The organism is Streptomyces sp. NPDC096132, assembly GCF_044763345.1.
In the GTDB taxonomy this organism is placed as follows: Bacteria; Actinomycetota; Actinomycetes; order Streptomycetales; family Streptomycetaceae; genus Streptomyces.
Window position 1 is genome coordinate 1 of sequence record NZ_JBIWGA010000003.1, and the last position, 226,894, is coordinate 226,894.

Sequence of the window (226,894 nt, forward strand, 5' to 3'; positions counted from 1 at the left end):
ACCATGGAGCTGTCGGCCGACCGCAGCCAGGTCAGCCTCGAGGAACTCACCAACCACATGGCGGGCGGCGCCGAACTCGCGGCCCTCAAACACGAACTGTCCCAGGTCCGCGGCGTGGACGTCGAGGAGCTCCCGGAAGAGGAAGACCTCACCGCCCCCGTGGCGGGCGGCGGCGAAGGGAAGGCCTGAGATGGCCGCCCCGCTGGACCGCATCCGCGTCGGGTCCGCCCCGGACTCCTGGGGCGTCTGGTTCCCCGACGACCCCCAGCAGGTCCCGTGGGAACGGTTCCTGGACGAGGTCGCCGAGGCGGGCTACTCCTGGATCGAGCTCGGCCCGTACGGCTATCTGCCGACCGACCCGGCCCGCCTCACCGACGAGGTGGACAAGCGGAACCTGAAGGTCTCGGCGGGCACGGTCTTCACCGGACTCCACCGCGGCCCGTCCGTCTGGGAGTCCACCTGGGAGCACGTCAGCCAGGTGGCCGCGCTCACCCAGGCGATGGGCGCCCGGCATCTCGTCGTCATCCCGTCCTTCTGGCGCGACGACAAGACCGCGGAGAACCTGGAGCCACCGGAGCTGACGGCCGAGCAGTGGGCGTACCTCACCAAGGGGATGGAACGGCTCGGCCACGAGGTCAAGGAGACGTACGGCCTCGACATCGTCGTCCATCCGCACGCCGACACCCACATCGACACCGAGGCGCACGTCGAGCGCTTCCTGGACTCCACCGACACCGAACTGGTCAACCTCTGCCTGGACACCGGTCACTACGCCTATTGCGGCGGCGACAGCGTCAAGCTGATCGAGACCTACGGCGAACGCATCGGCTATCTGCACCTCAAGCAGGTGGACCCCGCGATCCTCGCCGACGTGGTGCGCGACGAGGTGCCGTTCGGCCCGGCGGTCCAGCGCGGCGTGATGTGCGAACCGCCCTCCGGCGTACCGGAGTTGGAGCCGGTGCTGGTCGCCGCCCAGAAGCTCGGCGTCGAACTGTTCGCGATCGTCGAGCAGGACATGTACCCGTGCGCCCCGGACAAGCCCCTGCCCATCGCGGTGCGCACCCGCACGTTCCTGCGGTCCTGCGGGGCGTGACCGAACCTCCTTCACCGGGTGCGTGCGCGCCGTCGCCGACAGGCGGCGGCGCGTGCCCGCTCGTATGGTGGTGGTGATGGGCCGCATGCGGCCCGTGCCATTGGTGCGGCTGTGGCCTGCGGCGGACACCTCCTCGTGTGGGAGCGAGCCCATGACACACCCGTACATCCGACTGCGCCGGGGGATCGTCGTCGCCGCCGCGGTGGGGACGCTGGTGGCGCCGGTCGTCGGCGGGCCCGCGGTGGCCCTGCCGCACGCGGCCGCCTCCGTCGCCACCGGCACCGAAACGCCCACGCCGTCCCCGTCCGGGGACGGCGTCGTCGCGCTCACCCCCGAGGTGCAGCAGCAGGTCGACGACGCCGTGCAGCGGGTCATGAAGCAGGCGAAGGTGCCCGGTGTCAGCGTCGGCATCTGGACGCCCGACAAGGGCCGGTACGTCAAGTCCTTCGGCGTCGCCGACAAGAGCACCGGGCGGGCGATGAACCCCGGCCTCTCCATGCGGATCGGCAGCGAGACCAAGACGTTCACCGTCACCGCGCTCCTGCAACTGGTCGACGACGGCGAGATCGGGCTGGACGACACCATCGACCGGTACATCGACGACGTGCCGAACGGGGACAGGATCACGTTGCGGCAGCTGGCCGGGATGCGCAGCGGCCTGTTCAACTACTCGGAGGACGAGGACTTCTTCAAGGCGCTGACGTCCGACCCCGATCGGCGGTTCACCCCGCAGCAGCTGCTCGACTACTCCTTCAAGCACCCGGTGCTGTTCCAGCCCGGCGCCGAGTTCAACTACTGCAACACCAACCTGATCCTGCTGGGCCTGGTCGTCGAGCAGATCAGCGGGCAGCGCCTCAACGACTACATCCAGGAGCACATCCTGGACCCGGCCGGTCTGACCCACACCCTGTTCCCGGTCGGCACGGAGTTCCCGACGCCGCACGCGCAGGGCTACACCGACCAGACCGCGACCGGCGCGGTCGAGGACTCGGCGAACTGGGACCCGTCCTGGGCCTGGGCGGCCGGTGCGATGATCTCCCGGCTCCAGGACCTGCGGATCTGGGCACGCACGGTGGCCACCGGAGTGCTGCCCGACGGCAGCAGGATGATCAGCCCCGCCACGCAGAGGCAGCGGCTCACCACACCGCCGACCCCCATCCCGGGCGCCGGTTACGGCCTCGGCATCTTCAACGTCCAGGGCTGGATCGGCCACAACGGCTCACTGCCCGGCTACGAGTCGCTGACCATCTATCTGCCGCAGGCCCAGGCGACCCTGGTCGTGGTGCTCAACACCGACATCAACTACAAGAACCAGGAACCCAGCACTCTCTTCGGCGACGCGATCACCAAGATCATCTCTCCGGACCATGTCTTCGACCTGCCGGCGGAACCGGCGGCGCGGTGAGGACGTTGAAGCAGATGCAAGGTGTGTGGAGTCGTGAGCGGGGAGGGTGAGATGCAGGAGGAAGAGCGGACCGGCAGCGCGGAGGCCCTGCGCAAGGCCAGGTTCGGGGCACTGCCCGAGCGGGTCCGACCGGAGGACACCGTGGAGGAGCGGCCCGCCGCGCCGCGGGACCCGGCGCGGGACGCGTACGACCCGGACGAGTGGATGGTCCGCTACGCCCTGTGAGGGGCCGCGGAAACCGATGAGGGCGGTCCCGCCGGGACCGCCCTCATGGCAGACGAGCCGGGTCAGGAGGCCCGCACCTCCGCGATCGTCACGGGCCGGTGCTCGTGCAGCGAGAGCGTGCACGCCTCCGCGATCCAGCCCGCCTCCAGGGCGTCCTCGATCGTGCAGGGCGAGGGCCGGGTGCCGGCCACGACCTCGGTGAACGCGGTGAGTTCGGCGCGGTAGGCGGCCGTGAAGCGGTCCATGAAGAAGTCGTGCGGGGTGCCGGCCGGGAAGGTGACACCGGGCTCCACCGAGCGCAGCGGCAGCTTGTCCTCCAGGCCCACGGCGATGGAGTCCTGGAAACCGTGGATCTCCATGCGCACGTCGTAACCCCGCGCGTTGTGGCGGGAGTTGGAGATGACCGCGATGGTGCCGTCGTCGAGGGTGAGGAGCGCGCCGGTGGTGTCGGCGTCGCCCGCCTCCTTGATGTAGTCGGCGCCCCGGTTGCCGCCGACCGCGTACACCTCGGTCACCTCACGGCCCGTCACCCAGCGGATGATGTCGAAGTCGTGGACCGAACAGTCGCGGAAGATGCCCCCGGACGCGGCGACGTACGCGGCCGGCGGCGGCGCCGGGTCCAGGGTGGTCGAGCGGACCGTGTGCAGCTTGCCCAGCTCGCCCGACCGCACGGCGGCCCGCGCGGCGACGAAACCGGCGTCGAAGCGGCGGTTGTAGCCGATCTGGATCGGGACGTCCTTGCCCTGGACGGCCTTGAGGACCTCGACGCCCTCGCTCATCGTCTTGGCGACGGGCTTCTCGCAGAAGACGGGGATGCCGGCCTCGACACCGGCCAGGATCAGGGCGGGGTGGGCGTCGGTCGCGGCCGCGACGACGATGCCGTCCACCCCGGCCGCCAGCAGGGCCTGAGGCGAGTCCACGACCTCGGCCCCGAACCGCTCGGCGGCGGCCTTGGCCGCCTCCGCGAAGGGGTCCGTCACGACGAGCGACTCGACGGCGTCGAGTCCGGAGAGGGTCTCGGCGTGAAAGGCGCCGATACGGCCGAGGCCGAGGATTCCGATGCGCATGGGGGTTGCAGCTCCTTGAGGGTCTTACGGGGAGGGGGACGGGGGAGAGGAGGTCTAGTCGAGGCCGCCGAGCACGTTCTGGTCCCAGTCGATCACCGAACCGGTGACCACGCCGGACCGCTCGGACAGCAGGAACACCACGAAGTCGGCGATCTCGTCCGGCTGGCCGAGCTTGCCCATCGGCAGCCGGGCGGCGGCCTGCTCGCGCCAGTCGTCCCCGGCGTCGTGGAACGTCTTCTGTGTGGCGTCCTCGCCCTCGGTCGCCGTCCAGCCGATGTTCAGGCCGTTGATCCGGATCCGGTCGAAGCGGTGGGCGTGCGCCGCGTTGCGGGTCAGACCGACCAGGCCGGCCTTCGACGCGACGTACGGGGCGAGGAAGGGCTGACCGCCGTGCGCCGAGGTCGTGATGATGTTGACGACCGTGCCGGGCGCCTCGCGGGCCAGCATGTCCGCGACCGCCGCCTGCATGGCGAAGAACGGCGCCTTCAGGTTGATCGCGATGTGCTGGTCGAACAACTCGGGCGTGGTGTCGAGGAGCGTGCCCCGGGAGGTCAGCCCGGCCGAGTTGACCAGGCAGTCGACCCGGCCGTACGCGGCGACCGTCTCGGCCACCGACGCCTTCGCCTGCTCGGCGTCCGCCAGGTCGGCCCGTACGAAGATCGCCTTGCCGCCCGCCGCGGTCAGCTCGGCGGCCAGGGCCTCACCCGGTTCCGGCCGTCGCCCGGTGACGGCGACGAGGGCGCCCTCGCGGACCGCGGCCCGCGCGACGGCCGCGCCGACCCCCTGGCTGCCGCCGTTGACGAGGACGACCTTGTCGTCGAGAAGTGCCATGTACGAGGGTCCTTTCAGCTGGTGCGCCGCTCAGCGCCGGCCCGCAGTTCGTCCCGGAGTGTCCGCGGGGTCCACCCCTCGTGCAGGGCCCGTCGTACGACGTCCGCCTGGGAGGGCGGGGCCAGGCCGTCGACGGGTGGGTCGCTGTCGAGGTTGGTGGGGAAGGGGTAGCCCTCGGCGCTCGCCGCGATCACGTGCTCCAGCCACTCCTCGGCCGCGCCCTGCGCCCGGCGCCGGCGCAGCACGGGGAAGACGGCGTTCGCGACCGCCTCCCGGTCCACGGTCTCCATCGCGCGCCCGAACGCCGAGGACACCTGGAGCAGGTTCGCCGTCCGGCGCACGTCGGTGGTGCGGTTGGTGCCGGCGGCGTGGAAGACGGCCGGGTTGAAGAAGGCCGCGTCGCCCTTGGCCAGCGGCAGCTGGACGTGGTGCGCCTCGAAGTACGCCCGGAACTCCGGCAGCCGCCAGGCCAGATAGCCGGGCTCGTACGTCTGGGAGTACGGCAGGTACAGCGTGGGCCCGGACTCCACGGGCATGTCGCAGTGTGCGACGGCGCCCTGGAGGGTGAGCACGGGGGAGAGGCGGTGGACGTGCGCCGGGTAGGCGGCGGCCGCCTCGTTGGAGAGGAACCCGAGGTGGTAGTCGCGGTGCGGGCTCTGCGCGGCGCCGCCCGGATTGACCACGTTGACCTGGGACGTCACCTGGTAGCCGGGGCCCAGCCAGGCCCGGGAGACCAGCGCGAGGACGTCGTTGGCGTAGTACTCGGAGAACGCCTCCGCGTCGTACAGGGCCGCCTTCTCCAGGGCGTTCCAGACGCGGTCGTTGGCACCGGGCTTCGCGAAGTGGTCACCGGCGGCCGTGCCCGAGGCGTGCTGCTCGGCGATGAGCGCGTCGAACACGGCGGTCATCCGGTCCACGACCACCGGGTCGGGGAAGGCGCCCCGGAAGACGGCCACCCCGGGGCCGTCGGTGAGGGCACGCACCAGCTCGGCGCTCAGCTCGGGGTCCGCCGTGGAGGCACGCAGCCGCTCGCCGTCGTAGACGAGGACGTTCCCCCGCACCTCGCAGGCGTGCGGGTAGTCGGAGAGGTCGGTCGTGCGCTCGACGAGCGGACGGAACGCTTCCAGGTCGCAGTCCCGCTCGCTCAGCCGGGTACGGCCCTGCACGGAGAGGAAGGACATCGTCGTCCCTTCGATGACAACGGCGGCTCAGCGCTGCCATTCTTGTCATGACAATCCCGTCGAACAACCAGCAGGCGGCCTTCAAAAACCCCTCAAGCGGACCGTTCGAGCACACACCGAGGAGCCTTCCGTGGGCCACCCCTTCCCCCTCCGCGAGATCGCACGTCAGGCGGGCCTCAGCGAGGCCACCGTCGACCGGGTGCTCAACGGCAGGGGAGGGGTGCGCGAGTCCACCGCGCAGGAGGTGCAGAGGGCCATCGCCGATCTGCACCGGCAGCGCACCCAGGTCAGGCTCGTCGGCCGCACCTTCATGGTCGACATCGTGATGCAGGCGCCGGAGCGGTTCACCACCGCCGTACGGGCCGCCCTGGAGGCCGAGCTGCCCTCGCTGCACCCGGCCGTGCTGCGCTCCCGCTTCCACTTCCGGGAGACCGGACCGGTCCGGGAGCAGGTCGCCACCCTCGACCGGATAGCCCGGCGCGGCTCGCAGGGTGTGATCCTCAAGGCGCCGGACGTCCCCGAGATCACGGACGCCGTGGGCCGGCTGGTCGCCGCCGGCATCCCGGTCGTCACCCTCGTCACCGACCTGCCCGCCAGTGCCCGTCTCGCCTATGTCGGCATCGACAACCGGGCCGCCGGCGCCACGGCCGCGTATCTGATGGGCCAGTGGCTGGGCGACCGCCCCGGCAACGTCCTGACCAGCCTGTCCAGCGGCTTCTTCCGCAACGAGGAGGAGCGCGAGATGGGCTTCCGCGGAGTGATGCGCGCCCGGCATCCCGAGCGCGCCCTGGTGGAGATCACCGAGGGACAGGGACTGGACGCCACCCAGTACGACCTCGTCCGCGCGGCCCTGGCCCGCGACCCGGGGATCCGGGCCGTGTACTCGATCGGCGGCGGCAACTTCGCGACCCTGAAGGCCTTCGCCGACGCCCGCCGCGAGTGCGCCGTGTTCGTCGCCCACGACCTCGACCACGACAACACCCGGCTGCTGCGCGACCACCGCCTCTCCGCCGTCCTCCACCACGATCTGCGCCAGGACGTGCGGGAGGCCTGCCACATCGTGATGCGCGCGCACGGCGCGCTGCCGCCCGCGGGGCCGACGCTGCCGTCGGCCATCCAGGTGGTCACGCCGTACAACATGCCCACGACACCCGCACGCTGACCGGCCGGGCCGAGGCCGCGACGGCCGTCGCGTTCATGGCGGGTTCATGGCGCCCGGATACGGCGGACAAAATTGTTGACAATCTTGTTTGGCTAGATTTAGGTTCGACAGGCACTCACTCAGGGAGGGCACGATGCCGAAAGAAGCCCGTCCGAGCACTGGGGAGCAGGCCAAGCAGCATGCGCTCGCGCAGCTGCGGCAGGCGATCCTGCACGGCGAGATGGCACCGGCGCAGCGGCTGGTGGAGAACGAGCTCGCCGAGCAGTTCGGTGTGACGCGGGCCAGCATCCGCGCGGCACTCATCGATCTGGAGTCCCAGGGACTCGTCGAGCGGATCCGCAACCGCGGCTCGCGGGTGCGGGTGGTGACCGTGGACGAGGCGGTCGCCATCACCGAGTGCCGCATGGTCCTGGAAGGACTGTGCGCGGCGAAGGCGGCCGTCGCGGCCAGCGACGAGCAGCTGGTCGAGCTGACCGAGCTCGGCACGGCGATGACCAAGGCCGTCGCCGACGGCGAGCCGGTCACCTACTCCGACCTCAACCAGGAGCTCCACGCCAGGGTCCGGGACTTCTCCGGGCAGCAGACGGCCGTGGACCTGCTGGAGCGGCTCAACGCCCAACTGGTGCGCCACCGCTTCCAGCTGGCGCTGAGGCCCGGGCGTCCGCAGCAATCCCTGAACGAGCACCTGACCATGATCGAAGCGATCCGGGCCAGGGACCCGCAGGCGGCCGAGGCGGCCGTCCGCGCCCACCTCAGCAGTGTGATCGAGGCGCTCCGCGACTGATCGCGGCTGCGCGGGGCGGGCGCCCACCTGTCACCAAGGAGAATCCAGCATGCCCCAGGCCAACGCGCCCGCCCGCCCACCCCGATCGACCCTCGTCGTGACCGCGCACGCCGGGGACTTCGTGTGGCGCGCGGGCGGCGCCATCGCCCTGGCCGCCTCGCGCGGCGAGAAGGTCACCATCGCCTGTCTGACCTTCGGGGAGCGCGGCGAGTCCGCCAAGGCGTGGCGCGAGGGCAGGAAGCTCGAGGAGATCAAGGCGATACGCCGGGACGAGGCCGAGCGCGCCGCCGCCACCCTGGGTGCCGAGGTCCGCTTCTTCGACGCCGGCGACTACCCGCTCGTCCCCACCGCCGAGCTGACCGACCGGCTCGTCGCCGTCTACCGCGAGACCCAGCCGGACGTCGTGCTCACCCACCCCGCCGAGGACCCGTACAACGGCGACCACCCGGCCGCGCACCGCATGGCCCTGGAGGCCCGGGTCCTCGCGCAGGCCATCGGCTACCCGGGCGAGGGCGAGATCATCGGCGCCCCGCCGGTCTTCTACTTCGAGCCGCACCAGCCCGAGATGAGCGGCTTCAGGCCCGAGGTCCTGCTCGACATCACCGAGGTCTGGGAGACCAAGCGCAAGGCCATGGAGTGCCTGGGCGCCCAGCAGCACCTGTGGGACTACTACACCGACCTCGCCGTCCGCCGCGGCGTCCAGCTCAAGCGCAACGCCGGCCCCAACCTCGGTCTGGCGCACAAGACGATGGCCGAGGCGTTCATGCGTCCTTACCCGCAGATCGCGAAGGAGCTGGCATGAGCGGCGTGATCGTCACCAACCCGCCGAAGGCGGAGCAGAAGGACGTCGACGCGCTGGCTGCCTTCGGGGTGGCCACCGTGAGCGAGGCGATGGGCCGGACCGGGCTGCTCGGGCCGGGGATCCGCCCGATCCAGCAGGGCGTACGGATGGTCGGCACCGCCGTCACCGTGCTCAGCTGGCCCGGCGACAACCTCATGATCCACGCGGCCGTCGAGCAGTGCGGCGAGGGCGACGTCCTGGTCGTCACCACCACCTCGCCGTCCACCGACGGCATGTTCGGCGAGCTGTTCGCGACCGCGCTCCAGCGGCGCGGCGTGCGCGGGCTGATCATCAACGCGGGCATCCGGGACACCCAGGAGCTGCGGGAGATGGACTTCCCGGCCTGGTCGCGGGCGGTCTGCGCACAGGGCACGGTGAAGGCCACCGGCGGTTCGGTCAATGTGCCGGTCGCGATCGACGGCCAGGTGATCCGCCCTGGCGATGTGATCCTCGCCGACGACGACGGTGTCGTGGTCGTCCCGCGCGAGCGCGCCCGCGTCGCCGCCGAGGCGTCCGAGGCCCGCGAGGCCAAGGAGGCCCGCTCCCGCGCCGCCTTCCTCGATGGCGAACTGGGCCTGGACCGCTACGGGTTGAGGGAGACCCTCCAGCGGCTCGGCGTCGAGTACCGGACCTACGAGGAGTACACGGGGGAGTCGCGGTGACCTCCCTGCCCGAGGAGGTGCCCTGTCTGCTGATGCGGGGCGGCACCTCCAAGGGCGCCTACTTCCTCGCCGACGACCTTCCCCGTGGACCCGCCCTGCGCGACGAGTTGTTGCTGCGCGTGATGGGCAGCCCCGACGACCGCCAGATCGACGGTCTGGGTGGCGCCCACCCGCTCACCAGCAAGGTCGCGGTGGTCTCCCGGTCCGCCGACCCGCGGGCCGACGTCGACTATCTCTTCCTTCAAGTGGCCGTGGACCGGCCCGAGGTGAGCGACCGTCAGAACTGCGGGAACATCCTCGCCGGCGTCGGCCCGTTCGCCGTCGAGCGCGGGCTCGTCCCGGCGGGGGAGCCGCAGACCTCGGTCCGCATCCGCATGGTCAACACCGGGGACTACGCCACCGCCACCTTCCCGACCCCCGGCGGCCGGGTCCGCTACACCGGCGACGCCGAGATCTCGGGAGTGCCGGGGACGGCCGCGCCCGTGGTGATCGAGTTCCCGCCGGGCGCCGGTCCGCTGCTGCCCACCGGGAACGTCCGGGACGTGATCGACGGCGTCCCGGTGACCTGTGTGGACAACGGCATGCCGACGGTTCTGATCGCCGCCTCCGCTCTTCAGGTCACGGGCCACGAGTCGCCCCGGGACCTGGAGGAGGACGTGGCCCTCGCCGACCGGCTGCGCACGATCCGGCTGGCGGCGGGCCGGCTGATGGGCCTCGGCGACGTCTCCGACGCCACCGTGCCCAAGCTCACCCTGCTCGCCCCGCCCCGGGTCGACGGCGCGGTCACCACGCGCACCTTCATTCCCGTGCGCTGCCACCCCTCCATCGGGGTCCTCGGCGCGGCCAGTGTCGCCGCCGGCCTGCGGATCGACGGCGGCGTGGGCGCGGAGATCGCGAAACTCGCGCCCGGAAGTGATCGAATTCGCATAGAACATCCCGCCGGATTCCTGGACATCGAAAGTAGCCTCGGCAGCACCCCCGACGGTCTGCCCTCCGCCCGTCGCACCGCCGTGGTCCGCACGGCCCGCAAGCTCTTCGACGGCACGGTCTTCCCCCGGTCCGCCGAGACGGCGCCGATCCCCCCGCACCCCCTTGGAGGTCAACGATGACTCCGCCGCTCGGCGACATCGCCCACATCGGCCACACCCAGCTCTTCACCCCGGACCTGGACGCCAGCGTCGCCTTCTTCGCCGACTATCTGGGCCTCACGGTCAACGGCGAGGACGGTGACACGGTCTACCTGCGGACCTACGACGACTACGAGCACCACAGCCTGGTGCTCACCGCCCGCGAGCGGCCCGGCCTCGGCCGGCTCGCCCTGCGCACCTCCAGCGAGGAGGCCCTCCAGCGCCGTATCGAAGCGGTCGAGGCCGCGGGAGGCACCGGCAGGTGGGTCGAGGACGAGCCCGGCCTCGGCAAGCTGTACGTCACCACCGACCCCGACGGCCATGAGCACGCCCTGTACTGGGAGAGCGAGCACTACCGGGCCCCCGAGGAGCTCAGGCCCGCGCTGAAGAACCAGCCGCAGGCCAAGCCCAACCGGGGCGTGGGCGTACGGCGCCTGGACCACATCAACTTCCTCGCCGCCGACGTGCTCGCCAACGCCGAGTTCCAGGAACGGGTGCTGGGTGCCCGGCCCACCGAGCAGATCAGGCTCGACAGCGGCACGATCGCGGCGCGCTGGCTGACGTACACGAACAAGTCGTACGACGTCGTCTACACCTCGGACTGGACCGGCAGCGCCGGACGGCTGCACCACATCGCCTTCGCGACCGACACCCGTGAGGACATCCTGCGGGCCGCCGACCTGGCGATCGACACGGGGGTGTTCATCGAGACGGGGCCGCACAAGCACGCCATCCAGCAGACGTTCTTCCTGTACGTCTACGAGCCGGGTGGCAACCGCATCGAGCTGTGCAACCCGCTCACGCGGCTGGTGCTGGCCCCCGACTGGCCGCTCGTCACCTGGACGGAGGAGGAGCGGAAGAAGGGGCAGGCCTGGGGTCTGAAGACCATCGAGTCCTTCCACACGCACGGGACGCCGCCCGTGGCCTGACCGGCCGCTGATTGTCGATGAGATTGTTGACAAAAGCGTTGACACTTTTTGGGGTGGATCCTTAGCGTCTGAGGACCCACCCCGCTCGAGAGGGAAACAACGATGTCCTCCTCCCCCAACCCGGCCGCGCGCGGCAGCAGACTGGCCCTCCTGGTCGTCGGCCTGTGCTGGCTGGCCGTCCTGTTCGACGGCCTCGACATGTTCATCTACGGCTCCGTGCTGCCGCACCTGCTGGAGACGAAGACCTTCGGCCTCACCCCGGACACGGCCGGCGACCTCGGCAGCTACGCCACCTTCGGCATGCTGATCGGCGCCCTGACGGCGGGCACGATCGCCGACCGGATCGGCCGCAAGAAGCTGATGGTCGGCTGCGTCGTCCTCTTCTCGCTGGCGTCCGGGGTGTGCGCGATCGCCGACAGCGTCACGGTCTTCGGCCTCGGCCGGACCCTGGCGGGCGTCGGCCTCGGCGGCCTGCTGCCCACCGCGATCAGCATGGTCTCCGACTACGCCCCGCGCGGCCGCGCCGCCATCGTCATCGGCATGCTGATGACGGCCCACCACGCCGGCGGCATCCTCTCCGCCTATGTCGCCAAGTGGCTGATCGACCCGGTCGGCTGGCGGGCGGCCTTCTGGGTCTGCGTCCTCCCGCTCCTGTTCGCCCCGGTGCTCGCGAAGTTCCTGCCCGAGTCGCTGAGCTTCCTCGTCGCCAAGGGCCGCACCGAGGAGGCGGGCGCGCTCGCCGCCCGCTACGACGTCGAACTGCCCGCCGCGAAGTCCGGCAGGAAGACCGCGGCCGACCGCTGGGACGCCCTCGCCAACCTCTTCCGCGGCGGCGAGTGGATCCAGACCCTGCTGTACTGGCTGGCCTCCTTCGGTGGTCTGCTCCTCGTCTACGGCGTCGCCACCTGGCTGCCGACCCTGATGCGCGCCGAGGGCTACGCGCTCGCCAACGCCCTGACCTTCGTCGTCGTCTTCAACCTCGGCGGCATCGTGGGCATGCTCGTCGCGGGCCGGGCCGCCGACCGCTTCGGCGCCCCGCGCATCTCGGCGGTCTGGTTCGCGCTCACCGCCGCCGGTGTGTACCTGCTCAGCGTCCACATGTCGACCGGCGTCACGATGATCGTCGTCTTCCTCACGGGTGTCTTCCTCAACAGCGCCCAGACGATGATCTACGCGACGGTGTCGATCCGCTCCGACGCCGGCAACCGCGCCACCGCCGTCGGCTGGACCTCCGGCATGGGCCGCTTCGGCGCCGTCTTCGGCCCCTGGCTCGGCGGCCAGCTGCTTGCCGCGGGCCACGGCGACTGGGGCTTCACCGCCTTCGCGCTCGCCGGCCTCTCGTCCATGGTCTTCATCGGGATCGCGGCCCTGCGCAGCGCGAAGCAGACCCCGCGGACCGCCGACCAGGAACTGGTGGCCGCGCACTGACCTGATCGGGCCGATACCGGGGGCAAGGAAGGACGCCGGTCCCGCACACGTCGCGCGGGACCGGCGTCCGGCGTGTTGCCGGGGCGTCCCTCGTGCCCGTCCGGGGGGTGGGGTGTCCGGCGTGGTCACGGGCTCCTGTGGTGCCGTCCGGGGTGCGGTGGGCGGCGTACGGGGTCACTCTCGTTGTATGCATGAGCGTTGGGAGGTCCGCCGGGCGGGGCCGGCGGACGCCCCGCACCGGGTGCTGATGATTCCGGGCGGGCTGTGCACGACCGAGTTCTACGCGGACGTCATGGCCGAGCCGGCGGTGGCGGGGCTGGGGATGATCGCCGTCACCCAGCCGGGCTTCGGCGGCACCGAGGCGCCCGAGGACGTGTCCATGGAGAACTACGCCCGGCTGCTGGCGGAGTTCGCCGCAGAGTCCGGCTGCGATGTGGTCGTGGGGCACAGCCTGGGCGCCAACGTGGCGATCGAGATGGCGGCCCTGGGACTGTTCCGGGGCCCGCTCGTCCTGCTGTCCCCGAGCTTCTCGCGCGGGGACGAGATGAAGTCCCTGGCGGTGCTGAACGCCGTGGGCAGAGTGCCCGGCCTCGGCACCATGGTCTGGGCCGGCATGCTCGGCCTGCTGCCCCGGGCGATGAAACGCGAACTGCCGCCGCAGCGCGCGGAGGCGCTGGCGGCGGCGATGAGCGGCAACGATCCGGCGACCTGCCGCCGGATCCTCCACGACTACTACACCTACCTCGGCCGGTATCCGTCCCTGGTGCCGCGGCTGTGCGAGGCCGGCGTCCCGGCCTGGGTGGTGCGCGGCGACCACGACGAGATCGGGCTGACCGATGAGGAACGGGCCGGCCTCGAGGCATGCGCGCACGTCCGGTCGGTGACGGTTCCCGACGCGGGACACGCGGTCCTCGTGGAGCAGCCGACAGCGGTCGCCGAGGTCGTCGCGGAGGCGGTCACGGCGGGGGTGCGCTGAGCCGTGCCGTCCCGGATCTCTCAGTCGTCGGACCCCATCTGGTCCTCCGCCGACAGGTGCTCCACCGTCCTGCCGGTCTCGGTGAACGTCCGTGTCACATGGCCCGAGGAGTACACCCACAGGATGCGCAGCGGGACGTCCCCGATGTTGCGGAACAGGTGGGGGACGGGGGAGGGGACGTAGGTGGTGTCGAACCGCTCCAGCTTCGTCACCTCGCCGTCGACCCACACCTCGGCCTCGCCCTCCAGGACGGTGACGTGCTCGTCGCAGTTGTGGGAGTGCAGCGGGGCCCCCGAACCGACCGGGTAGACGCTCATCCCGCTGGTGATCCGGTTCTCCCCGTTCGCCGACACGGTGGTGATGAGAGGGGTCGTCACGACCGCGCCGCCACGGTCGAGGAGGGGGACGGACGCGGCCTTGATGATGGTGGTCATGTCGCACGACGTTAGGTCGCCTCCCGGCGAATGGGGGGCCTCCAACGTGCAGGTTTACCTTGCATTCCGAGGAGGGTGAGCTTCTCGGACACGGCTGTACCTTCACCTGGCACCGCACGGCTGCACGACCCGTGCCCGTAATGCGCCGGAAAGAAAAGGCAGGTAACGGCCAGATGAGGCTCCCCGTTCTCAGCGAAGAGGAAATGGATGCGCGGCAGCAGGAACTGGCCGCACGGATCGCCGGCCGCCGTGGTGCCGTACGCGGTCCCTTCCGGGTCTGGCTGCACAGCCCCGAGATGTGCGAGCGGGCCGAGTCCCTCGGCGCCTTCGCCCGCTTCGACTGCAGCCTTCCCAAGCACCTGCGCGAACTGACCCTGCTGATGGCCGCCCGCAACTGGGACGCCCAGTACTCCTGGAACGCCCATGTGCACCAGGCGATCGAGGCCGGCATCCCCGAGGCCGCCGTGAAGGCGATCGCCGAGAAGCGCGAGGCGGTCTTCGACGACGAGGCCGACCAGGCGTTCTACCGGTTCTGCCGGGAAGTCCTCGACGAACACTTCGTCAGCGACGACACCTTCGCCGCCGCGCTGGCGCACTTCGGCTCCAAGGGCCTGGTCGACACCATCGGCGCGCTCGGCAACTTCACGATGCTCGGCATGTGCCTGAACACCTTCCAGGTGGACCTCCAGGCCGACAAGGAGCCCCCCTTCCCGGACATCCGCGGCTACGGACGGGTGTCGTGAGCCCGGTCCTGAGCGTCCGGGGCATCACCAAGAGCTTCGGCGGAGCCGCCGCCCTCAAGGGCGTCGACCTCGATCTGTTCCCCGGTGAGATCCACGCCCTGATGGGCATGAACGGCGCCGGCAAGTCGACGCTGGTGCAGGTGCTGTCCGGGGTCCACCAGGCCGACGGCGGCACCATCGAGGTCGACGGGCGGGAGCAGCACGGGCTGACCGTGCGCAGGGCCCGCAGGCTGGGCATCTCCTCGGTGCCGCAGCGCCGTGAGCTGGCGATGGGCCTCACCGTCGCCGAGAACGTCCTGCTCGGCGACCTGCCCACCCGGGGACGCGCCGTGCGCTGGCGGACCGTCAGGGAAGAGTCCCGCGCCGCGCTCGCCGCCCTCGGCATCGCCATCGACGTGGAACGCACCGCCGGTTCGCTCACCGTCGCCGAGCAGACCATGGTCGAGGTGGCCCGCGAGGTCCGCCGCGGCGGCCGCGTCCTGATCCTGGACGAGCCGACCGCGTGTCTGAGCGCCGGGGACGCCGACCGGATCCGCACCCTGGTGCGCACCCTGCGGGACGAGGGCGTCGCCGTCGTCTACATCTCGCACTACATCGACGAGGTCATGGCCGTCGCCGACCGTCTCACCGTCCTGCGGGACGGCCGGGTCGTGACGAGCGCGCCCGCCGCCGACCTGGACGAGACCGCTCTGGTACGGGCCATGGTGGGCCGGGACGTCGTCTCCACCCGCCCCGAACGCCCCACGCCGAAGGACGAAGTCGGCCTGGCCGTACGGGGGTTGAGTCAGGGCCGGGCCATCCGGGACTTCACCGTCGAGGTGCGCAGGGGCGAGATCGTCGCCGTCCTCGGGCCGGCCGGGGACGCCCAGTCCCGGCTGTTCGACCTGCTGTCGGGACGCCGGCGCCCGGACGCCGGCCGGCTGCACGTCGAGGGACGGGAGGTGCCCTTCGGCCGCATCCCCGCCTCGCTCGCCAGCGGGCTGCGCTGCGTCACCGGCGACCGCCGCGCCCTGGGCCTGGTCCCGGGCCTGTCCCTGGACGAGAACCTGATGCTCGCCGACGACCGCTTCGCCCGCCGACGCCTGCACCGCCGTACCGAACTCACCCGGCGCGCCGCCCCGTTGCGGCGGAGCTACGGAGTGCGGGCGCTGGCCGGGAACCCGCCGGTGAGCGCGCTGTCCGGGGGCAACCAGCAGAAGGTCCTGCTCGGCAAGTGGCTGGAGACCGGGCCGGCCGCCTGCTTCCTGGAGGACCCCACCAACGGTGTGGACATCGCGGCGATGGCCGACATCCACGCCCTCCTCGACGACCTCGCCTCCCGGGGCGTGGCCGTCCTGCTCGCCTCCTCCTCCGCCGAGGAGGTCATGCGCCTGGCCGACCGGGTCGTCGTCGTGAGCGCCGGCCGCGTGGTCGCCGAGCACGACATCACCGCCATCACCCGCGACGAGCTCGTCGCCACGGCCCTCGGAGGACAACCGCAGTGAGCGTCAAGACACTTCCCGATGCCCCCGCTCCCGTCTCCGGCCCGTCCGGGTCCCGGTTCTCCGTGGGCAGGCTGCGCGAGGTGCCGCACGCCGGCCTGATCGCCGTCCTCGTGCTGGTGGTGGTGTTCACCGCCGTGCAGAGCGAGACGTTCGCCACCGACCGCAACATCGTGAACATCCTCAGCCAGGTCAGCGTCAACGCCGTGCTCGCGGCCGGGCTCACCCTGCTGATGACCGCGGGCGGCATGGACTTCTCCATGGGCAGCAACGTCGCCGTCACGGCCGCCGTCTCGGCCAAACTCCTGGCCGGCGGACAGCCCACGGGATACGCCGTCGTCGTCGCGCTGCTGCTCGGTACGGCGATCGGGCTGGTCAACGGGCTCGTGGTGACCTTCACCAACGTGGCGCCGTTCGTGGTGACGCTGGCCTCGGCGACGCTGCTCGACGGCGTGGCGCTCCTGGTGCACGACGGCTCCACCATCTCCATCGGCACCCGGATGTTCGCCCTCGGCAACGACAAGGTGCTCGGCGTGCCCTACCTGCTGCTGGTGGCGGTCCTGGTGCTGGTCGCCACGGCACTGGTCATGCGGTTCACGGTGTTCGGCCGCGACGCCTTCGCGATCGGCGGCAACGAGCACGTGGCCCGGCTCAGCGGCATCAACGTCACCGCCCGCAAGCTCACCCTGTACGGCCTCACCGGCACCCTCTCGGGCCTGGCCGGCCTGATGATCCTGTCCCGGCTCGGCTCCTCCAGCCCCGGCGGCACCGCGGGACTCTCGCTCCAGCTGGCCGTGGTAGCCGCGGTGGTCATCGGCGGCACCTCGCTCGCGGGCGGCCACGGCACGGTCGTCGGCACCGCCCTCGGTCTGGTCCTGCTCGGCGTGGTGGCCAACGCCCTCAATCTCCTGGACTTCTCCAGCAACTACCAGCCGGTGTCCGTCGGCGCCGTCCTGCTCGTCGCGGCCGTCGCCAACGAGATGCACAAGGCGCGCTCGGGCGCCTCGGGCCACTGAACTCCCCTCTACCCACGTCATGTTCTGAAAGGCGGTCCACCATGCAGTCCACCCTGAGGTCCACCCTGAGACTTTCCGCCCGCTCGCGCAGAGCGCTGTTCGCCACCGTCGCCGGTTCCGCCCTGGTGCTGACCGGATGCGGCAAGGGCGACGACGCCGGCAGCTCCGACAGTGTCTCCCTCGGCTTCGTCAACGGCGGCGACACCAACTTCCACAGCTGTCTGCAGAAGGCCGTCGAGGGCCGGGCGAAGACGGAGGGGGCGAAGGTCTACACGGCCAACTCCCACCAGAACGCCGGGACCGAGCTGTCCAACATCGAGGACATGATCTCCCGGAACGTGAGCGCGTTGATCGTGCAGACGGTCAACGTCGACTCCCTGAAGGGCGACATAGCCAAGGCCAAGGCCGCCGGTGTGCCGATCTACCTCACCTCCGTGGCCACCAGTGACGTCAGCGACATCCTCGGGGCGGCCGTCGTCGACCTGAAGAAGGTCGGCGCCGAGGACGCCGGCTGGATCGGCGAGGACGCGGCCGGCAAGGACGTGCGGGTCGGGATCGTCGCCGGTGCGCCGGGCGCTGCCTCGGACCTCCTCGTGGGCGGTTTCCAGGACGCCCTGCCGGCCAACGCCAAGGTGGTCGCCAACCAGCCCGGCATGTTCAACCCGGCGAAGGCCCAGGACGTGGCCGAGAACATGATCCAGGCCAATCCCGACCTCGACTACGCCTTCGTCGCCAACGAGGAGATGGCCTTCGCCGTGCGCAAGGCGTTCGACGCGGCCGGTGCCGACGACGTGAAGATCGTCACGGTGAACGGCACCGACGAGGGGCTGGCCGCGGTCAAGAGCGGCGAGTTCTCGGCCACCGTGGCGAACTCGGCGAAGCTGATCGGCGAGACCGCTGTCAAGAACGCCGTGGGTCTTCTGGGTAACAAGAAGGTTGACAAAATTGCCAACATTCCTCTTGTGTTGGTGACCAAGGACAACGTGGGCGAAGCCCCTCAGTACTGCCCGAAGTAAGAAGGACGCATGGACCGCTTGCTGCTGATGCACAGCTTCGTCACTGTCGCTCAGGCCGGAAGCTTCAACGGAGCCGCCAAGAAACTCGGCTCCTCCGGATCACTGGTCTCACGACACGTGGCCGAACTGGAACGACAGGTGGGGGTCCGCCTCGTCAATCGTACGGCCCGCTCGGTGAGCCTCACCGAACCGGGGCAGCGGTACGCGGAATTCGCCGCCCGCATCCTGGACGAGATCGAGGCCCAGGATGCGGCACTCGCCGACTCGCACGACCGGGCCGAGGGCACCCTCAGCATCATCTGTCCGAAATGGATAGGAAGCCTGGATCTCGGTGACGCCATCGCCGCCTTTTCCGCGGCCCATCCGAAAATCCAGGTCCGTTTCGAACTCGGCGGTATGTCCGACCGCACCTACGATTTCCTGGACAGCGGATTCGACGTCGCGTTCCATACGAGGGATCTCAGGGATTCCTCCGTACGCCTGAAGAAGATCTCCTCGCTGCCGTTCGTCCTGTGCGCCGCGGAGGACTACATCAAGCGCCGCGGGACGCTGGAGCACCCCAACGACGTCGCCCACCACGACTGCCTGGTGCACGTCAACGACCCCGTGTGGCGCATCGGCCACGGTCACGCCAGCACCCTGCACAAGATCCGTAACATCGCGTTCTCGTCCAACTCCTACCTGGCGCTGCAGAAGGCCGCCGTGCACGGCCGCGGCATCGCCCTCCTCCCGCAGCGCCCGGCCTACGACGACCTCGTCTCCGGCGCCCTCCAGGTGCTGCTGCCGGAACTCGCCGTACCCGACCGCCCGCTGTACGCGATCTACGGCCCCGGACAGGACACCCCGCGCAAGATCAGCGTGTTCCTGGACTTTCTCTCCGAGTGGTTCTCGCAGAACCCGATTCCGGCCATCCGATAGCCGGCGCGGGCGGCGCAACAAAGGGTTGCGCATTCCGTAGAGCTCGGGCCATTGAGGCCCGGCGACCCCGAATCTACGCTCGCCAGGCGACCCGGAAACGAGGAATCCATGGGAATCCAGAGAATCGAATCGGTCACCTACGGCATCGACGACCTCGACGCCTGCGTCCGCTTCTTCGACGACTTCGGACTGTTCCTGGTGGAGCGGACCGGCGAACACGCGGTGTTCGAGACGCTCACCGGGCAGACGCTGCACCTCGACACCGATCCGAGCCCGCTGCTGCCCGCCCCCGTCGAGGACGGGCCCACGCTGCGGGAGGTCGTCTGGGGCGTCGACACCGGCGAGGAGCTCCAGCGGCTGGTGACCGCGGTCGCCCGGGAGGGCCACCCCGTGCGCGAGAGCGCCGACGGCGTCTTCCACACCGTCGACCTCAGCGGCTTCGGCGTCGGCCTCACCCTCGCCCGGCCGAGGAAGACGGCCGTGGAGCCGCGGCCCGCCAACGCGCCGGGCAGCGTCAACCGCTGGAACACCGCGCTTCAGCCGCTCACGCGCGCGTACCCGCTGCGGATGTGCCATGTGGCGCTGAACATCGCCAAGGAGGGCAAGGACGAGGCCGTCGCCTTCTACACCGGCCTCCTCGGCTTCCGCCCCACCGACATCGTCGAGCCGATGGGCGTGTTCATGCAGGCCCCGGGCGACGACGACCAGCACACCATGCTGCTGTGCCACCGCCCCGACCGCGTCGGCGTCAACCACATCGCCTACGAGGTGCCCGGCTTCGACGACGTCATCGAGGGCGGCAACCACATGATCGAGAAGGGCTGGCGGGAGGCCCGCCGGCTCGGCCGGCACACCGTCGGCTCCAACGTCTTCCGCTTCCTGCACGCCCCGTGCGGGGGCCGCGTCGAGTACGCCGCCGACATGGACCGCGTGGACGACTCCTACGAGACCCGCGTCCACGAGACGACCCCGCCGCACCACATCTGGGCCCTGCGCACCAACCGCGACCAGGACACCCCCGCCTGAGAGGCACGCATCCATGACCACCGACCACGGCTACCCCGCCGTCCGCATGTACATCGCGGGCGAGTGGTGCCAGGGCGGAACCGGCACCACCGCCCCGATCGTGAACCCGGCCACCGAGGAGGTGATCGGAGAGGTACCCCTGGCCACGGCCGCCGACCTGGACCGCGCCCTGGCCGCCGCCGAGGAGGGCTTCCGCGTCTGGCGCGCGACGCCCGTCGCCCGGCGCACCGCGATCCTGCACGCCGCCGCCGACCTGATCGCCGAGCGGGCCGCCGGGATCGGCCGGGTCAGCACCCTGGAACAGGGCAAGCCGCTCGCCGAGTCCACCGGTGAGGCCCGCCGCACCGCCGAGACCCTGCGCTGGCACGCCGACGACGCCCGCCGCGCCTACGGCCGCATCATCCCGTCCGCCCCCGGCACCGTGCTCACCGTACGACGCGAGCCCATCGGCCCCGTCGCCGCCTTCGTCCCGTGGAACTTCCCCGTGGGCGGCCCCAACCGCAAGATCTCCTCCGCGCTGTCGGCCGGCTGCTCCCTCGTCATCAAGGCCTCCGAGGAGACCCCCGCCACAGCCATCGAACTGGTCCGGTGCTACGCCGACGCCGGTCTGCCCGCCGGGGTCCTCAACCTCGTCTTTGGCGAGCCCGCCGAGGTCTCCGCCCACCTGATCTCCTCGCCGGTCACCCGGCTGGTCGCCTTCACCGGCTCGGTCCCCGTCGGCAAGCTGCTCGCTGCCCAGGCCGGCGAGGTCATGAAGCCGTCCCTGATGGAGCTGGGCGGCCACGCCCCGGTGATCGTCTGCGCGGACGCCGACCCCGTGAAGGCCGCCCGCAGGGCCGCCCGGGCGAAGTTCGCCAACGCCGGTCAGGTCTGCACCTCGCCGAGCCGCTTCCTCGTCCACGAGGGCCTGGTGGAGGAGTTCACCGCCGAGTTCGTGAAGGCCGCCGAGGCGGTCGTCGTCGGCGACGGGCTCGACGGGGGCACCACCATGGGCCCCCTCGCCAACGAGCGCCGGCTCAGGTCCCTGGAACGCCTCACCGCCGACGCGGTCGCCCGCGGCGCCAAGATCCTCACCGGCGGCGAGCGGCTCGACCGCCCCGGCTACTTCTTCGCGCCGACGGTCCTGACCGACGTACCCGAGGACGCGGAGCTGCTGAGCGAGGAGCCGTTCGGGCCGATCGCGCCGATCGTTCCGTTCACCGACCTCGACGAGGCCCTCGCCGTCGCCAACGCGCTGCCCTACGGACTGGCCGCCTACGGCTTCACCGGCTCCGCCGCGACCGCCGAGAAGCTGTCGGACGAGCTGGAGGCCGGGATCCTGTCGCTCAACCACTGCGGCGGCTCGGTCCACGAGGCCCCCTCCGGCGGCGTCAAGGACAGCGGCTACGGCCGGGAGGGCGGGCCGGAGGCGCTGGACGCCTACCTGGTCACCAAGCGCGTCTCCCACCTGCTGGCGCCATGAGGTACGCGCGTGTCCGGGTCGGCGGCCGGGCGGTGTGGGGCCGGGTGCGGGAGACGGACGTGGAACTGCTGTCGGGCTCGCCGATCGGGGGAGACCCTCATGTCATCGGCACCGTCCAGCGCGACACGGCCGTCTGGCTCCCGCCCGTGATCCCGCCCGTGTTCTACGCCGTCGGCATGAACTACCCCCGCCACATCGCCCACGCCGGCGCCCCGGTCCCGGACCGGCCCGAGGTCGGCTACCGCGCCAACAACGCGCTGACCGGCCATCTCTCGCCGATCGTGAAGCCGGCGGAGGTCGAGGGCAGGTTCGAGGCCGAGCCGGAGCTCGTCGCCGTCATCGGCCGCCCCCTGCGGCACGCCACGCGCGAGGAGGCGTACGCGTCCGTCTTCGGCTGGACCATCGGCAACGACGTCAGCGCCCGCACCTGGCAGCACCAGGACCGCACGTTCTGGCGCAGCAAGAACAGCGACACCTTCAAGCCCATGGGGCCGTGGATCGAGACCGACGTCGACGCCCTGGCCCAGACGACCACCTTGCGGGTCAACGGCGAGGAGCGGTCCTCCTTCCCCACCGGCGACATGGTCTTCGACCCCTTCGACCACCTCGTCGCGATCAGCAGGCACATCACCCTGCAGCCCGGGGACGTGCTGTGGATGGGCGCCGAGTCCACCTGCCAGCTGGAGCCGGGCGACACCGTGGAGGTCGAGATCAGCGGCATCGGTGTGCTGTCCAACCCCGTACATCTCGAAGGGAATCACCCGTCATGAGCAGGGAACCCCGCTACATCCACCACGTCAACTTCCCCACCACCGACCCCGACCGCACGGCCGCCTGGTACGCCAAGGTCTTCGGGATGAAGCGCATCACGCCCAAGTCCAACACCCGCGTGGTGCTGATGACCCGGGGCAACTTCGACCTGCACTTCACCCCCGTCGAGGAGATGGAGCGCATGGCGCCCTATCACTTCGCCGTCGAGGTCGACGACTGGGACGACTTCCTGGAGCACCTCAAGGAGCTGGGCATCCGGCACACCCGCCCGATCCAGCGCCCCGAGAACCAGTCCAAGTTCTGCTACATCCACGATCCCGACCACACCATGATCGAGCTCGTGTACCACGCCAGGCGCCCCAACTGACCGTCGTCGCTGAGGAGTTCATCCCCATGCCCATTGCCGACTCCGACGGCACCTCCCTCTACTACGAGCGTCACGGCAGCGGTCCGGCGATCCTGTTCGTGCACGGCAGCGGCGGCCATCACGCCGCCTGGTGGCAGCAAGTGGCCGCACTGCGCGACGAGTTCACGGTCGTCACCATCGACCTGCGCGGCTTCGGCAACTCCGACTCGTCCATGGCGGAGTTCGACGGCCAGGACTTCCCCGGAGACGTCGTCGCCGTCCTCGACCAGGAGGACCTGACCGACGTCATGCTCGTCGGTCAGTCCATCGGCTCGCTCGCCGCCCTGCGCGCCGGCCTGCTGCGCCCCGAGCGGGTCTCCTCGGTCGTCCTCGGCCACTCCCTGGGCGGCATCAGCCACCCGGAGCTGAGGGAGCTGGCCGCCGCCGACCGCGCCGAGGCCGTCAAACTCCCGGTCATCGACCGTCTGTTGACCAAGCCGTTCCAGCGGGAGCGCGCCGACCTCACCTTCCTGTTCCAGCAGATGGGCACCTTCAACGTCGCCAAGATGCAGGACCTGCGCAATCTCGACACCAACGGCCCCTCCCTGGAGGAGATCGAGGCCTCCGGCGTCAAGGTCGCCTTCCTCGCGGGAGAGAAGGACGCCGTGCTGAGCGTCAAGACCGTCGCCCGCGCCCACGAACTGCTCCCCGGCTCGCACCTGGAGATCGTCCCGGGCGCCCCGCACTCCATGTACTGGGAGACGCCGGGCCCGTACAACGCGGCGATCGCCCAGCTGCGCCGCACCCTCACCGCACAGAAGGAAGCAGTATGAGCAGCCTGACCCTGGCCGCCGCCGAGGAGATCATCGACGCCGCGCACAAGCGGGCCCAGGCGATCGGGAAGGCGGTGAGCGTCGCCGTCGTCGACGCCGGCGGCTTCCCCGTCGCCATCCGCCGCCCCGACGGCGCCCGCCCCCTCACCCCGGACATCGCCCGCGCCAAGGCGTACACCGCGGCCGTCATGCAGCGGCCCGGCAAGATGCTGAAGAAGTGGCAGGAGAGCCAGCCCGTCTTCTTCTCCCAGCTCTCCCAGCTCCCCGGCGCGGCCCTGCCGATCATGGCCACCGAGGGCAGCGTCACCATCAAGAAGGACGGCGAGATCATCGGCGGCCTCGGCATCGCCGGCGGCACCGCGGAGGAGGACCAGCAGATCGCCGACGAGGTCCTCGCCTCCCTCGGCTACGAGCTGGAGTTCGCCGCCTGGGGCGTCGCCGGTGGTCCGGCCGGGGCCGGAAAGGACGCGTGACCCATGGCCGACACCTTCAACTACCGCATCGACCACCACGGCAGCCTGGTCCGCCCGGCCGGCCTCTCGACCGGGGACCCCGCCTCCGTCGAGGAGGCGGTCCGGGAGGCGGTGGCCTACCAGCGCAAGCTGCGCTCCACCGTCGTCACCGACGGCGACTTCCCGCGCGAGGACTTCCGCAGCGCCGTCCTCGACGCGGTGTCCGGATTCCGCCGTACCGGGGAGACGGACGCGGACGGGCTGGCCGTCTGGGTGGCGGAGTCCCTCCCCAAGGCCGACGGCCCGCTGCTCGCCGACCGGGCGGCCCGGCTCGCCGAGCTGACGGTCATCGCCCCGAAGGCGTCGCTGCCCTCGCCGGCGTACCTCGCCGCGACGACCTTCCGGCCGGGCCCGGGCGTGCCGTCGGCCCGTGAGCTCGGCGAGGCGCTCGCGGAGATCATCCAGGCGGAGATCGCCCTGCTGGTGTCCCGGGGCGTCCGCCTGATCCAGCTCAACAACCCTCTGCTGATCGGGCAGTTGGGCACCGATCCGGGCGCCCCGGGTGCGCTGTCCTTCGAGGACGCGCTCGCCGTGGACGCCTTGGCGGTACGGCTGGACGAGCGCCCCGAGGGCGTCCGGATCGGTGTCTCGCCCGGCTGGCGGGCACCCGCCGAGGTGGACCGGGCCAGGGCGGAGCTGCTGTACGGCACGGTCGGCGCCGACCGCTGGATCCTCCCCTTCGACCAGGGCACCCCGGCCGAACTGGACCTCGTCAGGGCGCTCCCGGAGGACCGGGACGTCTGCCTGGGCGTGGTCGACGCGACCGTGCCGGCGCTGGAGGACATCGACACCGTGATGGCCCGCATCGACGCGGTCGGCGAGTTCAAGGACCTGGAGGACGCGGCGGTGTCGCCGTCCCGGGGGTTCGCCGACGTGGCGAGCCGGCCCCTGCTGAGCGCGGAGGACCAGCGCAGGAAGCTGGTCCTGGTGGAGACCCTCGCCCGGTACTGCTGGGGCAACGAGTTCTGAAAAGAAGAAAGGGGCCGGGTGCGAACCCGGCCCCTTCCGTCTCAGAGCACTTCGGCGAACGTCACCGACCGGTCCGTCAGCAGCGGCCACACCGTCTCCGTGATCAGCTCCCGGAAGTGCTCGGCCGCCTTGTGCGCCTCGAACCCGGCCCGGTCGGCGTACCGCTCGTACAGCAGGAAGCCGCCCGGCTCGTCCGCCACGGCGTGCACCTCGTACACCTCGTTCGCGGGCTCGGCGCGGGTGTGCTCGCGCGTCTTCAGCAGCGCGGCGCGCACGATCGCCTCGTCCTCGGCGGTGCAGTGGTAGCGGGCGATGACTGCATAGGCCATGTCGTGCTCTCTCCTCAGCGGGTCCAGTCCTTGGGCCTGCCGATTGCAGCACGAATCCCCTGATGGGCGGCGCCCGTGGAGCGCAACCAATGTGTGCCGCCCCGGGGCTGGTCCCACCCTGCCCAGTGAGGTGTTGTGAACCGTATGCGTACTCTCGAAACCCTCTTTGGCGGGGAGTGGGTGACGACCGGTGAGTGGATCGACGTCCACGATCCGGCCGACGTCCGGGCCCCCATCGCCCGTGTCCCCGCCCTCGCCGCCAAGGACGTCACCCGGGCCTACGACCACGCCGAACGCGCCTTCGCCGGCTGGAGGCGCACCAGCCCCTTCGAGCGGGCCCGGGTCTTCACCGACGCGGCCCGGCTGATCCGCGAGCGGGTGGAGGAGATCGCCGCCGACGTCACCGCCGAGAACGGCAAGACCCTCGCGGAGGCGACCGGCGAGACCCTCAAGGCCGCCGACTTCCTGGAGTACTACGCGGGTCTCGCCCGCCAGGGCTACGGCACCCTCCTGCACGACGTACGCCCGCACCACCGTACGCACACCCAGCGCGAGCCGATCGGGGTGATCCTGGTGATCAGCCCCTGGAACGACCCGCTGATCACCCCGGCGCGCAAGCTCGCCCCGCTCCTCGCGGCCGGCAACACGGCCGTGTTCAAGCCGGCCACCGAGACCCCCGGCTCGGGCCTGCACTTCGCCCGGGCCCTGCACGACGCCGGACTCCCGGCCGGTGTCCTCAACGTCGTCACCGGCCGCACCGCCGAGATCGAGGAGGCCCTCCTCGACGACCCGCGGATCGCCGGCATCACCTTCACCGGCTCCAACGCGGTCGGAGGCCGCATCCGCCGCCGGCTCGCCGACCGCAACGTCCGCTTCCAGGGCGAGCTGGGCGGCAAGAACGCCTCCGTCGTCCTGCGGGACGCCGATCTGCCGGCCGCCGCCAAGGCCGTCGTGGCGGCCTCGTTCGGGCAGGCGGGCCAGCGGTGCACCGCCACCAGCCGGGTGATCGTCGAGGAGGCGGTGTACGCGGAGTTCACCCGGCTGCTCGTCGCCGAGGTGGAGGCGCTGAGGATCGGGCCGGGCGGTGACCCGGCGACGACGCTGTGCCCGTTGTCGAGCCCGAAGCAGCGCGACAGCGTCCTGGCCGACCTGGCCCGGGCCGTCGAGCAGGGCGCGGCCGTCCTCACCGGCGGGCGGGCCGACACGCAGGGCGAGCGCGCGCACGGCTGCTATGTGCAGCCGACCGTCCTCGGTGACGTCACGCCCGGGACCGCGATCTGGCGGGAGGAGGTCTTCGGGCCGGTGCTCGCCCTGCGGGCGGTCGACGGGTTCGAGGCGGCCGTGGAGGCCGTCAACGACTCCGACTTCGGGCTCGCCGCCGCCGTCTTCACCCGCGACCTGGGCAGCGCCCACCGCTTCGCGGACGAGGCCGAGTGCGGGCAGGTCGCCGTGAACACGACGACCACCGGCTGGGACGTCCATCTGCCCTTCGGCGGTTTCCGCGACTCCGGTACGGCCTACAAGGAGCAGGGCGACGAGGTGCTGCGCTTCTCCACCCGCGTCAAGACGGTGGCGATCAACCTCGGTGCTCCGGAGCGGGCCCGTGGCTGACGAGACGATCGGTGTCGTCGGCGCCGGCATCGTGGGGCTGGCCACGGCCCGCGAGCTCGCCCTGCGCCGGCCCGGCACCCGGGTCGTGGTGTTCGAGAAGGAGCGGGAGGTCTCGCTCCACCAGACCGGCCACAACTCGGGTGTCGTCCACGCCGGGATCTACTACACGCCCGGCAGTCTCAAGGCCGACCTGTGCGTGCGCGGGGTGTCCCTGCTGCGGGAGTACTGCCAGGACCGCGCGTTGCCGTACCGGGAGATCGGCAAGCTGGTCGTGGCCGTCCGCGAGGACGAGCTCGGCCGGATGGACGGCCTCTACGAGCGGGCCAGGAACAACCACGTGCCCGACCTGCGCAGGATCTCCCGGGAGGAGATCCGGGAGCTGGAACCCCACGCGGGCGGCATCGCGGCCCTGCACTCCCCGCGCACCGCGATCACCGACTATCCGGCGATCGCCCGCTCCTTCGCCCAGGACGTCGTCGACTCCGGCGGAGAGGTGAGGCTCGGCTTCCCCGTCACGGGCGTCACCGAGGTCCCAGGCGGCATCGAGGTGACGTCCGGGCAGGCGGGGATCCCCCCGGCCGAAGGCTGGGGGAGGGTCAGGGTCGACCGGCTGATCCTGTGCGCGGGCCTGCAGTCCGACGCCGTGGCGCGGCTCGCGCGGGACGAGCGGGAACCGCGGATCATCCCGTTCCGGGGCGAGTACATGCTGCTCAAGCCGGAACGGACGGACCTGGTGCGCGGCCTGATCTACCCGGTGCCGGACCCGCGCTACCCGTTCCTCGGCGTCCACTTCACGCCACGCGTCGACGGCTCGGTGGAGGTCGGCCCCAACGCCGTCCTGGCCCTCGCCCGCGAGGGCTACACCCGGACCAGGATCTCCCCCCGCGACCTCCTCGGCCTCGCCGCCTACCCCGGCGCCTGGCGGATGGCGGCCCAGCACTGGCGTACGGGCATCAAGGAGTACCGCGGCTCCTTCTCCACGGCCGCCTTCATGAAGGACGCCGGGCTGTACGTCCCCGGCGTCGGCGTCCGGGACGTCGTACGCGGCGGCGCCGGTGTGCGCGCCCAGGCGCTGGACCGGGACGGCACCCTCGTGGACGACTTCCGCATCCACCGGATGGGCCGGGTCACCGCCGTCCGCAACGCCCCCTCGCCGGCCGCGACGGCCTCCATGGCGATCGCCGAACACATCGTCGCCGCCGTCTTCGAAGACGGCCGCGCATCCCGACCCCTCTGAATTCAACGAATGCCCTGCTGACAGGGCGGATTCACGCAAGAACAGCTTGCGCTCCCAGAGGCTCCGCAAGGCCTTTCCGCCCGCCTAGCGTTCCCCCCGCAACGCCCCACCACGTGCCCTGCCTAGAGAAAGAAGTACGGGACATGTTCGTCGTCGACACGCAGATCCACATCTGGCTGGAAGAGACCCCGGACCGCCCCTGGGTCCCCGGCGCCCGGGAGCGGATCCGCCTCAACGGCCACCGCGAGGACCCCTTCTCCTACGAGGAGGCCCTGGAGCTGATGGACGAGGCCGGAGTGAACCGCGCGCTGATCCTGCCGCCGTCCTGGGAGGGCGACCGTATCGACTACGCGCTCGAGGCCTGCGAGGCGCACCCCGACCGCTTCGGCATCATGGCCCGCATCCCGCAGAACAAGCCCGAAGAGGGCAAGGCGATGCTGAAGGACTTCGCGCAGAACCCGCATGTGAAGGGCACGCGCCTGACCTTCCACCGGCCGCAGGACCGCAACTGGATGATCGACGGCACCAACGACTGGTACTGGCCGGTCGCCGAGGAGCTCGGCATCCCCACCATGGTCCACGCCCCGATCTGGAAGCGCGAGCTCGGCCAGATCGCCGAGAAGCACCCCGAGCTGAAGATCATCATCGACCACATGGGCATCATGGCGCGCTGCGTGGACGACGCGATCGGATACTGGGTCTCGGAGACCGCCGACCTGGCCGTCCACCCGAACATCTACGTCAAGGTCTCGGCGCTCCCGGGCTACTCGACGCAGCCCTTCCCCAACAACAACATCCAGAAGTACGTGCGCGAGATGGTCGACAAGATGGGGCCGCAGCGCTGCTTCTACGGCACCGACATCACCCGGCTGCTGGGCCACGGCATCACGTACACCGACACGATCGAGCAGTTCACCAAGCACTGGGACTTCACGCCCGAGGAGCTGGAGTGGATCATGGGCCGCGGTATCTCCGAGGTCCTGAACTGGCCGATCGAGGGCTGAGGACACACCAGAGATGACCGAAAGCACCCACACATCCGGCATCGACGGCGGTGATGCCTTCGTCGCCGCCTTCAACGCCGTCGGTGCCGACTACCTCTTCTGCTCCTCGGGGTCCGAGTGGGCCCCGGTGTGGGAGTCCCTGGCCCGCCGCCACCGCGACGGGGAGCCGGCGCCGCAGTATCTGGACCTGACCCACGAGACCGTGGCCGTCGGCATGGCCACCGGCTACGGACTCCTCAGGCGCCGCCCCCAGGGCGTGCTGCTGCACGCGGCCCCCGGTCTGCTGCAGGGCTCGATGGCTGTGCACGGCGCGCTCCTCGCGGGCGTGCCGATGGTGGTCGCCTCCTCGGAGTCGACCACGTACGGCGACGCCCCCGGGCACGACCCGGGCGGCCAGTGGTACCGCAACCTGTCGATCGTGGGCGGCCCGCACGGCGTCGCACAGCCGTTCACCAAGTGGTCGAACGAGGCGGCGAGCGTGCACACGCTGCCCACGATGATCACGCGGGCGGCGGAGCTGTCCTGGCGTGCCCCGGCCGGCCCGGCGTATCTCAACATCCCGCTGGAGATCCTCCTCGAGGACTGGGACGGCCGCGAGGCCAAGCCGATCGTCGCGCCGGGCTCCACGCACAGCTCGCCCGAGGAGGTCGACCCCGTCGCCCGGATGATCCGCGAGGCCGCCAACCCCGTGATCGTCACGGAGACGGCGGGTCGTGAGGCGGGCGGCTTCGAGGCCCTCGTCGCCTTCGCCGAGGCCTGGAACATCCCGGTCGTCGAGCCGGACTCGGCGGTGTGCGGCAACTTCCCGCGCACCCACCCACTGCACGCCGGCAGCGACATCGGCCCCTGGATGGACACGGCGGACCTGATCCTGCTCGTGAACTGCCGCGCGCCGTTCTACCCGCCGTCGCGGCGCCCCTCGAAGGCGCGGATCGTCGTCGTCGACGAGGTCCCGCAGCGCCCCCACGTCGTCTACCAGGTCCTGTACGCCGACCGGTACCTGGAAGGCAACGTCGCCCACACCCTGCGCCAGCTGACCAAGCGGGCCAAGGACCTCGACGACGAGTCGGTGGCGGTGCGGCGGGCGGCGCAGGAGGCCAGGTCCGCCGCCGAACAGGACGCGATCGAGCGGACGGAGAGCCAGGCGGCGCAGGCCGAGGGCATCGACCCGGTGCTGGTCGCCGCCACCCTGCGCGCGCTGCTCGACGGGCGGGACGCGATCGTCGTCGACGAGACCATCACCCACAGCCGTGTCGTCAAGCGCCACCTCCGCACGGCCGAACCGGACTCCTACTTCTACGTCCAGGGCGGCCTCGGCCAGGGCATCGCGGTCGCGCTCGGCGTCAAACTCGCCGCGCGGGAGCGGCCGGTGGTCCTCACCATCGGCGACGGCGCGTTCGCCTACAACCCGGTCATCGCGTCGTACGACGCCTCGAAGGCGTACGAACTCCCGCTGCTGATCGTGGTGTTCAACAACCGTGTCTACAAGTCGATGAACCTCAACCACCGCCGTTTCTACCCCGAGGGCGCGGCCGCCGGGACCGGCGAGTGGCTCGGCACCGATCTGCACCGGCTGCCCCGGCTGGCCGGGTTCGCCGAGCCGTTCGGGATGCACACCGAGACCGTCGACACCCGGGACGCGCTGGGACCCGCGCTGGAGCGCGCCCTGAAGGCCGTGGCGGAGGGAACCACCGCCGTCGTCGACGTCCTCGTCACCCGCTGAAGCGGGAGGCACCCGCCACCATGAACCAGGAGGCACCCGCCACCATGTCCACCCCACCTTCGAAGGTCCTGGTGCCCGCAGAGGACCTGCGCACGTTCTGCGCGGCCCTCCTCGAGAAAGGCGGTCTGAGCGCCGAGCACGCCCGCACCACCGCCGACGTGTTCGTCTGGGCGGCGCTGCGCGGCGTCGACTCGCACGGCATCGCCCGCGTCCCCGCCTATCTGGACCTGCTGGAGAAGGGCGTCGCCAACGCGGACGCCCGGATCGTGGTCGAGTCCAGTGCGCCGGCCGCGGCCGTCCTGGACGCCGACCGCGCCCCGGGCCCCGTCGCCCTGTCCGCCGCCGCGGACGAGGCCGTCACCCGGGCGAGGGCGACCGGTGTCGCCGCGGTGGGCGTACGCCGCACCGTGCACACCGGCGCGATCGGCTACTACGTGTCGCGGATCGCCGAGCAGGGCCTGGTCGGCATCGGCTTCGTCGCCGGTATGCCCAACATGGGCTACACGGGGGTGAAGGGCGCGGCCGTGGCCACGAGCCCGCTCGCCGTCGCCGTACCGGCACGGCAGCACGCACCCCTGCTGCTCGACATGGCCACCGCCACCATCGCCCTCGGGAAGATCCGCCAGGCGAAGGCCGCCGGCACCCCGCTGCCCGAGGGTGCGGCCGCCACCGCGGACGGCACCCCGACCACCGACCCGGAAGAGGCGGTCATGCCGCTGCCGCTGGGCGGCGCGAAGGGCTCCGGCATGTCCCTGGCGTTCGAGCTGCTGACCAGCGTGCTCGTCGGCGCGCCGATCTTCGCCGCGTTCCACTCGGACGACCCGGCCGGGCGGGGGCACCGCCAGAACGCCCTGCTCATCGCCGTGGACCCGGCGGCCTTCGGCGGCGCGGACGTCTTCGCCCAGGACGTCGACGCGACGCTGGGCACACTGAAGGGCCTGCCCGTCGCGGACGGCGCGCAGGGCGTGTTCTACCCGGGCGAGCGCAGCGCCGCCGTGGCCGAGGGGCGCGGCGCGAAGGGCATCCCGGTCGCGCCGAAGGTGTGGCGCGAGCTGGCCGAGCGCGCCGACAGGCTCGGGGTCGTCCTGCCGGAAGCCGCCGAATAGGGGAACGGCGGCTTCCGGCAGGACCGCGGCGCCCGCGCCTCTCAGGAGGCGTCGGGCGCGGTGGCCCTTCGGAGGTGACGGGCCATCAGGGCGTAGCCGGCGCGGGCCTTGTCGTCGTCGTTCGTGTCGTAGCCGTGGTCGGCGCCGGCGACCTCGTGGTGCTCGGCCAGGGCGCCGGCCGCGCGCAGCCGCTCGGCGTAGCGGGTCGCCTCGGCGCGCAGCAGGTCGTACTCGGCCGTGATCACCAGAGCCGGGGCGATGCCCAACAGATCGGCGGTGTCCGAGGGGTGCGCGGGGGAGACGAGCCGGTCGCCGCGCTCCCGGGGGTCCGGCACGTACGACGTGTCGAAGACCTCCGCCATCCAGGGCCGCAGCAGGGGCTTGGCGACCGCGGCCTTCTTGTCCCTGGCGGCGGTGGCCAGGTCCAGCGGAGGGTAGTGCAGGATCTGCAGCGCGATCGACGGGCCGCCCCGCTCCAGGGCCTGGCGGGCCACGGCCGCGGCGAGCCCGCCACCCGCGCTCTGCCCGCCCACGGTGAGCCGCTCGCCGTCCCAGCCGTGCTCGGCGCCGTGCCCGGCCACCCAGCGCACCACCTCGTACGCCTGTGTGGTGGGCGCGGGGAAGGGGTGCTGCGGGGCGACGACGTACTTCACGTTGACCACCACGACCCCCGCCTCGACGGCGAGGAACCGGCACAGCGCGTCGTCCATCACCGGCATCGACATGACGTAACCGCCGCCGTGGAAGTTGACGTGGACAGGCGGCCGGCCGCCCGTCCCGGCCGGCGGCAGATACACCGTGGCCGGTGCCGGGGCGACCGACGTCGGGATGGTGATCTCGCTCGCGTCCCGGGGGTACTCGGGGAAGCGACCCTGCCAGGCGGCCGCCGAACCGGGCCCGCCCGACCGGCGGCTCGCCAGCCGGGTCAGGCCCTGCATCGTCTTGGCGGCGCGGGTCGCCACCGCCGGTCTGGCCAGGAAGGACATGGGGGTTCCGTTCGTCGAGCCGTACCGTCGATCGCCAGGATTCCTGATGGTTCAGTGGGCCCGAAGCTAGCACGGCGAAACGCGTCTGCCCACCCGTCAGTCGCGCCGGGCCACGATCCGGTAGGCGTTCGACACGCCCAGCCGGTGCGCCAGCGGCCGCACGGCGAACCGGTCGAGCAGGGTGCCCGCGATCAGCGCCGGAACCCCGGCGAGCAGCAGCGCCGCCCGCAGCGTGCGGCGCAGCGCGCCCGGCGGCTCGGGCAGCCACGGCGCGTCGTCGCGCGGCGCCACATGGTCCAGCGCCAGCCATACGGCGGCCAGCAGGTCCACCGGGTCGTGCGGCTCGGCGTGCTGCTCCGCGACCACCGTGAAGCCCAGCTCCGTCAGCCGGTCCCGCAGGTTGGCCACCGGCACGAAGTGCAGGTGCTGCGGCTGCAGCCACGGCAGCCACCAGCGGCCGAGCAGCCGGGCGTACCGGCTCTCGGGGTCGGGGACCTCGATCAGCAGGTGCCCGCCCGGCCGCACCGCCTCCCGCGCCGCCCGCAGCTCCCGGTCGGGGTCGGTGCTGTGCTCCAGGTAGTGGAACATGCTCACCACGTCGTAACGGCCGGCCAGTTCGGGCGCGAGATCCGGGAAGTTGCCCCGGTAGCCGCGCTCCACCCGGCCCTCCCGCTCGGCGAGTTCGACGCCGTCGGTGAAGTCCAGTCCGTCGAACGCCGTGTCCGGCAGCACCTGCCGCGCCGCCGCGCAGAAGTGACCGTGCCCGGTGCCCACGTCCAGCCACGTCTTCGGCCCCAAGTCGTGGGGCAGCATCGACTCGGCCCGCCCCCGGTACGTCTTCGTGCGGCCGCCGAAGGTCTCGCCGAGCCTCTTCTCCCCGAGGCCGTCGTAGAAGTCCCGGTAGTAGAACTCCAGTCCCTCCGCGCTCAACCGGGGGTTCTGGAAGACGTGCCCGCAGCCCTCGCACAGGTCCAGGACGAACCGGCCCGGCTTGTGCTGGAGCAGGTCGGTGGTGCGCAGCCGGGTGGTGAGGTCGGTACAGCCGCACCAGGGGCAGGTGGTGCGCCGGGGCTCGAAGAAGCGCCCCGGCCCGGCGGCGAGGTCGGCCCGGTAGGCGGGGCGCAGCGCGGCGATCCGCTCGCCCGGCTTGCCTTCGTCACTCATCCGAACTCCCTTGCCAGCTCGTCGAGACGGGCCGCGGCGGCGGTGGCCCCACCGGCGGCCCGGAACGCCGTACGGATCCGCTCGGCCGCCGCGCGGTACCCGGGTTCGTGCAGCACGCCGTCCAGCGCCGCGCCCAGCTTCTGCGCGCCGACCCGTCCGAACCGCACCCGCACCCCGGCCCCCGCCTCGACGACCTGCGCGGCGACCACCGGCTGGTCGTCCCGGATGGGCGCGACCACCAGCGGGGTGCCGAACCACAGCGCCTCGCACACGGTGTTGTGCCCGGCATGGCAGATCACCGCTCCCATGCCCCGCTCCAGCAGGGCCAGTTGGGGCACGGACGGCACGATCAGCACGTCCTTGTCGTCATCGCCCCCGCTCAGCGTGCCGCCCGGGTCGACGATCACCGCCTGCACCCGGTCGGCCCTCTCCCGCAGCGCCGCACGGCACACGTCGAGGAAGCGGGCGCCGACCTCGGTGTTGGCGGTGCCGAGCGTGACCAGGACCGTCGGCCGGCCCGGGTCGAGCCACTCCCAGGGGAAGCCGGAGGAGACCGGGCGCCCGGCGATCGACGGCCCGACCCAGCCGACGCCCTCGGCGGGTCCCGCCAACTCCGGGGTGCTGAAGGCGAGGACGAGACGCGGCGAGAAACGGGGATCGGCGGTGCCCGCCGGATCCCCGAGGGACGCCCGCAGCCCGGCCAGCCGCTCGTCCACCCACTCCCGCACCTTCGGCAGCCCGGCCAGCGGATCCGTGAACTCGGCGGACGTCGTCGCCGAGGTCACCCACGGCACGCCCAGCCGCTCGGCGGTGAACGCCCCCGCGAAGGCCTGCTGGTCGGACACCACGACATCCGGCCGGAACTCCCCGACGGCCGCCCGCACACCCGGCGCCATCGCCTCGGCCAGCGGCAGCAGGTACCACTCCCACAGGAACCTCAGCGCCTCCGGCCCGCGCAGCTCGGCCGGCCGCTCGCCCCGGACCGACCCGGCGCACGCGAACACCGTGGCCTCCGGTCCCGCGAGCCGCCCGACCAGCTCCGGATCGGGGCACACCCACGCCGGCTCGTGCCCGAGCGCGGCCAGTTCGGCGGCGACGCCGACGGTCGGGTTGATGTGCCCGACGAGTGGAGGTACGACGAACAGGAACCGGCTCACCGGGCCGCCACCCCCCGTGTCTCCTCCACCAGGGACAGGATGTGTCCCCCGACCGTCCCCGACGCCTCCACCAGCACCGAGTGCTCGTGCCCCGGCAGCAGCACGGTCCGGCAGTCCGGCAGCACCGACTTCAGCCAGGGCGCCTGCTCGGCCAGGTCGGAGTCACCGCCGTACACGCCGAGCACCGGGCAGCGCACCGCGGCGATCCGGTCCTCCGTCAGGACCCGGCTGGCCGGGATCTCCCGGGTGAGCGTGGTCTCGCGGACGAGCCGGGCCGCGCCCTTGGCCAGACGGGCGGTGTGCTGCCCGCGGTGTGCCGTGACCCAGGCGATGGCCTCGGGCTCGTGGTGCGCGAGCTGCTCCAGCACCCACCCCAGGATGCGGTCCAGCTTCACCGCCCAGGCGGGGGTGGCCGGTTCGGACTCGATGAGGCAGACACTGGCGGCGCGCTCCGGGTGGCGGGCCGCCCAGCCGAACGCGATCGTGCCGCCGTAGGAGTTGCCGACCAGGTGCACCGGACCGGTCACCGCCAGCCGGTCGAGGAGCGCCTCCAGGTCGTCGATGTTGTGGTCCAGGGTGTAGCCGTCGGCGGGGCGTTCGCTGCGGCCGTGGCCGCGCAGGTCGTACATGACGACGTCGAGGCCGGCGGCCGCGAACGCGGGGGCGACGGTGAAGTAGTAGCTGGCCAGACTGTCGGTGAGCAGACCGTGCACCAGCACCACGGTGGCGGTGGCCGGGCGGCCCTGGCGGGGGCCGATCCGCTGGACGTGCAGCCGGACGGCGCCGGTGTCGACCATCGCCATGGCTCAGCTCGCCTCCGCCGTCTTGAGCCCGGTCACCACGTACTCGACGAGCCGCCCCACGGTGAGTTCGATGATCTCGTCGAACTCCATGCCGGCCAGGAACTCGGCGAAGTTGATCCGGTCGCCGTACCGCTCCTGGAGCATCCCGGCCAGGGTCACCAGGTCGATGCTCTCCAGCTCCAGGTCGCGGTTGAAGGTGGTCTGCATCCCGATCTCGACGTCGTCGAGGCCGTACTCGTCCTCCAGGAGACGCGCGAGCATGCCGGTGAGATCGGCGAGGACGCTCTCCTCGTCGGCGGTGACGGGGGTCATCGGTCGTACTCCTTCGCTCGAGTCGGTCCCGTGATCACTTCTGCGGGTCCCGGGGTCCAGGCCACGACGTACTCACGGGCCGGCAGGGTGGGCGGGTTGGCGGCCGGCTCGCAGTGGACGGTGTAGGCGGGGGCCAGCCGTCCCGCGACGGTCAGCCGGTCGCCGGACGGTGACGCGTCGAGCACGGTGAAGTCCCGCGGGCGTCCGCCGAACCCGGTTCCCTCCGCCTTGGCGACGGCCTCCTTCGCCGTCCAGAAGCGGGTGAACCAGCGGGCCTCGGAGTCGCCGCCGGTGGCCGACAGGCTGTGCAGGAGGCGGAGTTCAGCGGCGCCGAGGGCGGTGGCCACCGTCTCCGGTCCGCGGTCGGTGACCTCCTCGACGTCGATGCCGGGGCCCGGCCCGGGCGTGTACGGCCGGACGATCGCGACGCCCGCCTCGGCGCAGTGGGCCAGCGACACGGCCAGCGGGGGCAGGCCGCGGCCGTGCGCCCCGGTGACGTACGGGCGGCCCGACTCGTCGTTGCGCACCCGCAGTTCCGCTGGGAAGACCGGGCCCTCGCCGTGGTCCCACAGCCACTGCCGTACGGCGTCCTTGACCGCGATCCGGCCGAGCAGCCACTGCCGGCGCCCGCGCGGGGCGTGCGCCGCGTACTGCGCACGCTCCTCGCCACCGAGCGAGTTGCGCATGATCAGCTCGCGGGAGGCGAGGTCCGGCCACCGCTCGTGCAGCAGCGACCAGCCGCCCGGCCGGGCCTCGGACAGGGTGTTGCGCTCCGGGAAGCGCTCCACGGGACGGGTCTTCGGGTCGTTGTCGAAGCGGCGGTCCTGCCAGCCGGACAGCTCCGCCCACAGCGTGCCGTCGACCGTCAGCTGGACGTCGGCCTCCAGGGCGGTGTCGGTGAGCGAGGTGATCCGGACGAGGCAGCCGACTTCGGTGCCGGGCGCCGGGTGCGGTCCGAAGAAGCGCAGCTCCCGCATGCCGACAGGGAAGACGACGGTCCGCTCCGTGCGGGTCGCCATGATCCAGTAGCCGAGGATCTGGCCGACGTTGTCCAGCAGCGCGCCGGGTGCGGGCGGGGTCGTGATGACCCCGCGGACGTGCCGGTCGCCGATCGCGGTCAGCTCGGTGACGCCCTGGAACGCCGGGCCGTGGAACATCCAGCGCTCGTCGTAGAGCTGGGCGGCGGTGTGGTCGGGGGCGCGTTCGGCGCCCGGCACCGGCCAGGGGGACTCGGGCGGGGACGGGTGGCGGGCGGCGAGTTCGACGGTGGCGCGGGCGCGGGGCCCGAACGACACGGCCAAGCGGTCCGGGCCCTCGGGCGTCGCCGTCACCGGTACGTCGACGGCGGGGGTGGCGGTGAGCCACTCCTCGAACCGCGCGCCGTGCACGGCGACCGGCACGGTGCCGGGGGCCGCCTCGGCCGCCGCGTCCATGATGTGCTGCACGATCGTCGTCGCCGGGACCACGGGCCACCGGTCGGCCACGTCGGGCCAGCCGGGGCGCTGCGGGAAGAAGCAGTGGTCCAGGAGGTGGGGCATCGTGTCGGGGGAGACGTGGACGGTGGTGCGGCGGGGGGTGAGGGGGGTGAGGGGGCTGGGGGTCGGGGAGACGGCGGTCGGCGAGGCGAGGCTGCTCATCACGGCTGCGGCCGTGTCCGCCGTCTCGCGCATGAGCGCGCTCAACTCGGCGGCCAGCGGGGAGTGTTGGACGAGGGCGTCGAGTGATGAGGGACTGGTGCCGGTGCGGGGGTTGGTGCCGCTGGTGCGGAGCTCTTCGCGGAGTCCGGCCAGCCGGTCCGGCGCGAGCGACACCAGCGCCCCGCTCAGGTCGAGCCTCACCGGCGGCCGTTGTCGGGTGTCGGACCGCCCGGGCCGCCGTGGCAGGGAGGGCGCCACCGCCGCCCCCGCCGTCCACAGGGCCGTGGCCACGCGACGGAGCTGGGCCAGACCGGTGCGGTGGGGCGAGTTGGCCGCCACGACCAGGTGATCGAGTCCGCCCAGTGTGTCCCCGGCGAGGGAGCCGAGTTGCCCCGGACCCGCCTGGACGAACACGCGGTGGCCCGACGCGTACAGGGCCAGCGTCAACTGCCGGAAGCGTACGGGCTCCAGCAGGTGTCGGACGAACAACTCCCGTATCTCCGCCTCCCCTTCGGGGAAGGGTGCGGCGATCGTGCCCGACCAGACGGGAGTGTGCGGCGGGTGCAGCCGGAAGCGGTCGGCGGCCTCCCTGATCGGGCCGAGGTGGGGCTCCAGCATCGGTGTGTGGAAGCCCGAGCGGAACGGCAGCACCTGGCTGAGGACACCCCGGGAGCGGAACGCCCGGACGAAGTCCTCCACCGCCTCCTCCGGCCCGCACACCATGGACTGACCGGGTGCGTTGTCGTGGGAGAGGACGAGTCCCGCCGCGGCCCCGCCCTCGTCGCGCAGGGCGGCCAGCACGCGGTCGGCGGACGCGCCGATCGCGCCGAAGGCGAGACCGGGGACGGTCACGGAGTCGGGGTCGAAGCCGGCCATGAAGGCGTCGACCTCGTCCCCGGCGTACAGTCCGCCCGCCGCCATCGCCGTCCACTCGCCCACGCTGTGCCCTGCGACCGCGTCCGGCACGATCCCGGTGCGGCGCAGCGCGGTGTCGAGGAGGCGGCCCACGGCGACCACCCCGAAGCCGTGCCGGCCGACGTCGTCCGTCTGCCCTCGCGGAAGCGCGGGCGCGGGCAGGCCGAAGTGGGCGGCGATGTCGTCGACCCGGGGCGTGAAGTCGCCCTCCAGGCCCGGGAAGAGGAACGCCAGCTTGCCGCGTCCGGCACCCAGCAAGGGGTCCGGCCGGAACCAGACGTCGCTGCGGCCGTGCCAGGCACGCCCCTTGCCGACCGCGCGCCGGGCCAGCGCGAGCCGCTTGGCCGTCGGATCGACGATCCCGAGCCGGGCCGCTCCCGCGTCCGGATGCGGACGGTCGGGGTCGAGCCCGGCGGCGCGGACGGTGCCGTCATCGGCGTCGAGCAGCCCGGCCAGCCGATCCGGCGAACCGGCGGCGAGCAACAGGACACGCTCGGGCTCGACGACGCGCGTGAGCGGGCCGCGGCCGGGGCGAGCTCCTGGCATGACTGCGTGGTCGGCGATATGGGCTCCCGGCGTGACCGCGTCGCCGACGGGATGGGCTCCCGGTGTGACCGCGTCGCGGACAGGTCGGGCCTCCGGTGTGACCGCATCGCCGAAGGCATGCGCTCCCGGCGTGACCGCGCCCTCGGTCGAGCGGGCCCCCCGAGCTACCGCATCGACTCCCGGGCGCAGCCCTGCCGTCTGCTGCGCCGCGCCCCGGCCCCCCGGTGCCTCCTCCAGGACGACATGCGCGTTGATCCCGCCGAATCCGAAGGCGTTGACGGCCGCCCGGCGTACCGGCCGGGCCGGTGTCGTTTCCCATTCCGCCGCCTTTTCCAGGGTGCGGAAGCGGGTGTGGGCCAGTGCGGGGTGCGGGTCGTCGCAGTGCAGCGTGGGCAGGAGTGTGGCGTGGTGGACGGCGAGGGCGGCCTTGATCAGGCCGGCGACACCGGCGGCGGGCATGGTGTGCCCGATCATCGACTTCACCGAGCCGAGGACCGCGTCGCGGTCGCCGTCTCCCGGCACCCCGGGCGGTCCGAACACCTCGGCCAGTGTGGTCAGTTCGGCGCCGTCGCCCGCCGGGGTCGCGGTGCCGTGCGCCTCCAGCAGGCCGAGCGAGCCGGGCACCGCGGGGTCGAGTCCGGCGGCCCGCCAGGCCTGCCGTACGGCCTGTGCCTGGCCGCCGGGGTCGGGGTTGACCAGCCCGGCCGCGCGGCCGTCGCTCGCCACCCCGGTGCCGCGGACGACGGCATAGATCCGGTCGCCGTCGCGCTCGGCGTCGGCCAGCCGTTTGAGGACGACGACCCCCGTGCCCTCGCCGATCAGGATGCCGTCGGCGTCCCGGTGGAAGGGACGGATGCGCTGGCTGGGGGAGAGCGCGCGCAGCTGGGAGAAGACGCTCCACAGGGTGATGTCGTGGCAGTGGTGGACACCGCCCGCGAGCATCAGGTCGCAACGCCCGGAGGCCAGTTCGCCGACCGCCTGGTCGACCGCGACCAGCGACGACGCGCAGGCCGCGTCCACGGTGTAGGCGGGACCGCGCAGGTCGAGCCGGTTGGCGACCCGGGAGGCGGCGAGGTTGGGCACGAGACCGATCGCCGACTCGGGACTGTCCGGACCGAGCCGCTCGGTGAACGCCGCCCGCACCAGGGCGAGTTGCCCGTCGGTCAGGTCGGGAAGCAGTTCGCCCAGCGTGCGCACGAGCTGGCCCGCCGTGCGCACCCGCTGGTCGAGCCGGACCAGGCCGGGGGTGAGGTAGCCGCCCCGGCCGAGGACGACGCCGACGCGCCCTCGGTCGGGGAGGCGGTCCGGGCCGCCCGCGTCGTCGAGGGCGGCGGAGGCCACGTGCAGGGCGATGAGCTGGTCGGGCTCGGTGCCGGCCACCGAGTTCGGCATGATCCCGAACCGGGTGACCTCCACCTCCGCCAGCCCGTCCACGAACCCGCCCCGCCGGGCGTAGACCCGGTCCGCGACCGCGGGTTCGGCCGCGGTGCCGGGCCGGTAGTAGTCGGCGTCCCAGCGCCCGTCCGGCACCTCGCCGATCGCGTCCACGCCGTCCCGCAGATTCCGCCAGTACGTGTCCAGGTCGGCGGCGCCCGGCAGCAACACGGCCATCCCCACGATGGCCACCTGAACTTGACGTGCCATCACGGATGCGGTCGACGCAAGGGCCACGGGAGCCGTCACCAGCCCGACGCGGTGTGGACCACGGCCGTGGCCGACTGCTCGCCCCACGCCAGCTCCCGCAGCAGCGCCGCCGTCCCCTCCTCGGGGTCGATCAGCCGGATGCCGCGCCGGGCGTACTCACGGGCCAGCTCCGCCCCGACCATCCCGGCGTGGGAGGGCGCGGGCGCCCACGGCCCCCAGTGCACGGTCACCGCGCGCCGGCCGGTGCGGGCGGCGAAGGCCGCGCCGAGGGTCTCCAGCGCGTCGTTGGCGGCCGCGTAGTCCACCTGGCCCCGGTTGCCCAGGACGGCGGAGATGCTGCCGAACAGCACGGTGAACGCGGGCGCGGACGGCAGTTCCTCCAGCGCCGTGAGCAGCGCGTCCGCGCCGGTCGCCTTGGTGCCGTAGACCCGCTGGAAGGACTCGGCGGTCTTCTCCGCGATCAGCCGGTCCTCGATCACCCCGGCCGCGTGCACCACGCCGTCGAGCCGGCCGTGCTCGGCGTGGATCTCCTTGACCGCCTGCACCACCGCCTCGGGCTCCCGGAAGTCGACCGAGCGGTAGCGCACGCGGGCGCCGAGCGCGGTGAGTTCGGCGAGCGTCGCGGTGATCTCCCGCTGGGCCAGCAGGAGTTCGGCGGCCCGGTTGATCTCGGCCGGCTTCAGCCCACCGCGCGCGGCGAGCACGGACCGCAACGCGGCCGGGGTGCGCGCGGCGGAGGTGTCGGCGGCCTCGGGGCCGTCAGGGGCGGGCGTACGGCCGAGCAGCTCCAGCCGGCAGCGGGCGGCACCGGCGAGCGCGGCCGCGAACTGCGCGGTGATGCCCCGCGCCCCGCCCGCCAGCACCACCACCGAGTCCCGTTCCAGACCGAGCGCGGCCGCCTCGGCGACCCCGTCCCCGGCGGGCCCGGCGCCCGTGCTGCCGAGCGCGCCCAGCGGCGCCTCGACCAGCTCGAAGCCGTACCGTCCGCCGGCCGAGCGCACCACCACCGGCGTACGGTCGCCGGCGACGGCCTCCGCCACCACCGCGTCGGCGACGGCGGACGCCGAGGCGTCGGCCAGGTCGACGACCCGCGCGAGCGTCTCCGGGTACTCCCGCGCCACGGTCCGGAACAGGCCGCGCAGCCCGGCCGAGCGCGCGTCCGGCACCTCGCCGTCGGCGTGCCGCACGGCCAGCAGCCACCGCGGCGAGAGTCCGAGGGCCGCCTTCAGCACGGGGAACGCGTCCGGCAGCACCGGCGCGTCGTCCTCCGCGCCCGCGAGCGCCCCGAGGTACAGCACACCGTCCACCGGCCCGTCGGCCTCCGACAGCACATGGTCCCGGCCGTGTACGACGACCTCGGCGCCGTGGGCCGTCAGCCGGGCGGCGGCCTCGGGGGCGTCCCCCAGGACGGTCCAGCGGGTGCCGGAGAGCACGGGGAACGGGTCGGACGCGTCGGCCTCCAGGAGGACCGGTCGCAGTATGTGCCGCCGGGGCGGCTCGCCGGTCACGTCCTCCTCCGGACCCGCCACGGACGGTACGGGGGCCTGTGGTGGTCCCTGTGGGAGTTCCTGCGCGGGGCCTTCCAGCCTGGACCTGAGCCAGTCGGTCACCGCCGCAGCGGTCCGCGCCTTCGCCAGCTCCTCCAGCTCGGCGTCGTCCATCGAGGTGAGGTCCGCACCCGCGCCGGCGCCCAGCCGCCTCGCCAGCTCACCGGCGATCTCGGCCCGCTTGATGGAGTCGATGCTGAGGTCCGCCTCCAGATCGAGGTCGGGCTCGATCATGTCGACGGGGTAGCCGGTGCGCTCGCTGATGATCTCCAGGACGACCTGCTCGACGTCGGTGTCCCCGGCCGGCGCCGGTTCGGGTTCCGGGACCGGTGCCGGCGCGACGGCGAGTTCGGGCATCGCCGGGGTCACCTCGGGCCGGACCACGACCTGAGCCCCGGCCGGTGCCGGTATCGGCGCCCCGGGCACGGCGCCGAAGTAGGTGAGCAGCACGTCCCGTTGGGCGGCGATCATCTCCCGGCTGGTGCGCAGGAACTCGGAGATCAGCGCGTCCCGGTCGGACGGGACGCCGTGCGGGGGGTTCGTCGTCACAGTCGTCACAGTCCCTTCGACGGGGTTCACGACACGTCGGGCCGGTGCGAGGGCACCGGGCAGGAGGGCACCGGCGGCCGTGCGGACCAGGTGCCCGTCCACGGTCCAGCCGGGCCGCTTCGGTACGGGGGTGCGGACGGCGTCGACCGCGCCCCGGCCGCGCAGCAGCCATCCGGTGCGCACCGGCAGCCCGGCCACGGCGAGCTGCGCCAGGGCGTCGAGCCAGCCGCGCAGACCGCTGCCCGGCCGGGGCTCGCAGGCCACCGTGCGGTGCGGGCGGTCCCCGAGGATCTGCCCGACCAGCCGGGTCAGCACGGACCCGGGGCCGGCCTCGACGAAGACCCGCGCTCCCGCCTCGTACATCGCCTCGATCTGCGCGACGAAGGCGACGGGCGCGCCGATCTGCGCGGCGAGCCCGGCCCGCACGGCCTCGGGATCGGCGTCGTACGGGGCGGCCGTGCGGTTGGACCAGACGGGGAACTCGGGCGCGTGCACCGGCCGGGCGGCGAGCGCCTCGGCGAACCGGTCACCGGCGCCCGCCACCAGCGGGCTGTGGAAGGCGCACGCGACGGGGATCCGCTTGGCCCCGAGCCCCGCCTCCCGCAGCAGCCGTACGGCTTCGGAGACGGCGTCGGTCGGGCCCGAAATCACGGTCTGAGACGGCGAGTTGAGGTTGGCGAGCACCACGGAGTCCGGGGCGCCCGCCGCCCGCAGGGCCCGGGTCACCTCCTCGGCACCGGTCGCGACGGCGGCCATGCTGCCGGGCTCGTCACCGGCGGACCCGGCGGCCTCGAGGATCGCCGCCGCCCGCTCGCTGCTCAGCTCCAGCAGCGTCTCGGGATCGAGGGCGCCGGCCGCGCACAGGGCGACCAGCTCGCCGTAGCTGTGCCCGGCGGCCAGGTCCGGGTGCACCCCGGCCGCCGTGAGCACGGCGTGCGCGGCGAGCCCGGCGACGCCGAGGGCGGGCTGGGCGACCCGGGTGTCGGTGAGCGCGGCCTGCTGCCGGTCCCGTACGGCGTCGTCGAAGGCGGCCGGCGGATACAGCGCGTCGGCGTGGGAGCGGCCCAGCTCCAGATAGGGGCGCACCTCGGGGAAGGCCACGAAGAGGTCGGCGAGCATACCGGTGCGCTGACTGCCCTGGCCGGGGAAGAGGAAGGCGACCTCGCCGTCCTGGGGGTCGTACGCGTGCACCCCGTGCCGGGGGTCGGTCTCGTCGCGCAGCGCCTGCCGCAGCTTCCCGACGAGGTCGGCCACGTCCGCCGCCACGACCGCGACCCGCACCGGATCGGTGCTCGCGTCCGAGCGCCGGGCCGCGCTCAGGGCGAGGTCGCGCAGTCGCCACGGCCGGCCCTGCGCCTCCGCGCACCTGAGCAGTTCCTCGATCGCGCGGTGGGCCGCGGCCTCGTCGCGCCCGCGGAAGAGGAACAGCTCGGCCGGCCAGGCGTCCAGGCCCCGCACCGGCGGCGCCCCGTCCGCGTAGGCACCCAGCACCACATGGAAGTTGGTGCCGCCGAACCCGAACGCGCTGACCCCGGCGATCCGTTCCTCGGCGGGCGCCGCCCAGGGCCGTGCCTCCGCGTGGAAGGCGAACGGGCTGCTCTGCGCGTCCCACGCCGCGTTGGGCGTCTCGATGTGCAGGGTCGGCGGTCTGACCCCCGTGTGCAGCGCCAGCAGCGTCTTGATCATCCCGGCCAGCCCGGCCGCGCACTTGGTGTGACCGATCTGCGACTTCACCGAACCGAGCGCACAGTCACCGGACTTCGCCCCGGCCTCGGCGAACACCTCGCTCAGGATGCGCAGTTCGGTGCGGTCGCCGACCACCGTCCCGGTGCCGTGCGCCTCGACGAGACCGACCTCGGCCGGAGAGACGCCCGCGTTGCGGTACGCCCGCTCCAGCGCCGACCGCTGGCCCTCCGGGCGGGGGGCGGTCAGGCCGAGGGAGCGGCCGTCGCTGGAGGAGCCGAGCCCCTTGACGACACCGTAGATCCGGTCGCCGTCGCGCTCGGCGTCCGCGAGCCGCTTGAGGACGACACACGCCACGCCCTCGCCGAGCGCGATGCCGTCCGCCGAGCCGTCGAAGGCGCGGGAGCGGCCGGTCGGGGCCAGGGCGTGGACGGAGGAGAACAGGACGTAGTCGTTGATGCCGTTGTGCAGGTCGGCGCCGCCGCACAGCACCACGTCGGAGGTGCCGGCGACGAGTTCCTTGCAGGCGACGTCCACCGCGGCGAGCGAGGAGGCGCAGGCCGCGTCGACGGTGTAGTTGGCGCCGCCGAGGTCGAGCCGGTTGGCGATCCGCCCGGAGATCACGTTGGCGAGCATGCCGGGGAAGGAGTCCTCGGTGAGCCGCGGGAGCTGCTCGTCCAGGCCGGCCGGGACCTTCCCGTAGTACGAGGGCAGCACGGCCCGCAGCGTGGCCGCGTTCGACAGGTCGCTGCCCGCCTCCGCGCCGAACACCACCGAGGTGCGCGAGCGGTCGAACTCCCGCCCCCCGTCGCCGTATCCGGCGTCCTCCAGCGCACGCCGGGCGGCCTCCAGGGACAGCAGCTGCACCGGCTCGACGCTGCCGAGGGACGCGGGCGGGATGCCGTAGCGCAGCGGGTCGAAGGGGATCGGCGGCAGGAAACCGCCCCACTTCGACGGGGTGGACTCGCCGTGGTGGACGGCCGGGTCCCAGCGGTCGGCCGGCACCTCGCCGACCGCGTCCACGCCGCCGACCACATTGGCCCAGAAGGTCGGCAGGTCGGGTGCCTGCGGGAACATGCACGCCATGCCGACGACCGCGATGTCGAGCGGCGCCGGAGCCCCGGGCTCCTCGCGCGCAGCCGTCTCCAGGCCCAACTCGGCGGCCCGCAGCGCGAGATGCGAGGCCGCGCCCGTGGTCACCGACGTGTGCAGCGCCGCCAGGGTCGTGGTCGCCGAACGCAGCACGGCCACCTGCCCGGCCATGAACATTCCCTCGGCGTACTGGCGTTGCTCGTCGACCGGGGCGAGCGGGCCGGTGCCGTCCCGGGTCACGCCCTTGCTGGCGATGCGCAGCCGGCCGACGTTGAGCCGCTCCAGCTCCTCCCAGATCCGCCGCTCGGGCACGCCCTCCGCGCGCAGCCGGGCCTCCTCCGCGCGGAAACCGGCCGCGAACGGGCTGGGCACACACCGGGTCGCGTGGCCCGGCGCACTCTCGAGGAGCGTGGTGCGGTCGGCCTCCCGCACCTGCCGCTGGAACAGTGGCCGGATCGCGCCGTGCGCCACCGCCTCCTCGGTGAACAGATACGCCGTACCCATGAGCAGGCCGACCGCCGCACCGCGCGCGGTCAGCGGCGCGGCCAGCGCGGCGACCATCGCCGCCGACCGCTCGTCGTGCACCCCGCCCGCGAAGAACACCTCCACGTCCGAGCCGTCCGAAGCGCCTGAGTCGGCCAAGTGGTCTTCCAGAACAGCGAGTTGGGCCTCCCACAGCGGAAAGCTGCCGCGCGGTCCCACGTGTCCGCCACACTCCGAGCCCTCGAACACGAACCGGCGCGCCCCCGCCTGGAGGAACTGCCGCAGCAGCCCCGGCGACGGCACGTGCAGGAAGGTCCGGATGCCGTCCCGCTCCAGCGCCTGCGCCTGCGACGGCCGCCCGCCCGCGATGATCGCGTGCGTCGGCCGCAGCTCCCGTACGGCCTCCAGCTGGGCGGCGCGCACGTCCTCCGGCGCGAAGCCGAGCACACCCACCCCCCACGGGCGCCCCGCCACCGCCTCCCGGGTCTCCGCGAGCATCGCCCGCGTCCGCGCCCCGTCCGCCAGGGCCAGCGCCAGGAACGGCAGCGCCCCCTCCGCGGCGACCGCGGCGGCGAAGGACGCCTCGTCGCTCACCCGGGTCATCGGCCCCTGCGCCAGCGGCAGCCGCGTGCCGAGCGCCCGGCTCATCGGCGAGTCCGCCCGCAGCGCCCGTACGGCCGTGTCGTCGCGTACGGCGTCCAGGACCGCGTCGCGCAGAGCCCGTACCGTGCGCCGGGCGTCCCCCCAGCGCTCGGCGAAGCGGGCGGCGAGGAACCCGTCCTGGCCCACCGGGAGCAGCTGGGTGCGCGCGTCCCGGGCACCCAGCAGCGCCGCCACCGCCTCGGGTCCCGCGTCGTCCGGGACGCCCGGGGCGTCCGGGCCGCGCCGCTGCAGGACGCGGTGACCGGCCAGGACGACGGTCTCCGAGCCGTCCATCGCGCGCAGCGCGGCAGCCGCGGGCTCGGGCAGCGCCGAATCGTCCAGCAGGGCGAGCTGACTGTCCAGGACCACGCCGGCCGCCCCGCCGGCCACCGCGGCGGCGGCCGTACGCGGGCCGATGCCGCCGCACGCCCACACCGGCAGCCCGAGGCCGGGCTCCGCGAGCAGCTGCTGCAGCAGGACGAAGGTGCTCAACTCCCCGATCCGGCCACCGCACTCCGCGCCCCGCGCGATCAGCCCGTGCGCCCCGGCGCGGGCCGCCTCCCGCGCGCCCGCCAGATCGGTGACCTCCACCAGCACGCGGTACCGGTCGGCCACCTCCGCGACCGGCCAGGGCGCGTCGGCGGCGAGGACCACCGTGTGCGGACCGGCCGGCCCTGGACCGCCCGTGGCGGGGGCAGCGGGGTCGGCGGGGTGGGCGGGTGTGAGAGCGGCGGGTGTGAGCCGACAGCCCGGTCCGACCCGGACGCCGAACGCGCCCGGTGACGCGCGGCGCAGCCGGGACAGTGCCTCGCGCGCTCTTCGGTCCCCGGGCCCGAGGTCGAGCACACCTAGCCCGCCGGCCCGGCCGACCGCCAGGGCCAGCCCGGCATCGGGCTCACGGAAGGGGGTGATGCCGATGATCATGTCCTCGGAACGCACAGCGGACGTCATGATTCTCCGAATCAACGTGAAACCGCAGGGTGGGGGGTTCAGGACGGCAAAGGCGGTGCACCGCATTCCCGCGGGCACGGATCACCGCGGAACGCGGATTAAAACGTCGCTCGAAACGCATGGAAAGGTAGTGCTCTTATTACTCACCGGTCAACGATCGAACGATCGGCTGGTGACCAGCCGCAATGATTCGGTCAGTCCCGGACGGTCGGCCAGGGTGGAGGAAACCGGTTGAATTCCTTTCGGTCCCGGCGGCGTTCACTCCCCACTCACGCCATAGAAACATGAACGACCGAAAGAAATGGGTTCCTTTGGACGGCATGTCCGCATCGGGGTGCGCATTTCCGGCCCGGTGCGGGCGCGGAAGGAAAATCCGTGTGTCGGCCGGTGAGTGTCCGGGAAGGGCCGGGGCGGGTCTTGACGTGCGACGATCAGCCGCCAAGACTGGCATGACTCGTAGTCAGGCCGGTCCTCGGGAGGTCGTCGACCGGCTTGACTACGTGACGCGGAACTCCGCGGGCCGCGCCGGGGGAGTCCGCCCGCCGATCTCGCCGATCTCGTCGACCAGCCCCCAGGCGAGTGCTTCCACCGCCCCCAACGGGGTTCCGGTCAGCGCCAGATACGCCGTGCGCTCCCGGCCGATCCGGAATGGGAGGCTCGCCGTGCCGCCCGCGCCGGGGATCAGTCCCATGCCGGTCTCCGGCAGCCGGACCGTCGTACCGGGCGCGGCCCGCACCCGGCCCGCGAACGCCGCCAGCTCGATGCCCGCGCCCACGCAGGCGCCGTGCAGATGGGCGGTCACCTTCGCAGCGCAGCGCTGGAGCAGGGCGGCGGGACTGCGGCCGACCCGGACGAGATGAGCGGCGGCGGAATCCCGGGACGTACCGAACTCGGCGAGGTCGCCGCCGCTGCAGAACGCCGGCCCGTTGCCGTGCAGGTCGACGCGGGTGATCGACGGGTCCGCGACGGCCACCTCCAGCGCCTCGCACAGCGCGTCGCGCGTGGCGGCGTCGAAGGCGTTGCGCACCCATGGGCGGTCCAGCGTGACGGTGAGGCGGTCGCCGTCGCGGTGCAGCCGCACCGGCTCGGCGGCCGGGCGCGGGATCCGTGGACGGGCGGCGGCCAGCCAGTGGCGGAAGCCCGCGCCGCCCTGCAGGGCGGAGTACGCGAGGGACTCCACGACCAGCCGGTCCCCGGCGGGCAGCGCCGCTCCCATGCGCAGGACCTGCGCCAGGGTGACGGAGGCCGCCGGCTGCCGGGTGACGTTCTCGCGGAGGAGCCGGGCGGTGGCGTACGGATCGGGACACCCGACCCACGGACGCGGCGGGTCGGGTACGGCCGTCAGGAGGACGTCGAACTCGCCGCCGACCGGACGGGGCCGGGCCGCCAGACCCACCAGCACCGCGTGCCCCGGCGAGGACGGCGGCCCGGTGCCGCGGTCGAGGTCGAGATCGAGCAGACGGAAGGGCGGCTCCATGACCCCGGGAGTGTAATCTTGCCTCACCTCGGAGGAGAAGGGTGTTCGCATGCGGAAGAATGCCACTCTCGAAGCCTGCTGGATGGAGACGGTCGCCCCGCACCTCGGCCCCCTCGCCCGGGTGACCGACGACTTCACCGCCCTCACCGGCGTCCCCGTCGACCTGCCCAGCGCCCTCTTCCTGCGGGCGCGCCTGGCCGGTTTCCGCCTCCCCGGCCGCACCTCGGCGGGCGGCTCCTGCCGGCTTCTCGCCACCGCCGACGGCTGGGCCGCCGTCAACCTGGCCCGCCCCGACGACACGGCCGCCCTGCCCGCGCTGCTGGCCCTCCTCGGGGCGAACCCGGACGCGGATCTGCCCGCGGCGGCGCGGAGCGTCACGTCCGCCCAACTGGCCGCTCAGGCACAACTGTTGGGCATCCCGGCGGCGGCTCACGCCTCGACCGGCGCCGACCGCACCCCCGTCCGCGCGACCCGCCACGGATCACGGCGGCCTCGCGCCCTCACCGGTCTCCGTGTCGTCGACCTCTCCGCCCTCTGGGCCGGTCCGCTCTGCGCCTCCCTGCTGGGGCGTGCCGGCGCGCTCGTGGTGAAGGTGGAGAGCACGACCCGGCCCGACGGGGCCCGCTCCGGGCACCCGGAGTTCTATCGCCGGCTGCACGAGGGGCACGAGAGCCGTGTGCTCGACTTCACCACCCCCGCACTCGCCCGCCTGATCGCCGAGGCGGACGTCGTCATCGAGGCGTCCCGGCCGAGGGCCCTGCGCCGGCTCGGCATCCACGCGGAACGCTTCCTCGCCGCCCGGCCCGGCCGTGTCTGGGTGAGCATCACCGGCTACGGCCGCGACGACGACCGTGTCGCCTTCGGTGACGACGCGGCCGTGGCGGGCGGCCTCACCGGCCGCGACACGGACGGCCGCCCGGTGTTCCTCGGCGACGCCCTCGCCGACCCGGTCACGGGCCTGTTCGCCGCCCACGCCACCACCCGCTCCCTGACCGCCGGCGGCGGAGAGCTGCTCTGCGTGTCCATGACGGCATGCGCGGCGGCGCTTGCGGGGGTCCGGGGGCGGGTGCGATGAGCCGGGTCCACGGGGTGGTCGTGGTGCGGCGGGGCTCGGGCGCGGTTGCGGTGAGGCGGGCGGGCGCCGGGGTGTCGGGTGAGGCCCTGTGGGTGGGGCGGATGCCGGGAGTGGGGCGGGTCGTGGGGCGGATCCCGGCAGTCGCGGTGAGGCGGGGTCGGGAGGCGGTTGTGGTGCGGCGGGGCGGGCGCCGGAGTGTCGGGTGGGGCCCTGCGGGTGGGGTGGAGGCCGGGGTCGTGGTGAGGCGGGGTCGGGAGGCGGTCGTGCCGAGGTGGGGGCATGTCGGGGTGGCGGGTGGGGCCCTGCGGGTGGGGTGGAGGCCGGGGTCGTGGTGAGGCGGGGTCGGGAGGCGGTCGTGCCGAGGTGGGGGCATGTCGGGGCGGCGGGTGAGGCCCCTTGGGTGGGGCGGAGGCCGGGGTCGTGGTGAGGCGGAGTCAAGAGGCGGTCGCGGTGAAGCGGGGGTGCGCCGGGGCCGCGGCGCGCGGGGCTCTGTGGGTGTGGCGTGGCCCCGGGCGGATCCCGGGGACGCGGCCGTGCCGTCGGCGGGGCGTCACGGGGCGGGCTGAACGGTCGCCCCGAGCCTGCGCGGTGAGAGCCCCGGAGCGCCGCCCGTGTTGATCCGGGATGTGGAGGTGGCCGGGCGCGGACGGGTGGACGTGCGGGTCCTGACCGGGCGGATCGCCGAGATCGGGCGGGGCCTGCCCGGGCCGGGCGATCTGGACGGGCATGGTGGGGCGTTGCTGCCGGGGCTGCACGATCACCACGTCCACCTGACGGCCCTGGCGGCGGAGGCCGCCTCGGTGCGGGTGGGGCCCGCCGACGTCCACGGCCGGGCGGGGCTCGCCGCGGCGCTGCGGGCCGGGCCGCCGGGGGAGTGGGTACGGGCCGTCGGCTACCACGAGAGCGTCGCCGGGGAACTGGACCGCGCCGCGCTGGACGCCCTCGTGCCCGACCGGCCGGTCCGCGTCCAGCACCGCACCGGCGCGATGTGGTTCCTCAACACCGCGGCTCTGCGGGCCGCCGGGCTCGACACCGCCGACGGCGACGGCCGGCTGTGGCGGGCGGACGAACGGCTGCGCCGGCTCGTCCCGGCTGTCCCGCTCGACCTTGCGGCGGTGGGGCGCCGGGCGGCCCGGCTCGGCGTCACCGGTTTCACCAACGCCGACCCGCACCCCCGCGCCGGCCTCGCCCAGGTCCTGTCCGTCCTGCCGCAGCGGCTCGTCGTCATGTCCGCCGACCCGTCGGCCGTGGCGTCCGCCCACCCGGCGGCGAAGACGCCCACCGATCCGCCCGTGAAGCTGATGCTCGACGACCCGACCCTCCCCACCCCCGACGAACTCGCCGCCACCATCACCGAGTTGCGCCCTCGTCCGGTCGCCGTCCACTGCGTCACCCGGGTGCAGCTGCTCGTCACCCTGCTGGCCCTGGACGAGGCGGGCCCGATCGAGGGCGACCGCATCGAGCACGCGGCCGTCGTCCCGGCCGAGACGGTCGAGTGGATCCGCCGGCTCGGCGTGACCGTGGTGACCCAGCCGCACTTCCCCGTGGAACGCGCGCGGGCCTACGCCACCGACGTCCGCCCGGACGACCGCCCGCACCTCTACCGCTGCCGCAGCCTGGCCGCCGCGGGCGTCCCGCTCGCCGCCGGCACGGACGCGCCGTACGGCACCCACGACCCGTGGGCGGTGATGCGGGCGGCCGTCCGACGCGACGACGGAGAGGCCCTCACACCCGAGGACGCCCTGCGGCTCTTCCTCGGCTCACCCGAACGCCCCGCACAGCCGAGGGAGTTGACAGTCGGCTCGGCCGCCGACCTGTGCCTGCTCCAGGTCCCCCGGCGCGAGGCGCTCGACGCGCTCTCGGCGGAGGCCGTCCGGGCCACGTATATCGCGGGGGAGCCGATTCACACGCTGTAGCCTCCGTCCACCCCCAGCGCCTGCCCCGTGATGAACCCCGCCCGGTCCGAGGCCAGGAAGGACACCGCCTCCGCGATGTCCGCCGCCGAGCCGAAGCGGCGCAACGGGATGTTGCGCCGGGTGACGGCGAGGGCGTCGTCGTCCAGCTCACCCGACTCGATCAGCCGCCCCGCGATGCCGTCGGTGAGCATGCCGGGCGCCACGCAGTTGACGCGGACCCCGTACCGGCCCTCCTCGGCGGCCAGGGCGCGGGCCACCGCCTCGACGGCGCCCTTGGCTCCCGAGGACAGCCCGTCGCGCACCGGGAAACGGCGCGTCGCCACGGTGGTGACCGCGACGACGTTGCCCCGGCTCTCGCGCAGCAGCGGCAGTGCGGGGTGGACGAGGTTGAAGAACGCCACCGCGTCCCCCTCCACCTGGGCCCGGAACTCGCCCGGCGACACCCGGCTCAGGTGCCTCATCGGCACATGCGGACCCGCCGCGTACACCAGGGTGTGGATCCCGCCGTACGCCCGGGCCGTCCCGGTCACCGCGCGGGTCGTCGCCTCCTCGTCCGTGAGGTCGAGCGGCAGCGCCGCGACCGCCTTCACCTCGTCCGCCAGCGACCGCGCCGCCTCCCGGTTCACCCGGTAGGTGAACGCGACCGCGCTGCCCCGTGCGGCCAGGGCCCGTACGACCGCCGCGCCGATGCCGCCGGTGCCGCCCGCGACGAACGCCAGCCCCGCCCTGGCGGAGAAGTCCTCCATGTGCCTCACAACCCCAGCGACTTGGCGACGATGACCTTCATGACCTCGCTCGTGCCGGCGTAGATGCGGGTGATGCGGGCGTCCGCGTACAGCCGGGCGATCGGGTACTCCAGCATGTAGCCGTACCCGCCGAAGAGTTGAAGACAGCGGTCGACGGCATGGCCCTGCGTCTCGGTGCAGAACAGCTTGACCTTCGCCGCGTCGGCGCCGGACAGCCGGCCCTCGACGAGTTCCAGCACGGCACGGTCGAGCAGGGTCTGCGCGGCCTCCAACTCGGTCGCCACGGCGGCGAGTTCGAACTTGGTGTTCTGGAAGGAGGCGACGGTCCGCCCGAACGCCTTGCGCTCCTTGACGTACGCCACCGTCGTGTCGAGCGCGGCCCGCGCCTGCGCCACCGATCCGACCGCGACCGTCATGCGCTCCTGGGGGAGGTTGTGGCCGAGGTAGGAGAAGGCGGCGCCCTCCTCGCCGAGCCGGTTGGCGACCGGCACCCGGACGTCGTCGAAGGCCAGCTCGACGGTGTCCTGCACCTTGATGCCCAGCTTGTCCAGCACCCGCCCCCGGGTGAAGCCGGGCATGCCGTCCTCGACGACGAGCAGCGTCAGCCCCGCCCGCCGGTCCCCCGGGTCGGACGCCGTACGCGCCACCACGATCACCAGGTCGGCGAGCAGCCCGCCGGTGATGAACGTCTTCGTCCCGTTGAGCACGTACGCGTCCCCGTCCCGCACGGCGGTCGTGCGGATCCCGGCGAGGTCGGAGCCGGTGCCGGGCTCGGTCATCGCGATGGCGGTGAGCAGCTTCCCGGAGGCGAGCCCCGGGAACCAGCGCCGCCGCTGCCCGGCGTCGGCGTAGGCGAGGAAGTAGGGAAGGACCACGTCCAGCTGGGTGCGCACCGTGCCCAGGGTGACCAGGGCGCGGGCCGCCTCCTCCTGGAGGACCACGTTGTAGCGGTAGTCCGGCCGGCCCCCACCGCCGTACTCCTCGGGGACCGCCATGCCCAGCAGGCCCAGCCCGCCGAGCAGTTCGAAGAAGTCACGGGGCAGTCGGCCGGCCTTCTCCCACTCGGCGTAGTGGGGGACCACCTCCTTCGTCACGACGTCCCGGACCAGCGCGCGGAACGTCTCGTGGTCGTCGGTGAAGAGTGTGCGCTGCACGGGCGGCTCCCGTCAGGAGGCGAGTTCGACGAGGGTGGCGTTGGCGGTGCCGCCGCCCTCGCACATGGTCTGCAGGCCGTAGCGGATGCCGCGCGCCCGCATGTGGTGGATCATGCGGGTCATCAGGACGGCGCCGGACGCGCCCAGCGGATGGCCGAGCGCGATGGCCCCGCCGAGCGGATTGAGCCGCTCAGGGTCTGCGCCGGTCTCGGCGAGCCAGGCCAGCGGTACGGGCGCGAAGGCCTCGTTCACCTCGTACACCCCGACCTCCGACAGCCCCACCCCGGCCTTCCGCAGCACCTTCTCGGTCGCCGGGACCGGACCGGTCAGCATCAGCACCGGATCGGACCCGACCACCGCGCCCGCCCGGTACCGCACGAGCGGCGCAAGCCCCAACTCCCCGGCCTTCCGGGGGGTGGTGACGACCAGGGCGGCGGCCCCGTCCGAGATCTGCGAGGCGTTGCCCGCGTGGATCACGCCGTCCTCCTGGAAGGAGGGCTTCAACCGGGCGAGCGTCCCGACGCTGCTGCCCCGCCGTATCCCCTCGTCGGCCAGGACGCCCGCCACCGGCACGATCTGCTCCTCGAACGCGCCCGCGTCCTGCGCGGCCGCCGCCCGTTCGTGCGAGAGCGCCGCGAACGCGTCCAGTGTCGTCCGCGTGAACCCCCACTTGCGCGCGATGAGTTCGGCGGAGATCCCCTGGTCGAACGAGAAGGCGTCGTAGCGGGCGCGGACTTGGGGACCGTACGGCATGCCCCCCGCCTTGGCCGAGCCCAGCGGCACCCGGCTCATCACCTCCACACCGCCCGCCACGACGACCTCGTGCTGACCGGACAGCACCGACTGGACCGCGAACTCCAGCGCCTGCTGGCTCGACCCGCAGGCCCGGTTGACCGTCGTCCCGGGCACGCTCTCCGGCCAGCCCGCCGCGAGCACCGCGTACCGCCCGATGTTGCTCGACTGGTCGCCGACCTGGGAGACGCACCCCCAGATCACGTCGTCGACGCTCCCGGGGTCCAGCCCGGTCCGGTCCACCAGGCCCGTCAGCGCGGCGGCGGACAGGTCGGCCGGGTGGACGCCCGCCAGCCCTCCGCCCCGCTTCCCCACCGGCGTGCGCACCGCCGCCGCGATCACCGCTTCCCGCATCACGTGTCCTCCGTTCGTCCCGGTACCGCCCAGCGGCCCGTGAAGCGCGGCGTGCGCTTCTGCGCGAACGCGGCGAACGCCTCCGGGGCGTCGGCGGAGGCGAAGTTGACCGACTGCGCCCGCGCCTCGCTCGCCAGGGCGTCCCGCAGGGTGCGATCGGCACCCTCGTTGAGCAGCGCCTTCGTCTGCGCGAGCGCGACCGGCGGTCCGGCCGTCAGCCGGGCGGTCAGGTCGTCGACGAAGGCGTCCACCGCGCCGGCGTCCACCACCCAGGTGACCAGGCCGAGCGCGCGGGCCTCCTCGGCATCGACCGTCTCCGCCAACAGGGCGAGCCGCTTGGCCTGTTGGAGACCGACGAGCTTCGGCAGCAGCCAGGAGCCACCCAGATCGAGGGAGAGCCCGCGCCGCGCGAAGATCTGCGAGAACGTCGACCCGGGGGTCGCCACCACCAGATCGCAGCCGAGGGCCAGGTTCCAGCCCGCGCCCACCGCCGGCCCGGTCACCTTGGCGACCGTCGGCACCGGCAGCTCGTGCAGCAGCAGCGCCACATCCGTCAGCGTCCGCATGCGGTACAGGGGATGAGCGGTGCTGATCTCCTTGGGGAGGTCGGCGCCGGAACAGAACGCCCCGCCCGCACCCGTCAGCACCACGGCCCGTACGCCCCGGTCCCGCCCCGCCTCGGTCAGGGCGGCCCGCAGCGCCTCCCAGAGCTCCGCGTCGAGGGCGTTCCTGCGGTGCGGACGGTTGAGGGTCAGGGTGCGCACACCGTCCGCGTCCCCCGTCAGGAGCACGCTCATCGCACCGCCCCCTGGTCCCGCAACGCCGCGATCTCCCCGTCGGACAGCCCGAGTTCGGCGAGTACGGCGTCCGTGTGCTGTCCCAGGGCGGGCACCGCGCCCATCGGCGGGTCGTAGCCGTCGATCACGGGCGGCGGCAGCAGGGCCGGCACCGGCCCGGCCGGCGTGTCGATCTCCCGCCAGCGGCCGCGGGCGGCGAGCTGCGGATGGACGAGGACCTCGCTCGGCGTGTTGTAGCGGGCGTTGCCGATGCCGGCGGCGTCCGCCCGGTCCTGGACGTACGCCAGGTCGTGCCGCGCGCACCAGGCGGCGATCTCGGCGTCCAGGACGGCCCGGTGCTCGACCCGGCCCGGGTTCGTGCGGAACCGCGCGTCGTCCGCGAGGTCGGGCCGCTCCAGCAGCTCGCGGGCGAGCCGGTCCCACTCGCGGTCGTTCGTCGTCCCCAGCACCACGGTCTGCCCGTCCGCCGTCGGGTAGGCGCCGTACGGCGACACGGCCGGCGAGCTCATCCCGAGCGGCTGCTGCTCGACGCCCGAGTGCCGGGTGTAGGTGAGCGGGTAGCCCATCAGCTCGGCCATGGTGTCGAAGAGGCTCACCGCCACCGAGGAGACCGGTGCCGGGGCGGGGCCCGGGGCGGACGGCGCCTGTCCGCGCCCCCGGCCGCACAGCAGCGCCATCACGGACAGGGCCGCGTACAGCCCGCTGCACACGTCGGCCACCGGCGGCCCGGGCTTCGCCGGCTGTCCCGGCCGGCCCGTGACCGCGCAGGCCCCCGACTCGGCCTGGACCAGCAGGTCGTAGGCGCGCTTGTGGGAGAGGGGGCCGCCGGGGCCGTACCCGTCGATCTCGACGGCGATCAGACCGGGGTGGCGCGCCTCCAGGTCGGCCGGTGCGAGCCCGAGCCCGGCCGTGGTGCCGGGGGCGAGATTGGAGACGAGGACCTCGGCGCGGTCCAGCAGCCGGTGCAGCAGGTCCCTCCCCGCCCGCGACTTGAGATCCAGGGCGACGGACTCCTTGCCCCGGTTGACCCACACGAAGTGCGCGGCGAGACCGCCCACCACGTCGTCGTAGTGCCGGGCGAAGTCTCCGCCCCCGGGGTTCTCCACCTTGATGACCCGCGCCCCGAAGTCCCCGAGCGTGCGGCTGCACATGGGGGCCGACACCGCCTGCTCCAGCGCCACGACCGTGATCCCGGCGAGCGGCCCCTCCGTTCCCATCTCAGCGGCTCCCGAACCGTGCGCGCAGCTCGTGCTTGAGCACCTTCTGGCTCGCGTTGCGCGGGAGTTCGTCCACGAACCGCACATGGCGCGGCACCTTGAAGTTGGCCATGTGCTCCCGGGCCCAGGCCACCACGTCCGCCTCGGTGACCGCCGCTCCCGGCCGGGGGACGACGAAGGCGCAGCCCACCTCCCCGAGCCGCTCGTCGGGCACGCCGACGACCGCGACCTGGGCGATCGGCTCGTGGCCGAGGAGCAGCTTCTCGATCTCGGCGGGGTAGGCGTTGAACCCGCCGACGATGAACATCTCCTTCTTGCGGTCGACGATCGAGAGGTTGCCCGCCACGTCGAGACGCCCGACGTCCCCCGTGCGCAGCCAGCCGTCGGGGTCGACGGCCTCGGCGGTCGCCGCGGGATCGTCCCAGTAGCCGGAGGTGACGTTGTAGCCGCGCACCAGGATCTCCCCGACGCCCTCCTCGTCCCCGTCGATACGCACCTCGACGCCGGGGATGGGGCGGCCGGTGGTGCGGGCGACCGTCTCCTCCGGGTCACCGGGGCGGGTCGTGGTGACCAGCGCCGTCGACTCGGTGAGCCCGTACGCGCTCAGCACGATGTCGAAGGACAGCTCCTTCTTCATGGCGTGGATCAGGGCCTCCGGGATCGTCGTGCCGCCGGTCATGGAGACGCGCAGGGAGGACAGGTCGTGTGCGGCCCGGTCGGGGTGGCCCAGCAGGTCGTGGAAGATCGTGGGCGGCCCGAGGAGGATGCTCACCCGCTCCCGCTCGATGGTCTCCAGCGCCCGTCCGGCGTCGAAGACCGCCATCGGGACCACGGTCACGCCGTGCAGGAAGGACGCGAGCCAGCCCGCCTTGTAGCCGAAGCAGTGGAAGAACGGCGGGACGACCAGGAAGGTGTCCGAGGCGCGGAAGGTGTACTCCTCGGACATCCAGCCGTAGGCGCGCAGCGACTGGCCGTGGGTGAGGATCACGCCCTTGGGGTGGCCGGTGGTGCCGGAGGTGAACATCACGTCCGAGACGTGGTCCGGGGTGAGCCGGTCGACGGCGGCCCGCGCGTCCACGTCCGCGCCGTCTCCCGAGGCGAGGAACTCGTCCCAGGTCAGGCGGGCCGATCCGCGCGGTCCGAGCAGCGAGACCGTCCGGTCCAGCGCGGGCAGCCCCGGGTCGGCCTTCACGAGATCGGCGATGTAGTCGGTGCCCAGGAAGGAGGCGGCCGCGAAGAGCGCCTTGGCGCCGGACTTGCGCAGGATGTAGGAGATCTCGCCCGCCTTGAAACGGGTGTTGAGCGGGACGACGATCCCACCGGCGCCCTGGATGCCGAGCGCGGCGACGATCCACTCCGCCGAGTTGGGCCCGCACAGACCCACCCGGTCGCCCGGCCCGATGCCGAGCGCGACGGCCGACCGGACGGCCCGCAGCATCAGCTCCTCCATGTCGCGGAAGCTCAGCCGCAGTTCGCCGTCGACGAGCGCCGTCGCGTCCCCGAACCGGCGGGCGGCGAGCCGGATGACGTGGGGGATGCTCCGGAACTCCCGGTCGTGACGGCGGGGTTGACGTTCGGATTGAGGCTGGGGTTGAGGCTGGGGTTGACCCATCAGTCGGCTCCGTCGGTCAGGCGCAGCAGGCGCTTGGCGATGATGTTGCGCTGGATCTGCGACGTACCGCCGTACACGGAGGCGGCCCGGGAGTAGAGGTACTCGGCGAAGATGTTCCCGCCCGGCCCGTGCACCTCCTGCGGGAACACCTTCAACGCCGTCGCGTACAGACGCTGTTCGGCCCGTGTCATCAGCAGTTTGTCGACGGACGACTCCGGCCCCGCGTCCTGCCCGGCGAGTCGTTCGGCGATCCGGCGGCGGGCGTGCGCGACCAGCACCTGGTAGTCGGTGACGCACTGCCCGATCTCCGCCAGCAGCCCGTCCGGCAGCGCCCCGCGACGCTCGCGCGCGGTCCGCCGCAACCGCTCCACCAGCAGCCCGTACTTCGGTAGATGCCCGGTGTCCAGGGCGTTGCGTTCGTACGACACGGTCGTCATCGCCAGCGCCCAGCCGTCCCCCTCGGCCCCGATCCGCTCGGACTCCGCGAGCCGTACGTCGTCCAGGAACAGCTCGCAGAACTCGTCGTCGCCGTTGGCCGCCCGCAGCGGGCGCACGGTCACCCCGGGCCGGTCGAGGGGCAGCACGAACGCGGTGATCGAGGCGTGCGGGGGAGCGGCGCGGTCGGTGCGCGCCAGCAGGAGGCAGTGGTCGGAGTACTGCGCGTAACTCGTCCAGAGCTTCTGGCCCCGCACGGTGTAGTGGCCGTCGTCGTGCCGGTCGGCGTACGTGGTCATCCCGGCGAGGTCCGAGCCGGCGCCGGGCTCGCTGAACCCCTGGCACCACACGTCGTCACCGGCGAGCATCCGCGGCAGCAGCCGGCGGCGCTGTTCCTCGGAGGCGAACCGCAGCAGGGCGTGCGCGAGATAGCCGACGCGGGGCACACCGGGTGCGCCCCGTACGCCCAACTCGTCGCTCACGGCCACCTGGTGAAGGGACGTCAGGCCACGGCCGCCGTACTCCTCGGGCACGTCGAGGCCGACCCAGCCGCCGGAGTGCAGCAGGCGGTGCCAGCGGTGGAGGAAGACGGGGACCGGCTCGTCCGGCAGGCGTTCGGGCAGCGGGTGCCCGGCCAGCCAGGCGCGGAAGGCGGTGCGCAGGTGCTCCAGGTCGGCGGGGTCGCCGAAGTCGAGGGGAGCGTCCGTGGTGACCGTCATGGTGTGGTCTCCGGTTCCGCCAGGGCGAGGGTGGGCAGCAGGTCGGCCGTCGTCGCGAGCAGGGTCGCGCCCACCAGGATCCTGCGCAGATACAGATGGGCCACGTGCTCCCACGTCTGGGCGATCCCGCCGAACACCTGCATGCCCGCGTACACCGCCTCCACCGCCGAGGAGCCGGCCTCCGCCTTGGCCACCCGGGCCGCCGTGAGCGCCCGGCCGGGCGGCTCGTGGTCCAGGCACCAGGCCGCGTACCGGGTGGCGCTCGTCCCGGCCTCCACCAGGACCGTCGCGTCGGCCAGCAGGTGCCGTACCGCCTGGAAGGAGCCGATCGGCCGGCCGTACTGGTGGCGCTCACGCGCGTGGTCGACACTCAGGGCGACGAACTCCCGGGCCGTGCCGACGAGTTCACTCGCGACGACCACCAGGGCGTACGCCTGCCAGCGCCGCAGGGCCTCGGGGCCGAGCCGTCCGACGACGGGGCCGGGGCGTGCCGTACGGACCGCGCGGAGCAGGTCGGCGGTGGGTGCCGGGTCCCCCAACTCGGCCCGGGTCACGGTCCCTTCGGCGTCCACGCACAGCGCGCTGTCCGCGCCCTCGCAGTCCCAGGCGACGAGTTCGCCGGGGCGCGCGGGCGGGAAGCGCAGATCGGGGGCCAGGGCGATGGTGGGGGTGCCGTCCACGTCTCCCACCAGGCGTGTCAGCTCGGGCGCGAGCAGGACCGTACCGATGAAGGACGTGGTCAGGGGCCTGCGGCCGTGTTCCTCGGCGAGCAGCGCGCACTCCTGCACGGAGGCGACCGGCAGGGCCGTGCGGCGCAGGTCGGCCAGGCCCAGCGCGTCGAGCGCCTCCTGTGCGGCCGCGCGGGCGGCGGGTTTCGCCTCGTCGGCCGAGCCGATCCGGTGACGGGCGGCGAACGACCGCAGCAGATCGCGGACCAGCAGGAACTCCTCGGACTCCACGCTCCTCAGCCCTCCTCGGCGGCCGCCGGGCGGTCGGCCGTGCGGCCGGCCCGGGAGGCGAGCGCCTCGACGATGCGGATGTGGTCCGGGCTGGTCATCGTGGCCCGCTCGGCCAGCAGCGCGGCCTCCATGCCGCCCCGCGAGACCTGTTCGACCACCGCCGCGAGCGCCGCCTTGGTGGCGCGCAGTGCCTCGGCGGGCTGGGCGGCGAGCCGGCGGGCGAGGGCGAGGGCCTCGTCGAGCAGCCGGTCGCCGGGCACGACCCGGTTGGCCAGGCCCAGCTCGACCGCGGTCGCGGCCGGGATGCGGTCCCCGGTGAACAGGTACTCCTTCACCCGCAGCAGGCTCGTCAGCAGGGGCCACAGGGTGACCCCGCCGTCGCCCGCGACCAGGCCGACGGACACATGCGGGTCGGCCAGGTAGGCGTCCTGCGCCATCAGGACCAGGTCGCAGGCCAGGGCCAGGGAGCAGCCCAGGCCCACCGCCGGGCCGTTGACGGCCGCGACGACCGGCAGCGGGAAGCGGATCATCTCCGTCTGGATCGTGCGGTCCAGCCGGATGGACCGCTCCCGCAGCTCCGGATCGGTGTGGTGGCGGCGCAGATGGTCGAAGTCGCCGCCCGCGCTGAACGCCCGGCCCGCGCCGGTCAGGACGACCGCCCGCGCCTCGCCGTCCTCCGCGAGCTCGCGCCACACCTCGGAGAGCCTGCGGTGCAGGTCCTCGGACACACCGTTCAGCCGGTCGGGGCGGTTCAGCGTGACGATACGGATGTCGCCGTCGGCGGCCACGGTCAGTACGGGACTCACCTCGCTCATACCGGGATGGTAGTAAAGGTCAGACCGAAACTGTCAATGGTGTTGCGCGAATTGGAGAATCACATTCTCAGATGGCTCCGGTGCCAAACGCCGCGGATGTGGACGTCTCAGATGGAGGTGCGGTCGTCCACCTCGGCCGCCGCCCGCGCGAAGCCGCAGACGTGCCGGGTCATCCGGCGCGCGGCCGCCGCCTCGTCGCCGGAGCGGATCGCCTCCGTGATCCGCGCGTGGGCGCGGGCGGTCAGGTCGCGGATGTCGGCGTCCAGGAAGGTCTCCAGGTCCGTGGCCGCGTGGATGGACCGGGACAGCGCGCTCATGAAACCGATGAGCAGTTCGTTGCCCCCGGCCCGTGCCACCGCCGTGTGCCAGCGCACGTTGGCGCGCAGAAACCGCTGGACGTCCGCACCGGCGCCGACCAACTCCGCGTGCGCCGCGTCGAGTTCCTCCAGATCCCGCTCGGAGCGACGCCGGGCCGCCAGCGCGGCGCAGGCCGGCTCGATCGCCTCCCGCGTCTCGTGCAGCGCCTCCAGCCGGATCCGCTGCCCCCGGATCACCAGCTGCACGGTGTTCGCCAGGGACTCCCGCCCCGGCCGGTGCACGAAGGCGCCGCCCCCGCGCCCCGGCCGGATCTCCAGCAGCCCCTCGACCTCCAGGATCCGCAACGCCTCCCGCACGGTCGCCCGGCTCAGCCCGGTCTGCTCGACGAGCTGCCGCTCCGGCGGCAGCGCCGTACCCTCCCCGAACTCCCCGGACAGAATCCGCTCCCGCACCTCCGCCGCGAGCACGTCCGAGGCCTTCGGCACGGTCAGCGGCTCGAAACGGGGGGTGGGCTGCTCGGAGTGCGGCACGGTGTGAGGCCTCTCGTCAGGGTCCGTTTCGGTCGGACCATTCAATACGGAGGCGTCGGCGGATGTCACATGACCAGGCCCCCGTCCACCGGCAGCACCTGACCCGTGACGAAGGACGCCGCGTCCGAGGCGAGGAAGACGAAGGCGCCGGCCACTTCCTCCGGCTGGGCCCAGCGGCCGAGGGGGATGCGGGTGAGCATCTGGGGGGCGAACTTCTCGTTCGTCCGGATCGTCTCGGTCATCGGCGTCGCCGCCAGCGGGGCGAGGGCGTTGACGAGGATGTTCCTGCGGGCCAGTTCGCGGGCCAGGGACTTCGTCAGGCCGATGATCCCGGCCTTGGCGGCGGAGTAGTTCACCTGGCCCAGGGTGCCGATCAGGCCGGCGGAGGACGTCACGTTGATGATCCGCCCGCGTCCGTCCCCGGGCAGGAAGGGCAGTGCCGCCCGGGTGCAGCGGTGGGCGCCCAGGACGTGGATGTCTAGGATCCGCCGGAAGGAGTCCTCGGTGAGCTTGTCGAACATGGCCGGGGCGGTGATCCCGGCGTTGTTGACGAGGATGTGCAGGGTGCCGCCGGTGAGCCCGGCCGCCCGTGCCGCAGCCGCGTCGGCCGCCGTACGGTCCGTCACGTCGAGGGCCGCGCTGTCCGCCGTATGCCCGGCCGCGGACAGCTTCCCGGCGACGGCCGCCGCGGCCGCCTCGTCCACGTCGGTCACCAGCACCGCCGCGCCCGCCCGGGCGAGCGCCTCGGCGACGGCGGAACCGATGCCGCCGGCCGCGCCGGTGACCAGCGCGGAGCGCCCCGTGAGATCGAACAGACCCGACTGGTCGGTCATCAGTAGCTCCTCGGGAGTCCCAGTGTGTGCGATCCCAGGTAGGTGAGGATCATTTCCTGGCTGATCGGCGCGATCCGCAGGAGACGCGCCTCGCGGAAGAGGCGGGCCACCGGGTACTCCTCCGAGTAGCCCATCCCGCCGTGTGTCTGCAGCGCCCGGTCGGCGGCGGTGAAACCGGCGTCCGCGCACAGGTACTTGGCGGTGTTCGCCTCCCGCCCGCAGGGCCGCCCGTGGTCGTAGAGCCAGGTCGCCTTGCGCAGCACCAGCTCCGCCGCGTCCAGCCGGGCGAGGGCGTCGGCGAGCGGGAACTGCACGCCCTGGTTCATACCGATCGGCCGCCCGAACACCACGCGCTCGCGGCCGTACCGTACGGCCCGTTCCAGGGCGACCCGGCCGATGCCGAGCGCCTCCGCCGCGATCAGCATGCGCTCCGGGTTGAGGCCGTCGAGGAGGTAGCGGAACCCCTCGCCCTCCTCGCCGACCCGGTCCTCGATCGGCACCCGCAGGTCGTCGATGAACAGTTCGTTCGAGGTGACCGCGTTGCGGCCCATCTTCGGGATCGGGCGGACGTCGACCCGGGCGCGGTCGAGGTCGGTGAGGAACAGGGTCATGCCGTCGGTGCGCCGGCCGACCTCGTCGAGCCTCGACGTCCGGGTGAGCAGCAGGATCTTCTCCGACTCCATCGCCTTGGAGATCCACACCTTGCGCCCGCTGACGACGTAGTGGTCGCCCTCCCGGCGGGCGTACGTCGTGATGCTCGTCGTGTCGAGGCCCGCGCCGGGCTCCGTCACCCCGAAGCACACGTGCAGATCACCGGAGGCGATGCGCGGCAGGGTGCGGCGCTTCAGCTCCTCGGAGCCGTGCACCACCACCGGATGCATGCCGAAGATCGACATGTGGATCGCGCTGGCGGCGTTCATCCCGCCGCCGGAGCGCGCGACCTCCTCGAGCAGCAGCGAGGCCTCGGTGATGCCGAGGCCGTGGCCGCCGTACGCCTCCGGGATCGTGATGCCCAGCCAGCCGCCGCCCGCGACGGCGGCGTAGAACTCCTCGGGGAACGCGTGGTCGCGGTCCTTCTCCATCCAGTACCGGTCGTCGAAGTCCTTCAGGAGCCCGGCGACGGCCTTGCGGATCGTGTTCTGGTCCTCGGTCAGCTCGAAGTCCACGGCGGGGACACCCCTCTGCCGGATGCGTGCGAAGTGCGCACCATGACGTGCGAACCATTCAAAGGTCAGACCAAAATGCTGTCAACTCCTCCGTACGGGTTCCAGGGGTGCGGCTCCGGAGTGTTGGCCTCAGGGCCGTCGCGGCCGCCTGCCCATAGTGCGCGTATGACACGTACCCGTACGGCGGTGCTGTGCGCCGCCGCCCTCCTCGCGACCACCGTCCCCGCGGCGGCGGCCACGGCCTCGGCGCCCGACCGGCACCGTCACGGCTGCACGGCCACCCGGCACCCGCAGGGCCAGGCGCGCAAGGTCCTCGACATCGTCCGCAAGGCCAAGAAGGACCTCGACCTCAAGGCGGCCCTGTTCCGGGTCACCGTCGGCAAGCGTGAGCTGGTCACCGGCGCGGTCGGCGAGTCCATGACGGACGTGCCCGCCACCCCCCGCCATGCACTTCCGGACCGGCTCGGTCGGGATCGCCTTCATGGGCACGGTGCTGCTCCAGCTCGTCGAGGAGCACAAGGCCGGCCTCGACGACCCGGTCTCCCGCTGGCTGCCCGACCTGCCGCACGGCAGGAAGATCACGCTGCGCATGCTGGGCGACTCGACCTCCGGTCTGCACGACTACGTCACCGACCCGGTCTTCCTGAAGAAGCTCTACGCCGACCCGTGGCAGCACTGGACGCCCGAGGAGGTCGTCGGGATCTCCCTGAGCCACCCGCTCTGGTACCGGCCCGGCACCAACTGGAGCTACTCGCACGCCAACTTCCAGCTCCTCGGCCGCATCCTGGAGAAGATCTCCGGCAAACCGCTGGACCGGCTGCTGCGCGAGCGCGTCTACCGCCCGCTCGGCCTGCGCAACACCGTCAGCAACGACACCGCCGTCATCCCGCGGCCCGTCCTGCACGCCTACGACGACGAGCGCGGCCTCTACGAGGAGTCCACCTACTTCAACCCGTCCTGGACCACCGCCCCCGGCGCGGTCCTGACCCAGAACATCTGCGACCTCGCCCGCTCCGGGCGAGGTGTCGGAGCGGGCGAACTGCTCTCCCCGAAGTACTTCCGCACGCAGCTGAACCCGGGCACGGTGGGCCTCGGCCACCCCACCGGGAAGTGCCCCGCCTCGGTCTGCCTGCCCCAGACCGAGGACTTCCACTTCGGTGTCGGCGTCATCGTCAAGAACGGCTGGGTGGTGCAGAACCCGTCCTTCTTCGGCTACGCGGCCGTGATGGCGTACGAGCCGCACAAGCGGCTGTCCATCGCGGTGTCCACGACGGTGGGGCCGAACGCGCCCTCGGGCAACACCGCGCAGACGGTCACCGAGCGGATCGCGAAGCTGCTGGACCCGCAGCACCCGCTGACGGGCTGATCCCGCCGCTCAACGCCCGGCGCGCACCCCGTCCAGGGCGATGGCCAGGACGCGGTCGCGCTGGGCGTCGTCCGTGAAGGCGGTCGCCGTGACGCCGGCGACCAGCCGCAGCAGGTCCCCGAAGTCCATGTCGGTGCGCGCCACCCCGGCCTGCTGCGCCCGCTCGAACAGCGGGCCGCCCGCCGCGTACATCGAACCGCGGCAGGCCTGGAAGATCTCCGACTCGTCCTCCAGCGCCTCGCGCACCGCCCGCTTGGTGACCATGTAACCGGCGAACCGGTCGAGCCAGGCGGTGAGGGCCTCCCACGGCTCCCGGTCGGCGAACTCCACGGCCGACCGGCACAGCGCGTTGACCTCGTCCGCGTAGACGCTCTCGAAGAGCGCCCGGCGGGTCGGGAAGTTCCGGTACAGCGTGCCGATCCCGACGCCCGCGCGCCGGGCGATGTCCTCCAGGGACGCCTCGGCGCCGTGTTCGGCGAACGCCTCGCGCGCGGCCGCGAGCAGGGCGTCGAAGTTGCGGGCGGCGTCCTTACGGCTGGGGCGCTGGGCCGCGACGATCTCGCTGACGGGGAACGGCTGAGCCGTCACTGCTGCCTCCTGGGGCGGGCTCGGTTGAACCGGAGGGGTGCCTCCGCTACAGTGGAGGGGTGCCTCCACTTTAACAGTCCGAGGCCGTACAGACCTTTCCAAGCCCTCTGCCGCGCCCTCGCGCGGCGACCGCTTGCTCCCTGTCTCGCGTTCGGAGAGGCTCCTGATGCCCCGCAAGTCCACCCGTCTCACCTTCGCGGTCCTCGCGACCGGTGCGGGCGTGTTCTCCATGCTGCAGTCGCTGATAGCCCCGGCCCTGCCGACGGTCCAGCACGCCCTGCACACCTCGCAGTCCACCGCGACCTGGGTGATGACCGCGTATCTGCTGTCCGCCTCCGTCTTCACCCCGATCCTCGGCCGGGTCGGCGACCTGATCGGCAAGAAGCGCACCCTCGTCGGCGTCCTGCTGGCCGTCCTGGCGGGCTGTCTGCTCGCCGCGCTCGCGCCGAACATCGGCGCACTCATCGTCGCCCGGGTCGTCCAGGGCGTCGGCGGCGCCCTGTTCCCGCTCTCCTTCGGCATCATCCGGGACGAGTTCGCCCCGTCCGCCGTCCCCGGCCGGATCAGCAACCTGTCCGCCGTGATCGCCGCGGGCGGCGGGGTCGGCATGGTCGCGGCCGGCCCGATCGTCTCCGCGCTCGACTACCGCTGGCTGTTCTGGATCCCGGTCGCCATCGTCGCCGCGGCCACGCTCATCGCCGTACGGTACGTACCCGAGTCGCCCAACCGGGGCGCCGGACAGGTGAACTGGCTCGGTGCCGTGCTCCTGTCCGGCTGGCTGGTCGCGCTGTTGCTGCCGCTCAGTCAGGCGACCCGCTGGGGCTGGGGCTCGGCCCGGGTGACCGGCCTGTTCGCCCTCGCCGTGGCCCTGTTCGCGCTGTGGCTGCGGTCCGAGGCCCGCTCCCGCACCCCGCTGATCGACCTCCGCGTCATGCGGCTGCCCGCCGTGTGGACGACCAACCTCGCCGCCCTCCTCTTCGGCGCCGGCATGTACGCGATCTGGTCCTTCCTGCCCGGCTTCGTCCAGACCCCGAGCACGGCCGGCTACGGCTTCGGCGCCAGTGTCACCGCCTCCGGGCTGCTCATGCTGCCGATGCTGCTCGCGATGTTCGTCTCCGGCGTGCTCAGCGGCCGCCTCGAACCCCGCCTCGGCGCCAAGGCCCTGCTGACCACCGGTGCCGCGCTCGGCGCGCTCGCCCTGGGCTTCCTCGCCCTCTGGCACGACCGGCAGTGGCAAGTCGCCCTCGTCGCGGGCGTGTTCGGCCTCGGTATCGGTCTCGCCTTCGCCTCCATGGCCAACCTGATCGTCGGCAGCGTCCCCGCCGAACAGACCGGCGCCGCCACCGGCATGAACGCCAACATCCGCACCATCGGCGGCTCCATCGGCGCCGCCGTGACCAGCGTCCTGGTCACCGGTCGGCTCCAGCCCTCGGGCCTGCCCTACGACTCCGGCTACACCCACGGCTTCACCCTGCTGGCGCTGCTCTGCCTGGGCGCGGCCCTCGCCGCCCTCCTGGTACCCACGGGCCGCTCCGGCCGCCCGCCGCTCCCCACGCCCCACCAGGCGCCGACCCCGGCACCCGCCCGCGTACGGTAAGGTTTACCTGCGCGTTCCCGCAGCTCACCGCCGCGGCAGCGCGGCGGGACGTGGCGCAGCTTGGTAGCGCACTTGACTGGGGGTCAAGGGGTCGCAGGTTCAAATCCTGTCGTCCCGACAGGGAGTCCGCTCCGTAGTCGCAGATCAGGGTCTTGGCTCACATCGGTGAGCCGAGACCCTTATCGCTTTTGTCGCTCCCCGTGTCGCGACCTCGTCAGGCGAACGGTCATTCCCACCGTCACCTCGTCACCTGCCGACAGCCCCTCCGGCTTGCGTACGGCGGCTTTGAGGGGCAGCAGGTAGCCGCCGTCCTTGGGGAAGAGTGACGTCTCGAAGACGACCTCACCGATCCGGGCCTCGACCGGGATCACGCCCCAGCCGTACGTGGCCATCGCGGCCACCTCCTGGATGTCGGTGGCCTCCTCGTCCGGTACCCGGACGAAGTAGTACGGCGCCGGCCCGCGCCATTCGATCACCGAGCCGGTGAAGTCGAGTTCCATGGCGGTCAGTCCCGTTCTTCCAGTACGGCCAGGTCGCGTTCGGCGTAGCTGCGGTGCCACCACTCCTCGTTGAGGACGACGAGCAGACACTCGCGGACGGTGAAGGTCTCGCCCTCGTCCGGCCAGCCGGGACCGACGAGCGGGTCGGTCCGGCTGTCGAGCCGTTCGGCGGTGAGCTCGTCGACCACGCGCCGTACGAGAGCCATCGCGTCCAGCCGCAGGGTGAGTGCCTCGTCGAGCGACGGGCGGGCGTCACGGTCGTGCGGCACCCCCGGGCGGGGCTCCATCTGGTCCCAGGGGAGGGACAGCGGGTGCCAGGGGCGGGGGTCGCCGAGGACGGCGCGGCCGATCCAGGACTGGCTCGCGAAGGCGAGGTGGCGCAGGGTCTGGACGAACGACCATTCACCGTCCACCGATGCGTGCAGCAGCGGCTCGGGCAGACGCCGGGCCCGGGCGACGGTCGCCTCCCACAGCCGCTCGTCGAGATCCCAGGCCTCCCGGAACCCCTCGGGCGTGGTCGGCCGGAACGTGGGGCGCTCGGGGTGGCGGCGGTCCAGCTCGGCCTCCACCAGCGGTACGACGTCCACTCCGTTGACGATCAGGCTTCGGATCTCGCCGTCGATCGTCGCGTCGGTCATCTCCACGTCACGCATCACGACCCGGTGGAGCCCGCAGGCCCGCAGCACCGCCCCGCTGAGGTCCACCGAGGTGAACCGCGCCCCCGTCATGTCCGCGCGCTCGAACTCCGTACCGCGCAGGTCGGTGAAGTCGCTGTCGCTCATGGCGGCCAGACTAATCGGCAAGTTCCACCGAGGGAGCGGAGGTAGCCTCGGCACGCGAATCGTCCGACGGGGAGGGGCACGGCATGCCGGAGCAGGACTGGATCGAGCGCACGGGAGAGTTGTTCGAGGCGGCGATGTTCGGCGGGGACGCCTCCGCGCTGGAGCGGTCCGATGACGTGCTGGACGCGATCGAGGCTCCGCTTTCCATGGCGCGGGGGAAGGTGTTGCACGTCCGCTTCCTCGACGACCGCGAGGAGGACAGCCGGGAACTGGTGCTGTTCGAGCGCGCGGCCGAGCTGTACCGGCGTCTCGGGGACGCGTCGGGTGAGGCGGACGCGTTGTTCTGGGTCGGCTGCTGGCATCAGGTGGTGAAGGGCGACGGCGCCACCGGCAGACCGTACTTCGAGCGGTCGTACGCGCTGGCGAAATCCGTCGACGACCGGATGACGATGTCCTACGCGGCACGCCATCTCGGCTTCGCCGACAAGGACGCGGGCCGGTTCGATCAGGCCCGCGAGCGGTTGACCGAATCGGTGACGCTGCGCCGGGAGATCGGCTTCAGGCCCGGGGAAGCGGCCGGCCTGGTGGCGCTGGCCTACCTCGCGGCCGAGACCGGCGACCCGTCGACGGCACTCGACCACCTCGATGAGGCCGAGTCGATCGCCGAGGGGTGCGGTGCCAAGGCCGTGTCGGGATGGATCGCGCAGGCCCGCACGTTCATCCGCCCCTAGTGTCCGCGGACGAGTCGGGCGGAGGGGCAGGGTCACAGCCGCTCGGCTCGCTACTGATGCCTCGGGCTCGCATGTGACGTGCCCCCGTCGTCACCTCAGTAGCGCGCGGTCACGTCCGCCAGATAGCCCCGCAGCATGACCTTCGCCTCGTCGAGCAGCGCCGCGTCGCCGTCCGCGTCGCGGCGGAAGGCCTCCTGGGCGAGGGCGTCGGCCGCGAGGACGGCGGCGTGGCAGGAGCGGGCGAGCGGCTCGTCGTCGCGGGCGACCCCGAGCGCGAGCAGCACCCGGCGGATCCCGTCGGCCATCCGCCGCTTGTGCTCACGGTCCGCCGCCCGGGTCTGCTCGGTCAGCCCGCTGCCGAACCACAGGGCGCGGAAACCGTGTTCGGTGCGGTAGATCCCGGCGTACGCGTCGATGAGCACACCGACCGGGTCCTCCCACCGCTCCCCGGCCGCGGCCGCCGCCAGATCGTCCATCACGGCCTCCAGGCGGACGAAATAGCCCGCCGCGAGGGCGTCGATGATCGCACCGCGGTCCGGCAGGTACTGGTACAGCGAACCCACCGACACCTGTGCCTCGGCCGCGACGCGGGTCGTCGTCAGCGCCTCCACGCCCTCCTCGACCAGGATGCGTTCGGCGGCCTGAAGGACCAGCGCCAGCCGGGCCTTGCTGCGGGCCTGGCGCGGAGTACGGCGCAGCGGAGTCTCCAAGAATCGTCTCCGAACGTGAACGTGACTTTGTTTCAGGTTTACGCTACCTTCGCCGCCATGACCGCCTCAAGCTCGGCGCTGAGCCAGGAGCGGACCGCCGTGGCGGACGCCTGCAGGCGCCTGGGGGCCGAGGGCCTCCTCATCGGCACGGCAGGAAACGTGAGCGTCCGTACGGCGGACCGGGTCGCGATCACCGCGACCGGAGCGGTCCTCGCCGACCTGACACCGGACCAGGTGACCGTGGTCGACCTCGACGGAAAGATCGTCGCCGGGACCTACGAGCCCACCTCCGAACTGGAACTGCACCTCGGCGTCTACCGCCGCTACGGCACCGGCGCGGTCGTCCACACCCACGCCCCGAACGCCACCGCCGTGTCCTGCGTGCTCGACGAACTCCCCTGCATCCACTACCAGTTGCTGGCCGTCGGCGGCACGGTCAGGGTCGCGCCGTACGCCACGTTCGGCACCCCGGAGCTCGCCGAGTCCGTACTCACCGCCCTCGACGGGCGCAGCGCCGCCCTGATGGCGAACCACGGCGCGGTCACCCATGCCATCACCCTCGACCAGGCGGTCGAACACGCCCTGCTCCTCGAATGGGCCTGCGGCGTCTACCAGCGCGCGGCCTCCATGGGCCGTCCCCGCTTCCTCGACGAACAGCAGCAGCTCGCCGTGATCGAGGCCGCGATCGCCCGGAACTACGGAACCACCCACCCCGCACCACCCGCGCAGGAGGAAACCCGATGACCACGAAGGGGGAGCGCCGATGAAGGTCTTCACGATGGGCGTGCACGTGCTGGACGTCCTGGTGCGGCCGGTGGAGGCGATACCGGAGGGCCAGGGCGCCACCCTGGTCGAGGACATCCGGATGACCGCCGCCGGAACCGCCGGCGGCACCGCCCTCACCCTCGCCAAGCTGGGCGCCGAGGTGCGCGGCGCGGGCGCCATCGGCTCCGACCCCACCGGCGACATGCTCGTCCAACTGCTGAACAGGGCCGGCATCGACACCGAGTTCCTCGTCCGCCGAACCGACACCGCGACCTCCGCGAGCGTCCTGCCCATCCGCCCCAACGGCGACCGGCCCTCGCTGCACCTGCTCGGCGCCAACATCACCTACGGCGTGGACGACGTGCCCTGGGAAGCCCTTGCCGAGGCCACCCATCTGCACCTCGGCGGGCCCGAGTTGATCGGGGTGGACACCGCGACGCGCATCCTGTCGTACGCCAAGGACCACGGCGTCGTCACCTCGGTGGACCTGCTCGCCCCCGGCATCCTGGGCAGCTTCGAGCAGATCGAGGCGGCCCTGCCCCACATCGACCACTTCCTGCCCAACGAGGACCAGGTCCTCGGCTTCACCGGCGAGGACGACCTGCTGACCGGTGCGCGCAAGCTTCTCGGCGCCGGTGCGGGCGTCGTCGCGGTCACGCGCGGCGGGGACGGGGCGCTCGTGGTGACCTCGGACGGCGCGGAGCCGGTGCCCGCCTTCGTGATCGACGTCGTCGACACCACCGGCTGCGGCGACGCGTTCTCGGCGGGCTATCTGCGGGGCGTGAGCCTGGGCCGTACGCCGAGCGACGCCGCCGTCCTCGGCAGCGCCGCCGCGGCACTCGTCGCACAGGGGCTCGGCAGCGACCACGGCGACTTCGACCTCGCCGCAGTCGACGCGTTCGCCGCGACGGCCAAGCCCCGCACCTGAGACGACGTCAGAGGACCACCACGAAGCGGTCAGTTGACCTTTCCCAAGGAGTCGTGGTCGGAGTGGTCGTGGAAGCCGCGCCCCGACTTCCGGCCGAGCAGGCCGGCCTCCACCATGCGCAGCAGCAGGGGCGGCGGGGCGTGCAGCGGGTCCTTGAAGTCCGCGTACATCGCCTCGGCGATCGCGGTGAGGGTGTCCAGGCCGATCAGGTCGGCCAGACTCAGCGGGCCCATGGGGTGGGCGCAGCCGAGGACCATGCCGGTGTCGATGTCCTCCGCCGAGGCGTGACCGGACTCCAGCATCCGGATCGCCGAGAGGAGGTAGGGGACCAGCAGGGCGTTCACCACGAAGCCGGCCCGGTCCTGGGCGCGGATCACCTTCTTGCCCAGGACCCCGGTGACGAACTCCTCGGCACGCGCCTGAGTTTGAGGTGCCGTCAGCAGCGACGGCACGATCTCGACCAAGCCCAGCACCGGGACCGGATTGAAGAAGTGCACCCCGATCACCTGGTGCGGGCGGGCGGTGGCCATGCCCAGTTTCATGATGGGCAGGGAGGAGGTGTTGGACGCGAGGAGGGCGTCCTCGCGGGTGACGATCCGGTCCAGTTCGGCGAACAGCTCGACCTTGACCTTCTCGTCCTCCGTCGCCGCCTCCACCACCAGGTCCCGGTCGGCCAGGTCCCCGAGATCGGGACTGACCCGCACCCGGCCGAGTGCGGCGTCCCGTTCCGCGCCGGTGAGCTTTCCGCGCCGTACACCCCGGTCGAGCGAGGCGGCGATCCGGGCCCGGCCGGCCTCGGCCGCGCCCGGGCTCACCTCGTGGACCACCACGTCCAGCCCGGCCCGGGCACAGACCTCGGCGATGCCCGCGCCCATCAGACCGCAGCCGACGACCCCCACCGCGCGGATGCCGGAGCCCACCGGCACCCCGTCCGGCCCGATGCTCATCGGAACGCCGCCTGCCCCGTCAGCGCCTGGCCGATCACGAGGGTGTGCATCTCGACCGTGCCCTCGTAGGTGAGGATCGACTCCAGGTTGTTGGCGTGCCGGATGACCGGGTACTCCAGCGAGATGCCGTTCGCGCCCAGCACGGTCCGCGCGGTGCGGCAGATCTCCAGCGCCGCCCGGGTGTTGTTGAGCTTGCCGTAGCTGACCTGCTCGGGCCTGAGGCCCCGGTCGTCCTTGGTGCGGCCCAGGTGCAGGGCCAGCAGGAAGCCCTTGTTCAGCTCCAGGGACATGTCGGTCAGCTTGGCCTGGGTCAGCTGGAAGCCGCTGATCGGACGGCCGAACTGGACCCGGTCACCCGCGTAGGCCAGCGCCGCCCGGAAGGCGGAGCGGGCGGCACCGATCGCGCCCCAGGCGATGCCGTAGCGCGCCTCGCTCAGGCAGGACAGCGGCCCGCGCAGCCCCCGTACGTCCGGCAGCACGGCACTGCCCGGCAGCCGTACGGAGTCCAGGACCAGCTCGCTGGTCACCGATGCCCGCAGTGACATCTTGTGCTTGATCGCGGGCGCCGAGAAACCGGGTGTGTCGGTCGGGACGACGAAACCGCGGATGCCGTCGTCCGTACGCGCCCAGACCACGGCGACGTCGGCGACCGAACCGTTGGTGATCCACATCTTGCGGCCGTCGAGCACCCAGTCTCCCCCACTCTCGGCTTCGCTCGAGCGGGAGGTGCCCCCACCGTCGCGGCGGGCGGCGGTCCGCATACTGCCGGGGTCGGAGCCGGAGTCGGGCTCGGTGAGGCCGAAGCAGCCGATCGCCGTACCCGCAGCCATCCGCGGCAGCCACTCCTCCTTCTGCTCCTCGGAGCCGAACGCGTGGATCGCGTACATGGCCAGGGAGCCCTGCACCGAGACCAGGGAGCGCAGCCCGGAGTCGCTCGCCTCCAGTTCCAGACAGGCCAGGCCGTAGTCGACCGCGCTCATCCCGGCGCAGCCGTAGCCCTCCAGATGCATGCCCAGCAGGCCGAGTTCACCGAGTTCCTTGGTGAGCCCGCGGATGTCCTCGATCTCCCCCCGCTCGAACCACTCGGCGACGAAGGGGTCGACGCGCCGGTCGCAGAAGGTGCGGACCGCGTCGCGCACGGCGCGCTCGTCCGGTGTGAGCAGGCTGTCGAGTTCCAGGAGGTCGAGGGGGTCGGCCGGGCGCCCGGCGCGCTGAGCATGCATCGGAGTCTCCAGAGATCCTGTGAGAGGGGGACGGTCAGACCGTGGCCGTCGGGCTGATGATGAAGTTGCTGAAGCCGCCGTTGCGCACGGCGAACCCGCCGATGGCCTCGTTGACCTGCTCCAGGGGGTACACGTGGTGCTCCAGCGGGCTCAGGTCCAGCAGGCCGGCCCCCACCATGTCGGCCATGGTCTGGCCCTCGGCGGAGGTGAACCACGCCGAGCCGATCAGCCGCAGCTGCTGGTCCATCATCCGGTGGATGTCGATCGGCAGATCACCGGCGACGGCACCGATGTTGACCGCGATGCCGCCGCGGGCCATCGCCCGCATGCCCGCCCGGAACGTCTCGTGCGGGGCGCCCGGGCCGAGGGCGTCGATGTAGATGTCGGCGCCGTGGCCGCCGGTCTCCTCGCGGATCCAGTCGTCGAGCGGGCCGTCGTCGAGGGAGTGCAGCCGCAGCCGGCCGCCCGCCAGCTTGGAGACCTTCTCGAGCAGGTCCTTGTCCCGGCCGGTGCCGTACACATGGGTGAGGCCCATGGCGGGCGCGAGGAGCGCGGCGGCGATGCCCAGGGTGCCGCTGATGCCGTTGACGAGGACGGTCTTGCCCGGACCGGCCTCGGCCTTGCGCAGCGCCGAGTACATCGTGCCGATGTAGCCGAAGCGGGCGGCGGCCTCGAAGGACAGGTTGTCCGGCAGTTTCACCAGGCTGTACGCCGGGGCCACCATGTACTCGGCGAGGCCGCCCTGGTAGCGGTCGAGCAGGTGGATGGCGGTGGGGGAGAAGCCGAAGTAGCCGGCGAAGGCGTAGCTGGCGCAGTTGATCGAGTCGCCGCTGCGGCAGGAGCGACAGGAGCCGCAGGAGCGGCCCGGGTTGACGTACACCCGGTCGCCGACCTCGAAGCCCTCGACGCCCTCGCCGACCGCCTCGATCACCCCGGCCGGGTCCAGACCGAAGATCGCCGGCAGGGTGGGCAGCGGGCTGTGCGGGAACCACGTGGTCCACATGTTCAGGATGTTGGCGAGATTGGGGACGATGTTGACGGCGTGGACGGCCACGCGGACATCACCACGGCCGGGCTCGGGAACGGGCAGTTCCTCGAGCTTCATCGGCTCGCCGACGTGGTGCATCCGCGCGGCTCGCATGGTCGCACTCATGGCGTCTCCTCAAGGGTATGGGTGGGAGAGACGGCACCGGCGGCGGTGCGGTCCCTGGAAGTTGTCGGGAGATGCGGTCAGTCGTCCAGCAGCGTCGCGAGGCGCGCCCGCTGCAGCTTTCCGGTCGCCCCGCGGGGCAGGGCGGGCACGACGCACAGGCGGCGCGGCCACTTGTGCCGGGCGAGCCGGCCGTCGAGATGACCCCGTACGTCGTCCAGGGTCGGACGGCCGGACCCGGTGACGAGGAAGGCGGTCACGACCTCGCCCCAGACGGGGTCCGGAGCCCCGGACACCGCGACCTCGACGACGCCCGGCAGGTCGGCGAGGGCGTTCTCGACCTCGGCGGGGTCGACGTTCTCCCCGCCGGTGATGATGGTGTCCTTGAGCCGTCCGACGACCGAGAGGCGGCCCTCGTCGTCGAACAGCCCGCGGTCCCCGGAGTGGAACCAGCCCGCGCCGTCGGTCACCGGCACCGGTCCGGCCGCGGTCCAGTACACGGCGGCCACCGAGGGACCGCGCACCCAGATCTCACCGGGCGTACCGGCCGGCGCGGGCGCGCCGGTCGCGTCCACGACCGTCAGCTCGACCTCGGGGACGGGTGAGCCCGTGGAGGTCGCCGGTTCGTCGGGCGCCGAGTAGGTCACCCCGGCCGCGGTCTCCGTCAGACCGTAGGAGTTGACCACACCGATCCCGCGGGCCCGGAACCGCTCGCGGGTGGCGGTCTGTGCCGGGGACCCGCCGGACAGGATCCAGCGCAGGGTGTCCAGGTCGGCGCCGTCGAACCGGGGGTGGCGGGCCAGCAGGGCGGACATCGCGGGCACCGCGAAGGCGCACGTCACCCCGTGGTCGCGGACCAGGTCGACGAACAGGTCGGGGTCGAAGCGCGGGGCCAGGATCACCGTCCCGCGCCGCGCCCAGGTGTACTGCGGGAGCCCGCCCAGGACGGCGACATGGGCCAGCGGGGTCGACACCAGCGCGGTGTCGGTCTCGCCGAAGGGCAGCCGGGCCAGGCCGTTGACCATGCTCCAGTGCAGGTTGTCGTGGGTCAGCGCGACGCCCTTGGGCCGGCCGGAGGTGCCGGAGGTGAACGCGATGACCGCGACGTCGGAGCCGGACGGGGGATCCCAGGAGCAGTCCTCGGGCCCCTCGTCCCCGACCGGGTGGAGTTCCTCCCAGGCCAGCCGCAGCCCCGTACCCGCCGGGAAGCCCTCGTCGGCGACCACGGCCGCCGGCCGGGTCTCGTCGCACACCACCGCGAGCTCGCCGCCGGTCACCTGCGGGTGCAGGGGCACCAGCACCGCCCCCATCCGGGTCACCGCGAACAGCGTGATCAGGGCCTCCGGCCGGGCCGCGCCCTGCATCACCACCCGGTCGCCCCTGCGCACCCCGTACTTGTCGAGGCGGGCCACGGTCCGCCGGACCGCCAGGTCCAGCTCGGCGTAGGTCCAGGAGCGGTCCTGGAAGACGAGGGCGGTCCGGGAAGCGGCCTCGGCCGCGGCGGCGGTCAGGTGAGCGCCGAAGGTACGCGTCATGCCCGCACCTCCGCCGCGCGTCTTGCCCGGGCGAGCGAGCCGAGGGTCGTCCCGGCCAGGTCGGCGGCGGACACCGGGGTCCGGCGTTCGAGCAGCCGGCGGGCGGCCAGGTGCTCGGCGGGCCAGTTCAGGGTCTCCACGGCCACCAGCAGCCCGTCCCGGAAGGCGTACGCGGCCAGCCGCTCGGGCGCGTCGCCGACCGTCAGGCGTACGTCGTCGGAGGGCGCCCGCAACCCGGCGATCTGCAGTTTGATGTCCCCCTGGTCGCTCCAGAACCACGGCAGGCTCGTGTACGGCGCCGGCGGCTGCCCGGCGATGCGCCGGCCGACCAGCGCCCCCTGGTCGGTGGCGTTCTGCACCGACTCCAGCCGCACCGGCCCGTCCGCGTGCGGATGGGGGTGGCGGGCGCAGTCGCCGACGGCGGAGATCCGCGGGTCGGAGACCGAGCGGAGCCGCTCGTCGACGAGCACGCCGTCGTCCACGGCGAGGCCGGCGTCCCGGGCCAGTTCGTCGCGGGGCGCGGCGCCGATGCCGTACACCACGAGGTCCGCGGGGAGGACGGCGTCCGAGGTGACGACCCGCTCGACCCGGCCGGAGCCCTCCAGGGCCCGTACGGCGGTCCCGGTGAGGACGCGTACGCCCGCCCGTTCGTGCCGCTCGCGCACCTGGGGTTCCACCTCGGCGGACAGCGCCCGGCTCAGCAGCCGGTCGGCGAGTTCCACGACGGTGACCCGGGCGCCCCGGGCGCGGGCCACCTGGGCCAGCTCCAGGCCGATGAAGCCGCCGCCGACGACGACCACGTCCCGGGCCGTCGCGAGCGCCCGGCCGACGGCCAGCGCGTCGTCGAGGGAACGCAGGGCGTGGACGCCGCCGAGGTCCGCGCCGGGCACGGGCAGCGGCCGGTTGCGGGCCCCGGTCGCCAGCACCAGGTGGGCGTACGGGACGCTCGTCCCGGAGCGGGTGAGGACCGTGCGCGCCGCCGGGTCGAGGGCCACGACGCCGTCACCGAGCCGCAGGTCGATGTCCCGCTCGGCGTAGAAGGTCTCCGGGACCAGTGACACCCGCAGGTCGTCCGGCTCGGTGTGGGCCTTCTTCGACAACGGCGGCCGCTGGTACGGCAGATGGGGCTCGGCGGCGCACACGGTGACCGGACCCTCGTAGCCGCAGGCGCGCAGTGTTGAGGCGACGCTGAAACCGGCCTGCCCGCCGCCCACGATCACCACACCCGCGCTCACACCTGCTCCTCGGGGATGTGGACGACCAGTCCGTCCAGGGCGTCGGAGAGCTGGATCTGGCAGCTGAGCCGACTGGTGGGCCGGCGTTCCGCGGCGGTGAAGTCCAGCATCTCGTCCTCGACGTCGTTCGGCGGGCCCGCCGGCTCGGTCTGCGCCGGGTCGACGTAGACGTGGCAGGTGGCGCAGGAGGCGTTGCCGCCGCACTCGGCGACGATGCCCTGGACGCCGTTCGAGACGGCCGCCTGCATGAGCGCGGTCCCCGACGCGGCGACGACCTTGCGTTCGGTCCCGTCGGGCAACTGGAAGATGATGGTGGGCATGAAGTCCTCCCGATGGGGACGGCTCAGGCTGCTTGCCAGGTGACGTTCAGCGAGGTCGGTCCGCGGAACACCCAGCCGTCCATGCACGCGTCGGCGCCCTCGGCGAGGCGCAGTTCCTTGAGACGGCTGAAGACCAGGGGCCAGGCGATGGCGCTGACCTCGTGGCGCGCGACCCACGCGCCCATGCAGAAGTGCGGACCGCCGCCGAAGGCGAGGTGCGGGCGGTGCGGCCGGTCGAGGTCGAACTCCTCGGCCCGCTCGAACACCGACTCGTCCCGGTTGCCGGAGGCGATGACCAGCGCCACGCGGCTGCCGGCGGGGAGGGTCACCCCGGCGATCTCGTAGTCCTGGGTGAGCTGGCGCGGGTACATGCCGATCGGTGAGACCCAGCGGGCCGTCTCCTCGAAGACCCGCTTCCAGCTCGCCGGATCCGCCAGGACCCGGTCCAGCACGGCGGGGCGGTCCAGCAGCGCCCAGGCGCCCACCCCGAAGACGTCCCGGGGTTCGTTGACGCCCCCGCCGATGATGACCTTGACGTTGTTCTGGATCTCGAGGAGTTCCACGTCCGCGTGGACCATGGAGGAGATCACCGAACCGTCGGGCTCGCGCCGCGCGGCCTCGGCGGCCTCGGCCACCGCGTCCTCGATCGCGCGGGTGGCCCGCTCGGCGCGCAGCCAGATGCCGGGGTCGTCGGCGTAGTTGCTGTTGCCGGCCATCATCGCCCGCGACCAGTCGGCGATCTTCTCGGCGGACTCGGCGCTCGCCGTGCGCAGACCCAGGACCAGCGCCAGATTGGCGGCGACGAGCGGTTCGGCGAAGTCGGCGATCAGGTCGGCCTCGCCGCGCCCGGCGATCCGGTCGAGCAGTTCGTGCGCGGTGCGCTCGAAGGAGGCCGCCCACAGGTCGCGGACCTGGCGGGGGCGGGTGGGCGGCTCGGCGGCCGAGCGCAGCCTGCGGTGGTGCGGGTCGTCCTCGCGGAGCATGTTCGGGCCGACCGTGCGCAGCAGCAGCGAGCCCTCCTCACGGGAGGAGAACACCTCGGGGAGCTTCTCCGCGTGGACGATGTCCTCGTAGCGGGTCAGCAGGTGCCGGCCGACCGAGGGGACCCAGGCGAGCGGTGCGGTGCGGCGCAGCTCCGCGTAGGCGGGGTAGGGGTCGCGGCGCAGGTCGTCGAGGTCGAGGTCGACGACCGGGGCGCCGGGGGCGGCCGTCGTCACCGGGCTCACGAGGTGCCGCCCGAGCCGATCAGGACGAAGAACATCGTGGCGGGCTCGGTGCCGTTGTTGCGCCAGGCGTGCCGGGTGGCGTTCTGCACGACGAGGTCACCGGGCTTCAGGACCGCCGTCTCGCCGCCGTCGAGGTCGAGGACGATCTCACCGGTCAGGACGACGCCGTAGTCGACGGTCGGGGTGGTGTGCATGCCCGGGTTGTCGGGCTCGAAGAGCTCGGCGAGGCCGGGGCTGGCCTCCAGCTGCTCGGCGGCCGCGGCGGCCGGGTCCCAGGACGGGTCGGCGTAGACGCTGCCCGGCGCGAAGCTGACTGTCAGCGCGATCGTCTCGCCCGGGCCCGGTATGAAGTGGGTGACATCCGCCGTCGGGTCGTCGGAGGGGGCGGCGGGGAAGGCCGTGTTCCACACGACGGACCGGGCGAAGCCGGGGGTGTGGGTGAACTGACGGGTGCGCGGCGGCTCGCCGTCACTGACGATCACGGGCTTGCCGCTGGGGCTGACACCGGTGACGACACGACGGACCATGATTCTCTCCTTTGAGAAACCGACGCGGGGGCGTCAGGGGAAGGTGGCTGAACGTTAAAGGGCCTCGGGGGGAATTCGTTAGAGGTCTGACGGTAAAAGTTCTTACGATCTCGGGAGTCGCCCGGCCGCGGGTGTGCCACGAGGGCTCCGCGCGGGGGCCGGCCCCGGCTCAGGCGTCGTCGGCCGGGGTCTCCTGGTTGACCAGCGTACGCAAGAGATGCACCAGCTCACTGAGCTGGTCGTCGCGCAGGACACCGGTCCAGGCGCGCTCGCGCCGCGTCTGGGCCTCGATGGCCTGCCGCAGGGTCTCGCGGCCCTCGGCGGTGAGCTCGACCGTCAGCTGACGGCGGTCGGTCTCCACCCGTTCGCGCGCCACCAGGCCACGGCTCTCCAGCGTGGCGAGCGCGCTGGAGATGCTGGCCCGGGTGGAGCCGGAGACCCGCCCGATGTCCTGCTGGGCGAGCGGGCCGTAGACCCACAGGGCGTTCAGGATCCGGAAGCCCGCCCAGGTCAGCCCGAGGGGCCGGTGGACGTGCTTCTCGAAGTCCTTGGTCAGCCGCGCTTCGAGCCGGGTGAGGTCGGTGACCATCTCGATCGCGTCGAGGTCCCGGGGATCGGTCGTGCCCAGCTCACGATGGTGATGGCGCAGGAGTTCGGAGAACTCCCGGGTCCGGCTGGCGCCCGCGGCCGCGTCCCGCACGGTGTCCGTCACGATGTCCCACCCTTCCTCGGCCGGCCGGACCGGCATCAGCCGGCGACGACCGGATTGACCATGGTGCCCACACCTGTCACCTCGGTCCGCAGGACCTTACCTTCGGTGAGGTAGAGGCGAGGAGTGCGGCGGACGCCGCAGCCGGCCGGAGTGCCCGTGAAGATCAGGTCGCCGGGCTCGAACGTCACCCGCTTCGACAGCCAGGCGATCAGCTGCGGCACGCTGAAGATGAGGTCCGAGGTACGGCCCCGCTGGACCTCCAGGTCGTCGACCCAGCCGGCCACCTCGATGTCGTCGGGGTCGGCGAACTCGTCGAGCGTCACCAGGTACGGGCCGATCGGGCTGAAGGTGTCGTACGACTTCGGCAGCGTGAACTGGTTGATCGGCTTGCGCCACTGCTCCTTGCGGTCGGAGATGTCCTGGCCCGCGGTGACGCCGGCGACGTACGACCACGCGTCGGCCTCGGGGATGTTCTTGCCCTCCCTGCCCATGACCACCACCAGCTCGGCCTCGTAGTCCACCTTGTCGTACTGCGGCTCCACCACGATCGCGTCGTAGGGGCCGACCACGGACGAGGCGAACTTCGCGAACACCGACGGCTCGTCCGGGACGGGCAGATTGGACTCCTCGGCGTGCGCCCGGTAGTTCAGCGCGACCCCGATCGCCTTGTACGGCTTGGCGACCCGGCCCAGGTCACGCCGGTCGAACGGCTTCCAGTCGGCCTCGGCGGCGCGCTCGGCGAGGGCGCGCAGCTCGTCGTGGAGGGCGAGGTCGGAGAGCACCTCCGGGCGCGGCTCGATCGCTCCCTTGCTGGCGTCCGCGATGTCGAGGGCGAGGTCGTCGCGGACGACGACCGGGCGGCCGGCGAGGTTGGCGAGCTTCATGCGGCTTCTTCCTTCTGGTCGCGGGGGAGGGGGAGGGGCAGGGCGAGTTCGCCCTCCACCTGGACCCCGAGCGTGTTGATGACGGTGGCGATGGTCAGGTACTGGCCGACGGTGTAGAGGACGTCGATGACCTGCTCGGTGCTCAGGTGCTCGGTCAGCCGGCCCCACAGCGCGTCGTCGACGCCCTGGTGGTCCAGGAGCGAGTCGGTGGCGGCGAGCAGCACCCGGTCGAGCTCGTCCAGGCCGTCCCGGTCGCCGTTCGCGGCGGCCAGGATCGTGGCGTCGGTGAGCCCGGCGCGGCGGGCGATCCGTACGTGCTGGTCCCACTCGTACGCGGCCTGCGCACGGGCCGCGATCCGGAGGATCATCAGCTCCCGGGACGGCAGCGGCAGGGTGTTCTTCCCCAGCACGTGGTTGCCGAAGACGATGAAGCGGCGCAGCGCGTCCTCGTGGTGCGCGAGGGTCGCCCAGATCGTGTAGATCCGGCCGTCCTGATCGCGGTACGGCGCCAGCGACGCCAGTGTCTTCTCGTGCAGCTCGCTCTCGTCGACGGGCTGCAGGCGGGCCTTCTCGGGCACTTCTCCCGACATCGGAGACCTCCTCGGCTCGATGGCGTCAACGTATTCGTATGACCCTTGACCGTCAAGGGTCTAACAAATACCGTCTTCGCCATGACGATCCAGAGCCTGGGGTACGTGGGCATCGGCGCTCCCGACCCGACAGCATGGGCGGAGTACGCCCGCACGGTGATAGGCCTCGCGGTCGAGCCCGGGGAGCCCGGGGAGCCCGGGGAGCCGGAGGGTGCCGCCCGCTACCGCCTGCGCATGGACCAGCACCCGTTCCGTATGTGGCTGTCCGAGGCGGAGACCGGCGGCGTGACGGTCATCGGCTGGGAGGTCCGCGACCCGGCCGCGATCGACGAGATGACGGTGCGCCTGAAGGAGGCCGGCGTCGACGTGTCCGTCGGCACCGACGAGGAGTGCCGGGACCGCCAGGTGGCCCGGATGGTGCACTTCACCGGCCCGCTCGGCATCCGCACGGAGCTGTTCTGCGGCCGCCGGCTGGCCCCCACCCAGTTCGTGTCACCGCTCGGCGTCGACTTCGTGACCGGCGAGCAGGGGCTCGGACACGTGGTGATGAAGACACCGCACGTGCAGGAGGCGGTGGACTTCTACTGCGACGTCCTGGGCTTCCGGCTCAGCGACACCGCCGACTACCCCTGGGGCACGTTCTACTTCCTCGGCTGCAACCCGAGGCACCACAGCATCGCCTTCATCCGGTCGTACAAGAACGAGGGCACACACCACATCCTGTGCGAGGTGAGCAGTCCCGAGGAGGTCGGCCGCGCCCTCGACCGCACGCGCGAGCACGACGTGAGGCTGATGGCCACGCTCGGCAAGCACGCCAACGACGGGATGTTCTCCTTCTACATGACCTCGCCGGCCGGCTTCGGCATCGAGATCGGCGCGGGCGGCGTGCAGGTCGACGAGAGCACCTGGGTCAGCCGCGTCTACACCGCCGACATCTGGGGCCACCACCCGGTCCCGTAAGGCACGCCCCTCCCCTGTGACGTTCACGAAGAGAGTCTGACGTTCTCCAAGAAAGCGGGCCGCTTCCCATGCTCCAGAGCCATCTGCAGGACACCTGGGTCACCCCCACCGCCACGGACGGGTCCGCGACCGACGTGCACGACGCGGTCACCGGGGACCTGGTCTGCCGTGTCTCCTCCGCCGGCCTCGACCTCGACGGGGCGTTCGGCCACGCCCGCCGGGTCGGCGGCCCCGCGCTGCGGGCCCTGACCTTCCACGGGCGGGCCGGCCTCCTGGACGCCGTCGCCGCCGCCGTCCGCGCCCGCCGCGAGGAGCTCTACGTCCTCTCCGCCCGCGCCGGAGCCACCCTGAACGACGCCCGCTACGACGTCGACGGCGGCATCCGCGTCCTGCGCGACTACGCCGCCCGGGCCCGGGCCGAGCTGCCGGACGCGCCGCAGCTGGTCGAGGGCCCCGCCGAACGCCTCGCCCGCGGCGAGGACTTCCTGGGCGTCCATCTCGTCACTCCCTCCCCGGGCCTGATGCTCCAGGTGAACGCCTTCAACTTCCCCGTCTGGGCGCCGCTGGAGAAGCTCGCGCAGGCCGTCCTGGCGGGCATGCCGAGCGTGGTGAAGCCGGCCACCCCGACCGCGTACCTCACCGAGCACCTGGTCCGGATCGTGACCGAGGCAGGAGTGCTGCCGCCGGGGGCGCTCCAGCTGGTCGTCGGCTCCGTACGGCCGGCCCTCGACCTGCTCGGCGAACAGGACGTCCTCTCCTTCACGGGCTCCGCCGCCACCGCCGAGACCCTGCGCACCCATCCCCGTCTGGTGGCCCGCTCGGTCCGTTTCAACGCGGAGGCGGACTCCGTCAACGCGATCGTCCTGGCCCCGGACGTCGCCCCGGGCTCGCCGCTGTTCGACGCTTTCGTGCGCGAGGTGGTGACCGAGATGACGGTCAAGGCGGGCCAGAAGTGCACCGCGATCCGCCGCGTCCTCGTCCCCCGCGAACACGAGTCCGCCGCCCTCGACGCGATCTCCGCGGAGCTCGCCGGGGTGACCGTCGGCAACCCCGCCGCCGAGGGCGTCCGGATGGGCGCCGTCGTCAGCCTGGCCCAGCGCGACGACGTACGGCGGGCCGTGCGCCGGATCGCCGAGTCCGGGCGGTTCGTGCACGGCGACCCGGAGAAGGTGCGGGCGGTCGACGCCGACCCCGAGCGGGGGGCCTTCCTCGACACCCTTCTCGTCTCCGCCGACCCGGAGGCCGCCGCGCCGCACGAGGTCGAGCCGTTCGGGCCGGCGGCGACCGTGCTGGCGTACCGCGACACCGGGCACGCGGCGGATCTCCTGGCGCGCGGGCGCGGCAGCCTCGCCGCGTCCGTGGTGAGCGACGACGTCCCGTGGACCACCGGGTTCGTGGCGGAGACGGCCGCCTGGCACGGCCGGCTGCATGTGCTCGACTCGCTCACCATGGGGCAGACCACCGGCCACGGTTCACCGCTGCCCGCGCTGCGGCACGGCGGGCCCGGCCGGGCCGGGGGCGGGTCGGAGTTGGCGGGAATCAGGGGCGTGGTGGATCTGATGCAGCGGACGGCGGTGCAGGGTTCTCGGCGGGTGCTGGACTCCCTGGGGGCCTGAGGGACAGGACGAAGGGGGCCGCCTCGTGTGATCACGAGGCGGCCTTCCGGTGGTTGAGGCGGCCTTTCGGCGGTTCGGGAGCCGGTCGGGCCCGGCCCGGTGGTTCGGGGGCCGGTCAGGCCTTGCCGCGAGGCGTCTTGGCCGTGGTGGTGCGGGTGGTCGTCCTGCGTGCGGTGGCCGTCTTCTTGGCGGGCGCCTGCGGCGCCTGATCCGTCTCGGTGCCCGTGGTCGCCCCGCCCGTGATGCCGCCCAGGCAGAACGCCCACACCTCCTCGGCGGAGATCGGCGACGGATGCGCGCCGACCGGTGCGGAGGGGGCCCGGGCGGTGAACATCGCGGTCTGCATGATCAGGGAGGCGGTGCGGCGCGGCTTGGGGGAGACGGCCTGGCCCGCCGCCACGGCCTCCTCGACCAGCTCGGTGAAGAAGCCGAGCAGCGGAAGGTGGGCGGTGGCCACCTGGTCGGGATGGCTGACGAGCAGCTGGATGGCGAAGTCGGTGAACAGCGGGGACTGCGCGCCCGCCCTGGGCTCGGAGGAGTGGTAGAGCAGATCGACCGCGATCCGGAGCTTGTCCAGCGGGTCGCGTCCGGCGGCCGAGGCCTCGCGGATCTGTGTGGCCGACCGGGACAGCGCGTCCTCGAACAGGGCGAGCAGCAGCTCGTGCTTCCCGTCGAAGTGCTGGTAGAAGCTGCGCAGCGACTGACGGGAACGCTCCACGACCTCCTGAACGGTGAAGTCCGTGGTGCCCTTGTCGGCGATCAGCTCCTGGGCCGCGTCCAGGAAGCGCTGCACGCGTTGCTCGGCGCGGAGCTTCGCGGCGCGCGTGGACCGCTCGACGGCGCGCTGCCGCCAGGCGGGCTCGGGTGTCTCGACCGGTTCTACGGGGACGGCACTCATGGGTAGAACGGTACTCCACGTATGTGAAAAGACGGGGCACTCCCCCTACCGAATTGCGCTGTCTCGGAAACAAGACTCTTACTTCCTCATAGCGAGAATGTTATTCTCATCCGGCCTGACGGCGGCGAGAGGGCGGAGGCCGGGCGTGGAGTTCGAACTCGACGACGAGCAGCGGCTGCTGCGGCGCACGGTGCGCGAGACGGTCGCCAAGGTGCGCGGCCGGCCGCAGGACCAGCAGTGGGACACGTACGTGGGGCTGGGCTGGCTGGAGGCGCCTCCGCTGGAACTCACCATCGTCCTGGAGGAGTTGGGCTACGTCGCCGACCCCACCCCGTTCCTGGCCACCGCCACCTGGTTCGCCCCGCTGACCGGCCGGCTCCCCGAGGGCAGTGGCACCGCGGTCTTCGACGGCCTCGGACACCACGTCCTGGACGCCGACCGCGCCGACGAGGTCGCCCTGCTCACCCCGGACGGCGTCTCCGTCGTACGCGGCACCGAGCTGGCCGCCGTACGGATCCCCGTCCTCGACCCGCAGCTGCATGTGGCCCGGGTCCACCACCCCGGCGCACTCTCCGCCCGCATACCGGAGCTGGCGCTCACCGGGCTCGCCGCGACCGCGGTCGGAGCCTGCCGCCGGGTCCTCGACCTCGTCCTGGCCCATGTGAAGCAGCGGGTGCAGTTCGGGCGACCGCTCGGCTCCTTCCAGGCCGTCAAGCACAAGGCCGCCGACATGCACGTGGCGATCGAACGCGCCCGAGCGCTCACCCACTTCGCCGCCCTGACCATCGCCGAGGACGACCCCCGCCGCACCCGCGCCGCGCACATGGCCAAGGCGGCCGCGGGGGAGTGCCAGCGCCTGGTCTTCCGGCACGGACTGCAGCTCTTCGGCGCGATGGGCTTCACCTGGGAGAACGAGCTGCAGTTCCACCTGAAGCGGGCCCAGGCCTGCGACCTGCTCCTCGGCACCGCGTCCGCCCACCGGAAGGCGCTGCTCCCATGATGAGGCTGGCCGACGATCCCGAAGTGGCCCGGTTCCGCGCCGAGTTCGCCGCGTTCCTCGACGCCCGCCTGCCCGCCGAGGCCGAGGCCCGGGAACGCTCCCGCTCCAGCGCCCACGTCCCCGAGTGGGCCCGCCGCTGGCAGCGGACCCTCTTCGAGCACGGCTGGCTGCTCCCCGGTCAGCCTCCCGAGTACGGCGGCCGCCACGCGACCCTCCCGCAACAGCTCGCCCAGCTGGAGGAACTGGCCCACCGCCGCATCTACCACAGCTTCAACCCGCAGGGCCTGGGCATCGTCGCAGCCTCCCTCCTCACCTTCGGCAGCGAGGAGCAGAAGTCCCGCTGGGCCGTGCCGATCCTGCGCGCCGAGATCACCGCCGCGCTCGGCATGAGCGAACCGGAGGCGGGCTCCGACCTGGCCTCCCTGCGCACCCGCGCCGTCCTCGACGGGGACGCCTTCGTCGTCGACGGCCAGAAGATCTGGACCTCCGGCGCCCATGACGCCGACGTCCTGCTCACCTTCGTCCGCACCGACCCCGACGCGCCCAGGCACCGGGGGATCAGCGCCCTGCTGATCCCCACGGACAGCGAGGGCGTCGTCCGCCGCCCCTTCGGCTCCATCGCCGCCGAGGACGACCTCGACTTCAACGAGGTGTTCCTCACCGGCGTCCGGGTGCCCCGCGAGAACCTCGTCGGCCCCCTGAACGAGGGCTGGCGGGTGGCGAACGGCTCCCTCGGACACGAACGCACCCTGCTCTGGCTGTCGTACGCCGAACGCCTGGAGGACCTGGTGCGCGACGCGGCCGGCGCGGGCGGCGACCAGGAGTGGTACGCCACGCTCCAGATGGACCTCCAGGCGCTGCGCCTCCTCGGCCACCGGCAGCTGGGCCAGGACCGCGACCCGGCCGAGATCTCCGTGCTGAAACTGCTGGGTTCCGAGGCCGTCCAGAACGCCTCGCTGCACGCCCTGGAGGCGCACGGCGCGGGCGCGCTGCCGCATCCGGCGCTGACCGGCCCGTACCACCACATGAACAACGAGGCCTTCGTCTCCAGCTGGTTCGAGCGGTACGCGCGCAGCTTCGCCGGCACCATCGCGGGCGGCACCAGCGAGATCCAGCGCAACATCATCGCCGAGCGCGTCCTCGGCCTGCCCCGCTGACCACCCCTTCAGGAGCCAGCCGCATGGACCAGATCCTTTACGAGGCCGAGGACGGCATCGCGACCATCAGCCTCAACCGGCCCGAGGCGGCCAACGCCCAGACCATGGCCCTCCTCGACGACCTCGACGCGGCGTTCACCCGCGCGGCGCGCGACGAGGACGTCCGGGTCGTCGTCCTGCGCGCCAACGGCCGCCACTTCTCCGCCGGACACGACCTCAAGGACCGCTGGCCCGGCCCCGGCGAGATCACCCTGGAGTGGATCTACGACGCCGAGACCCGCCGCTACCTGGAGTACTCGCTGAAGTGGCGCAACCTCCCCAAGCCCACCATCGCCGCCGTCCAGGGCAAGTGCATCGCCGCCGGCCTGATGCTCTGCTGGCCCTGCGACCTGATCGTGGCCGCCGAGAACGCCGAGTTCTCCGACCCGGTGGTCCACATGGGCATCGGCGGGGTCGAGTACCACGGCCACACCTGGGAGCTGGGCCCGCGCAAGGCGAAGGAGATCCTCTTCACCGGCCGGCCGCTCACCGCTCGCGAGGCCGAACAGGTGGGCATGGTCAACAAGGTGGTGCCCCTGGACGAACTCGACCCGGCGGCTATGGAGTTGGCCCGGCGGATCGCGCGCATGCCTCCCTTCGGGCTCCGCCAGGCCAAGCGCGCCGTCAACCAGACCCTGGACGTGCAGGGCTTCTACGCCGCCCTGCAGTCCGTCTTCGACATCCACCAGACCGGCCACGGCAACGCCCTGAGCGTGGACGGCTTCCCGATCCTGACCCGGCTGGACGAGATGAAGGAGCGGGTCAGGCGAATGTCATGAGTTCCGGCCACGGCCCGCCGCAACGCACGCGTGCGTGGAGACGCAGACGGTGGTCGACCTCGGCACGGACACTCGGTGCGACCTCGAGGTCGTGACCGAGCTTGCGGAACCAGACCGGGGGCCGGCCCACTGTCAGATCGCTCAGCACTCCGTAGATGTTGATCGTGCGGCAGGCCAGGGCGGTCTCGCCGCGCACCAGCGCCAAGACCAGGTTCTTGCGGGCGGTGACCCCGAGTGCTTCGAGCAGGTCGCCCACTACGTCACTGACATAGGCGGTGAAGTCGTTGGTCACGGAGTTGGGGCGGGCGGCGAGCCGCAGCGAGGCGGCGGTCAGTGTCTCGGCGGCGTCCTCAGGGCGCACTGGGGTGACCCTCCTCAGCAGGCCGGCGAGCTCGCGGACCTCCTGCGTGTCGATGCTCGAGAGGTCCTCGCCGGTCGGCAACAGCAGGTCCAGTACCGTCGACAGGACGTTCTGCCGCTGCTCGGCCGTGTCCAACGGGGCGAGCCGGGCATGGGTCATTGCCAGCGCCCGGTGCGGGGACGGCGCTCCCTTCCGTCGCTCGGGGAAGCGGCCGATCTCTGCGACCAGGCGGGTCCGCAGGGGCGCCGTGGCCTCCCACGTCCAACTCCCCTGGACGACGGCGGCCTCGACGAGCCTCAAGGCCACCGAGTGGTCGGTCGTGCCGGGCTCCAGCCCGGCCAGGGTGCGGGCCGCCGCGTCGGGTGCGGGCGGCTGCCGCGCGCAGTAGGTGATCAGCGCCCGCCACAGGTGCAGCCGCTCCGTCCTGTCCTGCCCCGTGTCGTCGAGGACGGGGACGACGAGCCGCTCCACCGTGGTGTCGTCCGGGGCCCGGCCGGCTCGGCCCGCGGTCTTGAGGACATCCGCCAGCGCGCCGGCGCCTCGGCGGGCGGCGTCCTCGATGAGCAGGGGGAGTGCGTCCGGTCGTTCGCCCAGGAGTGCCTTGAGATCCGTACGCACCTGGCTGGCCCCCGCCTTGTCAACGGTACGGCCGGCAGCCCAGGCACAGACGGCCGCCCGTGCGCCGGGATGCCCGGCCGCCGCGGCTCGCACCACAAGCTTCGCCAGACCCCTGGAGTCCAGCCACACCTCGAGCGGCGGGTCCTCGGGCAGGACAGCCAGCAGGCGGTCGCCGGCGATGCCCGATTTCTCGACCACATCGGCGAGCCAGGTCGGCCGGGCGCGCCGCCCTCCGGACTCGTAGGGGGGACAGGGAAGCCGCGCCAGGGCGGTACGGCACGCTTGCTCCACCTCGTCCCGCAGAGGGTTTCGCGTGCCCCGCAGTGTCGGCACCAGGACGTGGGCGAGTGCCACGGTCTGTGCCGCGGGATCGGCCAGCTCCAGCAGGTCTTCCATCACGGTCCGGGCGCTTTCCGCGGGGATCCTGGCGGCCAGGAGCCCTGCGCCGAACAACTGGGCCCGAGCCACGCGGCCGTCGTCCCGGGCCAGCGCCTCGGTGAGCAGTACGGTGGCCCGCTCGGCGTCCACGTCGGCGTGACAGGCCGCCCACAGCCGGCCGACCGCTTGCTCGACCTCGGTCCTGCTCCTGCTCGCATGGCCGATGGGCTTGGCCAGCAGTTCCTCCCACTTGGCGACGGCCCCCCGGCGCACCGTGGCCCGCCGAGGGAGCGGGACGGACCGGTCCACTTCCTCGCGCACCAGATCGACCGCCTCGGCGACCACTCCGTTGCGGCCCACTTCCAACAGTGGCTCGCACGCCTGGACCAGCCAGCTCACGGTCCGGTCCGCATCATGCGGCAGCAGGACCCGCAGCAGGGCGAGCCAGTCGTCCTTCGTGCCGGTCAGGTTGTCCGGCTCCAGCGTCAGCCACCAGGACAGACGGTCCTCCTCATCGCAGAAGTCCACCGCAGCCTCCGCGTGCTGGTGCGCCAGCCGACAGACGGTGGCGAACAACTCGTAGCGCAGGGCGTGTCGTTGTCCGGTCAGTGGCCACAGTGCCTGCAGGTCCGCGACCCACCGGTCGGGGCCCGCGCCGTGGCGCTGCCCGGGCAGGACTCGCAGGAAGCGCCGTACCGCCACGTCCGGAGCGTCGCGCATCGCCGCGCGAGCCGCGGTCGCGACCGGACCGGGGTCACGCATCTGGGCGTACAGCTCCAGGGCGCGGTCGGCCAGACGTGCGTCGTTCAGCAGAGGAGTCAGCAGGTCGTCACCGGTGCCCGGGGTGGCCCGTGGCACGAGTTGACCCGCGACCGCCGCCAGAACGAGGTCCTCGGGCTGCCGGCACATGCGCTCGACCAGCTCGAGACCAAGGCCGGCGGCGCGTAGATAGTCGGCCGCCATGTACTCGAAGAACGTCTGGTGGAAGAAGCGCACGGCTCCGGTCCCCTCGACATCGGCCAGCATCCCGCGCCGACGCAGCTCGTCGAGCTCGTCGCGGATGCGCTCGGAGGTCGTGCCGGGCAGCAGGCGCGGCAAGGCGTCGCCGGCGTCGCGCGGGTGGTACTCGATGGTGTTCGCGGACAGCATGTAACGGGCCAGCGCACGGGCTGTGGCGGTGAGGTCCCACCGGGCGGCGCCCAGGTCGTCGCTCTGTCCGGCGCGCGCGTCGCGCTCGATGCGCATCTCTCGCACCCGGTCGAACAGACTGACGACGTCAACCTCACGCAGCGGTGCGGCGGGCGCGTAGATGTCGAACAGGAGCCGCAGATAGAGCGGGTTGTCGCAGACCTCCCGCAGGGGAAGGTCCTGATAGACGGCGCCGAGGACCTCCGCCTCCAGCTTCGCTGCCGCTCCGGCACCGTACTTCCAGTCCGGGCAGAACACTTGGGCGTGCCGGGAGATGGCTACCCGCCGCTCTTCCGCGTTGTACCAGCCGAGGGTGTGCTGCGCCTGGAGATAGCCGCCGAGGTCGTCCACCCCGTCCCGCCCGGCCTCGTGGTCGTCCCCCTCGGCGGGGAACCGCAGCAGGACCGCCTCGCCAGGACGACAGGTGAGGACGACCGGAACGTCGCGTGCCTTCATGGCCCGCAGGAGTCGGCTCACCACCCTCACCCCGTCGCGATCGTGCACCAGCAGGTCCAGTGTGTCGACCAGCACCACGGCCCGCTGACCGCCCGCGCGGCAACAGCGCACCGCGGTGACGATGTCCTCGACCGGCACTGCGGTGCCCCGAGCCGCGGTCTCCGGGTGGAGCGCCTCGATCAGATGGGAGGCCTTCAGCAGGATCGGCACCACGCCCTCCTGATCGAGGAGGATCCGGTGGATGCTCCACAGCAGGGTCGTCTTGCCGCACCCCGGCTCACCGGCGATGAGATGTCCGCCCAGCGAATCGAGGGCGGCTGTGACGACTCGTTGTTCCAGTGACCGCGGGACGTGCAGCTCCTCCAGGCGTACACCGCGCGGGAAGAGCGCGCACGGCTCGATGAGCTGTGCGGCGTCCTCCCATGCCTGGGCGCTCAGACCCCGCAACCGGTTCAGCACGGAGTAGCCCTCGTGCTGGTGGGTGCGGCTGATCAGCTGCAGCTGCCGCGCGATGCCGTCGAACCGCTGGGTTTTCGCACGGGGCCACGTGGAGTAGCCCACTCTCGGCTTCATACGGGCCAGCGCGGTGTTCAGGGCCTCGGCACGGGGGACGTGCGTGCCCTTCTTCCACCCCGAGACCGTTTTGGTGTTGCCCATGACCTCGAGCAGGGGAGGGGGGCTTCCGCACAGCTCGAACAGGTCGCTCAGAAGGCGCCCGAACTCGGGACTGGCTGGTGACATCGTGGCGGCTCCCTTCCCGCGCGGCGCCTGTTTTCTACCGCAGCGTCCGCACGTACCGCACCCTCCGCCGTGCCAGGTGTCGGCCGCCGTTGTCCGCCGTGCTGCTCCGGATCCGGCCGGAATTCTCGGAAAGGCCTTCTGATCAGCGCTTTTCCTGGCCGGGCGGGCTCCGGAGCCCGTCGGACCGCCTCGGACGAGCGAGAAAGGGAGTCGTGACGCCACGAGGCGTCCGACGACCCGAAAGGAGTCTGATTGCGAAGCGGAATTGACCTGGCCGGCGAGTGCGAGGCGCTGTCACTGGGGAACCTGGCGGCGAGCATGCTGCCGTGGGTCGGCTGCGTCACGCTGACCACCGTCCTCTTCGGAGGAGGCATCGTGTGGATCAGTCGGCGGGCGGGCGACAACGGGTGGGAGGCGCTGCGTCACGGCCTCCTCGCCTCGTTCGTGTCCCTGGGACCGTTGCTGACCGTGCTGGCCATCGTGGTGAGCCTGGTGAGCCGGTGCCGTTGACGGCGGCGGGCGGAGGGAAAGGCCCGGCCGACCCTCCGCCCGTGCGGGGCCGCATGGGGGAAGGAGTCAGAGGTCGTCGAACCCGCCGCCTGGAAGACCCTCGTCGAGCTCCAGCCCGAAGCTGTTGAACGCCATCGCCAGCGTGCCGTACGCCCCGACGGTGAAGACGAAGTCCATGAGCTGGTGTTCGTCCAGTTGCTTTGCCAGCTCCTCGTAGGTCGTGTCGCTGAGTGTGGAGGTGGTGTCCAGCTCGTCCACTGCCCGGTTGACGAGCGTGCCCGCCCCGGTTCGCACCTCCTCCAACTCCGCCTCCGTGACGCCTGCCTGACGTCCCATCAGCAAGTGCTGCGCCCATTCGTACCGGCATCTCCGCCGCCACGCCACCCGCAGGATCACCAGCTCCCGTGTTCTCGGCGGGAGCGAGTTGCGCATCAGGAGATGGGTGTTGAAGGTCAGGAACGCCCTGGCCAGTTCCGGGTGGTGGACCAGGAGGCCCAGCGCGTTGGAGGGCGGCACCTTCCGTCCGCCCGTCAGCGGCCCCAGCGCCTCGGCGTCCCATTCCTCGTACGGCACCGGCGGCAGCCTCGTCATGTGTTGCGCCCCCCGTTCACGCCGAGGATCTGGCCGGTGATGTAGCCGGCCTCCTCGCTCGCCAGGAAGGCGCAGGCGGCCGCGATGTCCTCCGGGCGGCCGACCCGGCGGACCGGGGTGCGCGCGATGTGGTCCTCGATGGAGCCGCCGAGCTGCCGCTGCCGCTCGGCGGTGCGCAGCATCGGGGTGTCGACGAAGCCGGGCGGGATCGCGTTGACGGTGATGCCGCGCGGGCCGAGTTCCAGCGCCAGGGACTTCGTCAGGCCGTTCACCGCGGACTTGGCGGCGACGTAGTGCGCCATGAAGGGCTGGCCGGAGTGGGTGCTGCTGGAGGAGATGTTGACGATCCGGCCCCAGCGGGCGTCCCACATGTCCGGCAGGGCCGACTGGACGCAGTGGAAGACGCCGTTGAGGTTGATGTCGACGACGCGCTGCCAGTCCGCGAAGGACAGCTCGGCGAAGCGGGTGAAGCCGTCCTTGCCGGCCGCGTTGACCAGGACCGAGACGGGGCCCAGACGTTCGCGTACCGCGTCCATCGCCTTGTCGACCTGCGCCCGGTCGGTGACGTCGACCGTCAGGCCGTAGCCCTCCCCGGCGGGAGCGATGTCGAGGACGGCGACCCGCAGACCGTCGGCCGCGAGGCGCCGGGCGACGGCCCGGCCGATCCCGGAGGCGCCGCCGGTCACCACCGCGGTCCGGCCCGCGGCGGTGGCGTGGGCCGGTTCGGGGGCCGGTTCTGGGATCGGTCCGGTGGCCGGTCCTGATGCCGGGCCGGTGGCCGCGCTCATCCGAAGGCCTCGTCGCCGACGACGGTCGTACGGTGCAGCAGCCGCTCGGAGTTCTCGTCGTACGGCAGCGCCCGGTGCAGGATCCCGGTGTTGTCCCAGACGACCAGGTCGCCGACGGCCCAGTCGTGGGCGTAGCGGAACCGTTCCTGGGTGGTCCAGTCGAGGAGTTCGTCGAGCAGGGCGCGGCTCTCCTCGGGGTCCATGCCGACGACGTGGTCGGCGGTGGTGCCGGTGACGAGGGAGCGGCGGCCGTCGCGGCGGCGCCACACCAGGGCCACCTCATGGGTGGGCTGGGTGCGCCAGGCGGCCAGCTCCTCCTCGGTGGGATCCGGGGTCACCAGCCGCTGGGAGGCCTCGAAGCTGTGCACCACGCGCAGGTTCTCGTAGCGCTCGCGGTCCTTCTCCGGCAGGTTCTCGTAGGCGGCGTAGGTGTTGGAGAACTCGGTCCCGCCGGTCGCTACATGACGGGCCGTCAGCGTGGTCGCCTTGACCGGCACGTCGTCGCTGGTGCCGTCCAGGTGCCAGAAGAAGGCGCCCTTGAGGTACTTGGCGCTGCTGCTCTTCTCCGGGTTGATCGAGATCGGGAAGATCTCCTGGCCGCGCAGCGCGACCACGTCGCCGAGCCGCCGGCTGAAGGCCAGCTGCTGCTCGTCGTCGAGGTGCAGCCCGCGGACGAGCAGGACGCCCCGCCATTTGAGGGCTTCGGCGGCGCGCTCGACGAAGGCGTCGTCGAGGGGATCGGTCACTCCGGTGAACTCCACCCCGAGCGACGGGCTCAAGGCCTTCGAATCGATCATGGAAACACCCCTTCCATTCGCGAGAACCATATTCTCATCATGGTCGTGCCGTGAAGTGCAGAGCATCAGATTCTCCTGTCCGGATTCTTGATTCGCTCAAATAGAGAATGTAGTTTCCGGTCATCGGGGGTCCGGACAGCCGAGGTCGACCCAACTAGGAGGCTGGGATGCGGTTCAAGGACAAGGTGGCGATCGTCACCGGGGCCGGACAGGGCATCGGGGAGGGCTACGCCAAGGCACTGGCGGCCGAGGGGGCGAAGGTCGTCGTCGCCGAGCTGAACGAGGAGCAGGGGCAGCGGGTCGCCAAGGAGATCGGCGACGCCCTCTTCGTACGGACCGACGTCGCCGACCCGGCCTCGGCGCGGGAACTCGCCGACACCGTGGTCGCCGAACTCGGGCGCATCGACTACCTGGTCAACAACGCCGCGATCTTCCACGGCATGCGCCGCGAGGGCATCGTCACCGTCGACTACGACTACCTCGACCGCTTCCTCAAGGTGAACCTCCTGGGCGCCCTGCACGTCACCCGCGCCGTCCTGCCGCACCTGAAGGAGGGCGCCGCGATCGTGAACCAGTCGTCCACCGCCGCCTACCAGCCCACCGGGTTCTACGGACTCGCCAAGGCCGGCATCAACCACCTCACGGTCTCCCTCGCCGCCGAACTCGGCGGGCGCGGCATCCGCGTCAACGCGATCGCGCCGGGGCCGACGGACACCGAGGCGACCCGCAGCATCGTCCCCGAGGAGTACCGCGGGGCCATGGTCCAGCAGCTCGCCCTCAAGCGCCTGGGCACCCCCGCCGACCAGGCCGGTGCCGTGCTCTTCCTGCTGTCCGACGACGCGAGCTGGCTCACCGGCCAGATCCTCGCCGTGGACGGCGGACAGGTGGTGCGACTGTGAGCGCCCCGGCCCAAAAGCCCTCCCTGATCGTCAAGTCCCAGCTGATCGACGGCAAACTGACCGCCGCCGAGACCACCTTCCCCTCGCACAACCCCGCCACGGGTGAGCTTCTCGGCCACGCCCCCGACGCCACCGAGGCCGACGCCGAGACGGCCGTCGCCGCCGCCCGCCGCGCCTTCGACACCACCGACTGGTCCACGAACAAGGAGCTGCGGCTGCGCTGTCTGCGCCAGCTGCACCGGGCCCTCGACGAACACCGCGAGGAACTGCGCGCGTTGACCATCGCCGAGGTCGGCGCCCCGCTCCAGCTCACCCACGGCCCCCAGCTCGACGAGCCGATCGGCATCGTGAAGTTCTACGCGGATCTGCTGCAGACGTACGAGTTCGGAGAGGACCTGGGCGAGATCGAGTCGCGCGGCCGGCGCCACCACCGCTGGGTGGAGAAGGAGGCCGCCGGGGTCGTCGCCGCGATCCTGCCGTACAACTACCCCAACCAGCTCGCCCTCGCCAAGCTCGCCCCCGCGCTCGCGGCCGGCTGCACCGTCGTCCTGAAGGGCGCCCCGCAGAACCCGCTCATCACCCTCGCGCTCGGTGAACTCGTCGCGGAGCACACCGACATACCGCCGGGCGTGGTGAACGTCCTCAGCTCCTCGCGCGCCGAGGTCGGCGAACTCCTCACCACCCACCCCGACGTGGACGCCGTGACCTTCACCGGCTCGACCCCCGTCGGCCGGAAGATCATGGCGGCCGCCGCGGACACCGTGAAGCGGGTCTTCCTCGAACTCGGCGGCAAGTCCGCGATGATCGTCTTCGAGGACGCGGACTTCGTGAAGTCGGCCATGTTCGCCGCGTTCACCATCTGCTCCCACTCCGGCCAGGGCTGCGCGCTCACCTCCCGCCTCCTCGTGCCGCGCGCCCACCACGACGAGATCGTGCGACTCGTGGCCGCCGGCCTGGAACGGGTGAAGGTCGGCGATCCCACCGACCCGAGGACCACCATGGGGCCGCTCATCAGCGAGCAGCAGCGCGACAAGGTCGACGGCATGGTCCGCCGGGCCGTCGCCGACGGCGCGACCCTCGTGCGCGGCGGCCGCCCCGTCGACCCGGGCTGGTTCTACGAGCCGACCCTCCTCGCGAACGTCGACCCCGACAGCGAGATCGCCCAGGAGGAGGTCTTCGGACCGGTCCTCGCGGTGATCCCCTTCGACGACGAGGAGGACGCCGTCCGCATCGCCAACAACTCCACGTACGGCCTGTCGGGCGCCGTGCACAGTGCCGACGAGGAGCGCGCGATCCGCGTCGCCCGCCGTATCCGCACCGGCACCTTCTCCATCAACGGCGGCAACTACTTCGCTCCCGACGTCCCGTTCGGCGGCTACAAGCAGTCCGGGGTCGGCCGGGAGAGCGGACGGGCGGGATTCGAGGAGTTCCTGGAGGAGAAGTCGTTCGCCCGGGTGGTCGTACCCCAGGACCGGGCATGAGGCCGCTGGAGGGGATCCGGGTCCTCGAGGTCGCCATGTACGGCTTCGTGCCGTCCGCCGGCGCCGTGCTCGCCGACTGGGGCGCCGACGTCGTCAAGGTCGAGCACGCCGTCACCGGCGACCCGCAGCGCGGACTGCGCCAGACCGGCACCTTCAAGGTGGAGGGCGACCCCAACCCGAACGTCGCCCACGCCAACCGGGGCAAGCGCTCCATCGGCCTCGACATGGCGACCGAGGACGGCCGCGAGGTGCTGTACGAGCTGGCCAGGGGCGCCGACGTCTTCCTCACCAGCTTCATGCCCGCCTCCCGCGCCCGCCTCGGCATCGACGTCGACGACATCCGCGCGGTGAACCCGCGGATCGTCTACGCCCGGGGCAGCGCCCTCGGCCCGCGCGGACCGGAGTCCGACAAGGGCGGCTACGACATGACCGCCTTCTGGTCCCGCGCCGGAACCGCCCGCTCCATCACCCCGCCCGGCACGCGGGGCCTGGTCAGCCCACCCGGCCCCGCCTACGGCGACACGATCTCCGGCACCAACCTGGCGGGCGGCATCGCGGCCGCCCTGCTGCGCCGCGAGCGCACCGGCGAGGCCCCGGTGGTCGACGTCTCGCTGCTCGGCAGCGGGCTGTGGGCGCTCGGCCACTCCATCGGGCTGTCCCTGCACCTCGACCGCGCCTGGGAGGGCGTGACCCCGAGCGCCCACGGCTCGCCGACGAACCCCCTCTCCGGCCTCTACCGCACCGCCGACGACCGGTACCTCTCCTTCGTCATGCTCCAGCCCGCGAGGTTCTGGGCGAACGTCTGCCACTGCCTGGGCCGCCCCGACCTCGCCGACGACCCCCGGTTCGCCACGGCCGAGTCCATCGCCGTCCACACCGACGACGCGGTGAAGATCCTTCGCGAGGTGATCGCCGGCCGCACCCTCGCCGAGTGGTCGCAGGACCTCGCGGCCCTGGACGGCCCCTGGGCGCCCGTCCAGGACACCCTCCAGGCCGCCGCCGACGCGCAGGTGCGCGCCAACGGCTACATCGGACAGGCCGGCGAGCTCGAACTCGTCGCCAGCCCCGTCCAGTTCGACGTCGAGGACACCCGCCTCGGCCCCGCACCCGAGTTCGCCGCGCAGACGGAGGAGATCCTCTCCGAGCTCGGCTACGACTGGGACCGCATCCTCGCGCTGAAGGCGAGTGGCGCGGTCACCTGAAACCCGCAGTTCCCCTCGCCCGGACGACGACGTCCGGGCTCCCCGAGGAGGCACCTTGCGCAGGCTGCTGATCGGCTCGGTCACCGTGCTCGCGGTGCTGCTGGCCGGCTGTTCCACCAGATCCGACGACGACCCGAACACCGACGCCGCACAGAAGGCGACGCCCGCCGCGGGCGCGTCCACCGCCTCCGCGGACTTCGGCACCCTGAAGAACGTCTGCGGCCCCGGCACCGCCACGTCCTCGTCCGTCCAGGGCGTCACCGACAAGAGCATCCAGGTCGGCGTCATGTCGGACATCGGCTACACCAAGAACTCCGAGTTCCCCGACGCCGCGACAGTGTTCACCTCCTGGTGCAACGACGCCGGCGGCATCAACGGGCGGAAGATCGTCCCCGTCACCCGCGACAGCAGGCTCATGCAGGTCCGCCAAGCCGTCCTGGAGGCCTGCAAGTCCGACTTCGCGCTGGTCGGCGGCGGCTCCGCGCTGGACGCCCTCGGGGTGCGGGACCGGCTGAAGTGTCTGCTGCCCGCGTTCCCCGCCCAGTCCAGCCAGATCGGCGCCATCGGCTCCGACCTCCAGGTCCTGTCCGGCGGCGCGGCCCCCGGCTACTTCCAGTACGCCGGCTACTACACCTGGCTGCTGAAGGACAAGTACCCCGACTCCGCGCGGAAGGTCGGCATCATCTCCGGCGACGCCCCCGTCACCAAGGTGATGTCCGCCCAGTTCGAGGAGGCCGTCGCAGGCCTCGGCGGAAAGGTCTCCTACAGCGATCTCTACCCGGCGGCCGGCGTCTCCGACTGGACCCCCTACGCCCAGTCCATCAAGAGCAAGGGCGTCAAAGGACTCGTCTTCCTGGGCGACTTCGCGAGCCTCGCCAAACTGGAGCAGGCCCTCACCAACATCGGCTACACGCCCGACTGGATCGACGCCAACAGCAACGCCTACGGCCCCGCCTTCCTCCAACTCGCGGGCACGGCCCTGGCCAAGCAGCACAACTACGCCGAACTCTTCGCCACCGCACCGCTGGAGAGCGCCGCGGAGAACCCGGCCACCCAGCAGGTCGTCGACCTGTTCAAGAAGTACGCGCCCGGCAAGCAGGTCACCTATCCCGTCCTGCGCGCCTTCTCCGCCTGGCTGCTGTTCGCCACCTCCGCGAAGGACTGCGCCGAACTCACCCGTACCTGCGTGTACGACAACGCGATCAAGCAGACCGCCTGGACCGGCGGCGGGCTGCAGGCCCCGGTCGACCTGAGCAGGGCGGACGTCCCTCCGAAGTGCTACACGATCGTCGAGGCCACGGCGAAGGGCTGGCAGCTCGCCGACTTCGAGCCGACCACCGGCGTCTACCGCTGCGACGCCCCCGCCTACAAGTACAAGGCCGACTACGGCAAGCCGGTCACCCTCGCGGACGTCGGCAAGTCCCTGTCCGACCTCACCTGATGTCCGACCCCTCCTGAAAGGGAGTTGAGCCACCGTGAAGGTACGCGTCGACCCCGAGCGCTGCCAGGGCCACACCCTGTGCTTCATGCGCGCCCCGGAGGTCTTCGAGCTGAGCGAGATCGACGGGCACTCCACGCCGGTCACCGACGAGGTGCCCGAGGACCAACAGGACGCGGTGGTCGAGGCCGTCCGCTCCTGCCCCGAGCGCGCCATCGGCGTGTTCTGAGAGGAGGCACCCCAGATGACCGAGGACGACGACGCCCGCAAACACCCCCGCGTCCACTTCGACCGGCACGCCCCCGAGTACCGCGACGGGTTCGAGGAGCAGACCCGCGCCTTCCACTCCGGCTGCCCGCTCGCCTGGTCCGACACCTACGGAGGGCACTGGGTGGCCGCGGGCAACCGCGAGCTGCTCGCCTTCGCCCGTGAGCAGGACAAGCTCTCCAACGACCACGACGTGCACGGCGAACGCCGCGGCTACCAGGGCATCAACATCCCCGCCCCGAAGCGCGGCCGGGGCATCCGCGGCGGCTTCCTGGAGATGGACCCGCCCGAACAGCGCGCCTACCGCACCGTCCTCAACCCCTACCTCTCCCCGGCGGCGATCGCCCGCTGGATCCCCTTCATCGACGAGGTGGCCCGCGCCTGCCTCGACGAGCGGATCGAGTCCGGCCGGATCGACTTCGTCGACGACCTCGCCAACATCGTCCCCGCCGTCTTCACCCTCGCCATGATGGGCATCCCGCTGAAGAAGTGGGAGCTGTACAACGAGCCCGCGCACGCCGGTGTCTACACCCCGCCCGGCTCCCCGGACATGGCACGGGTGATCGAGGCGCACATGGCCATGATCAAGGACATCGGCGCCACGCTCCACGAGGTCCGCGCGCACCCGCGCCCCGGCCTCGCCGACGCCCTCGCCCGGATGGAGATCGACGGCGCGGCGCCGTCCGACGCGGACCTCGTCGGCGCGCTGGCCCTCCTCATCGGCGGCGGCTTCGACACCACCACCGCGCTCACCGCCCACGCCCTGGAATGGCTCTCCCAACACCCGGGCGAGCGGGCCCGGTTGAGCCGTGACCGGGCCGGCCTGCTCGACTCGGCGACCGAGGAGTTCCTGCGCTACTTCACCCCGGCGCCCGGGGACGGACGTACGGTCGCTCAGGACTGCGAGATCGCCGGCAAGGAGTTCAAGGAGGGCGACCGGCTCTGGCTGTCCTGGGCGATGGCCAACCGGGACCCGGCCGTCTTCCCCGACCCCGACCGGGTCGACCTCGCCCGCCCCGGCAACCGCCACACCGCCTTCGGCCTCGGCATCCACCGCTGCATCGGCTCCAACGTGGCCCGCACGGTCTTCAAACGGATGCTCCTCCAGGTCCTCGACCGGGTGCCGGACTTCGTGTGCGACCCCGAGGGCACCGTCCACTACGAGACCATCGGCGTCATCCAGGGCATGCGGCACCTCCCCGCCACTTTCACCCCGGGCCCCCGGCTCGGTCCCGGCCTGGAGGAGACCCTCCTCACGCTCCAACGGGTCTGCGACGAGCAGGGGTTGGCCGAGCCCGTCACCGTCCGCAAGACGGAGGCGAAGATCCGTTGACCGGCACCGGGGGAGTGGCCCGTCCGCAGCCGCAGGTCACCCAGGAGACCGAGTTCTTCTGGACCTCCGGCCGCGACGGGCGGCTCCGCTTCCAGTCCTGCACCGCCTGCGAGGGCATCGTCCACCCGCCGCAGCCGGTGTGCCGGCACTGCCGCTCCCACGACACCGCGATCCGCGAGGTCTCCGGCCGCGCCACCCTCGTCGGCTTCACCGTCAACCACCGCTTCCCGTTCCCCGGTCTCCCCACCCCCTTCGTCGTCGCCCAGGTGGCGATCGAGGAGGACCCGAGGGTCCGCCTGACGACGAACGTCGTCGACTGCGCCGCGGAGGACCTGCGGATCGGCCTGCGCATGGAGGCCGTCTTCGAGCGGACGGGCGAGACCTGGCTCCCGCTGTTCCGCCCCGCGCAGGACCGGCGGTCGTCGGCTCCGCTCCCCTCCGCCGGCCATGCGCCACGGGCGGCCGGCCGCCCGCCCTCCGGCGCCGATCACCGGCCGTCGGCGGCCGTCCGGCTGTCCTCCGGCGCCGACCACGCGTCTCCGGCCGCCCTCGGCCAAAGGCCCCCCGCCCCGCTCCCGCCCGACGACCCCCCTCCCGAGCGAATCCGCGCGTACATCCGGCCCCCCGTCAGCTCACACAGGTTCGAGGAGCGAGCCGTCATCAGCGGGGCCGGCGCCTCCCGCCTCGGCCGCCGCCTGATGGTCCCGGCCCTCGAACTCACCGTGGATGCCTGCGAGAAGGCCGTCGCCGACGCGGGCCTCACCCTCGACGACATCGACGGCCTGTCCACATACCCCGGCGGCGGGGCCTACGGCGGTTTCGCCGAAGGCGGTGTCACCGCCCTGGAGTCGGCGCTCGCCATCCGCCCCGTCTGGCACAACGGCGCCGGCGAGACCTTCGGCCCCGGCGGCTCCCTCGTCGCCGCGATGCTGGCCGTCGCCGGCGGCCTCGCCCGGCATGTGCTGTGCTTCCGTACGGTCTGGGAGGCGACGTACGCCGAACTGATCCGTCAGGGACGCATCCGTGCTCCCCAACCCCCGGGCCCCGAGGGCTGGTTCAAACCCTTCGGGGCGGTCTCTCCCGCGATCATGCTGGCGATGAACGCCCAGCGCCACATGCACCGCTACGGCAGCACCCGCGAGACCCTCGGCTGGATCGCCCTCAACCAGCGCGCGGGCGCCGCCCTCCACCCGGACGCGATCTACCGCGACCCGCTCACCATGGACGACTATCTGTCCGCGCGCACGATCACCACCCCCTTCGGCCTCTACGACTGCGACGTCCCGTGCGACGCGGCGACCGCCGTCGTGGTCTCGGCGGCGGACACCGTGCCCGACCTCCCGCGAGCCCCGGTACGGATCGAGGCCGTCGGCACCCAGATCGTCGAACGCCCCGAGTGGGACCAGGCCACCCTCACCCACGAACCCCAAGTGCTCGGCCAGGCCGCCCACTTGTGGACCCGCACCGACCTGCGCCCCGCTGACGTCGACGTGGCGCTGCTCTACGACGGCTTCACCTTCAACTGCCTGTCCTGGCTGGAGGCGCTCGGCTTCTGCGGCATCGGCGAGGCCCGCGACTTCCTGGACGGCGGCAAGAACATCGCCCGCGACGGGGTGATCCCGCTCAACCCGCACGGCGGCCAGCTCTCCCACGGCCGCACCCACGGCATGGGCCTGCTCCACGAGGCCGTGCTCCAGCTGCGCGGCGAGGCCGGCGCGCGGCAGGTGGCGGGCGCCCGGACCGCCGTGGTGTCCAGCGGCGGGCTCACCCCCGGCGGCGTACTCCTGCTCAGGACGGACGGATGACCTCACTCGGACCCGACCTCACCACCGCCGTGCACCGGCAGGTCGTCGACGTGCACGGCGTGCCCGCCTCGGCCCTCGTCGCCGAGGCGCCCCGCCCGCAGGCGGTGATCGTGGCCCTGCACGGCGGCGCCACCACCTCCGCCTACTTCGACCATCCCGGACACCCCCGGCTCTCCCTCCTGCGCACCGCGGTCGCGACCGGCTTCACGGTGATCGCCCTCGACCGTCCCGGCTACGGCAGCTCGGCCGGGCACGAGGAGCGCATGCGCACGCCCGAGCAGCGCACGGACTTCGCGTTCGCCGCCGTGACGGCGCTGCTGGAAGGCCGGGAGAGCGGGGTCGGGGTGTTCCTGTGGGCGCACTCGGCGGGCTGCGAACTCACCGTCCGCATGGCGAGCGACCCGCGCGGCGCCGACCTGCTCGGCGTGGAGCTGGCCGGCATGGGCCGTGTCCACCACCCGGCCGCCGTACGGGCGATGGAGGAGTGGCACCGCGACCCGACCCGTACCCGCCCCAACCTCCGCCGCGCCCTGTGGCACCCGCCGCACGCCTATCCGCCCGATGTGCACGGCGGTCGCGGCATCGGCGCCTCCTCACCCGCCTACGAGGGCCACCGGGATGGCTGGCAGGAGGAGTTCGCCCGGCTGGCGGCCCGGGTCCCGGTGCCGGTGCACCTCACCCTCGCCGAGCACGAGCGGGTGTGGCTGAACGGCCCCGACGGACTGGCCGACCTCGCCTCGATGTTCACCGGGGCCCCACGGGTGGTACGGCAAGAGCAGGCGGGCGCCGGCCACAACACCAGCGTCGGCCGCACCGCCCTCGCCTACCACCTGAGCGTCCTGTCGTTCGTCGAGGAGTGCGCGCTGGGGGTCCAGGCACTGCCCACGGAGAAGGGGAGTCCGGGATGAGCGGGACCACGGACACCGCGCTGCTGCTGGTGCGGGTCGTGCTCGGCGCGGTGATGGCCGCGCACGGCTGGAACCACTGGCGCGGCGGAGGGGGCATCACGGGCACCGCCGGCTGGTTCGGCGGCCTCGGTCTGACCCGCCCCCGTCTGCAGGCCTGGCTCAGCGTCCTCACCGAACTCGGCGCCGGAGTCCTGCTGTTGGCCGGACTCCTCACCTCCCTCGCCTGCGCCGCGGTGCTGTCCGTGATGCTGGTGGCCGGACTCCTCGCGCACCGCGGGAACGGCTTCTTCGTCTTCAAGGAGGGCTACGAGTACGTCCTCGTCCTGGGCGTCCTCGCGGTGGCGCTCGGTGTGTGGGGGCCGGGGGCGTACGCGGTGGACGAGGCCGCGGACATCGCGCTCACCGGCTGGGCGGGCGGCGGAGTGGTGCTCGGGGTGGGCGGGGTGGCGACGGCCGGACTGCTGGCCGTGTTCTGGCGTCCGCGGCGGAAGGAGTGAAGACGTGCGTGTCGGCTTCATCGGGCTGGGCAGCCAGGGGGCGCCCATGGCCCGCCGGATCGTGACGGCGGGCTTCGAGACCACCCTGTGGGCCAGACGGCCCGCCACCCTCGCCCCGTTCGAGGGCACCCCCGCGAGAACGGCGGGCTCGCCGGCCGAACTCGCCGCCGCCAGCGACCTGGTGTGCCTGTGCGTGGTGGACGACGGCGATGTGGAGCAGGTCGCCGAGCGGGTGCTCGCCGGGCTCCGCCCGGGCGGGATCATCGCCGTGCACTCCACCGTCCACCCCGACACCTGCCGCCGGCTCGCGGAGCGCGCCGGGGCGCGGGGGGTGGCCGTGCTGGACGCCCCGGTGAGCGGGGGCGGACGCGCGGCCGAAGAGGGCACGCTACTGGTCATGGTCGGCGGCGACCCCGAGGCGTACGCCGCCTGCCGGCCGGTGTTCGCCGCCCACGGCGACCCGGTGGCCCATCTCGGTCCCGTCGGCTCCGGACAGCTCGCCAAACTCCTCAACAACCTGCTCTTCACCGCCCAGTTGGGCCTCGCGGCCGACACCCTGGCGCTCGGCGGCCGACTGGGCCTGGACCGGGACGGCCTGGGCCGGATCCTCCCGCGCGGCAGCTCCGCGAGCTTCGCGCTGGAGCGGGTGGTCGACGCGGGCGGCACCCTCGACCGCATCGCCGCCCACGCGGGCGGGCTGCTCGCCAAGGACGTACGGCTGCTCACCGAGGCCGCGGGCACGGCCGGTGCGGGAGCGGCCCGGGACGCGGCCCGAGCCGCCCTCGCCGCGATGGGTCTGTGAGGAACATCCCGGAATCGGTACTGTGTGCGGGCACCCGTCCAACGGCGGAAAGGGGCGTTCCGTGGTGTCCGCACGGCGTGAGGAGATCCTCGAATCGGCGCTGGCAATACTGGCCGACCGAGGGTTCAAGGGCACTTCGATCGACGCCGTCGCCGAGCGCGCCGGGCTCACCCGGCAGGGCGTCCTGCACTACTTCCCCAGCAAGAAGCGGCTGCTCCTGGAGGTGCTGAACCTCCGCAACGAGCTCAACCGGGAGCATCTGGCCGACCGCAACGTGGGCGAGGACTGGGCCGGCGACTTCGCCGAGGCCGTCGCCTTCGAACAGGACCACCCCTCCCTCGCCCGGGTGCAGTGCGTGGTGCTGGCCGAGGCGGTGACCGGCCAGGAGCCCGCCCGCGGCTATGTCCGCGACCGCTGCCGCACCCTCCAGGACCACCTCGCCGGGCAGCTCGCCGCCCGGTACGGGGACCGGCTGCCCAGCGGCCTGGACACCCGCACCGGCGCCACCGCGCTGTTCGCCCTCGTGGAGGGCATCCACCAGTTGTGGCTGGCCGACCAGGACGGCGACGACCACTACCCCGAGGTCGTGCGCGAGGTGCTGTCGGTGCTGCTGGGGGACTCGGAAGCCCCCACGGTGAAGGGGTAGATGCGGGTGAAGTCCGCCCCCGGATCGGCCGCGGCGAACGCGCCCCACACCGTTTCCGTCACCTCGGCCACCGCCGACGCGCCGCCCAGCCCGGCGACCTCGCGCAGATACAGCCGGACGTCCTTCGCCATCAGCGTGTTGCTGAAACCGGAGGCGTAGCGCCCGGTCAGCACCTCGTCGGGGAACTTGTCGGCGGTGGCCCCGCTGCGGCCGCTGGAGGCGTCGAGGACCTCCAGCATGACCGCCGGGTCCAGCCCGGCGGACGTGCCGAACGCGACGGCCTCGCTGGTCGCGGCGAGCGCGGTGGCGGACAGGAAGTTGTTGGCGAGCTTCAGCGCCTGCGCCTGCCCCGGCCGCTCACCGACCCTGCGCCGGCGGTCGCTGAGCCCGGCGAGGACCGGCTCGACGTACGCGCAGTCCGCGTCCGTCCCCGCGTACATGACCATCAGGGTGCGCTTGCGGGCGCCCGCCGCCCCGCCCGAGACCGGCGCGTCCACGTACGCCGGTCCGATCGCGGCCAGCCGGCGGGCCGCCGACACGCCGACCGTGGAGGTGTCCACCACATGGGTGACCCGGCGGTCGCGGATCGCGGTGAGGTCCCGTACCACCTGCTCGCAGACCGTTCCGTCGGGCAGGCTCAGGACGACGACGTCCGTGCCGCGGGCGAGGTCGGCCGGACCCGGTGCCCAGCGGGCGCCCAGCGGAGTGCGGGCCGGCCCCGCGCAGTCGTACGCGAGCACCTCGAAGCCGGCCCGGACCAGGTTCGCCGCCAGCGCCCCGCCCATGTTGCCCAGACCCACGAAACCGACGACCGGCCCGCTCATACGGCCTCCCTCGCGGAGCGCACCTCGCGGATGACCGCGCGGGCCGCGTTCCCGGCGGGGGCGCCGCAGTACGCGGTGATCTGGTACAGCAGCTCGGTCACCTCGTCGTCGCTCACCCCCGCGTTCGCGGATGCCCGCAGATGGATGCGGAACTCGTCCATGCGGCCGGTGGCGGCCGTCATCGCCAGCACCAGCAGGCTGCGGTCGCGGAGGGTCAGGGGGCCGCCCCGGGCCCACACACCCCAGGCCATGGCGGTGAGGTAGTCCTGGTACTCCGCCGGTACCGGGTCCCCGGGCGGTGCCGTCCCGGTGCCGTCGTCGCCGATGACCTCGGCCCGGACCGCCCGCGCGGCCCGCTGCCCGTCGCCGTCGTACATCCGCCGTCTCCCTGCCTAGAAGTGTGCGCTGACGGTCTTGAGCTGTGCGTACTCGTGCAGGGCGGCCAGGCTCTTCTCCCGCCCGTGACGGGCCGGAGATGTCGAGAGCTGTCCTGACGATAAACGGAAACGCTATTCTCCTCAAGAGAGATCACTGTTATCTTGACGGGGTCAACCGACCGGAGGTTCCGTTCCATGGCGCACTTCCCGAAGCCCGCCGAGGGCAGCTGGACCGAGCACTTCGAGATCGACACCGAGCCGGTCTCCTACGCGGACTCGATCTCACCGGAGTTCTACGAGCGTGAACGCGACGCCGTCTTCCGCCGGACCTGGCTGAACGTCGGACGCGTCGAGCAACTGCCCCGCAAGGGCAGCTACTTCACCAAGGAGCTGGACGCGGCCCGCGCCTCCGTCGTCGTGGTGCGCGGCACGGACGGCGAGGTGCGCGCCTTCCACAACGTCTGCCGGCACCGGGGCAACAAGCTCGTCTGGGACGACTACCCCCGCGAGGAGACCAAGGGCACCTGCCGCGCCTTCACCTGCAAGTACCACGCCTGGCGCTACGACCTCGAAGGCGAACTCACCTTCGTCCAGCAGGAGTCGGAGTTCTTCGGCCTCGACAAGTCGCGGTACGGGTTGCTGCCCGTGCAGACGGAGATCTGGGAGGGGTTCGTCTTCGTCAACCTCGACCCGGACAACACCACGTCACTGCGCGACTACCTCGGCAGATTCGGCGCGGGCATCGAGGGCTACCCGTTCCACAAGCTCACCCAGGTGCACAAGTACCGCGCCGAGATCGGCAGCAACTGGAAGCTGTTCATCGACGCGTTCGCCGAGTTCTACCACGCGCCCATCCTGCACTCCGGCCAGTACGTCCCCGAAGAGGCCGCCAAGATCAAGAAGTACGGCTACGAGGCCCTGTCGTACGACATCGACGGCCCGCACAGCATGGTCTCCTCCTGGGGCGGCATCGCCCCGCCGAAGGAGCGGGCCATGGTCAAGCCGGTCGAACGGGCCCTGCGCAGCGGCCTGTTCGGCGCCTGGGACGCCCCCGACATCGGCCTGACCACCGAGGAACTGCCGCCCGCGGTCAACCCGACCCGCAGCAAGGTCTGGGGCATGGACTCCTTCGTCTTCTTCCCCAACTTCATGCTGCTGATCTGGCGGCCCAACTGGGTGCTGACCTACCACTACTGGCCGACCTCGTACAACACGCACATCTTCGAGGGCACCGCCTACTTCGTCCCGCCGCAGAACGCCTTCCAGCGCCTCCAGCAGGAGCTCGCGGTGGTGTCCTTCAAGGAGTACGGGCTGCAGGACGGCAACACCCTGGAGGCCACCCAGACCATGCTGGAGTCGCGCACCCTGGACAGCTTCCCGCTGTGCGACCAGGAGGTCCTGCTGCGCCATCTGCACACCACGGCACGCAAGTTCGTGGACGAGTACGCGAAGCAGCCGTCCGCCGCGTCCTGACGGCCGGCGAGCAGAGAGGGAGATCCCGGACATGGCCAACGTCTTTCCCGCCGAGTTCGCCGAGCTCGAACCCTTCGCCGACTGGGCGCTCCAGGGCGAACGGACCCGCTACGCCAAGCGGATCGCCTCCACCATGGAGGAGCTCCAGGCCTTCTACGACGTGGCGTTCCCCCTGCTGGAGAAGGGCACCACGTATCTGGAGAAGCTGAGCCTCGACGGCATCGGCGACGAGGACAAACACCTGCTGTGGGCGTTCTGCTCACTGATCACCGTCGCCTTCCCCGTGGAGGCCTGGGGACAGCCCCGCGTCCCGGACAGCGGGCCGTCGAGCATCGACGCCGTCGTCGAACCGGCCGTGTGATGAAGGCGCCCGCCGAGCCACCGGTCCTGCTGCGGGCCGCCCGCCTCCTCGACGTCGACAAGGGCGAACTCGTCGAACCCGGCGAACTGTTGGTGGTCGGCGAGCACATCGCCGAGGTCGGCCGGCCCGCCCGCCTCCCCGAGGGCACGGTGGTGCGCGACCTCGGGGACGTCACCCTGCTGCCCGGCCTGATGGACATGGAGGTCAACCTCTTCCTCGGCGGCCCCGACCACCGCAGCCCCCTCATCCCGGTCCAGGAGGACCCCGCCGTACGGACCCTGCGCGCGGTCGCCAACGCCCGCCGCACCCTCCGCCACGGCTGGACGACCGTACGCAACCTCGGCCTGTTCGTGCAGACCGGCGGGGTGCTCCTGGACGTCGCCCTGAAGAAGGCGATCGACCTGGGCTGGGTCGAGGGGCCGAGGATCGTGCCCGCCGGGCACGCGATCACACCGACCGGCGGTCATCTCGACCCGACGATGTTCCAGGCCTTCGCGCCGGGCGTACTGGCGCTGACGGTGGAGGAGGGCATCGCCAACGGCGTCGCCGAGGTGCGCAAGGCCGTCCGCCACCAGCTCAAGTACGGCGCCCGGGTCATCAAGGTGTGCGCGTCCAACGGGGTCATGTCGCACACCGGGCCCGCCGGCGCCCAGCAGTACTCCGACGAGGAACTGCGCGCCATCGTCGACGAGGCGCACCGGGCCGGGGTGAAGGTCGCCGCCCACTGCATGGGGGACTCGGCGATCCGGGCCGCCGTCGAGGCGGGCGTCGACTGCGTCGAGCACGGCTTCCTCGCGAGCGACGCCACCCTCGACCTCATGGCCGAACGCGGCACCTTCCTGGTGGCGACCACCTACCTGACCGAGGGCATGAACACCGCCCACGCCGACCCCGCCCTGCGGGCCAAGGCCGCCGACGTCTTCCCGCGCGCCCGTGAGTCCACCGCCCGCGCGATCCGGCGCGGCGTCCGGATCGCCCTCGGCACCGACGCGCCGGCCATTCCGCACGGCAGAGGCGCCAAGGAACTGCTCGCCCTGGCCGACCGGGGCATGCGTCCGCTCGACGCGCTGCGCGCCGCCACCGTCGTGGCGGCCGACCTCATCGACGCCGACGACCGGGGACGGCTGCGGGAAGGGCTGCTCGCGGACATCGTCGCCGTACCGGGGGACCCGCTCGCCGACCTGTCCGTCACTGAGCGGGTGTGCTTCGTCATGAAGGGCGGGCGGGTGTACCGCGACGACCAGTGAGGAGAGCGTCATGTACGACTACGTCGTCGTCGGCGCCGGATCGGCGGGCTGCGTCCTCGCCGACCGGCTCTCGCGCGACCCCGGGGTGCGGGTCCTGCTCGTCGAGGCGGGCGGCCCCGGCCGGCACCCCTATCTGAGGATCCCCAAGGGGGTCGGGAAGCTCTTCGGCGACCCCGCCTTCTCCTGGCACCACCGCACCCGCCCGCTGCGGGAGGGCGGCAACCCGGAGGTGTGGGTGCGCGGCAAGGTGCTGGGCGGATCCAGCGCCGTCAACGGCATGGTCTACAACCGGGGGAGCCGCGCCGACTGGGACGGCCTCGCGGCCCTCGGCAACCCCGGCTGGGGCTGGGACGCCGTACTGCCCGCCTTCCGCGCCATCGAGGACAACGCCCTCGGCGCCACCGCCACCCGGGGCGCGGGCGGCCCCCTGCACGTGTCCGGGGTGCGCGACCCCGACCCGCTGTGCGACGAACTCCTCGCCACCGGCGCCCGGTTCGGACTGCGGGCCGTCCCCGACGTCAACGAGGAGGAGGGCGAGCGCATCGGCTACGCCATGGCCACCATCAAGGCCGGGCAGCGCTTCAGCGCCGCCCGCGCCTTCCTCCGCCCGGCCCGCTCCCGGCCCAATCTGACCGTCGCCTCCGAAACCACCGCCGTCCGCGTCCTGTTCGACGGCGACAAGGCCGTCGGCGTACGGCTGCGCACCACCGGCGGGCACGAGGAGGACGTACGGGTCCGGCGTGAGGTCGTCCTCAGCCTCGGCAGCCTCGGCACCCCCAAGCTGCTCCAGCTGTCCGGCATCGGCCCGGCCGAGGTCCTCCGGTCGGCGGGCGTCGACGTCCGCCTCGACCGGCCGCACGTCGGCGCGCGGCTGCGCGAGCACCGGTGCCTGGCCCTGCGGTTCCGGCTGAACGCCCCGCTGGGCGTGAACCACCTGCTCGCCACCCCCGCCGCCCAGGCCCGCACCGGCGCGGGCTACCTCCTCACCCGCAAGGGACCGCTGGCCCGGCCCGCCTACGACGTGATCGGCTTCCTCAGGACCCGCCCCGACCTGGAGCGCCCGGACGCCGAGATCCTGCTCGCACCCTGGTCCCTCGGCGCGCTCGAGCCCGGGAAACCGGCGGGGGTGGAGCGCGAACCGGGCGTCTCCGCGTGCGCGATGGTGCTGCGGCCCACCTCGGAGGGCTCCCTGGCGATCACCTCGGCCGACCCCGACGGCGGCCTGGACATCGACCCCGGCTACTGGCGGTCGGCGTACGACCGTGAGGTGGGCACGGCTCTGTTCCGGCGGCTGCGGGGGTTCTTCGCGACCGATCCGATCGCCTCGCGGATCAGGCGGGAGACGTTTCCGGGGCCGGGCGTGGAGACCGACGAGGAGATCGTCCAGTCGTCGCTCGACGGCGGCTACTGCGGCTTCCACGCCATCGGCACCTGCGCGATGGGCTCCGCCCCGCAGGACGTCACCGACGGACGGCTGCGGGTGCGGGGCGTCGACAACCTGCGGGTCGTCGACGCGTCCGTACTGCCCGTGATGGTGGCCGGCAACCTCAACGGGCCGGTGATGGCACTCGCCTGGCGGGCCGCGGAGTTCATCCTGGAGTGACCAGCTGACTCGGGCACCACACCCGCAGGTACTCCGCCATCGCCCCCAGCTGCCGCAGCCCCTGTGCCGACGCGTCCTCGTAGATCCGCAGGTCCACCGCCACGCCCGAACGGGCCGCGCGGGTCGCGAAGGACAGGGTGTCGTCGAGGAGGACCTCCGTGCCGGCGGCGTGCAGTTGTATCGGGGGCAGGCCGTGCAGGTTGCCGTGGAGCGGGCTGAGGAGGGGGTGGGTGCGCGAGGTGGCCCCGGCGTAGGCGGCCGCCCGCATCGGCAGCGACTCCGCGTCCACTGTGCGGTCGGCGGCCGCGTTGAGCAGCAGGCTCGGCGCGTCCAGGGTGAAGTCCAGCAGCGGGGAGGTGAGCACCGCGCAGGTGGGCGGTGTGGCGCCCTCGTCGCGCAGCCGCAGCAGCAGCCCGGCCGCCAGCGCCCCGCCCAGCCGCTTGCCGGCCACCGCCACCGCGGCGCCCTGGGCCCGGCAGTGCTCCCAGGCGGCGTACACGTCGTCCAGTGCCTGCGGGAACCTGGGCCGGTAGCGGGCGCAGAGCACGGCGTACCCGGTGGTGCGCGCCAGTTCGCGTGCGGTGGGCAGCGCGTCCTGCGGGGTGCCCGCGAGCCGCGGGTCGCCGTGCAGGTACAGCACCGTCTGCTCCACCGCCGCCCCGGCGGGACGGACGTACAACCCGAACGGACCTTCCTCGACGCGGACTTCACTTGCCACGGGACATCACCCTCTCGGCCGCTTCCCAGTGCTCGTCGGCCACCCACAGCCGGGCGAAGGCCGCGGCGGCCTCCTCCGGCGTCCTCGTGCGGGTGACCAGTTCCTTGATCTCACGGGCCTGCGCGGTCGCGAGAGCCCGCGCCAGCTCCCGCCAGGCGTCGGTGAATCCGGTGCGCGGCAGGACGACGTCGACCAGACCGAGCCGCTCGGCCTCGGCCGCGTCCAGCACCCGGCCGGTGCCGGCCAGCAGCATCGCCCGGCCCGGACCCACCAGCCGGGCCAGCCGCTCGGCTCCGCCCCAGGCCGGCACGATCGCCAGCCGGGACTGGTTGAAGCCGATGCGGACGTCCTCGGCGGCGATCCGCAGGTCGGCGGCGACCGCCACCTCCGCGCCGCCGCCCAGCGCGTGCCCGTTGAGCGCGGCGAGGACCGGACCCGGGAAGGAGGCGATCCGGTCGCAGACCGCGCGCATCCGCAGCGCCATCCCGGCCGCCTCGGGCTCCGTGCGCAGCCGGGCGAGCTCCTTCAGGTCGCCGCCGGACACGAACGCCTTCTCGCCCGCCCCGGTCACCGCGAGCGCCAGGGCTCCCGCGGCCGCGTCCAGGGCTTTCTCCAGCTCGGCCATGGTGGCGAGGTCGATGGCGTTGCGGGCGTGCGGCCGGTCGATCGTGACGACGGCGAGCCCGTCCTCCAGCTCCAGCTCGACCATGTCAGTCCTCGTACTCCACCGTCACGTCGGGGGTCACCGGTTCGGCCTGGCAGGTGAGCACGTACCCCTCGGCGACCTCGTCGGCGTCGAGGGCGTTGTTCACCCGCATCTTTGCCTCCCCCGCGGTGAGCCTGGCCATGCAGGTGGCGCAGTCGCCCGACTCACAGGAGAAGGGCGGCGCGAGGCCCGCCCGGCGGGCACTCTGGAGCAGGGTCTCCCCGGACCGCTGCGGCACGGAACGCCGCTGACCTCGCAGGACGACCGTGACGGTGCCGTCGGCCGGCCGTGCGGCAGGGGGCGGAGCCGTGCCGTTCGCCGGTGTGAACCGCTCCACGAAGATCCGCTCCTCGGCGATCCCGTGCGCGGACAGCGACTCCTCGACCAGGGCCATGAACGGCTCCGGCCCGCAGAGGTAGTGGTCCGCCGGGCCGTCGGCCAGCCCGAGGATCTCCTTCCGGGTGACCAGACCGTCCCGGTCGTCGAGGTGGTGGCGCAGGAGCAGCCGCCCGGGATGGCGGCCGGCGAGCGCGTCGAGTTCCGCGCGGAAGATCGAGGCCGGAGCGCTCTGATGGGCGCTGAGCAGCGTCACGGGCCGGCGGGTCGTCGCCAGGGCGCTCTTGACCAGCGAGAACACGGGCGTGATGCCGCTGCCCCCGGCGAAGGCGACGAGCGGACGCCCGTCGGCGTCGTCGCGCAGGCAGAAGGCCCCGCTCGGCCGTGTGGCCTCCAGGGTGTCGCCGGGCCGCAGCGTCTCGTGCATCCAGCCGGACACCAGCCCGCCCGGCACCCGCTTGACGGTCACGCACAGCTCGCCGTCCGTGTCGGGCGAGCTCGACATCGAGTAGCTGCGCAGCGCCCCGCACACCCGGAACGTCATGAACTGCCCGGCCCGGTAGGGGAACGCGGTGTCGAGGGCGAACGTGCGCACATCCGGCGTCTCGTCGACGATCCGGGTGATCCGCACCGGATGGAAGCCGTGGTCGCGTGCCATGTATGGAACTTACCTTCTCGCTGTGCGAGAGTGCAATTCTCATGCAGCAGAGGAGGCGATCCCCGTCATGCCGACGTTTCCTTCCGGCGCCCTGCGCCCGGTGCCGCCCGAACTGGTCAAGCGCTACGAGTCCGAGGGCTGGTGGAGGGACGAGACCCTCGGGGATCTGCTGACCGGGGGGCTCGCCGCGGCCGGGGACACGGAGTTCCGTGTCCACTCCGACGTACGGCCCTGGTCGGGCACGTTCGCCCAGGTCGAGCGGGTGGCCCGGCGTCTGGCCGGCGGACTGCGGGCACGCGGCGTCGGCCCCGGCGACGTCGTGGTGATGCAGCTGCCCAACTGGATGGAGGCGGCCGCCGTCTTCTGGGCCTCGGCCCTCCTCGGCGCGGTCGTCGTGCCCGTCGTCCACTTCTACGGCCCGAAGGAGGTCCGGTACATCGTCGAGGCCACCCGCCCCAAGGCCTTCTTCGCCGCCGAACGTTTCGGACGCCTCGCCTTCGACCCCGGCCTGTGCGCCTCGGTCCCCGTCGTGGGCGTCGTCGGCCGCGACTTCGACGACCTGCTCGCCGACGACCCGCTGCCCGGCGCGCTCCCCGTCGACCCGGACGCCCCCGCCCTGATCGCCTTCACCTCCGGCACCACCCGCGACCCCAAGGGCGTGATCCACAGCCATCGCACCCTCGGCTTCGAGACCCGCCAGCTGGCCGCGAGCTACCCGCCCGACCGGGGCCGCCAGTTCACGGTCGCGCCGGTCGGCCACTTCATCGGCATGGTCAACGCGTTCCTCATCCCCGTCCTGGACGGCTCCCCGGTCAACCTCGGCGACACCTGGAACCCAGCGCGGGCCCTCGCGCTGATGAAGGGCGAGGGGCTGACCGTCGGCGGCGGTGCGACGTACTACATGACGAGCCTGCTCGACCACCCGGACTGCACCCCCGAACACCTCGCCCGTCTGCGCTACGCCGGCCTCGGCGGCGCCTTTGTCGCCTCCGCGGTGACGACCCGTCTGGAGAGCCTGGGCATCCGGGTGTTCCGGGCGTACGGCTCCACCGAGCATCCCTCCGTGACCTGCACCCCCTACGACGGCCCTGCGGCCGGGCGTCTGCACACCGACGGACTCCCGCTGCCCGGCGTGGAGGTGAGGCTCGCCGACGACGGCGAGATCCTCACCCGCGGCCCCGACCTCTGCCTCGGCTACACCGACCCCGCCCTCACCGCCGCCGCCTTCGACGAGGACGGCTGGTACCGGACCGGGGACATCGGGGTGGTGGACGCGGAAGGCTGGCTGTCGATCACCGACCGCAAGGCCGACGTCATCATCCGGGGCGGCGAGAACATCAGCGCCCTGGAGGTCGAGGAGGTGCTGCTCGGCCTCCCCGGCGTCGCGGAGGCCGCCGTGGTCGCCGCGCCCGACCCACGGCTCGGGGAGCGGGCCGCGGCCGTGCTCCGGATGCTCCCCGGCTGGTCGGCGCCCGGCCTCTCCGAGCTGCGGCTGCACTTCGAACGGGCCGGTCTGGCCCGCCAGAAGTGGCCCGAGGAGGTGCACACGGTCGACGACTTCCCGCGCACCCCGAGCGGCAAGGTCAAGAAGTTCGTGCTCCGCGACAGCATTGCCACTCCCCGCAAGTGAGAATACGATTCTCGCAATTGGTGAAGGAGGATCTCACATGCCCTCTCGCGACGTCGCGTATCCGCTGTTCGACGCGGACAACCACCTCTACGAGACGCAGGAAGCGCTCACCCGGTACCTCCCCGAGGAGTACGACGGGGCGATCGAGTACGTGAACGTCCGCGGCCGCACGAAGATCGCGATCCGCGGGCAGATCAGCGAGTACATCCCGAACCCCACCTTCGACGTGGTCGCCCGCCCGGGCGCCATGGAGGAGTACTTCAAGGTCGGCAACCCCACCGGAAAGACCCGCCGGGAGATCTTCGGCGAACCGATGCGCTCCGTCCCCGCCTTCCGTGAACCGGCCCCGCGCCTCGCGCTCATGGACGAACTGGGCATCCAGCGCAGCCTGATGTTCCCGACCCTCGCGAGCCTCATCGAGGAGCGGATGAAGGACGACCCGGAGCTGATCCACGCCGTCATCCACGCCCTCAACCAGTGGCTCCACGAGACCTGGGGCTTCGCCTACAAGGACCGCATCTTCACCGTCCCCGTCATCACGCTGCCGATCGTCGAGAAGGCGGTCGCCGAGCTGAACTGGGTCGTGGAGCGCGGCGCGCGGGCCGTCCTGATCCGCCCGGCCCCCGTCCCCGGCTTCGGCGGCACCCGCTCGTTCGCGCTGCCGGAGTTCGACCCGTTCTGGAAGCGGGTCGTGGAGACCGGCGTCCTGGTGGCCTTCCACTCCTCCGACAGCGGCTACGCGAACTACGCAGGCGACTGGGAGGGCAACAAACGCGAGTTCCTGCCCTTCAAGCCCAACGCGTTCCGGCAGGTCAACGAGTGGCGGCCGATCGAGGACGCGGTCTCCTCGCTGATCTGCCACGGCGCGCTCTCCCGCTTCCCCGAGCTGAAGGTCGCCGTCATCGAGAACGGCGCCTCCTGGGTGCTGCCGGTGCTGGACCGGCTGGCCGACGTGTACAAGAAGATGCCGCACGAGTTCCAGGAGGACCCGGTCCAGGTCTTCAAGCGCAACATCCACATCAGCCCGTTCTGGGAGGAGGACATGGCCGCCCTCGGTGACCTCATCGGCATCGAACGCGTCCTGTTCGGCTCCGACTACCCCCACCCGGAGGGCCTCGCCGACCCGGTCACCTACGTCGACCACCTGGTCAAGCTGACCGAGGAGGACAAGGCGAAGGTCATGGGCGGCAACCTGGCCCGGCTGATCGACGGATGACCACGACCGTGCGGTGGCACAGCATCCCCGAGCTGGTGCGGGACGCCGCCGAGCGCTTCGGCGACGCCGAGGCCGTGGTGGACGGCGACACGCGCCTCACCTTCGCCGAGCTGGCCGACCAGGTCCGCCGCACCGCCGGGGCGTTCGCCTCGGCGGGCGTCGGCCCCGGCGACCGGGTCGCGCTGTGGGCGCCCAACTCGGCCGAGTGGATGGTCGCCGCGTTCGGCCTGCTCACGGCCGGCGGGGTGCTCGTCCCGGTCAACACCCGCTTCCGTGACGAGGAGGCGCACGACATCGTCGTACGCAGTGGCGCGAAGGCACTGCTCGTCCAGAACGGCTTCCTGGACCGGGAGTTCACCGGACCACCCGGGGTGCCCGTCATCGACCTGAAGTCCGACGGGCGCCACGGTTTCCTGGGCTCGGGCGACCCGCTGGAGCGGAAGGTCGGCGAGGACGACCTGGCCGACATCATCTTCACCTCCGGTACGACGGGCCGCCCCAAGGGGGTGATGACCACCCACGGCCAGACCCTGCGCCTGTACGAGGAGTGGTGCGACCTCGCCCAACTCCGCGCCGGGGACCGCTACTTGATCGTCAACCCGTTCTTCCACATCTTCGGCTACAAGGCGGGCCTGGTGGCCTCCCTGATCCGGGGTGCGACCGTCCTGCCCCTGGCCGTCTTCGACGTCGACCGGGTGCTGGAGCTGGTGGAGAAGGAGCGGGTGACGGTCCTGCCGGGGCCGCCCACCCTGTACCACTCCCTCCTCGAGGCGGGCGGCGGCCGGGACCTCTCCTCCCTGCGGGTCGCGGTGACCGGCTCGGCCGACATCCCGGTCGAGCTGGTCCGCCGGATCACCACCGAGCTGCCGTTCCGCCACCTCATGACCGGCTACGGCCTCACCGAGGCCGGCACCGTCACCGCCTCCCGCCCCGGCGACCCCTACGAGGCCGTCGCCACGACCGTGGGCCGCCCCTGCGAGGGCTTCGAGCTGCGTGTCGCGGACGACGGCGAGGTCCTCGTCCGCGGGTACGGCGTGATGCGCGGCTACCTCGACGACCCCGCCGCCACCGCGGCGGCGATCGACCCCGACGGCTGGCTGCACACCGGTGACCTGGGCGAACTGGACGCCGAGGGCCGGCTGCGGATCGTCGGCCGCAAGAAGGACATGTTCATCGTCGGCGGCTTCAACGCCTACCCGGCCGAGATCGAGGGCTTCCTGATGCGGCACCCCGCGGTCGCCCAGGCCGCCGTCATCGGCGTCCCCGACGCACGGCTGGGGCAGGTGGGCAAAGCGTTCGTCGTCCCGCGCGCGGAGGTGAGCGAGGCGGAGCTGATCGCCTGGGCGAAGGAGCGGATGGCGGGCTTCAAGGTGCCGTGCCATGTCGAGTTCCGTACGGAGCTGCCGCTGAACGCCACCGGCAAGGTGATGAAGGACCGACTGTCATGACCGACGACACCCGTACCCCCTCCGGCATCCCCCTCGAGCCGGTCTACGGCCCCGCCGACCGGCGTGCCGAACCGCCGGCCCCCGGCACCTTCCCCTTCACCCGCGGCAACTACCCCACCGGCTACCGGGGCCGCACCTGGACCCTGCGCCAGTACTCCGGCTTCGGCACCCCGGAGGAGTCCAACCGCCGCTATCGCTACCTCCTCGACCAGGGCGGCACCGGTCTCTCGGTCGCCCTCGACCTGCCCACCCAGTGCGGCTACGACTCCGACGACCCCGAGTACACCGACGAGGTCGGCCGGGTCGGTGTCGCCGTCGACACCCTCGCCGACGCCGAGATCCTCTTCGACGGCATCCCGCTGGACCGCGTCAGCACCAGCTTCACCATCAACGGCACGGCGGCGATCCTGCTCGCCCTGTACGTGGCCGCCGCCGACAGACGCGGCATCCCGCGCGCGAGGCTCACCGGCACCATCCAGAACGACATCCTCAAGGAGTACGCCTCGCGCGGCACCTGGATCTGGCCGCCCGAGCCGTCGCTGCGGCTCATCGCCGACACCATCGAGTTCTGCGCCGCCGAGGTGCCCCGCTTCAACGCGATCTCCGTCGCCGGCGCCCACTTCCGCGACGCGGGCGCCACCGCCGTACAGGAGATGGCGTTCACCCTCGCCGACGGGGTGACCTACTGCGAGACGGTCCTCGCCCGCGGACGCCTGAGCATCGACGAGTTCGCCCCGCAGATCTCCTTCTTCTTCTACACACACGGCGATTTCTTCGAGGAGATCGCCAAGTACCGTGCGGGGCGCCGGCGTTGGGCCACGATCGTGCGCGAGCGGTTCGGCGCGAGGACCGACAAGGCATGCATGTTCCGCTTCGGCTGCGTGGCGGGCGGGGCCTCGCTGTACGCGCCCCAGGCCCGCAACAACACCGTCCGCGTCGCCTACGAGGCGCTCGCCTCCGTCCTCGGCGGGGTGCAGTCGATGTTCACCGCCGCCTGGGACGAGCCCTTCGCGCTGCCCAGCGAGGAATCCGCCACGCTCGCCCTGCGCACGCAGCAGATCCTCGCCCACGAGACGGGCGTGACCCAGGTCGCCGACCCGCTCGGCGGCTCCTACTTCGTCGAGGCGCTGACGGACGCCACCGAGGAGCGCATCGAGCGGATCATGGATGACCTGGAGGCGCACGGCGGGATGGTCCGCTGCGTCGAGGACGGCTATCTGCAGGGGCTGATCGCCGACGAGGCGTGGCGGCTGCACCAGGAGGTCGACTCGGGGGAGCGGCCGGTCGTGGGCGTCAACCGGTTCACCGTGGACGAGCCGCCGCCCGACCTCGCCACGTACGAACTCGACGCCGAGGGCCGCGAACGGCAGCTCAAGCGCCTCGCGCGGGTCAAGGCCGAGCGCAGCGCCGCCGAGGTGCGCACCCGGCTCGCGGATCTGCAGCGGGCCGCCGAAGGAGAGGTCAACCTGATGGGGCCCCTGATCGACTGCGCCCACTCCCTGTGCACGGTGGGGGAGATGGCGGGCGCGCTGCGTGGGGTGTGGGGCGAGTTCCGGCAGCCGGTGGTGTTCTGAATGCCCATCAGAGTGCTGGTCGCCAAGCCCGGTCTCGACGGCCACGACCGGGGCGCCAAGCTGGTCGCGCGCGGGCTGCGCGACGCCGGGTTCGAGGTCGTCTTCACCGGCATCCGGCGCCGGGTCGACGACATCGCCGCCACCGCCGTACAGGAGGACGTGGCGCTGGTCGGGCTGTCGATCCTGTCCGGGGCGCACCTCGCCCTGACCCGGCGCACGGTCGAGGCGCTGCGGGCGGCCGGCGCGGACGACATCCCGGTCGTGGTCGGCGGGACCATCCCGGCGGGAGACGTACCGAGACTGCGGGACGCCGGAGCGGCCGCCGTGTATCCCACGGGCACCCCGCTGGACGCCATCGTCGCGGACATCCGCGCGCTCACCGAAGGACAGGACCGAGCATGCGCATCGGAGTGATGAGCGGCCCCGAGCGGGGCGACGCCGCGCACAAGGCGGCGCGGATGGTCGACGACGCCCGCTGGGCCGAGGAGGCCGGCTTCGACACGGTGTGGGTGCCGCAGGTGCCCACGGACTTCGACGCGCTGACGGCCGTCACCCTGATGGGACGGGCCACGTCGCGCATCGAGCTCGGCACGGCGGTCGTCCCCGTCCACGCCCAGCATCCCGTCGCCCTCGCCCGTCAGGCCCTGTCGGCGCACGCGGCGGCGGGCGGCCGACTCGCGCTCGGTGTCGGCGCCTCCCACCACTGGATCGTGCGCGACATGCTCGGCATCCCGTACGAGAAGCCGGCCGCGTACACCCGGGCGTATCTCGAGGTGCTCGGCGAGGCGGTGAGCGGGGCGGGTTCGGTGGACGTCGAGAACGACACCTTCCGTGTCCACAATCCGCTGAACCTCGCCCCCGTCGCCCCGCTGCCGGTGCTGATGGCGGCCCTGGGCCCGGTGATGCTGCGGATCGCGGGGGAGCGGGCGGACGGCACGATCCTCTGGATGGCGGACGAGCGGGCGGTCGCGGAGCATGTCGTACCGACCCTCACGAAGGCGGCGGAGGCGGCGGGCCGCGCGGCATCCCGGATCGTCGCGGGCATCCCGGTCTGCCTGTGCGCACCCCACGAGGTGGACGCGGCCCGCGAGCGGGCCAACCGCATCCTCGGCGAGGCCGAGATCTCGCCGAACTACCAGCGGCTGCTGGAGTACGGCGACGCCCGCGACGTCGGCGACCTGTGCGCGGCGGGCGACGAGGCGGCCATCGCGGCCCGCTTCCGGCGGTTCGCGGACGCGGGGGTGACGGACCTGTCGGTACGCCTGCTGCCGATCGGGAACGGCCGCGAGGAACTCGTCGCCTCCAAACTCCGCACGCGGGACGCGGTCGCGGCGCTGGCGGAGGCCTTCCGGTGACGGGCCCCCTGGAGGGCCTGCGGATCCTCGAGGTCGGCCACATCCTCGCGGGCCCGTACGCCACCATGCTCCTGGCCGACCTGGGCGCGCGGGTCACCAAGATCGAACCGCCCGGCGGCGACCTCTCCCGCCAGGTCTCGGACGCCTACTTCGCCAGTCTCAACCGGGGCAAACGCTCGGTCCGCGTGGACCTGGCGACACCGCGGGGCCAGGAGCACCTGCACCGGCTGGTCGCCGACGCGGACGCCCTCCTGGTCAACCTCAAGCCCTCCGCCATCCACCGCTTCGGCCTCACCTACGAGGCGTTGCGACCGTGGAACGAACGCCTGGTCTGCGTGGCCCTGACCGGCTGGGGCATGGCGGCGGGCGACGAACCGGCCTTCGACTACGTCGTCCAGGCGGCCACCGGCATCGCGGCCCTGACCGGCGCCCCGGACGGCCCGCCCCAGCTCCCCGGCTACTCCTCGGCCGACAACTCGGCGGGTTTCGCGGCGGCGTTGGCCCTCCTGGCCCAGGTGGTGTCGGGCCGAGGAGGCCAGATCGAGGTCTCCCTCCGGGACGTCATGCTCTCCCAGCTGAACTACCACGCGGCGGCCTGGCTCAACGAGGGCAGGGCCCCCCGCCGCCTCGGCGGCGCCCACGCCTACTACGTCCCCGCCCAGCTCTTCCCCACCGCCGACGGCCATCTCGCCCTCTTCATCACCCACGACACCTTCTGGCACGCCTTCGCCACCGAGGCCGGCATCGAGGGCCACCCGACGATGGCCGACCGCGCGTCCCACCGCGAGGAGGTCGTCGCACAGGTGACGAAGGCCCTGGCGGCGGACACGGCGGCGAACTGGGAGGCGCGGCTACGCCCCCTGCGGGTGCCGGCGGCGGCCGTACGCACCCTGCCCGAGGCCCTGGCGGCGGCCCCCGACACGGTGGTGGAGGCGGGCGGCCACCGTCTCGTCGCCGGCCCGTTCCGCATCCCCGGCCACGAGCCGGCGTACGGCCCGCCGCCGCGCCTGGGGGAACACGGCGACCTCACCTGAGGCATCTACGGCATCCCGCCGTCCACCCGCAGCGTCGCCCCGCTCGTGTACGACGACGCGTCCGACAGCAGGTACAGGGCGGCGCCGACGAGCTCGGCCGGGGTGCCGATGCGTTGCAGGGCGTGGGGGCGGACTCCCTCGGCGAGTGCCTGCGGGTCCTCCTGCCAGCCCCGGGTAGCCCAGGTCGCGAAGGGGCCGCACATCAGGGTGTTGACGCGGACGGTGGGGCCGAGGGCGTGGGCGAGGCCCTCCGTGAGGGCGTTGAGGCCGGCCTTCGCCGCCGCGTACGGGACGATCGCCGGGCGGGGGCGGACGGAGCCGGTGGAGCTGACGTTGACGATCGTGCCGCCGCCGGCCTGTGCCATCCGGGTGCCCGCGAGGACCGACAGACGGAACGGGCCCTTGAGGTTGAGGTCCAGCACCGCGTCGAACATCTTCTCCGTGACCGCGCTCAGATCGTCGTAGACCGGGGACATCCCCGCGTTGTTGACCAGCGCGTCCAGCCGTCCGAAGCGGTCGTGCACGGCGTCCACCAGGCCGGGCAGCTCGTCCCAGCGGCCCAGGTGGACGCCGTAGGGAAGGGCCGCGCGGCCCGTCTCCTTCTCGATCTCCTCACTCACGGCCACGCAGACCTCGTACTTTCGGCTGGCCACCACCACGTCCGCACCGCAACGGGCCGCGCCGAACGCCATCGCCCGCCCCAGCCCCCGGCTCCCCCCGGTGACCAGCACGACCCGGCCGGTGAGGTCGAACAGCTCGTCCGCGTATCCCATCCCGCCGCCTCCTGGAGTGTTCTCGTGAGTGAGAGTATCGTTCTCAGTCATGCAGAATAGCATTCTGAGTAGTCGTCGACGAGGGGACCTCGAGGTCGAGGCCCTGCTGGACGCCGGGCTCGCGCTGATGGTGGCGAGCGGCGGACGCCGGCCGCGGGTCGCCGACATCGTGGCCGCGGCCGGGTCGTCCAACGACGCCTTCTATCGCTGCTTCGACAGCAAGGACGCCCTGGTCGAGGCCATCGTCGAACGCGGGGCGCGCACCGTCGTCCGATACGTCCGGCACCGCGTCGCCCGCGCGGCCGCGGACGGGCCCGAGGCCCAGCTCCGGGCCGGTCTCGCCGCCGTAGTCCGGCAGGCCGCCGACGCCGAACTGGCGCGCCGGACGCGGGCCGTGCTCGCGAACGGCGCCGCCCCCGCCCCGCACGCCGGGCACATCGGCGTCCGGCTCGTCGACGCCCTGGCCGCCCTTCTCGCCCAGCCCGCCGCCGAGTTGGGCGCCGCGGACCCGCTGCGCACCGCGCGGACCACCGCCGGAGCCGCCGTCGCCGCGCTCCAGTACTGGCTGTTCACCGAGGAGGTCCCGGGCGCCGCGGAGGTCGAGCACCTGGTCGGGTTCCTGCTCGCCGGGGTGCGGGCGCCAGACCCCCGTCGGCTTCGGCGGTAGCGCGATCCCTGGACCGGAGAATGTCATTCTGCTAATTTCAGAACGCGATTCCGACGGAGGGTGCGTCATGTGGGACTTCAGTACCGACGACGCGTTCCAGGAGAAGCTCGACTGGGCCGCGACGCTCGTCCGCGACGAGATAGAGCCGCTGGACGTGCTGTTTCCGGGCAACGCCGACCCCTACGACCGGCAGAGCGAGGTCTTCCGGGAAGTCGTACGGCCGCTGCAGCGGCGGGTGCGCGAGCAGGGTCTGTGGGCCGCCCATCTGCCGCCCTCGCTCGGTGGGATGGGGATGGGGCAGGTGAACCTGGGTCTGCTCAACGAGATCCTGGGCCGGTCGAGCTGGGCGCCCATGTGCTTCGGCACCCAGGCCCCCGACTCCGGCAACGCGGAGATCCTCGCCCACTACGCGACCGAGGAGCAGCGCAAGGAGTACCTCGAACCGCTCCTCGACGGACGGATCGTCTCCACCTTCGCGATGACCGAGCCGACCGGCGGGGCCGACCCCGGCGGCTTCAGCTGCCGGGCCGTCCGTGACGGCGAAGAGTGGGTGATCGACGGCGAGAAGTGGTTCGCCTCCAACTATCCGCTCGCCGCGTTCGTCATCGCGATGGTCGTCACCGACCCGGACGTGCCCGTCCACCAGGGCGCCTCGATGATCCTGATCCCCGCCGGCACCCCCGGCATGGAGATGGTGCGCGGCACCGGCATGGCCGGCGAGCCGCTCGGCGAGGGTGTGCACGCGTATCTCCGCTTCACCGGCTGCCGGGTCCCGGCCGAGAACCTCCTCGGCGAACCCGGCTCCGGATTCCTCATCGCCCAGACCCGCCTCGGCGGCGGCCGGCTCCACCACGCGATGCGCTCCGTCGGCCAGTGCCGGAAGGCGCTGGAGATGATGACCGAGCGCATCGCCTCCCGCCGCACCCGCGGCGGCCCCCTCGCCGACCAGCAGGCCGTACGCCACCAACTCGCCGACACCTGGATCCAGATCGAGCAGTTCCGCCTCCAGGTCCTGCACGCCGCCTGGCACATGGACAAGGCGCACCGCACCGGCGACCGCGCCGACGCCCGCCGCGCCCGCCTCCACGTCTCCGGCGTGAAGGTCGCCACCCCGAAGGTCCTGGTCGACGTCGCCTACCGCGCCCTCCACCTGCACGGTGCGCTCGGCGTCTCCAACGAGCTGTCGCTGGCCAGGATGTGGCACTCGGGACCCACGCTGGGCGTCGCCGACGGGCCGACCGAGGCCCACCAGGACGTCGTCGCCCGCCTCCTCCTCAAGGACGCCGAACCCGCCGACGACGCCCTCTTCGGCTCCGCCCATCTGCCCACCCGGCTGGCCGCGGCCCGCGCACGGTACGCGGACCGCCTGAAGGAAACGGCGGCGACCTGGTGACCGACGACGACCTCAAGGCCGACCTCGACCGGCTCAACGACTGGTCCGGCCTCCACGACCTCCCCGGCGACGGCCCCGTGGCCGCCCTCGAACCCCTCCAGGGCGGCGCCCAGAACCTCCTCTTCACCCTCCGCCGCGCCGACGGCACCGAACTGGTCCTGCGCCGCCCCGGCCGCCATCTGCGCTCCGGGGCCTTGGACGCCTTCCGCCGCGAGAGCCGCGTCCTCGCCGCCCTCGCCGACACCGACGTACCGCACCCGAGGCTGCGGGCGAGCGTCCTCGACGAGGACGTCCTCGGAGCGCCCTTCTCCGTCCTGGAGAAGATCGACGGCTTCACCCCGCGAGGACGGCTCCCGGGCCGGTACGCCGAGGACCCGCAGTGGCGCCGCGCCGTCGCCCTCGCCCTCGTCGACGGCGCCGCCCGCCTCGCCACCGTGGACCCGCACCGCCACGGCCTCGCCGACCTGGGCCGGCCGGAGGGCTGGCCGGCGCGCCAGACGCCCAAGTACCTGAAGATGCTGCACGGTTACCGCGAGGACCCCGCCTACCGCGAGGGCGAGTCCCCGGAGGTCGACCGCGTCGCCGACTGGCTCACCGCGCACACACCGGAGGAGGGCGCGACCGGAATCGTCCACGGCGACCTGCAGTTCGCCAACGTCATGTTCGCCCACCACGCCCCACGCCTCGCCGCGATCGTCGACTGGGAGATGGCCTCCCTCGGCGACCCCCTCCTCGACCTGGCGTGGATCCTCACCGCCTGGCGCGAGAAGGGCGACCCGCCCGGCAGCGAACCCCAGTTCCAGCCCTGGGACGGCGTGCCCGGCCGCGCCGAACTCGTCGCGCACTACGCCGAGTCGACCGGCCGGGACGTCTCCGGCTTCCGCTGGTACCAGGTCCTGGCCTGCTTCCGCCTCGCCGCCCTCCTCGAGGGCAGCTACGCCCGAGCCCTCGCCGGGAAGATGAACCGCGGGCTCGGCGAGGGCCTGCACACCTACGCGGGCTGGCTGTGGGCGAAGGCCCGGCAGGAGATGGACGCCGACTAGGGCCCGTTCGCCGGCGGGGTGTACGTCCGTCGGGGGTGCTACTTGGGCGGGAACCTCAACGCGCCGTCCAGGCGCACCACTTCACCGTTCAGGTAGTCGTTCTCGCACAGGTGCTGCACCAGCGCCGCGTACTCCTCGGGGCGACCCATCCGCCGGGGGTGGGGCACCTGCGGCCCCCAGTACGCCTCCAGTTGCTCGCCGGCCCTGCCGTACGCGGGCGTCAGGATCGTCCCCGGCGCCACCGAGACGACCCGGATGCCGAGCGGGGACAGGTCGCGGGCGGCGACGAGGGTCATCGCGGTCACCCCGCCCTTGGCCGCCGCGTAGGGGACCTGGCCGATCTGCCCCTCGTAGCCGGCGACGGAGGAGGTCGTGACGACCACCCCGCGTCCGCCGTCCGCGCCGAGGGGCGCGGTGCGGGCGATGGCCGCCGCGGCCAGGCGCAGGACGTTGAAGACCCCGGTGAGATAGACGTCGACCGTCGTACGGAAGCCGTCCAGCGCCAGCGGGGAGCCGTCCCGGCCGACCAGGCGGCCGCCGCTCGCCGGGCCGCCGTGGCAGTCCACCGCGATCCGGAACTCGCCCGCGGCCTCGGCCTCCCGGACCGCGGCGGTGACCGAGTCCTCGTCCGTGGCGTCGGTGCGGACGTACCGCACGCCGAGTTCCGCCTCCAGCGCCTTGCCCTTCGCGTCGGCCAGGTCGGCCACCACGACCCGGGCTCCGGCCGTGTGCAGACGCCGTACCGTCGCCTCGCCGAGTCCGCCCGCGCCGCCGACCACCAGGGCCGAGGAACCATCGATGAGCACCGTCATTCCCCTCTCTTGCGAGTCAGCCTCTGAGTGTATGAGAATGGCGTTCTCATGAATATAGCCGTGATCCTGGAAATGGCCGCCTCCGCGGGGGACCGGCCGGCCGTCACCGAGGGCGGCCGTTCGCTCTCCGCCGCCGGACTCCAGCGCCTCGCGCGCCACGCGGCCGACCGCTTCCGTGACCGCTCGGCGGTCCTGTACCTGGGGACGAACCACCTCGCCCACCCGGTCGCCCTCTTCGGCGCGGCCCTGGCCGGCATCCCCTTCGTACCCCTCAACTACCGCCTGTCCGCAGCTCAGTTGGATGAGCTGATCGACCGTCACCCGGGTGCCGAGGTGCTGCGCCCCCAGGACCTCGACGCCCTCCTCGACCCACCCGGCGACCCCGGGTCACGACCCGCCCCCGACGACCGGGAGGCCACCGCCGTCACCCTTTACACCAGCGGTACCACGGCGGCCCCCAAGGCGGCCCTGCTGCGCCACCGCCATCTGCTGGCCTACGTCTTCAACACCCAGGACTTCGGCTCCGCCGACCCGGCCGACGCGACCCTCGTCGGCCTCCCGCCGTATCACGTCGCCGGCCTGATGAACCTGCTCACCAACCTCTACGCGGGCCGCCGGATCGTCTACCAGTCGTCCTTCGAACCGGCCGACTGGCTGCGCACCGTACGCCGGGAGGGCGTCACGCACGCCATGCTGGTGCCGACGATGCTCGCCCGGATCACCGCCGAGGTCGGCGAGGCCACGGCGGACGTGCCGACCCTGCGCAGCCTCGCCTACGGCGGTGCCCGCGCGCCCCGTCCGGTGGTCGAGCGGGCGCTGCGGCAGTTCCCGCACACCGGGTTCGTCAACGCCTACGGCCTCACCGAGACCGCCTCCTCCGTCTGCGTCCTGGGTCCCGACGACCACTGGCGCGCGGTGGCCTCGGACGACCCGGCGGTGCGCGAACGCCTCGGCTCGGTGGGGCGTCCGCTGCCGGGCATCGCGGTCGAGATCCGCGACGAGGACGGCAAGGTCCTGGACGCGGGCACCACCGGGCTCGTCTTCGTGCGCGGGGAGCAGATCTCCGGCGAGTACGCGGGCGGCGGGGAGACGGACTCTGGGGGCACCTCCCGCTCATGGGGGTCCCCCCGCTCGAGCGGAGCCGAGAGTGGGGGAGGCTGGTTCGCCACCCGGGACCGGGGGTGGCTGGACGCCGACGGCTACCTCTACATCGAGGGCCGTGCCGACGACACCATCATCCGGGGTGGTGAGAACATCGCACCGGCCGAGATCGAGGACGTACTCCTCGAGCACCCGGGCGTACGGGAGGCCGCCGTGCTCGGCGTGTCCGATCCGGAGTGGGGGCAGCGGCTGGTCGCCGTGCTCGTCGGAGCGGGCGACCCGGAGGAGATCCGGGCCTACGCGAAGGCCCGACTGCGCTCCTCCAGGACCCCGGACACCGTCGTCTTCCGCGCCGAACTGCCCCGCACCGCCACCGGCAAGCTGCTGCGGCGCACCCTCGTCGCCGAACTGGAGGAGGCCCCCGATGCCTGAAGCAGTGATCGTCGCAGCGCTCCGCACCCCCATCGGCACCGCGTTCAAGGGCACCCTCCGCGACACGACCGCCTACGAACTGGCCGGCCGGGTGGTGGCGGCGGTCGCGGAGGGACTCGACCCCGAACTGGTCGACGACGTCGTCCTTGCCGAGTCCCACTACGGCGGCGGAGTCGTCGCCCGCCACGCGGCGCTCACCGCGGGCCTGCTCCAGGTGCCGGGGCTGGCGCTCAACCGGCACTGCGCGGGAGGGCTGTCCGCCGTGCAGACCGCTGCAGCGTCGGTGCGCGCCGGCATGGACCGGCTGGTGCTCGCGGGCGGCGTGCAGTCCCTGTCCACCGCGCCCCGGCTGACCTACCGGGGCGCCGACCGCTGGGTGCCGCCCTCCCATCCCGACCGCCCCGACGCCCCCAACCTCGACATGTCCGTCACCGTCGGCTGGAACACGGCCGTCCGCGCCGGCATCGGCCGCGCCGAGCTGGACGCGTGGGCGCTGCGCTCCCACCGCAACGCCGTCCGCGCGCTCGACGAGGGCCGCTTCAAGGACGAGACGGTGCCGCTCGACACCCCGCACGGCCCGTTCGAGGCCGACGAACACCCTCGCCGGGACACCAGCGCCGAGAGGCTCGCCGCCCTCAAGCCCCTGCACCCCGAGATCGAGGGCTTCTCCATCACCGCGGGCAACGCCAGTGGCGCCAACGACGCGGCGGCGGTGCTGGCGGTGGCGGACGCGGGCCTGGGGCTGCCGGGGCTCGCGACGGTCCGCGCCTGGGCCTCGGTCGCGGCGGACCCGGCGGAGACCGGGCTGACCCCCGTGCGGGCCATCCCCAAGGCCCTCGCCCGGGCCGGCATGACCGTCTCCGACGTCGACCTCTTCGAGATCAACGAGGCGTTCGCCTCCGTCCCCGTCGCCGCGATCCACCGCCTCGGCCTCGACCCCGACACGGTGAACGTCAACGGCAGCGGCTGCTCCCTGGGCCATCCGGTGGCGGCGACCGGCGCCCGCATGCTGGTCACCCTGGTCCACGAACTCCGCCGCAGGGGCGGCGGGGTCGGCGTCGCGTCGATGTGCGCGGGCGGCGGCATGGGCTCGGCACTGGTGGTGGAGGTGCCCGCACCCTGAGGGCTCACAGGAACCGCAGCAGCGCCTCCTGCGCGTACGACGCGACCAGCGTCCCCTCCCGGGTCAGCACATCCCCGCGACCGAAGCACCGCCCGTGCGCGGCGACGGGGCTGTGCTGACGCAGGAGCAGCCAGTCCCCGGTCTCGGCGGGACGGTGGTACCACACGGTGTGCGAGGTCACCGCCGAGACGAACACCCGCCCCGAGTCCGTCTGCCGCACCCCCTTCACCGGCCGGAGCGCGGTGCCGATCGGCGTGAGGTCGGTGGCGTACGCCAGCAGCGCCGGCGCGAGGTGCCGGTGCGCCCGCGGCACGCGGGTCCACAGCTCGAAGACGGGCGGCTCCGACTGCTCGGTGTCCAGCTCGGTCGCGGCCCTCGACTCCCAGGGCAGCAGGGGGAGTTCGGCCGCGCGCTCGGGTCCGGGCAGGGGCGGCACGGGGTCCACCGTCTGCCGGTCCGCTCCTTCCTCCCACCCGTGCAGACTCGCCTGCGCCACGGCCACGATCCCGTGCTCCTGGCGCGCGACGATCCGTACGGCCGCGAACGTACGTCCCTCCTGCGGGACTTCGGTCTCGTAGCGGACCGGCTCCCCGGCGCGACCCTCCCGCAGGAACTGGGTGTGCAGCGACTTCAGGCCCTTGCCGGGGGCGGCCAGCGCGGCGGCGCGGGCGAACTGCGCGAGGAGCTGGCCGCCGAACAGCCGCCGGTATGCGAGTCGTTGGGAACGGCCCTCGTAGACGCCCGTCCCCCGAGGGGCGAGGTCGAGGCAGCCGAGCAGGTCGGGCCAGAGGTCGATGGTCACGCGGGACTCCTCAGGGTCGCCGTTCTCGAAGGCTCCTCACAGCTCGACCAGACGGGGTGCCCGGCCCTCGCGCAGCAGCAACAACCCCGCCTCCCGGGTGAGTTCGCGGGAGGAGCCCAGCAGTCCGTCGAGGACGAGGGCGCGCCGGACATGCCGGTGCAGGTCGTGCTCGGCCGTGAACCCGATGCCACCCAGGGCCTGCTGGCAGTGCCGGGCGGTGGTGAGGGCGGCCCGGCCGGCGGCCGCCTTGGCCAGGAGCGAGCCCGTGTCGTCGCCGGCGGCGGTCAGGGTCGCCTCGGCGCCCTCCAGGGCGACGTATGTCTCGGCCAGCCGGTGTCGCAGGGCCTGGAAGGAGGCGAGCGGGCGCCCGAACTGGTGCCGGTCCAGGACGTGCCGGCGGGCCAGGGCGAGCATCGCGTGGCCCGTGCCGAGCAGCCACCAGCCCAGCGCCCGTCGCCCCGCCGCCCACGGCAGGGCGGGACCGCCGGCGTCGAGGCGGCGCAGGGGGAGTCCGGGGTCGAGCGGGCTGTCGTACGACGATCCGTCCCGGACCCACTCCAGCCAGGTGCCGCCCGTGTACGGCAGGGGTGCCGTCCCGCCGAGGGGAAGGCCGGCCGCGTGCAGGAGGACGTCGTTGAGGACCGGTGCGTGGGTGCCCGTCTCGCCCAGGAGGCGGAAGAGCAGCGGCACCACGGTGTCCGGTTCCTCGACGAGCATCGCCGGCCAGCCCAGCTCGGCGAGATCGGCGCCCGAGACGAGCGTCTTGCGCAGGGCGTCCGCCAGGAGGGCACGCTCGGTCGTGTCCATGGGTCACTCCTTTCCGAGATCCAGCAGACGGCGGGCGACGATGTTGCGCTGGATCTCGGCCGTGCCGCCGTAGACGGTCGCGGCGCGTGAGTAGAGGTAGTCGGTGCGCCAACGGCCGTGCGGGGACAGCTCGACGGCGCCGGGCAGCAGGTCCCGGGCAGTGTCGAACAGCCGCTGCTCGGCGCCGGCCAGCAGGATCTTGTCCACGGAGGTCTCGGGGCCGAGCCGTCCGCCCCCGGCGAGGCGGGCCTGGGTGGCGGCCGAGCGGCAGCGCAGCGTGTGCAGGTCGAGCCAGACGGCACCCAGCGCGTCCGGGTCGGCCTCGCAGCCGTCGGCGAGAAGCCGGTCGAGACGGCCGTAGAGGTGGGCGATCCGATGCCAGAAGCAGGTGGAACGCTCGTGCGGCAGCAGGTCCATGGCGAGCCGCCAGCCGTCGCCGGGCGCGCCCAGCAGCCGGGACGCCGGGACGCGGACGTCGTCGAGGAACACCTCGGCGAACTCGTCCACGCCGTGCATCGTGCGCAGCGGGCGGACCGTGATCCCGGGGGAGTCCATGTCGACGAAGAACGCGCTGATCCCGGCGTGTCCGGGGCCGCCGGTGCGGGCCAGCAGGACACAGCGCGCCGCGTACTGGGCGAGGCTCGTCCACACCTTCTGCCCGGACACCACCCAGCCGTCCCCGTCCTGGTCGGGGACGGCCCGCGTCGACAGCGACGCCAGGTCGCTGCCGGAGCCCGGCTCGGAGAAGCCCTGGCACCACTGCTCCCGGCCGCCCAGCAGCCGGGGCACCATCTCGGCGGCCAGCGCGGGCGGCGCGTGGTCGACGAGGGTCGGGACCAGCACCTCGACCATCGACCAGATCCCGGGCTCGGCCAGGTCGCGGGCGGCGACCTCCTCACCGAGCACCGCGCGCAGGGCGCTCGGCCCGCCGAGCCCGCCGACCGCGGGCGGCCAGCCGTACCGCATCCATCCCGCGTCCCACAACGCCCGCCGGACCCGCCCGAGCTGGGCCACCTGCGCGTCCAGGCCGGCGTCCGGTCCGCCGGGGGACAGGTCGTGGTCGTCCAGCCAGTCGCGCAGCTCGCACCGGAAGTCGTCGAGTCGCGTGAACGGGGAGAGCCTCATGACCGGGTGAAGGCGTGCGGCCGCCCCGAGTCGTGGTCCCCGCTGCGCCGGATGAAGGTCATCGCCCGGGTGCGCAGCCGCCAGCCGTCCGGCGTGCGGGCGTAGGTGTCGGTGTAGTAGCCGATCCGCATCTCGTGCCGGGCGTGCTCGACGAAGCACAGCGGCTGGGTGCCGGTGGCCGCGTCGCCGTCCAGCTCGATCGCGGGCGTGCCGACGAGGAACAGCCCCTTGGGGGCGGCGGCGATCAGAGCCGGGAACTCGTCGAGCGGGTACGTGTCGCCGAACGCGCTGTAGCTGCCGTCCGGGGTGAAGACCCCGAGCACCCGGTCCACGTCGCCACGGGTCATCGAGACCGCGTAACGGCCGAGGAGCTGCTCGATCTCCACCAGGTCGTCGGTGTCGCTCAAAGGACCTCCCGTGCCGATTTGAGAATGTGATTCTCTGAAATCGAGTATCACGCTTCCATGTGTGCCCGCCACCCGTCAACGGCCCGTTCGCCGCAGCTTCCCGAAGTCCCAGCTGACCATCTCCTCCGGGACCAGCCGCAGCCACCCGTGCCGTCCGTCGTACCGGAACCTCCCGCCCGCGTACTTCTCCCCGAACAGCCGCTCCGGCTCGCCGAGTCCGCCGCACGGTTCCCCCGTGCGCGGCACCTCGCCGACCACCTCCGCCGGTCCCCGCAGCTCCACCCCGCGCAGCGCCAGGAAGTCGAGGCCGCCCTCGTCCACCACCACCGCGATCCGGCCCTGTTTCACCACGTCGGCCCAGCGGCGGCTGCGCACCAGCGAGTTGAGCCACAGCGCCGTTCCGTCCCAGACGAACCACAGCGGGCTGATGTGCGGATGGCCGTCGGACGCCGTGACGGCGACCCGGCAGACCGGCTGGGCGCGCAGGAACGCGTCCACCTCCGCGGTGTCCATCGCGATCGCGGCGCCGCGCCTCTGTGCCTTGGCCATGGAACCTCCTCGTGTCCGAATGGTTGATTCTCCAATAGCGAGAAGCTAGTTTCCAGTCCATGGATCAGTTCCTGGCCTTCACGGTGGTCGGCCTGAGTACCGCCGCGATCTACGCCGTGATCGGCAGCGGCCTGGTACTCACCCACACCACGGCCGGCGTCTTCAACTTCGCCCACGGCGCCGCCGGGATGCTCGCGGCCTTCGCCTACTGGCAGCTGGCCGTCGGCTGGGCCTGGCCGGTGCCCCTCGCGCTCGCCGCCGTCCTCCTCGTCCTCGCGCCCGCCTTCGGTCTGCTCGTCGAACGGGTGCTGATGCGCCCGGTGCAGGCGCTCGGCGAGGCGGAACGCCTGGTCATGACGGTCGCCCTGCTCACCGGCTGCATCGCCCTGGCCCGCTGGGTCTGGGACCCCGACACCCCCCGCCCCCTCACCCCCTTCTTCGCCGACCGCCCCGCCCTGCGGCTCGGCGCGGCCGCCGTCACCTGGCACCAGGCCGTCACCATGGCGGTCGCCCTCGCCGTCGCCGCCGGTCTGTGGTTCCTGCTGCACCGCACCCGCGCCGGCACCGAGATGCGCGCCTGCGTCGACGACCCGGTACTCGCCGGACTCACCGGCGCCGACCCGCTGCGCGCCGGGCGGCTCGCCTGGGTGCTCGGCGTCCAGCTCGCCGCCGTGGGCGGCATCCTCATCGCGCCGACGGTCGCACTCGACGCCCAGCAGCTGTCCCTGCTCATCGTCAGCGCCTACACCGCCGCCGTCTTCGGCCGGCTGCGCAGCCTGCCGCTGACCTTCCTCGGCGCGGTCGTCGTGGGACTGCTGGAGGCCTACCTCGCCGGCTACCTCCCCCGCAACGACTACCTCCCCGGCCTGCGCCTGGCCGCCCCCGCCCTGCTCCTCCTCCTCGCCCTGCTCGCCTTCCCGCACCGCCGGCTGCGCGGCCGCGACCGTCGCCTGGTCCCCGTCCCGCTCCCCGGCCGCCGCGGCACCCTGCTCCTCGCCGCCGCCGTCCTCACCCTCGCCCTGGTCCTCGTCACTGTTCTCTCCGAGGACGCCCTCGTCCCGTACGGCGCGGTCTTCGCGCTCGGCGTCATCGCCCTGTCGTACGTGCCGCTCGCCGGGTTCGCCGGCCAGGTCTCCCTGTGCCAGCTGTCCATCGCCGGGATCGGCGCGGTGGTGTGGGGCCACCTGGGGGCGCACGGCGAGCTGTGGGCGCTGCCGGTCGCCGTGCTGGTCACCGCGGCTGTCGGCGCGCTGGTCGCCATACCGGCACTGCGGCTGTCCGGCATCTATCTCGCCCTGGGCACCGCCGCGTTCGCCGTCGTCCTCGACCGGTGGATCTTCACCCTGCCCGCCTTCCACGTCCTCGGCGTGCGGATCGCCCTGTTCGACCAGGGCTCGGTGAACGTCACCGGACCCGACCTCCTCGGACTGCGGCTGACCAGCCCGGCCCAGCTGCTCCTGCTGGCCGCCGTCTGTCTCGCCCTCGCCTCCCTCGGCGTGGCCGCGCTGCGCCGGGGCCGGTTCGGGCGCCGGCTGATCGCGCTGCGCGACAGCGAGGCCGCCTACGCCACCCTCGGCGGCCGGCTCCTCGGCGCGAAGGTCGCCGTCTTCGCGCTGTCGGCCGGCATCGCGGGGCTGGGCGGCGCCCTGTACGGCATGCAGCTGCAGACCGTCACCGCCGAGCAGTTCAACCTCGTCGCCGGGCTGCCCCTCTTCCTGATCGCGGTCATCGCCGGACTGGGCTCGGTCGGCGCGGGCCTCTTCACGGGCGTCGCGTTCGTCGTACCGACCCAACTGCTCGGCGAACTCGGCACCTGGGCCCAGGACCTGTCCGCGCTGCTCATCGCCCTGGCCGGCATGGGCCTCGCCCACAGCCCGAGCGGGGTCATCGCACAGCTGCGCGACGAGTGGGCGCCGCTCGCCCGGGACCGGCTGCTGCTGGGGGCGCTGGGCGCGGTGCTGGCCGGCTGCTGGCTGCTCGCTGCGCTGGACGCGGTGAACGGTTGGCTCCTGCCGGCCCTCGCCCTCGCGGCGGCCGTGGCCCTGCGGATCCGTGCCGCCGCACGTCGAGGGACGCCCGCCGACCTGCCGCCCGAGTGGTGGGGAGTACGCCGCCCCTGGCGGCCCGAGGACGGGGAGGTGCTGGGCCGTGCCACTGCTGCGGGCTGAGGAGGTGACCGTCGCCTTCGGCGGACGCCGGGCCCTCGACACCGTGTCCCTGACCGCCGAGGCCGGCCGGGTCACCGGGCTCATCGGGCCCAACGGGGCCGGGAAGAGCACCCTGTTCGACGTCGTCTCGGGACTACGGCGGCCACGCACCGGCCGGGTCCGGCTGGACGGGCGTGACATCACCCGCGAGGGGCCCGCCCGCCGGGCCCGGCGCGGGATGTCCCGCACCTTCCAGCACCTGGAACTCTTCGGCCGGCTCTCCGTCCGCGACAACCTCCTCGTCGCCGCCGAACTCGGCCCCGAACGCCGCCACGCCGCCCGCAGCGCCGACGCCGTGCTCGCCCGGCTCGGCCTGACCGCCCGCGCCGACGACCCGGCCGACGCCCTGCCCACCGGCATCGCCCGTCTCGTCGAGGTGGGCCGTGCGCTCGTCCTCAGGCCGCGGGTACTGCTCCTGGACGAACCCGCGGCCGGCCAGGACACCGAGGAGACCGAGCGGTTCGCCGCGCTGCTGCGCTCCCTCGCCGCCGACGGCACCGCCGTCCTCCTCGTCGAGCACGACATGAGCCTGGTGATGAGCGTGTGCGACGAGGTGTACGTCCTCGACCTGGGCCGGGTCGTGGCCTGCGGTCCGCCGGCCCGGATCCAGCAGGACGAGACGGTTCTCGCGGCCTACCTGGGGGAAGCATGAGCCTGCTGGCCCTGTCCGGCGTCCGCGCCGCCTACCATGGCATCACCGTCCTGCACGGCGTGGACCTCGAGGTCGCCGCGGGCCGGGTCGTCGCCCTCCTCGGCCCCAACGGGGCGGGAAAGACAACGGTGTTGAAGGTCGCCGCCGGGGTCCACCCGCCCACCGGCGGGCGCCTGCTGCTCGGTGGCCGGGACGCCACCGGCCTCCGCCCCCGCGACCTCGCCCGCGCCGGCGTCTGCCTCGTCCCCGAGGGCCGGGGCGTCTTCCCCAACCTCACCGTCCGCGACAACCTCCTGATGATGACCTTCACCGGCCGCACCCGGGAGGAGATCGAGGAGACCGCCTACGCCCGCTTCCCCGTCCTCGGCGGCCGACGCACCCAGCACGCCGGCACCCTCTCCGGCGGCGAGCAGCAGATGCTGGCCCTCGCCCGGGGCCTGGCCACCGATCCGGCCGTCCTGCTCCTCGACGAACTCTCCATGGGCCTCGCCCCGCTGGTCGTCGCCGAACTGTACGAACTCGTCGCCGAGATCGCCCGGCAGGGCGTCGCCGTGCTCGTCGTCGAACAGTTCGCCACCGCCGTGCTGAAGATCGCCGACCATGCCGCCGTCCTCGTCCGCGGCCGCGTCCAGTGGCAGGGCCACCCCGACAGCTCCCTGCACGCCGAACTCTCCTCCTACTACCTGGGGAGCACCCCATGACCACGACCCCCGTGCCGGCGTCGTCCGCAGACCGGGCCGAACGCTTCGCCCGTGAACTCGCCGAGCTGCGGATCCCCGACCCGGCCGCCTCCCGTGCCACCCTCTGGCTGCGCCTCGGCGCACTGCTGATGCTCGCGGGCCTGGTGCTCGCCGGCCTCGCCTTCCCCCTCGCCCACGCCACCGACTCCGCCCTCGGCCAGGGCGACGCCCTCGCTCTCGGCCTCGGCGGAGTCGCCGCGGCGGTGGTGGGCGGCGCGCTCTTCCTGCGCTACTCCCTCACCGGGTTCCTGCGGTTCTGGCTCGCCCGCCAGTCGTACGACCTGGACCGCCTCGGGGAGCGGCTCACCGACCCGCCGGCCACCCCGGCCCCGCCCCCAGCCACCACGGCAGTCGCCATGCCCGTCACACCGGCCGTCACATCAGAAGGAGAACCGCGCCATGGTGTCGTCGCCCGCACCGACCCCGCGCCCCGGTGACCAGCTCGCCTCGGCCACCGGCACCACCCGGGTGATCGTCATCCGGGCCCCCGAGAGCGCCACCGGCCCCATCGAGTGCGGCGGCACCCCGATGGTCCCCGCCGGACAGGCCCTGACCGCACCGCCGGCCGGAGAAGCGCCCGGCACCCTGATCGGCAAGCGGTACGTCGACGCCGCCGACACCCTCGAACTCCTCTGCACCGCCTCCGGCGCGGGCCCGCTGACCTTCGGAGGTGAGCCGCTGACCGTCAAGGCACCCAAGGCGCTGCCCGCCTCCGACTGACGGACCCCGCCTCCCGTACTCACCTGGTGGACGCCCCCTTGACGTCGGCCGGAGGCGGATCGACACTCGATCCAGGAATCCTAGTGAACGGGTAGGGAAACATGGGGTGCCTGGAGACGGCCACCGGCCGAGCGAGCCGCACGGCATGGTCGTCACCCCTCCTCACCTCCCGCCGTCACATCGACCTGCAGCGCGTCTGCAGCGCCATCAGCCCTTAGGGCGGGTCTTTCGGATCAGCCTGGGGCCGCGGGTCCTGGCACGCTCATCTGCGGCGTTGTCGTCGGTCCCCGACTCCCCCACTCTCGACTTCGCTCGAGCGGGGGGACCTCCATCGCGTCGGCTCCCTCCTCCGCCTCGCAGCTGCACGCACCAGGACCCGCTCACCGGCGTCACCCAGGCGCCGCGGCTCCGAGTCAGGCTGATCCGAAAGACCCGCCCGGGGCTGAGCCGGGCCCTCCCCGCGCCGAAAGCCACGGCGGTGTCCCACGGGCACCGCCCCGGTCGGCGCGTGTGGACGAGGGCCGTCTCCCTTTTCGACGTCGCATCCGCCGCGCGCACGTCCCTCAGCGCGCCCGCCTCCGGGGAGAGTCATGTCCGTCACACCGCTGGCCACCCACCTGCCCGTCCGCCCCGCCCCCGCCTTCCGGGGCCGCATCGGGCGGGACGCGCGCAGTGGCCACTACGCCGTGCCGCGCCGCTACCGCCTCCATCTGTCCACCGCCGACCCGGACGGCCTGCGCATCGCCGTCACCCACACCCTCCTCGGCCTGGACCGGGCCTGTCCGGTGACCTTCCTGCCCGCCGTGCCCGACTGTCCCGACGGCGGCCATCGGGCACTGCGCCCGCTCTACGACGCCAGCGCCCACCGCTACACCGGCCCGGCTCTCGCACCGGTGCTCAGCGACGACTGGTCCGGCCGGATCGTCTCCACCCACGGGCCCGACATCGCCCGCGACCTGGCCGAGCGCAGCGAGATGGGGGACCCCCCGGCCGAAGGCTGGGGGAGCTTCGGCGGCGGTCGGCCCGCGCTGTACCCGCGCGGCGCCGAGTCGGAGGTCGAGGCCGTCGAGCGGATGTGCGCGCGGGGCATCGAGGGGGCCGCACAGCGCGCCGGGGACGCGGGAGCGGGCGAGGCGGAGCGCGCCGCCGCGCTCGACGAGCTCCTCACCACACTCGACGTGCTGGAGCAAGGGCTCAGCGCCCAGCCGTACCTGATCAGTGATCAGATCACGGCCGCCGACGTGGAGTTGTGGGTCGCGCTGGTCCAGCTCGACACCGTGCACCGGCATCACCTCGACGCGGACGCCGTGCACTGCATCGCCGGACACCCCGCCCTGTGGGCCTACGCCCGCCGGCTGGCCGCCCACCCGGCCTTCGGCGCGCACCTCGACCTCGATGGCATCGCCCGTCGCCACCGCGCCCGCTGCCAGGGCCTGGAGGCCGCCGGCTCGGCCGTCCAGATCCTGGACTGGGCGACCCACGCGGCGGACGGCGACGGCGCCCCTCCGCAGGTCAACGGGGACTGAAGCAAGTCCGCTCCTTGGACGGCCGTTGACATTCGATCGGTCAACTGCCTTACTTACGGACCAGAACGGTCATGAGTGTCAGCGACAAGCCCTGGCTTGCTGACCGGCAACCCTCGCACCGCGGTGGGGTGCCCCAGGTGACGACCGGACCGGATGACGTACCGGCAAGGACGTTTCGGTAAGCGCGAGGGCCCCTGAGGGCCACAACAGTGACGGAGACACCCATGTACGCAGCTCTCAGGACGGCGCCCCGCCGCCTCCGGGGCTGCGTACACCCGTCCGCGCAGCCGCTCGTCGCCGACCGCGCCGTCGATCTGCTCCGCGTGAACAGCGCACTGTGTACCGCACCGGGCCGTGCCCGCTGTCGGGGCTGACCTCTCCGAAGTCCCCGCCCCGCCTCCGCGTTCCTGACGAACACCGCCCGAGCGGTGTGCCGTTGACCGCCCCACCCCGGTTCCCCGTACGCATCCGTGCGCCGTACGTCTGACGACGGCCGCCCACCGCGGCTGCGCCGGCCCGGGGTGCCCGACTCCCGCCGGAGCCCCTCATGAGTGAACCCCCAGGCGCCGTGACCCTCGCCGAGGCACCCGCCGCCGACACCCCGTCAGAGAAGCTCACCGCGCAGCGCGTCCAGCCGCTGCGCCGGCCGGGCCGCTGGATCGCCACCGCCGTCGTGCTGGTGCTGGTGGCCCAGTTCGCGCACGGACTGGTGTCCAACCCCTTCTACCAGTGGGACCGCTTCGGCTACTGGTTCCTGCGGCCGGTCATCCTCGACGGACTGCTCATCACCCTCGAAGTCGCCGCGTACAGCGCCGTGCTGGGCCTCCTCGGCGGGATCCTGCTCGCGCTCGCCCGGCTGTCGAAGAGCCCGGTGCTGCGCGCGGTCAGCTGGACCTACGTCTGGGCGCTGCGCTCCATCCCGCTGATCGTCGTCCTGCTCTTCCTGTACAACTTCAGCGCCCTGTACCAGACGCTGAGCCTGGGCGTCCCCTTCGGCCCCGCCTTCTTCACCTTCGACGAGTCCCGGCTCGCCACCGACATGGTGATCGCCGTCGTCGGCCTCAGCCTCAACGAGGCCGCCTACGCCGCCGAGGTGGTCCGCGGCGGCATCCTCTCCGTCGACCAGGGCCAGCACGAGGCGGCCTCGGCGCTCGGACTGCCCAAGGGCTACCAGTTCTGGAAGATCGTCTTCCCGCAGGCCCTGCGGTCGATCACCCCGAACTACGTCAACCAGCTGATCGGCCTGATCAAGTCCACCTCGCTGGTCTTCTACGTGTCGCTGCTCGACCTGTTCGGCACCGCGCAGACCATGGGCGCCACCTACCCCGGCGACATCGTGCCGCTGCTGCTCGTCGTCACCGTCTGGTACCTGCTCCTGACCAGCCTCGTCTCCGTCGTCCAGTTCTACGTCGAGCGGTACTACGCCCGGGGCGCCACGCGCTCCCTGCCGCCGACGCCGTTGCAGAAGCTGCGGACCGGTCTCACCGACCTGCGGGCCCGCATCCGCCGGGAGGCCGCCGTATGACCACCGAGACCGTGAAGACCGATCAGGTCGCCGACGTCGTACCCGCCGCCGTCGAGGTGCACGACGTGCACAAGTGGTACGGCGCCCACCGGGTCCTGGACGGCGTGAGCCTGACCGTGCGGCCCGGCGAGGTCACCGTGATCCTCGGCCCGTCCGGCTCCGGCAAGTCCACCCTGCTGCGGGTCATCAACCACCTGGAGAAGCCGGAGATCGGCTACGTCAGCGTCAACGGCGAGCCGATCGGCGTCCGCCGGCACGGCGACCGGCTGCGCGAGCTGAGCGAGCGGACCATCCTGACCCAGCGCGGCCGCATCGGCTTCGTCTTCCAGAACTTCAACCTCTTCCCGCACCTGACCGTGCTGGACAACGTCGCCGCCGCCCCCGTGGCGACGGGGAAGCTCGCCAAGCCCGAGGCCCAGGAACTCGCCCGCGAACTCCTCGGCCGGGTCGGCCTCGCCGACAAGGCCGGCGCCTACCCCCGGCAGCTGTCCGGCGGCCAGCAGCAGCGCGTCGCGATCGCCCGCGCCCTCGCCCTGCGCCCCGGCGTCATCCTCTTCGACGAGCCCACCTCCGCCCTCGACCCCGAACTCGTCGGCGAGGTCCTCGCCGTCATCAAGGACCTCGCGACCAGCGGCACGACCCTCGTCATCGTCACCCACGAGGTCGGCTTCGCCCGCGAGGTCGCCGACCGGGTCGTCTTCATCGACGCCGGAAAGATCGTCGAACAGGGCCCGCCCCACGAGGTCCTCGACAAGCCCCGGCACGAGCGGACCCGGGACTTCCTCAGCAAGGTGCTCTGACACCGCCCCCTGACTTCCCCCCACGGCATCACCCTCTCTCATCACACCCAGCCCCAAAGGATGGCCATGCCCACCCACTTCACCCGACGCAGCCTGATTCGCGGAATCACCGCGGCGACCGCGGTCGCCACCCTCGCCACCGGGCTCGCCGCCTGCGGTGGAGACAGCGACGCCGCCACCACGACCGACAGCGCCGCCTCGGGCGGCGTGACCATCGGCCGGGTGTCCAACGGCGCCGCCAAGGAGACGACCCTGAAGGTCTCCGAGGTCAAGTCCATCAGCGCCGAACTCCCGGACGCCGTCAGGAAGAGCGGCACGCTGAACATCGGCGTCGGCGCCCTGCCCTCCGGCTTCGCCCCGCTGGCGTACGTCGGCGACGACCAGAAGACCCTCACCGGCGCCGAGCCCGACTTCGGCCGCCTGGTGGCCGCGGTCCTCGGCCTGAAGCCCGAGACGAAGAACTTCACCTGGGAGAACCTCTTCGTCGGCATCGACAGCGGCAAGGTCGACGTCGCCTTCTCGAACGTCACCGACACCGAGGAGCGCAAGAAGAAGTACGAGTTCGCCTCCTACCGGCAGGACAACCTCGGCTTCGAGGTGAAGAAGTCCAACACCTGGAACTTCGACGGCAACTACGAGAACCTCGCCGGCCTCACCGTCTCCGTCGGCTCCGGCACCAACCAGGAGAAGATCCTGCTGGAGTGGAAGAAGAAGCTGGAAGCCGAGGGCAAGAAGCTCACCGTCAAGTACTTCCCGGACCGCAACGGCACCTACCTGGCACTCAACAGCGGCAAGATCGACGCGTTCTTCGGCCCCAACCCCGGCATCGCCTACAACGTCTCCCAGACCGCGGGCACCGCCAACGCGACCCGTAACGCGGGCACGTTCTCCGGCGCGGGCGAGTCGCTCCAGGGCCTGATCGCCGCCACCGCGAAGAAGGACAGCGGCCTCGCCAAGCCGCTCGCCGACGCCATCAACTACCTGATCAAGAACGGGCAGTACGCCAAGTGGCTGGCCGCCTACAACCTCTCCAACGAGGCCGTCGCCAAGTCCGAGGTCAACCCGCCCGGCCTGCCGCTGGACAACTCCTGATCAACCGTCACCGAACCGGTGAGCCATGCAAGTTGAGTTAGGCACGACAGGAAAGGACTCCGCCTCCGTGGCTTCCCCGATCGACCTCCGCGGAGGCGGAGCCCCCACCGTCACCGACCCGCACCCCCTCGACAACGCCGTCTGGGCCGCCCTCACCGGCCCGCACGCCCACCTCGCCGAAAGCGTCGGCCGCGCCGCCCGCTACCCGGCGGACGTCTACGCCTTCGCCGCCCTCGCCGACCCGCGCGACCCGGACGCCTGGGCCGACCTGCACACCCTCGCCGGACCCGGAACGGCCGTACGGATCAAGCCCGTCGACCGCGTTCCCGACGGCTGGGAGCTGCTGGGCGGGGGAGAGGGCGTCCAGCTCGTCGCCACCGGCGCGTTCCGCACCGAACCCGCCCCCGAGGCCGTCCCCCTCGGAACCGACGAGGTGCCGGAGATCCTCGACCTCGTCGCCCGCACCCGTCCCGGACCCTTCCTCCGGAGGACGATCACCCTCGGCACCTACCTCGGCATCCGCCACCAGGACCGGCTGATCGCCCTGGCGGGCGAACGCCTCCGACTCGACGGCTGGACCGAGATCAGCGCCGTTTGCACCGACCCCGGTCATCGGGGCAAGGGTCTGGCCACCCGCCTGATCCGCGCGGTCGGCCACGGCATCCGCGAGCGCGGCGACATCCCGTTCCTGCACGCCGCCGCCGACAACACCCCGGCGATCCGCCTCTACGAGTCCCTCGGCTTCCGGCTGCGCCGCCGCTCGACCATCGTCTCGGTGCGCACCCCGGGAACACCCGGCGAGGCCGGGGCGTTGTGACTCACGACGAGATGTGCCGCGCGCGCCCTCAGGACGCGCCCAGAAGGGGGAGGTGACGGTCGTGACCCACATACGCCACACCGTGCACCTCCACTCCCGGCCCCACATCGACCTCCAGCGCGTGGCCGGCGCGCTCTGTTGCTCCTGACCCTCCCCCAGCCTTCGGCCGGGGGGACCCCCATCTCGCTGCGCTCCCCCCTGCCGCACCCGTGTCATGGGTGGCGTGCGCCCTCGTACGGACCTCCAGGAAGGCACCCCCGTGTCCTCGACTCCCGCTACCCCGCTGCACCTCGCCGTCGCCCTCGACGGCACCGGCTGGCACCCCGCCTCCTGGCGCGAGCCGGTCGCCCGCCCCCGTGAGCTGCTCACCGCCGGATACTGGGCCGACCTGGTCGCCGAGGCCGAGCGCGGCCTGATCGACTTCGTCACCATCGAGGACGGCCTCGGCCCCCAGTCCTCCCACTTCCTGGACCCGGACGACCGCACCGACCAGGTCCGCGGCCGCCTCGACGCCGTCCTGATCGCCTCCCGCATCGCCCCGCTCACCCGCCACATAGGCCTGGTGCCGACGGTGGTGTCCACGCACACGGAGCCCTTCCACATCTCCAAGGCGATCGCCACCCTCGACTATGTGAGCACCGGCCGCGCGGGCCTGCGCGTCCAGATCACCGCCCGCCCCACCGAGGCCGCCCACTTCGGCCGCCGCACGATCCCCCGCATCGAGGCCTACGACGCCCCGGCCACCCAGGAGCTGGTGACCGACCTGTTCGACGAGGCCGCCGACTACGTGGAGGTCGTGCGCCGCCTCTGGGACAGCTGGGAGGACGGCGCGGAGATCCGGGACGTGGCCACCGGCCGCTTCATCGACCGGGACAAGCTGCACTACATCGACTTCGAGGGCCGCCACTTCAGCGTCAAGGGCCCCTCCATCACGCCCCGGCCGCCGCAGGGCCAGCCCCTGGTCACCGCGCTCGCCCACGCCACCGTCCCGTACCGCCTGGTCGCCCGGGCCGCGGACGTCGGCCATGTCACCCCGCACGACACCGACCAGGCCCGCGCGATCGTCGCCGAGATCCGCGCCGAGCAGCAGGCGGCGGGCCGCGCCGACGAGCCCCTGCACATCTTCGGCGACCTGGTCGTCCTCCTCGACGACGACTCCGCCGAGGCCGCCGCCCGCCGCGACCGGCTCGACGCCCTGGCCGGCCAGGAGTACACCAGCGACGCCCGGATCTTCGCGGGCAGCCCGACCCAACTCGCCGATCTGCTGCAGGAGTTCCAGTCCGCCGGCCTCACCGGCTTCCGGCTGCGCCCCGCCGTCGCCGGACACGACCTGCCCGCCATCACCCGGGGCCTCGTCCCCGAACTCCAGCGCCGCGACGCCTTCCGCCGCGCCTACGAGGCCGACACCCTGCGCGGACTGCTCGGCCTGACCCGCCCCGCCAACCGCTACGCCGCCGCCTGAGCGGGCGGGAGAGGACACCCCATGAGCAAGCCGCTGAAGCAGATCCACCTGGCCGCCCACTTCCCCGGCGTCAACAACACCACCGTGTGGAGCGACCCGAAGGCCGGCAGCCACATCGAGTTCAGTTCCTTCGCCCACTTCGCGCGCACCGCCGAACGCGCCAAGTTCGACTTCCTCTTCCTCGCCGAGGGCCTCAGGCTCCGCGAACAGGGCGGCGAGATCTACGACCTGGACGTCGTCGGCCGCCCCGACACCTTCACCGTCCTCGCCGCGCTCGCCGCCGTCACCGAACACCTCGGCCTGACCGGCACCATCAACTCCACCTTCAACGAGCCCTACGAGGTGGCCCGCCAGTTCGCCAGCCTCGACCACCTCTCCGGCGGCCGCTCCGCGTGGAACGTCGTCACCTCCTGGGACGCCTTCACCGGCGAGAACTTCCGCCGCGGCGGCTTCCTCCCCCAGGAGGAGCGCTACTCCCGTGCCAAGGAGTTCCTCGCCACGGCGAACGAACTCTTCGACTCCTGGCAGGGCGACGAGATCGCCGCCGACCAGGCCACCGGCACCTTCCTGCGGGACGCCAAGGCCGGCGCCTTCGTCCACGAGGGCCGGCACTTCGACATCCACGGCCGCTTCAACGTCCCGCGCAGTCCCCAGGGCCGCCCGGTGATCTTCCAGGCGGGCGATTCCGACGAGGGCCGCGAGTTCGCCGCCTCCTCCGCGGACGCCATCTTCAGCCGGTACGCCGAGCTCGAAGCCGGCCAGGCCTTCTACACGGACGTGAAGTCCCGCCTCACCAAGTACGGCCGCCGCTCCGACCAGCTGCTGATCCTGCCCGCCGCCACCTTCGTCCTCGGCGACACCGACGCCGAGGCCGAGGAGATCGCGAAGGACGTGCGCCGTCAGCAGGTCAGCGGCGCCACCGCCCTCAAGCACCTGGAGTTCGTCTGGAACCGTGACCTCTCCTCGTACGACCCGGACGGCCCCCTGCCCGACATCGACCCCGACCTCGGTGAGAACCACATCTCCCGCGGCCGTGCCCAGGTGCGCATGTACCGGGACCCGCTGGCCACCGCCCGCGAGTGGCGGGAGCTCGCGGCGGCCAACAACTGGTCGATCCGCGACCTGGTCATCGAGAACGGCAACCGCCAGAACTTCGTCGGCTCGGCGCGGACCATAGCCCGGACGATCAACGACTACGTCCAGGCCGACGCCGGCGACGGCTTCATCCTCGTCCCGCACATCACCCCGAGCGGTCTCGACGAGTTCGCCGACCGGGTCGTACCGCTGCTCCAGGAACAGGGCGTCTTCCGCACGGAGTACGAGGGCACCACCCTCCGCGACCACCTGGGCCTCGCCCACCCGGACGAGGCGGGCACCGAGCGGGCCGCGTCGTGAAGTTCCTCGCCATCACCCTGATCGTGCACCGCCCCGATCCGGTCACCGGGGTGCGGAAGTCCACCCAGGAACGCTTCCGCGAGGTGCTCGACAACGCCCTGCTGGCCGAGGAGCTCGGCTTCGACGGCTTCGGCGTGGGGGAGCGGCACGAGCGGCCGTTCATCTCCTCCTCGCCGACGGTCGTCCTCAGCCACATCGCGGCGCTCACCCGGCGGATCCGGCTGTTCACCGCCGTCACGACCCTCAGTCTCCTCGACCCGGTCCGTGCCTACGAGGACTACGCGACCCTCGACCATCTCTCCGGCGGCCGCCTCGACCTGATCATCGGCAAGGGCAACGGCGCCGCCCAGCGCGAGCTGTTCCACGTCACCCCCGAGGACCAGTGGGAGCGCAACGCCGAGAGCTACGCGGTGTTCCGGCAGATCTGGCGCAACGACAGGGTGACCGCGGCGACCCGCTTCCGGCCGGAGCTGACGGACGCCGAGGTGTGGCCACGGCCGTACCAGCGGCCGGTCCGGGTCTGGCACGGCAGCGCCACCAGCAAGGAGTCCGTCGATCTGGCCGCCCGCTACGGCGACCCGCTGTTCTCGGCGAACGTCACCCACCCCATCGAGCCGTATGCCGAGCTGATCCGCTACTACCGCGAGCGGTGGGAGCACTACGGCCACGACCCGGCCGCCCTCGCGGTCGGCGCCGGCTCGGCCGGGCTGCTGGTGACCCGCACCTCCCAGGAGGCGCTCGACGTGTACCGGCCGATCTTCGAAGCGAACCTGGCGTTCCAGAAGCAGGTCGGTCTGCCCGTCGTGTTCGAGACGCTGGAGGACTTCGTCGACCGCAGCTCCGCCCTGATCGGCAGCCCGCAGCAGATCATCGACAAGGTGCACCGCTACCACGAGCAGTTCGGCCACACGGTCCTCCACCTGCACGCGGACGCGAGCGGCCTCACCGACCCGCAGCACCGCGACTCGCTGGAGCTGTTCCAGTCCGAGGTGGCGCCGGTGTTGCGCAAGGAGATACCCGACCCGCCGTTCCCCTGGGGCCCGGTTCTGCCGGCCGTAGCCGCCGAGGAGGAGCCAGCCCGTGCCTGACATCCCTCTCGGCGTCCTCGACCTGGTCCCGGTCTCCTCCGGCGCCACCGCCGCCGACGCCCTGCGCAACTCCGTCGACCTCGCCCGGCGGGCCGAGCGCCTCGGCTACGCCCGCTACTGGTTCGCCGAACACCATCTCAACCCGGGCGTCGCCGGTACGTCCCCGGCGGTCGTCCTCGCCCTGACGGCCGCCGCCACCTCCACCATCCGGCTCGGCTCGGGCGCCGTCCAGCTCGGCCACCGCACCGCCCTGTCCACGGTCGAGGAGTTCGGCCTGCTCGACGCCCTGTACCCGGGCCGCCTCGACCTGGGCCTGGGCCGCTCGGGCGGCCGCCCGCCGGGCGGGAAGCCGACTCCGCCGGCCGCGGTGACCCCGGTCGTCGACGGCCGGGCCCCGAACGGTCTCCTGATCCCGCCCCGCTTCTCCTTCGAAGGCCTGCTGAGCTCACCCCGGTTCGCCCTGCACCACAAGCTGCTCCTGCTGCCCGGCGCCACGTCGCAGGACTACGCCGAGCAGATCGACGACATCCTCGCCCTGTTCGCCGGCACCTACCGCACCGAGGAGGGCGTGGAGGCGCACATCGTGCCGGGCGAGGGCGCCGACATCGATCTGTGGATCCTGGGCAGCAGCGGCGGCCAGAGCGCCGAGGTCGCCGGCGCCCGCGGCCTGCGCTTCGCGGCGAACTACCACGTCAGTCCGGCCACGGTCCTGGAGGCAGTGGACGGTTACCGCGCGTTCTTCCAGCCCTCCGAGTTCCTCGACAAGCCGTACGTCAGCGTCTCCGCGGACGTCGTGGTCGCCGAGGACGACGGCACCGCCCGCGAACTGGCCACCGGCTACGGCCTGTGGGTCCGCAGCATCCGCACCGCCGAGGGAGCCATCCCGTTCCCGACGCCCGAGGAGGCCCGCACCCACGAGTGGAGCGACGAGGACCGCGCACTGGTCCAGGACCGCCTGGACACCCAGTTCGTCGGCTCACCGTCCCGGGTCGCCGACCGGCTGGAACAACTCCAGGAGGCCACCGGCGCCGACGAACTCCTCATCACCACCATCACCCACGACCACCGGGACCGCGTCCGCTCCTACGAACTCCTCGCCGAGGAGTGGAGCCGCCGGGGTCACACCCTGCGGCCGAGCTGATCCGCGGGCGTCCCCACGGCGTGGGCCACGACGTCGAGCAGGTGCCTTCCGTCGCCCTCGGCGAACCACTCGGCGTGGCTCACGTAGTACTCGTAGGCCAGCCGGGTGTTCTCGGCGGAGCGGGTGACGCCGTGGAAGTAGCCCAGCTCGGACAGGGCGAACTCGGTGTGCACCAGGGGGAGGAGGGCGGGGAGCGCGGCCGCCTCGGCGGGGCTGAGCGGGCGTACGGACCGGTAGCCGTCGAGGAGGGCGATCGCGTCCTCCTCGCACACCGGGTAGCCGGGGCGGAGCCACTGGACGGCGTTGCGTTCGATCGCCGTGGCCAGGTCGTGCACGGCGGTCGTGCGGTCGCACATGCCGAAGTCGAGGACGGTGGTCACCTGCCCGTCGGCGCCCCACAAGAGGTTGGAGGCGTGCCAGTCGTTGTGGGTCCACAGCGGGGCCAGGGCGGGCAGCTGCGGGGCGAGCCGCTCGTGCAGGGGCAGGAGAACCCTCCGGGTGTCCTCGCGCCACGGGAAGCCGGCGAGTCCGGCGGCCAGGTGGGGGCGCTCGGCGACGTACCGCGACAGCGCGGTCCAGGGATCCGACGCCGTGAAGACCGTGAACGAGGCGACCAGCGGCTGCACCCGGCGGCGGGGCGCGTCGAACCCCTCCGCCGCCAGGTGCAGCCGGGCCAGCGCCTCGCCGGCCGCACGCGCGTGCGTGGGCGAGCGGAACGGCGACCAGGACAGCGCGTCCCGGTACAGGTCCTCGCCGCTCCCGGCCGAGTGCACCTCGTAGGTCCACTCGCCTCGCGCCGCCGCGTCCAGCACCTCCACCACCGGCGCGCCCCGCTCGCGCAGATGCCGCAGGAACGCGTGCTCCTCGGCCAGCCCCGCCAGGGTCCGTACGGTGACGTGGTGCCGTTTCACGAACAGACGCCGCCCGTCCCGCTCGACGACGGCCGCCGCCGACAGGGGACGCGGGCTGCGCCACACCACCCGGGCCGGGCCGACCACGTCCGTGACCTCGGCGTCGGTCAGCGGCGCCCAGTCGGGGTCGACCGGCTCGGTACCGAGCCCGTGGGCCAGATGCGCGCTCACGGTGTCCTCACCGCCGTCGGCCCGCGCAGCGCCTCCAGAACGCGCTGCTCGGTGGCCGTGAACCCGGGGGCCGTGAAGTCGTCCGCCCCGCGCGGGCGGGCCAGCGGCACCTCGACGCGCTCGACCACCGTGGCCGGGCGCGGCGAGAGCACATGCACGGTGTCCGCGAGCAGTACCGCCTCCCGGATGTCGTGGGTGACCAGGACCACCGTCCACCGGTGGCGCTGCCACATCTGGGCCAGCCACAGCTGCATCTCGGTGCGGGTCAGCGAGTCCAGCGCGCCGAACGGCTCGTCCAGCAGGAGCACCGGCCGTTCCAGCACCACCGTGCGCAGCAGCGCGGCCCGCTGCCGCATCCCGCCGCTGAGCTGGGAGGGGTACGCCTTCTGGAAGCCGTCGAGGCCGAAGTCGGCGAACAGCGCGTCGGCCCGCGCCCGCGCCTCCTTCTTCCGGATCCCCTGCGCCTCGAGCCCCAGCGCCGTGTTGTCGAGCACGGTGCGCCAGGGGAACAGCAGGTCCTTCTGCGGCATGTAGGCGACCTTGCCGGACTCCACCCCGGCCGGCTTGCCCTCCACCAGCACCTGCCCGGCCGTCGGCCGGGCCAGCCCCGAGACGAGATTGAACAGCGTGCTCTTGCCGCTGCCGCTCGGCCCGATGACGGCCGCGAACTCACCCGGCTCGACGGTGAGTTCGAGGTCCCGCAGGACTTCGAGCGAGCCGAAGGACTTCCTCACGCCCGCGATCCGCAGACTGCTCATCGCTCCGCCTTCCGCTCCCACGGCAGCACCAGCCGCTGCAGCAGATACGTCGCCCCGAACAGCGCGACGGACAGCGCCGCCGTGACCCCAACCGCTGCGAACACCAGGTCCGTACGGAACGCGCTCTTCTGCGCCTGCATGTAGATCCCCAGCCCCGCCTCGGCGCCCGCGTACTCGGCGAAGACGGCGCCGACGACGGCGTAGGTGATGCTCACCCGCAGGCCCGCGAAGAAGTAGGGCATCGCACTCGGCACCCGGACCAGCCGGAACGCCCGCCATCGGCCGGCGCCCAGCGAGCGCAGCAGCCGCATCGCCTCATGGTCGGTCGCGGCGAACCCGGCGGCCAGGTTGGCGGCCAGCGGGAAGAACGTCGTCAACGTCACCACCAGCATCTTCGGCAGCAGCCCGAAGCCGAACCAGATGATCAGCAGGGGCGCCACCGCGACGATCGGGATGGTCTGCGAGGCGACCAGGAGCGGGTACAGGCCCCGGCGGGCGGCTGCCGAGAAGTCCAGCAGGACGGCGACGAGCCAGGCCGCCGCGAACGACAGCGCGAAGCCGAGGAGCGTCTCCTGGAGCGTGGGGACCGTCTGGTCCCACAGGTCCTCGCGATTGAGCCAGCCCTGTGCCAGGACCCGGGCCGGGGACGGCAGCGTCGTCGGGTCGACGCCCGCCGCCGTCACGTACAGCTGCCAGCCGCCGACCACGACGGCCAGCACCAGCAGGGGCGGCCACAACGACCGCAGCACCGCCCTCACTTGGCGTCCTTCGCGTCCGGCAGGTAGTCGTTGGTGAAGAACTCGGCCGCGTTCGGCGCCTCGGTGAGCTTCTTGCCGTTCGCGTCGCTCAGCAGCCCCGCCCGGTACTCGAAGTCCGCGAAGGCCTGCCAGCGCTCCTCGCTCTGGGCGCCGATGGTGCCGTCGGCCGCCTGGTAGTACTCGTTGGCGAGCAACTGCTCGCTCTTCTTCACCAGTTCGGTGTTGGTCAGCACGCTCTTGTTGGCGGCTATGAGGAGGTCGGCCGCCTGGTCGGGGTTCGCCGCCGCGTAGCGGTAGCCCTTGTCCACGGCGGCCAGGAACTTCTTCGCGACCGTCGGGTTCTTCGTCAGGTACTGGTCGGAGGACGCGACGAGCGTCGAGTAGATCGCCGGGAAGCCGTAGTCGGACAGCTGGAAGTCCTTCAGCGGCTTTCCGCTCAGCTCCGCCTCCAGCCCCTCCCAGGTCGGCATCGGCATCGCGAAGTCCGCCTTGCCGGCGTAGAGCGCCGCGTACGCCGAGGTGTTGAGGGTGACCTGCCTGAAGTCGCCCTTGCCGCCCGCGTTCTGGATGACCTTCTGCAGCAGCGGCTTCTCGTAGGGCGCGCCGAAGCCGGCGTACGTCTTTCCGTCGAGGTCCTTCGGCGAGGCGATGTCGTCGCGGTTGGCGCGCACCGCGATGGTCACGTTCGTCTTCTGCGTCACCGCGTACACGGAGGTGATGTCCTGACCGGCGGCGCGGGCCGTGGTCACGCCCTCCTGGTAGGAGATGCCGAAGTCCGCCTTGTGGTTGGCGATCAGCGTCTCGGGGGCGGTCGAACCGTAGGGCACGATCTTCAGATCGATCCCCGCGTCCTTGAACCAGCCCTTCTGCAACGCCACGTAGACACCGGTGTGGTTGGTGTTCGGGGTCCAGTCGAGCGCGAGGGTGACGGTCGTCGTGCCGTCCTTCGCGGCTGCCGAGGAGTCGGCGTCCGCGGAGCAGCCGGTGACGGCGAGGAGGACGGCCGCGGCCGTCGCGGACAGGGCGGGCAGGGCGGTACGGCGGTGCATGAGGGTTCCTTCGAGGGGAGGGGAGCCGGGCAGAGGTGTCGGGGGCGGTCACGCCCGGCGACACAGCGCGCTGTCCACCCGCTTGAAGTCGACGGCCAGGCGCCGGGTCAGGAAGGTCACGCGGCCACGTCCAGCAGGCCGTTGGTGAAGGACCGGTCCCAGTCCCGGTCGTGCGCGATGGCGCCGTTGTCCGCCAGCCAGTGTGCGTACGGGCCCATCCGGGCCTCGTCGATGACACCCCAACGGCCGTCCGTGTCCGTCCAGGTGGGCGCGATCAGGGAGAGGGAGCGGGCGATGAGCGGGCGCGGGAAGTACGGGATCACACCCTCCAGCAGCTCCAGCGTGCCCTCCTGGTCCTGGGCGGCGGCCGCATAGCCGTGGGCCGTGACGGTCAGGAAGTCCCGTACCAGGGAGGGATGTTCGGCGAGCAGGCGCTCGCTCGTGCCGAGCAGGTAGCTGTGGTAGCGCGGGGCGCCGATCTCGTCCACGGGCCAGGTCAGCCGCCGCTCCTCGGGCAAATCCCCGCGCAGGGCGTCCCACGACCAGTAGTTGCCGAAGGTGGCGTCGGCCTCGCCCGCCTCGATGTCGTCCACGGTCAGCTCGCGGGTGCCCGCGTCGATGGTGACCACCGCGTCCGGGTCACCGCCGTCGGCCGCGACCAGGTGACGGACCATCGCACGGCCGCGCGGGGTCGGGTTGAGGGCGACACGGCGGCCCGCGAGGTCGCGGGGGCGGGTGATGCCGGTCGACGTCGTCGTCTGGACCGCCTCCAGACCTCGGTGGTTCACGGCCGCCACCGCGATCAGCGGCTGGCTGTGCGCCGCGCGGCGGGCGAGCAGCCGGTTCGGCGGGAAGATCCCGAAGTCCACCTCGCCCCGCGCCAGGTACTCCAGTGTGTCGCCGCGCCCCGGGTCCTGCACGACCAGCTCCACGTCGAGACCCGCCCCGGCGAACCAGCCGCGCGCACGGGACACGTACAGACCGGAAGAATTCGGCCAAGGGTGGAAATAGTCGAGCATGACCCGGATGTGCGGCATGAGGGTACTCCGAAGGCGGCGCGCGAGAGCGCGGGAAACGGCGAGAAGGGGGGAGTGTGGATCAGCGACAACAACAGGAGCGGCGCACCGGGGTTTTGACCACCGGAGGCTTGGGCTCGACTGCTGCGGACACGTGAACTCCTACGCGGGGCGCCTGGGTGGCGCGGTTGGTGCGGTCGGCGTCCCCATGGGGACCGCGCTCGGCGAACGGATCCCAGACGCCCTCTCAGCCCAGCCGGGGAGGGGCTCCCGCGTAGATGGCCGAAACCATAACGGCAGCCGACGGGCATCGCGCAAGCGTGATCCGGAATGTGAGACGGTGATGCCCGCTGAGTAAGACGCCCAGTTCACGGGCGTACGATCGGCCGCCATGACCGCCCCCCTGCTCCCCGGACCCCTGGTCGACGACACCTGGCTCGCCGACCGTCTCGACGACCCGCGCCTGGTGGTGCTGGACGCCACCGCGCTGCTGCCCGCGCCCCGGTACGACGGCGACCACACGTCGGCGAGCGGCCGGGGGGCGTGGGCGGAGCGACACCTCCCCGGTTCCCGACACGCCGATCTGACCGGCGAGTTCTCCGACCCCGACGCGCCGTACCACTTCTCCGCGCCGTCCCCGCCGGCGCTGGCCGCCGCGCTGGCCCGGGTGGGCGTGGGGGAGGGGTGTGCGGTGGTCACGTACGACACCGGGGGCGGGATCTGGGCGGCGCGGCTGTGGTGGATGCTGCGGGCGATCTCCGTACCGGCGGCCGTGCTCGACGGCGGGCTGGCGGCCTGGGAAGCGGCCGGGCGGCCGGTCCAATCCGGGGAGGAGACGGCACCGGCGCGGCAGGTCGCACCGGTGACCCCCGTCCCGCGTCCCGAACTGTGGACGGACGTCCACGAAGTGGCCGCGATCAGCAGGGGGGAGCGTCCCGGGACGCTCGTCTGCGCGTTGCCCTCCGGGGGTTACGCCGGGACTTTGCCCACCCGGTACAGCCGGCGGGGGCACGTTCCCGGGAGCCGTAGTCTTCCCGGGCGTGAATTGCTGGACGTGGAGGGGAGGGTGCTGCCGTCGGGCGACCTGGCCGCTCGGGTCGGGGCTGTGATCGGCAGCGGTGACACACCGGTTGTCCTGTACTGCGGTGGGGGTATTTCTGCGGCGGGTGCGGCGCTGGCGCTCACTCTGCTGGGTCGTGAGGATGTCTCGGTATACGACGGGTCGCTGGAGGAGTGGTCGAAGGATCCGGGGCGGCCGCTGGAGTTGGGCTACTGAGGGTGGGGGGTTCTGTGCTTCGGCGGCTGCGGGTGCGTTGTGGCTGGTCGCGCAGTTCCCCGCGCCCCTCGGGCGTTCCCACTGACCAACACCACCAGCGCCGCCCCCAGCAGTCCCGCGCACACCACCGACGTCACCGCGAAGGCCGTCCTGGGCTCGGGCTCCCGCAGATGGATTCCGGACACCGCGCTGAGGCACACCGCCGCGGCGATGCGTTGGGTCATCTGCAGGATGCCGCCCGCCACCCCCGCCGCCTCGGCGGGCGCGTGCTGGAGGATGCGGGCCTGGTTGGGGGAGACCGCCAGGCCGGACGCGGCTCCGGAGCCCACCTGGACCGCCGCCAGCACCACGGGCAGTGCCGCGAGCGGCAGGGTGACCGCCGCCGGCGCGCCGCCCAGCAGCGCGAGGATCCCCAGGGCCAGTCCGGCGGTGACCGTGTGCGCGCCGATGCGGCGTACGACCCGCCACGCCACCGCCGACGCCACGCCCATCGCGACGGCCGACGGCAGGGTCACGGCCGCTGCGGTGAGCGCCGACAGGCCGAGCCCGCTCTGCAGGAACAGGGTCAGGACGAGCCCCGCCGCCAGGGACGAACCGAACTGGGCCATGGCGACCACCGTGCCCAGGGCGTACGGCGCCGACCGCAGCAGTGCGGGGTGCACCAGCGGCACCCGCCCGCGCCGTACCCGCCACCACTGCCCCAGCACCAGTCCACCCGCCGCCACCAGGGCCGCCGTCACCCACAGGGCGACTGCGCGGCCGCTGTCCGGCGTGCTGATGAAGGGCAGCATCAGGGACAGGGTCAGGGCCCCACGCACGCCGGCCCCCGCACGTCCGGGCGGCCGGACGCGGCGATCCGGCGGGGCGGGGGCAGTCGGCGCGCCGCCAGCCACAACGTGACCGCGCCGCACGGCGCGCTCAGCAGCAGGCACAGCCGCCACCCCGTGTCCGGACCGCACAGGGCGACGAGGGCCCCGCCGAGCGCCGGGCCCAGAGCCGCCGCGACACCGCCGGTGACGGCGTACAGGCCGCGGGCGCGTGCCCGGTTCAGCCCCTGGAACACGTCCTGGAGGGTGCCGATCACCTGGGAGTTCACCAGGCCGGCGCCCGCGCCCTGCACCGGCCGGGCCACGACGACCGTCTCCGGCCGGGTGCCGGTGGCGGCGACCAGGCCGCACAGGGCGAAGGTCGTGAGGCCGATCAGGAACAGGTGTTTGCGACCGCGCACATCACCCAGGCTGCCGCCGGGCACCAGGGCCAGGCCGAACGCGAGCGAGTAGCCGGAGACGATTCACTGCACGTCCGTGGCGCCGGCGGACAGTGACTGGCGCAGCACCGGCACGGCGATGTTGACACCACCCGGACGCTCCTGTCCCGCCGGCCGCCGACCTGTTCGTACGACGGAAACACGCCGTTCGCACCGGCCCCCGCACGCCGGTGCGGCCGGGCACGTCTCCCTCCCCCGAAGGTGACGTGCCCGGCCTTTCCCCGGCGCCGGACAGTGGTCGATACGCGGTCGTGTGCCCGTTCACCAGCACATGACCGCGGTCTCGCCCGAACCCCAGCCGGAGTGGAGGCGGACCCGGACGAAGTAGCGGCGGCCCTTGACGAGCCGGGCCCTGATCGTGGCGTTGCGCGGGGTACCGCCGTCGTCCTGTCCGGCGAGGAAGCGGGGCTCGCCGTCCCGTTCCTCGAAGACCACGACGACCGAGTCGCTCTCCCCGAAGGTGCCGAGGGTGTACTCGCGGGTCTCCTTCGGCTCCACGGTGAAGTCGGCCTGCTCACCCGGTCCCAGGGACAGGGCCACCGAGCGGAACGGCACCAGGGCGGGCGGCCGCGGCGCGTCGAGCGGCGGGTACCAGCGGAGCACGAACTCCTTGTCCAGCGGGGACAGCGACCCCGGCGGGTGGACACCGCCCCGGAACTGCTCCGGCTCCAGGATCAGCCCCGCCTCGAAGGGGTACTCCATCACGGACTGCGGATCCCACAGCGAGCCGTTGACCTCGGCCGGGTCCAGCTTGCGCAGGACGTTGAACCAGGTGCGGTCCCGGCTCCAGTGGTTCGGGGGGCCCGCCAGGTCGGCGTAGACGGCCTCGTCGTCCCAGTGGATGCCGGCGAACGGGCTCTGGTGCTCGTGCTGCATGCCGAGCGCGTGCCCGATCTCGTGCAGGGCCGTCGCGCGCTCCCCGGGCGCGGTCAGGTCCCAGCCGAAGTTCATGGTCCGCTCGTTGAGCCCCGCGAGCAGCGCGTCCCGGCCCACCGCCGACCAGGAACCGTCGCCCTGCTGGAAGCCGATGCGCAGTTCCGCCTCCGAACGGTCGAAGACCTCCGCGAACGACACCCCGATCCCCAGGTCGGCCCACTCGCGGAAGCAGTCGCGCACCACGTCCCGCCGGGCCCCGTCGCCGACCCACGACACCCGCCGGGTTCCCCCCGAACCCGGCACGGGGATCACCGAAGCGTCACTGTCGCGATCGAAGAAGTAGTAGTGCAGGACCGTGCCGTTGACCCACATCCGGCGCCCGCTCATGAGCGCGCCGAGCCGCTCGGCGGCCAGCCCCGGGGCGAACGCGGGGGCCGGCTGCTGCGCGAGCGAGCAGTAGCGGGCGGTCATGACCACCAGGGTGCCGTGACCATCCCGCCGGGCGCCTGAGTCGGGGGCTACTCAAGTCGTCCTGTATCAGGTGTGAGTAGCCGGACTCCACATGATGTGACGACGATCGAGACGCATGCCAGGACCCTGCGGCTGCCGTGGCCGTTCACCGGCCGGGAGGAGGAACTGGAGGTGGTCCGCCGGTCGCTGGCGGCGGGCCGGCCCGGAATCGTGATCACGGGACCGGCGGGCTGCGGCCGCACCCGGCTGGCGGCCGAGGCGGTCCGCGGCACCGACTGCGCCCGGGTGGCCGGCACGCCGGGCACCCGGGGCACCGCCTTCGCCGCGTTCGCCCACCTTCTGCCCGAGGACGTCACCCTGCACCGCGCCGTACAACTCCTCTCCGGTGTACGGATGTTGCTGGTCGACGACGCCCATCTGCTCGACGACGCCTCCGCCGCGCTGCTGCACCAGCTGGCCGTCCAGGGCCGCACCCGGCTGCTGGTCGTCGTGACCGACGGCACTACCGCCCCGGGAGCCGTCACCCGGCTGTGGACCGGAGAACTGCTGCCCCGCCTCGCCCTGGAACCCCTGACCGCCGAGGACACCGCCCAGCTCCTCGCGGCCGGTGCGGGCGGTCCCCCGGAGCCCCTCACCGTCCACCGTCTGCACCGCCTGTGCCGGGGCGACCTGCGGCTCCTGCGGGACCTCCTGGACGCCGTGCGCGACGAGGGACTGCTCACCCCGGTCCCCGACACGGACGAGTGGGCGTGGCGCGGCCGCGTCCCGTCGACCCCCACCCTCCGCGAGCGCACCGCCCCCGTCCTCGCCCGCCCCTGCCCCGACGAACGCGAGACCCTCGACCGTCTCGCCTACGCCGAGCCCCTGCCGCTGCCCGCGGACACGCTCGACCTGCGCGTCCTCGAACGCCTGGAGACGGACGGCCTGATCGAGGTGGACGACGGCGGGGCCGGGACGACCGTACGCCTGGCCCACCCCCTGCACGGTCCGGTCCTGCGCGCCGCCGCCGGCCGGCTGCGCGCGCGTCGGCTGACCGGCACCCGCGAATCCCTGGGAGACGCCCTCGACGCGGAGTCGGCCGCGATGACCCGAGGCATCGCACGCGCCGACGTCCGTGCCCGGCCGAACCCCGTGGGGGACTGGCTGGTCGCCGAGGGCGAAGCGGTCCCACCCGCGTACGCGGCCGTCCGCGCCCGCTTCGCCCGCCTGCGGGGCGAACTGCGCGAGGCGGCGGCCTGGGCGAGGGAGGGGCTGGCGAGCGCGCCGGAGGACACGGCCTGCCGCCGCGAACTCACCTTGATCGCAGCACAGTTGGGCGAGGGTGAACCCGCCGGCCTGCCGTGCCCGATGCCTCCCGACGAGACGGACGGCGCCCACGCCCGCGATGCCGCCGGGAGGGACGATCCCTGCCTCGCCTACGACGCCGTACGTCTCGGTGAGCCGGAGCGGGCCCTTCGCGTGCTCCCGCCCGGCAGCGTCTTCGCCCGCCACGCCCGTGCCCTCGCCGACGCCGACGGTGCCGCGCTGGACCGGGTCGCCGAGGAGCTGGAGGCGGGTGGCTTCCTGCTGTTCGCGGCCGAGGCGCACGCCCAGGCCGTACGGGTCCACCGCGACCCCACGGCCGCGCGTACCGCCCGCACCCGGGCCGTCGCCCTCGCCCGGCGCTGCCAAGGCGCCTGCACCCCGGCCCTGTCCGGGCTCGTCCTGGGTGAACTCACCGCCCGCCAGCGGCAGATCGTCGCTCTGGCGGCCTCCGGACTGAGCAACCGTCAGATCGCCGAGCGCCTCACCCTGTCCGTCCGCACCGTCGGCAACCACCTCTACAGCGCCTACACCCGCCTCGGCGCGAGCGACCGGGGCGCCCTGCCGTGGCTGATCGACCTGCCGGACACCCGATCCGCCTAGCGGCAACGGGCGTTCACGCCGCTCCGAACGCCGTGAACGCCCAGCCCGTCGCCTGGTGCAGCGCGTCCCCCGGCAGTGCGGCCCGTGCGTCGCGCAGCGCCTCCGCCAGGGAGGCGCCGTCGCTGAGGCCCTTGTGCAGGGCCAGCATCAGGGGCACGACCGCCGCGTCGTTCACGGGCGCGCTGCTCGCGACGACACCCGCCGTGCCCAGCGGGAGCAACGCCGTGACCAGGCCGAGGAGTTCGTCGGCGCCGACCGAGGCGAGCCGGGCGGTGTCGCAGCTGGAGAGGATGATCCGGTACGGGCTGCGGGCCAGCCGCTCGAAGTCGTGGACGATCAGCGGTCCGTCGGCCATGCGCAGGGACGAGAACATCGGGCTGTCGCCGCGGAAGGTGCCGTGCGCGGCGATGTGCGCCAGCGTGGCCCCGTCCAGCTCCTGGAGCACCCGGGGCACCCGCGCGTCGTCCGTCTCCAGCACCGTCGGCCTGCCGTACCGTCCGGCCACCTCCGGCACCTCCGCGCCGCCGGTCGCCAGGCCCGGCCCCCGCACCAGGACATGCCGCCCGCCCGGCGGCGGCTCGGTCTCCCGGGCGCGCAGCCAGCCACTCGCCGACGGCGACACGCTGACCACCCGCTCGCGCAGCGAGGGCAGCAGCGCCCACGGGACGCGGTGCAGCCGCGCCGGCGGCACCACCACCAGCGGGCCGGAGCCCAGCTGCCCCGCCGCCTCGCCCAGCAGCAGCTCCTCCAGCCGCCGCCCGGCCGTCTCGACCAACGGCAGCCGTCCCTCGCCGCCCGGATGGGCCAGCCGGCGCAGCGCCGACTGCACGTACTCGGCCTCCCGCTCCGCCTCGGCCAGCAGCCCGCCCGCGAACCGCCTGACCCGCCCCCCGCCGCACAGCAGCACCTGAACCCGCCCGTCCAGTACGGCGAGTTCGACGAGCCGTCCGTCGCCGAGCCGGTCGAGGAGCCGGCCCGCGTCGAACCGGCCCCCGTAACCCGGCGCGTGCCCCCGGATGTGCAGGGTGCGGGAGCGGATCTCCCGCTCCAGGCGGCGCTGCTCCCGCTCCAGGGTCGGCACCGGGCGGCCGTCCATCCGGGCCTCCTCCGCGCGCGCGGCGATCACCCGGAACGCGGTCAGGCCGCTCAGCAGCGCCGGGTCGGCGGGCGGCCGGGTGGGCGGCGTGGACAGGGCCGTGGCCCGCCACCGCTCGCTCCACACCAGCAGCTGCCGGGGCCCGCCCCGCTCCAGGCTCACCTCCTGGGCCAGCGCGGCCAGTTCGGCGCCCTGCGCGGTGGCCCGGGCCCGCAACTCCGAGGCTCCCAGCGTCGTACGGTGGGCGTCGAGCACGTCGAGGCCGCGCCGGCAGGCCTCCAGCACGCCCCGCCCCGATCCGGTGGCCCGCGCCCACAGCGCCTGCGCCGCCCAGCCCGTCAGCCGCGCCAGCGGCGGCCCGCTGCGCCGGCTGCGCGCGGCGACCTCCAGATACCTCTCGGCGTCCGCGGTCCAGTTCAGGGCGAGCGCGATGCGGCCCGCAAGCAGCCAGGCCTCCGGCGCGGCGGGCGCACCGAACGCGGACAGCCGCTCCGCCACCCTGACCGCGTCGGCGACCAGCCGACCCGAACCCCGCCCGGCGGCCACCCGCGCGTCGATCAGCACCAGCTGGGCGTGCGTCTCCCACCAGGTGCGCCGCTGACCGGCGAACAGGCGTACGGCCACCGCCGCGCGCGCGATCGCCGTCCCCGGGTCACCCGCCAGCCGGGCCGCTCTCGCGGCGGCCAGCAGCAGTTCCGCCTTGCGGGTGGACTGCCCGCCGATCCCGTCCAGGACCGCGGTCGCCGCGTCCGCCTCGGCTAGGGCCTCCGGCGCGAGACCGGCCGCCATCAGGACCTCGCAGCGCCGGATGTTGAGCATGAACGTGGGCGTGCCGAGCTTGGCGTACCGCTCCTCGGCCTCGTCGAGGAGCCGCAGCGCCGCGGGGACGTCTCCCGAGCGGAACGCGGCGAGGCCCCGGCTCTCCACCGCGTCCGCCTTGTCGTGCTCCTGGCCGGTGGTGTCCCACAGCGCCTCGGCCGCCGTGAAGTCCGCCTCCGCCCGCTCCACCGCCCCGAGCGCGAGATGCACCGTGGCGCGCAGGGTCAGGGCACGCGCCGTCCAGATGACGTCGTCCGCCTGCCGCAGGACCGGTATCGCCCGGCGCACGTCCTCCAGCGCCTCACGGTGGTGGCCGAGCACCCACCAGGAGTAGGCCCGCCGGAACAGCACCCGCGCGCGGGTGTGGCCCGTCCCGCGCTCGACCCCCCGCTCGAACGCCGCGAGGCCCTGCCGGGTGCGGCCGGCGTGCACCAGCGCCACCCCGAGCGTGGCCAGTACGTCCGCCTCGCGCTCCGCCGAGTCCGCGCGCGCCGCCAGATCGCGGGCGCGCCGCAGATGGTCCAGGGCGAGCCGCATGTCGCCCCAGTCGCGCTGCCAGATGCCGATCACCTGATGGGCGACCGAGGCGTGCAACGGCGTCGGATCGGTGTCGAGCACTCCTTCCGCCCGCGACAACGCGTCGCCCGGGGCGGCGAACACCATCGGCAGCAGTTCGAGAACCGAGTCGTTTCCCGCTGTCACTCCACGGATGGTAGTGCTCCGCTCGGCACGCCACACCAGTTCGGCGCCGTATCCGGGGGTATCAATGGGACATCACGTCAGCGGACTTGACCCCGCGGGGGAGGCGCACGCGCCGGCATGGGCGGCGTGTCGAGGGGGCGCACGTTTGGAGGGGGCGTACAGAAGGGGCGTACACCCGCAAGCGCACCACCGGCTTCCGCAACCGCACCACCCGTATCCGCCGTGGCACCACCTGTATCAGACGAACTCCGCGGGGATCTGACTGACGACACACCGGCCAGGGGGAGGACACGGCATGGCACCACAGCGATTCCACGAGCAGTTCGACCAGATCCAGCGCTCGCTGCCCGGCGTTGCGTTGGCGATGGGACCGGACGACTCCGCCGAGTTCATCTACGAGAAGGGTGTCGTCCTCGCCCGCGACGGCGAGGAGGCGCAGGTCGTCGAGGACACCGTCCGCACCCACTTCACCGCGACCGACGGCCTGGTCCCCGACCACGTCCGCAGGGCGGGGCCGCGGACCAACCGCTCCGGCATCACCCGCATCCAGGTCGGCGAGCCCGGCCAGGGGGACCGCACCGCGGACCACGCCGTCGCGGGCGCCCTGCGCGCCCTGCGCGAGGCGGAGGGCCGTACGGGACGCCGGCTCGTCAGCCGCAACCACGTCGTGTCGATCTCCGTCAACGCCTGCCCGGGCGACGAGCCCGTGCCCGCCCCGCTCACCCAGACCCCCAACCCCGCCCGGGCCGACGGGGACCACGACCCGGACAGCGCGGTGGGCGTCCTGGTGATCGACACCGGTCTGATGCACGACTTCCGCTCCTACCCTCCGCTCGCCCACACCGACGGCGACCTCCAGATCAGGGAGACCGACGACGACGGCGTCCTCCAGCAGTACGTCGGCCACGGCACGTTCATCGCCGGACTGGTCGCGGCCGTCGCGCCCAACACCGACGTGACCGTGCGCAACACCCTCAACGACTGCGGCGCGATCCTGGAGGACGAGTTCGGCGAGAAGCTCTTCGACGCCGTGGAGGAGGGCGGCTGGCCGGACATCCTCAGCCTCTCCGCCGGCACCTCCAACGGCCGGGTCGACGGCCTCCTCGGCCTCGACGGCTTCCTGCGCGCGCTCCGGGAGCAGCGCACCCTGCTGGTCGCCGCCGCCGGCAACAACGCCAGCGCCACGCCGTTCTGGCCCGCCGCCTACGCCTCCCTGCCCGAGTACGCCGACGCCGTCCTGTCGGTCGGCGCGCTGCGCTCCGACGGCGAGTTCGGCGCCTGCTTCTCCAACCACGGCCCCTGGGTGCGGGTCTACGCCCCCGGCGAGCGCCTGATCGGCGCCCTCACCGGCTTCGAGACGCCCGTCCCGTATGTCTACCAGCACTCCACCTACGACACCTGCCGCTACGGCTTCGGCTACGCCTGCACCTGCCGTTCCCCGCGCCACACGGGCCTCCTGAGCGACGCCTCCGGCAAGCCGGACCAGGTGATGTTCGAGGGGTACGCGTCCTGGAGCGGGACCTCGTTCGCAACGCCCGTGGTGGCCGGGCTCGTCGCCGCCCACATGACCGCCGAGAAGGAGACCGATCCCCGTGCCGCCGCCCGTCAACTGCTCGACCGCAACACGCAGTTCGCCGAGGTGCGCGGAGCGCACGTACCGGCGCTCCGGCCGGCGGGCTGGCGTCCGGTCCCGGTCGGTCCGGCGTGAGTTCCCGAAGGAGGACCGGACCGAGCACCGGACCGAGGACCGGGCCGAGGACCGGACCGAGGACCGGGCCGAGGACCGGAACGAGGACCGGGCCGAGGACCGGAACGAGGACCTCATGAGGTCCGTGGGAGGCCCCGCCACGGCGTACGATGACAGGCCGTACACAAGGGGTGGGGCCGTGGACCGTACAGATGTCGGCGCGCTCGTCCAGTCGGCCGTCGACGGTGAAACGGCGGCCTGGAAGGCGCTCGTGGAAGGGTTGAGCCCGCTGGTGTGGTCGGTCGTGCGCGCACACCGGCTCTCCGAGGCCGACGGACACGAGGTCTACCAGACCGTATGGTTCCGCTTCGCCCAGCACCTCGGTCGGATCCGCGAACCGGACAAGGCGGGCTCCTGGCTCGCGAGCACCGCGCGCAACGAGTGCCTGAAGGTGCTCAAGAGCTTAAGGCGGCTGACGCCGACCGACGATCCCCAGCTGCTGGACCGCGCCAGCGAGGAACTGACGCCCGAGCAGTCGGTCCTCGACTCGGAGGAGGCGGCCGCGCAGAGCGAGCGCGTCCGGTTCCTGTGGCAGGAGTTCGAGGCGCTCGGCGACCGCTGCCGACAGCTGCTGCGAGTGCTGATCACCTCGCCACCGCCCAGCTACCAGGAGGTGTCGGGCGCGCTCGGCATCGCCGTCGGCAGCATCGGACCGATGCGCCAGCGATGTCTGCGCCGCCTGCGGGCCCGACTCGACGCACGGGGAGCACTGTGAGCGACATGAGCGACATGCATGACATGAGCGACGACGACCTGGCGGGCGAGGACTCCTTCGACGGCTCGTTCGGCGACGAGGAGTTCGACCACGGGCGGCTGGAGGAGGAACTCCGCCAGGCCGCCGCCATCCTGGACCCGGTCCCGGCGGAGCTGCGCCGCATCGCCATCGAGGCGTACGCGCTGCACGACCTCGACGCACGCATCGCCGAGCTCACCTTCGACTCGCTGACCGACGCGATTCCGGTCAGGGGAGCGGGGGACGTGCCGCGGATGCTGACCTTCCACACCGGCGGGCTGACCGTCGACGTGGAGGTGACCGAGGAGGGGCTGATGGGGCAGCTGCTGCCGCCACAGGCCGCCTCGGTCGAGGTCCTGCACGGACCGCGCGCGGGCGCCTCGCTCACCGCCGACTCCATGGGCCGCTTCTCCGGCGACGCCCCGCCCGCGGGTCCCTTCGCCCTGCGGCTGCGGACCGGCGGGGAGGTGGTCGTCACGGAGTGGCTGCGGGCCTGAGCACAGCCCCTCCGGCGCAGTTCAGGAGACGGCGTCCACCAGGGCCGCCAGTGCCGAGGCCAGCCGGGGCAGTCCCGCCCCGGCCGGCCCGCCCGGCTCGCTCATGTAGGTGTCCCGCCGGATCTCCACCATCAGCGCGGACACCCTCGGCTCCCGCCCGTAGTGCTCCAGCGGTACGTACGTGCCGGCGAACGGGCTGTCGAGCCCCGTCTCCCCGGTCCCCGCGAACGCCTCGCGCGCGGCGGCGAGCAGCTCGGGCGGGGTGTGGAAGGGGTCGGTGCCCAGGCAGACCGGCGGCCGTGGGCCCTCGCCGTGCAGTTCGTAGGGCAGCGGCTCGGTGGGGTACGAGTGCACGTCGACGACGACCACCCGTCCGACCGCCGCCAGCCGCTCCCGCACGGCCTCGGTCATGGCCCGGGCGTACGGCCGGAAGTACCGCGCGATCAGCGGCTCGGGGTCGAGATCGTCGTCCCGCAGCACCTCCCGGTGCGTGGTCCGCGTGTACACGGCCCCCATCCCGACGGCCCCCATCTCCTCCCGCTCGTCCGGGAACCGCTCCGGATCCACGACCAGCCGCGACAGCCGGTTGACGAACCGCCAGGGCGTCACGCCGGCCAGCCGGGCCGCCTCCTCGGCGATCCGGGCGGTGTGCGCGTCGGTGATGTGGTCCAGCTCCCGCCCCAGCGCCTCGTCGTCCAGCACGATGCCCGCCCGCACCTCGGCCGGTATCTCCCGCGCCGAGTGCGGCACATGCAGGATCACCGGCGAGCCGGCGGCTCCGGGCAGGAACTCGAAGGAGGGTGCGGCAGGGGTCATCGGGCGGCTCCCGGGGCGTTGTCAGTGGCGTGGCGCATGATCGGAGATGCCATCACAACACGACGGGGGAGAGGGCGGGACAGCGGCATGGCTGCGCACAACGAGCAGGTCAGGGGGCACACTTTCTGGTGAAGCGCTAGCCGAGCAGCTCCCTCACCAGCGAAGCGACCTGCTCCGTCTCGATGAGGAACCCGTCGTGGCCGTACGGCGACTCCACCACGCGGAGCCGGTCCGCGGTCGGGATCAGCGCCGCCAGTTCGGACTGCTGGGCGAGCGGATAGAGCCGGTCCGAGTCCACGCCGGCCACCAGCGTCCGTGCCGTCACCCGCCCCAGCGCCGCCCGTACGCCGCCCCGGCCCCGGCCGACGTCATGGGCGTTCATCGCCTCGGAGAGGACCACATAGCTGCCCGCGTCGAACCGCCGTACCAGCTTGGCCGCGTGATGGTCGAGGTACGACTCGACCTGGTAGCGGCCGCCCCGGAAGGGGTCCTCGCCGCCCTGGGGGGTGCGGCCGAAGCGGAGGTGGAGTTCCGGCTCGCTGCGGTAGGTGACATGGGCGAGACGGCGGGCCAGGCCGAGGCCGGCGTGCGGGCCGCGGCCGGTGTCGTGGTAGTCGCCGCCCTGCCAGTGCGGGTCGGCGCGGACGGCGTGGAGCTGGACGTTCGCCCAGGCGATCTGCTCGGCGCTCGCCGCCGTCGTCGTGGCGAGCAGCAGCAGGGCCGCCACCCGCCGCGGCTGGGACACCGCCCACTCCAGCGCCCGCATCCCGCCCATCGACCCGCCGACCACCAGCGCCCACCGCTCGACGCCGAGCGCGTCCGCGAGCCCCGCCTCGGCCGCGACCTGGTCCCGCTGGGTCAGGAACGGGAAGGCGCCGCCCCAGCTCCGGCCCCCGTCGGGGCGGGCGGAGGCCGGTCCCGTACTGCCCTGGCAGCCGCCCAGCACGTTCGGCGCGACCACGAACCACCGGTCGGTGTCCAGCGGCCGCCCCGGCCCGACCAGCCCGTCCCACCAGCCGGGCGTCGGATGCCCGTCCCCGGCGGGTCCCACGACATGACTGTCCCCGGTGAGCGCGTGCAGCACCAGCACCGCGTTGGAACCGTCCGCCGCCAGCCGCCCCCAGGTCTCGAACGCCAGCCGTGCGCCGGGCAGTTCGCCTCCCGCCTCCAGTGGCAGCGGCTTCTCGGCCGCGTACCACCGCCGCCGCCCGGGCGGGTCCCCCTCCCGCCAGGCCCCGGTGGCCGGCGGAAGGGGGACCTCCAGGTGCGGCACGGTGTTCGGTACGGCGTTCAGGACGCCGCGCCCTTCGCCGCCCGGAAACCCGCCTCCAGGTCGGCCCTGAGGTCGGCGAGGTTCTCGATGCCGACCGACAGCCGCACCAGGCCCGGCGAGGTGCCGGTCGCCGCCAGCTGCTCCTCGTCCAGCTGGCTGTGGGTCGTCGACGCCGGGTGGATGATCAGGCTGCGCACGTCACCGATGTTCGCGAGGTGGCTGAACAGCTCGACCGCGTCCACGAACCGCTTGCCCGCCTCGATGCCGTCCCGCAGCTCGAAAGAGACGATCGCACCCGCGCCCCGGGGCAGGTACGTCTGCCCGGCCTCGTACCACCTGCTGGACTCGAGGCCCGGGTAGTGGACGGCGGCGACCTCGTCCCGCTGCTCCAGCCACTGCGCCAGCGCCAGCGCGTTCGCCGAGTGCCGCTCGATGCGCAGGCTCAGCGTCTCCACCCCCTGCAGCAGCAGGAACGCGGAGTGCGGGGAGAGCGCCGGACCGAGGTCGCGCAGCAGCTGCACCCGCAGCTTGATCGCGAACGCGCCCGGGCCGAGCGCCGGCCAGTACCGCAGGCCGTGGTAGCTCGGGTCGGGCTCGGTGAAGTCGGGGAAACGGCCGGCGTGCGCGCCGAAGTCGAAGGTGCCGCCGTCCACCACCACACCCGCGATCGCGGTGCCGTGCCCGCCGAGGAACTTGGTCGCCGAATGCACCACGATGTCCGCGCCGTGCTCGATCGGCCGCAGCAGATAGGGGGTCGGCACCGTGTTGTCGACGATCAGCGGCACGCCCGCCGCGTGCGCCACGTCCGCGACCGCCCGGATGTCGAGGACGTTGCCGCGCGGGTTGCCCAGCGTCTCCGCGAACAGCGCCTTGGTGTTCGGCCGGATCGCCGCCCGCCAGGCCTCGGCGTCGTCCGGGTCGTCCACGAACGACACCTCGATGCCGAACCTCGGCAGCGTGTGCCGGAGCAGGTTGTACGTGCCGCCGTACAGGGACGTGCTCGACACGATGTGGTCGCCCGCACCCGCCAGGGTCAGGATCGCGAGGGTCTCCGCGGCCTGCCCCGACGACAGCGCCACGGCCGCGACACCGCCCTCCAGCGCGGCGATCCGCTGCTCGAAGACGTCCTGGGTGGGGTTGTGGATGCGGGTGTAGATGTTGCCGGGCTCGGCGAGCGAGAACAGGTCGGCGGCGTGCTGGGTGTCCCGGAACACGAACGACGTCGTCTGGTAGATCGGGGTGGCCCGGGCCCCGGTCGTCGGGTCGGGCGCGGCCCCGGCGTGGATCTGCTTGGTCTCGAACGACCACGCCGAAGTGTCGGACTGGGTGCTCATGGTGCTCCTCGTGCGGGGGAGAGCCTGGGACGTGCGACGAGGTAAGCACAGCCGGACATCGGCCGACAGGCCTGTACGAAACGTGACATGAGGACGTCACAAACGACATGTTCCGGCAACGACACCGCCCCGCCCGGGAGTTGCCGGACGGGGCGGAGTGCGGAGCGGGGTGGGTCAGCTCAGGGACGCCAGCGCCTCGTTCCAGGTGGCCGACGGGCGCATGACCGCCGCCGCCTTGGCCGGGTCGGGCTGGTAGTAGCCGCCGATGTCGGCCGGCTCGCCCTGGACGGCGTTCAGCTCGTCGACGATGGTCTGCTCGGCCGCGGCGAGCGTCTCGGCGAGCGGCTGGAAGGCCTTGGCCAGGTCCGCGTCGTCGGTCTGCGCCGCCAGCTCCTGCGCCCAGTACAGGGACAGGTAGAAGTGGCTGCCGCGGTTGTCGATGCCGCCGACGCGACGGGTCGGGGACTTGTCCTCGTTGAGGAAGGTCGCCGTGGCGCGGTCGAGGGTGTCGGCGAGGACCTGGGCGCGGGCGTTGCCGGTGGCCGTGGCGTACTGCTCGAAGGACGGCACGAGCGCGAAGAACTCACCGAGGGAGTCCCAGCGCAGGTAGTTCTCCTTGACCAGCTGCTGGACGTGCTTCGGCGCGGAGCCGCCGGCGCCCGTCTCGAACAGGCCGCCGCCCGCCATCAGCGGGACGACCGACAGCATCTTGGCGCTGGTGCCCAGCTCCAGGATCGGGAAGAGGTCGGTCAGGTAGTCGCGCAGCACGTTGCCGGTGACGGAGATGGTGTCCTCGCCGCGGCGGATGCGCTCCACCGACAGCTTGGTGGCGTCGACCGGGGCGAGGACGCGGATGTCCAGGCCCTCGGTGTCGTGCTCCGGCAGGTAGGCGTTGATCTTGGCGATCAGCTGCGCGTCGTGGGCGCGGGTCTCGTCCAGCCAGAAGACGGCCGGGTCGCCGGTGGCGCGGGCGCGGGTGACGGCGAGCTTCACCCAGTCCTTGATCGGCGCGTCCTTGGTCTGGCAGGCGCGGAAGATGTCGCCGGCGGAGACGGTCTGCTCGATGACCGCGTCGCCGTTCTGGTCGACCAGGCGGACCGTGCCCGTGGTCGGGATCTCGAAGGTCTTGTCGTGGGAGCCGTACTCCTCGGCCTTCTGCGCCATCAGACCGACGTTCGGGACCGAGCCCATGGTCGACGGGTCGTAGGCGCCGTGCGCCTTGCAGTCCTCGATCACGGCCTGGTAGACGCCCGCGTAGCTGCTGTCCGGCAGCACGGCCAGCGTGTCGGCCTCCTGGCCGTCCGGGCCCCACATGTGGCCGGAGGTGCGGATCATGGCCGGCATGGAGGCGTCGACGATCACGTCGGACGGCACGTGCAGGTTGGTGATGCCCTTGTCGGAGTCGACCATCGCCAGGGCCGGGCCCTCGGCGATCTCGGCGTCGAAGGAGGCCTTGATCTCGGCGCCGTTCGGCAGGGCCTCCAGGCCCTTGAAGATGCCGCCCAGACCGTCGTTCGGGGTGAGGCCGGCGGCGGCGAAGGTCTCGCCGTACTGCGCGAAGGTCTTCGGGAAGAAGGCGCGCACCACATGACCGAAGACGATCGGGTCGGAGACCTTCATCATCGTGGCCTTGAGGTGCACGGAGAACAGGACGTCCTCCGCCTTGGCGCGGGCGACCTGCGCGGTCAGGAACTCGCGCAGCGCGGCGACCCGCATGACCGAGGCGTCGACGACCTCGCCCGCCTGGACCGGTACGGACTCGCGCAGCACGGTGGTGGAGCCGTCGTCGCCCTTGAGCTCGATGCGCAGCGAACCCGCCTCGGAGATCACCACGGACTTCTCGGTGGAGCGGAAGTCGTCGACGCCCATGGTCGCCACCTCGGTCTTGGACTCGGAGGTCCAGGCGCCCATGCGGTGCGGGTGGGACTTGGCGTAGTTCTTGACCGAGGCGGGGGCACGGCGGTCGGAGTTGCCCTCACGCAGGACCGGGTTCACGGCCGAACCCTTGATCTTGTCGTAGCGGGCCTGGATCTCCCGCTCCTCGTCGGTCTTCGGGTCGTCCGGGTACGCCGGCAGCGCGTAGCCCTTGGCCTGCAGCTCGGCGATCGCGGCCTTGAGCTGCGGGATCGACGCCGAGATGTTCGGCAGCTTGATGATGTTGGCCTCGGGCGTCTTGGCCAGCTCACCGAGCTCGCTCAGCGCGTCCGGGATGCGCTGGTCCTCGGTCAGGTACTCCGGGAACACGGCGATGATGCGCCCGGCCAGCGAGATGTCCCGCGTCTCCACGGCGACACCCGCCTGCGAGGCGTACGCCTGGACCACCGGCAGGAAGGAATACGTCGCCAGGGCCGGGGCCTCGTCAGTGTGCGTATAGATGATGGTCGAGTCAGTCACCGGGTGCTCCGCTCCACGTCTGCAACATTGCTCGACATCAAGATATCTCGTGATGGGATCGCGCTCGACAGGGGTCGGCCGGTGGGCCGCTCACACTTCTTTGCCGTCCCGTGTCCTTCGCCGGGCAACCGATCCGCCGGATCCGGTGGTCCAGAGGTCAGAGAGTCGACCTCGTCCACCGGCCGGACCGACCATCCGGCCGCTTCAGCGAAAGCGGATCATGAGATATCGCAGCAGAGTGACGGGCCCGGCGGCGGCCCTGATCGGCGCCACGGCGCTCACCATCGGGGGTACCACCAGCGCTCACGCGACCGGTTCCGACACCGGTCCGGCCCCCGAGACCCTCGGTGACCCCGTCTTCCCGGCCCTCGGCAACGACGGCTACCGGGTCACCGCCTACCGTCTCGACCTCTCCTACGACGCCACGACCACCCTGGTCGACGGCACGGCGACGCTGGAGATCCGCACGACCCAGGCCCTGTCCCGCTTCTCTCTGGACGCCCTCGGCCTGGACATAGCCTCCGTGCGCGTCGACGGCCGCACCGCGGAGTTCGAACAGGTGGACGAGAAGCTGCGGATCACGCCGTCCCGCTGCCTCCCGGACCGCGCCCGCGCCACGGTCCGCGTGACGTACACGGCGGACCCGCGCCGCAGCCTCGCGCACACCGCCTGGGTCCCCACCCCCGACGGGTTCGCCGTGTGCCCCCAGCCGGACTCGGCGCACACCGTCTTCCCGTGCAACGACCACCCGTCGGACAAGGCCGACTTCACCTTCCGCATCACGGTCCCGTCCGCCCTGAAGGCCGTCGCGAGCGGCTCCCTGGTGTGCACCGAGGACCTGGCCGGCGACCGGACCGCGTACACCTACCGCTCCCGCTCCCCGATCGCCACCGAACTGGTGCAGATCACGGTCGGCGACTACGTCGTCAAGGACCGGCAGGGCCCGCACGGGCTGCCCCTGCGCGACGTCGTCCCGGTGGCCCGGGCCGAGGCGCTGGAGCCCGCCCTCGCCCTCACCCCGGGCCTGGTGGAATGGATCGAGCGGCGGCTCGGCGCGTACCCCTTCGAGACGTACGGCCTGCTGCCCTGCAACTCCGACGACCCGGCAGCCTTCGACTTCACCGGCCTGGAGACGCAGACCCTCACGCTCTACAAGCCGAACTACCTGCTGCAGGCGGAGCCGAGGATCGGCTCGCACATGATGCACGAGCTGGTCCACTCCTATTTCGGCAACAGCGTCAGCCCCGCCACCTGGGCCGACCTCTGGCTCAACGAGGGCCACGCCGACTTCTACGGCCTGCTCTACCGCTATGAGCGCGGCTGGCCGGACTCGCTGGGCCTGACCACCTTCGAGGCCCGGATGAAGGACACGTACGCCCGCGGCGACCAGTGGCGGCGGACCTCGGGCCCCGTCGCCGCGCCGAACGCGGCCAACCTCTTCGACAGCCAGCGCTACCTGGGTGGCGTCCTCGTCCTGTACGCGCTGCGGCAGCTGATCGGCGAGGACGCCTTCCACGCGGTCGAGCGGGCCTTCCTGGCCCGCTTCCGCAACGCCTCGGCGTCGACCGAGGACTACATCACCGTCGCCTGCCAGGTCTCCGGCCAGGACGTCTCCGGCTTCCTGCGCGACTGGCTGTACGGCACGACGACACCGAGGATGCCCGGCCATCCGGACTGGACGGTGACCCCGGTGACGCCGTCCCTCACGGCCCCGCGCAACAAGTCCGCGGCACGCTGGCACGAGAACTCGGCGACGCTCTAGCCGAGCCGGTCGGCCGGGTCGGCCCGGTCGGCCCGGTCGGCCCGGTCGGTCTTCGGGCCGGTCAGCCCTCGAGGCGGGCGGAGACCACTTCGCCCGCCTCCTCCGGGTTGCGCTGCTGCGGGATGACCACGGCCCCCTGCTGCAGCGACACGTTCCGGGCCGGCGCCGGGATCCGGATGCCCTCCGCGCGGTACCGCTTGTGCAGCCGCTTGATGAACTCGTGCTTGATCCGGTACTGGTCGCTGAACTCACCGACCCCCAGGATCACCGTGAAGCCGATGCGGGAGTCGCCGAAGGTGTGGAAGCGCACGGCCGGTTCGTGGTCGGGCACCGCCCCCGTGATCTCGGTCATCACCTCGGCGACGACGTCCATGGTCACCTGCTCCACGTGCTCCAGGTCGCTGTCGTAGGCCACGCCCACCTGCACCAGGATCGTCAACTCCTGCTCGGGCCGCATGAAGTTGGTCATGTTGGCCTTGGCGAGCTGCCCGTTGGGGATCACGATCAGGTTGTTGGACAGCGCCCGGACCGTGGTCTGACGCCAGTTGATGTCCTCGACGTACCCCTCCTCACCGCTGCTCAGCTTGATGTAGTCACCGGGCTGGACGGTCTTGGACGCGAGGATGTGGATGCCCGCGAAGAGGTTGGCGAGGGTGTCCTGCAGGGCCAGCGCGACGGCCAGACCGCCGACGCCCAGGGCGGTGAGCATCGGCGCTATGGAGATACCCAGGGACTGCAGCATCACCAGGAAGCCGATCGCCAGGACCAGCACACGCGTGATGTTCACGAAGATCGTGGCGGATCCCGCGACACCGGAGCGCGACTGGGTCACCGACTGCACCAGTTCGGCGACCACCCGGGCCGCCGACACGGTCACCACGAAGATCATCAGCACTGTCAGGCACTGGTTGACCGTGTGCTGGACCGTCCTCGTCAGCGGCAGCACCGCGGCGGCGGCCGCCGCGCCTCCCGCGATCGCCGCCCACGGCACCACCGTGCGCAGCGCGTGCACGATGACGTCGTCACCGCTCCACCGGGTGCGCTTGGCGTGCTTGGCCAGCCAGCGCAGCAGCGTGCGCGACAGGAAGGCCACGAGGAAGCCTGTGGCCAGCGCGATGCCGGCGAGGACGAGATCGTCCAGGGTCAGCGCGCGGTTCACCGGCCACCTCCGGGAAGTCGATCCGCGGCGAGGGCGAAGACGCCCGCCGAAGGCCGGATGTGAAGTCTCGTCACGTTGTCACCTGCTTGTTTCCGGGATGTGCGTGTGTGCCGTCCGCGAACGGGCACAGCCGTCCATCCTGCCGTACGGGGAAGGGCGGTTGGCACCCCAGGACCTGCCCGGACGTCGTCTTTCGGGCACGCCTCGTGCCCTCTCGCGCCCCGCCGTCCCCAGAAGTCCCTTGGGAAACCTCTGTCGCAAGCGCTTTCGATGTGTCAGGATCTTCGCGTCTCACGGGGGAAGAGGGCGACGGCCCTGCGCCTGACCAGCGCGAAGGCCTCGCCTGTGACGATCTGTCCGCGCGGCGTGCGGTGCCGTCATGGCCGCCGTCGCGCGTGCGCACGGGGCCGTTCACCGCTGCCCGTGCGGCCCGGCACCGTGCCGGCGTGCTTCCTCCCTGGACGTCCGTCCGACAAAAGGGGAAGCAAAGTGACCAGACAGCCACGATTAGCCCGGCGGCACCCCGGCACCCGTCGCAGACGCCTGGCCGGAACCGCACTGGTCGCCGCGGTCTCGGTGCTCACGACTCTGGCGTACGCCGTGCCCGCGAGCGCCGCCGACCCGCTGCCCGACAACGGCAACGGAGCGCGGATCACCTTCGGGCAGAGCGCCCGCCAGGACCGCTGCGAGGCCGGGTACGCCCTGCACATCGGCGGGCCGGCGCTCAAGGCCGCGGCGAGCAAGGCACTGGGCGGCACCGACGCCGACCTGGCGGCCGCCCTGTTCCGCAAGGACAACATCTACCCGAGCGTTCTCGACGACGCCCTGCGCGCGGACCGCACGAGCGCCGTCGCCTACGTACAGGCCTCGGGCGACCGCAAGAAGGGCTGGGAGGCCGCCAACCGGCCCTACGCGATGAGCGCCACCGGCAGCACCGGGATGTCGCTGCACGCCCCGGAGTTCGACGCGGACATCGTGGCCTTCACGCTCGGCCCACAGGAAGCGCTGTACGACACCTTCGGCCAGGACGGACGCAGCGCCCCGGGCGCGACCGCGTTGGACGGCGCTCGCAGGCTCGCCGCGTCCCTGAAGGGCAAGTCGCCGGCCGGCGACGACCAGTTGGCCGAGTTCACCACGTACGACGGCAACGTCCAGCCGCCCTTCAATTCCATCACCTCCACCGACATCGCCCGCTATCTGCGGCAGGGCGGCTTCCCGACGCAGGCACCCGTCGAGGGCTCCGCCGAGTACCGGACGGAGGTGGAGTCCCTCAAGGTCGCCTGGGCCGCGTGCGACAGCTGGAACCCCCAGGACCCGCGCCGCGTACTCGCCCCGGTGACCGCCACCGCCTACGCGGAGTGGGAACAGGAGTACGCCGCCCAGGCCAAGCCGCGCGCCGACATCATGGCCGCCGAGACGGCCGCCGCCGCGCAGGCCCAGAAGGCCACCGACGCGATGATCGAGTCGATCGGCCGGGCCTGGCTCGCCGAACAGATCCTCATCTGGCAGAAGTTCTGGGCCTCCAAGCCCGCCGACGACCCGTCGCGCCCCGCCAAGGCCCTGTTCACCCAGGCCGCCACCGACCTGACCAACGCCCGCAACAAGGCGGCCGCCCAGCTCACCCTGGCCAACACGGCGGCGACCGCGGCCAAGTCGGCCGCCGACAAGGCCGCCACCGCCCAGACCACGGCGTACGGGATCGCCGACGCGGCGAAGACCCCGCGCGGCCGAGGGCTGCTGTACGCCCAGCAGTCGGTGCAGGTCGCCAAGGCCTCCGCCGCTGCCGCCCAGGCCGCCGCGAAGGCCACCCAGACCGCCGTGAACGCCGCCAAGGCCACCGTCGCCGACAGCCAGGCCCAGCTGGCGCTGTCCCGGACGCAGGCCCACGCGCTCAACACCGAGTTCCGCCGCGTGGCCGCCGAGGAGGCCGCGGCCCAGGCGAAGGCGGCGGCGGACGCGGCCGACGCCCAGGCCAAGGAGGCGGCGGCCAACGCCGCCAAGGCCCGTACCGCGCAGACGACGGCCGAGAACGCCGAGAGGACGGCCCGGACCGGCGCGGCGACGGCGAAGGCGGCCCGTGCCACGGCCGAGGCGGCCTCCGCCACCGCGCAGGCCGAACAAGCCAACGCCACCCGCGAACACGCCAAGGCCGAGGCCGCCGAGACCCGGGCCAAGCAGGACCAGGCCACGGCATCCTCGGCACGTGCCGCCGCCGAGACCGCGGGCGGCACCGCCGAGGACCGCTACGCCGACGCGATCGAGGCCGAGCAGCGGGCGTACCAGGCCAAGAACAAGGCCAAGGAAGCCGCCCGCGACAAGCAGGCCGCGCTCTCCCGCGCCGCCGCGACGGAGGCGGCGGCGGCCGCCGCCGAGGGCACCGCCGCCGCGCAGGAGACCCGGGCCGCCGCCACCGAGGCTCGCGCCGCCGCGAACACGGCGACTGCTGCCGCGGCGAGCGCCCAGCAGGAGGCCGCCACCGCGACCACGGCGGCCGTCGCCGCCCGCGCGGCGTCCATCAGGGCCGACGCGGCGGCGTTCCGGGCGGAGTCCGCCGCCGACACGGCCCAGGCCGCGTACCGGACGACACACGCGGCGGCGGTCACCGCTCACGCGGCGGCGGCCACGGCGATCGAGGCCGCCGCGGCGGCACAGAAGAACGCCGAGAACGCCGAGGCGGAGGCCAAGAAGGCCGCCGCTGCCGCCGTCACCGCACGCACCGAGGCCACCGCCGCCCGCTCCGAGGCCGACAGGACCGCGTCCTGGGCGGCCGTCACCGCCGGCTACGCCTACGCCGCCGCCGAAGCGGCCACCGCCGCCCGTGACTCGGCGGCCGAGGTCATCAAGCCCGCCAACGAAGCCATCAACGTCGGCACCCCCTACAAGGAGACCGACTCCTCCGCCGCGTTCGCCGTCCTGGTCGGCCAGACCTCCATGACCCTGGCCGAGCAGCAGGCAGCCGCCGCGAAGGCCAAGTCCGACGACGCGGCCAAGGCCGCGGCCACCGCGAAGACCCTCGCCGACAAGGCGGCTGCGGACGCCAAGGCAGCCGCCAAGGCGGCGGCAGCGGCGGCTGCGGACGCCGCCCGGGCGGCCGCCTCGGTCGCCGCCGCCCGGGCCTCCGCGGCGGCTGCGGCGAAGTCGGCCGAAGCCGCCAAGAAGGCCGACGCCAACGCCCAGGCGTACGACCAGCAGGCGGGCGTCGACGCGGCCGCCGCACAGTCGGCGGCGTACTCGGCGCGGGCGGCGGCCACCGCCGCCGACAACGAGGCGACCGAGGCCGAACGCGACGCGGCGGGCGCCCGTGCCGCCGCCACGGCGGCCGAGAACGATGCCGCCAGCGCCCGTGCCACCGCGACCGAGGCGGAGCAGGACGCCACCGGCGCCGAAGCCGCCGCCAAGGACGCCAACGGCTCGGCCAAGGAGGCGGACCAGGCCGCCGACGCCGCCGAGGAGGAGTTCCGGAAGCTGATCGAGGCGCAGCGCACCGCCACCGCCCAGGCGGGTCCGGACACCGGTCCCGGCCTGTCCGCGAGCGACGAGGAACTGCTGCGCAAGGAGTGCGGCCAGAGCTGCGTGGACGAGTACCGCGCCGCGAAGGCCCTCGCCTCCATGGACGTCATCGACTGGATCAAGCAGAACGGCGCCGCCATCCTGCTGGAGTTCATCGGGGTCGAGGACGCCAAGCGCTGCTTCGGCACCGGGGACGTAGAGAGCTGCCTGTGGACCGCCGTCAACGCCGGCGGGATCATCGTCGCGGTCGGCAAGTTCCCGGCCCTCGGCAAGGCCATCATCAAGGTGAGCAGCGGCGTCGGGAAGTTCCTCGACGACGCGGCGCAGGCCAAGCACACCCTGGACCGGCTGCGCAAGCTGCTGGAGACCCTGCGCAAGGGCCAGGCCCCGGCGCAGTGCCTGCTCAGCCTCGCCGACGAGGTCCTCGGCCTCGCTCCGGCCGCCACCGCCCGTGGCAGGTCCCTGGCGGCAGCGGCTGCCGCGAAGTACTGCATGAAGTCCGCCATCCGGAAGGACAAGAGGCTCAAGGACCTGGCCGAGCTGTCGACCAAGAACCAGCAGGTCCAGGATGATCTCCACAGCATGTTCAGGAAGCTGATGGAGGGCAATCTGAAACCCGGCATAGGCACCGGCTCGCTGCCCAACGGCATCAGCTACGCCCGCAGCAAGAACGGCGCGCGGCTGTTCTTCCGGAAACTGGGCGACACCATCGAGATCGTCGGCAAGTCGGACAAGAAGTACGAGTCCAAGGTCATCGCAAGACTGAAGGAGCTGTATGGACCTTGAGATCGACGAGCCGTTCTGGACGGTGCGGACGCCCAAGCTCGCCGTCAGGTTCACGGTGGGAGCGGACGAGGACCCCGAGACGCTCGAGGACGGGGACGTTCTCGTCATCGCGCCCAACGGCGATCGCTGGTGGGGCGTCATCCTGACGATGGGCAGGATCCAGGCGATCATGGACCGCGAGCGCGGAACCGGTGACAGTCTGGGAGGGGCCTATTTCTGGGCCAAGGGCCTTGTCATCGTCCGTGAACCGGGCATGGAGTCCATGGTGCGGGCCATCGAGGACCTGTACGACTCCTACGGCCACCTCGACGGCGTCCTGCCCCGGACAGAACCCGACGACGAGGACGACGACGAGGACGACGACCTCTGACCCGCCCCCGCCCGCCCCCACCCGGGGCGGGCGGGCCTCAGATCACCTTCAGCCGCACCAGCGCCCCCAACGTCACCGCCCCCGGCACCAGCGGCAGCCACACCGTGATGATGCGGTAGGTGACGACGACCGCCGTGGCGAGCGCGACCGGGCCGCCCGCCGCCACCAGGGCCACGATCAGGGCCGCCTCGACCGAGCCGATGCCGCCCGGCGTGGGCACCAGGGCCACCGCCACGGTCGCCGCGAGGTAGGCGACCACCATGTGGGCCGGCGGGACCGGGAGGCCCAACGCCTGCCCGACCGCGGCCAGTCCGGCCGCCTGGAGTACCGGGAACGCCAGGGAACCGCCCCACAGGGCCAGCGCCCGCGCCGGGCAGGTGTGCACCGAGCGGGCCTCGCCGAGCGCGGTGCGCAGGAAGGAGAACACGGCCGTACGCAGCCGTCGTACGAAGGTCAGCGCGGCCGCCGCCAGCAGCACGGCCACCGCCGCGGCGGCCAGCAGCGGGCCGACGGCTGCGTGGGGCAGCAGGGAACCGAGCCGCAGCGCGTCGGGGAACACGAGCAGCAGCGCGGCCAGCAGGCCCACCCGGGCCACGCCCTCCGCCAGCAGGTACAGCGCGAGGGCAGCCGAGGAGCGGGCCAGCGGCACCCCGCACACCGTCATGAAGCGCAGGTTGACCGCGCTCGCGCCCAGTCCCGTCGGCAGCAGATGGTTGGCGGCGCCCGCCGCGAACTGCGTGGCCAGCAGCCGCAGCCGGGGCAGCCGCTGCACCACGGCCCCCTGCCGGGTGACGGCCGCGGCGACCCACGTCAGACAGGTGGCCCCGGCCGCGGCCAGCAGCCACGGCCACTGGGCCGTCCGCAGATGGCCGAAGCCCTCGACGAGCACCGAGCGGTGGCGCACCGCGACCACGGTGACCAGCAGGAGCGGGAGCAGACACAGGATCCGGCGGACGGGGAAGCGCCGGGGGAGCGAGGGGAGCGGGACGGCAGTCACAGTGGGAGAGGTTTTCCGCGCGGCCCCAACAGCGGGTTGCGGAAGCGGGGACGGAGCATTACGTACGGTCATCGGGTCCTTCGGGTGGGTCCGCGGACGAGGGGACGGGAGGCGAGGGGACGTGAGGCGAGGCGGCGGGGGGCCGGCATTGACCTCAAGGATGCTTGAGGTTCTACGGTCGCTCCCATGAGCATGGACGCCATTGCTATGACGCAGCTGTACAGCGTCATGAACTCCCAGCAGGAACGCCGCCCCTTCGACCCCGCGACACTGCGCCGCATCGGCGCGTTCGCCCGGCCGCACCGCCGCCGGATCGCCCTGTTCGTCGTGCTCGGGGTGGTGACCGCGCTGCTCGCCGTCGCCACCCCGGTGCTCGCCGGAGGGGTCGTCGACGCGATCGTGTCGCACGGCGACCCCGACCGGGTCGTCCGGCTGGCGCTGCTCATCGCGCTCATCGCGGTTCTGGAGGCGGCACTGGGCGTCCTGGGCAGGAGGCTCTCGGCGATGCTCGGGGAGGGACTCATTCTCGATCTGCGCACGACCGTGTTCGATCATGTGCAGAAAATGCCGGTCGCGTTCTTCACACGTACTCGTACGGGGGCGCTCGTCTCCCGTCTCAACAACGACGTGATCGGCGCACAGCGCGCGTTCAGCAACACCCTCTCCGGAGTGGTGTCCAACGTGGTCACCCTGCTGCTCACGCTCGCCGTCATGCTCACCCTGTCCTGGCAGGTCACCCTGCTCGCCCTGGCCCTGCTGCCGGTGTTCGTGATCCCGGCCCGGCGGATGGGCAGCCGGATGGCCGGAATGCAGCGGGAGGCGGCCGCGCTCAACGCGGCGATGGGCACCCGGATGACCGAGCGGTTCTCCGCACCCGGCGCCACCCTGGTCAAGCTGTTCGGCCGCCCGGAGCAGGAGTCGGCCGAGTTCGCGGCCCGGGCGGCCCGGGTCCGGGACATCGGCGTCCGTACGGCCACCGCCCAGTCGGTCTTCATGACCGCCCTGACCCTCGTCTCCGCCCTGGCCCTCGCCCTGGTCTACGGCCTCGGCGGCCGGCTCGCCCTGAACGGCACCCTGGAACCGGGCGCCGTCGTCGCCCTCGCCCTGCTGCTGACCCGCCTGTACGCCCCGCTCACCGCGCTCGCCGGGGCGCGCGTCGAGGTGATGAGCGCCCTGGTCAGCTTCGAGCGGGTCTTCGAGGTGCTCGACCTCAAACCGCTCATCGAGGAGAGGCCGGACGCCCGCGAGGTCCCCGAGGGCCCGGTGTCCGTCGAGTTCGACGCCGTCCGCTTCGGCTACCCGTCCGCCGACAAGGTCTCCCTCGCCTCCCTTGAGGAGGTGGCCTCCCTGGACACCCGCGGCGGCAGCGAGGTCCTGCACGGCCTCTCCTTCCGCGCCGAACCCGGCCAGACCGTCGCCCTCGTCGGCTCCTCCGGCGCCGGAAAGTCCACGATCGCCCAACTCCTGCCGCGCCTCTACGACGTCGACGCCGGCGCCGTCCGCATCGGCGGGGTCGACGTCCGCGACCTGAGCGCCGGCTCCCTGCGGGCCACCCTCGGCATGGTCACCCAGGACGGCCACCTCTTCCACGACACCGTCCGCGCCAACCTGCTGCTGGCCTGCCCGGCGGCCGGCGAGGACGAACTGTGGGACGCCCTGCGCCGCGCCCGCCTCGACGACCTCGTCCGCTCCCTGCCCGACGGCCTCGACACCGTCGTCGGCGAACGCGGCTACCGGCTCTCCGGCGGCGAACGCCAGCGCATGACCATCGCCCGGCTGCTCCTGGCCCGCCAGCGGGTCGTCATCCTCGACGAGGCCACCGCCCACCTCGACAACACCTCCGAGGCGGCCGTCCAGGAGGCCCTCGCCGAGGCGCTGGCCGGACGCACCGCCGTCGTCATCGCCCACCGCCTGTCCACCGTGCGCGCCGCCGACCTGATCCTCGTCGTCGAGTCCGGCCGGATCGTCGAACGCGGCACCCACGAGCAACTGCTCGCGGCGGGCGGCCGGTACGCCGAACTCCACCGCACGCAGTTCGACGAGCCGGGGCTGGCGGTCTGATCCGAGGGCCTTCGCCGCCCTCCCGGGGCGCCACGACCGTGGTGTCACGACCGTGGTGTCACGTAGACCGGTTACGTACCTTTCGCGCGGGGACTGTCAGTGGCGTACGGCAGGATGATCAGGAAGGCACCACCGGGGCGGGGAAGACATGACGACGGAACGGACGGCACTGGTCGGCAGAGAAGCGGAACTCGCGCTGATGGACCGGCTGCTGGAGGACCTGGCGGCGGACACGGACGGACGTCCGGCCGTGCTCGACGTCAGCGGCGAGACGGGCATCGGCAAGAGCCGCCTGGTCCACGAACTGTGCGCGCGGGCGGCGGCGCACGGGGCGACCGTGCTGCGCGGCCGGGCCACGGAGTACGAACGGCACATCCCGTTCCAGCCGTTCACCGACGCCCTCGCCGACCTCGACCCCGAGGTCGCCAAGTCCTTCCCGGCGGCCGAGGAGGTCGCCCCCGTGCTGAGCGGCGCCCCGCGCCGCGCCGACCGCTTCGGTCTCCACCGGGCCACGGCCGCCCTGCTCACCCACGCCGCCGAAGCCCCCCTGGTGGCGGTGCTGGACGACATGCACTGGGCGGACGCCGCCTCCCTGGAACTCCTCGACCACCTTGTACGGCATCCCCCGCGCGCCCGCGTCCTGCTGGTCGTCGCCCGCCGTGAGCGGCAGAGTCCCGCACCGCTCACCGCGACCCTCGTCCGGGGCACGGACACCGGGGCGGTACGGCGGACGGTGCTCGGGCCGCTCCGCCGGCGGGACTGCGTCGACCTGCTCACCCCCGACCTGACCCGCGACGAGGCGGTCCGGCTGTTCGCGGCGAGCGAGGGCAACCCGCTCTACCTCCTGACCCTGCGCCAGGCGCGCCGCGAAGGCGCCTCGGTCAGCCGGCTGTCGACGACGGGGCTCGGCGCGCTGCTGCTGGAGGAGCTGACCCCGCTGACCCCCGCACAGCGCCGCGTCGTCGACGTGGTGGCCGCGCTCGGCGACCACGCCAGACCCGCCCTGCTCGGCCCGGTCACCGGCCACGAAGGGACCCGACTGGCCGAGGACGTCGCCGAACTGACCCGGCGCGACCTCCTGCGCACCACCCCGCACGGCCGCCTGGCGCTGCGCCACCCCGTGCTCCGCAGCCTCGTCCACGACGGCACCGACCCCTGGCTGCGCACGGAGATCCACCGCCTGGCCGCCGCCGAGCTGGCCCGGACCGGCGCCCCGCTGGCCGAGCGGGCGCACCACGCCGAGCGGTCGCTGGCCGGCTGGGACCCGCAGGCGGCGGCCGTGCTGACCGAGGCCGCCGACCAGGCCGCCCACACGGCGCCCGCGAGCTGCGCCCACTGGCTGGACGTGGTGCTGCGGAACCTCCCGCACACCGCCGAACACGCCGCGCGACGCCGTGAGCTGATGCTGCGCAGGGCCCGCGCGCTGGGCGCCTGCGGTCGGCTGCGGGAGAGCCGCGACCTCCTGCACCAGGTGATCGCCCTGCCCGGCCCGGGTGGCGACCCGGCGCTCTCCCGCGCGTCCGCCGTCGTCCTGTGCGCCGTCATGGAGCGCCACCTGGGCCGGTACTCGGAGGCGGTGGCCCTGCTCCGCCGCGAACTGCACCGCGACGACCCGGCACCGTCGCCCGCCGACCAGGTGGCGCTCGGGCTGGAACTGGGCAACTCCGCCCCGCACGACACCTCGTACGCGGACGTTCGCTCCGACGTGGCGAGGACGCTCGCCGTCGCCCGGGCCCTCGGGGACGAGACCGGCGTCGCCGGGGTGCTGACCGTCGCCGCGCTGGGAGAGGTGTACGAGGGGCGGACGGCCGAGGCCGAGGACCTCGCCCGCCAGGCCGCGGTGCTCGTCGACTCGCTGCCGGACGACGACCTCACCGGTCTGTGCGAGCCACTGGCCCGGCTCGGCTGGGCCGAGGCGTTCCTGGAGCGTTTCGCCGACGCCGAGCGACACGCCGACCGCGGCCTGGCCGTCGCCCGCCGCACCGGCCAGCTCTCCCTCCTGCCCCATCTCCTGCTCTGCAAGGTGCACGTCAGGATCCAGACCTGCCGGCCGGCGTCGGCGGTGGAACTGGCGGACGAGGCCGAGGACATCGCCCGCGGCATCGGCAGCGACGAACTGCTCGCCTTCGTCCTCGGGACCAAGGCGCACGCCCTGGTCGACGCCTGCCCGCCCGGCGACCCCCGACCCCTCGCCACGGCCGAGGAGGCGGTGGCCGCGGCGGGCCTGAGCGTCAACTGGTGGGCGTCCGTCGCCTGGTGCACCCTCGGCTACGCGGCCCTCACGGCCGGCGACGCGGTCCGCGCCCGGGAGGCGGTGCTGCGCGCCGGCGGCCCCGGTCTGCGAAGGCTCCAGCCCTCGATGCGCCCGCTCTTCCTGGAGATCCTCGTCACCGCCGCCGTCGCCACCGGCGACCTGGACGCCGCGAAGGAGTGGGCCGAGCAGGCCCGGGAGGAGGCCGAGCGGCTCGGCCTGCCCGTGCAGCGGGCCTCGGCGATGCGCAGTGCCGCGCACGTACGGCTGGGTGACGGCGCGGCCGCGGAGCTGTTCGTGGCGGCGGCCGAGGAGAGCGCCCGCAGCGAGGGGACGTTCTGGGAGGCGTACTCCCTGCTCCTGGGCGCGCCGCTGCTCGCGGCGGACCCCGAGGGGCCGCGGCGTGGGCAGGCCGCCTGGCTCCGGGGGCAGCGGCTCGCCGCCGCCGGGGACTCCCGGATGCTCCTCGAGCTGGCCGAGCTGACCCGGCCGGCGGTGGCCGAGGCCGCCGACGGGCCCGAGCGGCGGCTCGCCGAACTGACCGCCCGGGAACGCGAGATAGCCGAACTCGTCGCCGAGGGCCTCACCAGCCCCGCGATCGCCGACCGCCTCTGCCTGAGCCGCCGCACGGTCGAGACCCATGTCTCCCGGATCTACCGCAAGACGGGAGTCTCCTCGCGGGCCGCCCTGACCGGGCTGATCGCCGGGCGGCCGTCCGGGCCCGCGTTCGGCGGGTGATCCACACACCCCGTGCGGCGGCTCAGGCCGTGGCGTCCGCGTACTGCCCGAGGTAGCGGAAGCTGCCACCGGTGGCCCGGAACAGATACACCGCGTCCATGGTGTAGCGGGTGCTCGATCCCGTGTAGTGCAGCCGCTTGGTGATCCCCCGGTAGTCGGTCTCGCGCAACCGGCCCACGAGCGCGGCCCGTTCGGCGTGCGCCGCACCCAGCGTGGTCAGGGCGCGTCCGACGAACAGCGTCGCGTCGTAGGCCTCGGCGGAGTACGGCGGCGGGGCGGTGTCGTAGCGGGCCCGGTAGGAGGTGACGAAGGACCTCGCGGCCGGGACCCGGGTCGGATCGAGGAAGGCGGTGGAGAAGACCCAGCCGTCGGCGGCGTCGCCCGCCGAGGTGAGGAAGCGCGGGTCCAGCGCGCGCTGGGTGGCCAGTCGCGCACCGGAGTAACCGGCGGAGCGCAGCGCACGGGCCAGCCGGGCGGCGCGCGCGTACCCTCCGGCGAACACCACCGCGTCCGCCCCGGCATCCGTCACCGATCCGGCGAGGGCACGGAACGCGGCGTCCGTGTCGTCGTCGGCGGCGAGGGTGCGCCCGATCGTGGTGCGCTGCGCGGAGCGCAGGGCCTCGGCGACTCCCGCGCAGAGGTTCCAGCTGAAGTCGCCCTCGGCCTCGTCGTCGACGAGCACCGTCCTGCGCGCGTCCGCGGTGCGCGCGAGGTACGCCACGACGGGCGCCGCGAGGGTGGCGTCGCCCGGGCGGGTGGCTGCGTACACCCGGTAGGTGAGGGCGGACACGTCGTCGAGGCCGACGGACACGGAGACCATCGGGAGCACGGCCCGCTGGTAGAGGGCGAGGGTGGCCTGCGCGCAGGCGTCGGTGGTCGGCCCGATCACCGCGCGGACCTGGTCGTCGGCCGCCAGCCGCCGGGCGATCTGTCGCGCCCGCGCCGTGCCGCCTTCGTCGTCGTGCACCTGGAGCGCCAGCTCGAAGCCCCGGCCGGTGAGGGAGTTGAGGTGGTCCACGGCGAGCCGGACGCCGTCGCGCTGGGCACGGCCCGTCGTACGGTCGTCGCCGCTCAGGTCGGCGTGCAGGGCGAGGGTCAGCCGGGGAAGCGCGGTGCCGCCGTCCCGGGCCGAGCCACGGCCGGCGCGGTCGGCGCTCCACCAGGCCGCCGTTCCGCCCGCCGCCAGGACTGCGGCGGCCGACCCCAGCACCAGGAAGCGCCGCCGCGTGGGTGCCCGCTCGGGGCCGGGGTCGACGACGGTCGCCGCCGCCCCCGACACCTCGGTCGCCTCGACATCGGGCAGGGCGAGAACGGCGGCCGAACGACGGGCGATCAGCCGGGTGAGGACTTCGGGCAACCAGGCACCGGCCTGTAGTGCGGTGTCGTCCGCCGGGACGGCCGGCAGTCGGGCGTCGTCCTGGGGTGCGGTGTCGTCCGGGGTCGGCAGCCGGGCGTCACCCTGCGGTGCGGTCCCCTCCAGGATCCGGCGGACGTCCGCCACGCCGGGCCGGGAGCCCGGCTCCTTCGCCAGGCAGCCGCGCAGCAGCGGCAGCAACGGCTCCGGTACGCCGTCCAGGTCCGGCTCGTCGTGGACCGTACGCATCAGCATGTCGGCCGCGGAGCCCCCGCCGAAGGGGCGTTCGCCCGTCACGGCGTACGCCAGCAGACAGCCGAGCGAGAAGACGTCACTCGCCGGCCCGATCTCCCGGCCCCGGCCCCGGGCCTGCTCGGGGGAGAGGAACCCGGGCGAGCCCACCACCAGGCCGCTGGCGGTGAGCGAGGTGTCCTCCGGCATCCGGGCGATCCCGAAGTCGATCATCCGGGGTCCGTCGACGGCGAGCAGAACGTTGCCCGGCTTGACGTCCCGGTGCACCAGCCCCGCCCCGTGCACCGCCTCCAGCGCCTCGGCGAGCCGGGCCCCCAGCACCCGGACCGTCCCGTACGGCAGCGGCCCGCACTCCTCGACCGCCTCGGCCAGCGAGGGGCCCGGCACGAACGCCGTGGCCAGCCACGGCGAGGACGCGTCCGGGTCCGCGTCGAGCAGCGGCACCACCCAGGGGCTCGCCACCCGCCCCGCCGTCTCCACCTCGCGGCGGAACCGGGCCCGGAAACCGGGGTCGTCCGCGTGCCCCGCGCGGATCACCTTCAGCGCGGCGAGCGCACCACCCGTGGTCCGGGCCAGGTACACCACACCCATGCCGCCCGCGCCCAGCCGGCGCAGCAGCCGGTAGCCCGCGATCCCGGCCGGATCGGCGCCGCGCAACGGCTCCATCGACGTCTACGCCCCCTCAGGCGGTCACCTGGTACGGCGCCACGCCCTGGTAGGCGAACCGGCCGCCGGTGACCTTCCACAGGTAGACCCCGCTGCCGTCGATGACCAGCGCGCCCGTCGTCTTGTCGAACGCGAGGTTCCGGCTGATCCCCTCGTATGTGGCCGAGCGCAGCGCCGTCGTCAGGTTCTGCCGGGTGCGGCGCCCGGCGGTCAGCGAGCCCAGCGTTCGCACGGCGAGCTGCGCCACGTCGTACGTCTCCACGGCGTACCGCTCCGGCTCCGCGTCGAACCGCCTGCGGTACGCGGCCCTGAACTGCTTCGCCTCGGGGGCCACGGTGGCGTCCATGACGGGGGCGACGATCACCCAGCCCTCGGCCGCGTCCCCGGCCGCGGACAGGAACCGGGCGTCGAGCACCCCCTGGGCGGCGGCCCGGGCGCCCGGGAAGTCACGGTTGCTCAGTTCCCGGGCCAGCAGCGCGGCCCGGTCGTGGTAGCCCGCGAAGACCACGGCGTCGGCACCCCCGTCGAGCAGGGCGTCCAGGGTGGGCGCGAAGTCGGTCCGCAGCGCGCTGACCACCTTCGGCACGGCCGGCAGCCGGTCGTCCCGCAGGACCCGGGCGAGCGTGCTGCTGAGCTCCCAGGCATAGGCGTCCGCCGTCCGGTCGTCGACGATCCCGACCGTGCGCGACTTCGCGGTGCCGCGCAGATACGCGCTCAGATAGAACGGCAGGATCGTGTCCGTGACCCGGGCGTGGAGGAAGGACCGGCTGCCCATCACGTCCAGCACGGTGGCACCGGGCGACACCGCGATCAGGGGCAGCGACGCCGCGTCGTACGTCGCCAGCGAGGCCAGGGCGGTGGCGTCCGTGGTGGGACCGATCACGGCGAGGACGGAACGGTCGGCGACGAGCTTCTTCGCCACCTCGGGTGCCCGGGCCGGATCGCCGCCGTCGTCCACGGTCTTCACGGCGAGCGTGAACGGCCTGTTCCCCCGGGAGTTGAACTCGTCCACCGCGAGCCGCAGCCCCCGCTCCTGAGCCCGGCCGACCGCCTTCTGATCACCGCTCAGGTCGGCGTGCAGGCCGATGGTGTGCACGGGACCGGTGGCCGCCGGGGCCGGGGAGTCCTTCTCGCCGTCCCCGGAGAGCGCCGCCCACGCGGCCGCACCGCCCCCGGCCACGACCGCCGCCGCGCCGCCTCCGGCGAGGAGGAGGAACCGGCGTCTGCCGGGCGAAGGACTCGACGGCTGCGCCGCCGTGGTGTCCGCCGGAGCGGTACCGACCGACTCCGCGTCGATCTCGGTGTCGTCGATGCCCGGCAGCGCGAGGCCGGCCGCCGACCATTCGGCGATGAGCCGCACCAACGGCTCCGGCAACCAGGCCCCGTCACCGGGGACCCCGTCCTCGGGAGCCTCGTCCTCGGGCACCGGATGGGGTACGGCGGGCCCGTCCGCGGCCTCGGGACGCACCGCCCGCAGGGCCTCGCGCGGATCGGGGGGCGTGGCGGGCGAGGTGGACGCGGCGGCCGTGAGGGACTGCGCCAGCGCCTCGGCCGTGGGCCGCAGCTCCGGGTCCTTCTCCAGACAGCCGCCCACCAGCTCCGCGAGCTCCGCCGGGACACCGTCCAGGTCCGGCGCGTCGTGCGCGGTGCGGTACAGCAGCGCGTCGAGCGCGCCGGTGCCGAAGGGAGGGCGGCCGGTCGCCGCGTACGCCAGCACACAGCCCAGCGAGAACACGTCACCGGCCGGGCCCGACACACGCCCGCCCCGGGCCTGTTCCGGGGAGAGGAAGCCGGGCGTGCCGACCACGACGCCGGTCGACGTGAGGGAGGTGTCCTCGGGGTCGCGGGCCACACCGAAGTCGATGAGCCGTGGACCGTCGAGCGCCAGCAGCACATTGCCCGGCTTGACGTCCCGGTGCACGAGACCGACCGCGTGGAGCTCCCGCAGGGCCTCGGCGAGCCGCGCCCCCAGCACCCTCAGGCTCCGCGCCGTCAGCGGCCCGTGCGCGGCGAGGGCCTGGGAGAGCGAGGGACCCGGCACGAACGCGGTCGCCAGCCAGGGCTGCGCCGCCTCCGGATCCGCGTCCACGAGGGAGGCCACCCACGGGCTGGTCATCCGGCGGGCCGTGTCCGCCTCGCGCCGGAACCGCGCCCGGAAGTCGGGGTCCTCGGCGTACTCGGCCTGGATCACCTTCAGCGCGACCAGGGTCCCGCCGGCCGTACGGGCCAGGTACACCACACCCATGCCGCCCGCGCCGAGCCGCCCGAGGAGCCGGTGGCCCGCCAGCTTGGCGGGGTCCGAGGTGTGCAGCGGCTCCATCACTTCTCCTTCAACCGCTGCTGGATCCGCTCCAGCATCTTCGCCAGGGCGTCCGCGCCCAGTTGGGTGAGTTCCTGCTCGGTGTGTCCCTTCGCGCCCGTCACGGAGACGGCCACCACGACCGTGCCGAGCCGGGCGACCATCCACCGGTACGGCTGGGCGGCGCCGCCGTTCTCGGTGAACTGCCCGGCCTCCAGTACGGAGTCGTCCGCGTACTCCTGCTCACGGGCGCCGAAGGGGGTGCCCAGCGAGTTCAGGCCCGTGATCCGCTCGTCGGTCCGGGGCTGCTGGTCGGGACACCGCAGCACCTCCTCGAGGGTGGTGCTCAGCTGGTCGTCGGCGCCGAGCGCGGAGGCGTGCACGGTGGCCGCGGCCGTCACCTTGACCGTGCCCTTGCCGCCGCCCGCGGGCAGCAGGCCGTAGCGGGAGGAGCTGGCCAGCACCCCCTGCGGCAGCTTCTCCCGCTGCCAGCGGCAGGAGTCGTTCAGCACGGCCCAGGTACCAAGAGTGCTCGCCGCCGGATCCTGGGCGGTGAAACCCCGGCCCCAGTCGCCCGGGGCGAGCACGACGGCGTCGGCCAGGACCCGCCCGTCCTTCGCGGCGCGCGGGACGAGGGAGGCATCGGGCGTGAAGACGGAGGAGGCGGGGGAGGCGGGGGACGAGCCGCCCGAGGGGGTCGCCGTGGCATCCGCCGAGGCGCCGGCCGAGGGCGAACCGCCCTTCCCGGGAGACCCTTCGTCAGCTCCTGTGGACGAGCACCCGGCCAGCAGACTCACCGCCACCAGCAGGGTCACCCAACTGCCCCGCACTCCTTGGGCGTTGCCTCTCACACAGTCCCCTCATCACCGCTCGCGCCGTTCGACTTCCCGAACGTAGACGGCCCCGGGGGGAGGGACCTCCGTAGAACCACGTAACCCACTACGTATTCCGCCACGGGATGACCCGGTGGGGTGAGCCGTCAGCAGGATGGACGAGTTCAGGTGGCCCGCGTGAAAACCCGGCCCCAATACTCCTTGAGGGAGCCGGTGCCGTCCCTGCGGCCGGGCTCTCTCCTTCTCCGATTCGGCGGCGCATTCCCCTTCACCGTGCGGCCGGTCGCCCCACGACAGGAAGGTTTCGGAATGTCACGCTTGGCGCAACCGGCGCCGTTTCGGGTCCGGTCCACCAGGGCCGCGATCGCGGCCGTCACCGCCGTCCTCGGCGCCTGCCTCCTCCAGCCCGCCTCGGCGACGGCAGCCGCCGACCCCGCGGGAGGCACCCGCGCAGCCGGGGCGCCGACGGGCGTCACCGTTCTCTCCGGCCAATGGACCAGACCCTGGGCCATCACCTTCCTGCCCGACGGGAAGAGAGCCCTGGTGACCGAGCGCTTCACCGCCGACGTCTGGCTCCAGGCGAGCGACGGCTCCAAGAAGAAGGTGGGCACGGTCCCCCAGACGGTTCCCCCGTCCCCGAGCGGCGGCAAGGGCGGACTGCTGGGTGTGGCCCCCTCGCCGACCTGGAACGGCACCACGGACCAGGACGTCTTCTTCGTCCACACCGCCGCCTCCGCCATCCGCGTGGCGCGCATGCACTTCGACGGCACCTCGCTGCGCGACTACAAGGTCGTCCTCGGCGGAATCACCCGCGGCGGCGACCACAACGGCGGAAAGATCGCGTTCGGCCCCGACGGCTATCTCTACGTCAGCGTCGGCGACGCCCTGAAACGCAATCTCGCGCAGGACAAGAACTCACTCAACGGAAAGATCCTGCGCATCACGAAGAGCGGTGCCGCGGCCCCCGGCAACCCGTTCGGCACCCGCGTCTACAGCCTCGGCCACCGCAATCCGCAGGGCCTCGCCTGGGACAGCCGCGGCAGGCTGTGGGAGACCGAGATCGGCGAGAACACCTGGGACGAGCTCAACCTCGTCGAACCGGGCAAGAACTACGGGTGGCCCACCTGCGAGGGATCCTGCGCCAAGGCCGGTATGACCAACCCCAAGAAGGTCTGGCACCCGGACCAGGGCGGCGTGCCCGCCCAGATCGCGATCAAACGCGACGTCATCTACGTCACGACGCTGCTCGGCCAGCGGCTGTGGGCGCTGCCGATCGACGGCACCGGCAAGGCCGTCGGAACCGCGAAGTCGTACTACAACGGCAGCTACGGCCGGCTGCGGGCGCTCGCCAAGGTGCCCGGCGCCGACGAACTCTGGCTCGGCACGACCGACGGCGGCGACAACAAGGACCGCATCCTGCGGATCACCGTCAAGTGACTCCCCGACTCCCCTTCGCACGCATCCCGCGAAGGGGTGAACCCACCTCCCTCGAAAGGAAGGTACGCACCATGAACGAAACCACCGAGCAGTCGACGCAGGCGCAGCGGCCGGCCGGGACCACCGCGGAGCAGACCGACCGGACCCCGTGGCAGACGCCCGGGTACACGGTCGTCGACACCGCGCTGGAGGTCACCGCCTACTCGCTCTCCGCCCGCTAGTCCGCCGCCATGCTGCTGCAGGTGCTCGGCACCGCGGCCGGCGGCGGCATCCCGCAGTGGAACTGCGCGTGCCCCGGATGCTCCGGGGCACGCGCGCACCCCGAGCGCCGCCGCCGTCACGCCTCCCTCGCGGTCCGTACGGACGAGGGCCGCTGGTACCTCGTCAACGCGACCCCCGACCTCGGCGACCAGATCGAGGCCCACCCGGCGCTCCACCCCGGGCCCGGGCCCCGGCAGACACCGATCGCCGGAGTCGTCCTCACCGACGCCGAACTCGACCACACCCTGGGCCTCGCGCGGCTGCGCGAGGCGGACGCCCTGGAGATCCACGCCACGGCCCCCGTCCGCCGGGCGCTTCAGGACCGCCTCCGCCTCGGCGAGGTCCTCGGCCCCTACACCGCCCTGACCTGGCGGGAGCTGCCCCGCCACGGCACCCGGACCCTCGGCCCGCAGGACCGCGGGGTACGGATCAGCGCCGTCCCCGTCTCCGGCAAGCGTCCCCGGTACGCCGCCGACGACGCCGAGGACGACGCCTGGGTCGTGGCCCTGCGCCTGTACGAGCCGGCCACCGGACGGACGGCGGTCTACGCCCCCGCCGTCGCCGCCTGGTCCGACGCCCTGCACCGGGTCGCCGCCGAGGCCGACTGCGTCATCGTCGACGGCACCTTCTGGGACGACGAGGAGCCGCGCCGCACCGGCATCTCCTCGCGCACCGCCACCGGCATGGGCCATCTGCCCGTCGACGGACCGGGCGGCACCGCCGGCATCCTCGCCACGCTGTCCGCCCGCTGCTACTACACGCACCTCAACAACACGAACCCCCTGGTCGATCCCACCGCGGCGCAGCACAAGACGCTGGCCCGGCTGGGCATCGAGGTGGCCGACGACGAGTTGGTGATCGAGCTGTGACGACGACCCTCGCTCCCCGGACCGAAGCCTCCTCGGCCGAAGCCGCGAGCCCCGCCGACGGACCGTGGAGCACCGCCGAGTTCGAGGACCGCCTGCGCGCGGTGGCCCAGGAGCGCTATCACGACCGACACCCCTTCAACGTCCGGATGCACGAAGGCGACCTCCGCCCCGACGAGGTGCGGAGCTGGATCGCCAACCGCTTCCACTACCAGCGGCACATCCCGGTCAAGGACGCGCTGATCACCGCCAAGCTGGACTCCCCGGGGCTGCGGCGCATGTGGCTGCGGCGCATCGAGGACCACGACGGCCGCGCGGAGGGGGAGGGCGGCATCGAGCGCTGGCTGCGGCTCGGCGAGGCGGCCGGCCTGGACCGCCGCGACCTGCTGACGGGCGACTGCGTCCTGCCGGGCGTGCGGCTGGCCGTCGAGGGTTACGTCAACTTCTGCCGACTGCGCCCGCCGCTGGAGGCCGTCGCGGCCTCGCTCACCGAGCTGACCGCGCCCGATCTGATGCGGACGCGCATCGACGCCTTCGAACGCCACTACTCCTGGATCGAGCCCGAGGGCCTCACCTACTTCCGCACCCGCGTCGACCAGGGCCGCCGCGACAGCACCGAGGCCCTGGCCCTCGTCCTGGAGTGGGCCCGCACGCGCGAGGACCAGCAGCGGGCCCTGGCCGCGCTCACCTTCAAGTGCGAGGTGCTGTGGGCACTGCTCGACGCGGTCCAGCACGACGGCCCCCGGGACCCGGACGCCCGGCCCGAGGTGGACCTCCGGCCGTGGCGCGACAGCGGCCGGGACGAGCGAGCCGTACAGGACAGCCGATCCGTACGGGAGGAGCGGCCCGTACGGGACGAGCGAGCCGTGCAGGACGAGCGGCCGGAGACGGACAGCCGGCCGTGGCGGACGGGTGCCGCTCGGGGCGGTCGGCCGGGGCCGGACCGCAGGGCCGACGGGGACGGGCCGTCACAGCGGGACCTGCGGCCCTGGCGGGTGCGGGCGTGACGCCGGCGGTCGGCGGTGAGTGGTGCCCCGCCCTCGCACCGGCGCTGATGCTGCGGCACGACCGGGTGCGCGGCGCGGACCTGCTGGTCCTGCCCGAACGGGTGGTGGTCCTCGAAGGACACGCGGGCCGGATCGTCGGCCTGTGCGACGGGACGCGTACCGTGCGCGGCATCGTCGACGCACTGGCCGGGCGGTACCCGGACGCCCCGGTGGCCACCGAGGTCCCCGCCTTCCTCGACCGGCTGCGCGGGGAGGGCTGGCTGTCATGACCGCCGCTTTGCCGCCCCGCCCCTGGGCGCTGCTCGCCGAGCTCACGCACGCGTGCCCGCTGCACTGCCCGTACTGCTCCAACCCGCTGGAACTGGCCCGCCGTTCCGGCGAGCTGACCGGCGACGAGTGGGCGGACGTCCTGCGCCAGGCCGCGGCACTGGGCGTCGTCCACACCCATCTCTCCGGCGGCGAACCCCTGCTGCGCCCCGACCTGGAGCGGATCGTCGCCGCCGCCGAGGCCGCGGGGATCTACACCCAGCTCGTCACCAGCGGCACCGGCCTGGACGAGGCCCGGCTGACCGCGCTCCGGGCGGCGGGGCTGCGCAGCGTCCAGCTCTCGGTCCAGCACGCCGATGCCCGGGCCAACGACAGGATCGCCGGACGCCCCTCCGCCTTCGCCGCCAAGGAACGGGCCGCGGCCCTCGTCCGCCGGGCCGGACTCCCGCTCGGTCTCAACGTGGTGCTGCACCGCGACAACCTCGACGCCGTCGACGACCTCATCGACCTGGGCGAGGCCTGGGGCGTGGACCGCGTCGAGCTGGCCAACACCCAGTTCTACGGCTGGGGCTTGCTCAACCGTGCCGCCCTGCTGCCCTCCCGCGAGCAACTGGCCCGCGCCCGGGAGACGGTGGAACGCCGGCGCGAGCGGCTCGCCGGCCGGATCGACCTGGTGTGGGTCGTCCCCGACTACTTCGACGGCGTCGCCAAGCCCTGCATGGGAGGCTGGGGAGCCGTCTCCCTCACCGTCACCCCCGACGGCACCGCGCTGCCCTGCCCGGCCGCCGCCTCCCTGCCGGACCTGGACCCGCCCAACGTCCGGGACCGTCCGCTCGACTGGATCTGGGACCACTCGCCGGCCTTCGGCCGCTACCGCGGCACCGACTGGATGACCGGACCCTGCGGTACCTGCCCCCGCCGGGAGGAGGACTTCGGCGGCTGCCGCTGCCAGGCGTACGCCCTCACCGGCGACGCCACCCGCACCGACCCGGCGTGCGCGCTGTCCCCCGACCACCACCTCCTGCGCACCCTCGCCGACACCGACGCCGCACAGGATCCGCCACCGTACGTCTACCGCCGCCCCGGAGCCGACGTGGCCGCTTCGCCGTCTACTCGTTCACCGCGGAGCGTGCGAGCCCCCAGCCGATGAGGGCCAGGATTCCGGCGATGGGCCCCAGCACCGGCGCGAGCGTCGTGTTGACGACGGCGGCGCCGATCAGTCCGGTCGTCTGCCAGGCCGCGCCGAGTACGGCGAGGGCCGACAGCCAGTGCAGGCGGTTGTACCGCGCCACCACGAACGGCAGCAGCAGGAAGGCGGCCGTCTGGACGACGTATCCGACCTGGAAGTAGGTGTCGCCCAGGGACTCGTACCAGTCCAGCCCGGTGGCGTCGGCACGGCCCTCCAGGTGCTCGGCACGGAAATCGAGGAACGACTGGCCGCCCCAGACGCTCCCCGGGAACCAGTCCAGGACGTAGAGCCCGACGAGGGTGAGCGCCGAAGCGGCCACCGTCAGCACGTAGGCGGTGGTCAGTTTTCCGTCGGTGGCCGCTGGGCTGCTGGAAATGGTCATGGGCCAGCGTGTCCCGGATCCGGCCCGGTCCGCTTCCGTGGAACTACGTAGGCCACCACGTAAGGCCGGTGGAGGGGCTCACTCCGCGTCGGCGACGACCGAGCCGACCCGCTCGGCCAGGGTCGGGTCGCGGCGGACCAGGAGCGCCGCGTAGCCGATGGAGGCCAGCAGGGCGGCGAGTGCCACGTACGGGAACCAGCTGTACGGCGCGGGCTGGCCCGGCTTGGCGAGGTAGTAGAGCGGGACCAGGATCGCCAGGGCGCCGATCGCGGGCAGGACGAGATGCCGGATCGTCCGGAACTCCTGCGGACGGTACCGGCGGTAGTACAGCGGCAGGGCGATGTTGGACGCGAGGTAGACCAGCAGGATCAGGAGGGCGCCCAGGCTGGAGGACTCGGTGAAGAAGACCACGGGGTCCATCCGGCCGCCGTCGGAGCCGAGCAGATGCCCCAGGCCCCAGCCGCCGATGATCAGCAGCGCGGTGACGGTGAAGGTGACGATCGCGTTGGTCGGCGTACGGCGGGTGGGGTGGACGTATCCGAAGAAGGACGGGAGCAGCCCCTCCCGTCCGGCGTTGAAGATCAGCCGGGCCTGGGAGTTGATGCCGGCGATCAGCACGCCGAGGGTGGAGGTCAGACCGCCGAGGTAGGCGAGGAAGGCCAGCGCTCCGAGCGTGTGGTGGGCGACGTCCACGAAGGGGATGGGGGAGTCGCCGAGCCGGGCCGTGTCGTAGTCGAAGCCGGTCACCGTGGCGTAGGAGAAGAGGATGTAGCTCACCGTCATGATCGCCACGGAGGAGAACACGGCGCGGCCGACGTTGCGCCGCGGGTTCTCCGTCTCCTCGGCCAGCGCCGCCGAGTTTTCCCAGCCGATGAACAGGTACACGGCCAGCGGGAAACCGGCCGCCAGTCCGCTGAGGCCGTGGCGGAGGTGGCCGGGCAGGAACGGGTCGGCGGAGAGGCTGCCGCGGTGTTCGACGAGCGTCGCGACCGAGACCACGACCAGCACCAGCATCTCCACGCCGAAGAAGTAGCCGGCCCACTTGGTGGAGACCACGATCCCGCGCAGCATCAGCACCACCGACAGCCCGGTCAGCAGCAGCGTCCACAGGATCCACGGCAGGTCGATGCCGGTGTAGTGGTGCAGGGTGATCTGCACGAACCCTCCGGAGATCGCGATCACCGAGGCCATCGCGATGATGTAGCCGAGGCCGGCGAGCAGCGCGGTGGTCACGGCGCTGACCGGTCCGAAGGTCTTGCCGACGAAGGTGATGAAGCTGCCCGCCGAGGGGTGCGCGCGGGAGAACTCGGCGAGCGTGTTGCCGAGCAGCGCGACGGCGACGCCCGCGGCGGCGATGGTCAGCGGGGACGCGACGCCCGCGGTGGTGGCGAGGAAGGCGAAGCCGAAGAAGAAGCTCATGGCCGGGCCCACGTTGGCCATCGTGGCGGCGGCGATGTCCGCCATGCCGAGCACACCGCCGCGCAGGCGCTGGGGCGTGCCGCCGGCGGGGCCCGACGTCGGCGGCGGGCCGACGGCTCCGGGGTCGGTCATGGCGACAGCTCCTTGTGCGTGTCCTCGGACGGAGTGGGGACCGTCGGGCGTCAGCTCCCGCGGACCTGGTGGTGCGACTTGACGGCCCGGACGGCCGGGTCCAGGGCGCCGCGGCCCAGTTCGGTGAGCAGCTCGGCGTGGTAACGGTTCTGCTCCCGGACGACCGCGGGGGGCGGGGCGGGCCGCAGCAGGCACTGCCGGCCGAGCAGGTCGGCGGCGAACTCACGGATCTCCGTGCCGCCGAGCGCCTCCGCGAGGTCGAGGTGGAAACGTGCCTCCAGCTCGGCCAGCCGGGCCCCGTCGTCGGCCACGTTCATCTCCTCGACCAGCGTGTGCAGCCCGTCGAGCCGGCCGGCCGGGACCTCGCCCGCGCCGTGGGCCACGAGACCGCACTCCAGCAGCAGGTGGAAGGCGTCCAGCGAGGCCGCCTGGGCGGGGTCGTGCATCGCGGAGACGACGGTGTCCCAGTCGGCGGCGACGAAGGTGCCGCCCGAGCGACCGCGCCGGCGGTCGAGCAGACCGTCCTGACACATGCCCTCCAGCGCGCGCCGCACCGTGATCTCACCGATGCCGAGCTCCTCGCCCAGCACTCCCGCGTCCGGCAGCCGGTCGCCGGGCGCCACCGACTTCAGGCGCACCCGGAGTGCGATCCGCGACCGGACGAGCTCCGCCCCGGTGGGGCCCCTGCCGGGCAGGACACGGGCGTCGCCGCCGCCGTAGGGGCCGAACTTGCCCGCTGCATTCACCACGGCGCCACCCTAACGGCCTGCTGAACGGGGTCACGGTGTGGTCCACAGAGGGCTCCCGGAAGAGAGGGTTCCGCGCTGCACGAAAAATAGAGCAAGGTGAACAGTTAAACAAGTCTTGTTCTTTTGGATCGTCCTGAACTAATTTCCCGACGCAGTCCCCGTCCCTGCTCTCCCCCTGGATGTCGCATGACCAGCACCCTGCCCGAGAGTCCTCCCACGCAGTCCCCGGAGTCCGGCCTCCAGGCCGGTCTGAAGAACCGCCATCTGTCGATGATCGCCATCGGCGGTGTCATCGGCGCCGGCCTGTTCGTCGGCTCCGGCTCCGGCATCGCCGCCGCCGGCCCCGGCATCCTGATCTCGTACGCGCTCGTCGGCGCCCTCGTCGTCCTCGTCATGCGCATGCTCGGCGAGATGGCGGCGGCCAACCCCACCTCCGGCTCCTTCTCCGCCTACGCGGACCGGGCGCTCGGCCGCTGGGCCGGATTCACCATCGGCTGGCTCTACTGGTTCTTCTGGGTCGTCGTCCTCGCCGTCGAGGCGACCGCCGGCGCCAAGATCCTGGCCGGCTGGATCCCCGCCGTCCCGCAGTGGGGCTGGGCGCTGATCGTCATGGTCGTCCTCACCGCCACCAACCTGGTCTCGGTCAGCTCCTACGGCGAGTTCGAGTTCTGGTTCGCCGGCATCAAGGTCGTCGCCATCGCCGCGTTCATCGTGATCGGCGGCCTCGCGATCTTCGGTCTGCTGCCCGGCTCGGACCACCCGGCGAGCGGATTCTCCAACCTCACCGCCCACGGCGGCTTCCTGCCCAACGGGCCGGGAGCGATCCTCACCGGCGTGCTGATGGTCGTCTTCTCCTTCATGGGCAGCGAGATCGTCACCCTCGCGGCCGGTGAGACCGCGGACCCGCGCGGCGCCGTCACCAAGGCCACCAACAGCGTGATCTGGCGGATCGCCGTGTTCTACCTCGGCTCGATCCTGATCGTCGTCTCGCTGCTGCGCTGGGACGACCCGGCGATCCTCGAGGACGGCTCGTACGTCGCCGCCCTCAGCTCCGTCGGCATCCCGCACGCCGCCCAGATCATGAACGCGATCGTGCTGACCTCGGTGCTGTCCTGTCTCAACTCCGGCCTGTACACCGCCTCGCGCATGGCCTTCTCGCTCGGCCGCCGCAGCGACGCCCCGGCCGCCTTCGGACAGACCACGGACCGCGGCGTCCCCCGTGCCGCCATCCTGGCCTCGGTCGTCTTCGGCTTCGTCGCGGTCGCCTTCAACTACCTCTGGCCCGACACGGTCTTCCAGTTCCTGCTGAACTCCTCGGGCGCCATCGCCCTGTTCGTCTGGCTGGTGATCTGCTTCTCCCAGCTGCGGATGCGCAAGATCATCCAGCGGGAGGCGCCCGAGAAGCTGGTCGTCAGGATGTGGCTCTACCCCTACCTCACCTGGGCCACCATCGCCCTGATCACCTTCGTCCTCGTCTACATGCTCACCGACACCGCCGACGGCGGCGGCCGCGACCAGGTCGTCCTGTCGACCCTGGTGGCCGTGGGCGTGGTGGTCGTGGCCCTGGTCCGCCAGCGCCTCGGCCGCGGCAGCGCGCACGACGCCGTCTCCTCGTCGTAGCGTCCTTACCCGCACCGAAGGCCGGACCCGCCTCTCCTACGGCGGGTCCGGCCTCGTCGGCGTGGGGGCGCCGCCGGTCAGGCGAGGGGCTTGCCCTCACGGAACCGGCGCAGACCCTCCGGCCCCTCGACCACGGCCGCGGTGAGCTCCTCGACGCTGGTGTCCTCACGCCGTACGTCGAGGATCTTGCGCCCGTGGTTCATCACGATGTGCCGGTCGCAGATCTGGAACGCGTGGTGCAGGTTGTGCGTGACCAGCACCGAACTGACGCCCTCCTGCCTCAGCTGGAGCAGGTAGTTGAGCAGGGCCTCGGTGGCACGCACCGCCAGCGCGCTGGTCGGCTCGTCCAGGATCAGCAGGCTCCGCTTGAAGTGCACCGCACGGGCGATCGCCACCGCCTGCTGCTGTCCGCCGGAGAGCGAACCGACCAGCTGACGCGGGCTCTTGATGCCCTCGATGGTCACCACGCTGTCGAGGATCCGCGCGGCGATCTCGTCCATCTGCTTCAGCTTCAGCAGCCCCAGGGCGTTGGTCAGCTCACGGCCCATGAAGATGTTGCGGGTGATCGTCATCGACGGCACCAGGGCGGAGTCCTGGAAGATCGTCTCGACACCGCGCTTCTCGGTCTCCTGGCGGTTGAGCGAGGTCAGCTTCTCGCCGCGCCAGAGGTAGTCGCCCTCGTCGGCGACGACGACTCCGGACATCGTCTTGACCAGGGTCGACTTGCCGGCGCCGTTGTCGCCGAGCAGACCGACCACCTCGCCCTGGTGGATCCGGAAACCGACGTCGTTGAGGACGGTGTTGGCGCCGTACCGCTTGGTGATGCCGGACAGCTCCAGCAGGACCTCACCCGTGGCTTCTGCGGTGGCGGTGGGGGACATGGTTGCTCCGTTTCCGGCGGTGGGCTCGGCGGCGCTCACTTCGCCTTTCCCTCGATCAGACGGTTGAAGAAGGCCGCGGCGACGATGATCAGACCGACGAACAGGTCCAGATAGAAGCCGGGCGCACCACCGAGCAGCAGGATGTCCTGCACGGTGAGGATGAGCGCCGCGCCGAGCACCATGCCGAGGACGCTGCCCCGGCCGCCGGAGAGCGCGACCCCGCCGACGACCGCGGCCGCGATCGCCTTCAGCTCCATGCCGCGGCCGGTGCCGGGCTGGACCGAGCCGGTACGGACGGCGGTCAGCACGGCGGCGAGGGCCACGCACACCCCGAGGATGCCGAACGCGACGATCTTGACCCGGTCGGGATTGATCGAGATGGCACGCGCGGCGGCGGGGTTGCCGCCGACGGCGAAGATGTGGTTGCCGAGCCGGTGCCGGTGCACCAGCAGCCAGAACACCACCCCGACGCCGACCATCCACAGCGCCTGACCGCGGAAGAAGCCGAGGTCGGCGGTGAACACCTGCTTCACGGTGTCGCTCGGGATCATCAGCGCGGCCGTGGTGCCGTTGTAGAAGAGCGCCGCGCCCTCCCAGAACAGCATCATGCCGAGCGTCACGATGAAGGAGGGGATCTTGGCCTTGGTCACGAGCAGCGCGTTGAGCAGGGCGATCGCCACACCGGTCAGCAGGGCCATGCCGGTGGCGGTCCAGACGCTCGCCCCGTCGGAGTACCAGCGGGTGAACACCAGCGCGCAGAAGGTGAAGTTGGCGCCCAGCGACAGATCGAACTCACCGGCGATGATCAGGATGCCCGCGCCGATGGCCAGGATCGCCAGCACCGGGATGCTCTGACTGAGGACGTTGAAGTTCGACTTCTCCAGGTAGGGGAATCCGGCCGGGTCGACGAGGTAGTAGACGATGCAGCCGAGCTGCACCAGCACGAAGACCAGGCCGATCTCCAGCGCGCCACGCCCGCGGATCTGGCGTAGGCGCTCCGCCAGCCGGTCGGAGGTCGTGACGGGGGCGGAGTCCGCGAGAGTCCGCTTCCGGGCGGGTACGCCCCCTGCTGTGGCGTGCTCCTCCACGGCGGCGCCCCCTGCCGCCGGGACGGTCCCCGCGGTCGCCTGACCGCTCCGCTCGCTCATGGTCGTACTGCCTTCCTGGTGGAGGTGGGCGGGACGGCCGGCCGGTGGCGCCTGGCTGTCCCGGGCCGAATCGTCGGCGGGTGGGTGTCTGCCCCGAGGTCCTGACGGCGGGGGTCAGCGGACCTTGCCGGCGAGTTCCTTGGCGATGCCGACGTTGTCCTTGTCGACCAGGCCGCTGCCACCGGAGTTGATGCCGGCCGGGCTGAGACCGAAGTCCAGCTTCAGACCGAGCTCCATGACGGTCTGGAAGCCCTGGACATAGCCCTGCTGGTCGGCCGCCGCGTCGATGGCGCCGGACTCGATGCCGCTCACGATCTGCGGCGCCAGGTCGAAGCCGACGACCGGGACCTTCACCCCGGCGTCCTCCATGGCCTTGACGACGTTGCGGTGCGGGGTGCCGCCCAGCGGGACGATCGCGGCGGTGTCCTTGTGGCCGAGCAGGTACTGCGTGTTCTTGTCGAGCGCGGCGGAGTCCTCGATGCCGGTGCCGAGGATGTCCGTCTTGGCGCCCACCTCGTCCAGCGCCCGCTTGACGCCGGCGTGCCGCTGGACGGCGTAGACCTGGTCGGGGAACTCGACGGGGGTCAGGACGGTGTCGCCCTTGCCGATGTCGGGGTTGTCGGCGAGGAGGCGCTTGCCCAGCAGGTAGCCGACCTCCTCGAAGTCCTGTCCGACGAACCCGAGCGTGCAGGCGCCGACCTCGCCCTCCTGGGTGATGTTGTAGCTCATCACGGGGATGTCGGCCTTCTGGGCCGCGCAGACGTTCTCGGTGTACTTGTTGGGGTCGTCCAGGACGACGGCCAGCGCGGCCGGCTTGTCGGCGACGGCGCTGCCGATCAGGTCGTTGTACTTCGTCTGGTCGCCCGAGCTGGTCTGCAGGTTGAGGTCCAGGTTGAGCAGCTGCGCGGCGTCCTTGGCGCCCTGCGCGATGGTGGTCCAGAACGGGTCGCCCGGGTCCTGGGGGAGCAGGAAGGTGACCTTGCGGTCCTTGGCCTTGCTGCCGAGGCCCGACTTCAGCGAGGTTCCCTTGCCCGAGGCGGACGCGGTGTCGCCGGAGCCCCCGGAACAGCCGACGGCGAGCAGGGCCAGCGGGGGGACGACGGCGAGTGCGCGCCAGCCGGCGATGCGGCGGGTTCTCCGGGGGGAGCGAGCGGAGTGCGACATGGTCCTACCTCTCCTATGAGGAACAAGAACGGCGCGAAAAGAGATGAGGTCCAGAATTCGCCGTGGTGCGGTCGACGACCTCGTTGGCGAAAATTAGCGCCCTTTTTACTGGGGGTGTCAATACGGTGGGGCGCGCCGAATTCCAACGAAAAGGTCACGCGTTCTGCAGGTCGTTCGGCCCGGTGGGGAGGTGTTTTTGGGCAGCAGAAACGGCCCTGCCGGGTGGGGAATTGATTTCCCGGCAAGGCTGTCGCTGTATTTTTCTGTAAAACGGTCGGATTAATTGTCCTCGAAATTAGACCGCGAGTTCCTTGGTGATGCGGTCGAGCATGAACGCGGAGGATTCGCGGGCGCGCTCCTCCCAGGCGAAGACACAGGCGGTGGCGACGCCGTCGAAATTCAGCTCACGCAGGGTGCCGAAGAACGCGTCCCAGTCCACCTCGCCCTGGCCGATGTCCAGGTGCTGGTGGATCCGGGCCGTCGTGCCGGGCGGGTTGAGGATGTACCGCAGCCCGGAGGAGCCCTTGTGGTTGAAGGAGTCGGCGATGTGCACGTGCTGGAGCCTGTCGCCGGCGTAGCGCATCATCGCCGCGATGTCCGCCGTCGGGTCCGCGCCCGACAGGTGGAAGGAATGAGGCGCGCAGTAGAGGTAGTTCACCCAGGGCTTGTTGATCGCCCGGACCAGGTCGACCGCCGGGGTGTTCTCCTCGCAGAAGTCGTCCGGATGGGCTTCGAGATTGAGCGCGATGCCCTCCCGCTCGAAGAGCGGCAGCAGTTCCTCCAGCGAGCGCCAGAACGCGGCCTCGCTCTCGGCGGCCCGTTCCGGGCGGCCGTTGAACTCGGAGTTCATCAGCGGACATTCGAGGTCCGCGGTGATCTCGATCATCCGCTTCCAGTAGCGGACGGCGGCCTGTCGCTCGGTCTCGTCGGGCGAGGACCATGTGTAGAGGGGCAGCACCGAGGACAGCTTCACCCTGTGCGTGCGCAGGGAGTCCTTGAGCTCCCGGATGCGCTCGTCGTCCGCCCGCGGATGCAGGAAGAACGGCATGAAGTCCTCGCGCGGCGACAACTCGATGTACTCGTAGCCGAGTTCGGCGACCGTACGCACCATGTCGTCGATGGGCAGGGCCCGGAACATGTACGGGTCGAGGGCGATTTTCACGGGGTGCCTCCGTAGAGGGTGGGGCGGGGCTTGAGGTCCGTGGCGACGACGCGGCCCGACTCCAGGGCCTCGACGGTCGCGGCGGTGATGACGGTGGCGGCGTAGCCGTCCCAGGCCGAGGGCCCGGTGGGCTCGTCGCCGGCGGAGAGGTTCGCGATCCACTCCCGGAACTCGGTGTCGAAGGCGTCCGCGAAGCGGCCCACCCAGTCCGTGAGCACCGTCGTGGTGTGCTGTCCGGCGCTGCGCACGGCGACCGAGGCCGGGTCGGGCAGCCGTACGAGGCCCTCCTCGCCCACCGCCTCGCACTGGATGTCGTAGCCGTACTGGCAGTTGACGAAGACCTCCAGATCGATGCGGACGCCGTTGGCCGTCTCGAAGAGCATGATCTGCGGGTCCTTGAGGTGCTCGAACCGCTTGCTCGTGGCGCGCGGGGTGACCACCTGGGCGGAGACGATCTCGTCGTCGAGCAGCCAGCGCAGCACGTCCACCTCGTGCACCGCCGTGTCCAGGGCGGCCATCGCGGAGGTGTACGACTCCGGGACGGTCGGGTTGCGGTGGGCGCAGTGCACGATCAGCGGCTCACCGATCCGGCCGGAGTCGATGACCTGCTTCATCTGCCGGTAGCCGGCGTCGTAGCGGCGCATGAAACCGACCTGGACCAGCCGGCGGCCGTGGGCCGTCTCGGCCTCGATGATCCGCAGGCAGTCCTCGGCGGTGGTGGCGAGCGGCTTCTCGCAGAACACCGGCTTCCCGGCGGCTATCGCGTTCAGCACGTGCTTGGCATGGGTCGGGCCCCAGGACGTCACGAGGACGGCGTCGACGTCGTCCGCCGCGACCACCGCCGCGCCGTCGGGCAGCACCCGGGCGCCGACCGGGGCCGCCGCCTCCTCGGCGCGGGCCGGGTCGATGTCGGTGACCGCGGTGACACGGGCACCGGTGATGGTCTCGGTGAGTCGCCGGATGTGTTCCTTGCCGATCCAGCCGGCGCCGATGACGCCTACACGTACGGTCATGGTCATTCCTTCAGGGGTCAGGAAGAACGGGGGTCAGGAGAAGCGCGCCCGGAGTTCGGCTTCGAGGGTTTCGAGGGTCCGGCCCTTGGTCTCGGGGACGTAGAGCTTGACGAAGACGAGCGAGAAGATCCCCGCCACGACGAAGAGGAAGAAGGTGTGGGAGATCCCGGTCCCGTCGACCAGGGACGGGAAGACAAGACCGATCACGAAGTTGGTCAGCCACAGCACCACGGCCGCCACGCCCATGCCGAAGCCGCGCATCCGCATCGGGAAGATCTCCGACAGCATGAGCCACGTCACCGGCGAGATCGCGCCCTGCTGGAAGGCGAGGAACGTGACCGTCATGGCGAGCACCGCGTAGGCCCGGCCGTCCCCGGCGGGCAGCACCAGCGAGAAGACACCGATGAACAACAGCGCGGCCGTGGTGCCGAGCTGACCGGTCATCAGCATCGGACGCCGGCCGACCCGGCCGAGCAGCCAGATGCCGACGAAGGTGGCCAGCACCGAGATCACGCCGTTGGCGATGTTCGCGGTCAGCGCGCTGTCGGAGGCGAAGCCGGCGTCGGTGAGGATCTGGGTGCCGTAGTACATGATCGTGTTGACGCCCGTGATCTGCTGCACGATCGCGATGCCGAAGCCGACGAACATCGGCTTGCGCACCCACGGCGTGGACCGCATGTCCTGCCAGCCGCCGAGCCTCTCCTGGTCGTCCTTGACGGCGAGCGCGGAGACCTCGCTCAGCTCGGCCTCGGCCCGCTGCCGCGAGCGGACCTGCCTCAGCACCTCCAGGGCCTCGCCGAAACGCGCCTGCGAGGCCAGCCAGCGCGGGCTCTCCGGCATGACCAGCATGCCGAACCACAGCGCCACGGCCGGGATCGTGGCGATCACCAGCATCCAGCGCCACACGCCGCCGGACTCGCCGCCGACGTCCGCGATGACCGCGTTGGAGGTGAAGGCGAGCAACTGCCCGCTGACGACCATCAGTTCGTTCCGGGTGACCAGCGCACCGCGCCGCTCGGCGGGCGACACCTCGGCGAGGTACACCGGCACGGTCACCGACGCACCGCCGACCGCGAGACCGAGCACGAACCGGGCCACGACCATGATCGCGGTCGTCGGCGCGAGCGTGCAGCCCAGCGCCCCGACGAAGAACAGCACCGCGAGGGTCAGGATCGTACGGCGCCGTCCGCGCGCGTCCGACAGCCGCCCGCCCGCGACCGCGCCGAGCGCGGCACCGAGCAGCAGCGAGCTGGTGACCATGCCCTCGGTGACCGGCGTCAGACCGAGGTCGTCGGTCATGTAGGGCAGGGCGCCGTTGATGACACCGGTGTCGTAGCCGAAGAGCAGTCCGCCGAAGGTGGCGACGACGGTGATGATCCGCAGCCGCCGGGACACGGCGGGCGAAGGGGCGTCGGCGGTGAGGGCGGGGGCCTGAATCGCGTCGTCCCTGACGTTCATGGGCCGTCCTCCTACCGGTCGAGGTACGGGCGTCGGGTTCCCGTCAGACCGAGGCCGGCCAGGTGCTCACGGGTGCTGACCGCGATGGGCAGCGGTACCTCGGGCGCGCACGGGTACAGGTCCTGCTCGACGATCACGAACAACTCGGCGTCCAGCTTGGACAGTTCGGCCACCACGTCCGCCGGGTTCGGCACACCGGCCGGCGGCGACACGCAGACCCCGCGCTTGACGGCCTCGCCGAACGACAGGTCCTCGGCGGCGACCTGGGCGAGGACGGCCGGGTCCATCTGCTTGATGTGCACGTAGCCGACGCGCTCGCCGAACCGGCGGATCAGGTCGAGGTTGTCGCCACCGCCGTAGGCCACATGGCCGGTGTCCAGGCAGAGGTTCGTGTACCGGCTGTCGGACTCGTCGAGCAGCCGCTCGATCTCCGGCTGCGTCTGGATGTGGCTGTCGGCGTGCGGGTGGATGACGAGCCGTACGTCGTACTCGTCGAGCAGCAGCCTGCCGAGCCGGTCGGCGGCCCGGCCGAAGCCCGCCCACTGCACGGCGGTCAGTTCGGGCGCCTCGGTGAACTCACCGGTCTTCTCGTCCCGGTACATCGGCGGGATGAGAACCAGGTGGTGGGCGCCCGCGGCCGCCGTCAGCGTCGCGACCTGGCGGACATGGGCGAGCATGTCGTCCCAGGCCTCGGGCCGGTGCAGCGCGCCGAAGGCGGTACCGCCGGAGACCTTGAGCCCACGGGCGTCGAGATCCTCCTTCAGCCGCTGCGGATCGGTGGGCAGGTAGCCGTACGGCCCGAGCTCGAACCACTCGTAGCCGGCCTGCTTCAGCTCGTCGAGGAAGCGGGTGTACGGGACCTGGTGCTCGTCCTCGGGGAACCAGATGCCCCAGGAGTCGGGAGCGGAGCCGAGGCACAGATTGCCCACGGTGGTGCGGAGGGGGGATGGCGCCGTTGCCATGGCGTGTCCTTCGGGGAGAGGGGGCAGCTGGAGAGGGTCAGTTGGAGGTGGGGAAGTCGAAGCCGGCGGTGGTCTGCTGGGTGGGTTGGGGCCAGCGGGTGGTGACGACCTCGGGGCGGGTGTAGAAGCGGATGCCTTCGGGGCCGTGGATGGGGTGGTCGCCGATGAGGGAGTCCTTCCAGCCGCCGAAGGAGTAGGAGGACATCGGCACGGGCACCGGCACGTTGACGCCGATCATTCCGACCTTGACGCCTCGCTGGAATCGGCGTGCGGCCTCACCGGAACCGGTGAAGATCGCGGTGCCGTTGCCGTAGGGGTTGGCGTTGATGAGGGCGATGGCGTCGTCGAGGGTGTCGGTGCGGACGATGGCGAGGACCGGGCCGAACAGCTCCTCCTTGTACGCCTCCATCTCGGTGGTGACGTGGTCGAGGAGGGAGGGGCGGCGGCGCCGACCGCGTTTTCGACGCGTTCCTGGGCGGCCTTGGTGACGAGGGGGCTGCCGAACGACGTGACCTCGGCCGGCCCCACCCCTGTCTGGAGCGGATGCACATCCACTTCCACGCGGCCCATGGTCAGCACTTCGAACGGCATCACAGTCTCCGGTGCAAAAGGGATCAGAGCTTCTGGCGCGCTCTACTAGCGCGCTCTAGTGCGAGTACGATGACCCCTGTCCAAATGTCATGTCAATAGCTTGTTGCCGGGGGATTTCGCGAGCGCGCGCAGTGGTGGGCCGCGCCGGATGGTCGGGGGTGCCCCTCACCTCTTCACGGAATCTGCACAAAGCCCGCAGGTGCTTTAGGTTTCAAGGGGCTACGCTCGCGCTCAATCCCCCCACCCAGCACAGGAGATCCGTTGTGCGAGACGGCAACGTAGTGGTGATAGGCGGCGGTTACGCGGGCGTCCGCCTGGCGAAACGGCTGGACTCGACGGCGAGCGTCACACTCGTGGACCGCAAGGAGGTCTTCTTCCATCGCATCGCCTCCCTGCGGGCCGGTGTGCGCCCGGAGTGGACGGTGACCCCGTTCATTCCGTACGACCGGCTGCTGCGCAACGGCAGGGTGGTCGTGGGCAAGGCGGTCCGCATCGACACCGCCGCGCGAGAGGTCGCCCTGGGCACGGGCGAGCGGCTGCCGTACGACGTCCTGGTGATCGCCACCGGCGCCGACTACCCCGAACCGGCCCGCTTCACCGGTGGCACCACCGAGGAGGCGGCGAAGTCGTTCGCCGACCATCAGCGGAAGATCGCCACCGCCGAGCACGTCCTCGTCGTCGGCGGTGGCCCCTCCGGTGTCGAGCTCAGCGCCGAGATCCGGCTGGCCCGCCCGGACGCCCGGGTCACCCTCGCCCACGCCGGAGCCGAGCTGCTGAACGGCACGGGCAGCGCCCGCGCCGGACACAAGGCCCGCGCCTGGCTGGAGTCCCACGGCGTGGAGGTGCGGCTCGACTCCTTCATGTCCCCCGGGAACGACTTCGGCACCTACCGTGACGCCCGCGGCACCGTCCTCGCCGCCGACCTCTCCTTCTGGGCGACCGGAACCACCCCCAACACCCTCTGGCTGCGGCTGGCCGGGCACGGCGCCTGGCTGAACGGCACGGGGCACGTCAAGGTCGACAGGATGCTGCGGGTCGAGGGATGGCCGGACGTGTTCGCGGTCGGCGACGTGAACGACGTCGGCGAGCTCAAGGTCACCCCCGCCGCGCTCTCCCAGGCGGAGACCGCCGCCCACAACATCAGTGCCTATCTGCGTAGTTCAGGCCGGCACGGGAAGAAGTCCCGCTTCTACCGGACGGTCCACCGCACCCCGCTCATCGTGCCGTTCGGCCCGGCCGACGGAGTGACCGTCCTGCCCGTGCCGGGAGGCGAGACCGCGGTGCTCGGCACCCGCACCACCACCGTGGCCAAGGCGAAGACCCTCATGACCCCCTTCATGCGGCGCCAGCTCGGCTACACGGCGGCCTGAGACCGGGCGGCCCCCCTCAGGGCTTGAAGTTTCAAGCAATGAGGGGCAGACTCATGTTTGATATTTCAAACTCTCCTGGGAGCCGCCATGTCCGTCGCCTCTGATGCCGTCACCGTCCGCCGTGGTCCGCTCGTCGTCGTGGGAGGTGTCCTCGCGGCGATCGTGGTCGCCTCCGTGGCGGACGCGGTCCTCGCGATCCTCGCCCTGGCCGCCGGTGCCCCGGACGACTTCCAGCCGCTGAAGGCGTCCTCGTACATCTTCCTCACCGCGGTCGGAGTGATCGCGGGAGCCGTCGGCTGGGCCGTCGTCCGCAAGCTGTCCAAGGACCCCGAGGCCCTGGTGCGGTGGCTGGTGCCGGCCGTCGTCGTGGTGTCCTTCGTCCCCGACTTCCTGCTCTTCGGCGACGGCGGGGTGACGGGTGTCCTCGCGCTGCTCCTGATGCACGTGGCGGTCGCGGCGGTCGCGGTCTTCACCTACCGCAAGGTCATGCCCCTGTCGTAGGCGCGAGCGTCGCCATGTGATTTCCTCCCGCTCGGTTGCGGTCTACTCTGAACCGAACTGCTGATCACGGAAATCAATCCTGTGGATCCATGAAATCCATCGGATGGATGGCTCTTCGCTCGCTAGGTGGTGCCCGGTGAACCTGTCCCGACTCGACCTCAACCTGGTCGTCGCACTGCGCGCCCTGCTGGAGGAACGCAACGTCACCCGGGCCGGGGAACGCATCGGACTCAGCCAGCCCGCGATGAGCGCGGCACTGGCCCGGCTGCGCCGCCATTTCGACGACGAATTGCTCGCCAGGACGGGAAACGCCTACGAGCTGACCCCGCTGGGGGTGGCGCTGCGGGACCGCAGCGCCACCGCGTGCGACCTGCTGGAACGGGTCTTCGCCAGCCAGGCCGACTTCGACCCGGCCGCCGAGACCCGGGAGTTCACCCTGTTGTGCTCCGACTACGGCGCCGCCGTGTTCGGCTCCGCGCTGGCCCGTGCCCTGCACCAGGAGGCGCCCGGCATCCGGCTCACCTTCCAGCACTCGACGCCCGCGGTGGTGGAGAACACCGCGGCCGTGCTGAGCACCGTCGACGGCCTGCTGCTGCCGCACGGCATCATCGACGGCTTCCCCTCCGTGGACGTCCACCAGGACCGCTGGCTGTGCATGGTCGCCGACGACAACCCCGAGGTCGGTGACGAACTCACCCTCGACCACCTGTCGCGGCTGCCCTGGGCGGTCTACCAGCGCCCCTACGACGCCCCGGCCGCCCGGCAGCTCAGCATGCTCGGCATCAGCCCTCGGGTGGAGGTCTCCGTACAGACCTTCCAGCTCCTGCCCCACATGGTGGAGGGCACCCGCCGGATCGCGATGATCCAGGAACGCCTGGCCCGCAGAGCGGTCCGCGCCGCCGCGGTGCGCGTCCTGCCCTGCCCCTTCGAGGCGGTACCGGTGCAGGAGGCGATGTGGTGGCACCCGGTACATGCCCAGGACGCGGCCCACATCTGGCTGCGGCAGCAGGCGGCGGAGGTGGGAGCGACGCTGACGACAACTCCCTGAGGGGCGCGGGGCCGTATCGATATGCGGCTCCGCCGCGTGGGCGCGACCAGCCACGAAAGAGCCGCACGCGTGGATGAGCTCGGGGCCCCGCCGTTACGCCTGTGTGATCACTTCGCGGCGCCCGGACCGCAGCGTCGTCGCCGCCCTCAGGTGCAGCTCGTCCAGCGTCCTGATCTGCTGTTCCGCCCGCTGCAGCAGCTGCCGCAGCCGGTCGGGGTCCAGGCGCGGGTCCTGGGCGGAGGCGGAGAGCAGGGCGCGCCACAGCAACGCCTTGCCCTGCACGCCCAGCCGCATGGCCTCGAGCTCCACCAGCACCGTCAGGCCGGAGCGGCGCAGCAGCCGGCCGTTGGGCTTCACCCGCGCGACCTTCTCGCCCAGCCACGCCCCGTACACCTTGTAGTGCTTCACGGGCATCTCGAGGTCGGCCAGGAGCCGCAGCAGAGACCGCCGGTCCTGCGTGATCTCCGCCGCGAGTCTCACCAGGTTCGCCCCGTACTCCGTGGCGCGGTGCTCCCGGGCCATGCGCCGGACGAGTTCGGTACCGGCTGTCGCACCCGCCAGATGATCGTTCAGGTAGACGTCCAGCGCCTTCTCCGGCGTCGGTGTGTCGCCCGTGCCCCGCTCTGTCACGCTCATGATGTCCCTCCGGCCTCGGCAGCATCTCGACAACCACCGAGTGCCCCTCCTGGGCCGGTCGACCACCGCCCGGGTCAGTCCCGGGCGGCGGACGCGCTCCGGGTCGGCTTGCCCAGGGCCCAGAAGAGTACGCCGAGGAGCATGAAACCGATCAGGGGGACGGCCTCCGTCAGGAGGTACTCCCAGCGCTCGCCGTGCGTCCAGCCGTCCGGGGCGTAGTCGGAGCCGAACCAGTGGTCGCCGAGCCCGGGGGCGACCAGCTGCACACTGGCGAACAGGACGAGCAGGGTGAGGACCACGCTGATCGTGCGGGGGAAGGGCGCCCGGTAGGGGCGGGGGACGTCCGGGGCCTTGCGGCGCAGTACCGCGAGGGCGGGGAAGATGCCCAGATAGCTGACCAGGGTGGTGGAGACGGCGAGGCCGAGGACCGCGCCGAACAGCTTGGCGGCGCTGCCGTCGGTCAGTTCTTGCGCCAGAATCAGGACGACCGTGGAGACCAGCCCGCTGAGGATGTTGACCCGCACCGGCGTGCCGAACCGGCTGGAGATCACGCCGAGGAAGCGGGGGGCCGCGCCGTCGTAGCCGGAGACGGCGAGCGCGCGGTCGGATCCCATGACCCAGGTGACGCCGGAGGACAGCACCGTGAGGATGAACAGGATCGCGGCGAGGTCACCGAGGACACTGCCCGCGCCGCTGAGGGTGGCGGTGCCGTCGCCGGCGACCTGGCCGCCGTAGACGGTGAAGACCTGGCGGATCGCGTCGATGAACCCGCCGAGGCCGGTGATGGCCTTGACCGGCAGGACGAGCAGGATGCCCAGGATCGGCAGCGCGTAGAGCAGGACCGCGAGGACGGCGCTGCGGAAGATCGCGAAGGGTACGTCCTTCTGGGCGTCGGTCATCTCGTCGCCGGCGGTGTTGGGCAGCTCGAAGCCGACGTAGTTGAACATCAGGACGGGGACCAGGCCGACGAAACCGGCGTACGTCGGCGAGAAGTCGCCGAGGCCGAAGCCGTGCAGGCCGTGCCGGACGCCGTAGATCACGACGGTGACGGTGAACAGGCCGAGGAGGAGGAAGCGGCTCCAGGCGCCGATGGTGGGAATCCACTTGCCGACGTCGAAGGAGAGGATCGCGGCGAGCACGCCCACCCACACGAACACGAGGGTGAAGACGTAGAACGCCGGGGTGCTCAGGTCCTTCCCGTCGTGGAAGAACGTGGTGAAGGCGGTGACGGCGGAGACGGAGAGGGTGCCGCCGAGCCACACCGGGTTGGTGATCCAGTACAGGAAGTTGTTGACGGCGCCGGCGAGACGGCCGAAGGCCCGGCTGGTCCAGATGTAGGGGCCGCCCTCGTCCGGGAACGCGGCCCCGAGTTCGGCGGTCAGCAGCGCGGAGGGCACGAAGAACACGACGGCCAGAACGATGAGCCAGGTGAAGGCCTCGGCGCCGGAGGAGGCCACCGTGCCGATGGTGTCGACCCCGACGATGGTGCAGAGGAGGAAGAAGAGGATGTCGAAGCGGCCGAAGTGCTTGCGCAGCTTCCGCCGCTCCGTCTGGGCTGCCGCCGGCGAGTCGGCCGGCTCGGAGACTATTTGGCCAGCGGCCACCGGGGGCTCCTGCGTGCTTGTGGTATGGGCGGGATCCGGCCAATGATGGGCCGCCGCCACAAATGCTCACAAGCGTTCATGTACAAGTCTTGGCCATCACTTATCCGCCCGAAAGCAAAGGAAACCGAACCGCAACACGGGGTGTCGTTCCGGCCAACCACATGGCGGAGGCCCTCGGAGTCCGGATCGGCTCGGCTCCGAGGGCCTCCCCCCGTGGTGCGGTGGTCACAGGTTCTTCGCGGGCTCCAGCCTTCTGGGCCCGACCGCGGGAACGGTTTCCGCCGTGGTGTCACGGTGGGGAAGGGCGACCCGGCCCACGATCACCGCGTAGAACAGGCCGGAGGCCAGCACCAGCGCGAAATCGGGCGGGTACAGGGTGACCATGCGCCAGAGGGCCGTGCCCACCCACAGGACGGCCGTTCCGCCGTTCCAGAACCGGACGCCGACGCACAAGCGCCGGTTCTTGTTCCGGCCGGCGGCCGCCGAGCCGGTGGGCCGCCAGGCCTGGCGCCTGCCCCGGGTGATGTCCCAGATGGCGAACAGATGCGCCCAGCCGTACATCAGGCGTACGGCCCACGCCTCGATCCGGTAGGGGCACCTGTGCCACAACGGGAAGATGAGCAGGGTGTAGATGACGCTGGGCAGGACGAGCAGCATGTACTCGACCTTGAGTTTCTCGGGCATCACCACGAGCAGGACGATCGGGAGCAGCGGTGCCACGAAGGTGAAGAGAGCCGTGTGGATGTAGTAGAGGAAGCCTGAGAAGTAGCAGAGCCGCGTGGTGAGCCGGAGCTTGGTGCTCCAGAACTTCTTGCTGCTCAGCAGGCTCATGGAACCCGAGCACCAGCGGTACTGCTGGTGGTAGAACGCACTCGGATTGTCGGGACAGTTGCCGGTGGCGAGGGGGATCGGCACATACCGCAGGTTCCAGCCCAGACGGCCGAGGTCGAAACCCGTGTGCACGTCCTCCGAATGCTCGATCAGTGTGGTGCCGCCGTTGGCCTCCAGGGCCGCCCGCCGGTACACGGCGCAACTGCCCACGCAGATGGCACCGCCATGGCGCTGACGGGAGACCTGGATCGCCCGGTAGAACAGCTCCTGCACGGAACCCGCACCGCGCTCGATCCACGTCTGCCGTTCGGACACGCGGAAATACTGCGGTGACTGCACGATGCCCGTCTTCGGGTCGCGCTCCATGTACGGCAGCAGTTCCTCCAGCAGATCCGCCCGCGGGGCGAAGTCGGCATCGAGGATGAGGATGTACTCCTCGTCGGAGATGCCCAGCCCGTAGTGCAGATTGCCGGCCTTCTTGAACCAGCCCCGATTGGGCCGGCTCCCGTAGCCGAAACCGAACTCCTCGGCCATGGACGCGAGTTCCGCGGAGTCGGAGTCGTCGAGTACGTACGCGTTCGCCTCGCCGGGATAACGGTCGGCGAGCCGGCGCACATGCTTCCAGGTGTTCTCCAGTACGTCGACGGGTTCGCCGCACACCGGAAGGAAGACGGCGACCGTCGGATACGTCGTGGGCCGCCATTCCTGGACGAGTCGGCGATGGGCTTTCAGATCGAAGTCGGCCGTGAATCCGTTCACGCGCAGCGAGGCCAGGTAGTAAAGGACGCTGAAGACCAGGCACGGCAGCAGGACGAGCAGCCATGGCGAGGACTGGACGAGTCTGAACTGGCTGAAGACGAGGCAGCCCATGCTGATGAGCGAGGCCCCCGTGAGTACCCACAGATGACGTCTCGCGTAGGAGTACTTCTCGTCGTCGTCCGGGGGCTGGGGAAGTACGGAGGCGTCGGTCTGCCCGGACCGATGGGTTATCTGGTTGGCCTGCTGTCGGGTCGTCTCCATTTTGGTGTCAAAGGAATCAAGGCTCAAGGTGTGCTCCTTGAAGGGGGTGGTCTCCTCCACCACTAGCCACGGAGGGTGTGACCTGCGCCATCGGCTGGGCTGATTGCTGCACCCCTCGCTCGAAGGAAGGATTCGCCGGAGTGGCACCCACCGAAGAGCAGGCGGAACGGTGGCCTCAGGGGGCCCGCACACGCGGCATCTGCACTCGGGTGAACATTTCCTGCGCCTCGGGCGAATCGCGGTGACGCTCCCTCACATACGACGCGTCCTATCGTCATATTTGCCTTCGGTTCCCACCCCACGAACTGGAGGCAGAAGTGCCCTCACCGACTTCCCGCAGCCGCCGCGCCGCCTGGACCGCGCTGGCTCTCTCGGCGACGCTCGGCTTTCTCCCCGCGAGCCCGGCACACGCGGAGGGATCCGGAACGGTCCCCAAGGCCAGGACCCCGATCCAGGAATACGGCAAGCTCCACGTCTGCGGCACCCAGCTGTGCTCCGAATCCGGCAAGGCGGTCCAGCTGCGCGGCATGAGCACGCACGGGACACAGTGGTATCCGGACTGCCTGACCGGCGCCGCGCTGGACGCCGTCGCCTACGACTGGAAGGCGAGCGTGCTGCGTGTGTCGACGTACGCACGCGAAGGCGGATATCGCGCGGATCCGAAGAAATACACCGAACTGGCGAGCAAACTCGTCGACATGGCGACCGCCCGCGGAATGTACGTCATCGTCGACTGGCACACGATCCACCCGGGCGATCCGCACCAGGATCTCGCCAATGCCCGCGCGTTCTTCAAGCAGATCGCCGAAAAGCACAAGAACAAGACCAATGTGATCTACGAGATCGCCAACGAGCCCCACCATGTGAGCTGGCCCGTCATCAAGGACTACGCCAAGCAGATCATTCCGGTGATCCGTTCCCGGGTTCCCAGCAGCGTGATTCTCGTGCCGACCCGAGGCTGGGCCACGTTCGGCCTCGCGGAAGCGACCAATGAGAAGATCGTCGTCGCGGATCCCCTGCCGGACAAGAACGTCATGTACACCTTCCACTTCTATGCGACGGCGGGGCGGGAGCAGTTCCTGAAGCTGCTGGACCGGGCCTCGGACAAACTCCCGATCTTCGTCACGGAGTGGGCCGTCGCCTCCTGGAACGGCTGGGGCACCGACTACGCCATGGCGCAGAAGTTCACCGACGTCATGGCCAAGAAGAAGATCGGCTGGACGAACTGGAGCCTCTCCGACAACCACAAGGACCTTTCCGTCTTCAAGAAGGGCATCTGCAGCACCGGCAAATTCGCCGGTACCGGTGTGCTCTCGCCCAACGGGGTCTGGGTCCGGAACCAGATCAGGGGCTGAGCGGATGACCGCTCCTCGCCTCGGACATCGTCAGCGACCCCTTCCAGGAGGATCCACCCGTGTACATCCACAGACCCCGCCGTAGGGCCGTCTCCCGCGTCGCGGCCGCCGCGGCCGCGGTAGCCGGGCTGCTGGTCACCACGGCCGCGACCGGCAACGCCGCACCACCGGTGCCGTCCGTTCCCGAGGCCGGCGCCCCTTCGGGCATCAAGACCCTCTCGTCCGGGTGGACCAACCCCTGGGGCGTGAACTGGCTTCCGGACGGCTCGGCGCTCGTCAATGAACGCGACACACTGAAAGTCTTCAAGGTCACCCGGGCCGGCGTCCGGTCCGAGGTCCCCGCCGAGCCCCGGATCGCCGCTCCCGACAGCGGGAAGACCCTGCTCGGACTGGTCCTGTCACCCCACTGGAGCCAGGACCACCAGATCTTCGTCTACCACCGGGCGGACGAGGGCAACCGCATCGCCCGGATGACGTTCGACGGCTCCCGCCTCACCGGCTACACACCGCTCGTCACCGGCATCAAGAGGGGCCTGCACGACGGCGGCCGTATCAAGTTCGGCCCGGACGGCTACCTCTACGCCACCACCGGCGACGCGGACGACCCCCGTTCCGCGCAGGACAGGAACTCTCTGAACGGCAAGATCCTGCGCATGACCCCGAACGGAAAGCCGGCGCCGGGCAACCCGTTCGGCACCCTCGTCTACTCCTACGGCCATCGCAACCCCGAGGGCCTCACCTGGGACAACCAGGGCCGACTGTGGGAGACGGAGATCGGCGAGAACACCCACGACGAGCTGAACCTCGTCGAGCCCGGCATGAACTACGGCTGGCCCACCTGCGAGGGCGTCTGCTCCAAGGCCGGCATGACCGACCCCAAGCACCAGTGGCACCCCTCCAAGGGCGTGCCGAGCGGGCTGGCCTATGCCGACGGCGCCCTGTACGTCGCCGCGCTCAAGGGCCGGCGCCTGTGGCGCATCCCGGTCGACGCCACCGGTCTCGGCACCCCGGTCGCGTACTACACCAACGGCTTCGGCCGGCTGCGGGACGTCGTGAAGGTCCCCGGCGAGAAGGCGCTGTGGGTCCTCACCGACAAGGCGGGCAAGGGCGCGGACCGACTGCTCCGGGTCCAGCTCGGCTGACTTCGACGCCGGGACCGGAGAGCCGGGCCACACGCAACCCTGCGGCGGAGGACCAGTTCCTCCGCCGCAGGGTTTTCGCCTGTGCCGACACCCGTACCGACCTGCCGCGGCGGCCGGCCGTAAGAGACGTGTCAAAGCCGTGGGCGTCGCCGTTAGGGACCTGTCAACGGGCGGTCCCCTCCGGCCAGGGTCGGTGTTTCCTCGATCCCGTCCGTTCCTCTTCGCACCTCTCAAGGAGTTCGCGATGGCCGATCTGGCCTTCGTCGTCACCACGGTCGCGGTGTTCGCGCTGGTGGCCCTCGTCGCCAAGGGGGTGACGAAGCTGTGACCGCCGAGAACGTCGTCGGCCTGGTCGTGGCCGTCGCCCTGCTGGGCTATCTCGTCCTCGCCCTGATCTTTCCGGAGAGGTTCTGAGACAGGCAATGGGTCCCGTACTCGCCGGCGTCCTCCAGCTCCTCGCGCTCATATCGGCGCTGGCGCTCGCCCACGTCCCCCTCGGCACCTACATGGCCAAGGTCTACTCCTCCGACCGGCACTGGCGCGTGGAGAAGTGGATCTACAAGGGCATAGGTGCCAACCCCGATGCCGAGATGCGCTGGCCGGCATACCTGCGCGGCGTCCTCGCCTTCTCGGCGGTCTCGGTCCTCTTCCTCTACCTGCTCCAGCGGCTGCAGGGCGGCCTGCCGCGGTCACTGGGCTTCAAGGCGATCGACCCGGACCAGGCGTTCAACACCGCCGCGTCCTTCGTCACCAACACCGACTGGCAGTCCTACTACGGCGAGCAGGCCATGGGCCACGTCGTACAGACCGCCGGGCTGGCCGTGCAGAACTTCGTGTCGGCCGCGGTCGGCATCGCCGTCGCGGTGGCCCTCGTACGAGGATTCGCCCTCCCCCACTCTCGGCTTCGCTCGAGCGGGGGGACCCCCATCCATACCGGTGAACTCGGCAACTTCTGGTCGGACATGGTGCGCGGTGTGACCCGCATCCTGCTGCCGCTCTCCTTCGTCGCCGCGATCGTGCTGGTCGCCTGCGGAGCCATCCAGAACTTCTCCGGCATCCACGAGGTCGGCCAGTTCATGGGGGGCAACCAGCAGTGGAACGGCGGTGCGGTCGCCTCTCAGGAGGCCATCAAGGAGCTGGGCACCAACGGCGGCGGCTACTTCAACGCCAACTCCGCCCATCCCTTCGAGAACCCGACCCCGTTCACCAACCTCTTCGAGATCTTCCTGCTGCTGGTCATCCCGTTCGCGCTGACCCGGACCTTCGGCCTCATGGTCGGTTCGGTGAAGCAGGGCTACGCGATCCTCGCCACCATGGCGACCCTCTGGGTCGGCTTCGTCGCCCTGATGATGTGGACCGAGTCCGCCCACCACGGCCCGGCGCTCCAGATCGCGGGCGGGGCGATGGAGGGCAAGGAGGTCCGCTTCGGGGTCGGCTCGTCGTCGATCTTCGCGGTGTCGACCACCCTCACGTCGACGGGCGCGGTGGACTCCTTCCACTCCTCCTTCACCGGTCTGGGCGGCGGGATCACCATGCTCGGCATGATGCTGGGCGAGATCGCGCCCGGCGGCACCGGCTCCGGCCTCTACGGCATGCTCATCATGGCGGTCATCGCCGTCTTCATCGCCGGTCTGATGGTCGGCCGCACGCCCGAGTACCTGGGCAAGAAGATCGGCACCCGTGAGATCAAGCTCGCCGCCTGCTACATCCTGATCACCCCGGCGCTGGTGCTGGTCTTCACCGCCGCGGCGATGGCGCTGCCGACCCCGGCGCACTCGATGACGAACTCCGGCGCGCACGGGTTCTCCGAGATCCTGTACGCCTACACCTCCGGCGCCAACAACAACGGTTCCGCCTTCGCCGGTCTGAACGCGGACACGCAGTGGTTCAACAGCACGATCGGGCTGGCGATGATCCTCGGCCGGTTCCTGCCGATGGTGTTCGTGCTGGCGCTCGCCGGCTCGCTCGCCGAGCAGAATCCGGTCCCGGTGACCGCGGGCACCCTGCGCACCGAGAAGCCGCTGTTCACCAGCCTGCTGGTGGGCGCGATCCTGATCATCACCGGTCTGACCTACTTCCCGGCGCTGGCGCTGGGCCCGCTGGCCGAGGGGCTGGCGTCATGACCACTCGCACAGAGAACCAAGAGGACTCGATGTCCACTGCCACCCCGACCCGGGCGCCCCACCAGGACGTCCCGACCGGTCACCGGGAAAGCCGGGTCGGAGCCGGCCTCTTCGACCCCAAGCAGCTGGTGAAGTCGCTGCCGGACGCCTTCCGCAAGCTCGACCCGCGGGTGATGGTCAAGTCGCCCGTGATGTTCGTGGTGTGGATCGGCTCGCTGCTGACCACCGTGTTCTCCTTCAAGGACCCGGGCGACTGGTTCGGCTGGACCATCAGCGCCTGGCTGTGGCTCACCGTCGTCTTCGCCAACCTGGCGGAGGCCGTCGCCGAGGGCCGCGGCAAGGCGCAGGCCGACACCCTGCGCAAGGCCAAGACCGACACCGTCGCCCGGCGGCTCGTCGGCGAGCGCGAGGAGCAGGTGCCCGGCACCGAGCTGCGCATCGGTGACCTGGTCGTCTGCGAGGCGGGCGACATCATCCCCGGCGACGGTGATGTCGTCGAGGGAGTCGCGTCGGTCGACGAGTCCGCCATCACCGGAGAGTCGGCACCGGTCATCCGGGAGTCCGGCGGCGACCGCAGCGCCGTCACCGGCGGTACGAAGGTCCTCTCCGACCGGATCGCCATCAAGATCACGACGAAGCCGGGCGAGACCTTCATCGACCGGATGATCAACCTCGTCGAAGGCGCGGCCCGGCAGAGGACACCGAACGAGATCGCCCTCAACATCCTCCTCGCCTCGCTGACGATCGTGTTCCTGCTCGCGGTGGCCACCCTGCCGCCGTTCGCCGACTACGCGGGCACCCACCTCACGATGGTCGTGCTGGTCGCCCTGCTGGTCTGCCTCATCCCCACGACGATCGGCGCGCTGCTGTCGGCGATCGGCATCGCCGGCATGGACCGCCTGGTGCAGAGGAACGTCCTGGCCATGTCGGGACGGGCCGTCGAGGCCGCCGGTGACGTCTCGACCCTCCTGCTCGACAAGACCGGCACCATCACCCTCGGCAACCGTCAGGCGTCGGAGTTCGTGCCGGTGAGCGGTACCACCGAGGCCGAGGTGGCCGACGCCGCCCAGCTGTCGTCGCTGGCCGACGAGACCCCTGAAGGCCGTTCCGTCGTCGTACTGGCGAAGGAGAAGTACGGGCTGCGCGAGCGCCATCAGGGCGAGCTTGCCGGTGCCGAGTGGATCGCTTTCACCGCGCAGACGCGTATGTCGGGTGTGGACGTCGACGGACGCAAGATCCGCAAGGGCGCGGCCGGATCGGTCGTCGCCTGGGTCCGGGAGCAGGGCGGCGAGGTGGCCGAGGACGCCGGCGCGCTCACCGACCGGATCTCCGAGGCCGGCGGCACCCCGCTGCTGGTCGCGGTCGAGGACGCCGAGGGTGCCCGAGTACTGGGTGTCATCCACCTCAAGGACGTCGTCAAGGACGGCATGCGCGAGCGGTTCGAGGAACTGCGCCGCATGGGCATCAAGACCGTCATGATCACGGGTGACAACCCGCTGACGGCCAAGGCGATAGCCGAGGAGGCGGGCGTCGACGACTTCCTCGCCGAGGCCACGCCCGAGGACAAGATGGCCCTCATCAAGCGGGAGCAGGCCGGCGGCAAGCTCGTCGCCATGACCGGCGACGGCACGAACGACGCGCCCGCGCTCGCCCAGGCCGACGTCGGCGTGGCCATGAACACGGGTACGTCGGCCGCCAAGGAGGCCGGCAACATGGTCGACCTCGACTCCAACCCGACCAAGCTCATCGAGATCGTCGAGATCGGCAAGCAACTGCTCATCACGCGCGGTGCGCTGACCACGTTCTCCGTCGCCAACGACGTCGCGAAGTACTTCGCGATCATCCCGGCGCTGTTCGCGGCCGTTTACCCCGGCCTGGACAAGCTCAACATCATGGACCTGGCCTCACCCGACTCCGCGATCCTCTCCGCGGTCGTCTTCAACGCGCTGATCATCATCGCGCTGGTCCCGCTCTCTCTGAAGGGCGTGCGGTACCGGCCGGTCAGCGCGGACCGGATGCTCCGCCGCAACCTCGGGATCTACGGCCTCGGCGGACTGATCGCGCCCTTCGTCGGCATCAAGCTCATCGACCTGCTCATCTCCCTCATCCCCGGGCTGTGACTTCCGAAAGGCGTGTTGAACGGCATGAACAACTCGGTAACCAACACCCTCCGGTTGCTCGGGGCGGGGCTGCGCGCCCTCCTCGTGCTGACCCTGGTGACCGGTGTCGTCTACCCGCTGGTCGTCACCGGCGTCGCCCAGGGGCTGTTCGGCGACAAGGCGAACGGCTCGGAGATCAAGGCGGACGGCAGGGTCGTCGGCTCCTCCCTGATAGGGCAGCAGGGCTACGGCCTGGACTACTTCCAGCCGCGTCCCGCGAACGGACTGGGCGAGAACTCGGTCAACACCCAGTACAAGCTGATCCTCTCGGGAGCCACCAACCGATCCGCCGACAACCCGGACCTGGTGAAGTGGGTGAAGGAGGCCAGGGCGAAGGTGGTCGAGGAGAACTCGACCGCCGACTACAGGGTGAAGCCCGCCGACGTCCCCGCCGACGCGGTCACCTCCTCGGGCTCCGGGCTCGACCCGGACATCTCCCCGGCCTACGCCGACCTCCAGGTCCACCGGGTGGCCGAGCGGAACGGCCTGTCCGTCGCCCAGGTCCAGAAGCTCGTCGAGGAGCACACCGAGGGCCGCACCCTCGGCTTCATCGGCGAGCCCCGCGTGAACGTCCTCGAGCTCAACATCGCGCTCGAGGACGTCACGGCGAAGAGCTGACGGCGTCCCGGTCGCTGACCTACCTGCCGCTACTTCGCGTACAGGTGAATGTTCTTGAGGTAGATGTCGCTGCGTGAGGACATCCCGTCCCGGCCGTACAGGCCCGCCTTGAAATAGTGCGTGCCGTCGCCGTGGTCCTGGAACGTCCTGACGAACGTCCGGTTGACGAAGACGTGGCTGTTGCCGGTGTCGGTCTCGTGCACCACGTTGAGGCGGATGTAGGTGTTGTAGACCGGGGAGGCGATCTGGGTCGTCGTGTCGTAGTAGTTGAGGCTGTCGGTGTTCATGGCGAGGGTCATGAACGCCGTGGCCCAGCTGGAGCCGCCGAAGATCTGGAAGACGGAGACGCGGTGCGCCCCCGACCCGATCCTCAGGTCGCACTCGAACTGGCTCTGCCCACTGGTGTAGTCGTTCCTCCAGCGCATCTCGCTGCGCGGCCCCGAGGAACTGTCCGGCCACAGCCACGGGTCGCTGTCGTACAGCCACAGGTGGTGCTCCCCGGTCGCCGACAGGTACTCGTAGCGCGTCGTGTCGGGCGGGGTCTGGAGGACGAACCCGGGGTTCACCTCGGTCCAGCCGGTGCCGATGGGGGACGCCTGGGCCTGCGGCGCGCCGGCCACCCCCAGCCGGCGAGACCGAGCCCGGCGGCCGCGCCGCCCAGCAGTGTGCGTCTGCGCATCCGGCAGCCCCGCCGACACGGCGAGCGCCGTCACCGCGGACGACTTCAGGAACGTACGGCGTCTCATGCCCGGCCCCTCTCGTCGCCGTCGAGGAACAGCTCGATCACGGGGAGCGCCACATCCGGCCTGCGGAGGGGGAGTTCGAGGGTGTGCGCGCCCTCCGGGACGCCCTTCGGCGTCACATTGCCGTTGTCCCAGTTCGGGTCGGCGTTCACGGGGCGGACCTCGGAGGCGTCGTGCAGGAACTGGGCGTAGCGCACCCGGCCGCTGAGCCCGGGCAGGTGCAGATGCTTGTACGGCCACTCCAGGAGATGGACGTAGAGCCGGTCCCCGCGGCGGGTGTAGCGGCAGCCGGTCGGCGGGAGGTGCGAGGAGGGGCCGGCTCCGTGGACGGAGCGGGAGTGCAGCCGCATCCAGTCGCCGATGCCGCGCAGCACGGCGAGGGCACGGGGCTCGAACGCGCCGCGGGCGTCGGGCCCCACGTTCAGCAGCAGATTGCCGTCCTTGGAGACCGTGTCGACCAGGAGCGCGATCAACTGCTCGGAGGTCTTCCAGTTGAGGTTGTCCCGGTCGTAGCCCCAACTGCCGTTCAGTGTCTGACAGGCCTCCCACACCTCGCCCGGCGGGACGAGCGGCTGGTACTCCTCGGGAGTGGTGAAGTCCCCCGGAATCCCCAGCCGGTTGTTGACCAGGCACTCGGGCTGGAGCCTGCGGATCAGCGCCATCAGTTCGTGCGCACGCCATTCGTCGGGGCCTTTGCCGCCCGTGACCGGTTTCCCCTGGCGGATGCGGCCCGCGTAGCTGAAGTCGAACCACAGGGTGTCGACCGGCCCGTAGCGGGTGAGGAGTTCCTTCACCTGGCCGTGCAGGTCGCCGGTCGCGTCGTCCCACTCGGGGTGGATACGGTCCAGCGGGAACAGCGGATGATGCCAGTCCAGGAGCGAGTGGTAGTAGCCCACCCCGAGCCCGGCCGCACGGAACGCCGACACGAACGGGCCCACCAGGTCCTTGCCGTACGGGGTCGCGGTCACGGAGTAGTCGGTGAGCGCCGAGTCCCACAGACAGAAACCGTCGTGGTGCTTGGTCGTCAGGACCGTGTACCGCATCCCGGCGTACCGGGCGGCCTCGGCCCAGGCCTCCGGGTCGTACAGATCGGGGTCGAAGTGGTCGACGTGGGACTGGTACTGATGGATCGTCAGCCGCTCGCGCTGACGCACCCACTCATGGCGGGCGGCTGCCGGGTACACGCCCCAGTGGACGAAGAGGCCGAAGCGGTGGTCACGGAACTCGGCGATCCGCCGGGCGCGCGGACCGACGAGGGGATCGGCAGAGGCGGAGGTCAAGACGGGATCATCCCTTCACTGCTCCAGTGGTCAGGCCGGACCGGAACGTGCGCTGGAAGGCCAGATAGACGACGACGCTCGGCACCAGGGCGACCAGGGCGCCGGCCAGCAGCGCCCCGATGCCCACCTCCGGTACGGAACGCATGAGTTGCAGCCCGACGGTCAGCGGGTACTGGTCGGGGGAGGAGGCGACGATCAGGGGCAGCAGATACTGGTCCCAGATCATGTTGAAGCCGAAGATGACGACGACACCGAGGCCCGGCTTGCACAGCGGCAGCACGATCTGCCCGAAGATCCGCAGCTCGCCCGCGCCGTCGACGCGCGCGGCCTCCTCCAGTTCGAGCGGGATCTCCTTCATGAACTCGCTGAGCACGAAGATGGAGAAACCCCAGCCGCCCATCGGCAGCACCATCCCGAGCAGCGTCCCGCGCAGACTGACGTCCAGGCCCGGAAGGTCGTTCAGGACGAGCGGGAGCGGGATGGCGATGACCTCCTCGGGCAGCATCATCGTCGCCAGGATCACCATCAGCACCAGGGCCTGCCCGCGGAAGCGGTGCCGGGCGAGCGCGTACGCGGCGAAGACCGTCACGCTCACCTGGAGCAGCAGCGCGCTCCCGGTGATCAGCAGCGAGTTGCGCAGATACGTCCACAGGCCGCGCTCGCCCGCGATCTCGAAGTTGCGCAGGGTCGGGTGACGGGGTACCAGGGACATCCGCGTCGGGTCGGGCGTGCGGTCGAAGGCGCCGGTGAGGACGGCGAGCAGTGGCCCGCAGAACACCAGCAGCACCAGCGCGTACAGCACCAGCCGGGCCGTCGAGGCGAGCGGCCGGCCGCGGCCCCAGCCCCAGCCCAGCGCCGTGTCGTAGCGGGAGGCCGTCATGACAGCTCCTTCCGGCGCCGGTACCACGTCACCCCGCCGGTGAGGACGAGGGTGAGCAGGAAGAGGGCGACCGAGCAGGCCGAGGCGAAGCCGAGGTCGTTGGCCCGGAACCCGAGGTCGTAGATACGGGTCATCAGCACATCGGTGAAGCCGGCCGGGCCGCCGCCGGTGAGGATGTACACCTCGGTGAAGACCCGCATCCCGCGGATCGCGGCCAGCGTCAGCAGGATCGTCACGACCGGACGCAGCGCGGGCAGCGTCACATGGCGCAGCCGGCGCACGAGCCCGGCGCCGTCCAGGGCCGCCGACTCGTACGACTGCCGGTCGATGGAGGCCAGTCCGGCGAGGACGATCATCATGTCGTACGGGGCGTTCTTCCAGATCCCGACGGCGATCACCCAGCCGAGCGCCTGGTCCGGATCGTCGAGGAAGCGCTGGGTGTCCGAACCGAGAAGGGACAGAACG

The 226,894-nt window shown here is 72.3% G+C and carries 202 protein-coding genes, 1 tRNA gene, 3 pseudogenes and 1 riboswitch (1 of these 207 cut by a window edge); of the genes and pseudogenes, 113 read left to right on the forward strand and 93 right to left on the reverse strand.

The features are described 5' to 3' along the window. From ACIRF9_RS07775 to ACIRF9_RS07790, 4 genes and pseudogenes are all read left to right on the forward strand, one after another. A pseudogene (locus tag ACIRF9_RS07775) lies at positions 1–189 on the forward strand (sugar ABC transporter ATP-binding protein); the annotation flags it as partial. Position 190: 1 nt separating this feature from the next. Then, positions 191–1,093 (forward strand): sugar phosphate isomerase/epimerase family protein, encoded by a 903-nt coding sequence (locus ACIRF9_RS07780; RefSeq protein WP_403817989.1) that lies wholly within the window; start codon positions 191–193, stop codon positions 1,091–1,093. 151 nt (positions 1,094–1,244) lie between these two features. Then, on the forward strand, positions 1,245–2,498 hold the full coding sequence (locus ACIRF9_RS07785) for a serine hydrolase domain-containing protein (RefSeq protein WP_403817992.1): 1,254 nt from the start codon (positions 1,245–1,247) through the stop codon (positions 2,496–2,498). Between the two features lie 33 nt (positions 2,499–2,531). After that, positions 2,532–2,723: a hypothetical protein gene (locus ACIRF9_RS07790; protein WP_403819055.1), complete on the forward strand. Its 192-nt coding sequence runs from the start codon at positions 2,532–2,534 to the stop codon at positions 2,721–2,723. A 62-nt stretch (positions 2,724–2,785) separates the two neighbouring features. Here the strand turns inward: ACIRF9_RS07790 and ACIRF9_RS07795 are convergent, their stop codons facing one another. The 3 genes from ACIRF9_RS07795 to ACIRF9_RS07805 are packed head-to-tail and all read right to left on the reverse strand — an operon-like array spanning position 2,786 to position 5,802. Continuing rightward, the gene (locus tag ACIRF9_RS07795) at positions 2,786–3,790 is read right to left on the reverse strand and encodes a Gfo/Idh/MocA family oxidoreductase (RefSeq protein WP_403817994.1); all 1,005 of its coding nucleotides are present in this window, start codon (positions 3,788–3,790) and stop codon (positions 2,786–2,788) included. 54 nt (positions 3,791–3,844) lie between these two features. Beyond that, positions 3,845–4,621 carry an SDR family oxidoreductase gene (locus ACIRF9_RS07800; RefSeq protein ID WP_403817997.1) on the reverse strand — a complete coding sequence of 259 codons (777 nt, stop codon included), beginning with the start codon at positions 4,619–4,621 and terminating at the stop codon, positions 3,845–3,847. Between the two features lie 14 nt (positions 4,622–4,635). Beyond that, positions 4,636–5,802, reverse strand: a complete 1,167-nt coding sequence (locus ACIRF9_RS07805; RefSeq protein ID WP_403818000.1) for a phytanoyl-CoA dioxygenase family protein — start codon at positions 5,800–5,802, stop codon at positions 4,636–4,638. A 130-nt stretch (positions 5,803–5,932) separates the two neighbouring features. Here ACIRF9_RS07805 and ACIRF9_RS07810 point away from each other — a divergent pair, with 130 nt between their 5' ends. The 8 genes from ACIRF9_RS07810 (at position 5,933) to ACIRF9_RS07845 (ending at position 13,711) form a co-directional block, all read left to right on the forward strand. Beyond that, positions 5,933–6,964 (forward strand): LacI family DNA-binding transcriptional regulator, encoded by a 1,032-nt coding sequence (locus ACIRF9_RS07810; protein WP_403818003.1) that lies wholly within the window; start codon positions 5,933–5,935, stop codon positions 6,962–6,964. 133 nt (positions 6,965–7,097) lie between these two features. Next, positions 7,098–7,748 carry a GntR family transcriptional regulator gene (locus ACIRF9_RS07815; RefSeq protein ID WP_403818006.1) on the forward strand — a complete coding sequence of 217 codons (651 nt, stop codon included), beginning with the start codon at positions 7,098–7,100 and terminating at the stop codon, positions 7,746–7,748. Positions 7,749–7,797: 49 nt separating this feature from the next. Further along, complete coding sequence (locus ACIRF9_RS07820; RefSeq protein WP_403818009.1) at positions 7,798–8,550, forward strand: PIG-L deacetylase family protein; 753 nt, start codon at positions 7,798–7,800, stop codon at positions 8,548–8,550. Next, a complete protein-coding gene (locus ACIRF9_RS07825) occupies positions 8,547–9,251 on the forward strand; it encodes a 4-carboxy-4-hydroxy-2-oxoadipate aldolase/oxaloacetate decarboxylase (protein WP_403818012.1) in 705 nt (234 codons plus the stop codon). Before ACIRF9_RS07820 ends, ACIRF9_RS07825 begins: the two co-directional genes overlap by 4 nt. A gap of 32 nt (positions 9,252–9,283) precedes the next feature. Then, positions 9,284–10,360 carry a 4-oxalomesaconate tautomerase gene (locus tag ACIRF9_RS07830; protein ID WP_403819005.1) on the forward strand — a complete coding sequence of 359 codons (1,077 nt, stop codon included), beginning with the start codon at positions 9,284–9,286 and terminating at the stop codon, positions 10,358–10,360. Next, positions 10,357–11,307, forward strand: a complete 951-nt coding sequence (locus ACIRF9_RS07835; protein WP_403818015.1) for a catechol 2,3-dioxygenase — start codon at positions 10,357–10,359, stop codon at positions 11,305–11,307. Before ACIRF9_RS07830 ends, ACIRF9_RS07835 begins: the two co-directional genes overlap by 4 nt. Before the next feature lie 102 nt (positions 11,308–11,409). Further along, entirely contained in the window at positions 11,410–12,735 is a 1,326-nt protein-coding gene (locus tag ACIRF9_RS07840; protein WP_403818017.1) for an MFS transporter, read from the forward strand. Between the two features lie 187 nt (positions 12,736–12,922). Next, positions 12,923–13,711: an alpha/beta fold hydrolase gene (locus ACIRF9_RS07845; RefSeq protein ID WP_403818020.1), complete on the forward strand. Its 789-nt coding sequence runs from the start codon at positions 12,923–12,925 to the stop codon at positions 13,709–13,711. A gap of 20 nt (positions 13,712–13,731) precedes the next feature. Here the strand turns inward: ACIRF9_RS07845 and ACIRF9_RS07850 are convergent, their stop codons facing one another. Beyond that, on the reverse strand, positions 13,732–14,145 hold the full coding sequence (locus tag ACIRF9_RS07850) for a cupin domain-containing protein (RefSeq protein ID WP_403818022.1): 414 nt from the start codon (positions 14,143–14,145) through the stop codon (positions 13,732–13,734). Between the two features lie 203 nt (positions 14,146–14,348). Between ACIRF9_RS07850 and ACIRF9_RS07855 the strand changes: the two genes are divergently transcribed. From ACIRF9_RS07855 to ACIRF9_RS07910, 12 genes are all read left to right on the forward strand, one after another. Continuing rightward, the gene (locus ACIRF9_RS07855; protein ID WP_403819007.1) at positions 14,349–14,888 is read left to right on the forward strand and encodes a carboxymuconolactone decarboxylase family protein; all 540 of its coding nucleotides are present in this window, start codon (positions 14,349–14,351) and stop codon (positions 14,886–14,888) included. Continuing rightward, on the forward strand, positions 14,885–16,372 hold the full coding sequence (locus ACIRF9_RS07860) for a sugar ABC transporter ATP-binding protein (protein WP_403818025.1): 1,488 nt from the start codon (positions 14,885–14,887) through the stop codon (positions 16,370–16,372). The genes ACIRF9_RS07855 and ACIRF9_RS07860 overlap by 4 nt, the downstream gene beginning before the upstream one ends. Then, on the forward strand, positions 16,369–17,385 hold the full coding sequence (locus ACIRF9_RS07865) for an ABC transporter permease (RefSeq protein ID WP_403818028.1): 1,017 nt from the start codon (positions 16,369–16,371) through the stop codon (positions 17,383–17,385). Before ACIRF9_RS07860 ends, ACIRF9_RS07865 begins: the two co-directional genes overlap by 4 nt. Positions 17,386–17,426: 41 nt before the next feature. After that, positions 17,427–18,401 carry a sugar ABC transporter substrate-binding protein gene (locus tag ACIRF9_RS07870; protein ID WP_403818031.1) on the forward strand — a complete coding sequence of 325 codons (975 nt, stop codon included), beginning with the start codon at positions 17,427–17,429 and terminating at the stop codon, positions 18,399–18,401. A 9-nt stretch (positions 18,402–18,410) separates the two neighbouring features. Continuing rightward, positions 18,411–19,319, forward strand: coding sequence for a LysR family transcriptional regulator (locus tag ACIRF9_RS07875; protein ID WP_403818034.1), 909 nt, complete (start codon positions 18,411–18,413; stop codon positions 19,317–19,319). A gap of 108 nt (positions 19,320–19,427) precedes the next feature. Beyond that, positions 19,428–20,345, forward strand: coding sequence for a VOC family protein (locus ACIRF9_RS07880; protein WP_403818036.1), 918 nt, complete (start codon positions 19,428–19,430; stop codon positions 20,343–20,345). 13 nt (positions 20,346–20,358) lie between these two features. Beyond that, positions 20,359–21,807 carry an NAD-dependent succinate-semialdehyde dehydrogenase gene (locus ACIRF9_RS07885; protein WP_403818039.1) on the forward strand — a complete coding sequence of 483 codons (1,449 nt, stop codon included), beginning with the start codon at positions 20,359–20,361 and terminating at the stop codon, positions 21,805–21,807. Beyond that, positions 21,804–22,577 carry a fumarylacetoacetate hydrolase family protein gene (locus tag ACIRF9_RS07890; protein WP_403818042.1) on the forward strand — a complete coding sequence of 258 codons (774 nt, stop codon included), beginning with the start codon at positions 21,804–21,806 and terminating at the stop codon, positions 22,575–22,577. The genes ACIRF9_RS07885 and ACIRF9_RS07890 overlap by 4 nt, the downstream gene beginning before the upstream one ends. Further along, positions 22,574–22,945, forward strand: coding sequence for a VOC family protein (locus ACIRF9_RS07895; RefSeq protein WP_403818045.1), 372 nt, complete (start codon positions 22,574–22,576; stop codon positions 22,943–22,945). The genes ACIRF9_RS07890 and ACIRF9_RS07895 overlap by 4 nt, the downstream gene beginning before the upstream one ends. Before the next feature lie 26 nt (positions 22,946–22,971). Next, on the forward strand, positions 22,972–23,757 hold the full coding sequence (locus tag ACIRF9_RS07900) for an alpha/beta fold hydrolase (RefSeq protein ID WP_403818048.1): 786 nt from the start codon (positions 22,972–22,974) through the stop codon (positions 23,755–23,757). Beyond that, on the forward strand, positions 23,754–24,230 hold the full coding sequence (locus tag ACIRF9_RS07905; protein ID WP_403818051.1) for a heme-binding protein: 477 nt from the start codon (positions 23,754–23,756) through the stop codon (positions 24,228–24,230). Before ACIRF9_RS07900 ends, ACIRF9_RS07905 begins: the two co-directional genes overlap by 4 nt. Positions 24,231–24,233: 3 nt before the next feature. After that, on the forward strand, positions 24,234–25,238 hold the full coding sequence (locus tag ACIRF9_RS07910; RefSeq protein WP_403818054.1) for a methionine synthase II (cobalamin-independent)-like protein: 1,005 nt from the start codon (positions 24,234–24,236) through the stop codon (positions 25,236–25,238). A gap of 41 nt (positions 25,239–25,279) precedes the next feature. Here ACIRF9_RS07910 and ACIRF9_RS07915 read toward each other — a convergent pair whose 3' ends face one another. After that, positions 25,280–25,567, reverse strand: a complete 288-nt coding sequence (locus ACIRF9_RS07915) for a putative quinol monooxygenase (protein ID WP_403818057.1) — start codon at positions 25,565–25,567, stop codon at positions 25,280–25,282. 144 nt (positions 25,568–25,711) lie between these two features. Between ACIRF9_RS07915 and ACIRF9_RS07920 the strand changes: the two genes are divergently transcribed. The 5 genes from ACIRF9_RS07920 (at position 25,712) to ACIRF9_RS07940 (ending at position 32,248) form a co-directional block, all read left to right on the forward strand. Next, entirely contained in the window at positions 25,712–27,178 is a 1,467-nt protein-coding gene (locus tag ACIRF9_RS07920) for an aldehyde dehydrogenase family protein (protein ID WP_403818059.1), read from the forward strand. Then, positions 27,171–28,415, forward strand: coding sequence for an L-2-hydroxyglutarate oxidase (gene lhgO / locus ACIRF9_RS07925; protein WP_403818062.1), 1,245 nt, complete (start codon positions 27,171–27,173; stop codon positions 28,413–28,415). Before ACIRF9_RS07920 ends, lhgO begins: the two co-directional genes overlap by 8 nt. Positions 28,416–28,558: 143 nt before the next feature. After that, positions 28,559–29,419, forward strand: coding sequence for an amidohydrolase family protein (locus tag ACIRF9_RS07930; RefSeq protein ID WP_403818065.1), 861 nt, complete (start codon positions 28,559–28,561; stop codon positions 29,417–29,419). Positions 29,420–29,432: 13 nt separating this feature from the next. Further along, complete coding sequence (locus ACIRF9_RS07935; protein ID WP_403818067.1) at positions 29,433–31,142, forward strand: thiamine pyrophosphate-dependent enzyme; 1,710 nt, start codon at positions 29,433–29,435, stop codon at positions 31,140–31,142. Between the two features lie 44 nt (positions 31,143–31,186). Then, complete coding sequence (locus ACIRF9_RS07940) at positions 31,187–32,248, forward strand: Ldh family oxidoreductase (protein ID WP_403818070.1); 1,062 nt, start codon at positions 31,187–31,189, stop codon at positions 32,246–32,248. A 41-nt stretch (positions 32,249–32,289) separates the two neighbouring features. Here the strand turns inward: ACIRF9_RS07940 and ACIRF9_RS07945 are convergent, their stop codons facing one another. The 8 genes from ACIRF9_RS07945 to ACIRF9_RS07980 form a co-directional block, all read right to left on the reverse strand. After that, positions 32,290–33,234: an alpha/beta hydrolase fold domain-containing protein gene (locus ACIRF9_RS07945; RefSeq protein ID WP_403818073.1), complete on the reverse strand. Its 945-nt coding sequence runs from the start codon at positions 33,232–33,234 to the stop codon at positions 32,290–32,292. Positions 33,235–33,330: 96 nt separating this feature from the next. Next, a complete protein-coding gene (locus tag ACIRF9_RS07950) occupies positions 33,331–34,398 on the reverse strand; it encodes a class I SAM-dependent methyltransferase (protein ID WP_403818075.1) in 1,068 nt (355 codons plus the stop codon). Further along, positions 34,395–35,555 (reverse strand): glycosyltransferase, encoded by a 1,161-nt coding sequence (locus tag ACIRF9_RS07955; protein WP_403818078.1) that lies wholly within the window; start codon positions 35,553–35,555, stop codon positions 34,395–34,397. The genes ACIRF9_RS07950 and ACIRF9_RS07955 overlap by 4 nt, the downstream gene beginning before the upstream one ends. Continuing rightward, positions 35,552–36,358, reverse strand: a complete 807-nt coding sequence (locus ACIRF9_RS07960) for an alpha/beta fold hydrolase (protein ID WP_403818080.1) — start codon at positions 36,356–36,358, stop codon at positions 35,552–35,554. The genes ACIRF9_RS07955 and ACIRF9_RS07960 overlap by 4 nt, the downstream gene beginning before the upstream one ends. A gap of 3 nt (positions 36,359–36,361) precedes the next feature. Next, the gene (locus tag ACIRF9_RS07965) at positions 36,362–36,670 is read right to left on the reverse strand and encodes an acyl carrier protein (RefSeq protein ID WP_403818083.1); all 309 of its coding nucleotides are present in this window, start codon (positions 36,668–36,670) and stop codon (positions 36,362–36,364) included. Then, the gene (locus tag ACIRF9_RS07970; RefSeq protein ID WP_403818085.1) at positions 36,667–41,412 is read right to left on the reverse strand and encodes a beta-ketoacyl synthase N-terminal-like domain-containing protein; all 4,746 of its coding nucleotides are present in this window, start codon (positions 41,410–41,412) and stop codon (positions 36,667–36,669) included. The genes ACIRF9_RS07965 and ACIRF9_RS07970 overlap by 4 nt, the downstream gene beginning before the upstream one ends. 35 nt (positions 41,413–41,447) lie before the next feature. Continuing rightward, a complete protein-coding gene (locus ACIRF9_RS07975) occupies positions 41,448–48,359 on the reverse strand; it encodes an SDR family oxidoreductase (protein WP_403818088.1) in 6,912 nt (2,303 codons plus the stop codon). Between the two features lie 496 nt (positions 48,360–48,855). Further along, on the reverse strand, positions 48,856–49,836 hold the full coding sequence (locus ACIRF9_RS07980) for an enoyl-CoA hydratase/isomerase family protein (protein ID WP_403818091.1): 981 nt from the start codon (positions 49,834–49,836) through the stop codon (positions 48,856–48,858). A gap of 49 nt (positions 49,837–49,885) precedes the next feature. On the opposite strand from ACIRF9_RS07980, the gene ACIRF9_RS07985 reads away from it, so the two are divergent. After that, complete coding sequence (locus tag ACIRF9_RS07985) at positions 49,886–50,911, forward strand: CoA transferase (protein ID WP_403818094.1); 1,026 nt, start codon at positions 49,886–49,888, stop codon at positions 50,909–50,911. Positions 50,912–51,522: 611 nt separating this feature from the next. Continuing rightward, positions 51,523–52,827 carry an amidohydrolase family protein gene (locus ACIRF9_RS07990; protein ID WP_403818097.1) on the forward strand — a complete coding sequence of 435 codons (1,305 nt, stop codon included), beginning with the start codon at positions 51,523–51,525 and terminating at the stop codon, positions 52,825–52,827. Here ACIRF9_RS07990 and ACIRF9_RS07995 read toward each other — a convergent pair. From ACIRF9_RS07995 to ACIRF9_RS08050, 12 genes are all read right to left on the reverse strand, one after another. Further along, positions 52,815–53,573, reverse strand: coding sequence for an SDR family NAD(P)-dependent oxidoreductase (locus ACIRF9_RS07995; RefSeq protein WP_403818100.1), 759 nt, complete (start codon positions 53,571–53,573; stop codon positions 52,815–52,817). The two genes, ACIRF9_RS07990 and ACIRF9_RS07995, sit on opposite strands and share 13 nt — an antisense overlap. 5 nt (positions 53,574–53,578) lie before the next feature. Beyond that, on the reverse strand, positions 53,579–54,727 hold the full coding sequence (locus ACIRF9_RS08000) for an acyl-CoA dehydrogenase family protein (RefSeq protein WP_403818103.1): 1,149 nt from the start codon (positions 54,725–54,727) through the stop codon (positions 53,579–53,581). Positions 54,728–54,739: 12 nt separating this feature from the next. Further along, positions 54,740–55,873, reverse strand: coding sequence for a thiolase family protein (locus ACIRF9_RS08005; protein ID WP_403818106.1), 1,134 nt, complete (start codon positions 55,871–55,873; stop codon positions 54,740–54,742). Next, positions 55,873–56,670, reverse strand: coding sequence for an enoyl-CoA hydratase/isomerase family protein (locus ACIRF9_RS08010; RefSeq protein WP_403818109.1), 798 nt, complete (start codon positions 56,668–56,670; stop codon positions 55,873–55,875). Before ACIRF9_RS08010 ends, ACIRF9_RS08005 begins: the two co-directional genes overlap by 1 nt. Beyond that, positions 56,667–57,887, reverse strand: a complete 1,221-nt coding sequence (locus tag ACIRF9_RS08015; RefSeq protein WP_403818112.1) for a CaiB/BaiF CoA transferase family protein — start codon at positions 57,885–57,887, stop codon at positions 56,667–56,669. The genes ACIRF9_RS08010 and ACIRF9_RS08015 overlap by 4 nt, the downstream gene beginning before the upstream one ends. A 1-nt stretch (position 57,888) precedes the next feature. After that, positions 57,889–59,499, reverse strand: coding sequence for a FadD3 family acyl-CoA ligase (locus ACIRF9_RS08020; RefSeq protein ID WP_403818115.1), 1,611 nt, complete (start codon positions 59,497–59,499; stop codon positions 57,889–57,891). Beyond that, complete coding sequence (locus tag ACIRF9_RS08025; RefSeq protein WP_403818117.1) at positions 59,499–60,653, reverse strand: acyl-CoA dehydrogenase family protein; 1,155 nt, start codon at positions 60,651–60,653, stop codon at positions 59,499–59,501. Before ACIRF9_RS08025 ends, ACIRF9_RS08020 begins: the two co-directional genes overlap by 1 nt. Beyond that, on the reverse strand, positions 60,650–61,612 hold the full coding sequence (locus ACIRF9_RS08030; protein ID WP_403818120.1) for an acyl-CoA dehydrogenase family protein: 963 nt from the start codon (positions 61,610–61,612) through the stop codon (positions 60,650–60,652). The genes ACIRF9_RS08025 and ACIRF9_RS08030 overlap by 4 nt, the downstream gene beginning before the upstream one ends. Before the next feature lie 5 nt (positions 61,613–61,617). Continuing rightward, complete coding sequence (locus ACIRF9_RS08035; protein ID WP_403818123.1) at positions 61,618–62,427, reverse strand: enoyl-CoA hydratase/isomerase family protein; 810 nt, start codon at positions 62,425–62,427, stop codon at positions 61,618–61,620. A 107-nt stretch (positions 62,428–62,534) separates the two neighbouring features. Then, entirely contained in the window at positions 62,535–63,275 is a 741-nt protein-coding gene (locus tag ACIRF9_RS08040) for a FadR/GntR family transcriptional regulator (RefSeq protein WP_403818126.1), read from the reverse strand. A 65-nt stretch (positions 63,276–63,340) separates the two neighbouring features. Then, on the reverse strand, positions 63,341–64,108 hold the full coding sequence (locus tag ACIRF9_RS08045) for an SDR family NAD(P)-dependent oxidoreductase (RefSeq protein ID WP_403818129.1): 768 nt from the start codon (positions 64,106–64,108) through the stop codon (positions 63,341–63,343). Beyond that, positions 64,108–65,274, reverse strand: coding sequence for an acyl-CoA dehydrogenase family protein (locus ACIRF9_RS08050; RefSeq protein ID WP_403818132.1), 1,167 nt, complete (start codon positions 65,272–65,274; stop codon positions 64,108–64,110). Before ACIRF9_RS08050 ends, ACIRF9_RS08045 begins: the two co-directional genes overlap by 1 nt. 445 nt (positions 65,275–65,719) lie before the next feature. Between ACIRF9_RS08050 and ACIRF9_RS08055 the strand changes: the two genes are divergently transcribed. Continuing rightward, a complete protein-coding gene (locus ACIRF9_RS08055) occupies positions 65,720–66,640 on the forward strand; it encodes a serine hydrolase domain-containing protein (protein WP_403818134.1) in 921 nt (306 codons plus the stop codon). Positions 66,641–66,649: 9 nt separating this feature from the next. On the opposite strand, the gene ACIRF9_RS08060 is transcribed toward ACIRF9_RS08055, so the two are convergent. Next, positions 66,650–67,228, reverse strand: coding sequence for a TetR/AcrR family transcriptional regulator (locus ACIRF9_RS08060; protein WP_403818136.1), 579 nt, complete (start codon positions 67,226–67,228; stop codon positions 66,650–66,652). Between the two features lie 166 nt (positions 67,229–67,394). On the opposite strand from ACIRF9_RS08060, the gene ACIRF9_RS08065 reads away from it, so the two are divergent. Further along, positions 67,395–68,825 carry an MFS transporter gene (locus tag ACIRF9_RS08065; RefSeq protein ID WP_403818137.1) on the forward strand — a complete coding sequence of 477 codons (1,431 nt, stop codon included), beginning with the start codon at positions 67,395–67,397 and terminating at the stop codon, positions 68,823–68,825. 44 nt (positions 68,826–68,869) lie between these two features. After that, positions 68,870–68,943, forward strand: a tRNA-Pro gene (locus ACIRF9_RS08070). Positions 68,944–69,004: 61 nt separating this feature from the next. Here ACIRF9_RS08070 and ACIRF9_RS08075 read toward each other — a convergent pair. Both ACIRF9_RS08075 and ACIRF9_RS08080 read right to left on the reverse strand, forming a co-directional pair. Beyond that, positions 69,005–69,325, reverse strand: a complete 321-nt coding sequence (locus ACIRF9_RS08075; protein WP_403818139.1) for a DUF1905 domain-containing protein — start codon at positions 69,323–69,325, stop codon at positions 69,005–69,007. Positions 69,326–69,330: 5 nt separating this feature from the next. Then, the gene (locus ACIRF9_RS08080) at positions 69,331–70,107 is read right to left on the reverse strand and encodes a DinB family protein (RefSeq protein ID WP_403818141.1); all 777 of its coding nucleotides are present in this window, start codon (positions 70,105–70,107) and stop codon (positions 69,331–69,333) included. A gap of 83 nt (positions 70,108–70,190) precedes the next feature. Between ACIRF9_RS08080 and ACIRF9_RS08085 the strand changes: the two genes are divergently transcribed. Then, entirely contained in the window at positions 70,191–70,838 is a 648-nt protein-coding gene (locus ACIRF9_RS08085) for a tetratricopeptide repeat protein (protein ID WP_403818143.1), read from the forward strand. A 95-nt stretch (positions 70,839–70,933) separates the two neighbouring features. Here the strand turns inward: ACIRF9_RS08085 and ACIRF9_RS08090 are convergent, their stop codons facing one another. Further along, positions 70,934–71,548, reverse strand: coding sequence for a TetR family transcriptional regulator (locus tag ACIRF9_RS08090; protein WP_403818144.1), 615 nt, complete (start codon positions 71,546–71,548; stop codon positions 70,934–70,936). A 57-nt stretch (positions 71,549–71,605) separates the two neighbouring features. Between ACIRF9_RS08090 and ACIRF9_RS08095 the strand changes: the two genes are divergently transcribed. Together ACIRF9_RS08095 and ACIRF9_RS08100 are read left to right on the forward strand one after the other, a co-directional pair. Next, the gene (locus tag ACIRF9_RS08095; RefSeq protein ID WP_403818146.1) at positions 71,606–72,292 is read left to right on the forward strand and encodes a class II aldolase/adducin family protein; all 687 of its coding nucleotides are present in this window, start codon (positions 71,606–71,608) and stop codon (positions 72,290–72,292) included. Positions 72,293–72,311: 19 nt separating this feature from the next. Beyond that, positions 72,312–73,241 carry a carbohydrate kinase family protein gene (locus ACIRF9_RS08100; RefSeq protein WP_403818148.1) on the forward strand — a complete coding sequence of 310 codons (930 nt, stop codon included), beginning with the start codon at positions 72,312–72,314 and terminating at the stop codon, positions 73,239–73,241. Positions 73,242–73,270: 29 nt separating this feature from the next. Here ACIRF9_RS08100 and ACIRF9_RS08105 read toward each other — a convergent pair whose 3' ends face one another. The 11 genes from ACIRF9_RS08105 to ACIRF9_RS08155 all read right to left on the reverse strand — a co-directional run bounded on the left by ACIRF9_RS08105 (position 73,271) and on the right by ACIRF9_RS08155 (position 83,590). Next, positions 73,271–74,188 carry a 3-hydroxybutyryl-CoA dehydrogenase gene (locus tag ACIRF9_RS08105; protein WP_403818149.1) on the reverse strand — a complete coding sequence of 306 codons (918 nt, stop codon included), beginning with the start codon at positions 74,186–74,188 and terminating at the stop codon, positions 73,271–73,273. After that, a complete protein-coding gene (locus tag ACIRF9_RS08110; RefSeq protein WP_403818150.1) occupies positions 74,185–75,411 on the reverse strand; it encodes an acyl-CoA dehydrogenase family protein in 1,227 nt (408 codons plus the stop codon). Before ACIRF9_RS08110 ends, ACIRF9_RS08105 begins: the two co-directional genes overlap by 4 nt. 34 nt (positions 75,412–75,445) lie before the next feature. Continuing rightward, positions 75,446–76,564 (reverse strand): alcohol dehydrogenase catalytic domain-containing protein, encoded by a 1,119-nt coding sequence (locus ACIRF9_RS08115; RefSeq protein WP_403818151.1) that lies wholly within the window; start codon positions 76,562–76,564, stop codon positions 75,446–75,448. A gap of 77 nt (positions 76,565–76,641) precedes the next feature. Next, the gene (locus tag ACIRF9_RS08120) at positions 76,642–78,096 is read right to left on the reverse strand and encodes a class I adenylate-forming enzyme family protein (RefSeq protein WP_403818153.1); all 1,455 of its coding nucleotides are present in this window, start codon (positions 78,094–78,096) and stop codon (positions 76,642–76,644) included. After that, a complete protein-coding gene (locus ACIRF9_RS08125) occupies positions 78,093–79,331 on the reverse strand; it encodes an NAD(P)/FAD-dependent oxidoreductase (protein ID WP_403818155.1) in 1,239 nt (412 codons plus the stop codon). Before ACIRF9_RS08125 ends, ACIRF9_RS08120 begins: the two co-directional genes overlap by 4 nt. Beyond that, entirely contained in the window at positions 79,328–79,651 is a 324-nt protein-coding gene (locus ACIRF9_RS08130) for a 2Fe-2S iron-sulfur cluster-binding protein (protein WP_403818156.1), read from the reverse strand. Before ACIRF9_RS08130 ends, ACIRF9_RS08125 begins: the two co-directional genes overlap by 4 nt. A gap of 23 nt (positions 79,652–79,674) precedes the next feature. Further along, positions 79,675–80,868, reverse strand: coding sequence for a cytochrome P450 (locus tag ACIRF9_RS08135; protein ID WP_403818158.1), 1,194 nt, complete (start codon positions 80,866–80,868; stop codon positions 79,675–79,677). A gap of 5 nt (positions 80,869–80,873) precedes the next feature. Further along, on the reverse strand, positions 80,874–81,404 hold the full coding sequence (locus tag ACIRF9_RS08140) for a cupin domain-containing protein (protein WP_403818160.1): 531 nt from the start codon (positions 81,402–81,404) through the stop codon (positions 80,874–80,876). Positions 81,405–81,573: 169 nt separating this feature from the next. Further along, positions 81,574–82,116: a MarR family winged helix-turn-helix transcriptional regulator gene (locus ACIRF9_RS08145; protein WP_403818161.1), complete on the reverse strand. Its 543-nt coding sequence runs from the start codon at positions 82,114–82,116 to the stop codon at positions 81,574–81,576. Between the two features lie 35 nt (positions 82,117–82,151). Further along, positions 82,152–83,000, reverse strand: a complete 849-nt coding sequence (locus tag ACIRF9_RS08150; RefSeq protein WP_403818163.1) for a fumarylacetoacetate hydrolase family protein — start codon at positions 82,998–83,000, stop codon at positions 82,152–82,154. After that, a complete protein-coding gene (locus tag ACIRF9_RS08155) occupies positions 82,997–83,590 on the reverse strand; it encodes a carboxymuconolactone decarboxylase family protein (RefSeq protein ID WP_403818165.1) in 594 nt (197 codons plus the stop codon). The genes ACIRF9_RS08150 and ACIRF9_RS08155 overlap by 4 nt, the downstream gene beginning before the upstream one ends. An 81-nt stretch (positions 83,591–83,671) precedes the next feature. Here ACIRF9_RS08155 and ACIRF9_RS08160 point away from each other — a divergent pair, with 81 nt between their 5' ends. Then, the gene (locus ACIRF9_RS08160) at positions 83,672–84,550 is read left to right on the forward strand and encodes a VOC family protein (protein WP_403818167.1); all 879 of its coding nucleotides are present in this window, start codon (positions 83,672–83,674) and stop codon (positions 84,548–84,550) included. Between the two features lie 68 nt (positions 84,551–84,618). Next, positions 84,619–86,166 (forward strand): phenylacetic acid degradation bifunctional protein PaaZ, encoded by a 1,548-nt coding sequence (gene paaZ / locus ACIRF9_RS08165; protein WP_403818169.1) that lies wholly within the window; start codon positions 84,619–84,621, stop codon positions 86,164–86,166. A gap of 115 nt (positions 86,167–86,281) precedes the next feature. Here paaZ and ACIRF9_RS08170 read toward each other — a convergent pair whose 3' ends face one another. Beyond that, positions 86,282–87,064 (reverse strand): TetR/AcrR family transcriptional regulator, encoded by a 783-nt coding sequence (locus tag ACIRF9_RS08170; protein ID WP_403818171.1) that lies wholly within the window; start codon positions 87,062–87,064, stop codon positions 86,282–86,284. A gap of 145 nt (positions 87,065–87,209) precedes the next feature. Here ACIRF9_RS08170 and ACIRF9_RS08175 point away from each other — a divergent pair, with 145 nt between their 5' ends. From ACIRF9_RS08175 to ACIRF9_RS08185, 3 genes are read left to right on the forward strand one after another with little or no spacing between them, the layout of a single operon-like run. Continuing rightward, entirely contained in the window at positions 87,210–88,064 is an 855-nt protein-coding gene (locus ACIRF9_RS08175; protein ID WP_403818173.1) for an acyl-CoA dehydrogenase family protein, read from the forward strand. Further along, the gene (locus tag ACIRF9_RS08180) at positions 88,061–89,221 is read left to right on the forward strand and encodes an acyl-CoA dehydrogenase family protein (RefSeq protein WP_403818175.1); all 1,161 of its coding nucleotides are present in this window, start codon (positions 88,061–88,063) and stop codon (positions 89,219–89,221) included. Before ACIRF9_RS08175 ends, ACIRF9_RS08180 begins: the two co-directional genes overlap by 4 nt. A gap of 23 nt (positions 89,222–89,244) precedes the next feature. Beyond that, a complete protein-coding gene (locus ACIRF9_RS08185) occupies positions 89,245–90,039 on the forward strand; it encodes an enoyl-CoA hydratase (RefSeq protein WP_403818176.1) in 795 nt (264 codons plus the stop codon). Here ACIRF9_RS08185 and ACIRF9_RS08190 read toward each other — a convergent pair. Continuing rightward, the gene (locus tag ACIRF9_RS08190) at positions 90,023–93,781 is read right to left on the reverse strand and encodes a hypothetical protein (RefSeq protein ID WP_403818178.1); all 3,759 of its coding nucleotides are present in this window, start codon (positions 93,779–93,781) and stop codon (positions 90,023–90,025) included. The genes ACIRF9_RS08185 and ACIRF9_RS08190 overlap by 17 nt on opposite strands. 252 nt (positions 93,782–94,033) lie before the next feature. On the opposite strand from ACIRF9_RS08190, the gene ACIRF9_RS08195 reads away from it, so the two are divergent. Beyond that, positions 94,034–94,291: a hypothetical protein gene (locus ACIRF9_RS08195; RefSeq protein ID WP_403818180.1), complete on the forward strand. Its 258-nt coding sequence runs from the start codon at positions 94,034–94,036 to the stop codon at positions 94,289–94,291. Positions 94,292–94,357: 66 nt separating this feature from the next. On the opposite strand, the gene ACIRF9_RS08200 is transcribed toward ACIRF9_RS08195, so the two are convergent. The 3 genes from ACIRF9_RS08200 to ACIRF9_RS08210 are packed head-to-tail and all read right to left on the reverse strand — an operon-like array spanning position 94,358 to position 96,467. Then, on the reverse strand, positions 94,358–94,882 hold the full coding sequence (locus tag ACIRF9_RS08200) for a carboxymuconolactone decarboxylase family protein (protein WP_403818182.1): 525 nt from the start codon (positions 94,880–94,882) through the stop codon (positions 94,358–94,360). Continuing rightward, the gene (locus ACIRF9_RS08205) at positions 94,879–95,670 is read right to left on the reverse strand and encodes an SDR family NAD(P)-dependent oxidoreductase (RefSeq protein WP_403818184.1); all 792 of its coding nucleotides are present in this window, start codon (positions 95,668–95,670) and stop codon (positions 94,879–94,881) included. The genes ACIRF9_RS08200 and ACIRF9_RS08205 overlap by 4 nt, the downstream gene beginning before the upstream one ends. Continuing rightward, on the reverse strand, positions 95,667–96,467 hold the full coding sequence (locus ACIRF9_RS08210) for a TauD/TfdA dioxygenase family protein (protein WP_403818186.1): 801 nt from the start codon (positions 96,465–96,467) through the stop codon (positions 95,667–95,669). The genes ACIRF9_RS08205 and ACIRF9_RS08210 overlap by 4 nt, the downstream gene beginning before the upstream one ends. A 167-nt stretch (positions 96,468–96,634) precedes the next feature. Between ACIRF9_RS08210 and ACIRF9_RS08215 the strand changes: the two genes are divergently transcribed. From ACIRF9_RS08215 to ACIRF9_RS08265, 11 genes are all read left to right on the forward strand, one after another. Continuing rightward, on the forward strand, positions 96,635–97,366 hold the full coding sequence (locus ACIRF9_RS08215; protein WP_403818188.1) for an SDR family oxidoreductase: 732 nt from the start codon (positions 96,635–96,637) through the stop codon (positions 97,364–97,366). After that, positions 97,363–98,847: an aldehyde dehydrogenase family protein gene (locus ACIRF9_RS08220; protein WP_403818190.1), complete on the forward strand. Its 1,485-nt coding sequence runs from the start codon at positions 97,363–97,365 to the stop codon at positions 98,845–98,847. The genes ACIRF9_RS08215 and ACIRF9_RS08220 overlap by 4 nt, the downstream gene beginning before the upstream one ends. Next, positions 98,844–100,049 carry a CaiB/BaiF CoA transferase family protein gene (locus tag ACIRF9_RS08225; protein ID WP_403818192.1) on the forward strand — a complete coding sequence of 402 codons (1,206 nt, stop codon included), beginning with the start codon at positions 98,844–98,846 and terminating at the stop codon, positions 100,047–100,049. Before ACIRF9_RS08220 ends, ACIRF9_RS08225 begins: the two co-directional genes overlap by 4 nt. A 55-nt stretch (positions 100,050–100,104) precedes the next feature. Further along, entirely contained in the window at positions 100,105–101,490 is a 1,386-nt protein-coding gene (locus ACIRF9_RS08230; protein ID WP_403818194.1) for an ABC transporter substrate-binding protein, read from the forward strand. A 34-nt stretch (positions 101,491–101,524) separates the two neighbouring features. Beyond that, positions 101,525–101,716: a ferredoxin gene (locus ACIRF9_RS08235; protein WP_403818196.1), complete on the forward strand. Its 192-nt coding sequence runs from the start codon at positions 101,525–101,527 to the stop codon at positions 101,714–101,716. A gap of 15 nt (positions 101,717–101,731) precedes the next feature. Beyond that, positions 101,732–103,087 (forward strand): cytochrome P450, encoded by a 1,356-nt coding sequence (locus ACIRF9_RS08240; RefSeq protein ID WP_403818198.1) that lies wholly within the window; start codon positions 101,732–101,734, stop codon positions 103,085–103,087. Continuing rightward, a complete protein-coding gene (locus ACIRF9_RS08245) occupies positions 103,084–104,892 on the forward strand; it encodes a thiolase C-terminal domain-containing protein (protein WP_403818200.1) in 1,809 nt (602 codons plus the stop codon). The genes ACIRF9_RS08240 and ACIRF9_RS08245 overlap by 4 nt, the downstream gene beginning before the upstream one ends. Then, positions 104,889–105,800 carry an alpha/beta hydrolase gene (locus ACIRF9_RS08250; RefSeq protein ID WP_403818202.1) on the forward strand — a complete coding sequence of 304 codons (912 nt, stop codon included), beginning with the start codon at positions 104,889–104,891 and terminating at the stop codon, positions 105,798–105,800. Before ACIRF9_RS08245 ends, ACIRF9_RS08250 begins: the two co-directional genes overlap by 4 nt. Beyond that, positions 105,797–106,297 carry a DoxX family protein gene (locus ACIRF9_RS08255; protein ID WP_403818204.1) on the forward strand — a complete coding sequence of 167 codons (501 nt, stop codon included), beginning with the start codon at positions 105,797–105,799 and terminating at the stop codon, positions 106,295–106,297. Before ACIRF9_RS08250 ends, ACIRF9_RS08255 begins: the two co-directional genes overlap by 4 nt. A 4-nt stretch (positions 106,298–106,301) precedes the next feature. After that, positions 106,302–107,099: an NAD(P)-dependent oxidoreductase gene (locus tag ACIRF9_RS08260; RefSeq protein ID WP_403818206.1), complete on the forward strand. Its 798-nt coding sequence runs from the start codon at positions 106,302–106,304 to the stop codon at positions 107,097–107,099. Between the two features lie 64 nt (positions 107,100–107,163). Beyond that, the gene (locus ACIRF9_RS08265) at positions 107,164–107,745 is read left to right on the forward strand and encodes a TetR/AcrR family transcriptional regulator (protein WP_403818208.1); all 582 of its coding nucleotides are present in this window, start codon (positions 107,164–107,166) and stop codon (positions 107,743–107,745) included. On the opposite strand, the gene ACIRF9_RS08270 is transcribed toward ACIRF9_RS08265, so the two are convergent. Both ACIRF9_RS08270 and ACIRF9_RS08275 read right to left on the reverse strand, forming a co-directional pair. Continuing rightward, the gene (locus ACIRF9_RS08270; protein WP_403818210.1) at positions 107,673–108,569 is read right to left on the reverse strand and encodes an NAD(P)-dependent oxidoreductase; all 897 of its coding nucleotides are present in this window, start codon (positions 108,567–108,569) and stop codon (positions 107,673–107,675) included. The genes ACIRF9_RS08265 and ACIRF9_RS08270 overlap by 73 nt on opposite strands. Next, entirely contained in the window at positions 108,566–108,946 is a 381-nt protein-coding gene (locus tag ACIRF9_RS08275; RefSeq protein WP_403818212.1) for a carboxymuconolactone decarboxylase family protein, read from the reverse strand. The genes ACIRF9_RS08270 and ACIRF9_RS08275 overlap by 4 nt, the downstream gene beginning before the upstream one ends. A gap of 195 nt (positions 108,947–109,141) precedes the next feature. Between ACIRF9_RS08275 and ACIRF9_RS08280 the strand changes: the two genes are divergently transcribed. From ACIRF9_RS08280 to ACIRF9_RS08295, 4 genes are read left to right on the forward strand one after another with little or no spacing between them, the layout of a single operon-like run. Beyond that, positions 109,142–110,419: an aromatic ring-hydroxylating dioxygenase subunit alpha gene (locus ACIRF9_RS08280; RefSeq protein ID WP_403818214.1), complete on the forward strand. Its 1,278-nt coding sequence runs from the start codon at positions 109,142–109,144 to the stop codon at positions 110,417–110,419. Positions 110,420–110,450: 31 nt separating this feature from the next. After that, the gene (locus ACIRF9_RS08285) at positions 110,451–110,780 is read left to right on the forward strand and encodes a hypothetical protein (RefSeq protein WP_403818216.1); all 330 of its coding nucleotides are present in this window, start codon (positions 110,451–110,453) and stop codon (positions 110,778–110,780) included. Then, positions 110,780–112,027 carry an amidohydrolase family protein gene (locus ACIRF9_RS08290; RefSeq protein WP_403818218.1) on the forward strand — a complete coding sequence of 416 codons (1,248 nt, stop codon included), beginning with the start codon at positions 110,780–110,782 and terminating at the stop codon, positions 112,025–112,027. Before ACIRF9_RS08285 ends, ACIRF9_RS08290 begins: the two co-directional genes overlap by 1 nt. A gap of 10 nt (positions 112,028–112,037) precedes the next feature. Continuing rightward, complete coding sequence (locus ACIRF9_RS08295; protein ID WP_403818220.1) at positions 112,038–113,630, forward strand: GMC family oxidoreductase; 1,593 nt, start codon at positions 112,038–112,040, stop codon at positions 113,628–113,630. On the opposite strand, the gene ACIRF9_RS08300 is transcribed toward ACIRF9_RS08295, so the two are convergent. From ACIRF9_RS08300 to ACIRF9_RS08310, 3 genes are read right to left on the reverse strand one after another with little or no spacing between them, the layout of a single operon-like run. Continuing rightward, positions 113,617–114,348: an alpha/beta hydrolase fold domain-containing protein gene (locus tag ACIRF9_RS08300; protein WP_403818222.1), complete on the reverse strand. Its 732-nt coding sequence runs from the start codon at positions 114,346–114,348 to the stop codon at positions 113,617–113,619. The genes ACIRF9_RS08295 and ACIRF9_RS08300 overlap by 14 nt on opposite strands. Next, positions 114,338–115,057 carry an enoyl-CoA hydratase/isomerase family protein gene (locus tag ACIRF9_RS08305; protein WP_403818224.1) on the reverse strand — a complete coding sequence of 240 codons (720 nt, stop codon included), beginning with the start codon at positions 115,055–115,057 and terminating at the stop codon, positions 114,338–114,340. The genes ACIRF9_RS08300 and ACIRF9_RS08305 overlap by 11 nt, the downstream gene beginning before the upstream one ends. A 1-nt stretch (position 115,058) precedes the next feature. Next, positions 115,059–116,048 carry a 2Fe-2S iron-sulfur cluster-binding protein gene (locus ACIRF9_RS08310; RefSeq protein ID WP_403818226.1) on the reverse strand — a complete coding sequence of 330 codons (990 nt, stop codon included), beginning with the start codon at positions 116,046–116,048 and terminating at the stop codon, positions 115,059–115,061. Positions 116,049–116,115: 67 nt separating this feature from the next. Here ACIRF9_RS08310 and ACIRF9_RS08315 point away from each other — a divergent pair, with 67 nt between their 5' ends. Genes ACIRF9_RS08315 through ACIRF9_RS08345 form a run of 7 tightly spaced genes read left to right on the forward strand, consistent with a single transcriptional unit; the run spans position 116,116 to position 124,305 of the window. Then, positions 116,116–117,678, forward strand: coding sequence for an AMP-binding protein (locus ACIRF9_RS08315; protein ID WP_403818228.1), 1,563 nt, complete (start codon positions 116,116–116,118; stop codon positions 117,676–117,678). A 37-nt stretch (positions 117,679–117,715) separates the two neighbouring features. After that, positions 117,716–118,894, forward strand: a complete 1,179-nt coding sequence (locus ACIRF9_RS08320; RefSeq protein ID WP_403818230.1) for an amidohydrolase family protein — start codon at positions 117,716–117,718, stop codon at positions 118,892–118,894. After that, positions 118,891–120,342, forward strand: coding sequence for a FadD3 family acyl-CoA ligase (locus tag ACIRF9_RS08325; protein WP_403818232.1), 1,452 nt, complete (start codon positions 118,891–118,893; stop codon positions 120,340–120,342). The genes ACIRF9_RS08320 and ACIRF9_RS08325 overlap by 4 nt, the downstream gene beginning before the upstream one ends. After that, entirely contained in the window at positions 120,339–121,916 is a 1,578-nt protein-coding gene (locus ACIRF9_RS08330) for a methylmalonyl-CoA mutase family protein (protein ID WP_403818234.1), read from the forward strand. Before ACIRF9_RS08325 ends, ACIRF9_RS08330 begins: the two co-directional genes overlap by 4 nt. After that, complete coding sequence (locus tag ACIRF9_RS08335) at positions 121,917–122,330, forward strand: cobalamin B12-binding domain-containing protein (RefSeq protein ID WP_403818235.1); 414 nt, start codon at positions 121,917–121,919, stop codon at positions 122,328–122,330. It abuts the gene before it with no gap. Further along, complete coding sequence (locus ACIRF9_RS08340) at positions 122,315–123,271, forward strand: TIGR03564 family F420-dependent LLM class oxidoreductase (protein WP_403818237.1); 957 nt, start codon at positions 122,315–122,317, stop codon at positions 123,269–123,271. The genes ACIRF9_RS08335 and ACIRF9_RS08340 overlap by 16 nt, the downstream gene beginning before the upstream one ends. Further along, complete coding sequence (locus tag ACIRF9_RS08345) at positions 123,268–124,305, forward strand: CaiB/BaiF CoA transferase family protein (RefSeq protein WP_403818239.1); 1,038 nt, start codon at positions 123,268–123,270, stop codon at positions 124,303–124,305. The genes ACIRF9_RS08340 and ACIRF9_RS08345 overlap by 4 nt, the downstream gene beginning before the upstream one ends. 5 nt (positions 124,306–124,310) lie before the next feature. Here ACIRF9_RS08345 and ACIRF9_RS08350 read toward each other — a convergent pair whose 3' ends face one another. Next, a complete protein-coding gene (locus ACIRF9_RS08350) occupies positions 124,311–125,078 on the reverse strand; it encodes an SDR family NAD(P)-dependent oxidoreductase (protein WP_403818241.1) in 768 nt (255 codons plus the stop codon). A 49-nt stretch (positions 125,079–125,127) separates the two neighbouring features. On the opposite strand from ACIRF9_RS08350, the gene ACIRF9_RS08355 reads away from it, so the two are divergent. The 3 genes from ACIRF9_RS08355 to ACIRF9_RS08365 all read left to right on the forward strand — a co-directional run bounded on the left by ACIRF9_RS08355 (position 125,128) and on the right by ACIRF9_RS08365 (position 128,181). Further along, positions 125,128–125,745 (forward strand): TetR/AcrR family transcriptional regulator, encoded by a 618-nt coding sequence (locus ACIRF9_RS08355; RefSeq protein WP_403818243.1) that lies wholly within the window; start codon positions 125,128–125,130, stop codon positions 125,743–125,745. A 67-nt stretch (positions 125,746–125,812) separates the two neighbouring features. Further along, a complete protein-coding gene (locus tag ACIRF9_RS08360; protein WP_403818245.1) occupies positions 125,813–127,138 on the forward strand; it encodes an acyl-CoA dehydrogenase family protein in 1,326 nt (441 codons plus the stop codon). Beyond that, positions 127,135–128,181 (forward strand): phosphotransferase family protein, encoded by a 1,047-nt coding sequence (locus tag ACIRF9_RS08365; RefSeq protein WP_403818247.1) that lies wholly within the window; start codon positions 127,135–127,137, stop codon positions 128,179–128,181. The genes ACIRF9_RS08360 and ACIRF9_RS08365 overlap by 4 nt, the downstream gene beginning before the upstream one ends. 38 nt (positions 128,182–128,219) lie before the next feature. Here ACIRF9_RS08365 and ACIRF9_RS08370 read toward each other — a convergent pair whose 3' ends face one another. Continuing rightward, positions 128,220–128,987: an SDR family oxidoreductase gene (locus ACIRF9_RS08370; protein WP_403819009.1), complete on the reverse strand. Its 768-nt coding sequence runs from the start codon at positions 128,985–128,987 to the stop codon at positions 128,220–128,222. Between the two features lie 54 nt (positions 128,988–129,041). Between ACIRF9_RS08370 and ACIRF9_RS08375 the strand changes: the two genes are divergently transcribed. Beyond that, positions 129,042–130,526, forward strand: coding sequence for a class I adenylate-forming enzyme family protein (locus tag ACIRF9_RS08375; RefSeq protein ID WP_403818249.1), 1,485 nt, complete (start codon positions 129,042–129,044; stop codon positions 130,524–130,526). Beyond that, on the forward strand, positions 130,519–131,649 hold the full coding sequence (locus ACIRF9_RS08380) for a thiolase family protein (protein WP_403818251.1): 1,131 nt from the start codon (positions 130,519–130,521) through the stop codon (positions 131,647–131,649). Before ACIRF9_RS08375 ends, ACIRF9_RS08380 begins: the two co-directional genes overlap by 8 nt. Positions 131,650–131,653: 4 nt before the next feature. Here ACIRF9_RS08380 and ACIRF9_RS08385 read toward each other — a convergent pair whose 3' ends face one another. The 5 genes from ACIRF9_RS08385 to ACIRF9_RS08405 all read right to left on the reverse strand — a co-directional run bounded on the left by ACIRF9_RS08385 (position 131,654) and on the right by ACIRF9_RS08405 (position 135,339). Then, positions 131,654–132,451, reverse strand: a complete 798-nt coding sequence (locus ACIRF9_RS08385) for an acyl-CoA thioesterase (protein WP_403818253.1) — start codon at positions 132,449–132,451, stop codon at positions 131,654–131,656. Between the two features lie 36 nt (positions 132,452–132,487). Then, a complete protein-coding gene (locus tag ACIRF9_RS08390) occupies positions 132,488–133,258 on the reverse strand; it encodes an acyl-CoA dehydrogenase family protein (protein WP_403818255.1) in 771 nt (256 codons plus the stop codon). 3 nt (positions 133,259–133,261) lie between these two features. Beyond that, positions 133,262–134,383, reverse strand: a complete 1,122-nt coding sequence (locus tag ACIRF9_RS08395) for an acyl-CoA dehydrogenase family protein (RefSeq protein ID WP_403818257.1) — start codon at positions 134,381–134,383, stop codon at positions 133,262–133,264. Continuing rightward, complete coding sequence (locus ACIRF9_RS08400) at positions 134,380–134,790, reverse strand: nuclear transport factor 2 family protein (protein ID WP_403818259.1); 411 nt, start codon at positions 134,788–134,790, stop codon at positions 134,380–134,382. The genes ACIRF9_RS08395 and ACIRF9_RS08400 overlap by 4 nt, the downstream gene beginning before the upstream one ends. Before the next feature lie 75 nt (positions 134,791–134,865). Continuing rightward, positions 134,866–135,339, reverse strand: coding sequence for a pyridoxamine 5'-phosphate oxidase family protein (locus tag ACIRF9_RS08405; RefSeq protein ID WP_403818260.1), 474 nt, complete (start codon positions 135,337–135,339; stop codon positions 134,866–134,868). Positions 135,340–135,398: 59 nt separating this feature from the next. Here ACIRF9_RS08405 and ACIRF9_RS08410 point away from each other — a divergent pair, with 59 nt between their 5' ends. The 16 genes from ACIRF9_RS08410 to ACIRF9_RS08485 all read left to right on the forward strand — a co-directional run bounded on the left by ACIRF9_RS08410 (position 135,399) and on the right by ACIRF9_RS08485 (position 150,504). Then, positions 135,399–137,507, forward strand: coding sequence for an ABC transporter permease (locus ACIRF9_RS08410; RefSeq protein ID WP_403818262.1), 2,109 nt, complete (start codon positions 135,399–135,401; stop codon positions 137,505–137,507). Next, entirely contained in the window at positions 137,488–138,198 is a 711-nt protein-coding gene (locus ACIRF9_RS08415; RefSeq protein ID WP_403818264.1) for an ABC transporter ATP-binding protein, read from the forward strand. The genes ACIRF9_RS08410 and ACIRF9_RS08415 overlap by 20 nt, the downstream gene beginning before the upstream one ends. Continuing rightward, entirely contained in the window at positions 138,195–138,899 is a 705-nt protein-coding gene (locus ACIRF9_RS08420; protein WP_403818265.1) for an ABC transporter ATP-binding protein, read from the forward strand. The genes ACIRF9_RS08415 and ACIRF9_RS08420 overlap by 4 nt, the downstream gene beginning before the upstream one ends. Next, the gene (locus tag ACIRF9_RS08425) at positions 138,896–139,375 is read left to right on the forward strand and encodes a hypothetical protein (RefSeq protein WP_403818267.1); all 480 of its coding nucleotides are present in this window, start codon (positions 138,896–138,898) and stop codon (positions 139,373–139,375) included. Before ACIRF9_RS08420 ends, ACIRF9_RS08425 begins: the two co-directional genes overlap by 4 nt. Next, entirely contained in the window at positions 139,338–139,658 is a 321-nt protein-coding gene (locus tag ACIRF9_RS08430) for a hypothetical protein (RefSeq protein WP_403818268.1), read from the forward strand. Before ACIRF9_RS08425 ends, ACIRF9_RS08430 begins: the two co-directional genes overlap by 38 nt. Before the next feature lie 101 nt (positions 139,659–139,759). After that, positions 139,760–139,876 carry a putative leader peptide gene (locus ACIRF9_RS08435; RefSeq protein ID WP_403818269.1) on the forward strand — a complete coding sequence of 39 codons (117 nt, stop codon included), beginning with the start codon at positions 139,760–139,762 and terminating at the stop codon, positions 139,874–139,876. 372 nt (positions 139,877–140,248) lie between these two features. Beyond that, a complete protein-coding gene (locus tag ACIRF9_RS08440) occupies positions 140,249–141,184 on the forward strand; it encodes a glutathione S-transferase C-terminal domain-containing protein (RefSeq protein ID WP_403818271.1) in 936 nt (311 codons plus the stop codon). A gap of 67 nt (positions 141,185–141,251) precedes the next feature. Beyond that, a riboswitch (SAM riboswitch) is annotated at positions 141,252–141,375 on the forward strand. 356 nt (positions 141,376–141,731) lie between these two features. Beyond that, on the forward strand, positions 141,732–142,709 hold the full coding sequence (locus ACIRF9_RS08445) for an amino acid ABC transporter permease (RefSeq protein ID WP_403818272.1): 978 nt from the start codon (positions 141,732–141,734) through the stop codon (positions 142,707–142,709). After that, positions 142,706–143,509, forward strand: coding sequence for an amino acid ABC transporter ATP-binding protein (locus ACIRF9_RS08450; RefSeq protein ID WP_403818274.1), 804 nt, complete (start codon positions 142,706–142,708; stop codon positions 143,507–143,509). Before ACIRF9_RS08445 ends, ACIRF9_RS08450 begins: the two co-directional genes overlap by 4 nt. A 66-nt stretch (positions 143,510–143,575) precedes the next feature. Continuing rightward, positions 143,576–144,601, forward strand: a complete 1,026-nt coding sequence (locus ACIRF9_RS08455) for an ABC transporter substrate-binding protein (protein ID WP_403818275.1) — start codon at positions 143,576–143,578, stop codon at positions 144,599–144,601. A 67-nt stretch (positions 144,602–144,668) separates the two neighbouring features. Next, positions 144,669–145,418, forward strand: coding sequence for a GNAT family N-acetyltransferase (locus ACIRF9_RS08460; RefSeq protein ID WP_403818277.1), 750 nt, complete (start codon positions 144,669–144,671; stop codon positions 145,416–145,418). Positions 145,419–145,500: 82 nt separating this feature from the next. Then, a complete protein-coding gene (locus tag ACIRF9_RS08465; protein ID WP_313663591.1) occupies positions 145,501–145,566 on the forward strand; it encodes a putative leader peptide in 66 nt (21 codons plus the stop codon). Positions 145,567–145,677: 111 nt separating this feature from the next. Beyond that, on the forward strand, positions 145,678–146,880 hold the full coding sequence (locus ACIRF9_RS08470; protein ID WP_403819011.1) for an LLM class flavin-dependent oxidoreductase: 1,203 nt from the start codon (positions 145,678–145,680) through the stop codon (positions 146,878–146,880). Positions 146,881–146,901: 21 nt separating this feature from the next. Beyond that, positions 146,902–148,275 carry an NtaA/DmoA family FMN-dependent monooxygenase gene (locus ACIRF9_RS08475; RefSeq protein WP_403818279.1) on the forward strand — a complete coding sequence of 458 codons (1,374 nt, stop codon included), beginning with the start codon at positions 146,902–146,904 and terminating at the stop codon, positions 148,273–148,275. Then, a complete protein-coding gene (locus ACIRF9_RS08480; protein WP_403818281.1) occupies positions 148,272–149,363 on the forward strand; it encodes an LLM class flavin-dependent oxidoreductase in 1,092 nt (363 codons plus the stop codon). The genes ACIRF9_RS08475 and ACIRF9_RS08480 overlap by 4 nt, the downstream gene beginning before the upstream one ends. Next, positions 149,356–150,504: an LLM class flavin-dependent oxidoreductase gene (locus ACIRF9_RS08485; RefSeq protein WP_403818283.1), complete on the forward strand. Its 1,149-nt coding sequence runs from the start codon at positions 149,356–149,358 to the stop codon at positions 150,502–150,504. Before ACIRF9_RS08480 ends, ACIRF9_RS08485 begins: the two co-directional genes overlap by 8 nt. On the opposite strand, the gene ACIRF9_RS08490 is transcribed toward ACIRF9_RS08485, so the two are convergent. From ACIRF9_RS08490 to ACIRF9_RS08510, 5 genes are all read right to left on the reverse strand, one after another. Further along, entirely contained in the window at positions 150,483–151,586 is a 1,104-nt protein-coding gene (locus ACIRF9_RS08490; RefSeq protein WP_403818285.1) for a phosphotransferase enzyme family protein, read from the reverse strand. The two genes, ACIRF9_RS08485 and ACIRF9_RS08490, sit on opposite strands and share 22 nt — an antisense overlap. Beyond that, positions 151,583–152,344, reverse strand: a complete 762-nt coding sequence (locus ACIRF9_RS08495) for an ABC transporter ATP-binding protein (protein WP_403818287.1) — start codon at positions 152,342–152,344, stop codon at positions 151,583–151,585. The genes ACIRF9_RS08490 and ACIRF9_RS08495 overlap by 4 nt, the downstream gene beginning before the upstream one ends. Further along, a complete protein-coding gene (locus ACIRF9_RS08500) occupies positions 152,341–153,102 on the reverse strand; it encodes an ABC transporter permease (RefSeq protein WP_403818289.1) in 762 nt (253 codons plus the stop codon). Before ACIRF9_RS08500 ends, ACIRF9_RS08495 begins: the two co-directional genes overlap by 4 nt. Beyond that, positions 153,099–154,151 carry an ABC transporter substrate-binding protein gene (locus ACIRF9_RS08505; RefSeq protein ID WP_403818291.1) on the reverse strand — a complete coding sequence of 351 codons (1,053 nt, stop codon included), beginning with the start codon at positions 154,149–154,151 and terminating at the stop codon, positions 153,099–153,101. Before ACIRF9_RS08505 ends, ACIRF9_RS08500 begins: the two co-directional genes overlap by 4 nt. Before the next feature lie 116 nt (positions 154,152–154,267). After that, complete coding sequence (locus ACIRF9_RS08510; RefSeq protein ID WP_403818293.1) at positions 154,268–155,188, reverse strand: ABC transporter substrate-binding protein; 921 nt, start codon at positions 155,186–155,188, stop codon at positions 154,268–154,270. A gap of 370 nt (positions 155,189–155,558) precedes the next feature. On the opposite strand from ACIRF9_RS08510, the gene ACIRF9_RS08515 reads away from it, so the two are divergent. Next, positions 155,559–156,443, forward strand: coding sequence for a sulfurtransferase (locus ACIRF9_RS08515; protein WP_403818295.1), 885 nt, complete (start codon positions 155,559–155,561; stop codon positions 156,441–156,443). Here ACIRF9_RS08515 and ACIRF9_RS08520 read toward each other — a convergent pair. The 3 genes from ACIRF9_RS08520 to ACIRF9_RS08530 form a co-directional block, all read right to left on the reverse strand. Continuing rightward, positions 156,437–157,234: a hypothetical protein gene (locus ACIRF9_RS08520; protein ID WP_403818296.1), complete on the reverse strand. Its 798-nt coding sequence runs from the start codon at positions 157,232–157,234 to the stop codon at positions 156,437–156,439. The two genes, ACIRF9_RS08515 and ACIRF9_RS08520, sit on opposite strands and share 7 nt — an antisense overlap. 11 nt (positions 157,235–157,245) lie before the next feature. Further along, the gene (locus tag ACIRF9_RS08525; RefSeq protein ID WP_403818298.1) at positions 157,246–157,695 is read right to left on the reverse strand and encodes an MFS transporter; all 450 of its coding nucleotides are present in this window, start codon (positions 157,693–157,695) and stop codon (positions 157,246–157,248) included. Between the two features lie 276 nt (positions 157,696–157,971). Beyond that, the gene (locus tag ACIRF9_RS08530) at positions 157,972–159,057 is read right to left on the reverse strand and encodes a M12 family metallopeptidase (RefSeq protein WP_403818299.1); all 1,086 of its coding nucleotides are present in this window, start codon (positions 159,055–159,057) and stop codon (positions 157,972–157,974) included. A gap of 96 nt (positions 159,058–159,153) precedes the next feature. Here ACIRF9_RS08530 and ACIRF9_RS08535 point away from each other — a divergent pair, with 96 nt between their 5' ends. Beyond that, positions 159,154–160,962, forward strand: coding sequence for a LuxR C-terminal-related transcriptional regulator (locus tag ACIRF9_RS08535; RefSeq protein ID WP_403818301.1), 1,809 nt, complete (start codon positions 159,154–159,156; stop codon positions 160,960–160,962). Between the two features lie 13 nt (positions 160,963–160,975). Here ACIRF9_RS08535 and ACIRF9_RS08540 read toward each other — a convergent pair whose 3' ends face one another. Then, entirely contained in the window at positions 160,976–163,540 is a 2,565-nt protein-coding gene (locus ACIRF9_RS08540; protein ID WP_403819013.1) for a CHAT domain-containing protein, read from the reverse strand. A 334-nt stretch (positions 163,541–163,874) separates the two neighbouring features. Here ACIRF9_RS08540 and ACIRF9_RS08545 point away from each other — a divergent pair, with 334 nt between their 5' ends. The 3 genes from ACIRF9_RS08545 to ACIRF9_RS08555 all read left to right on the forward strand — a co-directional run bounded on the left by ACIRF9_RS08545 (position 163,875) and on the right by ACIRF9_RS08555 (position 166,556). Continuing rightward, positions 163,875–165,287 carry a S8/S53 family peptidase gene (locus ACIRF9_RS08545; protein ID WP_403818302.1) on the forward strand — a complete coding sequence of 471 codons (1,413 nt, stop codon included), beginning with the start codon at positions 163,875–163,877 and terminating at the stop codon, positions 165,285–165,287. 178 nt (positions 165,288–165,465) lie between these two features. Beyond that, complete coding sequence (locus ACIRF9_RS08550; RefSeq protein WP_403818304.1) at positions 165,466–166,041, forward strand: RNA polymerase sigma factor; 576 nt, start codon at positions 165,466–165,468, stop codon at positions 166,039–166,041. A gap of 5 nt (positions 166,042–166,046) precedes the next feature. Next, entirely contained in the window at positions 166,047–166,556 is a 510-nt protein-coding gene (locus tag ACIRF9_RS08555; RefSeq protein ID WP_403818305.1) for a hypothetical protein, read from the forward strand. A 21-nt stretch (positions 166,557–166,577) separates the two neighbouring features. Here ACIRF9_RS08555 and ACIRF9_RS08560 read toward each other — a convergent pair whose 3' ends face one another. The 4 genes from ACIRF9_RS08560 to ACIRF9_RS08575 form a co-directional block, all read right to left on the reverse strand. Further along, positions 166,578–167,372: an N-formylglutamate amidohydrolase gene (locus tag ACIRF9_RS08560; protein ID WP_403818307.1), complete on the reverse strand. Its 795-nt coding sequence runs from the start codon at positions 167,370–167,372 to the stop codon at positions 166,578–166,580. A gap of 136 nt (positions 167,373–167,508) precedes the next feature. Further along, the gene (locus ACIRF9_RS08565) at positions 167,509–168,645 is read right to left on the reverse strand and encodes a homoserine O-acetyltransferase (protein WP_403818309.1); all 1,137 of its coding nucleotides are present in this window, start codon (positions 168,643–168,645) and stop codon (positions 167,509–167,511) included. Positions 168,646–168,662: 17 nt separating this feature from the next. After that, on the reverse strand, positions 168,663–169,979 hold the full coding sequence (locus tag ACIRF9_RS08570) for a bifunctional o-acetylhomoserine/o-acetylserine sulfhydrylase (RefSeq protein WP_403818310.1): 1,317 nt from the start codon (positions 169,977–169,979) through the stop codon (positions 168,663–168,665). Positions 169,980–170,153: 174 nt separating this feature from the next. Further along, positions 170,154–172,373 (reverse strand): NADP-dependent isocitrate dehydrogenase, encoded by a 2,220-nt coding sequence (locus ACIRF9_RS08575; protein WP_403818312.1) that lies wholly within the window; start codon positions 172,371–172,373, stop codon positions 170,154–170,156. A gap of 220 nt (positions 172,374–172,593) precedes the next feature. On the opposite strand from ACIRF9_RS08575, the gene ACIRF9_RS08580 reads away from it, so the two are divergent. Further along, positions 172,594–174,135 (forward strand): M1 family metallopeptidase, encoded by a 1,542-nt coding sequence (locus ACIRF9_RS08580; protein ID WP_403818314.1) that lies wholly within the window; start codon positions 172,594–172,596, stop codon positions 174,133–174,135. Positions 174,136–174,196: 61 nt separating this feature from the next. Here ACIRF9_RS08580 and ACIRF9_RS08585 read toward each other — a convergent pair whose 3' ends face one another. Beyond that, on the reverse strand, positions 174,197–175,294 hold the full coding sequence (locus ACIRF9_RS08585) for a mechanosensitive ion channel family protein (protein WP_403818316.1): 1,098 nt from the start codon (positions 175,292–175,294) through the stop codon (positions 174,197–174,199). A 489-nt stretch (positions 175,295–175,783) separates the two neighbouring features. Between ACIRF9_RS08585 and ACIRF9_RS08590 the strand changes: the two genes are divergently transcribed. Next, positions 175,784–179,590 (forward strand): hypothetical protein, encoded by a 3,807-nt coding sequence (locus ACIRF9_RS08590; RefSeq protein ID WP_403818317.1) that lies wholly within the window; start codon positions 175,784–175,786, stop codon positions 179,588–179,590. Further along, a complete protein-coding gene (locus tag ACIRF9_RS08595; RefSeq protein ID WP_403818318.1) occupies positions 179,580–179,960 on the forward strand; it encodes a hypothetical protein in 381 nt (126 codons plus the stop codon). Before ACIRF9_RS08590 ends, ACIRF9_RS08595 begins: the two co-directional genes overlap by 11 nt. 37 nt (positions 179,961–179,997) lie before the next feature. Here ACIRF9_RS08595 and ACIRF9_RS08600 read toward each other — a convergent pair whose 3' ends face one another. Then, entirely contained in the window at positions 179,998–180,957 is a 960-nt protein-coding gene (locus ACIRF9_RS08600) for a YbhN family protein (protein WP_403818320.1), read from the reverse strand. Between the two features lie 192 nt (positions 180,958–181,149). Between ACIRF9_RS08600 and ACIRF9_RS08605 the strand changes: the two genes are divergently transcribed. Both ACIRF9_RS08605 and ACIRF9_RS08610 read left to right on the forward strand, forming a co-directional pair. After that, a complete protein-coding gene (locus ACIRF9_RS08605) occupies positions 181,150–183,018 on the forward strand; it encodes an ABC transporter ATP-binding protein (protein WP_403819015.1) in 1,869 nt (622 codons plus the stop codon). Positions 183,019–183,166: 148 nt separating this feature from the next. Beyond that, the gene (locus tag ACIRF9_RS08610; protein ID WP_403818322.1) at positions 183,167–186,007 is read left to right on the forward strand and encodes an AAA family ATPase; all 2,841 of its coding nucleotides are present in this window, start codon (positions 183,167–183,169) and stop codon (positions 186,005–186,007) included. A gap of 22 nt (positions 186,008–186,029) precedes the next feature. Here ACIRF9_RS08610 and ACIRF9_RS08615 read toward each other — a convergent pair whose 3' ends face one another. Genes ACIRF9_RS08615 through ACIRF9_RS08625 form a run of 3 tightly spaced genes read right to left on the reverse strand, consistent with a single transcriptional unit; the run spans position 186,030 to position 191,393 of the window. Next, complete coding sequence (locus tag ACIRF9_RS08615; RefSeq protein ID WP_403818324.1) at positions 186,030–188,279, reverse strand: bifunctional serine/threonine-protein kinase/ABC transporter substrate-binding protein; 2,250 nt, start codon at positions 188,277–188,279, stop codon at positions 186,030–186,032. 16 nt (positions 188,280–188,295) lie between these two features. Beyond that, entirely contained in the window at positions 188,296–190,599 is a 2,304-nt protein-coding gene (locus ACIRF9_RS08620) for an ABC transporter substrate-binding protein (RefSeq protein ID WP_403818325.1), read from the reverse strand. Then, positions 190,599–191,393, reverse strand: coding sequence for a hypothetical protein (locus tag ACIRF9_RS08625; protein WP_403818327.1), 795 nt, complete (start codon positions 191,391–191,393; stop codon positions 190,599–190,601). The genes ACIRF9_RS08620 and ACIRF9_RS08625 overlap by 1 nt, the downstream gene beginning before the upstream one ends. Before the next feature lie 327 nt (positions 191,394–191,720). Between ACIRF9_RS08625 and ACIRF9_RS08630 the strand changes: the two genes are divergently transcribed. The 6 genes and pseudogenes from ACIRF9_RS08630 to pqqE all read left to right on the forward strand — a co-directional run bounded on the left by ACIRF9_RS08630 (position 191,721) and on the right by pqqE (position 196,399). Then, positions 191,721–192,848 (forward strand): PQQ-dependent sugar dehydrogenase, encoded by a 1,128-nt coding sequence (locus ACIRF9_RS08630; protein WP_403818328.1) that lies wholly within the window; start codon positions 191,721–191,723, stop codon positions 192,846–192,848. Between the two features lie 71 nt (positions 192,849–192,919). After that, positions 192,920–193,069 (forward strand): pyrroloquinoline quinone precursor peptide PqqA, encoded by a 150-nt coding sequence (pqqA, locus tag ACIRF9_RS08635; RefSeq protein WP_403818329.1) that lies wholly within the window; start codon positions 192,920–192,922, stop codon positions 193,067–193,069. 9 nt (positions 193,070–193,078) lie between these two features. Then, positions 193,079–193,978, forward strand: coding sequence for a pyrroloquinoline quinone biosynthesis protein PqqB (gene pqqB / locus ACIRF9_RS08640; protein ID WP_403818331.1), 900 nt, complete (start codon positions 193,079–193,081; stop codon positions 193,976–193,978). Then, positions 193,975–194,724 (forward strand): annotated as a pseudogene (gene pqqC, locus ACIRF9_RS08645) (pyrroloquinoline-quinone synthase PqqC); the annotation flags it as partial. The gene pqqB and the pseudogene pqqC, both read left to right, overlap by 4 nt. Positions 194,725–194,978: 254 nt before the next feature. Next, positions 194,979–195,251, forward strand: coding sequence for a pyrroloquinoline quinone biosynthesis peptide chaperone PqqD (pqqD, locus tag ACIRF9_RS08650; protein ID WP_403818333.1), 273 nt, complete (start codon positions 194,979–194,981; stop codon positions 195,249–195,251). Then, entirely contained in the window at positions 195,248–196,399 is a 1,152-nt protein-coding gene (gene pqqE / locus ACIRF9_RS08655; RefSeq protein ID WP_403818335.1) for a pyrroloquinoline quinone biosynthesis protein PqqE, read from the forward strand. The genes pqqD and pqqE overlap by 4 nt, the downstream gene beginning before the upstream one ends. Here the strand turns inward: pqqE and ACIRF9_RS08660 are convergent. The 3 genes from ACIRF9_RS08660 to ACIRF9_RS08670 form a co-directional block, all read right to left on the reverse strand. Beyond that, a complete protein-coding gene (locus ACIRF9_RS08660; protein WP_403818337.1) occupies positions 196,359–196,820 on the reverse strand; it encodes a hypothetical protein in 462 nt (153 codons plus the stop codon). The two genes, pqqE and ACIRF9_RS08660, sit on opposite strands and share 41 nt — an antisense overlap. Positions 196,821–196,898: 78 nt before the next feature. Continuing rightward, positions 196,899–198,371, reverse strand: a complete 1,473-nt coding sequence (locus tag ACIRF9_RS08665; RefSeq protein ID WP_403818338.1) for an APC family permease — start codon at positions 198,369–198,371, stop codon at positions 196,899–196,901. Positions 198,372–198,421: 50 nt separating this feature from the next. After that, on the reverse strand, positions 198,422–199,120 hold the full coding sequence (locus ACIRF9_RS08670) for a FadR/GntR family transcriptional regulator (protein WP_403818339.1): 699 nt from the start codon (positions 199,118–199,120) through the stop codon (positions 198,422–198,424). Between the two features lie 186 nt (positions 199,121–199,306). On the opposite strand from ACIRF9_RS08670, the gene ACIRF9_RS08675 reads away from it, so the two are divergent. Continuing rightward, on the forward strand, positions 199,307–200,740 hold the full coding sequence (locus ACIRF9_RS08675) for an amino acid permease (RefSeq protein ID WP_403818340.1): 1,434 nt from the start codon (positions 199,307–199,309) through the stop codon (positions 200,738–200,740). Positions 200,741–200,817: 77 nt separating this feature from the next. On the opposite strand, the gene ACIRF9_RS08680 is transcribed toward ACIRF9_RS08675, so the two are convergent. The 8 genes and pseudogenes from ACIRF9_RS08680 to ACIRF9_RS08715 form a co-directional block, all read right to left on the reverse strand. Next, positions 200,818–201,621: an ATP-binding cassette domain-containing protein gene (locus ACIRF9_RS08680; protein ID WP_403818342.1), complete on the reverse strand. Its 804-nt coding sequence runs from the start codon at positions 201,619–201,621 to the stop codon at positions 200,818–200,820. 35 nt (positions 201,622–201,656) lie between these two features. After that, the gene (locus tag ACIRF9_RS08685; protein ID WP_403818344.1) at positions 201,657–202,769 is read right to left on the reverse strand and encodes an ABC transporter permease; all 1,113 of its coding nucleotides are present in this window, start codon (positions 202,767–202,769) and stop codon (positions 201,657–201,659) included. A 114-nt stretch (positions 202,770–202,883) separates the two neighbouring features. Further along, positions 202,884–203,933 (reverse strand): substrate-binding domain-containing protein, encoded by a 1,050-nt coding sequence (locus tag ACIRF9_RS08690; protein WP_403818346.1) that lies wholly within the window; start codon positions 203,931–203,933, stop codon positions 202,884–202,886. Between the two features lie 295 nt (positions 203,934–204,228). Further along, complete coding sequence (locus ACIRF9_RS08695; protein ID WP_403818348.1) at positions 204,229–205,095, reverse strand: sugar phosphate isomerase/epimerase family protein; 867 nt, start codon at positions 205,093–205,095, stop codon at positions 204,229–204,231. Then, positions 205,092–206,108: a Gfo/Idh/MocA family oxidoreductase gene (locus tag ACIRF9_RS08700; protein WP_403818350.1), complete on the reverse strand. Its 1,017-nt coding sequence runs from the start codon at positions 206,106–206,108 to the stop codon at positions 205,092–205,094. Before ACIRF9_RS08700 ends, ACIRF9_RS08695 begins: the two co-directional genes overlap by 4 nt. A 33-nt stretch (positions 206,109–206,141) precedes the next feature. Beyond that, positions 206,142–207,566 (reverse strand): sugar porter family MFS transporter, encoded by a 1,425-nt coding sequence (locus ACIRF9_RS08705; RefSeq protein ID WP_403818351.1) that lies wholly within the window; start codon positions 207,564–207,566, stop codon positions 206,142–206,144. Between the two features lie 11 nt (positions 207,567–207,577). Then, entirely contained in the window at positions 207,578–208,528 is a 951-nt protein-coding gene (locus ACIRF9_RS08710) for a TIM barrel protein (RefSeq protein ID WP_403818353.1), read from the reverse strand. 37 nt (positions 208,529–208,565) lie between these two features. Continuing rightward, positions 208,566–209,089: pseudogene (locus ACIRF9_RS08715) on the reverse strand (aldehyde dehydrogenase family protein); the annotation flags it as partial. A 293-nt stretch (positions 209,090–209,382) separates the two neighbouring features. Between ACIRF9_RS08715 and ACIRF9_RS08720 the strand changes: the two are divergent. The 3 genes from ACIRF9_RS08720 to ACIRF9_RS08730 all read left to right on the forward strand — a co-directional run bounded on the left by ACIRF9_RS08720 (position 209,383) and on the right by ACIRF9_RS08730 (position 212,038). Then, positions 209,383–210,489, forward strand: coding sequence for an NAD(P)/FAD-dependent oxidoreductase (locus ACIRF9_RS08720; protein ID WP_403818355.1), 1,107 nt, complete (start codon positions 209,383–209,385; stop codon positions 210,487–210,489). Between the two features lie 87 nt (positions 210,490–210,576). Then, a complete protein-coding gene (locus ACIRF9_RS08725) occupies positions 210,577–210,990 on the forward strand; it encodes a DUF6069 family protein (RefSeq protein WP_403818357.1) in 414 nt (137 codons plus the stop codon). Positions 210,991–211,126: 136 nt separating this feature from the next. After that, positions 211,127–212,038: a LysR family transcriptional regulator gene (locus ACIRF9_RS08730; RefSeq protein WP_403818359.1), complete on the forward strand. Its 912-nt coding sequence runs from the start codon at positions 211,127–211,129 to the stop codon at positions 212,036–212,038. A gap of 93 nt (positions 212,039–212,131) precedes the next feature. Here ACIRF9_RS08730 and ACIRF9_RS08735 read toward each other — a convergent pair whose 3' ends face one another. The 3 genes from ACIRF9_RS08735 to ACIRF9_RS08745 all read right to left on the reverse strand — a co-directional run bounded on the left by ACIRF9_RS08735 (position 212,132) and on the right by ACIRF9_RS08745 (position 216,129). After that, a complete protein-coding gene (locus ACIRF9_RS08735; protein ID WP_403818360.1) occupies positions 212,132–212,674 on the reverse strand; it encodes a hypothetical protein in 543 nt (180 codons plus the stop codon). Between the two features lie 74 nt (positions 212,675–212,748). After that, positions 212,749–214,278: an APC family permease gene (locus tag ACIRF9_RS08740; protein ID WP_403818361.1), complete on the reverse strand. Its 1,530-nt coding sequence runs from the start codon at positions 214,276–214,278 to the stop codon at positions 212,749–212,751. Positions 214,279–214,503: 225 nt separating this feature from the next. Further along, the gene (locus ACIRF9_RS08745) at positions 214,504–216,129 is read right to left on the reverse strand and encodes a glycosyltransferase family 2 protein (RefSeq protein WP_403818362.1); all 1,626 of its coding nucleotides are present in this window, start codon (positions 216,127–216,129) and stop codon (positions 214,504–214,506) included. Positions 216,130–216,446: 317 nt separating this feature from the next. On the opposite strand from ACIRF9_RS08745, the gene ACIRF9_RS08750 reads away from it, so the two are divergent. From ACIRF9_RS08750 to ACIRF9_RS08780, 7 genes are all read left to right on the forward strand, one after another. Continuing rightward, positions 216,447–217,484 (forward strand): glycoside hydrolase family 5 protein, encoded by a 1,038-nt coding sequence (locus ACIRF9_RS08750; protein ID WP_403818364.1) that lies wholly within the window; start codon positions 216,447–216,449, stop codon positions 217,482–217,484. 59 nt (positions 217,485–217,543) lie between these two features. Further along, positions 217,544–218,626, forward strand: coding sequence for a PQQ-dependent sugar dehydrogenase (locus ACIRF9_RS08755; RefSeq protein ID WP_403818365.1), 1,083 nt, complete (start codon positions 217,544–217,546; stop codon positions 218,624–218,626). A 193-nt stretch (positions 218,627–218,819) separates the two neighbouring features. Continuing rightward, positions 218,820–218,954 (forward strand): hypothetical protein, encoded by a 135-nt coding sequence (locus tag ACIRF9_RS08760; RefSeq protein WP_403818367.1) that lies wholly within the window; start codon positions 218,820–218,822, stop codon positions 218,952–218,954. Continuing rightward, positions 218,951–219,040: a K(+)-transporting ATPase subunit F gene (gene kdpF, locus ACIRF9_RS08765; RefSeq protein ID WP_009326374.1), complete on the forward strand. Its 90-nt coding sequence runs from the start codon at positions 218,951–218,953 to the stop codon at positions 219,038–219,040. The genes ACIRF9_RS08760 and kdpF overlap by 4 nt, the downstream gene beginning before the upstream one ends. An 8-nt stretch (positions 219,041–219,048) precedes the next feature. Continuing rightward, complete coding sequence (gene kdpA / locus ACIRF9_RS08770) at positions 219,049–220,749, forward strand: potassium-transporting ATPase subunit KdpA (protein WP_403818369.1); 1,701 nt, start codon at positions 219,049–219,051, stop codon at positions 220,747–220,749. Further along, entirely contained in the window at positions 220,746–222,869 is a 2,124-nt protein-coding gene (gene kdpB, locus ACIRF9_RS08775; RefSeq protein ID WP_403818371.1) for a potassium-transporting ATPase subunit KdpB, read from the forward strand. The genes kdpA and kdpB overlap by 4 nt, the downstream gene beginning before the upstream one ends. A gap of 24 nt (positions 222,870–222,893) precedes the next feature. Then, entirely contained in the window at positions 222,894–223,526 is a 633-nt protein-coding gene (locus ACIRF9_RS08780; protein WP_403818373.1) for a potassium-transporting ATPase subunit C, read from the forward strand. Positions 223,527–223,555: 29 nt separating this feature from the next. Here ACIRF9_RS08780 and ACIRF9_RS08785 read toward each other — a convergent pair whose 3' ends face one another. The 4 genes in view from ACIRF9_RS08785 to ACIRF9_RS08800 are tightly spaced (at most 7 nt apart) and all read right to left on the reverse strand, a layout consistent with a single transcriptional unit that may run on beyond the window. After that, positions 223,556–224,272 (reverse strand): polysaccharide lyase family 7 protein, encoded by a 717-nt coding sequence (locus tag ACIRF9_RS08785; protein WP_403818375.1) that lies wholly within the window; start codon positions 224,270–224,272, stop codon positions 223,556–223,558. After that, positions 224,269–225,549: an alpha-L-fucosidase gene (locus ACIRF9_RS08790; RefSeq protein ID WP_403818377.1), complete on the reverse strand. Its 1,281-nt coding sequence runs from the start codon at positions 225,547–225,549 to the stop codon at positions 224,269–224,271. Before ACIRF9_RS08790 ends, ACIRF9_RS08785 begins: the two co-directional genes overlap by 4 nt. 7 nt (positions 225,550–225,556) lie before the next feature. Next, positions 225,557–226,429 (reverse strand): carbohydrate ABC transporter permease, encoded by an 873-nt coding sequence (locus ACIRF9_RS08795; protein ID WP_403818378.1) that lies wholly within the window; start codon positions 226,427–226,429, stop codon positions 225,557–225,559. Further along, positions 226,426–226,894 carry the 3' portion of a carbohydrate ABC transporter permease gene (locus ACIRF9_RS08800; RefSeq protein WP_403818380.1) on the reverse strand. 281 nt of this gene lie beyond the right edge of the window, so 469 of the gene's 750 nt are visible here — the last part of the coding sequence; its start codon lies off the right edge, out of view; it ends in the stop codon at positions 226,426–226,428. Before ACIRF9_RS08800 ends, ACIRF9_RS08795 begins: the two co-directional genes overlap by 4 nt.

Excerpts from the sequence above, each read along its gene's own strand:
- ACIRF9_RS07780 (WP_403817989.1), top strand. The coding sequence starts at position 191 with ATGGCCGCCCCGCTGGACCGCATCCGCGTCGGGTCCGCCCCGGACTCC.
- ACIRF9_RS07785 (WP_403817992.1), top strand. The coding sequence starts at position 1,245 with ATGACACACCCGTACATCCGACTGCGCCGGGGGATCGTCGTCGCCGCC.
- ACIRF9_RS07795 (WP_403817994.1), bottom strand. The coding sequence starts at position 3,790 with ATGCGCATCGGAATCCTCGGCCTCGGCCGTATCGGCGCCTTTCACGCC.
- ACIRF9_RS07800 (WP_403817997.1), bottom strand. The coding sequence starts at position 4,621 with ATGGCACTTCTCGACGACAAGGTCGTCCTCGTCAACGGCGGCAGCCAG.
- ACIRF9_RS07805 (WP_403818000.1), bottom strand. The coding sequence starts at position 5,802 with ATGTCCTTCCTCTCCGTGCAGGGCCGTACCCGGCTGAGCGAGCGGGAC.
- ACIRF9_RS07815 (WP_403818006.1), top strand. The coding sequence starts at position 7,098 with ATGCCGAAAGAAGCCCGTCCGAGCACTGGGGAGCAGGCCAAGCAGCAT.
- ACIRF9_RS07820 (WP_403818009.1), top strand. The coding sequence starts at position 7,798 with ATGCCCCAGGCCAACGCGCCCGCCCGCCCACCCCGATCGACCCTCGTC.
- ACIRF9_RS07825 (WP_403818012.1), top strand. The coding sequence starts at position 8,547 with ATGAGCGGCGTGATCGTCACCAACCCGCCGAAGGCGGAGCAGAAGGAC.
- ACIRF9_RS07830 (WP_403819005.1), top strand. The coding sequence starts at position 9,284 with ATGCGGGGCGGCACCTCCAAGGGCGCCTACTTCCTCGCCGACGACCTT.
- ACIRF9_RS07835 (WP_403818015.1), top strand. The coding sequence starts at position 10,357 with ATGACTCCGCCGCTCGGCGACATCGCCCACATCGGCCACACCCAGCTC.
- ACIRF9_RS07840 (WP_403818017.1), top strand. The coding sequence starts at position 11,410 with ATGTCCTCCTCCCCCAACCCGGCCGCGCGCGGCAGCAGACTGGCCCTC.
- ACIRF9_RS07845 (WP_403818020.1), top strand. The coding sequence starts at position 12,923 with ATGCATGAGCGTTGGGAGGTCCGCCGGGCGGGGCCGGCGGACGCCCCG.
- ACIRF9_RS07850 (WP_403818022.1), bottom strand. The coding sequence starts at position 14,145 with ATGACCACCATCATCAAGGCCGCGTCCGTCCCCCTCCTCGACCGTGGC.
- ACIRF9_RS07855 (WP_403819007.1), top strand. The coding sequence starts at position 14,349 with ATGGATGCGCGGCAGCAGGAACTGGCCGCACGGATCGCCGGCCGCCGT.
- ACIRF9_RS07870 (WP_403818031.1), top strand. The coding sequence starts at position 17,427 with ATGCAGTCCACCCTGAGGTCCACCCTGAGACTTTCCGCCCGCTCGCGC.
- ACIRF9_RS07875 (WP_403818034.1), top strand. The coding sequence starts at position 18,411 with ATGGACCGCTTGCTGCTGATGCACAGCTTCGTCACTGTCGCTCAGGCC.
- ACIRF9_RS07880 (WP_403818036.1), top strand. The coding sequence starts at position 19,428 with ATGGGAATCCAGAGAATCGAATCGGTCACCTACGGCATCGACGACCTC.
- ACIRF9_RS07885 (WP_403818039.1), top strand. The coding sequence starts at position 20,359 with ATGACCACCGACCACGGCTACCCCGCCGTCCGCATGTACATCGCGGGC.
- ACIRF9_RS07890 (WP_403818042.1), top strand. The coding sequence starts at position 21,804 with ATGAGGTACGCGCGTGTCCGGGTCGGCGGCCGGGCGGTGTGGGGCCGG.
- ACIRF9_RS07895 (WP_403818045.1), top strand. The coding sequence starts at position 22,574 with ATGAGCAGGGAACCCCGCTACATCCACCACGTCAACTTCCCCACCACC.
- ACIRF9_RS07900 (WP_403818048.1), top strand. The coding sequence starts at position 22,972 with ATGCCCATTGCCGACTCCGACGGCACCTCCCTCTACTACGAGCGTCAC.
- ACIRF9_RS07905 (WP_403818051.1), top strand. The coding sequence starts at position 23,754 with ATGAGCAGCCTGACCCTGGCCGCCGCCGAGGAGATCATCGACGCCGCG.
- ACIRF9_RS07910 (WP_403818054.1), top strand. The coding sequence starts at position 24,234 with ATGGCCGACACCTTCAACTACCGCATCGACCACCACGGCAGCCTGGTC.
- ACIRF9_RS07915 (WP_403818057.1), bottom strand. The coding sequence starts at position 25,567 with ATGGCCTATGCAGTCATCGCCCGCTACCACTGCACCGCCGAGGACGAG.
- ACIRF9_RS07920 (WP_403818059.1), top strand. The coding sequence starts at position 25,712 with ATGCGTACTCTCGAAACCCTCTTTGGCGGGGAGTGGGTGACGACCGGT.
- ACIRF9_RS07930 (WP_403818065.1), top strand. The coding sequence starts at position 28,559 with ATGTTCGTCGTCGACACGCAGATCCACATCTGGCTGGAAGAGACCCCG.
- ACIRF9_RS07935 (WP_403818067.1), top strand. The coding sequence starts at position 29,433 with ATGACCGAAAGCACCCACACATCCGGCATCGACGGCGGTGATGCCTTC.
- ACIRF9_RS07940 (WP_403818070.1), top strand. The coding sequence starts at position 31,187 with ATGTCCACCCCACCTTCGAAGGTCCTGGTGCCCGCAGAGGACCTGCGC.
- ACIRF9_RS07945 (WP_403818073.1), bottom strand. The coding sequence starts at position 33,234 with ATGTCCTTCCTGGCCAGACCGGCGGTGGCGACCCGCGCCGCCAAGACG.
- ACIRF9_RS07950 (WP_403818075.1), bottom strand. The coding sequence starts at position 34,398 with ATGAGTGACGAAGGCAAGCCGGGCGAGCGGATCGCCGCGCTGCGCCCC.
- ACIRF9_RS07960 (WP_403818080.1), bottom strand. The coding sequence starts at position 36,358 with ATGGCGATGGTCGACACCGGCGCCGTCCGGCTGCACGTCCAGCGGATC.
- ACIRF9_RS07965 (WP_403818083.1), bottom strand. The coding sequence starts at position 36,670 with ATGACCCCCGTCACCGCCGACGAGGAGAGCGTCCTCGCCGATCTCACC.
- ACIRF9_RS07970 (WP_403818085.1), bottom strand. The coding sequence starts at position 41,412 with ATGGCACGTCAAGTTCAGGTGGCCATCGTGGGGATGGCCGTGTTGCTG.
- ACIRF9_RS07975 (WP_403818088.1), bottom strand. The coding sequence starts at position 48,359 with ATGACGTCCGCTGTGCGTTCCGAGGACATGATCATCGGCATCACCCCC.
- ACIRF9_RS07980 (WP_403818091.1), bottom strand. The coding sequence starts at position 49,836 with ATGGAGCCGCCCTTCCGTCTGCTCGATCTCGACCTCGACCGCGGCACC.
- ACIRF9_RS07985 (WP_403818094.1), top strand. The coding sequence starts at position 49,886 with ATGCGGAAGAATGCCACTCTCGAAGCCTGCTGGATGGAGACGGTCGCC.
- ACIRF9_RS07995 (WP_403818100.1), bottom strand. The coding sequence starts at position 53,573 with ATGGAGGACTTCTCCGCCAGGGCGGGGCTGGCGTTCGTCGCGGGCGGC.
- ACIRF9_RS08005 (WP_403818106.1), bottom strand. The coding sequence starts at position 55,873 with ATGCGGGAAGCGGTGATCGCGGCGGCGGTGCGCACGCCGGTGGGGAAG.
- ACIRF9_RS08010 (WP_403818109.1), bottom strand. The coding sequence starts at position 56,670 with ATGAGCGTGCTCCTGACGGGGGACGCGGACGGTGTGCGCACCCTGACC.
- ACIRF9_RS08015 (WP_403818112.1), bottom strand. The coding sequence starts at position 57,887 with ATGGGAACGGAGGGGCCGCTCGCCGGGATCACGGTCGTGGCGCTGGAG.
- ACIRF9_RS08020 (WP_403818115.1), bottom strand. The coding sequence starts at position 59,499 with ATGGGTCAACCCCAGCCTCAACCCCAGCCTCAATCCGAACGTCAACCC.
- ACIRF9_RS08025 (WP_403818117.1), bottom strand. The coding sequence starts at position 60,653 with ATGACGGTCACCACGGACGCTCCCCTCGACTTCGGCGACCCCGCCGAC.
- ACIRF9_RS08035 (WP_403818123.1), bottom strand. The coding sequence starts at position 62,427 with ATGAGCGAGGTGAGTCCCGTACTGACCGTGGCCGCCGACGGCGACATC.
- ACIRF9_RS08045 (WP_403818129.1), bottom strand. The coding sequence starts at position 64,108 with ATGACCGACCAGTCGGGTCTGTTCGATCTCACGGGGCGCTCCGCGCTG.
- ACIRF9_RS08055 (WP_403818134.1), top strand. The coding sequence starts at position 65,720 with ATGCACTTCCGGACCGGCTCGGTCGGGATCGCCTTCATGGGCACGGTG.
- ACIRF9_RS08065 (WP_403818137.1), top strand. The coding sequence starts at position 67,395 with ATGCCCCGCAAGTCCACCCGTCTCACCTTCGCGGTCCTCGCGACCGGT.
- ACIRF9_RS08075 (WP_403818139.1), bottom strand. The coding sequence starts at position 69,325 with ATGGAACTCGACTTCACCGGCTCGGTGATCGAATGGCGCGGGCCGGCG.
- ACIRF9_RS08080 (WP_403818141.1), bottom strand. The coding sequence starts at position 70,107 with ATGAGCGACAGCGACTTCACCGACCTGCGCGGTACGGAGTTCGAGCGC.
- ACIRF9_RS08085 (WP_403818143.1), top strand. The coding sequence starts at position 70,191 with ATGCCGGAGCAGGACTGGATCGAGCGCACGGGAGAGTTGTTCGAGGCG.
- ACIRF9_RS08095 (WP_403818146.1), top strand. The coding sequence starts at position 71,606 with ATGACCGCCTCAAGCTCGGCGCTGAGCCAGGAGCGGACCGCCGTGGCG.
- ACIRF9_RS08100 (WP_403818148.1), top strand. The coding sequence starts at position 72,312 with ATGAAGGTCTTCACGATGGGCGTGCACGTGCTGGACGTCCTGGTGCGG.
- ACIRF9_RS08105 (WP_403818149.1), bottom strand. The coding sequence starts at position 74,188 with ATGAGCATCGGGCCGGACGGGGTGCCGGTGGGCTCCGGCATCCGCGCG.
- ACIRF9_RS08110 (WP_403818150.1), bottom strand. The coding sequence starts at position 75,411 with ATGCATGCTCAGCGCGCCGGGCGCCCGGCCGACCCCCTCGACCTCCTG.
- ACIRF9_RS08115 (WP_403818151.1), bottom strand. The coding sequence starts at position 76,564 with ATGAGTGCGACCATGCGAGCCGCGCGGATGCACCACGTCGGCGAGCCG.
- ACIRF9_RS08120 (WP_403818153.1), bottom strand. The coding sequence starts at position 78,096 with ATGACGCGTACCTTCGGCGCTCACCTGACCGCCGCCGCGGCCGAGGCC.
- ACIRF9_RS08130 (WP_403818156.1), bottom strand. The coding sequence starts at position 79,651 with ATGCCCACCATCATCTTCCAGTTGCCCGACGGGACCGAACGCAAGGTC.
- ACIRF9_RS08140 (WP_403818160.1), bottom strand. The coding sequence starts at position 81,404 with ATGGTCCGTCGTGTCGTCACCGGTGTCAGCCCCAGCGGCAAGCCCGTG.
- ACIRF9_RS08150 (WP_403818163.1), bottom strand. The coding sequence starts at position 83,000 with ATGAAGCTCGCCAACCTCGCCGGCCGCCCGGTCGTCGTCCGCGACGAC.
- ACIRF9_RS08155 (WP_403818165.1), bottom strand. The coding sequence starts at position 83,590 with ATGTCGGGAGAAGTGCCCGAGAAGGCCCGCCTGCAGCCCGTCGACGAG.
- ACIRF9_RS08160 (WP_403818167.1), top strand. The coding sequence starts at position 83,672 with ATGACGATCCAGAGCCTGGGGTACGTGGGCATCGGCGCTCCCGACCCG.
- paaZ (WP_403818169.1), top strand. The coding sequence starts at position 84,619 with ATGCTCCAGAGCCATCTGCAGGACACCTGGGTCACCCCCACCGCCACG.
- ACIRF9_RS08170 (WP_403818171.1), bottom strand. The coding sequence starts at position 87,064 with ATGAGTGCCGTCCCCGTAGAACCGGTCGAGACACCCGAGCCCGCCTGG.
- ACIRF9_RS08180 (WP_403818175.1), top strand. The coding sequence starts at position 88,061 with ATGATGAGGCTGGCCGACGATCCCGAAGTGGCCCGGTTCCGCGCCGAG.
- ACIRF9_RS08185 (WP_403818176.1), top strand. The coding sequence starts at position 89,245 with ATGGACCAGATCCTTTACGAGGCCGAGGACGGCATCGCGACCATCAGC.
- ACIRF9_RS08190 (WP_403818178.1), bottom strand. The coding sequence starts at position 93,781 with ATGTCACCAGCCAGTCCCGAGTTCGGGCGCCTTCTGAGCGACCTGTTC.
- ACIRF9_RS08200 (WP_403818182.1), bottom strand. The coding sequence starts at position 94,882 with ATGACGAGGCTGCCGCCGGTGCCGTACGAGGAATGGGACGCCGAGGCG.
- ACIRF9_RS08205 (WP_403818184.1), bottom strand. The coding sequence starts at position 95,670 with ATGAGCGCGGCCACCGGCCCGGCATCAGGACCGGCCACCGGACCGATC.
- ACIRF9_RS08210 (WP_403818186.1), bottom strand. The coding sequence starts at position 96,467 with ATGATCGATTCGAAGGCCTTGAGCCCGTCGCTCGGGGTGGAGTTCACC.
- ACIRF9_RS08215 (WP_403818188.1), top strand. The coding sequence starts at position 96,635 with ATGCGGTTCAAGGACAAGGTGGCGATCGTCACCGGGGCCGGACAGGGC.
- ACIRF9_RS08225 (WP_403818192.1), top strand. The coding sequence starts at position 98,844 with ATGAGGCCGCTGGAGGGGATCCGGGTCCTCGAGGTCGCCATGTACGGC.
- ACIRF9_RS08240 (WP_403818198.1), top strand. The coding sequence starts at position 101,732 with ATGACCGAGGACGACGACGCCCGCAAACACCCCCGCGTCCACTTCGAC.
- ACIRF9_RS08250 (WP_403818202.1), top strand. The coding sequence starts at position 104,889 with ATGACCTCACTCGGACCCGACCTCACCACCGCCGTGCACCGGCAGGTC.
- ACIRF9_RS08255 (WP_403818204.1), top strand. The coding sequence starts at position 105,797 with ATGAGCGGGACCACGGACACCGCGCTGCTGCTGGTGCGGGTCGTGCTC.
- ACIRF9_RS08270 (WP_403818210.1), bottom strand. The coding sequence starts at position 108,569 with ATGAGCGGGCCGGTCGTCGGTTTCGTGGGTCTGGGCAACATGGGCGGG.
- ACIRF9_RS08275 (WP_403818212.1), bottom strand. The coding sequence starts at position 108,946 with ATGTACGACGGCGACGGGCAGCGGGCCGCGCGGGCGGTCCGGGCCGAG.
- ACIRF9_RS08280 (WP_403818214.1), top strand. The coding sequence starts at position 109,142 with ATGGCGCACTTCCCGAAGCCCGCCGAGGGCAGCTGGACCGAGCACTTC.
- ACIRF9_RS08285 (WP_403818216.1), top strand. The coding sequence starts at position 110,451 with ATGGCCAACGTCTTTCCCGCCGAGTTCGCCGAGCTCGAACCCTTCGCC.
- ACIRF9_RS08290 (WP_403818218.1), top strand. The coding sequence starts at position 110,780 with ATGAAGGCGCCCGCCGAGCCACCGGTCCTGCTGCGGGCCGCCCGCCTC.
- ACIRF9_RS08295 (WP_403818220.1), top strand. The coding sequence starts at position 112,038 with ATGTACGACTACGTCGTCGTCGGCGCCGGATCGGCGGGCTGCGTCCTC.
- ACIRF9_RS08305 (WP_403818224.1), bottom strand. The coding sequence starts at position 115,057 with ATGGTCGAGCTGGAGCTGGAGGACGGGCTCGCCGTCGTCACGATCGAC.
- ACIRF9_RS08310 (WP_403818226.1), bottom strand. The coding sequence starts at position 116,048 with ATGGCACGCGACCACGGCTTCCATCCGGTGCGGATCACCCGGATCGTC.
- ACIRF9_RS08315 (WP_403818228.1), top strand. The coding sequence starts at position 116,116 with ATGCCGACGTTTCCTTCCGGCGCCCTGCGCCCGGTGCCGCCCGAACTG.
- ACIRF9_RS08320 (WP_403818230.1), top strand. The coding sequence starts at position 117,716 with ATGCCCTCTCGCGACGTCGCGTATCCGCTGTTCGACGCGGACAACCAC.
- ACIRF9_RS08325 (WP_403818232.1), top strand. The coding sequence starts at position 118,891 with ATGACCACGACCGTGCGGTGGCACAGCATCCCCGAGCTGGTGCGGGAC.
- ACIRF9_RS08330 (WP_403818234.1), top strand. The coding sequence starts at position 120,339 with ATGACCGACGACACCCGTACCCCCTCCGGCATCCCCCTCGAGCCGGTC.
- ACIRF9_RS08335 (WP_403818235.1), top strand. The coding sequence starts at position 121,917 with ATGCCCATCAGAGTGCTGGTCGCCAAGCCCGGTCTCGACGGCCACGAC.
- ACIRF9_RS08340 (WP_403818237.1), top strand. The coding sequence starts at position 122,315 with ATGCGCATCGGAGTGATGAGCGGCCCCGAGCGGGGCGACGCCGCGCAC.
- ACIRF9_RS08350 (WP_403818241.1), bottom strand. The coding sequence starts at position 125,078 with ATGGGATACGCGGACGAGCTGTTCGACCTCACCGGCCGGGTCGTGCTG.
- ACIRF9_RS08355 (WP_403818243.1), top strand. The coding sequence starts at position 125,128 with ATGCAGAATAGCATTCTGAGTAGTCGTCGACGAGGGGACCTCGAGGTC.
- ACIRF9_RS08360 (WP_403818245.1), top strand. The coding sequence starts at position 125,813 with ATGTGGGACTTCAGTACCGACGACGCGTTCCAGGAGAAGCTCGACTGG.
- ACIRF9_RS08375 (WP_403818249.1), top strand. The coding sequence starts at position 129,042 with ATGAATATAGCCGTGATCCTGGAAATGGCCGCCTCCGCGGGGGACCGG.
- ACIRF9_RS08380 (WP_403818251.1), top strand. The coding sequence starts at position 130,519 with ATGCCTGAAGCAGTGATCGTCGCAGCGCTCCGCACCCCCATCGGCACC.
- ACIRF9_RS08390 (WP_403818255.1), bottom strand. The coding sequence starts at position 133,258 with ATGGACACGACCGAGCGTGCCCTCCTGGCGGACGCCCTGCGCAAGACG.
- ACIRF9_RS08395 (WP_403818257.1), bottom strand. The coding sequence starts at position 134,383 with ATGAGGCTCTCCCCGTTCACGCGACTCGACGACTTCCGGTGCGAGCTG.
- ACIRF9_RS08405 (WP_403818260.1), bottom strand. The coding sequence starts at position 135,339 with ATGGCCAAGGCACAGAGGCGCGGCGCCGCGATCGCGATGGACACCGCG.
- ACIRF9_RS08410 (WP_403818262.1), top strand. The coding sequence starts at position 135,399 with ATGGATCAGTTCCTGGCCTTCACGGTGGTCGGCCTGAGTACCGCCGCG.
- ACIRF9_RS08420 (WP_403818265.1), top strand. The coding sequence starts at position 138,195 with ATGAGCCTGCTGGCCCTGTCCGGCGTCCGCGCCGCCTACCATGGCATC.
- ACIRF9_RS08425 (WP_403818267.1), top strand. The coding sequence starts at position 138,896 with ATGACCACGACCCCCGTGCCGGCGTCGTCCGCAGACCGGGCCGAACGC.
- ACIRF9_RS08430 (WP_403818268.1), top strand. The coding sequence starts at position 139,338 with ATGGTGTCGTCGCCCGCACCGACCCCGCGCCCCGGTGACCAGCTCGCC.
- ACIRF9_RS08435 (WP_403818269.1), top strand. The coding sequence starts at position 139,760 with ATGGGGTGCCTGGAGACGGCCACCGGCCGAGCGAGCCGCACGGCATGG.
- ACIRF9_RS08440 (WP_403818271.1), top strand. The coding sequence starts at position 140,249 with ATGTCCGTCACACCGCTGGCCACCCACCTGCCCGTCCGCCCCGCCCCC.
- ACIRF9_RS08445 (WP_403818272.1), top strand. The coding sequence starts at position 141,732 with ATGAGTGAACCCCCAGGCGCCGTGACCCTCGCCGAGGCACCCGCCGCC.
- ACIRF9_RS08450 (WP_403818274.1), top strand. The coding sequence starts at position 142,706 with ATGACCACCGAGACCGTGAAGACCGATCAGGTCGCCGACGTCGTACCC.
- ACIRF9_RS08455 (WP_403818275.1), top strand. The coding sequence starts at position 143,576 with ATGCCCACCCACTTCACCCGACGCAGCCTGATTCGCGGAATCACCGCG.
- ACIRF9_RS08475 (WP_403818279.1), top strand. The coding sequence starts at position 146,902 with ATGAGCAAGCCGCTGAAGCAGATCCACCTGGCCGCCCACTTCCCCGGC.
- ACIRF9_RS08495 (WP_403818287.1), bottom strand. The coding sequence starts at position 152,344 with ATGAGCAGTCTGCGGATCGCGGGCGTGAGGAAGTCCTTCGGCTCGCTC.
- ACIRF9_RS08505 (WP_403818291.1), bottom strand. The coding sequence starts at position 154,151 with ATGCACCGCCGTACCGCCCTGCCCGCCCTGTCCGCGACGGCCGCGGCC.
- ACIRF9_RS08510 (WP_403818293.1), bottom strand. The coding sequence starts at position 155,188 with ATGCCGCACATCCGGGTCATGCTCGACTATTTCCACCCTTGGCCGAAT.
- ACIRF9_RS08515 (WP_403818295.1), top strand. The coding sequence starts at position 155,559 with ATGACCGCCCCCCTGCTCCCCGGACCCCTGGTCGACGACACCTGGCTC.
- ACIRF9_RS08520 (WP_403818296.1), bottom strand. The coding sequence starts at position 157,234 with ATGCTGCCCTTCATCAGCACGCCGGACAGCGGCCGCGCAGTCGCCCTG.
- ACIRF9_RS08530 (WP_403818299.1), bottom strand. The coding sequence starts at position 159,057 with ATGACCGCCCGCTACTGCTCGCTCGCGCAGCAGCCGGCCCCCGCGTTC.
- ACIRF9_RS08540 (WP_403819013.1), bottom strand. The coding sequence starts at position 163,540 with ATGGTGTTCGCCGCCCCGGGCGACGCGTTGTCGCGGGCGGAAGGAGTG.
- ACIRF9_RS08545 (WP_403818302.1), top strand. The coding sequence starts at position 163,875 with ATGGCACCACAGCGATTCCACGAGCAGTTCGACCAGATCCAGCGCTCG.
- ACIRF9_RS08555 (WP_403818305.1), top strand. The coding sequence starts at position 166,047 with ATGAGCGACATGCATGACATGAGCGACGACGACCTGGCGGGCGAGGAC.
- ACIRF9_RS08560 (WP_403818307.1), bottom strand. The coding sequence starts at position 167,372 with ATGACCCCTGCCGCACCCTCCTTCGAGTTCCTGCCCGGAGCCGCCGGC.
- ACIRF9_RS08570 (WP_403818310.1), bottom strand. The coding sequence starts at position 169,979 with ATGAGCACCCAGTCCGACACTTCGGCGTGGTCGTTCGAGACCAAGCAG.
- ACIRF9_RS08580 (WP_403818314.1), top strand. The coding sequence starts at position 172,594 with ATGAGATATCGCAGCAGAGTGACGGGCCCGGCGGCGGCCCTGATCGGC.
- ACIRF9_RS08595 (WP_403818318.1), top strand. The coding sequence starts at position 179,580 with ATGGACCTTGAGATCGACGAGCCGTTCTGGACGGTGCGGACGCCCAAG.
- ACIRF9_RS08605 (WP_403819015.1), top strand. The coding sequence starts at position 181,150 with ATGGACGCCATTGCTATGACGCAGCTGTACAGCGTCATGAACTCCCAG.
- ACIRF9_RS08610 (WP_403818322.1), top strand. The coding sequence starts at position 183,167 with ATGACGACGGAACGGACGGCACTGGTCGGCAGAGAAGCGGAACTCGCG.
- ACIRF9_RS08615 (WP_403818324.1), bottom strand. The coding sequence starts at position 188,279 with ATGGAGCCGTTGCGCGGCGCCGATCCGGCCGGGATCGCGGGCTACCGG.
- ACIRF9_RS08620 (WP_403818325.1), bottom strand. The coding sequence starts at position 190,599 with ATGGAGCCGCTGCACACCTCGGACCCCGCCAAGCTGGCGGGCCACCGG.
- ACIRF9_RS08630 (WP_403818328.1), top strand. The coding sequence starts at position 191,721 with ATGTCACGCTTGGCGCAACCGGCGCCGTTTCGGGTCCGGTCCACCAGG.
- pqqA (WP_403818329.1), top strand. The coding sequence starts at position 192,920 with ATGAACGAAACCACCGAGCAGTCGACGCAGGCGCAGCGGCCGGCCGGG.
- pqqB (WP_403818331.1), top strand. The coding sequence starts at position 193,079 with ATGCTGCTGCAGGTGCTCGGCACCGCGGCCGGCGGCGGCATCCCGCAG.
- pqqE (WP_403818335.1), top strand. The coding sequence starts at position 195,248 with ATGACCGCCGCTTTGCCGCCCCGCCCCTGGGCGCTGCTCGCCGAGCTC.
- ACIRF9_RS08660 (WP_403818337.1), bottom strand. The coding sequence starts at position 196,820 with ATGACCATTTCCAGCAGCCCAGCGGCCACCGACGGAAAACTGACCACC.
- ACIRF9_RS08665 (WP_403818338.1), bottom strand. The coding sequence starts at position 198,371 with ATGACCGACCCCGGAGCCGTCGGCCCGCCGCCGACGTCGGGCCCCGCC.
- ACIRF9_RS08675 (WP_403818340.1), top strand. The coding sequence starts at position 199,307 with ATGACCAGCACCCTGCCCGAGAGTCCTCCCACGCAGTCCCCGGAGTCC.
- ACIRF9_RS08680 (WP_403818342.1), bottom strand. The coding sequence starts at position 201,621 with ATGTCCCCCACCGCCACCGCAGAAGCCACGGGTGAGGTCCTGCTGGAG.
- ACIRF9_RS08685 (WP_403818344.1), bottom strand. The coding sequence starts at position 202,769 with ATGAGCGAGCGGAGCGGTCAGGCGACCGCGGGGACCGTCCCGGCGGCA.
- ACIRF9_RS08690 (WP_403818346.1), bottom strand. The coding sequence starts at position 203,933 with ATGTCGCACTCCGCTCGCTCCCCCCGGAGAACCCGCCGCATCGCCGGC.
- ACIRF9_RS08700 (WP_403818350.1), bottom strand. The coding sequence starts at position 206,108 with ATGACCGTACGTGTAGGCGTCATCGGCGCCGGCTGGATCGGCAAGGAA.
- ACIRF9_RS08705 (WP_403818351.1), bottom strand. The coding sequence starts at position 207,566 with ATGAACGTCAGGGACGACGCGATTCAGGCCCCCGCCCTCACCGCCGAC.
- ACIRF9_RS08710 (WP_403818353.1), bottom strand. The coding sequence starts at position 208,528 with ATGGCAACGGCGCCATCCCCCCTCCGCACCACCGTGGGCAATCTGTGC.
- ACIRF9_RS08725 (WP_403818357.1), top strand. The coding sequence starts at position 210,577 with ATGTCCGTCGCCTCTGATGCCGTCACCGTCCGCCGTGGTCCGCTCGTC.
- ACIRF9_RS08735 (WP_403818360.1), bottom strand. The coding sequence starts at position 212,674 with ATGAGCGTGACAGAGCGGGGCACGGGCGACACACCGACGCCGGAGAAG.
- ACIRF9_RS08745 (WP_403818362.1), bottom strand. The coding sequence starts at position 216,129 with ATGGAGACGACCCGACAGCAGGCCAACCAGATAACCCATCGGTCCGGG.
- kdpA (WP_403818369.1), top strand. The coding sequence starts at position 219,049 with ATGGGTCCCGTACTCGCCGGCGTCCTCCAGCTCCTCGCGCTCATATCG.
- kdpB (WP_403818371.1), top strand. The coding sequence starts at position 220,746 with ATGACCACTCGCACAGAGAACCAAGAGGACTCGATGTCCACTGCCACC.
- ACIRF9_RS08780 (WP_403818373.1), top strand. The coding sequence starts at position 222,894 with ATGAACAACTCGGTAACCAACACCCTCCGGTTGCTCGGGGCGGGGCTG.
- ACIRF9_RS08785 (WP_403818375.1), bottom strand. The coding sequence starts at position 224,272 with ATGAGACGCCGTACGTTCCTGAAGTCGTCCGCGGTGACGGCGCTCGCC.
- ACIRF9_RS08795 (WP_403818378.1), bottom strand. The coding sequence starts at position 226,429 with ATGACGGCCTCCCGCTACGACACGGCGCTGGGCTGGGGCTGGGGCCGC.